This window comes from Curvibacter fontanus, from assembly GCF_054780335.1.
Genome location: NZ_BAAGWN010000004.1, coordinates 112,498 through 279,018 on the forward strand (window position 1 = coordinate 112,498; position 166,521 = coordinate 279,018).

153 protein-coding genes, 1 tRNA gene, 4 pseudogenes and 1 riboswitch (1 of these 159 only partly in view) are annotated in these 166,521 nt (G+C 65.8%); of the genes and pseudogenes, 86 read left to right on the plus strand and 72 right to left on the minus strand.

The genetic code is table 11. From position 1 onward, the window contains the following. The 5 genes from ACYVH8_RS02155 to ACYVH8_RS02175 all read right to left on the minus strand — a co-directional run. Nucleotides 1-366 carry the beginning of a putative bifunctional diguanylate cyclase/phosphodiesterase gene (locus tag ACYVH8_RS02155; protein ID WP_460487235.1) on the minus strand. Its footprint begins 1,800 nt before the window's first position, so only the first 366 of its 2,166 coding nucleotides appear in the window; the start codon lies at nucleotides 364-366; its stop codon lies off the left edge, out of view. A 92-nt stretch (nucleotides 367-458) separates the two neighbouring features. After that, nucleotides 459-1,574, minus strand: coding sequence for an FIST signal transduction protein (locus ACYVH8_RS02160; protein ID WP_460487236.1), 1,116 nt, complete (start codon nucleotides 1,572-1,574; stop codon nucleotides 459-461). Nucleotides 1,575-1,937: 363 nt separating this feature from the next. Then, nucleotides 1,938-5,303, minus strand: coding sequence for an EAL domain-containing protein (locus ACYVH8_RS02165; RefSeq protein ID WP_460487237.1), 3,366 nt, complete (start codon nucleotides 5,301-5,303; stop codon nucleotides 1,938-1,940). A gap of 285 nt (nucleotides 5,304-5,588) precedes the next feature. Beyond that, nucleotides 5,589-6,239 (minus strand): Rossmann-fold NAD(P)-binding domain-containing protein, encoded by a 651-nt coding sequence (locus ACYVH8_RS02170; protein ID WP_460487238.1) that lies wholly within the window; start codon nucleotides 6,237-6,239, stop codon nucleotides 5,589-5,591. Between the two features lie 7 nt (nucleotides 6,240-6,246). After that, nucleotides 6,247-6,801: a helix-turn-helix transcriptional regulator gene (locus ACYVH8_RS02175; RefSeq protein WP_460487239.1), complete on the minus strand. Its 555-nt coding sequence runs from the start codon at nucleotides 6,799-6,801 to the stop codon at nucleotides 6,247-6,249. A gap of 89 nt (nucleotides 6,802-6,890) precedes the next feature. On the opposite strand from ACYVH8_RS02175, the gene ACYVH8_RS02180 reads away from it, so the two are divergent. Beyond that, on the plus strand, nucleotides 6,891-7,598 hold the full coding sequence (locus ACYVH8_RS02180; RefSeq protein WP_460487240.1) for a CoA transferase subunit A: 708 nt from the start codon (nucleotides 6,891-6,893) through the stop codon (nucleotides 7,596-7,598). Between the two features lie 2 nt (nucleotides 7,599-7,600). Next, nucleotides 7,601-8,239, plus strand: a complete 639-nt coding sequence (locus tag ACYVH8_RS02185; protein ID WP_460487241.1) for a 3-oxoacid CoA-transferase subunit B — start codon at nucleotides 7,601-7,603, stop codon at nucleotides 8,237-8,239. Between the two features lie 185 nt (nucleotides 8,240-8,424). Here ACYVH8_RS02185 and ACYVH8_RS02190 read toward each other — a convergent pair whose 3' ends face one another. Next, on the minus strand, nucleotides 8,425-8,847 hold the full coding sequence (locus tag ACYVH8_RS02190) for a BLUF domain-containing protein (protein ID WP_460487242.1): 423 nt from the start codon (nucleotides 8,845-8,847) through the stop codon (nucleotides 8,425-8,427). A 108-nt stretch (nucleotides 8,848-8,955) separates the two neighbouring features. On the opposite strand from ACYVH8_RS02190, the gene ACYVH8_RS02195 reads away from it, so the two are divergent. After that, nucleotides 8,956-9,675 (plus strand): alpha/beta hydrolase, encoded by a 720-nt coding sequence (locus tag ACYVH8_RS02195; protein WP_460487243.1) that lies wholly within the window; start codon nucleotides 8,956-8,958, stop codon nucleotides 9,673-9,675. 192 nt (nucleotides 9,676-9,867) lie between these two features. Here ACYVH8_RS02195 and ACYVH8_RS02200 read toward each other — a convergent pair. Together ACYVH8_RS02200 and ACYVH8_RS02205 are read right to left on the minus strand one after the other, a co-directional pair. Then, a tRNA-Gly gene (locus ACYVH8_RS02200) sits at nucleotides 9,868-9,941 on the minus strand. A gap of 24 nt (nucleotides 9,942-9,965) precedes the next feature. Beyond that, entirely contained in the window at nucleotides 9,966-11,450 is a 1,485-nt protein-coding gene (locus ACYVH8_RS02205) for an NAD-dependent succinate-semialdehyde dehydrogenase (RefSeq protein ID WP_460487244.1), read from the minus strand. Between the two features lie 188 nt (nucleotides 11,451-11,638). On the opposite strand from ACYVH8_RS02205, the gene alaS reads away from it, so the two are divergent. Both alaS and ACYVH8_RS02215 read left to right on the plus strand, forming a co-directional pair. Further along, entirely contained in the window at nucleotides 11,639-14,392 is a 2,754-nt protein-coding gene (gene alaS / locus ACYVH8_RS02210) for an alanine--tRNA ligase (RefSeq protein WP_460487245.1), read from the plus strand. Continuing rightward, on the plus strand, nucleotides 14,392-14,934 hold the full coding sequence (locus ACYVH8_RS02215; protein WP_460487246.1) for a TlpA family protein disulfide reductase: 543 nt from the start codon (nucleotides 14,392-14,394) through the stop codon (nucleotides 14,932-14,934). The genes alaS and ACYVH8_RS02215 overlap by 1 nt, the downstream gene beginning before the upstream one ends. 345 nt (nucleotides 14,935-15,279) lie before the next feature. Here ACYVH8_RS02215 and ACYVH8_RS02220 read toward each other — a convergent pair whose 3' ends face one another. Continuing rightward, complete coding sequence (locus ACYVH8_RS02220; protein WP_460487247.1) at nucleotides 15,280-16,455, minus strand: hypothetical protein; 1,176 nt, start codon at nucleotides 16,453-16,455, stop codon at nucleotides 15,280-15,282. Nucleotides 16,456-16,627: 172 nt separating this feature from the next. Between ACYVH8_RS02220 and ACYVH8_RS02225 the strand changes: the two genes are divergently transcribed. Then, entirely contained in the window at nucleotides 16,628-17,740 is a 1,113-nt protein-coding gene (locus tag ACYVH8_RS02225) for a transglutaminase-like domain-containing protein (RefSeq protein ID WP_460487248.1), read from the plus strand. Nucleotides 17,741-17,815: 75 nt separating this feature from the next. On the opposite strand, the gene ACYVH8_RS02230 is transcribed toward ACYVH8_RS02225, so the two are convergent. The 6 genes from ACYVH8_RS02230 to ACYVH8_RS02255 form a co-directional block, all read right to left on the minus strand. Then, a complete protein-coding gene (locus tag ACYVH8_RS02230) occupies nucleotides 17,816-18,949 on the minus strand; it encodes an ABC transporter substrate-binding protein (RefSeq protein WP_460487249.1) in 1,134 nt (377 codons plus the stop codon). A gap of 125 nt (nucleotides 18,950-19,074) precedes the next feature. Then, nucleotides 19,075-20,127: an ABC transporter substrate-binding protein gene (locus tag ACYVH8_RS02235; RefSeq protein ID WP_460487250.1), complete on the minus strand. Its 1,053-nt coding sequence runs from the start codon at nucleotides 20,125-20,127 to the stop codon at nucleotides 19,075-19,077. Between the two features lie 120 nt (nucleotides 20,128-20,247). After that, nucleotides 20,248-21,462 carry a CaiB/BaiF CoA transferase family protein gene (locus tag ACYVH8_RS02240; protein ID WP_460487251.1) on the minus strand — a complete coding sequence of 405 codons (1,215 nt, stop codon included), beginning with the start codon at nucleotides 21,460-21,462 and terminating at the stop codon, nucleotides 20,248-20,250. Next, nucleotides 21,462-22,253 carry an enoyl-CoA hydratase/isomerase family protein gene (locus ACYVH8_RS02245; RefSeq protein ID WP_460487252.1) on the minus strand — a complete coding sequence of 264 codons (792 nt, stop codon included), beginning with the start codon at nucleotides 22,251-22,253 and terminating at the stop codon, nucleotides 21,462-21,464. Before ACYVH8_RS02245 ends, ACYVH8_RS02240 begins: the two co-directional genes overlap by 1 nt. A 139-nt stretch (nucleotides 22,254-22,392) precedes the next feature. Next, nucleotides 22,393-23,361 (minus strand): Bug family tripartite tricarboxylate transporter substrate binding protein, encoded by a 969-nt coding sequence (locus ACYVH8_RS02250; protein ID WP_460487253.1) that lies wholly within the window; start codon nucleotides 23,359-23,361, stop codon nucleotides 22,393-22,395. A 106-nt stretch (nucleotides 23,362-23,467) separates the two neighbouring features. Next, complete coding sequence (locus ACYVH8_RS02255; protein ID WP_460487254.1) at nucleotides 23,468-24,703, minus strand: pyridoxal-phosphate-dependent aminotransferase family protein; 1,236 nt, start codon at nucleotides 24,701-24,703, stop codon at nucleotides 23,468-23,470. Nucleotides 24,704-24,816: 113 nt separating this feature from the next. Between ACYVH8_RS02255 and ACYVH8_RS02260 the strand changes: the two genes are divergently transcribed. Then, nucleotides 24,817-25,521, plus strand: coding sequence for a GntR family transcriptional regulator (locus ACYVH8_RS02260; protein WP_460487255.1), 705 nt, complete (start codon nucleotides 24,817-24,819; stop codon nucleotides 25,519-25,521). Between the two features lie 75 nt (nucleotides 25,522-25,596). Continuing rightward, complete coding sequence (locus ACYVH8_RS02265) at nucleotides 25,597-28,800, plus strand: FAD-binding and (Fe-S)-binding domain-containing protein (protein ID WP_460487256.1); 3,204 nt, start codon at nucleotides 25,597-25,599, stop codon at nucleotides 28,798-28,800. 97 nt (nucleotides 28,801-28,897) lie between these two features. Here the strand turns inward: ACYVH8_RS02265 and mnmC1 are convergent, their stop codons facing one another. Continuing rightward, entirely contained in the window at nucleotides 28,898-30,613 is a 1,716-nt protein-coding gene (gene mnmC1, locus ACYVH8_RS02270; protein ID WP_460487257.1) for an FAD-dependent 5-carboxymethylaminomethyl-2-thiouridine(34) oxidoreductase MnmC1, read from the minus strand. 15 nt (nucleotides 30,614-30,628) lie between these two features. After that, the gene (locus ACYVH8_RS02275) at nucleotides 30,629-30,901 is read right to left on the minus strand and encodes an oxidative damage protection protein (RefSeq protein WP_057676056.1); all 273 of its coding nucleotides are present in this window, start codon (nucleotides 30,899-30,901) and stop codon (nucleotides 30,629-30,631) included. Nucleotides 30,902-31,079: 178 nt separating this feature from the next. Here ACYVH8_RS02275 and ACYVH8_RS02280 point away from each other — a divergent pair, with 178 nt between their 5' ends. The 8 genes from ACYVH8_RS02280 (at nucleotide 31,080) to ACYVH8_RS02315 (ending at nucleotide 39,074) form a co-directional block, all read left to right on the plus strand. Continuing rightward, a complete protein-coding gene (locus ACYVH8_RS02280; protein WP_460487258.1) occupies nucleotides 31,080-32,093 on the plus strand; it encodes a sulfate ABC transporter substrate-binding protein in 1,014 nt (337 codons plus the stop codon). A gap of 107 nt (nucleotides 32,094-32,200) precedes the next feature. Next, complete coding sequence (locus ACYVH8_RS02285) at nucleotides 32,201-32,830, plus strand: RBBP9/YdeN family alpha/beta hydrolase (protein ID WP_460487259.1); 630 nt, start codon at nucleotides 32,201-32,203, stop codon at nucleotides 32,828-32,830. Continuing rightward, the gene (gene cysT, locus ACYVH8_RS02290) at nucleotides 32,827-33,681 is read left to right on the plus strand and encodes a sulfate ABC transporter permease subunit CysT (RefSeq protein WP_460487260.1); all 855 of its coding nucleotides are present in this window, start codon (nucleotides 32,827-32,829) and stop codon (nucleotides 33,679-33,681) included. Before ACYVH8_RS02285 ends, cysT begins: the two co-directional genes overlap by 4 nt. Then, complete coding sequence (gene cysW, locus ACYVH8_RS02295; protein WP_460487261.1) at nucleotides 33,678-34,730, plus strand: sulfate ABC transporter permease subunit CysW; 1,053 nt, start codon at nucleotides 33,678-33,680, stop codon at nucleotides 34,728-34,730. Before cysT ends, cysW begins: the two co-directional genes overlap by 4 nt. A gap of 12 nt (nucleotides 34,731-34,742) precedes the next feature. Further along, complete coding sequence (locus tag ACYVH8_RS02300; RefSeq protein ID WP_460487262.1) at nucleotides 34,743-35,855, plus strand: sulfate/molybdate ABC transporter ATP-binding protein; 1,113 nt, start codon at nucleotides 34,743-34,745, stop codon at nucleotides 35,853-35,855. Further along, nucleotides 35,848-36,357, plus strand: coding sequence for a disulfide bond formation protein B (locus ACYVH8_RS02305; RefSeq protein ID WP_460487378.1), 510 nt, complete (start codon nucleotides 35,848-35,850; stop codon nucleotides 36,355-36,357). Before ACYVH8_RS02300 ends, ACYVH8_RS02305 begins: the two co-directional genes overlap by 8 nt. A gap of 131 nt (nucleotides 36,358-36,488) precedes the next feature. After that, a complete protein-coding gene (locus tag ACYVH8_RS02310; RefSeq protein WP_460487263.1) occupies nucleotides 36,489-38,033 on the plus strand; it encodes a methyl-accepting chemotaxis protein in 1,545 nt (514 codons plus the stop codon). Nucleotides 38,034-38,120: 87 nt separating this feature from the next. Continuing rightward, nucleotides 38,121-39,074 (plus strand): dihydrodipicolinate synthase family protein, encoded by a 954-nt coding sequence (locus ACYVH8_RS02315; RefSeq protein ID WP_460487264.1) that lies wholly within the window; start codon nucleotides 38,121-38,123, stop codon nucleotides 39,072-39,074. Nucleotides 39,075-39,101: 27 nt separating this feature from the next. Here the strand turns inward: ACYVH8_RS02315 and ACYVH8_RS02320 are convergent, their stop codons facing one another. The 3 genes from ACYVH8_RS02320 to ACYVH8_RS02330 all read right to left on the minus strand — a co-directional run bounded on the left by ACYVH8_RS02320 (nucleotide 39,102) and on the right by ACYVH8_RS02330 (nucleotide 44,923). Next, nucleotides 39,102-40,481 (minus strand): FAD-containing oxidoreductase, encoded by a 1,380-nt coding sequence (locus ACYVH8_RS02320; RefSeq protein ID WP_460487265.1) that lies wholly within the window; start codon nucleotides 40,479-40,481, stop codon nucleotides 39,102-39,104. A 134-nt stretch (nucleotides 40,482-40,615) separates the two neighbouring features. Then, complete coding sequence (argA, locus tag ACYVH8_RS02325) at nucleotides 40,616-41,965, minus strand: amino-acid N-acetyltransferase (RefSeq protein ID WP_460487266.1); 1,350 nt, start codon at nucleotides 41,963-41,965, stop codon at nucleotides 40,616-40,618. Nucleotides 41,966-42,040: 75 nt separating this feature from the next. Further along, nucleotides 42,041-44,923, minus strand: a complete 2,883-nt coding sequence (locus ACYVH8_RS02330; RefSeq protein WP_460487267.1) for an EAL domain-containing protein — start codon at nucleotides 44,921-44,923, stop codon at nucleotides 42,041-42,043. A 38-nt stretch (nucleotides 44,924-44,961) separates the two neighbouring features. On the opposite strand from ACYVH8_RS02330, the gene hrpA reads away from it, so the two are divergent. From hrpA to ACYVH8_RS02345, 3 genes are all read left to right on the plus strand, one after another. Beyond that, nucleotides 44,962-49,086, plus strand: coding sequence for an ATP-dependent RNA helicase HrpA (hrpA, locus tag ACYVH8_RS02335; protein WP_460487268.1), 4,125 nt, complete (start codon nucleotides 44,962-44,964; stop codon nucleotides 49,084-49,086). Between the two features lie 140 nt (nucleotides 49,087-49,226). Continuing rightward, nucleotides 49,227-50,168, plus strand: coding sequence for a DMT family transporter (locus ACYVH8_RS02340; protein WP_460487379.1), 942 nt, complete (start codon nucleotides 49,227-49,229; stop codon nucleotides 50,166-50,168). An 86-nt stretch (nucleotides 50,169-50,254) separates the two neighbouring features. Next, nucleotides 50,255-50,959 (plus strand): Rieske (2Fe-2S) protein, encoded by a 705-nt coding sequence (locus tag ACYVH8_RS02345; RefSeq protein WP_460487269.1) that lies wholly within the window; start codon nucleotides 50,255-50,257, stop codon nucleotides 50,957-50,959. Between the two features lie 34 nt (nucleotides 50,960-50,993). Here the strand turns inward: ACYVH8_RS02345 and ACYVH8_RS02350 are convergent, their stop codons facing one another. From ACYVH8_RS02350 to ACYVH8_RS02375, 6 genes are all read right to left on the minus strand, one after another. After that, nucleotides 50,994-51,497, minus strand: a complete 504-nt coding sequence (locus ACYVH8_RS02350) for a hypothetical protein (RefSeq protein ID WP_460487270.1) — start codon at nucleotides 51,495-51,497, stop codon at nucleotides 50,994-50,996. 4 nt (nucleotides 51,498-51,501) lie between these two features. After that, the gene (locus tag ACYVH8_RS02355) at nucleotides 51,502-52,011 is read right to left on the minus strand and encodes a toxin-antitoxin system HicB family antitoxin (RefSeq protein WP_460487271.1); all 510 of its coding nucleotides are present in this window, start codon (nucleotides 52,009-52,011) and stop codon (nucleotides 51,502-51,504) included. Continuing rightward, nucleotides 52,004-52,264, minus strand: a complete 261-nt coding sequence (locus ACYVH8_RS02360; protein ID WP_460487272.1) for a type II toxin-antitoxin system HicA family toxin — start codon at nucleotides 52,262-52,264, stop codon at nucleotides 52,004-52,006. The genes ACYVH8_RS02355 and ACYVH8_RS02360 overlap by 8 nt, the downstream gene beginning before the upstream one ends. Nucleotides 52,265-52,408: 144 nt before the next feature. Then, nucleotides 52,409-52,870: a methyltransferase family protein gene (locus ACYVH8_RS02365; protein ID WP_460487273.1), complete on the minus strand. Its 462-nt coding sequence runs from the start codon at nucleotides 52,868-52,870 to the stop codon at nucleotides 52,409-52,411. An 8-nt stretch (nucleotides 52,871-52,878) separates the two neighbouring features. Continuing rightward, entirely contained in the window at nucleotides 52,879-54,036 is a 1,158-nt protein-coding gene (locus ACYVH8_RS02370; protein ID WP_460487274.1) for a pyridoxal phosphate-dependent aminotransferase, read from the minus strand. 136 nt (nucleotides 54,037-54,172) lie between these two features. After that, nucleotides 54,173-55,126, minus strand: coding sequence for a CysB family HTH-type transcriptional regulator (locus ACYVH8_RS02375; RefSeq protein WP_460487275.1), 954 nt, complete (start codon nucleotides 55,124-55,126; stop codon nucleotides 54,173-54,175). A 179-nt stretch (nucleotides 55,127-55,305) separates the two neighbouring features. Between ACYVH8_RS02375 and ACYVH8_RS02380 the strand changes: the two genes are divergently transcribed. From ACYVH8_RS02380 to ACYVH8_RS02390, 3 genes are read left to right on the plus strand one after another with little or no spacing between them, the layout of a single operon-like run. Continuing rightward, the gene (locus tag ACYVH8_RS02380; protein WP_460487276.1) at nucleotides 55,306-55,893 is read left to right on the plus strand and encodes a GbsR/MarR family transcriptional regulator; all 588 of its coding nucleotides are present in this window, start codon (nucleotides 55,306-55,308) and stop codon (nucleotides 55,891-55,893) included. Next, complete coding sequence (locus ACYVH8_RS02385) at nucleotides 55,880-57,205, plus strand: cytochrome ubiquinol oxidase subunit I (protein WP_460487277.1); 1,326 nt, start codon at nucleotides 55,880-55,882, stop codon at nucleotides 57,203-57,205. Before ACYVH8_RS02380 ends, ACYVH8_RS02385 begins: the two co-directional genes overlap by 14 nt. 13 nt (nucleotides 57,206-57,218) lie before the next feature. Beyond that, complete coding sequence (locus tag ACYVH8_RS02390) at nucleotides 57,219-58,250, plus strand: cytochrome d ubiquinol oxidase subunit II (protein WP_460487380.1); 1,032 nt, start codon at nucleotides 57,219-57,221, stop codon at nucleotides 58,248-58,250. Nucleotides 58,251-58,385: 135 nt separating this feature from the next. On the opposite strand, the gene ACYVH8_RS02395 is transcribed toward ACYVH8_RS02390, so the two are convergent. Genes ACYVH8_RS02395 through ACYVH8_RS02405 form a run of 3 tightly spaced genes read right to left on the minus strand, consistent with a single transcriptional unit; the run spans nucleotide 58,386 to nucleotide 62,156 of the window. Beyond that, the gene (locus tag ACYVH8_RS02395) at nucleotides 58,386-59,432 is read right to left on the minus strand and encodes an XdhC family protein (protein WP_460487278.1); all 1,047 of its coding nucleotides are present in this window, start codon (nucleotides 59,430-59,432) and stop codon (nucleotides 58,386-58,388) included. A 4-nt stretch (nucleotides 59,433-59,436) separates the two neighbouring features. Further along, a complete protein-coding gene (locus ACYVH8_RS02400; protein WP_460487279.1) occupies nucleotides 59,437-61,671 on the minus strand; it encodes a xanthine dehydrogenase family protein molybdopterin-binding subunit in 2,235 nt (744 codons plus the stop codon). Nucleotides 61,672-61,682: 11 nt separating this feature from the next. Next, on the minus strand, nucleotides 61,683-62,156 hold the full coding sequence (locus ACYVH8_RS02405) for a (2Fe-2S)-binding protein (RefSeq protein WP_460487280.1): 474 nt from the start codon (nucleotides 62,154-62,156) through the stop codon (nucleotides 61,683-61,685). Nucleotides 62,157-62,463: 307 nt separating this feature from the next. Here ACYVH8_RS02405 and ACYVH8_RS02410 point away from each other — a divergent pair, with 307 nt between their 5' ends. After that, complete coding sequence (locus ACYVH8_RS02410) at nucleotides 62,464-63,375, plus strand: AraC family transcriptional regulator (protein WP_460487281.1); 912 nt, start codon at nucleotides 62,464-62,466, stop codon at nucleotides 63,373-63,375. Between the two features lie 9 nt (nucleotides 63,376-63,384). Here ACYVH8_RS02410 and ACYVH8_RS02415 read toward each other — a convergent pair whose 3' ends face one another. Together ACYVH8_RS02415 and trhA are read right to left on the minus strand one after the other, a co-directional pair. Then, nucleotides 63,385-64,560 (minus strand): multidrug effflux MFS transporter, encoded by a 1,176-nt coding sequence (locus ACYVH8_RS02415; RefSeq protein WP_460487282.1) that lies wholly within the window; start codon nucleotides 64,558-64,560, stop codon nucleotides 63,385-63,387. A 66-nt stretch (nucleotides 64,561-64,626) separates the two neighbouring features. Continuing rightward, entirely contained in the window at nucleotides 64,627-65,271 is a 645-nt protein-coding gene (trhA, locus tag ACYVH8_RS02420; protein WP_460487283.1) for a PAQR family membrane homeostasis protein TrhA, read from the minus strand. Nucleotides 65,272-65,654: 383 nt separating this feature from the next. Here trhA and ACYVH8_RS02425 point away from each other — a divergent pair, with 383 nt between their 5' ends. Beyond that, nucleotides 65,655-66,926, plus strand: a complete 1,272-nt coding sequence (locus ACYVH8_RS02425) for an HD-GYP domain-containing protein (protein ID WP_460487284.1) — start codon at nucleotides 65,655-65,657, stop codon at nucleotides 66,924-66,926. Between the two features lie 81 nt (nucleotides 66,927-67,007). Here the strand turns inward: ACYVH8_RS02425 and frc (ACYVH8_RS02430) are convergent, their stop codons facing one another. The 3 genes from frc (ACYVH8_RS02430) to oxc all read right to left on the minus strand — a co-directional run bounded on the left by frc (ACYVH8_RS02430) (nucleotide 67,008) and on the right by oxc (nucleotide 71,539). Further along, nucleotides 67,008-68,255 carry a formyl-CoA transferase gene (gene frc, locus ACYVH8_RS02430; RefSeq protein ID WP_460487285.1) on the minus strand — a complete coding sequence of 416 codons (1,248 nt, stop codon included), beginning with the start codon at nucleotides 68,253-68,255 and terminating at the stop codon, nucleotides 67,008-67,010. Nucleotides 68,256-68,496: 241 nt separating this feature from the next. Then, nucleotides 68,497-69,768: a formyl-CoA transferase gene (gene frc / locus ACYVH8_RS02435; protein WP_460487286.1), complete on the minus strand. Its 1,272-nt coding sequence runs from the start codon at nucleotides 69,766-69,768 to the stop codon at nucleotides 68,497-68,499. Nucleotides 69,769-69,805: 37 nt separating this feature from the next. After that, nucleotides 69,806-71,539, minus strand: coding sequence for an oxalyl-CoA decarboxylase (oxc, locus tag ACYVH8_RS02440; RefSeq protein ID WP_460487287.1), 1,734 nt, complete (start codon nucleotides 71,537-71,539; stop codon nucleotides 69,806-69,808). 288 nt (nucleotides 71,540-71,827) lie between these two features. Here oxc and ACYVH8_RS02445 point away from each other — a divergent pair, with 288 nt between their 5' ends. Next, nucleotides 71,828-72,436 (plus strand): Crp/Fnr family transcriptional regulator, encoded by a 609-nt coding sequence (locus tag ACYVH8_RS02445; protein ID WP_460487288.1) that lies wholly within the window; start codon nucleotides 71,828-71,830, stop codon nucleotides 72,434-72,436. Between the two features lie 76 nt (nucleotides 72,437-72,512). Here the strand turns inward: ACYVH8_RS02445 and ACYVH8_RS02450 are convergent, their stop codons facing one another. The 8 genes from ACYVH8_RS02450 to zapB all read right to left on the minus strand — a co-directional run bounded on the left by ACYVH8_RS02450 (nucleotide 72,513) and on the right by zapB (nucleotide 79,083). Then, complete coding sequence (locus ACYVH8_RS02450) at nucleotides 72,513-72,755, minus strand: BON domain-containing protein (RefSeq protein WP_460487289.1); 243 nt, start codon at nucleotides 72,753-72,755, stop codon at nucleotides 72,513-72,515. 20 nt (nucleotides 72,756-72,775) lie between these two features. Continuing rightward, a complete protein-coding gene (locus ACYVH8_RS02455) occupies nucleotides 72,776-74,305 on the minus strand; it encodes a tripartite tricarboxylate transporter permease (protein ID WP_460487290.1) in 1,530 nt (509 codons plus the stop codon). A gap of 37 nt (nucleotides 74,306-74,342) precedes the next feature. Next, the gene (locus ACYVH8_RS02460) at nucleotides 74,343-74,864 is read right to left on the minus strand and encodes a tripartite tricarboxylate transporter TctB family protein (RefSeq protein WP_460487291.1); all 522 of its coding nucleotides are present in this window, start codon (nucleotides 74,862-74,864) and stop codon (nucleotides 74,343-74,345) included. A 152-nt stretch (nucleotides 74,865-75,016) separates the two neighbouring features. Beyond that, entirely contained in the window at nucleotides 75,017-76,006 is a 990-nt protein-coding gene (locus ACYVH8_RS02465; RefSeq protein WP_460487381.1) for a Bug family tripartite tricarboxylate transporter substrate binding protein, read from the minus strand. A 435-nt stretch (nucleotides 76,007-76,441) separates the two neighbouring features. After that, the gene (locus ACYVH8_RS02470) at nucleotides 76,442-77,380 is read right to left on the minus strand and encodes a methionyl-tRNA formyltransferase (protein ID WP_460487292.1); all 939 of its coding nucleotides are present in this window, start codon (nucleotides 77,378-77,380) and stop codon (nucleotides 76,442-76,444) included. A gap of 88 nt (nucleotides 77,381-77,468) precedes the next feature. Then, a complete protein-coding gene (locus ACYVH8_RS02475; protein ID WP_460487293.1) occupies nucleotides 77,469-78,269 on the minus strand; it encodes a sulfite exporter TauE/SafE family protein in 801 nt (266 codons plus the stop codon). A 257-nt stretch (nucleotides 78,270-78,526) separates the two neighbouring features. Then, nucleotides 78,527-78,856, minus strand: coding sequence for a cell division protein ZapA (locus tag ACYVH8_RS02480; protein ID WP_460487294.1), 330 nt, complete (start codon nucleotides 78,854-78,856; stop codon nucleotides 78,527-78,529). Next, a complete protein-coding gene (gene zapB, locus ACYVH8_RS02485) occupies nucleotides 78,853-79,083 on the minus strand; it encodes a cell division protein ZapB (protein WP_460487295.1) in 231 nt (76 codons plus the stop codon). Before zapB ends, ACYVH8_RS02480 begins: the two co-directional genes overlap by 4 nt. A 50-nt stretch (nucleotides 79,084-79,133) precedes the next feature. Beyond that, nucleotides 79,134-79,369: riboswitch (cobalamin riboswitch) on the plus strand. A gap of 69 nt (nucleotides 79,370-79,438) precedes the next feature. On the opposite strand from zapB, the gene ACYVH8_RS02490 reads away from it, so the two are divergent. The 15 genes and pseudogenes from ACYVH8_RS02490 to ACYVH8_RS02560 all read left to right on the plus strand — a co-directional run bounded on the left by ACYVH8_RS02490 (nucleotide 79,439) and on the right by ACYVH8_RS02560 (nucleotide 94,195). Then, entirely contained in the window at nucleotides 79,439-81,283 is a 1,845-nt protein-coding gene (locus tag ACYVH8_RS02490) for a TonB-dependent receptor domain-containing protein (RefSeq protein ID WP_460487296.1), read from the plus strand. 5 nt (nucleotides 81,284-81,288) lie between these two features. Next, nucleotides 81,289-82,647, plus strand: coding sequence for a cobyrinate a,c-diamide synthase (locus tag ACYVH8_RS02495; protein ID WP_460487297.1), 1,359 nt, complete (start codon nucleotides 81,289-81,291; stop codon nucleotides 82,645-82,647). Nucleotides 82,648-82,652: 5 nt separating this feature from the next. Then, entirely contained in the window at nucleotides 82,653-83,465 is an 813-nt protein-coding gene (locus ACYVH8_RS02500) for an ABC transporter substrate-binding protein (protein WP_460487382.1), read from the plus strand. Then, nucleotides 83,462-84,094 carry a bifunctional adenosylcobinamide kinase/adenosylcobinamide-phosphate guanylyltransferase gene (cobU, locus tag ACYVH8_RS02505; RefSeq protein ID WP_460487298.1) on the plus strand — a complete coding sequence of 211 codons (633 nt, stop codon included), beginning with the start codon at nucleotides 83,462-83,464 and terminating at the stop codon, nucleotides 84,092-84,094. The genes ACYVH8_RS02500 and cobU overlap by 4 nt, the downstream gene beginning before the upstream one ends. Next, nucleotides 84,091-84,972 (plus strand): ABC transporter substrate-binding protein, encoded by an 882-nt coding sequence (locus tag ACYVH8_RS02510; RefSeq protein ID WP_460487299.1) that lies wholly within the window; start codon nucleotides 84,091-84,093, stop codon nucleotides 84,970-84,972. The genes cobU and ACYVH8_RS02510 overlap by 4 nt, the downstream gene beginning before the upstream one ends. Beyond that, nucleotides 84,969-86,060, plus strand: a complete 1,092-nt coding sequence (locus ACYVH8_RS02515) for a FecCD family ABC transporter permease (protein WP_460487300.1) — start codon at nucleotides 84,969-84,971, stop codon at nucleotides 86,058-86,060. Before ACYVH8_RS02510 ends, ACYVH8_RS02515 begins: the two co-directional genes overlap by 4 nt. Nucleotides 86,061-86,152: 92 nt before the next feature. After that, nucleotides 86,153-86,848: pseudogene (locus ACYVH8_RS02520) on the plus strand (ABC transporter ATP-binding protein); the annotation flags it as partial. Nucleotides 86,849-86,857: 9 nt separating this feature from the next. After that, a complete protein-coding gene (gene cobO, locus ACYVH8_RS02525; RefSeq protein ID WP_460487301.1) occupies nucleotides 86,858-87,505 on the plus strand; it encodes a cob(I)yrinic acid a,c-diamide adenosyltransferase in 648 nt (215 codons plus the stop codon). A gap of 2 nt (nucleotides 87,506-87,507) precedes the next feature. Continuing rightward, nucleotides 87,508-88,218 (plus strand): 5,6-dimethylbenzimidazole synthase, encoded by a 711-nt coding sequence (gene bluB / locus ACYVH8_RS02530; RefSeq protein WP_460487302.1) that lies wholly within the window; start codon nucleotides 87,508-87,510, stop codon nucleotides 88,216-88,218. Continuing rightward, nucleotides 88,211-89,179 (plus strand): adenosylcobinamide-phosphate synthase CbiB, encoded by a 969-nt coding sequence (gene cbiB, locus ACYVH8_RS02535; RefSeq protein WP_460487303.1) that lies wholly within the window; start codon nucleotides 88,211-88,213, stop codon nucleotides 89,177-89,179. The genes bluB and cbiB overlap by 8 nt, the downstream gene beginning before the upstream one ends. After that, a complete protein-coding gene (locus tag ACYVH8_RS02540; RefSeq protein WP_460487304.1) occupies nucleotides 89,176-90,183 on the plus strand; it encodes an aminotransferase class I/II-fold pyridoxal phosphate-dependent enzyme in 1,008 nt (335 codons plus the stop codon). Before cbiB ends, ACYVH8_RS02540 begins: the two co-directional genes overlap by 4 nt. After that, on the plus strand, nucleotides 90,180-91,688 hold the full coding sequence (locus ACYVH8_RS02545; protein ID WP_460487305.1) for a cobyric acid synthase: 1,509 nt from the start codon (nucleotides 90,180-90,182) through the stop codon (nucleotides 91,686-91,688). The genes ACYVH8_RS02540 and ACYVH8_RS02545 overlap by 4 nt, the downstream gene beginning before the upstream one ends. A 4-nt stretch (nucleotides 91,689-91,692) precedes the next feature. Beyond that, nucleotides 91,693-92,736 carry a nicotinate-nucleotide--dimethylbenzimidazole phosphoribosyltransferase gene (cobT, locus tag ACYVH8_RS02550; RefSeq protein ID WP_460487306.1) on the plus strand — a complete coding sequence of 348 codons (1,044 nt, stop codon included), beginning with the start codon at nucleotides 91,693-91,695 and terminating at the stop codon, nucleotides 92,734-92,736. A 110-nt stretch (nucleotides 92,737-92,846) separates the two neighbouring features. Further along, on the plus strand, nucleotides 92,847-93,653 hold the full coding sequence (locus ACYVH8_RS02555; RefSeq protein WP_460487307.1) for an adenosylcobinamide-GDP ribazoletransferase: 807 nt from the start codon (nucleotides 92,847-92,849) through the stop codon (nucleotides 93,651-93,653). Then, the gene (locus ACYVH8_RS02560) at nucleotides 93,650-94,195 is read left to right on the plus strand and encodes a histidine phosphatase family protein (protein ID WP_460487308.1); all 546 of its coding nucleotides are present in this window, start codon (nucleotides 93,650-93,652) and stop codon (nucleotides 94,193-94,195) included. The genes ACYVH8_RS02555 and ACYVH8_RS02560 overlap by 4 nt, the downstream gene beginning before the upstream one ends. A gap of 24 nt (nucleotides 94,196-94,219) precedes the next feature. Here the strand turns inward: ACYVH8_RS02560 and ACYVH8_RS02565 are convergent. Then, nucleotides 94,220-94,612 (minus strand): annotated as a pseudogene (locus ACYVH8_RS02565) (GGDEF domain-containing protein); the annotation flags it as partial. A gap of 210 nt (nucleotides 94,613-94,822) precedes the next feature. Continuing rightward, nucleotides 94,823-95,746: a LysR family transcriptional regulator gene (locus ACYVH8_RS02570; RefSeq protein ID WP_460487309.1), complete on the minus strand. Its 924-nt coding sequence runs from the start codon at nucleotides 95,744-95,746 to the stop codon at nucleotides 94,823-94,825. A gap of 91 nt (nucleotides 95,747-95,837) precedes the next feature. On the opposite strand from ACYVH8_RS02570, the gene ACYVH8_RS02575 reads away from it, so the two are divergent. From ACYVH8_RS02575 to ACYVH8_RS02590, 4 genes are read left to right on the plus strand one after another with little or no spacing between them, the layout of a single operon-like run. Further along, a complete protein-coding gene (locus tag ACYVH8_RS02575; protein ID WP_460487310.1) occupies nucleotides 95,838-96,803 on the plus strand; it encodes a tripartite tricarboxylate transporter substrate binding protein in 966 nt (321 codons plus the stop codon). After that, nucleotides 96,800-98,227 carry a 3-isopropylmalate dehydratase large subunit gene (leuC, locus tag ACYVH8_RS02580; RefSeq protein WP_460487311.1) on the plus strand — a complete coding sequence of 476 codons (1,428 nt, stop codon included), beginning with the start codon at nucleotides 96,800-96,802 and terminating at the stop codon, nucleotides 98,225-98,227. The genes ACYVH8_RS02575 and leuC overlap by 4 nt, the downstream gene beginning before the upstream one ends. 1 nt (nucleotide 98,228) lies before the next feature. After that, nucleotides 98,229-98,894, plus strand: a complete 666-nt coding sequence (leuD, locus tag ACYVH8_RS02585) for a 3-isopropylmalate dehydratase small subunit (protein WP_460487312.1) — start codon at nucleotides 98,229-98,231, stop codon at nucleotides 98,892-98,894. Nucleotides 98,895-98,909: 15 nt separating this feature from the next. Then, nucleotides 98,910-99,791 carry an alpha/beta fold hydrolase gene (locus ACYVH8_RS02590; protein ID WP_460487313.1) on the plus strand — a complete coding sequence of 294 codons (882 nt, stop codon included), beginning with the start codon at nucleotides 98,910-98,912 and terminating at the stop codon, nucleotides 99,789-99,791. 22 nt (nucleotides 99,792-99,813) lie between these two features. Here the strand turns inward: ACYVH8_RS02590 and nth are convergent, their stop codons facing one another. Together nth and ACYVH8_RS02600 are read right to left on the minus strand one after the other, a co-directional pair. Further along, nucleotides 99,814-100,452, minus strand: a complete 639-nt coding sequence (nth, locus tag ACYVH8_RS02595; RefSeq protein WP_460487314.1) for an endonuclease III — start codon at nucleotides 100,450-100,452, stop codon at nucleotides 99,814-99,816. A 23-nt stretch (nucleotides 100,453-100,475) separates the two neighbouring features. Further along, complete coding sequence (locus tag ACYVH8_RS02600) at nucleotides 100,476-101,282, minus strand: HDOD domain-containing protein (protein WP_460487315.1); 807 nt, start codon at nucleotides 101,280-101,282, stop codon at nucleotides 100,476-100,478. 169 nt (nucleotides 101,283-101,451) lie between these two features. On the opposite strand from ACYVH8_RS02600, the gene ACYVH8_RS02605 reads away from it, so the two are divergent. The 4 genes from ACYVH8_RS02605 to ACYVH8_RS02620 all read left to right on the plus strand — a co-directional run bounded on the left by ACYVH8_RS02605 (nucleotide 101,452) and on the right by ACYVH8_RS02620 (nucleotide 105,992). Continuing rightward, nucleotides 101,452-103,197 carry an alkaline phosphatase family protein gene (locus ACYVH8_RS02605; RefSeq protein WP_460487316.1) on the plus strand — a complete coding sequence of 582 codons (1,746 nt, stop codon included), beginning with the start codon at nucleotides 101,452-101,454 and terminating at the stop codon, nucleotides 103,195-103,197. Nucleotides 103,198-103,425: 228 nt separating this feature from the next. Next, nucleotides 103,426-104,613: an aminotransferase-like domain-containing protein gene (locus ACYVH8_RS02610; protein ID WP_460487317.1), complete on the plus strand. Its 1,188-nt coding sequence runs from the start codon at nucleotides 103,426-103,428 to the stop codon at nucleotides 104,611-104,613. 162 nt (nucleotides 104,614-104,775) lie between these two features. Then, a complete protein-coding gene (locus ACYVH8_RS02615) occupies nucleotides 104,776-105,219 on the plus strand; it encodes a hypothetical protein (RefSeq protein ID WP_460487318.1) in 444 nt (147 codons plus the stop codon). Further along, a complete protein-coding gene (locus tag ACYVH8_RS02620) occupies nucleotides 105,216-105,992 on the plus strand; it encodes a hypothetical protein (RefSeq protein ID WP_460487319.1) in 777 nt (258 codons plus the stop codon). The genes ACYVH8_RS02615 and ACYVH8_RS02620 overlap by 4 nt, the downstream gene beginning before the upstream one ends. Nucleotides 105,993-106,063: 71 nt before the next feature. Here the strand turns inward: ACYVH8_RS02620 and ACYVH8_RS02625 are convergent, their stop codons facing one another. Next, nucleotides 106,064-106,768 carry a Crp/Fnr family transcriptional regulator gene (locus ACYVH8_RS02625; protein ID WP_460487320.1) on the minus strand — a complete coding sequence of 235 codons (705 nt, stop codon included), beginning with the start codon at nucleotides 106,766-106,768 and terminating at the stop codon, nucleotides 106,064-106,066. A 101-nt stretch (nucleotides 106,769-106,869) separates the two neighbouring features. On the opposite strand from ACYVH8_RS02625, the gene ACYVH8_RS02630 reads away from it, so the two are divergent. Together ACYVH8_RS02630 and ACYVH8_RS02635 are read left to right on the plus strand one after the other, a co-directional pair. Beyond that, nucleotides 106,870-107,406 (plus strand): Mpo1 family 2-hydroxy fatty acid dioxygenase, encoded by a 537-nt coding sequence (locus ACYVH8_RS02630; RefSeq protein ID WP_460487321.1) that lies wholly within the window; start codon nucleotides 106,870-106,872, stop codon nucleotides 107,404-107,406. 58 nt (nucleotides 107,407-107,464) lie between these two features. After that, complete coding sequence (locus ACYVH8_RS02635; RefSeq protein ID WP_460487322.1) at nucleotides 107,465-108,340, plus strand: bile acid:sodium symporter family protein; 876 nt, start codon at nucleotides 107,465-107,467, stop codon at nucleotides 108,338-108,340. A gap of 72 nt (nucleotides 108,341-108,412) precedes the next feature. Here the strand turns inward: ACYVH8_RS02635 and ACYVH8_RS02640 are convergent, their stop codons facing one another. From ACYVH8_RS02640 to ACYVH8_RS02650, 3 genes are all read right to left on the minus strand, one after another. Further along, a complete protein-coding gene (locus ACYVH8_RS02640) occupies nucleotides 108,413-109,756 on the minus strand; it encodes a sensor domain-containing diguanylate cyclase (RefSeq protein ID WP_460487323.1) in 1,344 nt (447 codons plus the stop codon). Nucleotides 109,757-109,973: 217 nt separating this feature from the next. After that, on the minus strand, nucleotides 109,974-111,500 hold the full coding sequence (locus ACYVH8_RS02645) for a glycine betaine ABC transporter substrate-binding protein (RefSeq protein ID WP_460487324.1): 1,527 nt from the start codon (nucleotides 111,498-111,500) through the stop codon (nucleotides 109,974-109,976). Nucleotides 111,501-111,617: 117 nt separating this feature from the next. After that, nucleotides 111,618-111,788 carry a hypothetical protein gene (locus ACYVH8_RS02650; RefSeq protein WP_460487325.1) on the minus strand — a complete coding sequence of 57 codons (171 nt, stop codon included), beginning with the start codon at nucleotides 111,786-111,788 and terminating at the stop codon, nucleotides 111,618-111,620. Nucleotides 111,789-111,908: 120 nt separating this feature from the next. Between ACYVH8_RS02650 and ACYVH8_RS02655 the strand changes: the two genes are divergently transcribed. Continuing rightward, nucleotides 111,909-114,002 (plus strand): 2,4-dienoyl-CoA reductase FMN-binding domain-containing protein, encoded by a 2,094-nt coding sequence (locus tag ACYVH8_RS02655; RefSeq protein ID WP_460487326.1) that lies wholly within the window; start codon nucleotides 111,909-111,911, stop codon nucleotides 114,000-114,002. Between the two features lie 9 nt (nucleotides 114,003-114,011). Here the strand turns inward: ACYVH8_RS02655 and ACYVH8_RS02660 are convergent, their stop codons facing one another. The 4 genes from ACYVH8_RS02660 to ACYVH8_RS02675 are packed head-to-tail and all read right to left on the minus strand — an operon-like array spanning nucleotide 114,012 to nucleotide 115,226. Then, nucleotides 114,012-114,374 (minus strand): HVO_A0114 family putative DNA-binding protein, encoded by a 363-nt coding sequence (locus ACYVH8_RS02660; RefSeq protein ID WP_460487327.1) that lies wholly within the window; start codon nucleotides 114,372-114,374, stop codon nucleotides 114,012-114,014. Nucleotides 114,375-114,432: 58 nt separating this feature from the next. After that, nucleotides 114,433-114,657: a toxin-antitoxin system TumE family protein gene (locus ACYVH8_RS02665; protein WP_460487328.1), complete on the minus strand. Its 225-nt coding sequence runs from the start codon at nucleotides 114,655-114,657 to the stop codon at nucleotides 114,433-114,435. A gap of 52 nt (nucleotides 114,658-114,709) precedes the next feature. Beyond that, nucleotides 114,710-114,976 (minus strand): DUF4389 domain-containing protein, encoded by a 267-nt coding sequence (locus tag ACYVH8_RS02670; protein WP_460487329.1) that lies wholly within the window; start codon nucleotides 114,974-114,976, stop codon nucleotides 114,710-114,712. 22 nt (nucleotides 114,977-114,998) lie between these two features. Then, nucleotides 114,999-115,226: a hypothetical protein gene (locus ACYVH8_RS02675; RefSeq protein ID WP_460487330.1), complete on the minus strand. Its 228-nt coding sequence runs from the start codon at nucleotides 115,224-115,226 to the stop codon at nucleotides 114,999-115,001. Nucleotides 115,227-115,278: 52 nt separating this feature from the next. On the opposite strand from ACYVH8_RS02675, the gene ACYVH8_RS02680 reads away from it, so the two are divergent. After that, nucleotides 115,279-115,584, plus strand: a complete 306-nt coding sequence (locus ACYVH8_RS02680) for a hypothetical protein (protein WP_460487331.1) — start codon at nucleotides 115,279-115,281, stop codon at nucleotides 115,582-115,584. Here ACYVH8_RS02680 and ACYVH8_RS02685 read toward each other — a convergent pair. Beyond that, a complete protein-coding gene (locus ACYVH8_RS02685; protein ID WP_460487332.1) occupies nucleotides 115,571-116,179 on the minus strand; it encodes a 3'-5' exonuclease in 609 nt (202 codons plus the stop codon). The two genes, ACYVH8_RS02680 and ACYVH8_RS02685, sit on opposite strands and share 14 nt — an antisense overlap. 133 nt (nucleotides 116,180-116,312) lie before the next feature. On the opposite strand from ACYVH8_RS02685, the gene ACYVH8_RS02690 reads away from it, so the two are divergent. Genes ACYVH8_RS02690 through ACYVH8_RS02705 form a run of 4 tightly spaced genes read left to right on the plus strand, consistent with a single transcriptional unit; the run spans nucleotide 116,313 to nucleotide 117,436 of the window. Further along, nucleotides 116,313-116,555 carry a hypothetical protein gene (locus tag ACYVH8_RS02690; RefSeq protein WP_460487333.1) on the plus strand — a complete coding sequence of 81 codons (243 nt, stop codon included), beginning with the start codon at nucleotides 116,313-116,315 and terminating at the stop codon, nucleotides 116,553-116,555. Between the two features lie 52 nt (nucleotides 116,556-116,607). Further along, nucleotides 116,608-116,862, plus strand: a complete 255-nt coding sequence (locus tag ACYVH8_RS02695) for a hypothetical protein (protein WP_460487334.1) — start codon at nucleotides 116,608-116,610, stop codon at nucleotides 116,860-116,862. Continuing rightward, nucleotides 116,859-117,215: a translation initiation factor Sui1 gene (locus tag ACYVH8_RS02700; RefSeq protein ID WP_460487335.1), complete on the plus strand. Its 357-nt coding sequence runs from the start codon at nucleotides 116,859-116,861 to the stop codon at nucleotides 117,213-117,215. The genes ACYVH8_RS02695 and ACYVH8_RS02700 overlap by 4 nt, the downstream gene beginning before the upstream one ends. After that, nucleotides 117,215-117,436, plus strand: coding sequence for a DUF3820 family protein (locus tag ACYVH8_RS02705; RefSeq protein ID WP_460487336.1), 222 nt, complete (start codon nucleotides 117,215-117,217; stop codon nucleotides 117,434-117,436). Before ACYVH8_RS02700 ends, ACYVH8_RS02705 begins: the two co-directional genes overlap by 1 nt. A gap of 98 nt (nucleotides 117,437-117,534) precedes the next feature. Here ACYVH8_RS02705 and ACYVH8_RS02710 read toward each other — a convergent pair whose 3' ends face one another. Further along, nucleotides 117,535-119,328, minus strand: a complete 1,794-nt coding sequence (locus ACYVH8_RS02710; RefSeq protein WP_460487337.1) for a caspase family protein — start codon at nucleotides 119,326-119,328, stop codon at nucleotides 117,535-117,537. 401 nt (nucleotides 119,329-119,729) lie between these two features. Between ACYVH8_RS02710 and ACYVH8_RS02715 the strand changes: the two genes are divergently transcribed. Further along, entirely contained in the window at nucleotides 119,730-120,179 is a 450-nt protein-coding gene (locus ACYVH8_RS02715) for a DUF2721 domain-containing protein (RefSeq protein WP_460487338.1), read from the plus strand. A 16-nt stretch (nucleotides 120,180-120,195) separates the two neighbouring features. Here ACYVH8_RS02715 and ACYVH8_RS02720 read toward each other — a convergent pair whose 3' ends face one another. The 4 genes from ACYVH8_RS02720 to ACYVH8_RS02735 form a co-directional block, all read right to left on the minus strand. Further along, entirely contained in the window at nucleotides 120,196-122,190 is a 1,995-nt protein-coding gene (locus ACYVH8_RS02720) for an AsmA family protein (protein WP_460487339.1), read from the minus strand. A gap of 66 nt (nucleotides 122,191-122,256) precedes the next feature. After that, nucleotides 122,257-123,075, minus strand: a complete 819-nt coding sequence (locus ACYVH8_RS02725; protein ID WP_460487340.1) for a Rossmann-like and DUF2520 domain-containing protein — start codon at nucleotides 123,073-123,075, stop codon at nucleotides 122,257-122,259. Nucleotides 123,076-123,083: 8 nt separating this feature from the next. Continuing rightward, nucleotides 123,084-123,662, minus strand: coding sequence for a chromate transporter (locus ACYVH8_RS02730; RefSeq protein WP_460487341.1), 579 nt, complete (start codon nucleotides 123,660-123,662; stop codon nucleotides 123,084-123,086). Continuing rightward, a complete protein-coding gene (locus tag ACYVH8_RS02735; RefSeq protein WP_460487342.1) occupies nucleotides 123,659-124,249 on the minus strand; it encodes a chromate transporter in 591 nt (196 codons plus the stop codon). The genes ACYVH8_RS02730 and ACYVH8_RS02735 overlap by 4 nt, the downstream gene beginning before the upstream one ends. Nucleotides 124,250-124,324: 75 nt before the next feature. Here ACYVH8_RS02735 and ACYVH8_RS02740 point away from each other — a divergent pair, with 75 nt between their 5' ends. Further along, nucleotides 124,325-124,693, plus strand: a complete 369-nt coding sequence (locus ACYVH8_RS02740) for an SMP-30/gluconolactonase/LRE family protein (RefSeq protein WP_460487343.1) — start codon at nucleotides 124,325-124,327, stop codon at nucleotides 124,691-124,693. Nucleotides 124,694-124,709: 16 nt separating this feature from the next. Here ACYVH8_RS02740 and ACYVH8_RS02745 read toward each other — a convergent pair whose 3' ends face one another. Next, nucleotides 124,710-125,453, minus strand: coding sequence for an MgtC/SapB family protein (locus ACYVH8_RS02745; RefSeq protein WP_460487344.1), 744 nt, complete (start codon nucleotides 125,451-125,453; stop codon nucleotides 124,710-124,712). A 356-nt stretch (nucleotides 125,454-125,809) separates the two neighbouring features. Here ACYVH8_RS02745 and ACYVH8_RS02750 point away from each other — a divergent pair, with 356 nt between their 5' ends. The 4 genes from ACYVH8_RS02750 to ACYVH8_RS02765 all read left to right on the plus strand — a co-directional run bounded on the left by ACYVH8_RS02750 (nucleotide 125,810) and on the right by ACYVH8_RS02765 (nucleotide 128,404). Further along, on the plus strand, nucleotides 125,810-126,175 hold the full coding sequence (locus ACYVH8_RS02750; RefSeq protein WP_460487345.1) for a glycogen-binding domain-containing protein: 366 nt from the start codon (nucleotides 125,810-125,812) through the stop codon (nucleotides 126,173-126,175). Between the two features lie 95 nt (nucleotides 126,176-126,270). Then, nucleotides 126,271-126,816, plus strand: coding sequence for an RNA polymerase sigma factor (locus ACYVH8_RS02755; RefSeq protein ID WP_460487346.1), 546 nt, complete (start codon nucleotides 126,271-126,273; stop codon nucleotides 126,814-126,816). Continuing rightward, on the plus strand, nucleotides 126,816-127,493 hold the full coding sequence (locus ACYVH8_RS02760; RefSeq protein WP_460487347.1) for a hypothetical protein: 678 nt from the start codon (nucleotides 126,816-126,818) through the stop codon (nucleotides 127,491-127,493). The genes ACYVH8_RS02755 and ACYVH8_RS02760 overlap by 1 nt, the downstream gene beginning before the upstream one ends. Nucleotides 127,494-127,504: 11 nt before the next feature. Further along, the gene (locus ACYVH8_RS02765) at nucleotides 127,505-128,404 is read left to right on the plus strand and encodes a hypothetical protein (protein ID WP_460487387.1); all 900 of its coding nucleotides are present in this window, start codon (nucleotides 127,505-127,507) and stop codon (nucleotides 128,402-128,404) included. 63 nt (nucleotides 128,405-128,467) lie between these two features. Here ACYVH8_RS02765 and ACYVH8_RS02770 read toward each other — a convergent pair. Next, nucleotides 128,468-128,703 (minus strand): annotated as a pseudogene (locus ACYVH8_RS02770) (IS30 family transposase); the annotation flags it as partial. Between the two features lie 188 nt (nucleotides 128,704-128,891). Between ACYVH8_RS02770 and ACYVH8_RS02775 the strand changes: the two are divergent. The 4 genes from ACYVH8_RS02775 to ACYVH8_RS02790 all read left to right on the plus strand — a co-directional run bounded on the left by ACYVH8_RS02775 (nucleotide 128,892) and on the right by ACYVH8_RS02790 (nucleotide 133,973). Continuing rightward, nucleotides 128,892-129,653, plus strand: coding sequence for a hypothetical protein (locus ACYVH8_RS02775; RefSeq protein ID WP_460487348.1), 762 nt, complete (start codon nucleotides 128,892-128,894; stop codon nucleotides 129,651-129,653). A gap of 141 nt (nucleotides 129,654-129,794) precedes the next feature. Next, on the plus strand, nucleotides 129,795-130,574 hold the full coding sequence (locus tag ACYVH8_RS02780) for a DUF2860 family protein (protein ID WP_460487349.1): 780 nt from the start codon (nucleotides 129,795-129,797) through the stop codon (nucleotides 130,572-130,574). A 45-nt stretch (nucleotides 130,575-130,619) separates the two neighbouring features. Next, nucleotides 130,620-130,991, plus strand: a complete 372-nt coding sequence (locus tag ACYVH8_RS02785; protein ID WP_460487350.1) for a hypothetical protein — start codon at nucleotides 130,620-130,622, stop codon at nucleotides 130,989-130,991. A gap of 594 nt (nucleotides 130,992-131,585) precedes the next feature. After that, a complete protein-coding gene (locus tag ACYVH8_RS02790; RefSeq protein ID WP_460487351.1) occupies nucleotides 131,586-133,973 on the plus strand; it encodes a YgiQ family radical SAM protein in 2,388 nt (795 codons plus the stop codon). Between the two features lie 3 nt (nucleotides 133,974-133,976). On the opposite strand, the gene ACYVH8_RS02795 is transcribed toward ACYVH8_RS02790, so the two are convergent. Beyond that, nucleotides 133,977-134,837 (minus strand): CoA transferase, encoded by an 861-nt coding sequence (locus ACYVH8_RS02795; protein WP_460487352.1) that lies wholly within the window; start codon nucleotides 134,835-134,837, stop codon nucleotides 133,977-133,979. Nucleotides 134,838-134,979: 142 nt separating this feature from the next. Here ACYVH8_RS02795 and ACYVH8_RS02800 point away from each other — a divergent pair, with 142 nt between their 5' ends. Continuing rightward, entirely contained in the window at nucleotides 134,980-136,593 is a 1,614-nt protein-coding gene (locus tag ACYVH8_RS02800; protein WP_460487353.1) for a diguanylate cyclase domain-containing protein, read from the plus strand. Between the two features lie 24 nt (nucleotides 136,594-136,617). Here the strand turns inward: ACYVH8_RS02800 and pobA are convergent, their stop codons facing one another. Next, nucleotides 136,618-137,802, minus strand: coding sequence for a 4-hydroxybenzoate 3-monooxygenase (gene pobA / locus ACYVH8_RS02805; RefSeq protein ID WP_460487354.1), 1,185 nt, complete (start codon nucleotides 137,800-137,802; stop codon nucleotides 136,618-136,620). 130 nt (nucleotides 137,803-137,932) lie between these two features. Here pobA and ACYVH8_RS02810 point away from each other — a divergent pair, with 130 nt between their 5' ends. From ACYVH8_RS02810 to ACYVH8_RS02820, 3 genes are all read left to right on the plus strand, one after another. Then, entirely contained in the window at nucleotides 137,933-138,718 is a 786-nt protein-coding gene (locus ACYVH8_RS02810; RefSeq protein ID WP_460487355.1) for an IclR family transcriptional regulator domain-containing protein, read from the plus strand. 117 nt (nucleotides 138,719-138,835) lie between these two features. Then, a complete protein-coding gene (locus ACYVH8_RS02815) occupies nucleotides 138,836-139,060 on the plus strand; it encodes a DUF1161 domain-containing protein (protein WP_460487356.1) in 225 nt (74 codons plus the stop codon). A 131-nt stretch (nucleotides 139,061-139,191) separates the two neighbouring features. Continuing rightward, nucleotides 139,192-139,752, plus strand: coding sequence for a hypothetical protein (locus ACYVH8_RS02820; RefSeq protein ID WP_460487357.1), 561 nt, complete (start codon nucleotides 139,192-139,194; stop codon nucleotides 139,750-139,752). A 19-nt stretch (nucleotides 139,753-139,771) separates the two neighbouring features. Here the strand turns inward: ACYVH8_RS02820 and ACYVH8_RS02825 are convergent, their stop codons facing one another. The 7 genes from ACYVH8_RS02825 to ACYVH8_RS02855 all read right to left on the minus strand — a co-directional run bounded on the left by ACYVH8_RS02825 (nucleotide 139,772) and on the right by ACYVH8_RS02855 (nucleotide 146,901). Beyond that, the gene (locus ACYVH8_RS02825) at nucleotides 139,772-141,766 is read right to left on the minus strand and encodes a peptidase U32 family protein (RefSeq protein WP_460487358.1); all 1,995 of its coding nucleotides are present in this window, start codon (nucleotides 141,764-141,766) and stop codon (nucleotides 139,772-139,774) included. 398 nt (nucleotides 141,767-142,164) lie between these two features. After that, on the minus strand, nucleotides 142,165-142,998 hold the full coding sequence (locus tag ACYVH8_RS02830; RefSeq protein WP_460487359.1) for a metal-dependent hydrolase: 834 nt from the start codon (nucleotides 142,996-142,998) through the stop codon (nucleotides 142,165-142,167). Nucleotides 142,999-143,143: 145 nt separating this feature from the next. Further along, complete coding sequence (locus ACYVH8_RS02835; protein ID WP_460487360.1) at nucleotides 143,144-143,929, minus strand: foldase protein PrsA; 786 nt, start codon at nucleotides 143,927-143,929, stop codon at nucleotides 143,144-143,146. Between the two features lie 59 nt (nucleotides 143,930-143,988). Next, nucleotides 143,989-144,228 (minus strand): BolA family protein, encoded by a 240-nt coding sequence (locus ACYVH8_RS02840; RefSeq protein WP_460487383.1) that lies wholly within the window; start codon nucleotides 144,226-144,228, stop codon nucleotides 143,989-143,991. Nucleotides 144,229-144,331: 103 nt separating this feature from the next. Next, nucleotides 144,332-144,865, minus strand: a complete 534-nt coding sequence (locus ACYVH8_RS02845) for a septation protein A (RefSeq protein WP_460487361.1) — start codon at nucleotides 144,863-144,865, stop codon at nucleotides 144,332-144,334. 141 nt (nucleotides 144,866-145,006) lie between these two features. Further along, entirely contained in the window at nucleotides 145,007-145,414 is a 408-nt protein-coding gene (gene msrB / locus ACYVH8_RS02850) for a peptide-methionine (R)-S-oxide reductase MsrB (protein WP_460487362.1), read from the minus strand. Beyond that, on the minus strand, nucleotides 145,411-146,901 hold the full coding sequence (locus ACYVH8_RS02855; RefSeq protein WP_460487363.1) for a protein adenylyltransferase SelO: 1,491 nt from the start codon (nucleotides 146,899-146,901) through the stop codon (nucleotides 145,411-145,413). Before ACYVH8_RS02855 ends, msrB begins: the two co-directional genes overlap by 4 nt. A 120-nt stretch (nucleotides 146,902-147,021) precedes the next feature. Between ACYVH8_RS02855 and ACYVH8_RS02860 the strand changes: the two genes are divergently transcribed. From ACYVH8_RS02860 to ACYVH8_RS02935, 16 genes are all read left to right on the plus strand, one after another. Continuing rightward, nucleotides 147,022-148,653: a 3-(methylthio)propionyl-CoA ligase gene (locus ACYVH8_RS02860; RefSeq protein ID WP_460487364.1), complete on the plus strand. Its 1,632-nt coding sequence runs from the start codon at nucleotides 147,022-147,024 to the stop codon at nucleotides 148,651-148,653. A 153-nt stretch (nucleotides 148,654-148,806) separates the two neighbouring features. Next, nucleotides 148,807-150,039 (plus strand): branched-chain amino acid ABC transporter substrate-binding protein, encoded by a 1,233-nt coding sequence (locus tag ACYVH8_RS02865; protein WP_460487365.1) that lies wholly within the window; start codon nucleotides 148,807-148,809, stop codon nucleotides 150,037-150,039. A gap of 116 nt (nucleotides 150,040-150,155) precedes the next feature. Next, nucleotides 150,156-151,172, plus strand: a complete 1,017-nt coding sequence (locus tag ACYVH8_RS02870) for a branched-chain amino acid ABC transporter permease (RefSeq protein WP_460487366.1) — start codon at nucleotides 150,156-150,158, stop codon at nucleotides 151,170-151,172. A 3-nt stretch (nucleotides 151,173-151,175) separates the two neighbouring features. Continuing rightward, the gene (locus ACYVH8_RS02875) at nucleotides 151,176-152,468 is read left to right on the plus strand and encodes a branched-chain amino acid ABC transporter permease (protein ID WP_460487367.1); all 1,293 of its coding nucleotides are present in this window, start codon (nucleotides 151,176-151,178) and stop codon (nucleotides 152,466-152,468) included. A gap of 14 nt (nucleotides 152,469-152,482) precedes the next feature. Further along, nucleotides 152,483-153,259, plus strand: a complete 777-nt coding sequence (locus ACYVH8_RS02880) for an ABC transporter ATP-binding protein (protein ID WP_460487368.1) — start codon at nucleotides 152,483-152,485, stop codon at nucleotides 153,257-153,259. Between the two features lie 165 nt (nucleotides 153,260-153,424). Further along, nucleotides 153,425-154,120: an ABC transporter ATP-binding protein gene (locus ACYVH8_RS02885; RefSeq protein WP_460487384.1), complete on the plus strand. Its 696-nt coding sequence runs from the start codon at nucleotides 153,425-153,427 to the stop codon at nucleotides 154,118-154,120. Nucleotides 154,121-154,458: 338 nt separating this feature from the next. Then, entirely contained in the window at nucleotides 154,459-156,576 is a 2,118-nt protein-coding gene (locus ACYVH8_RS02890) for a 3-hydroxyacyl-CoA dehydrogenase NAD-binding domain-containing protein (RefSeq protein WP_460487369.1), read from the plus strand. A 137-nt stretch (nucleotides 156,577-156,713) separates the two neighbouring features. Then, a complete protein-coding gene (locus ACYVH8_RS02895; RefSeq protein ID WP_460487370.1) occupies nucleotides 156,714-157,889 on the plus strand; it encodes an acetyl-CoA C-acyltransferase in 1,176 nt (391 codons plus the stop codon). Nucleotides 157,890-157,987: 98 nt separating this feature from the next. Then, the gene (locus ACYVH8_RS02900) at nucleotides 157,988-159,838 is read left to right on the plus strand and encodes an acyl-CoA dehydrogenase (RefSeq protein WP_460487371.1); all 1,851 of its coding nucleotides are present in this window, start codon (nucleotides 157,988-157,990) and stop codon (nucleotides 159,836-159,838) included. Next, nucleotides 159,838-160,032, plus strand: coding sequence for a hypothetical protein (locus ACYVH8_RS02905; RefSeq protein WP_460487372.1), 195 nt, complete (start codon nucleotides 159,838-159,840; stop codon nucleotides 160,030-160,032). Before ACYVH8_RS02900 ends, ACYVH8_RS02905 begins: the two co-directional genes overlap by 1 nt. Nucleotides 160,033-160,204: 172 nt before the next feature. Then, on the plus strand, nucleotides 160,205-160,996 hold the full coding sequence (locus tag ACYVH8_RS02910) for an SDR family oxidoreductase (RefSeq protein WP_460487373.1): 792 nt from the start codon (nucleotides 160,205-160,207) through the stop codon (nucleotides 160,994-160,996). A gap of 11 nt (nucleotides 160,997-161,007) precedes the next feature. Next, entirely contained in the window at nucleotides 161,008-161,442 is a 435-nt protein-coding gene (locus ACYVH8_RS02915; protein WP_460487374.1) for a PaaI family thioesterase, read from the plus strand. A gap of 9 nt (nucleotides 161,443-161,451) precedes the next feature. Then, nucleotides 161,452-162,468: an NADP-dependent oxidoreductase gene (locus tag ACYVH8_RS02920; protein ID WP_460487375.1), complete on the plus strand. Its 1,017-nt coding sequence runs from the start codon at nucleotides 161,452-161,454 to the stop codon at nucleotides 162,466-162,468. 406 nt (nucleotides 162,469-162,874) lie between these two features. Beyond that, nucleotides 162,875-164,515, plus strand: coding sequence for an isovaleryl-CoA dehydrogenase (locus tag ACYVH8_RS02925; protein WP_460487385.1), 1,641 nt, complete (start codon nucleotides 162,875-162,877; stop codon nucleotides 164,513-164,515). A 9-nt stretch (nucleotides 164,516-164,524) separates the two neighbouring features. Beyond that, nucleotides 164,525-165,478 carry a glutathione S-transferase family protein gene (locus ACYVH8_RS02930; RefSeq protein ID WP_460487376.1) on the plus strand — a complete coding sequence of 318 codons (954 nt, stop codon included), beginning with the start codon at nucleotides 164,525-164,527 and terminating at the stop codon, nucleotides 165,476-165,478. Beyond that, complete coding sequence (locus ACYVH8_RS02935) at nucleotides 165,475-166,383, plus strand: SDR family oxidoreductase (protein ID WP_460487377.1); 909 nt, start codon at nucleotides 165,475-165,477, stop codon at nucleotides 166,381-166,383. Before ACYVH8_RS02930 ends, ACYVH8_RS02935 begins: the two co-directional genes overlap by 4 nt. Before the next feature lie 24 nt (nucleotides 166,384-166,407). Here ACYVH8_RS02935 and ACYVH8_RS02940 read toward each other — a convergent pair. Next, a pseudogene (locus ACYVH8_RS02940) lies at nucleotides 166,408-166,521 on the minus strand (IS5-like element ISCARN85 family transposase); the annotation flags it as partial.

The window sequence follows — 166,521 nt, forward strand, 5'->3', positions numbered from 1 at the left end:
GGGCCGTACGAAGGGGTCTTCCGCGCCGCTTTCGGTGGCACCTTCGAGGCAGCGGCGGTGCGCCTCCCGCCAGTGTTGCGGCAGGGTGGGATTGAGCTCGTAGTGGCTTTTGCCGACGATGTTCTGGATCGTCAGCTGGCGATCCCGCAGCCAGCGCTGGCTGGCAAACAGGTAGCGCATTTCCCGGTCCAGCATCACGATGCCGACCGGGGCATTGTCGATGAACACGCGCAACTTCTTGTTGGCGTCGGTCAGTTCCTGGGCATTGACTTCCAGCGCATTCTCGAGCAGCTTGCGGTCACGGTCGGCCGCTTGGTAGGCCTCGCTGACAGCTTGCAGCAGCGCGGTCCACTCGCCTGGCGGCATCGCCCCGTCCGCCAGGCTGTTGCGCAGTTGGCGCTGGAGCAGCCGATGGTATGGCGGTCCGGCTGACGCTGCAGGGGTGGAGCCCATCTCATCTATTCGGTCAAGGTGGTCAGCGTCATGGTCTGGTTGTGCAGCTCACACCTGGCCACGTCTTTGAAGGGGGCCAATTCGCCGTAGGAATAAAAACCGGCGATGACCGCGGCCGGGCCGAGGCCCTCGCGCATGATGTCGAGTTCCTCCTCGGTCAGCTGGCCCAGCACCAGGCGACGGCCGACGCAGCTGACCACCAGACACAGGCTGGGTCGGCCCTCGGTTTGGGCAAGCGCTTCCTGGGTTGCCACACCGGAGGCGTCGATCAGGGCGTCGATGTCGGTTTTCATGAGCCGGCAGTAGTGGCCTTGCGGCACGTCACCCGCGAAGGTCAGGCTTTGTGCGACGGCATCGACCGCCAGCAGCGTCCGGATCACGGGTTTGTCCTTTTCGCTGGCGCGGATGGACAGCGGGAAGCGCAGACCGCTGCTGGGCAATTCCGTGGCCATCTCACCGAGGTATTTGGAGTAGACCGCCAGGGCTGGCTGGTGGTCGATTTCATAGACCACGTTGCCGCTGGATCGGCTGACCAGTCGCTCCGCGCCGAATTCGCGCCAGCCTGCGGCGCAGCCGCTGCGCACAGTCATGTCGCCATAAAAGCCAAGGACGGCCACCAGATTCTGGGCGGCCGGCGCATCGGCCATCACCCAGGTGCTGGCAAAGTGTGTGCCATCGCCCGCCAGCCCACCCGTCACGGGAATGCCGGCGAGGTTGAGTCCGGTGGCCAGGTCGCTGCCATTGACCGACAGTCCGTCGGACAAGGCGAAGGCGTGTTGCAAGTCCTCGGCTTTCAAGCGGTCCATGAGGCCGCTGGCGATCGCCTGCAGGTCCTGGCCGGGCAGGGCCTGGGCATGCACCAATTGCGCGTGCCCTTTGTCGAAGCGGACCGCGGTGACCACCATGTCGCCGTCACCAATTTGGGTGCCATGGATGTCGCCGCTGGAGCTGCAGCCCACGATATGGGCGCTCGGGAACATGCCGCGCAGGTCTTCATAGCACGCGGGCTGGCGAAAGTAGTCCGCGCTGGAGAAAACCAGCACCAGAGCGGCCTCGCGTGCGCGGGCATCCGGTGTTTCCCACCCTGTCTCCGGTGTCCAACGTGACTGGCTGATGTTCACGGGTCTCCTGACTGTGTGATGGCCCCAGCCGGGCGGACGGCTCACAAGCCCTGGTCCCAACCCCGCATCGTCTTGAGGCAGCTGGGGCCTGGCCAACGAGAGCGCAGGTCTGGATGGCAAGATCAGAATATCAGAAAATCTGTTTCAGGACCCACCGATATTTCAGGGCGCGTAATCCCCATGCCGAGCTTCCCTGCTGTCTTGCCGTACTGGACAGCTGGCATGGTGCGCACGGGCGGACCCTGAATGTTTCATGACCTGGCCTTGGGCAGGCGCCCCATCAGATAGAGCTCGGGGTGGGGGTAGCGGTTCATGCGGGCTTTGGCGGGGAAGTTCCGGTCATTGTCCTGCCCGCCTTGCGACTCAGCTGCGCCTGGTGACCGGCGCCGGCGCCTGGTAGTCGCGCACCCAGGCCGGGAAGGCTTCGGCCGGCATGGGGTGGGCGATGAAATATCCCTGGGCCATGTCACAGCCCAGGGCGGCCAGTTGTTCCCAGTGCTGGCGGGTCTCGACGCCCTCGGCCACCACCTTGCGCCCGATGTCGTGGGCCAGGTCGATGGTGGAGCGCACGATCAGCAGGGAGTCCTTGCTGACCGTCATGTCGTGCACGAAGGACTTGTCGATCTTGATGCAGTCCACGGGCAGTTTCTGCAGGTAGCTGAGCGAGGAATAACCGGTGCCGAAGTCGTCGATATAAAGCGGGATGCCTTGCCCGCGCAGACCGTGCAGGACGCGCAGTGCGAACTCGGCGTCTTCCATCACCGTGCTTTCGGTGATCTCGATCTCGATCAGACCGGGGTCCAGGGGCCAGGTGGCCTGCAACTGCCGGATGCGCTCGAGCAGCTGGTCCTCGCGCAGATTGCGCGCCGAGAGGTTGACGGCAATGGGCAAGGCGCAGCCTTGTCGGGTCCAGGCGTGGTTGAGGCGGAAGGCCGTTTCCATGACCCATTCGGTCAGCGGCCGGATCAGGCCGGTGTGTTCGGCCAGATCGATGAATTCGCCCGGCAGGATCAGGCCACGCGTGGCGTGCGGCCAGCGCACCAGCCCTTCGGCGCCGCAGATGCGGCCGGTTGCCATGTCCACCTTGGGTTGCAGGTGGAGTTCCAGGTCGCCGCCTTCGATGGCCCGGCGCAACTCGCCGGCGAAGGTCAGGCGCTGCGAGGGGTTGGGATTCTGGAGCGGATCGAAAACGGCATGGCCCTGGCCGCATTTCTTGGCCTGGCGCATGGCCATGTCCATGTGACGGAACAGGTCGTGCGGGGTCAGTCCGTGTGCGGGGAACAGGACGACCCCGATCTTGACCTGCACGCCGAGCGCGATGTCGGCGATCGCGAACGGCGGCGCCAGCGCGTTTTCCAGCTGCCGGACCAGGGCGTCGGCGGCATCGGCGTCGCCGGGGAGGAGCACGGCGAATTCGTCGCCGCGCAGGCGCGCCACCGTGGCGCCGGCGGGCACGGCATGGCTCAGGCGCATGCCGAATTCGCGCAGCAGCTGGTCGCCCTGGCTGAAGCCGAGGGCATCGTTGATCTCGCCCAGGCGTTCGATGTTCGTCTGCAGCAGGGCGAAGGGCTGGCCGCCGTGCTGGCCTTGCTGAATGGCGGTCGTCAGCAGTTCGGTGAACTGCGTCTCGTTCGGCAGGCCGGTCAGCGTGTCGTGGTGCGTCAGGTGCTGCATGGCCTCCTGGGTGCGCCGCTGCTCCATACGTGCGCGCATGGTGGCGATGCCGAAAGCCAGGTCGTCGGCCAGCTCGGTCAGCAGGGCGACTTCCTTGTCGTTGAAGGCCTCGGCGTTTTCCGAGTAGATGGACAGGGCGCCGATGACCTTGCCGCCGACGTGCAGCGGGCAGGCCAGCCCGGCAGTCACGCCGAACAGGTGCGCACGCCACGGCGCGTAGGCCGGGTTGCTGGACAGGTCGCGGGCCACGGTGGGGTGGCCGCTGCGCACCGCCGCGCCGATGACGCTGCGGCCGCGCTCGTTGTCGGCCCAGCTCGGCGCCAGCGCGGCAAGTGCTTCGCTGCCGTCGGGGTAACCACTCTGGGCCATCAGACGCATGGAGCGTTCGGCGTCGTCGTTGCAGTACCAGACGGCGGCGAAACGGTAGCCGCCCCGGGTGACAATGACCTCGCACATGCTGTTCAGAAGGTCCAGCTTCTCGGTGGCCCGGACCATGACGCGGTTGCCCGCACTCAGGGTCCGAAGGGCGCGGCTCACATGCTCGAGATCGTCGAGTCGCCGGGCCAGTTCGGTGTTGAGTTTGCTGATCTCGGCCTCGGCCCGCTTGCGTTCGCTGATGTCCGTGCCCAGGACGTAGTAAGCACCCGCCTGGGTGGAGGCGTCGCTGCGCGGGACGTAGCTGATGGCTTGCCAGACGCCGGAAAAAGGCTCCCAGTCATAGCTTTGCGGCTGTCCCCGCAGCACTTTTGTGATCATGGGGCGGGCGTAGGCATAGCGTTCCTCGCCCAGGATTTCCCGCACCGTTCTGCCGGTGATGTCCTGATGGTCGGGGGCAAAACGCTGCCGGTACTGGTCGTTCACGTAGACGTAGCGCTGCTCTGCGTCGACATAGGCGATCAGCACGGGCACGGCGTTGATGATGCTGCGCAGATGGTCCTCGCTCTCGCGCAACTGGGTGGTGCGCTCCTCTACGCGCTGCTCCAGCAGCTCGTTCTGCTGGCGGATCGTGCGCTGCGCCTGGCGCTCGGCGCTGACGTCGCGAAAGACCAGCACGACGCCGCTGATCTGGCCTGCGGGATTGCGTATCGGCGCCGCGCTGTCGGCAATGGGGTGTTCGCGCCCGTCACGCGCGATGAGCGCGGTGTGGTTGGCGAGACCCCGGATTTCGCCCGTGGCGAGAACCTGGGTGACCGGCACCTCGGCCGGCTCGCGTGTTGTTTCATGGACGATGTGGAAGACCTCGGCGATGGGGCGCCCCAGCGCCTGTTCCTGGGGCCAGCCGGTGAGCTGCTCGGCCACCGGGTTCATGCGTGTGATTCGCCCCTGCGCATTGGTCACCAGCACGGCGTCGCCGATCGAATGCAGGGTGATGGCCAGGTTTTCCTCGCTCTGGACCAGTGCGCGCTGGCTGGCCTCGGTTTCGCGCAGCTGACGCCGGATCAGGACGTAGGCGCCGCTCAGCAGCACGAAGAGCAGCAGGGCGACGATCGCCCCCGCGGCCACCAGGTTCTGGCGTGCCTCCAGGTACTCGGCATTGCGTTCGTCCAGCAACTGCAGTTCCTCGTTTTCCATCTCGTGCAGCAGCCGGTAGGTGCGCGTACGTGTTTCCTGCAGCGGCGCGGTGGCGACGTAGGCGTTGGCCGCCGCCTCGCCCCGGCTCTTGCGCAGCAACTCGACCTCCCGGGAAATCGCGAGGCGCTGATTGATGACCTCGCGCAGCCGGGCCCAGCGTCTTTGTTGTTCGGTGTTGTCGAGGGTGAGCTGCTGCAGCCGGCTCAGCAAGTTTTCGCGCGTGACGATGGCGGCATCGCGCTCGACAAGCCGGGCCGGATCACCCGTGATCCGGAAGCTCTGGGTGCTGAACTCGATCTGGAGGGTGTCGCCCCGCACGCGGGCCAGGTTGTCGATGATCCCGTGCGTGTACGCCACCCACTGCGCTGCCTGCCCGGCGTCATGTGCGAGTTTCCAGGTGGCCACAGCGAAGCCTGCGACCACCAGCATGGCGGTCGCAAAGGCGGCCAGCACCTTGGCTTCAAAGCTGGAGTTCAATCTCACAGTCTCTGTCTCCCTGTGCCCCACGCGAGTGAGTACGGAGACATTCTGCCATCTGAACTTGAGATGCGGAACGGAACGGCTACAACCCCGCTGTGAGTCGGGATATGCCGGGCTCAGGCAGCGAGTGCGGCAAACCCGCTGTTGCGGCCCGCTGCCTTGGCGCCGTGAAGGGCCCGGTCGGCGCGCCGCAGCAGGGATTCAGCATTCTCGCCCTCGCGCCATTGCGCCAGGCCGCAACAGAGGCCAGAGCGATGAAGAAATCATGCAGCCTGCGAGGCTGTCGGCTCAGGGCTGCAGCGCTTCCGATTCGACGACCTGCTCACCCGGCTGTACGCGCAGCACACCGGCCAGCAGGGCCTGGGCGATGCGCGCCGCTGGCACGGGCCGGTAACGGCGCGGGATCAGCGGGCCCAGGACGCGGGCAACGCGCAGGCCGATCTGTTCACCGGGGCGCTTTTGCTCGCGCTCGGCCTCGATCAGCGAGGGACGCACGACCGTGTAGACCGGGTAGCCCAGGGCGCGGATGCCGGCTTCGGTCTCGGCCTTGGTGCGCAGGTAGAAGTTGCCGCGCGGGCTGCTGCCCAGAGCGGAGGTGAGCGCGTAGCGGCTGGCGCCGGCGGCGCGGGCCAGCCGGCCCATCTCGATGGGCAGGTCGCGGTCCACCGCGGCAAAGGCCGCCTGGGAGCCGGCGATCTTGATCGTGCTGCCCAGGGCGCAGATGACGGCGTCCACCTGCCACCAGGGTGCGTCAGCGGGCAGGGGGGCGGAGTCGATCACGGGGTTGAGCAGTTTGGGATGCGGCGGCAGGGGCCGGCGCGTGGGCGCGATCAGCTGGGCGACGCGCGGATCGGCCAGGGCGGCGGCCAGCACCTCGCGGCCGACGGCGCCGGTGGCGCCGAGCAGCAGCAGGCGCAGGGGTGTGGTGGGGGTGGTCATGGCGAAATCAGCCGGCGGTGAGCTTGTGCACCAGATCGGCCGTGGTGCTGGCCTTGTACTTGCGCATCAGGCGGGCTCGGTAGATCTCCACCGTGCGGTAGCTGATGGACAGGGCCTTGCCGATCTCCTTGGAGGTCAGGCCCTCCAGCAGGTGGGCGGCCACCTCGCGTTCGCGGGCCGTGAGCTCGGCCCGCACGGGACGGCGCGAGCTGAGGTCTTCGAAGGTCCAGATGCCGGGGCCGTGGGGTTCGGCCGGGTCCAGCGCGCGGCCGGTGACGTGGCACCAGAAGATCTCCCCCTTGAAACGGCCATCGACCCGTTTCATGATGCGGTTGTCCGCATAACTGCCCTGGCGGTTCATGATGGGGGTGATGCGCGCGCCGGTGCGCTCGAATTCGTCGGCGCTGGGGTAGAGCACCAGGAAGGACTGGCCCACCAGCTCTTCGCGGCTGGCGCCGAACATCTCGCAGACGTGACGGTTGCAGTCCATGATGATACGGTTGCGCGAAAGCACCATGCCGATGGGGGCGAGTTCGAAGGCGAGGCGGAAGTCGATGTCCATAGGGCAGGGATTTTAGGCATAACTACGTATATTGGTAGGTAGTATGGTTGCGGGTCTGCTGCTTTGAATATTTTTAAAAGGAGAACAGCGTGAACAAGGTGTACCCGAGTGCGGCTGCCGCCATCCAGGGGGTGGTCCGCGACGGCCAGCTGATTGCCGTGGGCGGCTTCGGCCTGTGCGGCATCCCCGAGGCCCTGATCGACGCCGTGCGTGCTGCCGGTATCAAGGACCTGACCGCCATTTCCAACAACGCCGGCGTGGATGATTTCGGCCTGGGCAAGCTGCTGCAGACGCGGCAGATCAAGAAAATGATCTCCAGCTACGTCGGCGAGAACAAGGAGTTCGAGCGTCAGTACCTGGCCGGCGAGCTGGCCCTGGAGTTCACCCCCCAGGGTACGCTGGCCGAGAAGCTGCGCGCCGGCGGCGCGGGCATCCCGGCCTTTTTCACCAAGACCGGCGTGGGCACGGTGGTGGCCGAGGGCAAGGAACTGCGCGAATTCGACGGCGAGACCTATGTGATGGAGCGTGCCCTGCTGCCCGACGTGGCTCTGGTCAAGGCCGACGTCGCCGACCGCTCGGGCAATCTGCGTTTCAACCTGACGGCGCGCAACTTCAACCCGGCCGCCGCCATGGCCGGCAAGGTCTGCATCGTCGAGGTGGAGAAGATCGTGGAGACCGGCGAACTGGCGCCCGACGACGTGCACCTGCCCGGCATCTATGTGCACCGCATCGTGCTCAATGCGTCCCCCGAAAAGCGCATCGAGAAAAGAACCCTCACCGAGAAAGCAGGAGCCTGACCATGCCCTGGACCCAAGACCAGATGGCCGCGCGCGCGGCCAAGGAACTGCAGGACGGCTTCTACGTGAACCTGGGCATCGGCATGCCCACGCTGGTGGCCAACTTCGTGCCGGCCGACATGGAGGTCTGGCTGCAGAGCGAGAACGGCATGCTGGGCATCGGCCCCTTCCCGACCGAGGACCAGGTGGACCCCGACCTGATCAATGCGGGCAAGCAGACCGTCACCACCATCAAGGGCACGAGCATCTTCGGCAGCCACGAGAGCTTCGCCATGATCCGCGGCGGCAAGATCAACCTGTCCATCCTGGGCGCCATGCAGGTCAGCGGCAAGGGTGACCTGGCCAACTGGATGATCCCCGGCAAGATGGTCAAGGGCATGGGCGGCGCGATGGACCTGGTGGCCGGTGTGGCGCGCTGCATCGTGCTGATGGAACACGTGGCCAGGAAGAAGGACGGCACGGAAGACTTCAAGATCATTCCCGAATGCACGCTGCCGCTGACCGGCAAGGCCGTGATCGACCGCATCATCACCGACCTGGGCGTGATGGACATCACCCCGCAAGGCCTCAAGCTGGTGGAGCTGGCCCCGGGCGTGACGCGCGAGTTCATCCAGTCCAAGACGGGTGTGCCGCTGGTCTGAGTGCCGACAGCTCCAGGAAAAGGCCCCGTCGGGGCCTTTTCTTTTTCATCTTCAGCAGGACTTTGCGGGTCGTGGGCAGCTCTTCCGGCATGACGCCCCGGCTGCTGATGCGGTCGGTGTCCTCGGCCAGCGGCGCCAGTTTCTTCTTGAGCGCCCGGCCTGCGCGCTCAACTCCCTTTTCTGACTCACCCGATCCAGCGCACACCGCCCTGCACGATCTCGTCGAAGAAGCCGCGCAGCGAAGACGGGCTCATGTTGTAGGGATCGAACTCGGATTTTCGCGAATACTTCAGGAAGATCTGGCGGTTTTCGGCCAGCGAGGAGATCAGTCCCATGTTCCAGTTGCTGAAGCGACGCGAGGCGATCTCGCCAAAGTCCAGAATGGACGGCTCGGTATGGCGGCTGTCCTTCAGGATGCGCAGATAGACCCGGTTGACCACATCACGGTCGCCCTCGAGCTGCTGCAGGAAGAGGCCGTTGGACAGGCAAAGTGCACCGGTCACGCCAACAGCCGCGTTGTTGCGTTGCGAGGCCTGCAGAATGTCTTTCACATCGGCGGGGCCGAGGGTGCGGGCAGAGTGGCTGGCGTAGGTCAGTTGGATCAGCATGGGGTCTCCTGTGTTTCGAGTGATTATCTGGAAGGCGAATAGCCCTTGCTGCGCACGGACTACGTGGGAACCGTTCATGCTGTGCACCAATGCCGTTGGAGAACTTTGATGTTGGATCCGAACCTGATGGGTGCAGCCCTGCTGGGACGCATGGCGTTCCGGCTGCCATCGCCCCCCACCGAAGCGCCACTGCCGCCAGGCCGTCATGCGCTGCAATTCTCCGAAGGGCGTGAGGCCGTGCTGGTCGTGCCCGAGGGGCTGGCCCCGGACCGGCCCGTTGCCCTGCTCGTGATGTTCCACGGTGCGGGCGGGGAGGCCAACAAGGTTTTGCCCCATCTGGTGCGCTGGGCCCGCGCCCGGCGTTTCCTGCTGCTGGCGCCGCAGTCCATGTTCCCGACCTGGGACATCGTGATCGGGGGCCACGGGCCGGATCTGGAGCGGCTGGACGCCGCGCTGTTGCAGGTGGCCTCGCATTTCCACCTGGATCCGGGCCACCTGGCCTTCGCGGGGTTTTCCGATGGCGGGAGCTACGCGTTGTCGGTCGGATTGAGCAATGGCGACGTGGTCAGCCATGTGATCGCCCTGTCGGCGGGGTTCATGAACACCTTCACGCGCCACGGCTCACCGCGGGTGTTCATCGCGCACGGGCGGTCTGACAGGCAGCTGCCGTTTGAGACCAGTACCCGGCCGCATGCCTTGCGTTTGCTGGAGGAGGGTGTCGATCTCACGCTGCTGCCTTTTGAGGGGGGCCATGTGATCGTGCCCGAGGTGGTGGAGAGGGCGGTCGGGTTCTTCATGGGGGCGGAGGATGTTGGCGTGCGCGGGTAGAGGGTTGGCTCGGCTACAGGTGATGGGAATGTGAAATTGCGCGCAACGCTGCGCTGCTTGCAATTTCATCGCTGCGCGACCGTGGCTGCGCCACGTCCAGAACAGTCCACTGGACTGTTCCGACCGAGCCAGTGGGTCGATTCCGCATCGCCCGCCAAATTAAAAACGGCCCCTTGAGGGCCGTTTTTAATTTGGAGCGGGTGATGGGAATCGAACCCACGTTATTTGCTTGGGAAGCAAGAGTCCTGCCATTGAACGACACCCGCAGATTTTTTGCTGCGGTGCGTAGTTTACTTGAGGATGTCGCCCAGGCAGAGGTACTTCAGTTCCACGTAGTCGTCCATGCCGTGGTGCGAGCCTTCGCGGCCCAGGCCGGATTGCTTGACGCCGCCGAAGGGCACGTGCTCGGTGGCCAGCACGCCGACGTTGATGCCCACCATGCCGTACTCCAGCGCCTCGCTGACGCGGAAGATGCGGCCCACGTCACGGGTGTAGAAGTAGGTGGCCAGGCCGAAGATGGTGTTGTTGGCGGCTTCCACCACTTCCTGCTCGGTCTTGAAGCGGAACACCGGGGCGAAGGGGCCGAAGGTTTCCTCGGTGGCGCAGAGCATATGGGCCTTGGCTTCGGAGAGCACGGTGGGCTCGAAGAACTGGCCCTGCAGGCGTCTTCCGCCGACCACGACCTTGCCGCCCTTGGCCACGGCGTCGGCCACATGGCGCTGCACTTTTTCCACGGCGGCGTCCTCGATCAGCGGGCCTTGCGAGACGCCGTCCTCGAAACCGTTGCCGACCTTCACTTCCTTGACCTTGGCCGCGAACTTCTTGACGAACTCGTCGTAGACGCCGTCCTGCACATAGATGCGGTTGGCGCAGACGCAGGTCTGGCCGGCGTTGCGGTACTTGCTGGCCATGGCGCCTTCGACGGCCGAGTCGATGTCGGCATCGTCAAACACGATGAAGGGTGCGTTGCCGCCCAGCTCCAGGCTCAGCTTCTTGACCGTCGGGGCGCTCTGCGCCATCAGGATGCGGCCCACTTCGGTGGAACCGGTGAAGCTGATGTGGCGCACGGTCTCGCTGGCGCAGAAGACCTTGCCCACGGCGATGGAGTTCTCGCTGTCGGCGGTGATGATGTTCACCACACCGGCCGGGATGCCGGCGCGCACGGCCAGCTCGGCCGCGGCCAGGGCCGTGAGCGGCGTGAGTTCGGCCGGCTTGATGATGACGGGGCAGCCCGCGGCCAGGGCCGGGGCGACCTTGCGCGTGATCATGGCCAGGGGAAAGTTCCAGGGCGTGATGGCCGCGCAGACGCCGATGGGCTGCTTGATGACCATGAGGCGGCGGTTGTTGTCCCAGGAGGGCAGGGTCTCGCCGTTGACGCGTTTGGCTTCCTCGGCAAACCACTCGACGAAGCTCGCGCCGTAGCTGACCTCGCCCTTGGCTTCGGGAAAAGGCTTGCCCTGCTCGGCCGTCATGATGCGGGCCAGGTCCTCGCGGTTGGCCATGAGCAGGTCGAACCACCTGCGCAGGATGGCGCTGCGCTCGCGGCCGGTTTGGGCGCGCCAGGCCGGCCAGGCGGCGTTGGCGGCCTTGATGGCGGCCTCGGCGTCGGCCGGGCCCAGATTGGCCACGTCGGCCAGCTTGCTGCCGTTGGACGGGTCCAGCACATCGAAGCGTTTGGCGCCCGCACCCTTGACCCACTGGCCGTTGATCAGCGCGTCGGTCTTGAGCAGGGAAGGGTCCTTGAGCAGGGCCAGGGGGGAGGTCTTCATGTCCATGGTGTGTCTCTTCGGTGGTTGTGTGGGGCGTGGCGGCTGATTTTGCCAGTGAGTCGCGTGTGGGGGCATCACAGGGGCGACAGCCAGTCCGGCAGGCCCTCAAACTTATAATCGATAGTTCAAATAAATCAAGCAGTTACGTGCGTGCCGCAGTCCCCGGGGGAGCGGCAGCCCCGTCCTGGAAAACCATGAGCCTACCCGTCATCTCCGTTGCCGACATCCGCAAGACCTTTCTGGACTTCTTTGCCGCCAAGGGCCACACCGTCGTGCCCTCCAGCCCCCTGGTGCCGGGCAACGACCCCACGCTGATGTTCACCAACTCGGGCATGGTGCAGTTCAAGGACGTGTTCCTGGGCAGCGACAAGCGCAGCTATGTGCGTGCCGCGTCCGTTCAGGCCTGCCTGCGCGCCGGCGGCAAGCACAACGACCTGGAGAACGTGGGCTACACCGCGCGCCACCACACCTTCTTCGAGATGCTGGGCAACTGGAGCTTCGGCGACTACTTCAAGCGCGAGAGCCTGAAATGGGCCTGGGAGCTGCTGACCGAGGTCTACAAGCTGCCCAAGGAACGCCTGCTGGCCACCGTGTACGAAGAGGACGACGAGGCTTACGACATCTGGACCAAGGAAATCGGCCTGCCCCCCGAGCGCGTGATCCGCATCGGCGACAACAAGGGCGGGCGCTACAAGAGCGACAACTTCTGGATGATGGCCGACACCGGTCCCTGCGGCCCCTGCTCGGAGATCTTCTACGACCACGGCGACCACATCGCCGGTGGTCCCCCGGGCAGCCCCGATGAAGACGGCGACCGCTACATCGAGATCTGGAACAACGTGTTCATGCAGTTCAACATGGACGAGACCGGCACCGTCACGCCCCTGCCGGCCCCCTGCGTGGACACCGGTATGGGCCTGGAGCGCCTGGCCGCCATCCTGCAGCATGTGCACAGCAACTACGAGATCGACATCTTCGCCGCGCTGATCCAGGCCGCCGGCCGCGAGACCGGTACGCAAGACCTGACGAACCCCTCGCTCAAGGTCATCGCCGACCACATCCGCGCCACCGCCTTCCTGGTCAGCGACGGCGTGATTCCCAGCAACGAAGGCCGCGGTTATGTGCAGCGTCGCATCGTGCGCCGCGCCATCCGCCATGGCTACAAGCTGGGCCAGAAGAAGCCCTTCTTCCACAAGCTGGTGGCCGAGCTGGTGCGCCAGATGGGCGATGCCTACCCGCGTCTCAAGGAGCAGGAGCAGCGCATCACCGAGGTGCTCAAGGCCGAGGAAGAACGCTTCTACGAGACCCTGGCCAATGGCATGGAAATCCTGGACGCTGCCCTGGCCAACGCCAAGGTGCTGCCGGGCGAGGTGGCCTTCAAGCTGCACGACACCTACGGCTTCCCGCTGGACCTTTCCGCCGACGTCTGCCGCGAGCGCGGCCTCAGCGTGGACGAGGCCGGTTTTGCCGCCGCCATGGACAAGCAGAAGAACCAGGCCCGTGCCGCCGGCAAGTTCAAGATGGACAAGGCCCTGGAGTACAGCGGCGCCGGCAACCGGTTCGTGGGCTACGAGAAGCTCGAAGCGTCGGCCAAGATCGTCGCGCTGTACGTGGACGGCACGTCCACCGCCGTGCTCAAGGCCGGCCAGAACGGCGTCGTGGTGCTGGACACCACGCCCTTCTACGCCGAGAGCGGCGGCCAGGTCGGTGACGAGGGGGTGTTGCTGGTTGGCGGCCCCACACCCCAGCCCTCTCCCCAGAGGGGCGAGGGAGCAACAGCCGCTTCTTCCCACCCTCGGGGCGCGGGAGCAACAGCCTCTTCACTCCCTCTCCCCCTGGGAGAGGGCAGGGGTGAGGGCATGCCCTTCGTGGTCTTCAACGTCGATGACACGCAAAAGATCAAGGCCGACGTCTACGGCCACCATGGCACGCTGACGCAAGGCACGCTCAATGTGGGCGACACGGTGACGGCCCAGGTCAATCTGAGCGTGCGCGCGGCCACCATGCGCAACCACTCGGTCACGCACCTGATGCACAAGGCCCTGCGCGAGGTGCTGGGCAGCCATGTGCAGCAGAAGGGTTCGCTGGTGAACGCCGAGCGCACCCGCTTCGACTTCGCGCACAACGCGCCGGTGACCGAAACGCAGATTCGCGAGATCGAGAAATTGGTCAACGCCGAGATCCTGGCCAACAGCGCCACCCAGGCCCGCCTGATGGACATCGAGTCGGCGCAGAAGACCGGCGCCATGATGCTCTTCGGCGAGAAATACGGCGACACCGTGCGCGTGCTCGACATCGGCACCAGCCGCGAACTGTGTGGCGGCACGCACGTGCAGCGCACCGGTGACATCGGCCTGTTCAAGGTGGTGGCCGAAGGCGGCGTGGCCGCGGGCGTGCGCCGTATCGAGGCGGTGACCGGCGCCAATGCGCTGAGCTATCTGCAGCAGCTGGAAGACACGGTGACGCAGGCCGCCGGCACGCTCAAGGCGCCGAGCACGGAACTCAATGCGCGTCTGGGCCTGGTGCTGGACCAGGTCAAGGCGCTGGAAAAGGAAATCGCCGCGCTCAAGGGCAAGCTGGCCTCCAGCCAGGGCGACGAACTCATGAGCCAGGCCGTGGACGTCAAAGGGCTGAAGGTGCTGGCCGCTCGCCTGGAAGGGGCGGATGCCAAGACCCTGCGCGACACCCTGGACAAGCTCAAGGACAAGCTCAAGACCGCGGCCATCGTGCTGGCGGCCGTGGACGGTGACAAGGTGCAGCTGGCGGCCGGCGTCACCGCCGACAGCGTGGCCAAGGTGAAAGCCGGCGAGCTGGTCAACTTCGTGGCCCAGCAGGTCGGCGGCAAGGGCGGTGGCAAACCCGACATGGCCATGGCCGGCGGCACCGACGCGAGCAGGCTCGGCGCGGCCCTGGCCAGCGTGCAGGGCTGGGTGGCCGGGAAGATCTGATGGACCGCCGCACGCTTCTCGGCTGGGCTCTCGGTGCAGTGACGCTTCCGGCGCTCGCGCAGCGCGGCTACGACGTGACCCCCTGGCCGGCCAACCGACCGGCCCCCGCGCTGCAGGCGCTGGACATGCAGGGCAAGACCTGGACCCTGGCCGAACTGCGCGGCCGTGCCGTCGTGCTCAACTTCTGGGCCACCTGGTGCCCGCCCTGCCGCGCCGAGATGCCCTCGCTGCAGCAACTGGCCGAGATCTACGGCCCCGAGCAGTTGCAGGTGCTGGCGCTCAACGTGGGCGAGGGCCCGCGCCGTATCGCCCAGTACCTGCAGTCCAGCGGCCTGAACCTCACGGTGCTGCTGGACCCGCAAAGCGAGGCTGCCCGTGCCTGGGGGGCCAATGTGCTGCCCACCACCCTCCTGATCGATGCCGAGGGCCGGCCGCGTCTGCGTGTGCGCGGCGAGGTGGACTGGTCGGGCCGCGAGGCCATGGCGCTGGTCGAGCCGCTGCTGCGCGGCAAGTCCCAGCGGGCCAGCGGCGTTTCGAACTGAGCTTGCGCTGAACCAGTCCGTTCGCGTAGAGCCCTTCGACCCGGCTCGGGGCAGAGGCCAAGCTCAGTCCGAACGCAGGGGCTTGTTTGGCGTTTCCTTGAACGCGCGCACGGTGGGCGCCAGGGCCTGGCCCCAGTTCTCGGGGGGCGGCACAGATTCATCATCGAGCCACAAGCGGGTCAGGGCCGCAGCACGGCGAGAAAACCTCCCGGCACCCCGAAAAAATGGACCGTCGTGCGGGCGTAGTCGCAGAGCCATCCGCCGAAAGTCGGTGCCATCCGGTGCGGGGCTTCGTGAGGCCGTCGACGAAGGTGTGCCGCACCTGCATGCGTCTGCGCGTGACGCTCAGGTTCTGGGGATGGGCATGTCGCTGGTGCCCGGACGCACCCAGCGCGCGAACTCGCGGGTGGTGTCCATGCAGCCGCCGGCCTCGGTGTAGACACCGCGCGGCTCGCGCCAGCGGGTCATGCACGCCATGATCCGCGCCAGTTCGACCGGATTGGCCAGGGTGGCGGCGATCAGGGGCTTGATGCGTTCCTCGTCGATGCGCACTTCACCTTTTTCGTCGCGGTACAGGCCGTTGCGCCAGTGGTAGATTTCCACGCACTTGTCGGTCAGGGTGTAGGGCTGCTGCTGCTTCCAGAAGTTGGTGAACAGGCCGCCGCCCAGGTACATGACCCAGGAGCCCTCGAAACCGCAGGCGTCGGCCGACGCTTCGTCGGGGTTGCGGAACCAGACGCGGTCGCCGGGCACGTAGTACAGGGGCGGCACGGGTGCTTCCATCGAACCCTGTTCGCGCAGAAACACGGTGTGGAACTCCTCGGACATGATGGCGCGCTGGCGCCAGACGCCCTGCAGGCGCTCGAACAGCTCGGTGTTGCTGCGCGCCAGCTCCTGGGCAATGCCCAGCAGTGTCACGTACTCGGTGGCGCGGTAGCAGGAGAAGGAATAGAGCCGGTCCGAGACTGCGGGCTGCGTGGTCTTGATGAGGGCGTCGATCAGGGGCACGCCGGGCAGCAGGGTGAAACCCTTGTCTTCGTGGTAGGTCCAGCAGTCCTGCGGGCGTTCGGCCGCATCGGTTTCGAAGGCCAGGGTGGTGCGACGCGCGGCGCGCACGATATTGCGGCGGATGTGGATGGCCGATTCCAGTTCGTCCACGCTGGGAATGTCCAGGCCGGTCGGGCTCATCAGCAGGGTGAGCAGGATTTCGCGCTGCAGATCGGCTTCGCTGTCCTGGGTGCGCAGGCCCAGGGTGCGGGCCAGATCCATGGTGTCGTGGCCCGGCGCCCAGGCCTGTGTGCTGCTGTGGTCCAGCCACAGACGCAGCCAGGGGCCTGCGCCGTCCTCGCCGGCTTCGGCGTGCACCCGTGCGGCCAGTTCGCTGGCGGCGAGCCGTTCCAGGATGGCATGGCACAGGCGTTCGGGTGGGGCGCCGTCCATGTCGCGCAGGAGGACACCGCGACTGACGGGCATGGGCCCTGTCTGCTCCATCGTGTTGTAGGTCTCCTGCAGCTTTCTCATGGGTGTGGCGATCAATATACCCCAAGGCTCGTGGGGTCAAGCTCGGGGATTACTCCGGGGTGAGATGGACCCGGTAATCTGGGCAGCACGATATTTCCATCGTGTTCATGCTGTTGTGAGGCAACTTGACCTGCCCCGCCGGCGGTTTCCACACCATGACGGAGCGCTCTTGATGACCGACGAACGTCGAACCTTTTTGAAGAACGCGGCAGGCCTGTCGGCCGCCTACACCCTGCCGGCCCTGGGCCTGGCCCAGACCGCGCCGGCGCAGCGCCAGTTCCATCCCCGCCCCGGCGCCTGGCGCATTTTCGAGGTGACGACCCGCGTCGACGTCCAGCAGGCCGAAGGCGCCACCAGCGTCTGGCTGCCGGTGCCCTCGGTCGATACCGACTGGCAGCGTTCGCTGGACAGCAGTTATGCCAGCAATGGCGCCACCCGCATGAGCAGCGACGCGGTCTACGGCGCGCGTCTGTTGCACGTGGTGTTCGCCCCCGGCGAGAAAACCCCCTGGGTCGAACTCACCACCCGCATCCAGACCAACAGCCGCGCCGTCAACTGGGCCGCGAAAAAGCCTGTGCCCGAAGCCGCCGCCAATCTCCAGTTCTGGACCCGGCCCACGGCCCTGCTGCCCACCGATGGCATCGTGCGCAAGACCGCGCTTGAAGCCACGCGTGGCGCCAAGACCGATGTGGACAAGGCGCGCGCCATCTACAACTGGGTGGTCACCAATACTTACCGTGAGCCCAAGGTGCGCGGCTGCGGCGAGGGCGACATCAAGGCCATGCTGGAGACCGGCAACCTGGGCGGCAAGTGCGCCGACCTCAATGCCATCTTCGTCGGCATGTGCCGTGCCGTGGGTCTGCCCGCCCGTGACGTCTACGGCCTGCGCCTGGCGCCCTCGGCCTTCGGCTACAAGGAGCTCGGCGGCAACCCGGCCAGCCTCAAGGGCGCGCAGCATTGCCGCGCCGAGGTGTACCTGAAGGACTACGGCTGGGTGGCCATGGACCCGGCCGACGTGGCCAAGGTCATGCGCCTGGAAACAGCCGAGTGGATCAAGGACACGAGTCACCCCGTGGTGGCGCCCCTGAATGCGGCCCTGTTCGGCGGCTGGGAAGGCAACTGGCTGGCCTGGAACATGGCGCACGACGTGGCCCTGCCCGGCAGCCAGGGCCCCAAGCTCGGTTTCCTGATGTACCCGGTGGCCGAGACCGGCGACGAGCGCCTGGACTCCTACTCGCCTGACGCCTTCAGGTACCAGATCACGGCACGCGAGATCACGGCCTGAGTCCGTGGCAACTCAAGGGCAAAAAAAAGGGCGCCACCGGCGCCCTTTGCAATGCCCTCATACCCCTTTGGAAACTCAGTTGCGCAGTCGGCCATTGCGCGTGACCATGGCCAGTTCCACGAACTTGCTGCCGTGGTTCTGTTCCGGTCCGTAGTGCACCGTGTAGCCACCGACGTCGTAACTTCCGAGATGACGCAGCGCGGCCAGCAGGGCCTTGGGGTCGCCCGGTTTCTTGCTGCGGCGCATGGCTTCGGTCAGCACCTTGGCGGCTATGCAGGCTTCCAGGTGCGTGCTGTTCATGGGCGTGGTGATGCCGCTGTCCTGCAGGGCCTTGCCGCATTCACGGATGACGGGCAGCGAGGCTGAGGTATTGGGCACCACCTGGGAAATCGAGGCCCCGGCGCCGGCGGCCCCGGCGGCGTCGATGTACTGCTGCGCGCCGACAAAGGACAGGCTGGACATGGGCACGTAGAGTCCGCGGGCGGACAACTGCTTGCTGATCTCGGCGGCCGGGCCGGACAGCACGGTGTTGATGATGACCTCTGGCTGCAGGGCCACCAGCGCATTCATCTTGGCCGCGTCGATCGTGGCGTTGCGCTGCAGGGCGAAGGCCTTGGGCGTCTTGCCCTGGCGCACCAGGTACTCGGTGACCACGCCCAGGTTCTGCACGCCGACCTCGTCGTCGTAGTGCACCACCACCACCTGTTTCATGCCCAGGCTCATCCAGAAGGTCAGCATCTTCTCCAGTTCGTCGCCGTAGGAGGCGCGCAGGGTGTAGACCACGGGGCTGGGTTTGCGCACCGGATTGGCGCCCGAGAAGGGGGCAAAGAAAAGCGTGCCGGCCTTCTCGGCCTGGGGCATGGCGTCCAGGCTCAGCGTGGCCGAGCCGTAGCCGAACAGCGCCACCAGGCCCTTGGTCTGCAGCAGCTTGGCGGTGTTTTCACCGGCGATCTTGCGCTGGTTCTGGTCGTCCAGGGTGAGGAGTTCGACCGGGCTGCCGTGGACACCACCCTGGCTGTTGACCAGCTTGAACCAGGCCTGGGCGCCGTCCCGGATGTCCTTGCCGAAGACGGCGTTGTTGCCCGAGAGTGGGGCCGACTGGCCGACGATCCAGGCGGCCTGGGCCTGTGCTGCACCGTGCAGCAAACCGCCCAGCGCACACAGCAGCGCCGCGAGGCCCGTCGTGTGCTTGAAGTGTCGAATTTTCATGATTTGTTCCATGGATTGCAATATGACTCCATGGTGAACCATGGAGATGTTTCAGGGCTAGGCCTGAAACCGAAACACTTGTGTGCAGTCGTACGACGGTGTAAGCAAAGGTTGCAGAAACATGCTTACCTGCGCAGTTTGCCGCCGCGCGCGACCATGCCCAGCTCCACGTATTTGCTGCCGTGGTTCTGGTCCGGCCCGTAGCTCACGGTGAAGCCGCCGGTGTCGTAGCTGCCCAGATAGCGCAGCGCGGTCAGCAGGGCCTTGGGGTCGCCCGGTTTCTTGCTGCGGCGCATGGCTTCGGTCAGCACCTTGGCGGCTATGCAGGCTTCCAGGTGCGTGCTGTTCATGGGCGTGGTGATGCCGCTGTCCTGCAGGGCCTTGCCGCACTCGCGGATGACGGGCAGCGAGGCTGAGGTATTGGGCACCACCTGGGAGATGGACACACCGGCCCCGGCGTCGCCGGCCGCGTCGATGTACTGCTGCGCGCCGACGAAGGACAGGCTGGACATGGGCACGTAGAGTCCCCTGGCCACCAGGCGCTTGCTGATCTCGGCGGCCGGGCCGGAGAGCACGGTGTTGATGATGACGTCGGGCTTGAGGGCCACCAGCTCATTGAAGCGGGCATCGTCGATCTTGGCGTTGCGTTCCAGCGCGAAGGCCTGTGGCTGCTTGCCCTGGCGCGCGAGGTAGTCCTTGACCACCCCCAGGTTCTGCACGCCGACCTCGTCGTCGTAGTGCACCACCACCACCTGTTTCATGCCCAGGCCGGTCCAGAAGGAAAGCATCTTTTCCAGCTCGTCGCCATAGGAGGCGCGCAGGGTGTGGACCACGGGGCTGGGTTTGCGCACCGGGTTGGCGCCCGAGAAGGGGGCAAAGAAAAGTGTGCCGGCCTTCTCGGCCTGGGGCATGGCGTCCAGGCTCAGCGTGGCCGAGGCGTAGCCGAAGAGGGCCACCAGGTTGCGGTTCTGCAGCAACTTGGCGGTGTTCTCGCCGGCGATCTTGCGCTGGTTCTGGTCGTCCAGGGTGATCAGCTCGATGGGCACGCCATTGACGCCACCCTGGGCGTTGACGGACTTGAAATAGGCCTGGGCGCCGTCCCGGATGTCCTTGCCGAACACGGCATTGCTGCCGCTCAGGGGCGCAGACTGGCCGACGACCCAGGCGGTCTGGGCCATCAAACTGCCATGCCAAATGATTCCCAACGCGACGAGCAGCGCCGCTTTTTTTATACGCATAAGCACCCACTAATGGAGGCGTCGCCAAGGCTTGCGACTGCTTATATGTTGACGGATTGATCAGGTTTCGGCTATAGCGTTATTACCTATAAACGCATCCACCTGTGTATCGCTGAAACCAAACTCCTTGAGCAATTCACGCGTGTGCTCGCCCAGCAGGGGGGCCGGGCGGGTGATCCGGGTCGGCGTGGCCGAGAAATGGATGGGGCAGCCCAGGGCACGGGTTGGCCCGGCCTGGGGATGGTCCAGTTCCACCACCATGCCGCGCGCCAGGGTCTGCGGGTGGCTCAGGGCCTCGCCCACGGTGTGCACGGGGCCGGCCGGCACACCGGCCGCATCAAAGGCGGCCTGCCATTCGGCGCGCGTGCGCGTGCGCAGCACGGTGTTCATCAGGACCACGAGTTCCTCGCGGTGCGCCATGCGATCGCTGTTGGTCTTGAAGCGCGGGTCCTCGCGCCATTCGGGGTGGCCCAGCACCTCGGCGATGCGCTCCCAGTTGGCCTGGTTGGCGCCGCCGACATTGATCCAGCCGTCGCTGGCCTCGAAGGCCTGGTAGGGGGCGGTCAGGATGTGGGCCGAGCCCGTGGGCGCGCTGGACTTGCCCGTGGCGAAAAAGATGGCGGCGTGCCAGTAGAGCTGCTGCAGGGCCGCATCACTGAGCGAGGTGTCGACGATCTGGCCCTCGCCGGTCTTGAGCTTGTGCACATAGGCTGCGACGATGCCCAGGGCGCCCAGGATGCCGGCATTCATGTCCGAGACCGCGTTGCCGTTCTTGGCCGGCGCGCCGCCGGGTTCGCCCGTGATGGACATGAGCCCGGCGAAACCCTGGGCGATCAGATCGAAGCCGCCCTTGCCCGCGTAAGGACCGTCCAGGCCATAACCCGTGATGGCGCAGTAGATCAGGCCGGGGTTCACTGCCTTGAGCACCTCGTAGCCCAGGCCCAGCTTGTCCATGGCGCCGCCGCGGAAGTTCTCCACCAGCACGTCGGCGTCCTTGACCATGCGCAGCAGGATGGCGCGGCCGTCCTCGTGCTTGAGGTCGATGGCGATGCCGCGCTTGTTGCGGTTCATCATCATGAAGGGCGCCGAGACGCCGTTGACCAGCGGGTCGCGGTAGGCGCGCGCGTCATCGCCGCCGGGCAGCTTCTCGACCTTGATGACGTCGGCCCCCATGTCGGCCAGCAGCTGGCCGCAGGTCGGGCCGGACATGATCTGCGTGAGTTCGAGCACACGCAGGCCGGCCAGGGGGCCTGCCTTCTGCTTCTGGTTTGCCATCACTGTCCTTTCCATGCCGGGGGGCGTTTCTCGACGAAGGCGGCGATGCCTTCGCGGAAGTCCGCACTGCCATAGGCCGCGCGGATCAGGTCTGCATCGGCGGGCAGGCTGTGCACCGTCAGGCGGCGCAGGCCCTCCCTGCTCACGCGCTGTGTCACAGGCGCCAGGGCGGCGAGCTTGCCCGTGAGGCGCTGCACGGCTGCATCGATCTCGGTGGGGGCGCAGACCTCCTGCAGGTAGCCGCAGGCCAGGGCCTCGTCGGCCGTGATCATCTCCGCCAGCAGCAGGATGCGCCGCAGGCGCTGCGTGCCGAAGGCCGCGCTCAGGCGGGCCAGGTTGGCCATGGACAGGCAGTTGCCCAGGGTCCTGGCGATGGGCGCGCCGAATTTCGAGGCGGGTGTGGCGAGCCGGAAGTCGCAGCCCGTGGCGATGGCCAGACCGCCGCCCACGCACCAGCCCTCGACCACGGCCACCGTGGGCATGGGCAGGTTGCCCAGCAGCTCCATGCAGGCGTCGATCTTCTGCTCGTAAGCCACGCCGTCTTCGCCGCCCGGTGGGCCGGAACGGAAGTTCTGGAACTGCGCGATGTCGGTGCCGGCCACGAAGGCCTCAGCCCCCGCGCCGCGGAAGGTGACGACACGCACGGAGCGGTCCTCACGCAGCTGGCGGCAGATGGCCATCAGCTGTTCGTACATGGCCCAGGTCATCGCATTGCGCGTCTGGGGGCGATCGAAAAGCACCGAGGCCACACCGGCCTCGATGCGCAGAGTGACCTGGCCTGATTCGTTCATGGGAAAGATGCCCTGTAGCGGGTACGAAGGTCTGCGGGGTTCATTCGAGGGACGCCGTGGAACCGGCTCGGCCGGGCCACGGGCGTCGCCCCCTGAAAGGGGGGAGAGGTGCCGCACGTCGTGCGGCACCTTTCGGGGGTTAGCTTTCTACAGTTACCTTGGCGTCCTTGATCACCTTGGCCCACTTCTGCTGTTCGCTGCGGATGAAGTCGGCAAACTGCTGGGCCGTTCCGCCGCCGTCCTCGGCGCCGTACTGGTCCAGCTTTTCCTTCACGTCGGACATGGCCAGCACCTTGTTGATGTCCTCGTTCATGCGCTGGGCCATGGCCGAGGGCAGCTTGCCCGGGCCCACCAGGCCATACCAGGTGGTGGCTTCGAAGCCGGGGAAGCCAGCCTCGATCATGGTCGGCACCGTCGGGTGGCCCGAGGCGCGCTTGGCGCGTGTCTGCGCGATGGCGCGCACCTTGCCGCTCTTGACGTGCGGGGTGGCCGCCGTCATGGTGTCGAAGGAGTACTGGATCTGGCCGCCGATGAGGTCCACCAGCATGGGGCCCGAGCCTTTGTAGGGGATGTGCAGCGCATCCACGCCGGCGGCGAGCTTGAAGGACTCCATGGCCAGGTGCTGGGCCGAGCCCTGGCCGGCCGAGCCGAAGCTCACCTTGCCCGGCTGCGCCTTGCAGTGCGCCACCACGTCGGCCACGGTCCTGGCCGGCAGGTCGGTGTTGGCGATCAGCAGATTGGGCGTGACGCCCACCAGGGTCAGCGGCGTGAAGTCGCGCTCCACCACATAACCCAGCTTGGGCATGAGGCCGGGGGCCAGGGCGTGGCTGTTGATGTGGGCCATCAGCAGGGTGTTGCCGTCGGCCGGGGCCTTGGCCACATAGTCGGCCGCGATCACGCCGGAGGCGCCCGCCTTGTTCTCGATCACGATGGTGGTGTTCCACAGGGTCTGCAGCTTCTGGCCGACGATGCGGGCCAGCACGTCGGTGCCGCCGCCCGGGGCGAAGCCCACGATGATGCGCACCGGCCCGCCGGGCAGGGTCTGCGCCTTGATCATGGGGGCGGCCAGCGTGGCGGCGGTGGCGGTGACGAAGGTTCTGCGTTTCATGGGGTGTCTCCTCGGGTCGTTGTAGAAATCTCGCTGCTTGAACCGTTCGCGTTGAGCTTGTCGAAACGCCTCTTCGGACGCGGGCTTCGACAGACTCAGCCCGAACTCAGGCAGCCTTGCGCTGCGGCACGGCTGCCGGGTGGCCGGCGTAGTAGTCCATGATGGCCTGCACGCCCGAGCCGGCCAGCCTGACGCCGCCGAGCTTGAGGCCCATCTCGCAGGCGGCCACGGTGCCGATCAGCGTCAGGTCGTTGCTGTCGCCCAGGTGGCCGATGCGGAACATGCGGCCCTTGACCTTGCCCAGGCCCGTGCCCAGCGAGCAGTCGAAACGCTCGTAGATGATCTTGCGGATCGCGTCGGCGTCCACGCCCTCGGGTGTCATCACGCCGGTCAGGATGGGTGAATAAACACCGGCATCGGCGCACTGGATGGGCAGGCCCCAGGCGTTCACTGCGGCGCGCACGCCCGCGGCCCAGCGCTGGTGGCGTGCCAGCACGGCCTCCAGGCCCTGGCCCAGGATCATGTCGGCCGACTCGCTCAGACCGTACATGAGGTTGGTGTTGGGCGTGTAGGGCCAGTAACCTGATCTGTTCATCTCGATGATCTCGTCCCAGGCCCAGAAGCTGCGCGGCAGCCTGGCGGTTTTGCTGGCCTCGATGGCCTTGGGCGAGACAGCGTTGAAGCTCATGCCCGGCGGCAGCATCAGGCCCTTTTGCGAGCCGCTGATGGAAACGTCCACACCCCAGTCGTCGTGGCGGTAGTCGGCCCCGGCCAGGCCCGAGATGGTGTCCACCAGCAGCAGGGCCGGGTGCCTGGCCGCGTCGATGGCGCGGCGCACGGCGGCGATGTTGCTGGTCGCGCCCGTGGAGGTTTCGTTGTGCACCACGCACACCGCCTTGATGCTGTGGCCCGTGTCGGCCTTCAGGCGCTGCTCGATCAGCTCGGCCTGCACGCCACGGCGCCAGCTCGCGGGCACACCGTTGTCGGTGCCGCTGAGGGCCAGCACCTCGGCTTTCAGACCCAGGCGCGTGGCCAGGCGGTTCCAGAGAAAGGCGAAGTGGCCGGTCTCGTACATCAGCACATGGTCATCGGGGGAGAGCGTGTTGCTCAACGCGGCTTCCCAGGCGCCGGTGCCCGAGGCCGGGTAGATGACGACCGGGTGCCTGGTCTGGAAGATCTTCTGCATGTCGGCCAGCACTTTCAGCCCGAGCACGCCGAATTCGGGGCCGCGGTGGTCGATGGTGGGCAGGCTCATGGCGCGCAGCACGCGCTCCGGCACGGGGGAGGGGCCCGGAATCTGGAGGAAATGGCGGCCGGTGGGGTGGAAGTCAGTGCTCAGCATGGCATATAAGAGAAAAATAACAGAGGCATTTTTTGCATACAAAATTTGTTTGTCAACCAGAAAGACCCTAAAATCGCCAGAAATCACGATCTTTTTGAATACAAAGCATAACCATGGCCGAAATCCTGAGCATGCCCACGGCCCTGCACGGGCAGGTGACCCAGCGCCTGCGCCTGCTGCTGGTGGAGGGGCGGATCGCGCCCGGCGCCAAGCTCAACGAGCGCGAACTGTGCGAGCAGATGAAGGTCTCGCGCACGCCCCTGCGCGAAGCCATCAAGACCCTGGCCGCCGAGGGCCTGGTGGAGCTGCTGCCCAACCGCGGCGCGATCGCCGTGCAGCTGGGTGAAGACGACATCCTGAACACCTTCGAAGTCATGGCCGGCCTGGAAGGCCTGTCCGGCGAGCTGGCGGCCCAGCGCATCACGCCCGACGAACTGACCGAGATCGAGGCCATGCACTACGAGATGAAGGCCGCCTACACGCGGCGCGACCTCTCGGCCTATTACCGGCTCAACGCCGCCATCCACCGCGCTTTCAACGCCGCGGCGCGCAACCCCGTGCTGACCGCCACCTACAACCAGGTCAACGCCCGCCTGCAGGCCCTGCGCTTCCGCTCCAACCAGGACGGCGAGAAATGGACACGCGCCATGCAGGAGCACGACCGCATGATCGAGGCCCTGCAAAAACGCGACAGTGCGGCTCTGCGCGCCGAACTCGTCGCCCACCTGGGCCACAAGCGTGATGTGGTGATTGAACAGATGCGCACCGCGACAGCCTTCTCTTCAACCCCCTCTCCCTCTGGGAGAGGGCAGGGGTGAGGGCTGCACCGTGGCGGGCCTTGCCCTCACCCTAACCCTCTCCCAGGGGGAGAGGGGATAAATCCGATTCCTGCGATGAACCAAATCTACGAAACCGTCTCCCGCCTCGGCAACGAAGTCGCCGGCCGCCTGGCCGCGCGCCTGCGCGCCGAGACGAAAGGCGAGGTGCTGTTCAGTCCGGCCGACCGCGGCCGTTACGCCACCGATGCTTCCATCTACCAGGCCATGCCCGTGGGTGTGTTCCTGCCGCGCGAGGCCGCCGACGTGCGCATGGCCATCGACATCTGCCGTGATCTCAAGGTGCCCATCGTGCCGCGCGGCGGCGGCACCAGCCAGTGCGGCCAGACGGTGGGCGCGGGGCTGGTCATCGACCACAGCAAACACATGCGCAGGATCCTCGACGTCAATGTCGGGCAGCGCACGGCGCGGGTCGAACCCGGCCTGGTGCTGGACCACCTGAACGCCGATCTGAAAAAACATGGCCTCTGGTACCCGGTGGACGTGTCCACCAGCGCGCAGGCCACGCTGGGCGGCATGGCCGGCAACAACTCCTGCGGCAGCCGCTCCATCGCCTACGGCAATATGGTGCACAACGTCATCGGCGCCCAGGCCTGGCTGGCCGATGGTGACTTGCTGAACTTCGGCCGTTTCGATGCCGCCAGCGGCCGTGTGAGGCAGATCGGGGACTTCGTGCGCGGCCTGGCCGGCCTGCACCGCGACCAGATCGAGGCCCGCTGGCCCAAGGTGCTGCGCCGCGTGGCCGGCTACAACCTGGACATCTTCCACAACCAGAACGAGAAACCGTACACGAGCGACGGCTCGGTCAACCTCGCGCACCTGCTGGTGGGCAGCGAAGGCACGCTGGCGCTCACGCGTTCGCTGTGCCTGCAGTTGAGCGAACTGCCGCGCGCCAAGGTGCTGGGCGTGGTGAACTTCCCCAGCTTCTACCAGGCCATGGACAGCGCCCAGCACATCGTCAAGCTGGGCCACCACATGCAGGGCGGGGCGCTCACGGCGGTGGAGCTGGTCGACCGCACCATGATCGAGCTCTCCCTGAAGAACCCGGCCTTCGCGCCCACCATACGCACCGCGCTCTCGCCCGCCATCAAGGGCGGCAAGCCCGAGGCCGTGCTGCTGGTGGAGTTCTCCGGCGCGGCTAAGGCCGACATCGCGCCCAAGATCAAGGAACTGGTGGACCTGATGGGCGAGCTGGGACTGCCCGGCAGCGTGGTGGAGATGCTGGACGACGCGTCGCAGAAAAACCTGTGGGAAGTGCGCAAGGCCGGCCTCAACATCATGATGAGCCTGCGCGGCGACGGCAAGCCCGTGAGCTTCATCGAAGACTGCGCCGTGCCCCTGGTGCATCTGGCCGAGTACACCCACGCGCTCACCGAGGTCTTCCGCAAATACGGCAGCCGCGGCACCTGGTACGCACACGCCTCGGTGGGCACGCTGCACGTGCGCCCCATCCTGGACATGCGCCGTGACGGCGCCCGGAAGATGCGTGCCATCGCCGAGGAAGCCAGCGAACTCGTGCGCAAGTACAAAGGCGCCTACAGCGGCGAACACGGCGACGGCCTGTGCCGCGGTGAGTGGATCGAATGGCAGTTTGGCCCGCGCCTCACGCAAGCCTTCACCCAGATCAAGGAGTACCTCGACCCGGCGAACCTGCTGAGCCCCCAGCGCATGATCAAGCCGCCCCGGATGGACGACACCACGCTGATGCGCTTCCCGCCCGGCTACAAGGTGGTGCCCATCCAGCCCGTGCTGGACTGGAGTGCCTGGAACGTGCAGGCCGACCCGGTGACCGAAGAGACCACCGCCCCCGGCACGGGTGGTGACCCGGCCCAGGGCCTGGCCAAGGCCGTGGAGATGTGCAACAACAACGGTCACTGCCGCAAGTTCGACGCCGGCACCATGTGCCCGAGCTACCGCGTCACGCGCGACGAGATCCATTCAACACGAGGACGTGCCAATACCCTGCGCCTGGCGCTCAGCGGCCAGCTCGAAGGCCTGCCCCCACCCCAGCCCTCTCCCAAGGGGAGAGGGAGCGAGCGCCTGTCTTCACCCCCTCTCCCTCCGGGAGAGGGGTGGGGTGAGGGCACGCTCGAAACGGTGAAGGAGGCGCTCGATCTCTGCGTGAGCTGCAAGGGCTGCAAGCGCGACTGCCCCACGGGCGTGGACATGGCCAAGCTCAAGGTCGAGTTTCTGCAGCACTACAAGGCCAGACACGGCCATACGCTCAAAGACAAACTCGTCGGTCAGCTGCCCGACTACGCGCGCCATGCCGCGAGGATCGCACCCCTGCTGAACCTGCGCGACAAAGTTCCCTTGATGGCCCAGCTCAGCGAAAAGCTCTTCGGCTTCTCGGCCAAGCGCAGCCTGCCGCAGTGGAAGCGCAAGCATTTCTTCAACCAACTCGGAACCGTTAGCCCCGAGTCTGTATCCGTTCGCCCTGAGCTTGTCGAAGGGCTTCGACAGGCTCAGCCCGAACGGATCGTGAATGTCAGCCGTAAGGAAGTGCTGGCCGCCGCCAAACCCGTGGTGCTTTTCGTCGACACCTTCAACGGATTTTTCGAATCAGCGAACGCCCACGCCGCGCTGCAGGTGCTGCAGGCCGCCGGCTACACCGTGCACGTGGCGACCAAGGTGCAGCAGGACGGCAAGCACCTCTGCTGCGGCCGCACCTTCCTCTCCGCCGGCATGGTGGACCAGGCCAAGATGAAAGCGCGCGAAGTGGTGGAGAGCCTGCTGCCCTTTGCCGAAAAAGGCATCGCCATCGTCGGCCTGGAGCCGAGTTGCCTCTTGACCCTGCGCGACGAACTCCTGGTCATGGGCCTGGGCGAACCCGCGCAGGCCATCGCCAAACAGGCGCTCCTGTTCGAGGAGTTCCTGGCCCGCGAGGCCAAGGCCGGCCGACTGGAAGCCTTCAAGGCCAAACTCAAACCTGTGAGCCAGCCCGTGCTGCTGCACGGCCACTGCCACCAGAAGGCCTTCGCCGCCATCACGCCCGTGATGGAGGTGCTGTCATGGATCCCCGGCGCCCAACCCGAACTCATCGAATCCAGCTGCTGCGGCATGGCCGGCAGCTTCGGCTACGAGGCCGAGCACTACGCGGTCTCCATGCAGATGGCCGAGGCGGCGCTGCTGCCTGCTGTACGAGCCAAGGCAGATGCCATCGTCGTGGCGGACGGCACCAGTTGCCGGCACCAGATCGCCGACGGTGCGCAGTGCGAGGCGGTGCATGTGGCGAGGTTGCTGGCGGGGCAGCTGAGGTAGGTGTCCAGAGCCAAGAGGTGCGGGCTGTTACGGACTTGCCACCGAAAAAGAAGACGATTGACGAGCAAAAGAAGGTCGGGCTCGAATTTACAAAAGTTCAGTCGACACGTCGCGCATGCAGCGCGCGCGCCAGGCTGGCTTCCACGGGCCAGGGCTCGGCGCCCAGGCGGGCGGCCAGCAGTTCGGCGCAGAGCATGGCGAAGCTCAGGCCGCGTGAACCCATGGCGGCGCTGATCCACAGCGTGGGCTGAGTGCCCTCTTCGAGCGGACCGACCAGGGGCAGGCGGTCGGCGCTGACGCAGCGGGTGCCGCCCCAGCCGCGCGCGGCAGTGGGGGCGAAGGAGGGGGCCAGCAACTGCGCTGCGGCCGGCAGCAGGGTGCGCAGCTTCTCGAAATTCAACGGATGGTGCTCGCTGGCCGGTGCGGGTGGCTGTGTTGCGTCCTCATAGGTTGCGCCGGCATACCAGGCCAGGCCGTTTTCGGTGGGCACGGACGGGATCAGGCTGCCCAGGCCATTGACGGGGAAAGGCGGCAGGGCACTTTCATCGCCTGGCTGGCGCAGGCCGCTGCTGACGACACCGTGCATCTCCCGCAAGGCCGGCAGCAAGGCGTCCAGGCCCAGGGGGGCCAGCAGGCGCGGGACATCGGCGGCATTCGCCAGCACCACGTGGCTGGCGCCGGTGAGGATGCGGCCTTCGCGGTCCAGCAGCTGCCACTGGGCGCCGGCGCGTTGCAGCCCCTCCACCCTGGCGTTGCCGCGGAACGCCACACCCGTTTGCTTCAGCCAGGCCTGTACCAGGCGTGCGGGTTGGATCCAGGCGGCTTGCGCGTGCCACAGGGCCGGCACGGCCGCCATGCCGGAGCGCCAGGGTTCGGTCCCCGTGGGGGCCAAGCGCGTGATCTGCCGCCCCTCGGCGGGCCAGTCGGCGGGCAGGCCGGTGTGGCCGTCCAGGCGCTGCTCCAGCACGCCGCAGTTGTCCCAGTCCTGCCCGGCCTGCAGCAGTCGCTGCGCTTCTGCGCGTGTCAGTCGCAGGCCGGCGCGTGTGAGGCGTGAACGCGGGCTGTCGTCCACCGAGACATGGGGCACCAGCAGACCGGCGGGCAGGCCCGAGGCGCCGGCGGCCGGCTCGGGCGCGGCATCGAGCACCTGCACCTGCCAGCCGCGCCGGGTCAGGGCGGCGGCCACGCTGGCGCCGGCCAGGCCCGCGCCGATCACCACGCAGGCACCGGGTGAGGCCGCCTCGATGCGCAGGGTTTCGCGGCTGGTCTTGAGTTCCCAGGGCGGCTCGTAGCGCGCGTGACCGGGCGCCAGCACGAAGCCGCTTTCGCGCAGCAGCTTGTGGATGTCAGGCTTCAGCGCGTCGAAGGCCAGCCGCGTGCCACGCCGGCAGCAGCGCGTCAGGGTCTTGAGGCTCCAGCGATCCCAGGGCTGGGCGCCGTCGAGAAAGACGATGTCGGCTTCGAACTGCTGCTCACGCAGCAGCGGCTGCAGCTCTCCCACGCACAGGGTCAGCTGCAGCCGGCCTTGCGCCAGCGAGAGGCGGTGCATGCCGGGCAGCAGGCCGCTCCACTGTGCGGTGAGTTCATCGACCAGGGCCTTCTGTTCCGGCTGGGCCGCCGCCTGCAGTGCAGGAACGGAGGGGGGCGCAGCGGTCAGCGCGACGAGGTGCAGCATGCGGGGGCGCTGTACGTCGCTGTGCCAGAGCCGCCAGAGTCTGAGCAGGCGTGCGGCATCGAAGCACGTGTCGAGTACGCGCCAGGCCGCTTGGCCGGCCGCTTGCGGCGGCAGCAAAGTGCGCGCCGCGTCGTTCACGGGGAAGGGGGACGCTCAGGCGCTGGGCGGGACATAACCCGCCGCAGCGTCGGCACCGCTGCCGAAGAAGTGGTTCTCCATCTGACGGGCCAGGTACTGGCGCGCGCGCGCATCGGCCAGGTTCAGGCGGTTCTCGTTGACCAGCATGGTCTGGTGCTTGAGCCAGGCGGCCCAGGCCTCCTTGCTGACGCTTTCCCAGATGCGCTTGCCCAGCTCGCCCGGGTAGGGCGGGAAGTCCAGGCCTTCGGCTTCCTTGCCGAGCTTGATGCAGTTGACCATGCGTGCCATATGCAGCTTCTTTCAGTGTTCGGATGTTGAAGGAGGGCCTGAGCAAGTCGCGCCGTGCGGGACTTGCTCAGGCCCTCTTTTGGTAATAAGCAAATGAAATCTTATTGGTTCCGGTTTTGAGCATGTCTCTTCAGAATCATTTTCACCGCAAACACATGGTTTTTGGAAAGGAAGAAACATGACGCAAGGCCGCAACTTTATCAAGCTTTCGCTGGCCCTCACCCTGGCAGGGGCGGCCCTGGCCAGCTGGGCCCAGTCTGCAGCCACCCTGCTCAACGTGTCCTACGACCCGACGCGCGAGCTGTATGTCGACATCAACAAGGCTTTTGCTTCTCAGTGGAAGGCCAAGACCGGCCAGGACGTGACCATCAAGCAATCGCACGGTGGCTCGGGCAAGCAGGCCCGCTCCGTGATCGACGGCCTGGACGCTGACGTGGTGACGCTGGCCCTGGCCGGCGACATCGATGCGCTGAACAAGAACGGCGGCTGGATCCCCGCCGACTGGCAAAAGCGCCTGCCGCACAATTCCTCGCCGTACACCTCGACCATCGTGCTGGTGGTGCGCCGGGGCAATCCCAAGGGCATCAAGGACTGGGACGACCTGATCCGCCCCGACGTCAAGGTCATCACGCCCAACCCCAAGACCTCGGGCGGCGCGCGCTGGAACTACCTGGCCGCCTGGGAGTGGGCCAAGCGCAAGTACGGTGGCGATGCCAAGGCCAAGGAGTACATCGCCAAGCTGTACGCCAACGTGCCCGTGCTCGACACCGGCGCGCGCGGCTCCACCATCACCTTCGCCCAGCGCGCCCAGGGCGACGTGCTGATCGCCTGGGAGAACGAGGCCTATCTGCTGGAAAAGGAATTCGGCACCAGGTTCGACATGGTGGCGCCCTCCCTGAGCATCCTGGCCGAGCCGCCGGTGACCGTGGTGGACAAGAACGCCGACCGCAAGGGCACGCGCAAGCTGGCCGAGGCCTATCTGCAGTTCCTCTACACCGAGGAGGCGCAGGACCTCATCGGCAAGAACTTCTACCGGCCGGAGATCTCGTCCAAGGCCCAGGCCAGGTACGCGGACCAGTTCCCCAAGCTCAAGCTCTTCACCATCGCCCAGGCTTTCGGCGGCTGGACCAAGGCTGACAAGGAGCACTTCGCCGACGGCGGGTCCTTCGACCAGATCTACAGCCGCAAGTGAGGCGGGCCGGGGCAATGATCAAGCAGTAATAAGCAAAGAAGAATTCATTCGTTTGAGATTCGTGCCCCTGTCCCCAGAATCCAGAGACCGACGACAGGAAAGCAAGCATGACCCGATTGATCATTGTTCCCGGCTGGCGTGACTCGCCCAGCGGCCACTGGCAAAGCCTGTGGGCCGAGCAGTGGCCCGGCGCCGTGCGCGTGCAACAGGATGACTGGGAGCATCCGCGCCGTGCGGCCTGGGTACAGTCGCTCACCGACATCATCCTGTCGCAGGACGGGCCGGTCGTCATCGCCGCGCACAGCCTGGGCTGCATCACCACCACCGATCTGCCGCCTCAAGCTGCCGCGCGTATCCGGGGCGCCCTGCTGGTGGCGCCGGCCGATCCCGAGCGGCGCAGCGTGCTGGCCGATTTTGCGCCCGCTCCCAGCCGCCTTTTGCCTTACCGAAGCATCCTGGTCGCCAGTACTGACGACCCCTACTGCCCGATCCGCCTGGCCGGCGCCTATGCACGCGGCTGGGGCAGCGAGTTCGTGCGTCTGCCCAGAGCGGGGCATATCAACCTTGAGTCCGGCTTCGGGCCCTGGCCATTGGGCCTGGCCTTGCTGCAGTCGCTTTTCGCAGACGCTGCGCGCGCGCAGTCTGCGCTTGCTGGAAACCGCATGAAGAAAACCGTCCCTCCTCTGCCGGCCTTTGTCGCTCCCTCTTCGACCCGCTCTCAGCAGTCAAGCCAATGACGACAGCCACACTTGCCATGCCGCAGACGCCTTTCACGGCCCGTGCGCCGCGGCGCGTCCTGCCCGGCTTCAAGCTGACGCTGGGCTACACCATTTTCTACCTGAGCCTGATCGTGCTGATCCCGCTCTCGGCCCTGGTCTTCAAGACTTTCACGCTGAGCTGGGAGCAATTCTGGGTGGCGGTGACCTCACCGCGCGTGCTGGCCTCCTACCGGCTGACCTTCGGCGCCTCGCTGATCGCGGCCGGGGTCAACGTGGTCTTCGGCCTGCTGGTGGCCTGGGTGCTGGTGCGCTACAAGTTCCCCGGCAAGAAGATCGTCGACGCCCTGGTGGACCTGCCTTTTGCGTTGCCCACGGCCGTGGCCGGCATCGCACTCACGGCGCTGCTCGCGGGCAATGGCTGGGTCGGCCAGCTGCTGGAGCCCTACGGCATCCAGCTGGCCTTCAAGCCGGCCGGTGTGGTGGTCGCGCTGATCTTCATCGGTCTGCCCTTCGTGGTGCGCACGGTGCAGCCGGTGCTCGAAGACGTGGAGAAGGAACTCGAAGAGGCCGCCACCAGCCTGGGCGCCACGCGCTGGCAGACCTTCCGCTACGTGATCTTCCCCTCCATCGCCCCGGCGCTGCTGACCGGCTTTGCCATGGCTTTCGCGCGCGCGGTAGGTGAGTACGGCTCGGTCATCTTCATCGCAGGCAATATGCCCATGGTCTCGGAGATCACGCCGCTCATCATCATCGGCAAGCTCGAGCAGTACGACTACGCCGGCGCCACGGCCGTGGCCCTGGTCATGCTGGTCATCTCCTTCGTCCTGCTGCTGCTTATCAACGGCCTGCAGGCCTGGCAGAAAAAATGAATACACTCCTGAGCCAGGCGCAGAATGCGCAACCGTCTTCTACGCCTGCGTACAATGCCAGCGGCCCGGCCAAGCCGGTTCCACGGCGTTCCCCGCAGAAATCCTCCATCTCTGAGCCGGCCTGGGTGCGCACCACGCTGATCGCCGTGGCGCTGGCCTTCATGTTCCTCTTCCTGGTGCTGCCGCTGGCCGCGGTCTTCACCGAGGCCCTGCGCAAGGGCTGGGACGCCTATTGGGAAGCGCTCAAGGAGCCCGATGCCTGGGCCGCCATCCGCCTGACGATCATCACGGCGGCCATCGCCGTGCCGCTCAACCTCGTGTTCGGCGTCATGGCTGCCTGGGCCATCGCCAAGTACGAGTTCCGCGGCAAGGCCTTCCTGACCACGCTGGTGGATCTGCCCTTCTCGGTCTCACCCGTGGTGTCCGGCCTGATCTACGTGCTGGTCTTCGGCGCGCAGGGCTGGCTCGGGCCCTGGCTGCAGGCGCATGACATCAAGATCATCTTCGCCGTGCCCGGCATCGTGCTGGCCACCGTCTTCGTGACCTTCCCCTTCATCGCGCGTGAACTCATCCCGCTGATGCAGGCCCAGGGCAACGAGGAAGAACAGGCCGCCATCGTGCTGGGTGCCACCGGCTGGCAGACCTTCTGGCACGTGACCCTGCCCAACATCAAGTGGGGCCTGATCTACGGCGTCATCCTCTGCAATGCGCGCGCCATGGGCGAGTTCGGCGCGGTGTCCGTGGTCTCGGGCCACATCCGCGGCCAGACCAACACCATGCCCCTGCACGTGGAAGTGCTCTACAACGAGTACCAGTCCGTCGCCGCCTTTGCCGTGGCCTCGCTGCTGGCCCTGCTGGCGCTGGTCACCCTGCTCATCAAATCCGTCGTCGAGTGGCGGCACGAGCGCGAGCTCAAGGCCGCGGCCGAATTGCCGCCCGAGCGGCCGGTCTTGTCCCCTCTCTCCCGCTGGGAGAGGGCTAGGGTGAGGGCAACCTCGTCAAACCCCTCACCCCTACCCTCTCCCCGAAGGGGCGAGGGAGAAAGATGAAAAACATAAAACATGAGCATCGAAATCCGCAACATCAGCAAGCAGTTCGGCGACTTCCAGGCCCTGAACGACGTCAGTCTGGACATCCAGTCCGGCGAGCTCGTCGCCTTGCTCGGCCCCTCGGGCTGCGGCAAGACCACGCTGCTGCGCATCATCGCCGGCCTGGAAACACCCGACCAGGGCGCCATCCTGTTCAGCGGCGAGGACGCCACCGAGGTGCATGTGCGCGAGCGCAATGTAGGCTTCGTGTTCCAGCACTACGCGCTGTTCCGCCACATGACCGTGTTCGACAATGTGGCCTTCGGCCTGCGCATGAAACCGCGGGCCCAGCGCCCCAGCGAAGCCCAGATCAAGGCCAAGGTGTATGAGCTGCTCAAGCTGGTTCAGCTGGACTGGCTGGCCGAGCGTTACCCCTCGCAGCTCTCCGGTGGGCAGCGCCAGCGCATCGCCCTGGCGCGCGCCCTGGCCGTGGAGCCCAAGGTGCTGCTGCTGGACGAACCCTTCGGCGCGCTGGACGCCAAGGTGCGCAAGGAACTGCGCCGCTGGCTGCGCCGTCTGCATGACGAGCTGCACGTGACCAGCATCTTCGTCACGCACGACCAGGAGGAGGCGCTGGAGGTGGCCGACCGCGTGGTGCTCATGAACCACGGCCATATCGAGCAGATCGGCACACCCCAGCAGGTCTGGGACCAGCCGGCCAGCCCCTTTGTCTACGGTTTCCTGGGCGACGTGAACCTTTTCCACGGCCGCGTGGAGCAGGGCGAGGTGGTGATCGGCACGGGCCAGCAGGGCCTGCGCCTGGACACGCCTGAACACCGGGGCGCGGCGGATGCCAAGGCCTATGCCTATGTGCGCCCGCACGACTTTGACGTGCAGCGTTATGCGCCCGGTGCCACGGGCATCGCGGCACGCCTGAGTCGGGCCATTGTGGCCGGACCGACTGCGCGGCTGGAACTTATTCCCGAAGACGCGACCCAATCCGGGGACAACGCGGTGATCGAGGCGCAGCTTCCTGCGTCACAATACCGCGAACTCGGTTTGACGGAGGGCGAACTGCTGGTGCTGACACCCCGCAAGGCCCGCGTCTTCGTGGAAGGAACCCCGGATCTTGCCTCAACTGTCTGAACTCATTTCCCGTCTCAGCCCGCGCCGCATCTACGCGCTGATCTGCCTGGCCTGCCTGGGCCTGCTGGGCTTCGGTCTTTATCTGCAGCACGTGGTGGGGCTCGAACCCTGTCCCATGTGCATCGTGCAGCGCTACGCCATGGTGCTGGTGGCGGTGGTCGCCGCCCTGGGCGCGGCCCTGCCAGGGCCGCGCAGCCACCGCTGGCTGGGCGGTCTGGTGCTGCTGATTGCCGGTTTCGGCGCCTTCGTCGCTGCGCGCCAGAGCTGGCTGCAGTGGTACCCGCCCGAGATCGCCACCTGCGGCCGAGACCTCTACGGCATGATCGAAAACTTCCCCCTGCAACGCGCCATCCCCATGATCTTCCGGGGCTCGGGCGACTGCACGGCCATCGACTGGACCTTCCTGGGCGGCACCATCGCCAACTGGTCCTTCCTCTGGTTCGTGGCCTTTGCCCTGCTGGGCCTCTGGCTGGCCCTGTCGGGCGCTGGCAGGCGCCGATAAATAGCGGACGCTTTCCGTGCTTATTCCCTGCGAGATGCAGGGTAAAGCTGCTATTCTGGACCAATGCGTACCTCCAGGCCCGGGGCTCAGTCTCGCGTCGGTGCGGTCGCCAACCAGAAGAGAAAGCCGCCATGCAAGCCCTACGTGACCTGAAAATCGCCGCCCGCCTGGGCCTCGCCTTCGGCGCCATCCTGCTGATCCTCATCCTTTGTGTTGGTCTGGGCTACTGGCGGCTGCAGGAACTTGCCAACACCACCCATGCCCTCGGCACCGATGACAGTGAGAAACTGAAGATGGCAGTGCAGTGGCGCCAGACCATCGACGTCAACTGGGTTCGTACCAAGGCGGCCATGCTGGATGCCGACACCAGTCGCATACCGATGTGGGTCGCCGAGATGGACAAGACGTCGGAAATCACGCTGGCCTCACGTAAACGCATGATCGAGCTGGTGCATTCGGAGGAGGGCAAGGCGCTGATCGTCAAGATCGACGCGGCGCGCGAGGCTTACCGCACGCCACGTGCGGCCATCCTCAAGCGCAAGGCGGCTGGCGAGGATGTGCAGGCTGCCCTGGACAAGGAGCTGCGTCCGCTGGCCGATGCCTACATCGATTCCATTCTGCAGCTGGAAAAACGGCAACAGGCCATTTTCGATGCCACTCTGGCGCAGGCCGAGCAGAGTGCCGCCACCGGGCGCCAGCTGCTGATCACCGGCGGCGTGCTGGCGCTGATCCTCAGCGCCGCGCTGGCTTACCTGCTGGCGCGCTCCATCGTGAAGCCCATCGAGTCGGCGGTCGACTGTGCCATGCATATTTCCGACGGTGACCTGGCCCAGAACATCCAGGCGACCGGGCGCGACGAAGTGGCCCAGCTGCTGCAGGCCCTGAGCGGCATGCAGCACAACCTGGCCCAGATCGTGAGCCGTGTGCGTCAGGGTTCGGAATCCGTCTCCGCGGCCAGCGCCGAGATCGCCCAGGGCAACCAGGACCTGAGCGCGCGCACCGAAAGCCAGGCCAGCGCGCTGGAAGAAACCGCGGCATCGATGGAAGAACTCTCGTCCACCGTCAAGCAGAACGCCGACAACGCGCGCCAGGCCAACCAGCTGGCCCAGAGCGCGAGCACCGTGGCCGTGCAGGGTGGCGAGGTGGTGGCCCAGGTGGTGGACACCATGAAGGGCATCAACGACAGCTCCAGGAAGATCGCCGACATCATCAGCGTGATCGACGGCATCGCCTTCCAGACCAACATCCTGGCGCTCAATGCCGCGGTGGAGGCCGCGCGGGCCGGCGAGCAGGGCCGGGGTTTTGCCGTGGTGGCCAGCGAGGTGCGCAGCCTGGCCGGACGTTCGGCCGAGGCCGCCAAGGAAATCAAGACCCTGATCAACGACAGTGTGGAACGCGTGGGCCAGGGCACCACCCTGGTGGACCAGGCCGGTGCGACCATGAACGAGGTGGTGGCCAGCATCCGCCGGGTGACCGACATCATGGGCGAGATCAGCGCGGCCAGCGCCGAGCAGAGCCAGGGTGTGGCGCAGATCGGTGAGGCCGTGACGAACATGGACCAGGCCACGCAGCAGAACGCGGCGCTGGTGGAAGAGATGGCCGCCGCCGCCTCCAGCCTCAAAAATCAGTCGAACGAGCTGGTGCAGACCGTGGCCGTGTTCAAGCTGCAGGCCTGAAGATTTCCGGCCCGACAAAACGGCACCTGCGGGTGCCGTTTTGCATGAAGCGGGCAAACCAGCCTGTATGCTCATGGCGAAGATGGAATGGAGTGTTTCAAGGTGAACAATCAACTCGATACCCAGGCCCGCGGCGTCTACCTGATCACGGTGACGCCTTTCACCGACAGCGGCGCGCTGGACCTGGCCAGCACCGACCGCATGGTCGATTTCTGCCTGGAAAAAGGCGTCACCGGCCTGACCGTGCTGGGCATCATGGGCGAGGCGCCCAAGCTCACCATGGAAGAGTCGCGCACCTTCGTCAGGCAGGTGCTGGCGCGTGTGGCCGGCCGGGTGCCGGTGGTGGTGGGCGCCTCGTCGCCGGGCTTCGCGCCCATGCGCGAGCTCACGCAGAGCGTGATGGACCTGGGCGCGGCCGGTGTCATGGTGGCGCCGCCGTCCACCGTGCGCAGCGATGACCAGATCACGGCCTATTTCGACATGGTCAACGAGACCCTGGGCGCCGATGTGCCCTGGGTGCTGCAGGACCACCCGGTGGCCACGGGGGTGCAGATGTCCACCGGCGTCATCCTCAGGATCCTCAAGAACTCACCCCGCTGCGTGATGCTCAAGCACGAGGACTGCCCGGGCCTGGCCAAGCTCAGCGCCATCCGTGCCGCCGGTGACAAGGGGGATCTCAAGCGTGTCTCCATCCTCACGGGCAATGGCGGCGGCCTCTTCCTGCCCGAGGAACTCACGCGTGGCGCCGACGGCGCCATGACCGGTTTTGCCTACCCAGAGATGATGGTGGACGTGTGCGCCGCACACGCGGCCGGCCAGGTGGAGCGCGCGCACGACCTGTTCGACGCCTACCTGCCGCTGGCGCGCTACGAGCAGCAGGCCCCTATCGGCCTGGCGGTGCGCAAGCACATCCTGGCCCAGCGTGGTGTCATCGCCTCGGCGGCGGTGCGCAAGCCCGGCCCCAAGCTCTCGGCGCAGGACATCGCCGACATCGACCGCCTGACCGCGCGACAGGAAAAACGGCTGGCCGAGCTGGGTTGAAGCGCGGTTCACCGCGCCGGGGCGCCCTCAGTCCAGGGGCTTGAGCTGCAGCAGCAGTGTCGGCACCAGCTCGCTCACCGTCGGGTGGATGTGCATGGTGCGCGAGATGGCGGTGTAGGGCTGCTTGGCGGCCATCACGTCCAGCAGGGCGTGGATCACCTCGTCGCCATGCAGGCCGAGCAGGGCGGCGCCCAGCAGCTGCCGGGTCTGCCCATCGACCAGCACCTTCATGAAACCCTGGGTTTCGCCGGCCTCGCGCGCCCGGCCCACGCGCTGCATCGGCATCTTGGCCATGAGCACGGGGCGCCCGCTGGCACGCGCCTGGGTCTCGGTCATGCCGATGCGGCCCAGCGCCGGATCGATGAACAGGGCGTAGCAGTCGATGCGGTCGGCGATGCGGCGTGCATCCTGTTCGAAGAGGTTGGCGACCACGATCTCATGGTCGTTCCACGAGGTGTGTGTGAAGGCGCCACGGCCGTTGCAGTCGCCCACCGCCCAGACGCCCGCGGCGCTGGTGCGGCACTGCTCGTCGACGGTGATGTAGCCGCGGGCGTCGGCGGCGATGCCGGCCAGTTCCAGGCCCAGCGCATCGGTGTTGGGGCGGCGACCGACGGCCAGCAGCACATGGCTGCCCACCAGCTCGGACGGGCGGTCACCGCAGGCCGTGCCCAGGGCGATGTGCCGGCCCTGGCGGCTGAGCGACAGGCATTCGGCGCCCAGCTCGAAACGCACGCCCTCGGCGGCCAGGATGTCGCGTATGCCGTCCGACACGTCCTCGTCTTCGCGGGGGAGCAGCCGGGGCGAGCGCTCGACCACCGTCACCTGCGCGCCGAAACGTCGCATCATCTGCGCGAACTCGAGCCCGATATAGCTGCCGCCGACGATCAGCAGGTGCTCCGGCACGGTCGCCAGATCCATGATGGACGCATGGTCCAGCGTCGGCACGCTGGCGATGCCCGGCAGTTCGGGCCGCACCGAGCGGCCACCTGTGTTGAGGAAGATGCGCGGCGCCGTCAGCCGCCGGCCCGCGACCTCGATCGTGGCGGGGGCTACGAAGCGGGCGGCGCCGGTGATCACCTCGGTGTTCTTCAGGCCGCGCATCCAGGCCTCCACGCCCTCGCGCGAATGCCGCACGATGTCGTCCTTGCGCGCCTTGACACGCGCCATGTCGACCCGGATGTCGCCAGTCTGGAAACCGAATTCCGCGCCGCGGCGCGCCAGGTGGATGGTGCGCGCACTGGCCACCAGGGTCTTGGTCGGCACGCAGCCGACATTGACGCAGGTGCCGCCAAAAGCGCCGCGCTCGATCACAGCGGTGCGCAGACCTTCCCTGCTGCAGCGCGCGGCAATGGCGGGCCCGGCCTGGCCCGCGCCGATGACGATGGCGTCAAAAGTCTCTTGGTGCATGGGTGCTCCTGATCGAAAGTAGGCCTGCGCAGTATGCGCCGGCTGGATGCGCAAGCCACCGCAGGCGCCGGGACGCAGAGGTTCCCGGCCGAAGAAAAGGCCCGATGGCCTGGAGCGGCGCCCGCTCCGGGGCCTCAGCCCAGCTTCTTCACCAGCACCTGGGACTTGCGGTCCCAGTTGTACTTGCGTTTGCGCGCCTCGGGCAGCCAGTCCGGGTCCACGTTCTGGAAACCGCGCTTGAGGAACCAGTGCATGGTGCGTGTGGTCAGCACGAAGATGCTGTCCAGGCCCATGGCCCTGGCGCGCTGCTCGATGCGCTTCAGGATCTTCTCGCCATCACCCTGGCCCTGCGATTCGGGCGAGACGGTCAGCGCGGCCATCTCGGCCGTCCGGGCCTCGGGGTAGGGATAGAGCGCGGCGCAGGCGAAGATCACGCCGTCGTGCTCGACGATGGTGTAGTTGCCGATATCGCGCTCGATCTCGGTGCGGTCGCGCTTGACCAGGGTGCCGTCCTTCTCGAACGGTTCGATCAGCTGCAGGATGCCGCCCACGTCGTCGGCCGTGGCTTCGCGCAGCTCCTCCAGCTTTTCGTCCACCACCATGGTGCCGATGCCGTCGTGCACATACACCTCCAGCAGCAGCGCGCCGTCCACCGCGAAGGGGATGATGTGGCTGCGCTCCACGCCGCCCTTGCAGGCCTGCACGCAGTGCTGCAGGTAGAAGGCGGTGTCGGTCGGGCGCTGGCCGGCGGGCATCTGGGCCAGCAGCAGTTCGGCGGCGGCCAGGGGCAGCTCGGTGTCGATCGGGTTGTCCTCGGACTCGGGCTCGTTGGCATGGATGCGGATGCCCGGCACCTCGGTCACGAAGATCAGCTTGTCGGCGTGCATGGCCATGGCCACGCTGGTGGCCACCTCTTCCATGGTCAGGTTGAAGGCCTCGCCCGTGGGCGAGAAGCCGAAGGGCGAGAGCAGCACCATGGCGCCCATGTCCAGCGTGCGGTTGATGCCGGCCACGTCCACCTTGCGCACCAGGCCCGAGTGCTGGAAGTCCACCCCGTCGACGATGCCCACCGGGCGCGCCGTGATGAAGTTGCCCGAGAGCACGCGCACCGTGGCGCCGGCCATGGGGGTGTTGGGCAGGCCCTGGCTGAAGGCCGCCTCGATCTCGTAGCGCAGCTGGCCCGCGGCCTCCTGCGCGCAGTCCAGCGCCACCTCGTCGGTGATGCGCATGCCGTGCGAGTACCTGGCCGCGTGGCCCTTGGCCTTGAGCTGTTCGTTTACCTGCGGGCGGAAACCGTGCACCAGCACGACCTTCACGCCCATGCTCTGGATCAGCGCCAGGTCCTGCGCCAGATGCTGCAGCTTGCCGGCGGCAATCGCCTCACCACAGACGCCCACCACAAAGGTCTTGCCACGGTGCATGTGGATGTAGGGCGCGACCGAGCGGAACCAGGGCACGAAGGTGAAGTTGAAGACAGCGGACATGCGGCAGGGGCGGGTAGGAGGGTCGGTCGGTGGATTTGCCGATTCTCCATGAATTTGCGGCTCCGGGGCGCAGGATCAGAGGCGATCGAGCCATTCCTGGGCCGGGATGGGCCGGGCGTAGAAATACCCCTGCAGTCCGGCGCAGTCGTTGCGCTTGAGGAAATCGGCCTGCGCCTCGGTCTCCACCCCCTCGGCCACCACATGCAGGGTGAAGTGCCGGGCCATGGACAGGATGGACTGGACGATGCCGCGGGCATTGGCATCGTCCGGCAGGCCCTGCACAAAGCTCTTGTCGATCTTGAGCTCGTACAGGGGCATGCGGTTCAGGTAGGCCAGATTGGAGTAGCCCGTGCCGAAGTCGTCAATCGAAAAGCGCACACCCAGGGCGGCCAGGGCGTTCATGCGTTCCAGCACCTGCTCCATCTCGTGGATCAGCAGGCCCTCGGTCACCTCGAGGACCAGCTGATGGGCGGGGGCGCCGCTGCTCTCCAGTATCTCGCGCACCCGGTCGACGAACCCCGGGTCGTTGAACTGGCGGGGGCTGATGTTGACCGCCAGGGACAGGGTGCTGCCGCGCCGGGCCATCTGCGCGAGGTGGCCGCAGCACTGCGCCAGCACCCAGTTGCCGATCTCGATGATCAGGCCCGAGCTTTCCGCCAGTTCGATGAACTGCTGCGGCGGAACGAAACCGCGCACCGGGTGCTGCCAGCGCAGCAGCGATTCGGCCCCGCAGATCCGGCCCTGGGCGTCAACCTGCGTCTGCAGGTGCATGGAGAGCTGCTGCCGCGTGATGGCCAGCTTCAGGTCCGCCTCCAGGGCCAGGCGCTCCTGGATCTCGGCGTGCATCTCGGGTTCGTAGAAGGCGATGCTGTTGCGCCCCATGCCCTTGGCCTTGTACATGGCGGTATCGGCCTCGCGCAGCAGGTCGTCCACCGATCGCGTGTGCGCCGAAAGCAGCGTCACGCCGATGCTGGCGCTCGTGCCGCCGAGCTGCTCGTCGAGCTCGTAGGGGGCCAGCAGGGCCGTTCGTATCTTCTCGGCCACGTTGAGGGCCGTGCGGCTGCAATTGCCCAGCGCCTCGTCCAGCGGGGCCAGCAGGATCACGAACTCGTCGCCGCCGATGCGCGCCACGGTGTCCTCGCTGCGCAACAGGCCGCGCAGGCGCCGGGCGACCTGCTGCAGGAGCAGGTCGCCCATGGTGTGGCCCTGGGCATCGTTGACATTCTTGAAATGGTCGAGGTCCACGAACAGCAGGGCGCAGATCTCCCCGGAGCGCTGGGCCGTGTTGAGGGCCACCTGCATGCGGTCCATCAGCAGGCGGCGGTTGGGCAGGTCGGTCAGCGGGTCATAAAAGGCCAGGCGGTGGATACGCTCCTCGTTCTCGCGGCGTTCGGTGATGTCGATGAAGCTGACACGCAGATGACGGTGCTTGCTCGAGGGCATGCGCTGCAGGTGTATTTCACACAGCACGTCGTGGCCCCGGCCGGTGCGGACCAGGCCCTCCGTGGCCACATGCGCGCCGCTGGCCGCCTGCTCCAGATGGTGCTGCAGGAAATCGTCCCGGGCCAGGCCGCCGGGTTGCGGGACATCGGCGAGCAGTTGCCGCAGACCGCATTGGAATATTTCTTCGCGCTGGCGGGCCAGCAGCCGCACGGCATTGGGATTGGCCTCGATGCACAGGCCGCTGTCCAGGTCGAAGACGGTGATGGCCTCGGGCGCATGGTCGACCAGCAGCTTGATGCTGGTCTCGCCTTCCTGGGCCTTGATCTCGTTCTCGCGCGCGATCTTTTCCGCCCTGTGGCGCTGCCGGTTCTGGATCGCCAGGGCCACGGCCAGACCCGAGAGCAGCAGCAGCGCCAGGACGGTGCCGAGGACCGCGGTGCGGTGTTCCTCCCACAGATTGGGTGTCTTGTTGAGGATGATGCTGTCGGCGGGCAGCTCCGATGTGTCGGCGCCCCAGCGCCTGAGCTGCAGCCAGTTGAACATGGGGACGCTGCGGCTGGGCAGGGGCGTGATGGCCTGGGTCAGCTGCAACTGACCCCGCATGATCGCCACACCCGTCTCGGCCGCGCTTTCGCCTTCGGCCGAGTTGGACCAGACCATGCCGCCGATGTCGTCCCCGATGCCCACATTGATGGCGTAAAGGGAGAAGGTGGGCACCTTGGCGATCCGGGAAAATTCAAGCCGCATGCCGGGCGAGTCGAAGGATTTTCCAGTGGCGTCCTGGTTGAACAGGGTCTGCAGCACCACGGCGCCCGGCTGCAGCCGGGACAGCCGCTGGCGTATTTCATCGGCCGTCAGGGTGTCGGTGTATTCGAAGCTGAGCTGCCGGTCCCAGCGCCCGGCGATTGCCTTGAACTCGCGCAGCACGGCCAGGTCGGCCGCCCCCGCGCCGCTCAGGACGACAACGCGCCGGGTGTCGGGCAGCAGGCGGCGCGCAAGCTCCAGGGTGCCGATGAAATCCACATTGATGCGCTGCTGCAGAAAACGCCGCCGGCTGGCGCTGGCCGCCTGCGGCGTGATGGAGGCGATGCCCGCGATCACGGGCGCCTCGGGGCTCAGGGTGTTGAGCTCGCCCAGGAAATATTCCAGGGCTGGCTGCTGCAGGGCCACGATGAGGTCCAGCTTTCTCGCGGCATACTTGTGCAGCAGCATGCTTTTGAGCCGGCGGCGGTACTCCGCATCCGGCGTGCGCGCCAGGTCCAGGTATTCCACGTGCAGCGCATCGTTGCCCACGCCCAGCTGCCGCCACTTTTCGACGAAGCTGGACACATAGGCGTCGACGCCACGGTTACCATAGCCCGTTTGCAGCAATATCAGCGCATGTTTCCCGGCATCGGGCGCCGACGGCGGGCTCGTTTGTGCCTGGCTCGGCAGCGAGGACAATAGAGCCCACAGGGCCAGCACGATGGCACACGCACATCTGACGTTCCAGAGCTGGCGGTGAATGTGGTGCATGCGCGATATCTTAAGTCTCCGCCGAGAAGTATCCTCCTTTGAGTTCCTCCCCCCTGAAAATCGAGTTCCCCGAGTCGCTGCCGGTGTCGGCCAAACGCGACGAGATCACGGCCGCGCTGCAGGCGCATCAGGTCATCATCGTCTGCGGCGAGACCGGTTCCGGCAAGACCACGCAGCTGCCCAAGATCGCCCTGGCCATGGGGCGCGGTCAGCGCCCCATTCCAAATTCTGGCGGGGCAAGCTCAACGACCCGTGCTCAGCGCGGCCGGCTCATCGGCCACACCCAGCCGCGCCGTATCGCCGCGAGTTCGGTGGCCAAGCGCATCGCCGAGGAGCTCAAGACCCCGCTGGGCGAGGTGGTGGGCTACAAGGTGCGTTTCCAGGACCGCCTGTCCAAGGACGCCTCCGTCAAGCTCATGACCGACGGCATCCTGCTGGCCGAGACGCAGACCGATCCGCTGCTGCAGGCCTACGACACCCTCATCATCGACGAGGCGCACGAGCGCAGCCTCAACATCGACTTCCTGCTGGGCTACCTGCGCCAGATCCTGCCGCGCCGGCCCGATCTCAAGATCGTGGTCACCTCGGCCACCATCGATGCCGACCGTTTTGCCCAGCACTTTGCAAGCAGCAAGGGGCCCGCGCCGGTGATCATGGTCTCCGGCCGTACCTTTCCGGTCGAGCAGCGCTGGCGGCCCTACGAGGAAAGCCGCGATTACGACCTGAACGACGCCATCGCCGACGGGGTGGATGAGCTATGGGCCGGTAATGCGGGTGGCGACATCCTGGTGTTTTTGCCCGGTGAACGCGAAATCCGCGAGGCCGCCGACCACCTGCGCAAACACCTCAGCCACAACGCCATCACCCGCAATGCCGAAGTGCTGCCGCTCTTCGCCCGCCTGAGCCAGGCCGAGCAGGACCGCGTGTTCGACAGCCACAGCGGCCGGCGCATCGTGCTGGCCACCAACGTGGCCGAAACCTCGCTCACGGTGCCCGGCATCCGCTACGTGATCGACGCGGGAACGGCCCGCGTCAAGCGCTACAGTTTCAGGAGCAAGGTCGAGCAGCTGATGGTCGAGCCGGTCAGCCAGGCCGCCGCCAACCAGCGGGCCGGCCGTTGCGGCCGTGTGGCCAACGGCATCTGCATCCGCCTCTACGACGAGAAGGACTTTGCCGGGCGCGAGCGTTTCACCACGCCCGAAATCCTGCGCTCCTCGCTGGCCGGCGTCATCCTGCGCATGAAGTCCCTGCACCTGGGTGTGGTGGAAGACTTCCCCTTTCTGGAAATGCCCTCGGGCCGCGCCATTGCCGACGGCTACCAGCTGCTGGCCGAACTGGGCGCGGTGGACGAAGCCAACGAGCTCACGCCCATGGGTCGCGAACTGGCCAAACTGCCGCTGGACCCGCGCGTGGGCCGCATGATCCTGGAAGCCAAGGCCCGCGGCGCGCTGGAGGAGGTGCTGGTCATCGCCAGCGCCCTCAGCGTGCAGGACGTGCGCGACCGCCCCATGGAGATGCAGACCCAGGCCGACCAGGCCCACGCCAAGTTCGACGATGAGAAGAGCGAGTTCACGGGGTACCTCAAGCTCTGGAAGTGGATCAACGATGCTAGAGGCGGGCTGCCCTCACCCCAACCCTCTCCCAAAGGGAGAGGGGGTGAAAACCCCTCAGGCGTTTCACTCCCTCCCCCTCTGGGGGAGGGCAGGGGTGGGGGCACGCCGACCCATAAGCTGTCCAACCGCCAGTACGAACAGCTGCTGCGCCAGAACTTCGTCAACATCCGCCGTGTGCGCGAATGGCGCGATATCCACAGCCAGCTGCTGACCGTGGTGACCGAACACGGGTGGCTACGCCCGGCGCCGGGCCGCCCCAAGCAGGGCGTGGCCCCCTCGGGGGGCAGCGACGACGCGCAGCGCGGAGCGTGGGGGCAACATTTCAACACGGCCCCGGCCAGCTACGAACAGCTGCACCTGTCCATGCTGGCCGGCCTGCTGGGCAACGTGGGCTGCAAGCTGGACCCTTCGACAGGCTCGGGGCAGGCGGATTCCAGCGGCGAGTACCTGGGCGCGCGCGGCATCAAGTTCCACCGCCATCCCGGGGCTCACCTGAGCAAGAAGCCGGGCCGCTGGATCGTGGTGGCGGAACTGGTGGAGACCACGCGCCTGTTCGGCCGTGGTATCGCCGCCATCGAACCGCAGTGGATCGAGCAGGTGGCCGGCCATCTGCTCAAGAAACAGCTGCTGGACCCGCATTGGGAAAAGAAGGCGGCCGAGGTGGTGGCCCTGGAGCGCGCGACGCTCTACGGCATCGTGGTCTACAGCGGGCGGCGCATCAACTACGGCCGGGTGGACCCCGTGGCCGCGCGCGAAATCTTCATCCGCGAAGGCATCGTGGGCGGCGAGTGGGAAACCAAGCTGCCTTTCATCGCCGCCAACGAGAAGCTGATCCGTCAGGTCGAGGAGCTGGAGCACAAATCGCGCCGGCAGGACGTGCTGGTGGACGACGAACTCATCTACGCCTATTACGACCAGCAGCTGCCGGCCGACATCTGCAGCGGCTTCGAGTGCGAGCGCTGGTACCGCGAAGAAAGCAAGAAGAACCCCCAGCTGCTGCAGCTCACGCGCGAAGAGCTCATGCGTCACGAGGCCGCGGGCATCACCAGCAACGCCTTCCCCAAGACCCTGCGCCTGGGCGGTGTGGACTGCGCTGTCAGTTACCTGCACGAACCCGGCGACCCGCGCGACGGCCTGACGGTCAGCGTGCCGCTGTTCGTGCTGAACCAGGTCAACGAGGAGCGTTGCGAGTGGCTGGTGCCCGGCATGCTCAAGGACAAGATACAGGCCCTGCTCAAGAGCCTGCCGCAGCGCCCGCGCAGCCGCTTTGTGCCCTTGCCCGAATCGGCCGCCAGGCTGGCGGAGACCCTGGGCACGCCCGAGGCCTTCGGCCGTGGCGGCCTGACCGACGCGCTGCTCAGACTAGTGCGCGACATCACCAGCCTGGACGTCAAGCGCGCGGACTTCAAGTTCGACATGCTGGCGCCCCACCTGTTCATGAACTTCCGTGTGGTGGACGAACACGGCCGCCAGATGGGCACGGGCCGCAACCTCGGTGCGCTCAAGGCCGAACTGGGCGCGCAGGCGCGCGGCGCTTTCCAGGCGCTGGCGGCGTTGAAGGTTGCAGCAACCACGACAGCATCTTTCCCCTCTCCCTCCGGGAGAGGGCAGGGTGAGGGAAGCGCTGATCGAGTGCTGGGCCCTCACCCCAGCCCTCTCCCCAAGGGAGAGGGAGCGAAGGCACAGCCCACCGTGCCCGCAGACCAGCGCTACACCGGCTGGACCTTTGGCGAGCTGCCCGAGCTCATGGAGATTCGCAAGGGCGGGCAGACCCTGATCGGCTTCCCGGCCCTGATCGACCTGGGCGAGGCCGTGGGCATCGAGGTCTTCGACGAGCCCGAGGTCGCCGCGGCCAAACACCGTGGGGGCCTACGCCGCCTGTTTGCCCTGCAGATCAGGGACGCGCTCAAGTACCTGGAAAAAAACATCCCCGAGCTGCAGAAAATGGCCGTGGCCTATATGCCCCTGGGCACCATGGAAGAGTTGCGCGCCCAGATCACCGACGTGGCGCTGGAGCGCGCCTTCCTGCTCGACCCGCTGCCGGCCAACGAATTCGACTTCAAGCGCCGGCTGGAAGAGGGCCGGGGGCGCCTGACCCTAATCGCCAACGAGGTGGCGCGTCTGGCCGGTGTCATTCTTGTGGAGTACGCCGCTGCCGCGCGCAAGATCAAGGACACGAAAAATGCGCCCGAGGCCACGGCTGATTGTGCGCAGCAGCTGCAACGCCTGTGCCCCAAGCGTTTCATCGCCCAGACGCCCTGGCCCCAGCTGCAGCACTTCGCGCGTTACCTCAGGGCCGTCACCCTGCGCCTGGACAAATACCGCGCCGACCCTGCGCGTGACACCACCCGCCTGGCCGAGCTGCGCCCGCAGGAGCAGCGCTACTGGCGCCTGGTGGCCGAGCGCAAGGGCGTGATGGACGAGCGCCTGCAGGAGTTCCGCTGGCTGCTGGAGGAACTGCGCGTGAGCTTCTTTGCGCAGGAATTGCGCACACCGCAGCCGGTGAGTGTGAAGCGCCTTGATAAAGCGTGGTCTCAATTGACCAGTTGAGAGACGCTCCGTTCGGGCTGAGCCTGTCGAAGCCCTTCGACGAGCTCAGGGTGAACGGAGTGGCATCGCTCGAAGGCTTTCGAGGAAAACCAGTCCCTCGCGCGACGGCAATTACTAAGCATTCCTACTAAACTCAGGTGATGCGCGTCAAGGGGCAAGACAAACTCAAACCGCACCGCAGCCCCTGGCGCCGGCGCCTGGACCTGACGCGGCACCGCGCGGGCCGGCTGGATCCCACGGTCCAGGGCCTGCTCTGGTCCACCGCGGCCGGCCTGTGTTTTGTCATGCTCAACACCATGACGCGTTACCTCACCACGCAGATCCCGCCGCTGCAGTCGCAGTTCCTGCGCTACCTCTGCGGCGTCATCGTGCTGCTGCCCCTGGTGCTGCGCGGCGGGCTGGCGGCCTGGATGCCCAAGAACATCGTCGGGCAGTTCCAACGCGGCCTGGTTCACACCACGGGCCTGGCCATCTGGTTCACGGCCATTCCGCACATCTCCCTGTCCGACACCACGGCCATGGGCTTCACCACGCCCATCTTCATCATGATCGGCGCCTGGCTCTTTCTGCGTGAACCCATGCGCTGGGAGCGCTGGCTGGCCGCGGGCATCGGCTTTGCCGGGGTGATCATCGTCGTCGGGCCCAATCTGACGGGCGCGGGCGGCTGGTGGAACCTGGTCATGCTTTCCACGGCGCCCATGTTCGCGGCCTCCTTCCTCATCAGCAAGGCGCTCACGCGTTATGAGCCGGCGGGGGTCATCGTGCTCTGGCAGTCCATCACCGTCACCCTCCTGAGCCTGCCGCTGGCCCTGTTCGACTGGCAGGCCGTCACGGCCGTGCAGTGGGCCGGTTACCTGCTCTGCGGCCTGCTGGGCAGCGGCGCGCACTACCTGCTCATGCGCTCCTACACCGTGGCCGACATCTCGGCCACGCAGTCCGTGAAGTTCCTGGACCTGGTCTGGGCCGCGCTGATGGGCTGGCTGGTTTTTGCCGATGTGCCTACGAGCCACTCCATGATCGGCGGCCTCATCATCGCGGGCTCCACGCTGTGGATCGCACGGCGCGAGTCACGCCGCCCCTGACAAGCCCGCTTGACGGGCCGCTGCCGCGCCGATAAATTGGTCTGCAGCCGGCCATCCTGCCGGTTCTTTCTGAGTGGGGTGCGCCCATGGACCGTCGCCAGTTCGTCGAATCCTGTTCCACCAGCGTGGCCTGCCTGACGGCGGCCGTGGCCCTGCCGGCCTTCGGCGCCGACGCCAAGCCCAAGAGTTATTCCCGCGTGCTGTTGAGCAACGAGTTCGGCGACCCGATCCAGGCCAGCCAGCTCAAGGCCCAGACCAACTACGTTTTCCACTACCCCTTCGAGGCCACGCCGGTTTTCCTGCTGAACCTGGGCAAACCCGCGCAAGCGCAGCCCCTGAGTACCAAGAGCAAGGACAGCTACACCTGGCCCGGCGGCGTAGGGCCGCAACGTAATATCGTGGCCTTCAGCGCCATCTGCGCGCACCAGCTGGTCTACCCCACGCAGCAGGTGAGCTTCATCAGCTTTCGCAAGAGCAAGGCCAAGAAGGGCGTCGCGGACAACCTGATCCATTGCTGCGCCGAGCACAGCCAGTACGACCCGGCCCAGGGCGCACGTGTGCTCAACGGCCCGGCCGAACAGCCTCTGTGCGCCGTGCTGCTGGAGCACGATCCCACAGCCGACACCTTGACGGCCTACGCCACGCTGGGTGGCGAGCTGTTCGACGAGTTCTTCCGCAAGTACGAGTTCAAGCTGAGCCTGGACGTGGGGCCCAAGGCCAGGAACGCGGTGGCCGGCAAGGCGGCGGTGCGGGAGCTGGAGAAGTTTTGTCGGAATCCGATTCAGTGCTGATGGTTCGGGCTTGATTCCTTAGTGCCGCTATTGGTCAATCGGGATGAAGCGGTCGAATCTCAATTTCCTCCGTGAACTTATGGCCATCTACCTCAATATGGATAGGCTGTTTACCAAAAGCTAAGACTGGGAATGGTTGAGCTTTCGCAATGACGTTGTATGAGGTTTTTTGCTTCGCAATCTCAAACTCCTTTACCTGAACGCCACCTTTTAATTGACCTCCTAGCTCAAAAGAAATTTCCGCACGATGTTTCCCCGTAGGTGCGGATATGGTGAACATGAAAGTGAGGCTCGCAAGGCCCAAGGGTGATTCTCTGGTTGGCTTAACGTCCTTCGGTGCGTTAACCACAATTACGTTGTCGGAATAAAAGCCAATAAGCATTGGCTTTCCATCGCCGTCAATACGAATGTCATCTGCGCAGAAAAATCGAATCGTGTAATCGCTCCGAAGCCACGCGGCTTTTTTCGAGCTGACTGAACGCTTCGCGACAGCTTTACCGGTGGGGATTTTGTGGGGCATTGATTTCTTCGTGGCCATACGCTTACTGCTGAGCTGTTGTTCCAACAGTGGTCAGATTTACTTTGGATTTCTCCAGCCGAATTTGTCTTACTGGATTTGCGACGAGTGTTGATCCAGAAATTAGTTGGCTGCTAGGAATGAGATATTCACTGGGAACCGCAAACCTCCTGTGCTCAGCAATTGAATTGCCTGCATCGAAGCCAATTTTCAGATGAATTGCACTCAAGATGTAGCTGTTTAGGCTCTGGCCTGCCGCATCAGCTAACTCAGCGACGGTTTCATGCAAGGATGAGCCGAGGCGTAATAGATATTTCCCACTACGTTTGGCATCAACATTTAGTGGGATAGGAGGAGGCACCGGATTGCCTGCGGCTAACGCAGCGTCTATCCAAGCCTCGATTGCTAGCTCAATCTCCGTTGCGGCCTCTGCTGGGGTTTCGCCGAAAGCCGAACAACCATCGAGTTCCGGTGCAACTGCGATGTAACCTTGATCTTCAGGGCTGTAGCTGATTGAGATTCGATACTTATTCATCAGGCTGATCCAAATATTCGGGATGTTCCCGGATGTAATTCGCAAGTTGCTTGGCTTGATAGGTTGGAATCGTTCCATTCCTATTCTGAAAGTTCGGCTGCCAAGGCTCCCCTGGTTTGGAAAAGGTTGTGTGTGAGCCTCTTATCCCGCGAAAAGTAAAGCCCAGAAGCTCTGCTGCCTTGCAGGCATCACTGAATCGGACATCGCGTTGGTTGGCAAGGATGGCGAGAAGCAGCTTTTGCTTTTTGGTCACACAGTGATATTACCAGCAATATCAATGAAGGCAAGAAGAAGTGCGTCGCTAGCCCACAGGGGGACGCCCGTTACGGCCCACCACAGTCATTTTTCGCCGGAGTGGCTCAATGCTCCGTTCCGCAGTAACCCTATGCAATATTGGTCAGTAGACCCAAGGCACAAACCGCTTGGTCTGCTCCCGGTAATGCACGTACCCCGGATGCTGCGCCAGCATCCAGCGTTCTTCCAGGGTGGACTTGAACCACAGCACCAGCGAGAGTGCCCACCAGGCCAGCCAGGCTACCTCGCTGGCGGCGGTCCAGGCCAGGGCCAGGGCGCCGAGCAGGAAGGCGGTGTACATGGGGTGGCGGATCCAGCCGTAGGGCCCCGTGGTGATCAGGGTGCCACCCACGCGCGGGCGGGGATGGATGTTGAAGTTGCCCGGCCGGTTGGCGCGCAGGGTCCAGCCGAACAGCAACAGGGCAGCCGCGGCTGCGGCCCAGGCGAGCAGCGGGATGGCCCCGTTCTCCACGGCGGGCCAGGCCAGCAGGGCCAGCACGCCCAGCAGGCCGAACTGCAGGAGCACCAGCCCCGAACCGAGCCACAGGCGTTGACGTTCGTTCATGTACTACCTCACAGTTTGGCCAGCCGCTCCAGCGCGGTGTTCAGTGTCTCATCCTTCTTCGCAAAACAGAAGCGCACCACCTTCTGGTCGAAGCCGTTGCCGTAGAAGGCCGAGAGCGGGATGGCGGCCACGCCGATCTCGGTGGTGAGCCACTTGCAGAACTCGGCCTCGCCCAGGTCGCTCACGGCCGAGATGTCCACGCACTGGAAGTAGGTGCCCTGGCCGGGCAGCATCCTGAAACGCGTTTTCTTCAGCCCTTCGCGGAACAGGTCGCGCTTGCGCTGGTAGAAGGCGGGCAGGTCCAGGTAGGGCCGCGGGTCGGCCATGTAGGCGGCCAGGCCGTGCTGCACCGGGGTGTTGACGGTGAAGACGTTGAACTGGTGCACCTTGCGGAACTCGGCGGTGAGCGGTGCGGGGGCGGCCACGTAGCCCACTTTCCAGCCGGTGACGTGGTAGGTCTTGCCGAAGCTGCTGACGATGAAGCTGCGCGCGGCCAGCGCGGGGAAACGCGCCGCGCTTTCGTGCTGCTTGCCGTCGAACACCATGTGCTCGTAGACCTCGTCGCTGATGACCAGCACGTCCGTCGGGTCCAGCAGCTCCTGCAGCTGCAGCATTTCCTCTTTCGTCCAGACCATGCCGCTGGGGTTGTGCGGGCTGTTGATGAGGATGGCCCGCGTCCTGGGCGTGATGGCGGCGGCGATCTTGCCGAAATCGGGGCGGAAGGTGCCGGGTGTGAGGGGCACGCGCACCACCTTGCCGCCGGCCAGTTCGATGTTGGGCACATAGCTGTCGTAGCAGGGCTCCAGCACGATGACCTCGTCGCCCGGGTGCACGATGGCCAGGATGATGGTCAGGATCGCCTGGGTGGCGCCGGCGGTGATGGTGATCTCGGTGTTGGCGTCGTAACGGTGGCCGTAGATGGCTTCCACCTTCTTCGCGATGGCCTCCCGCAGCGCGGGCACGCCCGTCATGGGCGGGTACTGGTTCAGGCCGCCCTTCATGGCCTGGGTCACCGCGTCCACCAGGCGCGGGTCGCCCTCGAAATCCGGGAAACCCTGGCCCAGGTTGACCGCGCCTTTTTCCGTGGCCAGGGCGGACATGACGGTGAAGATGGTGGTGCCGACGGCGGGCAGGCGGCTCTGGAGGGCGGGTGTGGTCGGATTCATGGAGAGAAAGAAGATGCAGGGGTTGTGATGTCTTGATCAGGGCTCCCGTGGAACCGGCTGGGCCGGGCCACCGGGAGCGTCCCCCCGCCACCGAAGGATGAGCGGGGGGATGGCGCGCAGCGCCTCAGGGGGGAGCTTACAGCTCATATTCCGTGTGCTCGCCGCGCATCACGCGCGCCACGAGCTCGCGCTGCAGGCGTTCGCTGAGCAGCTCGGCGAATTCGTAGACGAAGTTGCGCAGGTAGGCGCCTTTTTTGAAGGCCACGCGCGTGACGTTCTTGCCGAAGAGGTGGCCCAGGGGGCGCACCACCAGCTCCTCGGTGCCGGCCAGCACGGGCATGTTGCGCACGGCCATCTCGGCCACCAGGCCCAGGCCCATGCCGAGCCTGACGTAGGTGGTGATGACGTCGGAGTCGATGGCTTCGAGCACCACATTGGGCGTGAGCTTGCGCTGGGCAAAAGCCTGGTCGATGCGGGTGCGGCCGGTGAAGGTGGGGTGGTAGGTGATGAGCGGTTCGGCGGCCAGGTCTTCCAGGCTCAGGCGTTCCTTGGCGGCCAGCGGGTGGCTGGCGGGCAGCACCAGCATGTGCTCCCACTCATAACAGGGCAGGGTGACGAGTTCGCCGTAGTTGGCCAGCGACTCGGTGGCGATGCCGATCTCGGCCACTTCGTCGATCAGCATGCGCGCCACCTGGTCCGGATTGCCCTGGTGCAGCGAAAGGTTGACCTTGGGCCAGGCCGCGCGCAGCCTGGCCACGGGCTCGGGCAGCACGTAGCGCGCCTGGGTGTGGGTGGTGGCGATGGAGAGGGTGCCGCTGTCCTGCGCGCTGTACTGCTCGCCGATGCGGCGCAGATTGCCCACCTCGCGCATGATGAGCTCGATGCTCTTGAGCACCTGCTGACCGGGTTCGGTGATACGCTTGAGGCGTTTGCCGTGGCGGGCAAAGATGTCGATGCCCAACTCTTCTTCGAGTTCGATGATGGCCTTGGACACACCCGGCTGCGAGGTGTGCAGGGCCTTGGCGGCTTCGGTCAGGTTCAGCTTGTGCCGGGCCGCCTCCTGGACGAAGCGGAATTGGTGCAGGTTCATGGTGAATTCCGGATAAAACCGGGTTTTATTATGCCTCGTGAGTCTATAAGAGGATGAATGTACGGGCTGTATCCCATCGGCCGAGTCCAATAGCCCTTGAATTGAGTCAAGGTCTTGCGTACTCGGATTCAATATTTCCTGATATTTCAGAAGATACTGAAAATTCAGAAAGATCTGGCATGAAGCTTCCGCCCCTCACGCAACGGTTTGTGCTGCATTTCGGCGAAATGGGCAGCCGCTGGGGCATCAACCGCACGGTCGGCCAGATTTACGCGCTGCTCTACGTGTCGGCCCAGCCGCTGAATGCCGACGAGATCGGGGAGGCGCTGGCTTTTTCGCGCTCCAACGTGAGCATGGGGCTCAAGGAGCTGCAGTCCTGGAGTCTGGTGCGCCTGATCCACCGGCCCAAGGATCGGCGCGAATACTTCCAGGCGCCCGAGGACGTGTGGGCCATCTTCCGCACCCTGGCCCATGAGCGTCGCAAGCGCGAGGTGGACCCCACCCTGTCCATGTTGCGCGAGGCCCTTTTGGAGCAGCCGGGCACGGCCGAGGACATCCACGCGCGGGAGCGCATGCGGCAGATGCACAGCTTCATCGAGCTGATGACCAACTGGCTGGACGATGTGCAGAAGATGGATTCCGACACCCTGGTCAGCCTGATGCAGATGGGGGCCAAGGTGCAGAAGCTGCTGGAAATGAAGGAGCGCGTGAAAAACGCGTTCACCCCGAGCAAACACAATGGAGTGATCAGCCATGGACAGCCTTGACCCGATCGTGCTGGCGCGCATCCAGTTTGCGGCCAACATCAGCTTTCACATCCTGTTCCCGACCATCAGCATCGGCATGGGCTGGGCGCTGCTGTTTTTCAAGACGCGCTTCAACACCACGGGCCAGGCGCACTGGATGGAGGCCTACCAGTTCTGGGTGAAGGTGTTCGCCCTGACCTTCGCGCTGGGCGTGGTCAGCGGCATCACCATGAGCTTCCAGTTCGGCACCAACTGGCCGGGATTCATGAACACCGTGGGCAATGTGGCCGGGCCGCTGCTGGCCTATGAGGTGCTGACGGCATTTTTCCTGGAGGCGACGATGCTGGGCATCATGCTCTTCGGGCGCGGCCGCGTGAGCGAAAGGGTGCACACCATTGCCACCTTCCTCGTGGCCGCGGGCACCACGGCCTCGGCCTTCTGGATTCTGGCGCTCAACTCCTGGATGCACACACCGGCCGGCTTTGAGATGATCGACGGCAAGGCGCATGTGACGAGCTGGCTGGAGGTGATCTTCAACCCCTCCTTCCCCTACCGCATGACACACATGCTCCTGGCCTCGGGCCTGACGGTGGCCTTCCTGCTGACGGGTTTGAGCGCCTACCGCTGGCTCAAGGGCGACAGGGGGGCGACGGTGCAGGCCAGTCTGCGCACCGGCCTCTATGTCGCGGCGCTGCTGATTCCCCTGCAGATCGTGGTGGGAGACATGCATGGCCTGAACACCCTGCAGCACCAGCCCGCCAAGCTGGCCGCCATGGAGGGTCTCTGGGAGACGCAGAAGGGCGCGCCGGCCGTGCTGTTTGCCTTGCCTGATCAGACCACGCAGAGCAACCGCTATGAAGTCGCTATCCCGAAGCTCGCGTCTTTTTATCTGACGCATGACTGGGACGGCGAGATCAAGGGCCTGAAGGATTTCGGCCAGGAGCATCCGCCTGTGGCGCCGGTGTTCTGGGCTTTCCGCACCATGGTGGGGGTGGGCCTGCTGATGCTGGCGGTGAGCTGGCTGGGCGTGTGGCAGGTGCGCAAGCGCGGCCTGCAGACCTGGCTGGCGCGCGTGCTGGTGGGTATGACTTTCTCGGGTTGGGTGGCGCTGCTGGCGGGTTGGTACGTGACCGAGATCGGGCGCCAGCCCTGGCTGGTGTACGGCGTGCTGCGCACGGCGCAGGCCGCTTCGCAGGTCCCGGCCCAAAACATCGCTTTCACACTGGTGATGTACCTTGTTCTGTATGCCGCGCTGCTGGCGGCCTATGTCAGCGTGGTGTTTCATCTGGCGCGCAAGGCCGCCAAGACCGAGATGGAGGTGAGCCATGCTTGATGCCACGAATGTTGTGCTGAGCCTGCCGGACCTGAGCCAGCCCGCAGGCTGGTTGCCCCTGGTGTTTGCGCTGGTGATGGCCCTGGCCATGCTGGCCTATGTGATCCTGGACGGCTACGACCTGGGTGTGGGGGTGCTGCTGCGACGCGCCGATGACGAGGCGCAGAAGGACACCATGATCGCGAGCATCGGTCCCTTCTGGGACGCCAACGAGACCTGGCTGGTGCTGGGCGTGGGCGTGCTGCTGGTGGCGTTTCCGCTGGCGCACGGGGTGATTCTGGGGGCGCTGTACCTGCCGGTGGCGCTGATGCTGGTGGGGCTGACGTTGCGCGGCGTGGCCTTTGACTTCCGCGTGAAGGCGCGCGCCGAGCACAAGCACCTGTGGGACCGGGCGTTTTATGCAGGCTCCACGCTGGCGTCCTGGTCGCAGGGTTTCATGCTGGGCGGCCTGGTCACCGGTTTTGCCACCGACTGGGGCAGCCGCGTGTTTTCGGCGTTGATCGGCCTGTGCCTGATGGCGGCCTACTGCCTGCTGGGGGCGGGCTGGCTCATCATGAAGACCGAGGGCGTGCTGCAGCTCAAGGCCGTGCGCTGGGCGCAGGGCAGCCTGTGGCTGACCGCGGCGGGCATTGCCGCGATTTCGCTGGCCACGCCCTGGGTCAGCGAACGCATCTTCGACAAGTGGTTCAGCTTTCCGAACGTGGTGCTGTTGCTGCCGATCCCGGCCGTGACCGCGGCCCTGTTCGTGGTGATCGCGCGCAGCCTCAGGCGACTGCCCCTGCGCCTGCAGCAGGGCAATCAGTACGGTGTGGCCGTGCCCTTTGCCAGCACGGTGGGCATCTTCCTGCTGGCCTTTTATGGCCTGGGCTACAGCCTGTTTCCCTGGCTGGTGGTGGACAGGCTCACGATCTGGCAGGCCGCCAGTTCGCCCGAGGCTCTGCTGGTGATCCTCTACGGTGTGGCCGTGGTGCTGCCGGTGATCATCGGCTACACGGTGTACGCCTACCGGGTGTTCTGGGGCAAGAGCACGGAGCTGAAGTACTGAGGACGGTGCCGGCAGATGACACCTTGACCGGTGTCCTTTGCAGAGGCCTGGACGTGCAAGCACGGCAGCCGTTACCCCATCACGACGGGCGCCGGGCCGGACCTGACGGAAGCGCTGCCGCGGCGGCGGGGCCCTTCAGACCGCGCAGCCTGCGCTCAGAGCAGCTTCAGCATCGGGCCTGTCCTGTGCCAGCTTGCCCTGCGCAGCTTGCAGGGGCCGGGCGAGCCTTGCGCCGTTTTTCACCGCCACCACCTCCGCCATGATGGACAGGGCGATTTCGGCCGGTGTCTTGCTGCCGATGTCGAGCCCTGCCGGGCCATGCAGGGTGTCCAGCGTTGCTTCGGGGATGTCGAAGTGCAGGCGCAGCCTTTCGCGGCGTTGCGCGCTGTTGCGGCGCGAGCCGATGGCTCCCACGTAAAAAGCCTGCGACTGCAGCGCGTCGATCAGCGCCAGGTCGTCGAGCTTGGGGTCGTGCGTGAGGGCGACCACGGCGGTGCGGGTATCGGGCTTGAGTCGCAGGATCAGGTCGTCGGGCATCTCGTGTGTGAGTGTCACGCCGTCCATGGCCCAGCTCGCGCGGTGTTCCTCGCGCGGGTCGCAGACGACAACCTCGAAGCCCAGGCTCAGGGCCATCTGGCTCATGAAGCGCGAGAGGTCGCCTGCGCCGATGAGGATGAGGCGGGCCTGCGGGCCGAGGTAGGTGGTCAGGGTGTCGTCGTCCAGCTGCGGCAGGCCATCACGCCGGCCCGGGCGCAACTGTACCTGGCCGCTCTTCAGGTCCAGCACGCGTTCGGTGCTGTGCCATTGCTCGCAGGCCGTGAGCAGCTCGTCCAGGCGGCTGTGCGGCGCCACGCGCTCCAGCACCAACTCCACCGTGCCGCCACAGGGCAGGCCGAAGCGGTGGGCCTGGTCGGCCGAGATGCCGTAGCGCAGCACCGTGGGCGCGGCGCCGGTCATGGCGGCTTCCATGCCGCCCTCGCGGATGCGGTGGATCAGGTCGTCCTCGATGCAGCCGCCCGAGACCGAGCCCACGGTCTCGCCGCGGCTGTTGATGGCCATGAGCGAGCCGGGCGGGCGCGGCGAGGAGCCCCAGGTGCGGGCCACGGTGACGAGCACCACGGCCTGCCCCTCAGTCTGCCAACGCTGCGCCGTGCGCAGGACCAGGGTGTCGAGATCCTCCATGGGCTCAGGCCAGCTTGAAGGGCAGCTCGCGCGGCGTCTTGCCGGTCAGGCGTGCGATGGCGTTGGCAAAGGCCGGGGCCAGCGGGGGCAGGCCAGGCTCGCCCATGCCGGTGGGCGGCTCGGCGCTGGGCACCACGTGCACGGCAAACGCGGGCATGTAGGTGATGCGCGGCACCGCAAAATCGCCGAAGTTGCTCTGCTGCACCTCGCCGTCCTTGAGCGTGATGGCGGCACCCGGCAAGCACATGGACAGGCCCATAAGCGCTGCGCCCTGCACCTGGGCTTCCACGGTGCGCGGGTTCACCACCAGGTTGCAGTGCACGCCGGCCGTCACACGGTGCAGCACGGGCTGGCCGTCCTTGACCGAAGCTTCGACCACATAAGCCACCACGGTGTTGAAGGACTCGTGCACGGCCACGCCCCAGGCGTGGCCCTTGGGCAGGGCCTTCTTGCCGTAGCCGCTCTTGTCCACGGCCAGTTGCAGCGCGGCGCGATGGCGCGGGTGCTTGTCTGCTATGAGTTGCAGGCGGTAGGCCACCGGGTCCTGCTGGGTGGCGCGGGCGATTTCGTCAATCAGCGTTTCCATGACGTAGGCCGTGTGGGTGCTGCCCACGCTGCGCCACCAAAGCACGGGAACGTTGAGCTTGGGGTGGTGCACGGTGAGACGCATGGGCAGGGGGTAGGGATCACGCATGCCTTCCGTTGCCGTGCCGTCGATGCCGTTTTTCACCTGGAAGGCTTCGAACACGGAGCCCATGAGGATGGACTGGCCCACCACAACGTGGTCCCAGGCCAATACCTTGCCGCGTTCGTCGAAGCCGATGCGCGCGCGGTGCAGGTGCATGGGGCGGTAATAACCGCCCTTGATGTCGTCCTCACGGCTCCAGAGCGTGCGCACCGGTGCGTTCAGGCCCGCGGCGCGCGCGGCCTTGGCGATGGCGCAGGCCTCCACCACGTAATCACTCGTGCTGGAGAAACGTCGGCCAAAGCCGCCGCCCGCCATCTGCACGTTCACCTTGACCTGCTCGGGCTTGAGCCCCAGCGTGTTTGCCGCCGCGGCAGCGTCCAGGCCTGGGCTTTGGGAGCCGAGCCACAACTCGGCTCGCCCCTCGGAAATCTGCACGGTGCAGTTCAGCGGCTCCATGGGGGCATGGGCCAGGTAGGGAAAAACAAACTCGGCTTCGATCTGTTTCGGGGCGCCGGCCAGCGGTGTCATGTCGGCGTCGAGGGCGCGCGGGCCGTTTTGACCGGCGAGTTCGCGGTACTGGGCGAGTTGTTTCTCGCTGTCCACTTTCTCGACGCCGCTCGTGTCCCACTGCAGTTGGAGCGCATCGCGGCCCTGTTTGGCCTGCCAGTAGCCCTCGGCGATAACGGCCACGCCTTCAGCGCCACGGTCCAGCGGCACACGCAGCACGGCCTTGACGCCCGCCACCGCACGTGCCGCGCTGTCATCCAGCGAGGCGAGTTTGGCACCGAAGACTGGCGGGCGCGCGATGACCGCGGTGAGCTGGCCGGGCAGGCGCACGTCGATGCCGAAGTTCTGGCGGCCGCTGCTCTTGGCCTTGGCGTCCAGGCGCGTGGTGGGCTTGCCGATGATGCGGAAGTCTTGGGGATCCTTGAGCGTGACCTTCTCGGGCACGGCCTGGGTCATGGCGGCTTCGGCCAGTTCACCGTAGCTGGCCTTGCGGCCGCCGGGGCCAAGCACCCAGCCGGCTTGCGTGCGCAGCGTGCCGATATCAACGTTCCATTGCATGGCGGCGGCCGTCAGCAGCATGGCGCGGGCGCGGGCGCCGAGTTCGCGGTATTGCGTGTAGCTGTTCTTGATCGAGTTGGATCCACCGGTGAGATGGATGCCGAACAGCGGGTCGGTATAGGCAGCGTCGTTGCTGCCGTGCCGGCTGCGCACCTTGGACCAGTCGGCGTCCAGCTCCTCGGCCAGGATCATGGGCAGTGCGGTCTGCACACCCTGGCCAAAGTCCAGGCGGTTGATGGTGACAGTGACCTCACCGTTGGCCGCGATCTGCACAAAGGCCGAAGGCTGTTCCATGGGCTTGAGGCCGGCAGCGGCTGCCGGCTGGGCGGTGGCCAGGCCGGGGTAGACACCGAGCGCCAGGCCGCCGGCCCCGGCCAGCTTGAGGAAGCTGCGGCGCGGCAGGGCGGCCATGTCGGAGGGCTCGTTGCGTGCCAGCAGGTGCTGCAGGGCGCGGGGCATGTCGTGGGGGAGGATGCTGTGCAACATGGTGTGCTCCTTCAGACGATGGCGCGGGCGGCGTCGGCGACGGCGGCGCGAATGCGGGCATAGGTGCCACAGCGGCAGATGTTGCCGGCCATGGCGCTGTCAATTTCTGCGGCCGTGGGCTGCTTGCCGCTCGGCAGGGATTTGAGGAAGGCGGTGGCGCTCATGATCTGGCCGCTCTGGCAGTAGCCGCATTGCGCCACGTCGTGCTTGACCCAGGCGGCGTGCACGGCGGCGCCCACGCGGTCTTTGCCATCGGTGACGGCTTCGATGGTGGTGATCTTGGCGCCCTGGGCCGCCGAGATGGGCGTGACGCAAGAGCGGATGGCCTGGCCGTCCAGGTGCACGGTGCAGGCGCCGCAGAGCGCCGCGCCGCAGCCGAACTTGGTCCCCGTCATGCCCAGGTTGTCACGCAGGGCCCAGAGGATGGGGGTGGAGGGATCGGTGTTGAGCGCGTGCTCGCGGCCGTTGACGTGGAGGGTGTTCATGGCAGGCGGTGCTCCTTCGCGGGTGAGGGGGTACAGGGGCGGCGCGGCTGTCGGGGCCGTGGCTGGGCGGGGAGTTACCGCCCCTTGAAGCGGTATAGCTTCCGGCAGTGCGCAGTGCAAGAAGTGTCCCCCTTCGGGTGGGCGCGCGTTTGCCGTTTTTGATCTATTTTTTGCCTTTTCCGATGGATCTCAGGAAAAAACGGGTGAGGGAAACGGAGAGGGGTACAGTGCGATCAGGGCCGCGCTGCGTCCAATTTTCCTGTGGCAACGGCGTGACACTGCCTGCCATGAACTTCCCTGAACACCCATGACGACCGTCGATACCCTGGCTCGGGAAATTGCCAAAATTGCCCAAAATGACGGCGATTACCAGACAGCCATCCCCCAGCTCCTGATGGCGCGGCGCAGTGGTCGCACCGAGCCGCTGGCCTGCATGTACACGCTCGGGCTGGCCATCGTGGCGCAGGGTGGCAAGCGGGTGGCGATGGGGGACCGGGTGATCACCTATGGGCCCGGCCAGTCCCTGCTGGTGACGGTGGATCTGCCCGTGGTCTCGCAGGTCACCCATGCCGATCTGGCTCAGCCTTTCCTGGGCATGCTGCTCAAGCTGGACATGCAGGCGCTGGTGCAACTGGCGGCCGAACTTGATTTGCCGCCCATGCCCCGGGAACAGGAGCCGCTGGCGATGTCACTGGGCCCCATGCAGGAGCCCGTGCTGGAGGCGGTGGTCCGTCTGGCCCGGCTATTGCAAGAGCCCCAGCTGATCCCCAAGGTGGCGCCGCTGATCCAGCAGGAGATCATGCTGCGCCTGCTGACCGGGCCGCATGGTCCCCACCTGCGGCACCTGATCGCGTCGGGGTCGCCGAGCCACCAGGTGGCGCAGGCTATCGCCTGGCTCAAGCTGAACTTTAGCCGCGACGTGCTGATGGACGACCTGGCCGAACGCTCGCACATGAGCCCTTCGACCTTTCGCCTGCACTTCCGCAATCTCACGGGCATGAGCCCCCTGCAGTACCAGAAGCAGCTGCGCCTGCAGGAGGCGCGGCAGTTGATGCTGACCCAGGCGCTGGATGCCAGCAGCACGGCGGCGCGTGTGGGTTATGAAAGCGTCTCGCAGTTCAACCGTGAGTACAGCCGCCAGTTCGGTGCGCCGCCGCAGCGCGACATCAGGCGCATGCGGGAGCTGCCGGGCGGCGGGGTCGTGCAGGCCCTGGGCTGAGCCGCGCGCTCAGCGCTTCAGCGTGCCGCGCACCAGCAACCAGCTCATCAGCGCCGAGCCGGCGATGCCCGCCACCATGGGCAGGGCGGTGCCGTCCACGAAGAGGCCGACCACGGCCATGACCGAGGCGCCGGTGGCGAACTGCAGTGTGCCCATGAGGGCCGAGGCGGTGCCGGCGATGGGGCCGTGGTCTTCCAGCGCCAGGATGGCGGTGGTGGGGATGATGAGCCCGAGGAAGCCGTAGCCCACAAAGAGCAGCGCCAGCAGCACGGGCAGGGCTTCCCCACCCAGCAGGAAAAAGGCCAGCAGCAGCGCCATGATCCCGGCATAGCCATGGCTGGCCACGCGCACCATGGGCTTGAGGCCGAAGCGCCGGCCCAGGCGGCCGGTCAGCTGCGACATGCCGATGAAGGAGGCCGCATTGGCCGCGAAGACGATGCTGTACTGACGCGGCGTGAGGCCGTAGTGGTCGATCAGCACGAAGGACGAATTGGCCAGGTAGGCGAAGAAGCTGGCGATGCCGAAGGAGCCGATGAAGACCAGGCCCAGGAAGTGGCGGTCGCGCAGCAGGGTGGCGTAGCCCCGGAAGGCCTGGCCCCAGCTGCTGGCGGCGCGTTGTTCGGGCGGGCGGGTCTCGCTCATCCGTGTGGCCATGAGGACCAGGCCCAGCAGGCCGATCACCAGCATGAACCAGAAGACGCTGCGCCAGCCCTGCCACTCGATCAGCAGGCTGCCGGCCAGGGGCGCGAGGATGGGCGAGACGCTGAAGACCAGCATGAGCATGGACATGAGGCGCAGGGCGTCGGCGCCGGTGTAGAGGTCACGCACCACGGCGCGCGGCACCACGGTGCAGGCGCAGGCGCCCAGGCCCTGCACGAAACGCATGACGACCAGGGTGTGGATGTCGGGCGCCAGCGCGCAGCCCACGCTGCCGATGGCAAACAGCGCCAGACCGAAGTACAGCGGCGGTTTGCGGCCGACCTGGTCCGAGACCGGGCCGTAGATCAGCTGGCCCACGCCCAGGGCGATGAAGAAGGCCATGAGGCTGGCCTGCACGGCACCGATGGAGGCGTCCAGGCTCTGCCCGATGGAGGGCAGGGCCGGCAGGTACATGTCGATGGCGAAGGGGCCGATCGCCGAGAGCAGGCCCAGGATGAGGGCGGCGCGCAGAAAGCTGTTGGTCATGGGGGCAGATGAAAAGTCAGCAGAAGGACCCGTCTTGTGGACAGACCCGTGGAGCGGCGGCCAGGTTCAGGCCGCGTAGCCGAGCACGGCGAAGAAGTGCAGACCGGTGCCCGCGGCGACGAAACCGTGCCAGACCGCATGGGCGTAGCGCACGCGGGAATCGAGCATGAAAAAGACGACCCCCACGGTATAGGCCAGCCCGCCCGCCACCAGCAGGATCAGGCCGTTGGAGGGCACGCGCTCGACCAGCGGCACGGCCGCGATCAGTACGAGCCAACCCATGGCCAGGTAGAGGCCGGTCGAGAGCCAGGGATGCGAGAGGCGGTCGAAGGCCTTGAGCGTGACGCCCGCTGCGGCCATGGCCCAGACCAGGCCAAAGAGGGTCCAGCCCCAGGCGCCGCCCATGACACCGAGGGCGAAGGGCGTGTAGCTGCCCGCGATGAAGAGGTAGATGGCGCCGTGGTCGAGTTTCATGAACACGCGCTTGGCGCGCCCCTGGGGCAGGGCGTGGTACAGCGTGGAGGTGAAATACAGCAGGACCATGGTGGCCGCGAACACGGCCGCGCCCACGATGTTCGCGGCGCTCTGCGGGCTGACCGCCACGAGGAGGATGGGAGCTGCGATCAGAGCGGCCAGCAGGGCCAGGCCGTGGCTCACGCTGTTGGCGATTTCCTCGCCCAGGGTCTGGGGACGTTCGGTCATGGAAACCATTCTCGCATGCGTGCGTGAATGGCGCGTGTCGGCTGATGCACCAGGCCTGCAGGAGATCGAACAAGGCGTCGATATCGGCACGGGCTTATCTGCGTTGGCGCTCCTTCCCGTAGTCTTCGTAGCCGCCAGGTGGAAGCTTGCGGCATACGCTCTCGGCGCTGGCCTTGCTGCCTTCGTACCAGGCCCGGGTCGTGCAGCCGGTGGCTGACGCGCGCAGGTGTCACGCGTGTGTCATCGGCGTGCTTGCAAATTCAGGTGGTGCTGCAGGACTTGTAGCAAAGCGGTTGATTCTTCATGGTCAAGGCGCTGCGCGGACGCTTTCCCTGGCATAGAATCGACAGCGCCTGCGTGGATCTAAGGGTGGTGGCAGGCACGAAATTCCCATGAAGTCTTCCGATACCGAACTGATAGATATCAACGAGCTGCGCATCGGGCTCTACGTCGAACTCGATCTGGGCTGGATGTCGCACCCCTTTCCCACCGGCAGCTTCAAGATCAGTTCCAACCGCCAGATCGAGACCATCCGCGGTCTGGGTCTCACGCAGGTGCGCTTTGTGCCGGCCAAGAGCGATCCGCCGCTGGACGGCGCATCCAGCCGGCCGGCCATGGACGAAAACGCGGCCGCGCTTGCCCTGGCCCAGGAGCGCGAGTTCCGCCAGCACCGCGCCCTGCAGATCGAAGCCCAGCAGAAAAGCCTCAAGGCCTGCGAGCAGAAGTTCGGCGCTGCCCAGCAATTCTTCAAACGCGTGCAGGAGCAGGTGCTCGATCAGCCGCTGGCCGTGCGCGACGAGTGCGTGACCGTCATTTCCACCTTTGTCCATGAGATGAACTGCGACGGCGAGGCGGCCATCCGTCTGCTGTCCGAAGGGGTGGGCGAGCGTGCCGCCATGCACCCGGTCAACGTCACCATCATGAGCCTGCTGCTGGGCAGGGCCATGGGCCTGGCCGGTCAGACCCTGGTCGATCTGGGTGTGGCATCCTTCCTGCACGATGTGGGCAAGCTGCAGCTGCCGCAGCGTGTGCGCTGGTTCGAGGACGGTTTCTCCATGGAGGATTTCAAGCTCTACCAGGAGCACGTGAGCAAGGGCGTGGCCATCGCCAACCGCATGCAGCTCAGCGAAGGCGCGCTGATGGCGATCGCCCAGCACCACGAGCTGATGGACGGCACCGGTTTCCCCATGCGCCCGCCCAGCAGCGAACTGACGCAGGCGGCGCGCATCCTGGCCCTGGTGAACCGTTACGACAACCTGTGCAATCCGCTGCGCCAGGTGGCGGCGCTGACGCCGCACGAAGCCCTGTCCCTGCTGTTTGCGCAGCACAAGGCGCGTTTCGACAACATCGTGCTGAGCGCCTTCATCCGCATGATGGGTGTGTACCCGCCCGGTTCGGTGGTGCAGCTGATCGACGGCCGTTACGCGCTGGTGGTCTCGGTCAACTCCGTGCGCCCGCTCAAGCCGCGGGTGATCGTGCACGAACCGACCGTGCCCAGGCACGAGGCGCTGATCCTGGACCTGGAAAGCCAGCCGGGCATCGGCATCCGCCGCAGCCTCAAGCCGGCCAGCCTGCCGGTCGACGCGCTGGAGTACCTCGGTCCGCGCCAGCGCATCGCTTACTACTTCGAGAATTCGGGGCCGGCGCCCCTGGCCGACGCCTGAGCGTCCTGCGGCACCCCATGAAAAAGCCAGGGCATGCCCTGGCTTTTTCATGGGGTGCCGGCCAGCGGTGCGGGCGCGCGATCAGATCGCCTTGGCGGCGCGCAGCTCATCGAGCTGGGCCTTGCTGTAGCCCATCTGGGTGAGCACCTCGACGGTGTGCTCGCCCAGCAGCGGCGAGCGCGTGACTTCGGTCGGGCTGTCCGAGAGCTTGATGGGGTTGCCCACGCTGAGGTACTTGCCGCGCACCGGGTGATCGATTTCCACGATGGTGCCGGTCTCGCGCAGGGAGGGGTCCTCGGCGATTTCCTTCATGGAGAGGATGGGGCCGCAGGGGATGTCGAACTCGTTGAGGATGTCCATGGCCTCGAACTTGGTCTTGGTCTTGGTCCACTCCTCGATGCGCGCGAAGATCATCTTCTGGTGCGGCAGGCGGGCCTGCGGCGTGGCGAAGTGCGGGTTGGTGATCCAGTCGTCCTCGCCGATGACCTTGCAGATGGCCTGCCAGGCATTGGACTGGGTGATGAAGTAGATGTAGGCGTTGGGGTCCTTCTGCCAGCCCTTGCACTTGAGCACGGCACCGGGCTGTCCGCCGCCCGAGGCGTTGCCCGCTCGCGGCACGGCTTCGCCGAACTCGATGTCGGGGAACTGCGGATACTCCTTGAGCGCGCCGGTGCGTTCCAGCCGTTGCTGGTCGCGCAGCTTGACGCGGCACAGGTTGAGCACGGCGTCCTGCATGGCGGCCAGCACCTTCTGGCCGCGGCCGGTCTTCTCGCGCTGGTAAAGGGCGGTGACGATGCCCAGGGCCAGGTGCAGGCCGGTGCCGCTGTCGCCGATCTGCGCGCCCGTGACCATGGGCACGCCGTCCGGGTCACCCGTGGTGGAGGCTGCGCCGCCCGTGCACTGGGCCACGTTTTCGTAGACCTTGCAGTCCACATAGGGGCCGGGGCCGAAACCCTTGACCGAGGCCAGGATGATGCGGGGGTTGATCTCCTGGATCTTCTCCCAGGGGAAGCCCATGCGGTCGAGCGCGCCGGGGGCGAAGTTCTCGACCATCACGTCGCATTCCTTGATCAGCTTGACCAGCACTTCCTTGCCCTTGGGGTTCTTGGTGTCCAGGGTGATGGAGCGCTTGTTGTGATTGAGCATGGTGAAGTAGAGGCTGTCGGCGCCGTCGATGTCACGCAGCTGCGCGCGCGTGGCATCGCCCTCGCCGGCCTTTTCCACCTTGATCACGTCAGCGCCGAACCACGCCAGCAACTGGGTGCAGGTGGGTCCCGACTGCACGTGGGTGAAGTCGAGGATGCGGACTCCTTCGAGTGCCTTGGTCATGAATGAACTCCTGATGCTAATGATAAAAAATTCTTATGAGTCGACCAGACGGGTCTTCTATATGACTTGAGCCATTATAGGGGCTTCGATACCGTCGAAACATAGTCGTTTCTTATGCGCTGGCGGATCCGCACTGATGGATGCAAAGAGCAGGGCGGCAAAGGTCGCTGCAATGACATGGGTGCGCTGGCCGGGCAAAAAAAACGGCGCCCGAAGGCGCCGCTTTCGTATCCGGGCGGTCTCAGACGGCTTTCTTGCCGTGCATGGCCGTGATCTGGTCCTTGCTGTAACCCAGCTCGGCCAGCACCTCGTCGGTGTGTTGGCCCAGCAGCGGAGACGCCGTGACTTCGGGCTTGAGGTCCGAGAACTTGATCGGGCTGCCGATGGTGAAGTAGCTGCCGCGCACGGGGTGCGGCACTTCCACGATGGAGCCGCTCTTGCGCAGCGATTCGTCGACCAGCAGTTCCTTCATGGACAGCACCGGGGCGCAAGGGATGTCGAACTTGCGGAAGATGTCCACCGCTTCGAACTTGGTCTTGTCCTTGATGAAGTCTTCGATGGTGGCGAAGATGTCCATGATGTGCGGCTGGCGGGCCTTCGGGGTGGTGTACTTGGGATCGGTCTTCCACTCGGGTTTGCCCAGCGCGTCGCAGATCGGCTCCCAGGCGTGGCCCTGCACCGTGAAATAGATGTAGGCGTTGGGATCGGTCTGCCAGCCCTTGCACTTCAGGATCCAGCCCGGCTGGCCGCCGCCACCGGCGTTGCCGCCACGCGGGGTCACCTTGTCCTTGAAGGCTTCCATCTCGTGCGGGTACTGGGGGTACTCTTCCAGGTAGCCCAGACGCTCCAGGCGCTGCTGGTCGCGCATCTTCACGCGGCACAGGTTCAGCACGGCGTCCTGCATGGACACGGCGACCTTCTGGCCCTTGCCGGTCTGCTGGCGGCCGATGATGGCGGTCAGGATACCGATGGCCAGGTGCATGCCGGTGTTGCTGTCACCCAGGGCGGCAGCGGAGATGGTGGGCTGGGAGTTCTCGCCCTTCCACCAGCCGGTGGTCGAGGCGGAGCCGCCGGCGCACTGGGCCACGTTTTCGTAGACCTTCAGGTCTTCGTAGTGATGGCCGTCGCTGAAGCCCTTGACCGAGGCCAGGACCATGCCGGGGTTGAGCTTCTGGATGTGCTCCCAGGTGAAACCCATGCGGTCCAGCGCGCCGGGACCGAAGTTCTCGACCATGACGTCGGACTTCTTGATCAGCTTCTCCAGCACTTCCTTGCCTTCGGCTGTCTTGGTGTCCAGCGTCAGCGAACGCTTGTTGCTGTTGAGCATGGTGAAGTACAGGGCGTCGGCATCGGGGATGTCACGCAGCTGGCTGCGGGTGACGTCGCCGGCGCCCGGGCGCTCGACCTTGATCACGTCAGCGCCGAACCAGGCCAGCAGCTGGGTGCAGGCGGGACCGGCTTGCACGTGCGTGAAGTCGATGATCTTGATGCCCTTGAGGGGTTTGTTGGACATGTTGCAGTTCTCCTTGTGGGTTGTTGCGTTTGAAAAATCAGTGCTTCTTGGTAGCGGCGCTGGTCGGGTTGAGGCTGGTGATACGACCGCTTTCGGTGCCGGCTTTTTCGTCGATGATGGCGTTGATCAGGGTAGGCTTGCGCGACTTGATGGCTTCTTCCATGGCCTTGCGCAGCTCGGCCGGGGTGTTGGCCTGCACGCCGACGCCGCCGAAGGCTTCCATCAGCTTGTCGTAACGGGCGCCCTTGACGAAGACCAGGGGCGAGGGATCCTTGCCGCCCGTCACGTTGACTTCGTCGCCGCGGTAGACGCCGTTGTTGTTCATGATCACGATGCAGACCGGCAGGTTGTAGCGGCAGATGGTCTCGACTTCCATGCCGCTGAAGCCGAAGGCGCTGTCACCCTCGATGGCGATCACCGGCTGGTTGCTTTCCACGGCGGCGGCCACGGCAAAACCCATGCCGATGCCCATCACGCCCCAGGTGCCCACGTCAAGGCGCTTGCGCGGCTTGTACATGTCGACGATGGAACGGGTGAAGTCCAGCGCGTTGGCGCCTTCGTTGACCAGGATGGCGTCCGGGTTGGCCTTGATGATGTCGCGCACCACATTGAGCGAGCTGTGGTAGTTCATCGGCGAGGGATCCTTGGCGAGGGTCTCGGCCATCTTGGCGATGTTCTTGTTCTTGCGCTCGGCGACGGCGTTGGTCCACTCGGCCGGGGGCTTGGCCCAGTTGGAGCCCATGCCGGTGAGCAGGGCGGACACGCAGGAACCGATGTCACCCACCAGCGGGGCGTCGATGGCCACGTTGCTGTCGGCTTCGGTGGGGGAGATGTCGATCTGGATGAACTTCTGGTTGCCCGCGTTCTTGTGGTCCTTGCCACCCCAGGTCTTGCCCTTGCCGTGCGAGAGCAGCCAGTTCAGGCGCGCACCCACCAGCATCACCACGTCGGCTTCCGGCAGCACGAAGGAACGGGCGGCCGAGGCCGACTGCTCGTGCGTGTCGGGCAGCAGACCCTTGGCCATGGACATGGGCAGGTAGGGGATGCCGGACTTCTCGACCAGGGCCTTGATGTCGGCGTCGGCCTGGGCGTAGGCGGCGCCCTTGCCCAGCAGGATCAGCGGCTTCTTGGCGCCCTTGAGCAGGTCCAGGGCGCGCTTGACGGCGTCCGGGGCCGGGATCTGGCGCGGAGCGGGATCGACCACCTTGATCAGGGAGGCCTTGCCGGCGGCAGCGTCCATGGCCTGGCCGAACAACTTGGCGGGCAGGTCCAGGTAGACACCACCCGGGCGACCGGAGACGGCGGAGCGGATCGCGCGGGCGATGCCCACGCCGATGTCCTCGGCGTTGAGCACGCGGAAGGCGGCCTTGCACAGGGGCTTGGCGATGGCCAGCTGGTCCATTTCCTCGTAGTCGCCCTGCTGCAGGTCGACGATCTCGCGCTCGGAGGAGCCGGAGATCAGGATCATGGGGAAGCAGTTGGTGGTGGCGTTGGCCAGAGCCGTGAGGCCGTTGAGGAAGCCGGGGGCGGACACCGTCAGGCACACGCCGGGCTTGCCGGTCATGAAGCCGGCGATGGCGGCGGCGTTGCCGGCGTTCTGCTCGTGGCGGAAGGAAATGACGCGCATGCCTTCGGCCTGCATCATGCGGGTCAGGTCCGTGACCGGAATGCCCGGCAGGCCGTAGATGTTGTTGATGCCGTTGAGTTTCAGAGCATCGATGACCAGGTGGAAGCCGTCGGTCAGTTCTCTGGATTGAGCGTCGTTGGACATGGTGGAGTCTCTCTCGGTTTTAGACGTCTTTGAAAGTCGGGCAACCCGGCTGGCAAATACTTGCGGCTCCTCGAATCTGGTGGCCCCGGGAGCGCGCAATCGGGGTTTCCGGCGATGCCTGACGCCCGCACACGACTCGTGCTGGCAGGGTCCATTTGCATCGACGGGTTATGATAGGAAGCGATTCAGTTTCCGCCATTGACCACGGTCAATTTTCGGGACAAATATCCGGTTTCCGAGGGGGGCCGGCCCGATACCGGCGCGAGCACGCAATCCCGACCCTGGCCCATGACATCCATCGAGAACCACCCCGAAAAGAACATCATTCGGGTTCAACTCCGACAGAACGAGGTGCTCAAGGGCATGGGTGCGGCGTCGCATGAGGAGCTGGAACAGCACCTGACGCTGGTGGACTGCAGCAAGGGCGATTTCCTGCTGCACCAGGGCGTGCACGAGATGGAGCAGTATTTCATCCTCGACGGCGTGCTCAAGCGGGTGGTGGCCAATCCCCAGGGCAAGGAGATGATCCTGCGCTTTGCCGCCGAGCGCGAGATGGAAACCAGTTACGCAGCATGGTCTCTCAAGACGCCCACGCCCTACAGCATCGTCTCGGTGACGAAGGCGAGGGTGGTCAAGCTGCCCCTGCCCGAGTGGATCGCCTTCCTGGAGCGCCACCCCGAGGAAAAGCGCCTGTTCGAGTATTGCGTGATGAACCTGATGAGCGAAATCATGGCCCACACCATCACCCTGCACCTGCTGGACGCGCCGGGTCGGGTGCACCGTTTCCTGCGCAAGCATCCCGAACTGTTCGACCGCATCCCCAAAAAAGAGCTCGCGGCCTACCTCAACCTGTCGGCCGAGACGCTGAGCCGGCTCAAGCAGCGCGGCAAGATCTGAGCCGCAAAAAAACAGGGCCTGTTCCGTGAGGAAGCAGGCCCTTTTCGATTGCCCCTGAGGGCAGGAAGCCAGGGGTTCAGGTCTTCGAGCAGATGAAGATGCGCGAGGAGGTCATCAGGCGCAGCCGGTTTTCGACGCCGGTCACGCCCGGGACCAGGGACGCGATCTTCTCCGCATCGGCCTGTTCGTCGCTGTTGACGACGATGCCCTTGAGGATCACGCGGCCCTTCTGGGCTTCGTTGGTGGTGTTGACTTCCTGCGTGGTCTTGCTGTCCTTGAGCGCGGAGCGCACGCGGGCCGCCAGGGTCAGATCCACCACCTCGTGGCGGACGGGGACGCTCAGTCCACCCCGCGCTGGGCAGCGAACTCGTCCTGCTTGGGCGGCTTGATCCGTGCGATCAGCTTGGAGATCAGCGGCCAGAGCAGCAGCAGCAGGGCCAGCGTGGTGATGGTGCCGACCAGCCAGTTGTCGTACATGATGGCAAGATCACCCTGTGCGACCAGCATGGCCTGGCGGAACGAGTCCTCGGCCTTGTCCCCCAGCACCAGGGCCAGCACCAGCGGCGCCAGCGGATAGTCGAGTTTCTTGAACACGTAACCGACCACACCGAACAGCAGCATGAACCAGATGTCGAGCATGGCGTTGTGCACGGTGTAGGCGCCGATCGCGCAGATCACGATGATCACCGGGGCGATGATCGAGAAGGGGATGCGCAGGATCGAGGCGAACAGCGGCACGGTGGTCAGCACCACGATCAGGCCGACCAGGTTGCCCAGGTACATGGAGGCGATCAGGCCCCAGACGAAGTCCTTCTGCTCGACGAAGAGCAGCGGGCCGGGTTGCAGACCCCAGATCAGCAGGCCGCCCAGCAGCACGGCGGCCGTGGGGGAGCCCGGGATGCCGAGGGCCAGCATGGGCAGCAGGGCGGCGGTGCCCGCGGCGTGGGCTGCGGTTTCCGGAGCGACCACACCTTCGAGTTCGCCGGTGCCGAACTTGGCGCCGTTCTTGGACATCTTCTTGGCGATGCCGTAACTCATGAAGGACGCCGGGGTGGCGCCACCGGGGGTGATGCCCATCCAGATGCCGATCAGCGAGGCGCGGATCGAGGTGGCCCAGTAGGCGGGCAGCTTCTTCCAGGTCTGCCAGACGACCTTGGGGTCGATCTTGGCGCTCTTGCCGGAGAAGGCCAGGCCCTCTTCCATGGACAGCAGGATTTCGCCGATACCGAACAGGCCGATCACCGCGATCAGGAAGTCGAAACCGCGCATCAGTTCCGTCCAGCCGAAAGTCAGACGCAACTGGCCGGTCACGGTGTCCATGCCGACGGACGCCAGGGCGAAGCCGATGGTCATCGAGGCCAGGATCTTGAAGGGCGAGCCCTTGCCCATGCCCACGAAACTGCAGAAGGTCAGCAGGTAGACCGAGAAGAATTCGGGCGGGCCGAACTTCAGGGCGAACTTGGCCACCATCGGCGCCAGGAAGGTGATCATCACGACGGCCACGAAGGCGCCCACGAAGGACGAGGTGAAGGCGCCGGTCAGGGCCTCACCGGCATGGCCTTTCTGGGCCATGGGGTAGCCGTCGAAGGTGGTGGCGACCGACCAGGGCTCCCCTGGGATGTTGAACAGCACCGAGGTGATGGCGCCGCCGAAGAGGGCCCCCCAGTAGATGCAGGACAGCATGATGATGGCCGAGGTCGGGTTCATGCTGAAGGTCAGCGGCAGCAGGATGGCCACGCCGTTGGCGCCGCCCAGGCCCGGCAGCACGCCGATCAGCACGCCGAGGACGATGCCCACGACCATCAGTAGAAAGTTCATGGGCGTCATCACGACGGCGAAGCCCTGGAACAGTGCGTTGAGTTCTTCCATTTTCTTTAAGTCTCCGTAATTCCTGAGGTTTTCGTGCTCAATAACCCAGGAAGCTGAGCATGTCGTAGGCGCCCTTGTGCAGGGGGACCTTGAACCAGACTTCAAACATCATGAAGAACACGGCGTTGACCGCCAGAGCGATGGTGACGCTCTTGAGCCAGCTGTACTTGCCCAGGATGATCATGAACAGGGCGATGTAGACGGCCGAAGCGACGTAGATGCCGATCAGCTGGATGGCGCCCACGTAGACGGCAGCGGGCAGCAGCACCGAGAGCACACGGCCGAGCGATTCGCGGTCGACGAACACCTCGGTGTTCTTCTCCTTGCCGGCCAGCGCCTGGTAGAGCACGCCGATGCCGGAGATGCAGAGGATCAGGCCGATATAAAAGGGGAAATATCCGGCGCCGGGGCCGTCGCTGGTCCATTCGGAGCCGAGCTTGCGGCTGCCGTAAATGACGATGCCGCCCATGACGATGACCAAAACCGCGACGACCGCATCAATGATGTTGGTGGCTACGCCGGTGCGTTCGCCTTCGTGTGATTCCATATTCGATTCCATGACGAAAGATGTACTGATGAGCTTTTTCGGGCGGCAGATAACGTGGGTCAGCGCCAGTCTGGACTGGCTACCGTCCCGCTATGCTTTGCTTGGGAGGGGGGAGAGGGCGGGCCGGCCGGGTGGCCGGTCCCGCTTATCGGTTTTGTACTTGCTTACTTGGCCAGGAAACCGGCATCCTTCATGAGGCCGCGATGGGTTTCTTCGGCAGCGACGAGCCACTTGTTGAAGTCGGCGCCGGTCATGAAGGTCTGGTTGAAGGCGCCCTTTTCCATGTACTCCTTCCAGTCCGGAGTGGCACGGATCTTGTTCATCAGGTCGATGTAGTACTTCAGCTGGTCTGCGGTGATGTCAGGCGCCGCGAAGATGCCGCGCAGCATGACGTAGTCAGCCGGCACGCCAGCTTCCTTGCAGGTCGGGATGTCATTCCAGGACTGGGTGTCGGTCACCTTGGCCTTGTAGGGCAGGCGGACGTCGTCGAACACGCACAGGGCGCGCAGCTTGCCGGCGCGCCACTGGGCCACGGCTTCAGCCGGGTTGTTCACGCTGGAGTCAACGTGGCCACCGACGAGCTGCACGGCCACTTCGCCACCCCCCTTGAAGGGGATGTAGATGAACTTGGTGCCCGTGGCCTTTTCCAGACCGACGGTCAGGATCTGGTCTTCCTGCTTGGAGCCGGTGCCGCCCATCTTCATCTTGTTCGGGCCGGCGGCCTTCACGGCGTCGATGTATTCCTTGGCCGTCTTGTACGGCTTCTCGGCATTGGTCCACAGCACGAACTGGTCCAGCGCCATCATGGCGACGGGCGTCATTTCCTTCCAGTTGAAGGGAACACCGGTGGCCAGGGGCGTGGTGAACAGGTTGGACAGGGTGATGATGATCTTGTGCGGATCGCCCTTGGCTTCCTTGACCGAGAGGAAGCCCTCGGCGCCGGCGCCGCCGGACTTGTTCACGACGATCATGGACTGGTTCATCAGTTTGTGCTTGACGATGATGCCCTGCATCAGGCGGGCCATCTGGTCGGCGCCGCCACCGGTGCCGGCGGGCACCACGAACTCGACCGGCTTGGTCGGTTCCCAGGCCATGGCCGGCAGCGAGGCGCTCAGCCCGGCCGCAGCGATCACGGCAGTGGCCGCAGCCACCATCCGGGTTTTCAGTTGGGCTTGAAAGATCTTCATCTCTTGTCTCCTTTTGATGGAATGTTTACAGATCGGAACCACTCTGCATTAGCCTCTCGATGAGCTTGAGGCTATCGGTGTGCAGCTACTGTGAAATTTTCTCGCGAATTTGCTCTTGATTGCGGTCAACTTTTCAGAATTTTTCGCGGGCCCTAGGGTTTCTACGAGTGGGGATATTGCGTACGCTCGCAGTGCTGTCGTGGGCCTGCTCCAGCAGGTTTTTTCGATGCGCCCCGTCTCTTGCACGCAATCTCGCATGCTACTCCCGTACCCGGGTTTTGAACATTAACTTTCATTCTGATACGCATCAACGGCCTCTTATGTTTGCCGTTGACGCGCGCTGAAACAAAACGGGCAGCCGCTGGCTGCCCGTGTGATGTGAAGCAGGGCGCGAGGCCGCCTTCAGCCGCCGCTCTTTTTCTCGCTGGCCGGCTGCAGGCCCTGGTTGCGCGCGAACTCGCCGGCCTCCATCTTCTTGCCGCCTTCGGGTTTGAGGCGCAGCACCTCGATCATGCCGCCCTGGGCATTGATGAACAGAGACTTCTCGGTGATCTGCGCGATCTCGCCGGGCTTGCCGCGCACCGCGCCGTAGGTGCGCACCGGGTGTTTGCGGCAGTCGAAGAGGGACACCTTCCCGCCCCCCAGCTCGCACCAGGCGCCGGGCGCCGGGTTGCAGGCGCGGATCAGGTTGTAGACCTGGTCCACGTGGTTGGCCCAGTTGATCTTCGACTCCTCGGCCTTGAACCAGCCTTCATAACCGGCCTGGCTTTCGTCCTGGGCCGTTTCCCGGTGCTTGCCGGCCAGAACAAGGTCGGCAGCCTCCAGCATGGCGGCCACACCCTGGGGGAAGAGATGGTTGAAGTAGACGTCACCCAGTGTGTCGTCGGGACCGATCGCGCAGCGCTTCTGCAGGATGACCGGGCCCTCGTCCAGGCCGTCGGTGGGGCGGAAGATGCTCAGCCCCGTCTCGCTGTCGCCGCGCGCGATCGGCCAGTTGATCGAGGAGGGGCCGCGGTATTTGGGCAGCAACGAAGGGTGGTACTGGATGGTGCCGTGCTTCGGAATGCTGACGAAGGACTGCGGAGCGAACTGCAGCACATAGGCCATGATGCCGAGCTCGACGTTCAGGGCGCGCAGGGCCTGCTCGGCTTCGGGGCTCTTGAGGCTGGGGAACTGGAAGACCGGAAGGCCGGCCGCTTCGGCCGCGGCACGCAGGGCATCAGGTTTCTCGCCCGGCTTCTCGGGTTTGCAGAACACGCCGGCGACCTCGTCGCCGCGTGCCAGAAAGGCTTCCAGCACGGCCTTGCCGAAATCCTGCTGGCCGATGATGGTGATGCGCATGGGTTTCTTGTCTCCTCGGAATTCAGTGCGAGCTTATAGAAGCCGGATTATCCGTGGCTTACAGGGCGGACCTATCAGCCAGGCGATATCAACGCATCAGAAAATAGGCCGCCAGCAGGTAGAGCACCACGGCGAAGGCGCGCTTGAGCGGGCGGATGTCCATGCGGTGCGCGGTGCGCGCGCCCAGCGGGGCCGTCAGGATGCTGGTCATGGCGATCACCAGCAGGCCGGGCAGGTAGAGGTAACCGAAGGCGCCGGGCGGCATGTCGGGCAGGCCGCGCCCGGCCCAGATGTAGCCCAGGGTGCCGGCCAGCGCGATCGGGAAACCCAGCGCGGCCGAGGTGGCCACGGCCTGATGGATCTTGACGTTGCACCAGCTCATGAAGGGCACCGAGACGAAGGCGCCGCCCGCGCCCACCACCGAGGACAGCAGGCCGATCACATTGCCCATGCCGAACATGCCCAGGCCGCCGGGCAGTGTGCGCGTGGGCTTGGGTTTGCGGTCGATGAACATCTGCGTGGCCGAGTAGGCGATGAAGAGCGAGAACACCATGCCCAGCACACGGGTGGGCAGGGCTGCGGCGATCTGCGCGCCGATCAGGCCGCCGAGCACGATGCCCGGCGCCAGCAGGCGCGCCACCGGCCAGAGCACGGCGCCGTGCTTGTGGTGCGCGCGCACCGAGGAGAGCGATGTGAAGCAGATCGTGGCCAGCGAGGTGGCCACCGCCATCTTGACCACGACCTCGGCCGGGAAGTCCTTGGCCTCCAGGATGATGGTCATGAAGGGCACCATGATCATGCCCCCGCCGATGCCCAGCAGGCCTGCGAGAAATCCGGCACACACGCCCATCAGGGCCAGTTCAACGATCAACTGGGGTTCAAGCAACATCGGGGGAAAAGAGTCGGGCGCGCGGAGTATAGGTGTCTGCAAGTGCCATCAGGCCGCATCCTGAACCGGGGTTCAGGTGGGCGAGGTCAGCGTTGGCTTTGGGTTCATCTGACGCGAGACGATCACGCTAGCCAGGCAATTTCCAAGCCCGGGCTCAATGAGCATTGGTTCAAGGAATTTAAAGCCCGATGGCATTGCAGACGAGGCCATTGTAGGCCTTGGCATCATCACCGTGTGACTTGGCGCCATCGGGGGGGTCAGATCAGCTGTCCGTCCTGCCCCAGCGCGGTATCGACCCGTTCGATCAGCGCGCCCAGCACGGCGTCGGCCCCGTTGCCATGGGCGACGGGGCTGGCGGCACGAGGCGCTGCGGCCGTCACCGGGGTGGCGCGGTCGCTCAATTCGAAAGCCAGGTTCAGCGCGGCCAGCACGGCGATGCGGTCGCGTGCCTTGACCTTGCCGGCGTCACGGATCTTGCACATGGCGGTGTCCACGCGCTCCACGGCTTCGAGCAGGCTGGTTTCGCCGCCTTCGGGGCAGCCCAGCAGATAACTCTGGCCCATGATCTGCACCTCGAGCTGTTTCATGCGGCGTCCTTGGGGCCATCGGTTTCGGCCGGCTCGGACAGGCGCTCCAGCAAGGCGTCGACGCGGGAGCGCGCCGCGCCCAGACGTGACTTGAGCTGGTCGCGTTCAGCCGTCAGCGCGTCGAGCTGATCGGTCAGCAGCTCGTTGGTGCGCTGCAGTTCCGCATGGCGCACCAGCAGGCGCTCGACACGCTCGACCAGCTGTTCGATTTGGCTCGGATTCGACATAAGGCCTTCAAATTAGTCTTGCAATTGTAGGGTTTAGGCAAGATTTCGAAAGTAAAATCACGATTGTTGGTGCTCGCGGTGTGGTTCACATGCCGCAGTTCAACGGGAAGCAGGAGGGTGAGCCAACCCGGCAAACCTAACCTGCGCTGCCCCCGCAACGGTAAGTGGACGCGTCGCAAGACGCCGCTTTCATCATTTAGCCACTGGCTGCCCTGAACAAGCAGCCGGGAAGGCGATGAAGGTCGTTTCCACCAGCCCGGATACCGGCCAATGAGGTGGTTGTGCGCCTGCGCGCAACCGTGACGTCCATGCCCTGGCGGGGAAGCCGGGGAGGGCTTCGGTTCCATTCTTCATCATGAAAAACTGTTCTTCGTACGCGCGCCCGGCCGGGCTGGTGCTGGCCGCTGCATTTCTTTCCTTCACTGCACAGGCCCAGACCGTGGCTGTTCTGGGCGAAACCGTGGTCACGGCCACCCGCTCGGCGCAGCCCCTGAGCGACCTGGTGGCCGATGTCAGCGTGCTGGACCGCGACACCATCGAGCGCAGCGGCGCCGTCGGCCTGGCCGACGTGCTGGCCCGTGTGCCCGGCGTCGAGATCGTGCGCACCGGCAATCTGGGCTCCACCACGAGTGTCTACCTGCGCGGCGCCGAGACCCGTTTCACGGCGGTCTACATCGACGGCGTGCGCGTGGATTCCCAGTCCACCGGCGGCGCAACCTGGGAAAGCATCCCCCTGAGCATGGTGGACCGCATCGAGGTGCTGCGCGGTCCGGCCAGCGCGGTCTATGGTTCGGACGCCATGGGCGGCGTGATCCAGATCTTCACCCGCAAGGGCGAGGGGCCGTTTGCACCTTACGCGAGCGCCGGTCTTGGCACCTACGGCACCTACCGCGCGGAAGCCGGTTTCAGCGGTTCTCGACAGGCTTTCGACTATGCCCTGGGCCTGAGCGATGAAGGCAGCAAGGGTTTCAACTCCCGGGTCGCAGCCAACCAGAACCCGGACGACGACGGTTACCGCCGGCAATCGGTCAACGCCCGCCTGGGCCTGCAACTGGACCCGGCCCATCGCCTGGAAGCCTCGGCAGTGACCAGCAATCTGGATTCCCAGTACGACAGCGCCACGAGCAATGACGACCGCAACCTGCACCAGCTGCAGACCACGGGGCTGAACTGGCAGGCGCGCTGGAGCGGGGCCTACAGCACCCGCTTGAGCGTGAGCGATTCGCGCAGCCGTTACGAAACCAAGCCCTCACCCTACCAGACGCTGACCCAGTTGCGCGGTTACCTGCTGCAGAACAAGTACCGCGTGGGCTCGCAGCTGTTCACGGCCGACCTGGAGCGGCGCGAGGACAAGCTCGACAACGCCAGCACCACGCCCCCGACCACCCAGCGTTCGCAGAACGGCCTGGCCCTGGGCTACGGTCGCAGCGAGAGGCAGCACAGCCTGCAGCTGCATGCGCGCCAGGACCAGGACAGCGAATTCGGTGTCCAGGGCACGGGCAGCATCGCCTATGGTTATGCGCTCACCCCGTCATGGCGTCTCACCGCCTCGGGCGGCACGGCCTTCCGTGCGCCCACGCTGTACCAGCGCTTCAGCGTGTACGGGGTCGCCACCCTGCAGCCTGAAAGCAGCCGCAACGTGGAGATGGGCGCGCGCTACAGCGCAGGCACGACCAGCTGGGGGGTGGTCGTCTATCGCAACATGGTCAGCAACCTGATCACCTTCTCCTCGCCCGGCCCGTGCGCCTCGTCCTTTGGCTGTTATGCCAACACCGCCCAGGCCGAGTACGCAGGTCTGACCTTCTCGGGCAACCAGCGCGTGGGCCAGGTGAACCTTCGTGCGTCCCTGGACGTGCAGGACCCGCGTGACCGCAGCACCGGCCTGATGCTGGCGCGCCGTTCCAACCAGCATGCCACCCTCGGTGCGGACACGCGCCAGGGCCGCTGGACCTATGGCGCTGACGCCCAGCTCTCGGGTCGGCGCTATGACGACGCTGCCAACACCGTGGTCCTGCCCGGTTATGTGCTGCTCGGCCTGCATGCCCGCGCTTCGATCGCCCGTGACTGGTCGGTCCTGATGCGTGTGGACAACGCCACCGATGCGCAGTACCAGTTGGCCAACACCTATGCCACGCCGGGCCGCTCGCTCTTCGTCTCGCTGACCTGGGCGCCGGGCCCGGCGCCCGCAGCGGCACAATGACCGCCATGTCCAAAGCCGCGCCTTGTCCCGCCGTGCTCGTTGCCGCCCCGGCCTCGGGGCAAGGCAAGACCACGGTCACGGCGGCGCTGGCGCGCCTGCATGCCCGCCAGGGACGGCGTGTGCGGGTCTTCAAGTGCGGCCCGGATTTTCTGGACCCGTTCTGGCACACCCTGGCCACCGGCGCCCCCGTGCACCAGCTGGACCTGTGGATGACCGGTGAGGCCGACTGCCGCGCGCGCCTGGCCCTGGCGGCGCGGGAGGCCGACCTCATCATCGTCGAGGGCGTCATGGGCCTGTACGACGGTCAGCCCAGCGCGGCCGATCTGGCGCAGCACTTCGGTCTGCCCGTGCTCGCGGTGATCGACGCCTCGGCCATGGCCGGCACCTTCGGCGCGCTGGCCTACGGCCTGCAGCACTACCAGCCGGGTCTGCGCTGGGCCGGCGTGCTGGCCAACCGCGTGGGCAGCGCGCGCCATGCCGGGATGCTGCAGCAGGGCCTGCGCGAGCCGCAGCACTGGCTCGGCGCCATGCAGCGCAACCCGGCCCTGGTCCTGCCCGAACGCCATCTGGGTCTGGTCGCCGCCACCGAGCTGGGTGACGCGCAGCAGCGGCTGGACGCCGCAGCCGACGCCCTGGCCGACACCCCGCTGGGGCGCCTGACGCTGGACGAACTGCGCCAGCGCTGGAGCGTGGACTTTCCCGCGCCTGGAGTGGCAGCCCCCCCGCCTGCGTTGCTCAAGGGCAAGACGGTGGCCGTGGCCAGCGACGCGGCCTTCTGCTTCATCTACGCCGCCAACATCGACTGCCTGCAGTGCCTCGGCGCGCGCGTGGTCTTTTTTTCGCCGCTGGCCGACAAGGCCTTGCCGGCCTGTGACGCCGTCTGGCTGCCCGGAGGTTATCCGGAGCTGCACGCCGCGCGCCTGGGCGCCAACCTGGGCCTGCGCGACAGCCTGCGGGCCCACGTGGCGGCGCACAAGCCGCTGTGGGCCGAATGCGGCGGCATGATGGCCCTGTTCGAGCGGCTCACCGACGGCGCGGGTCTCACGCATGAGCTCTGGGGCCTGCTGCCCGGCACGGTCGCCCTGCAAAAACGCCTGGCGGCACTGGGCCCGCAGAGTCTGCAAATCGGTGACGGGCAGTTGCGCGGTCACACCTTCCATTATTCGACCTGCGACACGCCGCTGCAGCCCCGGCTGCGCACCACGCGGCCCGCACAGACCGCTGCGGCCGGGGAGGGCGAGGCGGTGTACCAGCAGGGCTCCATCGCGGCCAGCTACTTCCACGCCTGGTTCCCCTCCGATCCGGCCCTGGTGGGGCGGCTCTTCAGCGAGGGGCTGCCGCTTCCCCGGGAGTTGGCCGCATGAGCGACATGCCCGCGCCCGGCCCGCAGCGCATCGTCTGCCTGACCGAGGAGACCACCGAGTGGCTCTACCTGCTGGGCGAGGAGCGGCGCATCGTCGGCATTTCGGGCTACACCGTGCGGCCGCGCCGCGCGCGCGAGGAAAAACCGAAGATCAGCGCCTTCCTGAGCGCGAAGATCGAACAGATCGTCGCCTTGCAGCCCGACTGCGTGTTCGGTTTCTCGGACCTGCAGGCCGACATCGCCAGCGAGCTCATCCGCAAGGGCATCCCCGTCACGGTGTTCAACCAGCGCAGCGTGGACCAGATCTTTTCCATGATGTACCAGGTGGCCGCGATGGTGGGGCAGGCGGAGCAGGGCGCACAGCGCATCGCGGCCCTGCGACAGGGCCTGGAGGGCATCCGCGCCGCGGCGGCCGCCTTGCCGCGCCGCCCGCGCGTGTACTTCGAGGAATGGGACGAGCCTCCCATCAGCGCCATCCGCTGGGTCTCCGAGCTCATGGGCATCGCCGGCGGTGAGGACATCTTTCCCGAGCTGGCCCAGCAGCCCATGGGCAAGCAGCGCATCGTGGCCGATCCGCTGGAGATCGTGCGCCGCGCGCCCGACATCATCATCGGCTCCTGGTGCGGCAAGAAATTCCGCCCCGAGAAGGTGGCCGCGCGGCCCGGCTGGCAGGACGTGCCCGCCGTGAAGCACCAGCAGCTCTTCGAGATCAAGTCGGCCGACATCCTGCAGCCCGGGCCGGCGGCACTCACCGACGGCATAACCCGGTTGCACCGCATCATGGTGGACTGGGCCGCGACTGGCGGAGCGCGAGCATGAGCGCCGACTGGCCGTCCCAAGGCGCGAGGCCCCCCTCGGGGGGCAGCGAGGACACGTCAGTGCCGAGCGTGGGGGCCACATTCGCACGCAGCGAACTCATCCTCGGCGGCCAGCGCAGCGGCAAGTCGCGCCGCGCCGAAAGTCTGGCACGCACCTGGCTGGCGCAATCTGCGCGGCACCGCGCTGTGCTGATCGCCACGGCCCACGCCGGCGACGAGGAGATGCGCGCGCGCATCGACCACCACCAGCGCGAACGCGCCCTGCGTGTGCCGGGCTTGCAGACGGTGGAAGAACCCCTGCAGCTGGCCCAGGCACTGGCTGCGCACAGCCGCCCCGACACCCTGCTCGTGGTGGACTGCCTGACCCTGTGGCTCACCAACCATCTGATGCCGGCCAGCGGGGCTGCGGGCGAGCCGCCCATCGAGCCGATGCTGCAGGCCCTGCGCGCGGCCGCGGGCCCGGTGGTGCTGGTCGGCAACGAGATCGGCCTGGGCGTGATCCCCATGGGCCGCGAGGTGCGCGACTTCGTCGATACCCTGGGCCGCCTCAACCAGGACGTTGCGCGCGTCTGCGAGCGCGTGACCTTGATGGCCGCGGGCCTGCCGCTCACGCTGAAAGGAAGCCCATGAAACGCCTGCTCGGCTGCCTCCTGCTGGCCCTGGGCCTGGGCCTGCCGGCCGCGGCATTGCAGATCACCGACGACCGCGGCGTGCTGGTGACGCTGGCGCAGCCGCCGCAGCGCATCGTCAGCCTGCTGCCTTCGCTCAGCGAAACCGTCTGCGAGCTGGGGCGCTGCCAGCACATCGTGGGCGTGGACCGTTATTCCAACTTCCCGGCCAGCCTGCAGAAGCTGCCCCAGGTGGGCGGCGGCCTGGACCCGAACATCGAGCTCATCGTGGCCCTCAAGCCCGATGTGGTGCTCATGGCCGCGTCCTCCCGCGCGGGCGATCGGCTGGAGGCCCTGGGCCTCAAGGTGGTGGCGCTGGAGCCCAAGAGCCACAAGGATGTGCAGCGCGTGACGTTCAAGCTGGGCCAGCTGCTGGCGGTGCCCGACACGGCCCGCATCTGGCGCGCCATCGATGCCGGGGTGTCGGCGGCGGCCCAGGCGCTGCCGGCCAGCGTGCGCGGCGTGAAGGTCTATTTCGAGGTCAACCCCGGGCCCTATGCGGCCAGCGAGTCGTCCTTCATCGGCGAGACCCTGACCCGCCTGGGCGTCCAGAACATCGTGCCCGCCAGGCTCGGCCCCTTTCCGAAGCTCAACCCCGAATACATCGTGCGTGCCAATCCCGATCTCATCATGATCGGCCAGCGCAGCGCCGAAGGCCTGATGAGCCGGCCCGGCTGGCAAGGCATACGCGCGCTGCGCGAGCAGCGGGTCTGTATCTTCCCCACGGAAGAAGCCAATGTGCTGGTGCGTCCCGGGCCCCGCATGGCCGAGGCAGCGCGCCTCATGGCCCGCTGCCTGGAGAGCAAGGCGCCTAAAACAGTCGCAGGAACCAGACCGTGAAACAGCCGCGGGTGGCCTGGACCCTGCTGATCAGCGTGTGGCTGGCCTTCGGCCTGGCGGCGTTGGGCGTCTGTGTGGGCAGCGCCGGCTTCGAGAACCTGCTGCAGCCTCTGCTGAACCCGGCCCTGGACCCGGGACAGACCGCCATGGCAAAACAGATCGTCTGGGAGATCCGCCTGCCGCGCACGCTGGGCGCCTGGGCCGCGGGCGCCCTGCTGGGCCTGGCGGGCGCCGTGGCGCAAGGGCTGTTTCGCAACCCGCTGGCCGATCCCTATCTCTTGGGCAGCGCTGCCGGCGCCGCGCTGGGCGTGGCGCTGGCGCTGGCCGCGCTCGGTGGCGCGGCGGGCATGCTCGGAGGAGCGGCCGGGGCGGGCAATATGATGAACAGCGGCGTCGCCGTCAGCGTGTTTTCCAGCAGCGTCTGGGTGCGCCTGGGCCTCACGGGCGCGGCCTTCATCGGCGCCGTGCTCGCGGTGCTGCTGACCCTGGTGCTCTCGCGCGGCGTGGGCCATACCCTGCGCCTGTTGCTGGCCGGCGTGGTGGTGGGGGTGGTGCTGGGCGCCATGACGCACCTGGTGCTGCTGTTCTCGCCCGACTCCCTGCAGGCCATGCAGGCCTTCATGCTCGGCTCCACGGCCTTTGTCGGCTGGACCTCCTGCGTGCTGATGGCCGGCGTGTGGGGCCTGTGCGGGCTGGCCGCCTGGCTGCTGGCGCGGGTGCTCGACGGCCTGAGCCTGGGCGACGCCACCGCCATCAGCCTGGGCCTGCCGGTGGCCCCCATGCGCGCGGCCCTGGTTGCCGTGCTCGCCTTGGCCACGGGCACGGCGGTGGCGCAGACCGGTCTGATCGCCTTCGTCGGCCTGGCCGCGCCGCACCTGGTGCGCTCCATCGTCAAGACCACGCACGGCCACCTCATGCTGCTCTCCAGCCTCGTGGGCGGCGTGCTGCTGATGGCGGCCGACACCCTGGCCCGCGGCCTGATCGCCCCGCAGGAACTGCCCGTGGGTGTGCTGACGGCCGTGCTGGGCGGCGGTTATCTGCTCTGGCTGATGCACCGTGGCGCCGTACGCACCGGGAGTCCGGCATGAACGCGCCCATGCCTTTCCCTGCCCTCCGTGCCGAGGCCGTCGAGGCGCATCTGGGCCATGGCCCGGCCCGCACACCGGTGCTGCACGGGGTGTCACTGGACATCAGGGCGGGCTGCTGGACCAGCATCGTCGGCCCCAATGGCGCGGGCAAGTCCACCCTGCTCAAGTGCCTGGCCGGCCTGCTGCCGCATCGCGGCAGCGTGGCGCTGCTGGGCCAGCCGCTGTTGGCCTTGCCGCAGCGCGTGCGGGCGCGCCAGCTCGCCTGGCTGGGGCAGAACGAAAGCTCGGCCGATGATTTGATCGTCCGGGACGTGGCCATGCTCGGCCGCCTGCCGCACCAGCCCTGGCTCAGCGCCCCCAGCGCGGCCGACCACGCGGCCGTGGAGCAGGCCCTGCGCGCCACCCAGGCCTGGGACTGGCGCCATCGCCCGCTGGGCCAGCTCTCGGGCGGCGAGCGCCAGCGCGTGCTGCTGGCGCGCGCGCTGGCCGTGCAGGCGCAGGTATTGCTGATGGACGAACCCCTGGCCAATCTGGACCCGCCGCACCAGGTGGACTGGCTGCTGCTGGTGCGTGAGCTGGTGCGCCAGGGCAGGACCGTGGTCAGCGTGCTGCATGAAATTTCGACGGCTTTGCAGGCCGACGCGTTGGTCCTCATGGCGCAGGGCCGCATCCGCCACCACGGGGGCTGCAAGGATGCCGCCACGCACCGCGCGCTGGAGCAGGTGTTCGATGAGCGCATCCATGTCCAGCAGGTGGCGGGGCAGTGGATCTCCTTGCCCAGACTTTAGGAGCACGCCATGCAGATCGAAACCCCTCCCACCGAGAAACCCTATGACAAGCCGGAGGGCGAGCGCCGCGGCCTGCTCATCGTCAACACCGGCGACGGCAAGGGCAAGAGCACGGCCGCCTTCGGCCTGGCCCTGCGTGCGCACGGTCGCGGCAAGGCCGTGAAGATCTACCAGTTCATGAAGGTGCCCAGCGCGCGTTTCGGCGAGCACCGCGCCTTCGAGCAGCTGGAGGCATTCCGTCCTGCGCCGGACCGCCCCAAGCAGGACAGCGGCCCCCTCGGGGGGCAGGAGCCACAGGCGACGTGGGGGCCCATGCTTGAGGGCCTGGGCGACGGTTTCAGCTGGAAGAGCCAGGACCTGGAACATTCGGCCCGGCTCGCGCGCGAGGGTTGGCAGAGGGCGAGGGCGTCCATCCTCTCGGGCGACTATTTCCTCGTCATTCTCGACGAGATCACCTACCCGCTGATCTACGGCTGGCTGTCGCTGGACGAGGTGCTGGATGCCCTGCGCACGCGGCCGAAAGACGTGCACGTGGTGCTGACCGGCCGGCGCTGCCCGCCCGAGCTCATCGCGCTGGCCGACACCGTGACCGAGATGGTGAAGGTCAAGCACGCCTTCAATGCCGGCATCCCCGCGCAGCGCGGCATCGAGGATTGACGATGCACACCGCTCCCGCCGATCCCAGGCTGGCCTTCAGTGACGCGGAGCGGCATGGCGTGTACCGTGCCATTCACGAGCGGCGCGACATGCGCCACTTTGGCGGCGGCGCCGTGTCTGGTGAGGTGCTGCTGCGCCTTTTGCGCGCGGCGCACCATGCGCCCAGCGTGGGTTTCATGCAGCCCTGGCGCTTCCTGCGCATCAGCGATGCGGGTGTGCGCAAAAGCATCCACGCCCTGATCGAGCAGGAGCGCATCCAGACCGCACGCGCCCTGCAGGAGCGCGAGGACGCGTTCATGAAGCTCAAGGTCGAAGGCGTGCTCGATGCGGCCGAGGTGCTGGTGGTGGCGCTGCCGCCGGGGCGCGAGGCGCATGTGTTCGGCCGGCGCACCCTGCCCGAGATGGACCTGGCCTCGGCCGCCTGCGCCATCCAGAACCTGTGGCTGGCCGCGCGCGCCGAGGGCCTGGGTCTGGGCTGGGTGTCGATCTTCGATCCCGTGCAACTGGCGCAGTTGCTGCGCATGCCCGCGGGCAGCAAACCGATTGCGGTGCTGTGCCTGGGGCCGGTGCAAGAGTTTTACGCCCGGCCCATGCTGCAACAGGAGCACTGGGCCAGCCGTGCGCCGCTGGCCGACATGCTGTTCGAGAACGCCTGGGACCGGCCGCTGGCCCTGGCGCAGACCCCGACGACAGGAGGCGATGCCGATGCCTGAATGGCTGCCAGCGTTCATGCCGGCGTCCGCCCTGTGGATCATCGCGGCGGCCTTGCTGCTGGCGCTGCTGATCGATGCAGCCCTGGGCGAGCCGCCGACCTGGCTGCACCCGGTGGTCGGCATGGGCCAGTACCTCGCCTTATGGTGCAACTGGCTGTTGGTGCAGCGCCCTGCGATGGCCTTCGTCGCGGGGGCCGTGCTCTGGGTCGTGGGTGCCACGGTCGTCGCTGCACTGGCCTGGAGCGCCCAGCGGTTCCTCTTGCGCGAACTGCCTGCCGTTGGGGCCGCGCTGCTGCTGGCGCTGCTGCTCAAGCCCTTGCTGGCCTGGCGCATGCTGCGCCGTGAGGTGCTGGCGGTGGAAACGGCCCTGACTGAATCGCTGGACGCCGGGCGCGAGCGTCTGAGCCGGCTGGTGAGCCGCGATGTGTCGGCCCTGAACGAAGCCGAGGTGCGCGAAAGTGCCATCGAGTCGCTGGCGGAGAATCTCAACGATTCGGTGGTGGCGCCCCTCTTCTGGTTCATGCTGCTGGGCCTGCCGGGCGCGGCGGTCTACCGGTTTGCGAACACCGCCGATGCCATGTGGGGCTATCGCGGCCGCTGGGAGTGGGCCGGCAAATGGGCGGCCCGCGCCGACGATCTGCTCTCCTGGCTGCCGGCGCGGCTCACGGCGCTCTTGCTTGCCACGGTGCATGGTGGCCTGAACTTGCGTGCCCTGCGCGCCCAGGCGCGGCACACGCCGTCCCCCAACAGTGGCTGGCCGATGGCGGCCATGGCCATGGCGCTGGATGTGCAACTGCGCAAACCGGGCGTTTATGCCCTGCATGCCGCCGGCCGTGCGCCGCGGGCCGAAGACTCGACCGCCGGCATCGGCCTGGCATCCCGGGCCGTGTGGGCTGGCGCTCTTCTGGCGATCGGCGTGCTGGTCCTGGCCGCCTGGGCCATGGAAGCGTCCCGCCCATGAGTGACATGCGCATCCATGGCGGCCCGGATGCACTGGGCGTGCCCGTGCACGACTTTTCTACCAACAGCCACGCCTGCGGCCCCTGTCCCCAGGCGCTGGCTGCCGTGCAGGCGACCGATGCCACGCACTATCCGGACCCGTCCTGCACCGGGTTACGCGAACAGCTTGCCGCCTGGCATGGCGTGGCGCCCGAGCGCGTGCTGCCGGCCGCCAGCGCCAGCGAGTTCATCTTTCGCATCAGCGCCTGGGCCGCGCAACAGGGCCGGTCCACGGTCTGGCTGCCGCCGCAGCACTACGGCGACTATGCCGCGGCCGCCCGGGCCTGGGGCCTGCGGCGGGTGGAAGACATGCAGAGAGCCGGACTGGCCTGGGCCTGCGAGCCGTCCAGTCCGCAGGGTACGGCGCAGGACGGGCTGGCCGCGCTGGCGCAAGCCGCGCCGGTCTGCGTGCTCGACCGCGCCTACGAACCGCTGCGCCTGGAGGGCACACCCACGTTGACGCAGGAGCCGTTGCAGCGTGTCTGGCAGCTCTGGACACCCAACAAGGCTCTGGGCCTGACCGGCGTGCGCGCCGCCTATGTGATTGCGCCGCTGGGCGCCTTGCAGGCGTCGGCGCAACTCGAAAGTCTGTGTCCTTCCTGGCCGTTGGGTGCGCAAGGCGTGGCGCTGCTGCAGGCCTGGGTTCAACCTGAGACGCAGGCCTGGCTGAGTGACAGCCTGAAGACGCTGCGCCGATGGAAGGCGCGGCAGATCGCGCTGTGCGAGTCCCTGGGCTGGCACTGCACGCCCAGTCTGGCCAATTACTTCTGTGCCCGGCCTCCTTTGCAGGGCGAGTCCCTGGGGCAGGCCCTGCAGAGCTTGCGTGCACAGGGCATCAAGCTGCGCGATGCCGCGTCCTTCGACCTGCCGGGCTGGGTCCGGCTGAGCGTGTTGTCGCCCGCGGCGCAGGATGCCTTGCGCGATGCATGGTGCCGGCTCACGCCGCAGGCAGGGGTCGGGGCATGAAGGCCAAGGCCGTCATGGTGCTGGGCACGACCAGCGGCGCGGGAAAAAGCTGGCTGACCACGGCCCTGTGCCGTCACTACGCGCGCATGGGGCTCAAGGTCGCGCCCTTCAAGGCTCAGAACATGAGCAACAACGCCAGAGTGGTGGCGGGGCCTGCCCTCACCCCGGCCCTCTCCCAGGGGGAGAGGGAGGGAGACGGCTGGGCGCAAGGCGGCGAGATCGGTTCGGCCCAGTACTTCCAGGCCCTGGCCGCGCGCGCCGAACCCGAGGTGCGCATGAACCCCTTGCTGCTCAAGCCCGAGCGCGACACGCACAGCCAGGTCGTGCTGCTGGGGCAGGTGGACGAGGTTCTGACACGCATGGACTGGCGCGGCCGCAGCGAGAAGGTCTGGCCCGCCGTGGCGCGCGCGCTCGATGCACTCATGGCCGGGAACGACGTGGTGGTGATCGAAGGCGCGGGTTCGCCGGCCGAGATCAACCTCATGGGCAGCGACATCGTGAACCTGCGCGTGGCGCGGCACACCGGGGCGCGCTGCCTGCTGGTGACCGACATCGACCGCGGCGGCGCCTTCGCCCATCTCTACGGCACCTGGGCCCTCTTGCCCGAGGCGGACCGCGCGCTGATCCGCGGCTTCGTGCTCAACAAGTTCCGTGGTGACGCCGCGCTGCTCGCGCCCGGCCCGCAGCAGCTGCAGGACCTCACGGGCGTGCCCACCGTGGCCACGCTGCCCATGTGGTGGCAGCACGGCCTGCCCGAAGAGGACGGCATTTTTGATGACAAGCACACGGGCGTCGGAGACATCCACACGCGCATCGCCGTCGTGGCCTATCCGCGCATCAGCAACCTCGACGAGTTCCAGCCGCTCAAGAACGTGCCCGGCGTGCAGCTGCGCTGGGTGCGCAACCCCGCCGAACTGCAGGGTGCGGACTGGCTCATCCTGCCCGGCTCCAAACACAGCAGCGGCGACCTAGCCTGGTTGAGAGAGCAGGGCCTGGACCGCGCCATCGCCGCGCATGCCGCGCAGGGCAGGGCGGTGCTGGGTGTCTGCGGCGGCCTGCAGATGCTGGGCGAGGCCCTGATCGACACGCACGGCATCGACGGCAACGCGCCCGGCCTGGGCCTGCTGCCCCTGGTCACGGCTTTCGAGCCGGCCAAGACCGTGCAGCGCACGCGCGCCACGTTTGCCGCTGTGTCCGGCCCCTGGGCCGCGCTCTCGGGTGTGGCCGTGCAGGGTTACGAGATCCACCACGGCCAGACGGCACAGCACCCGGCCATGGCGGCCGGCGGTGACGTGGCGCGTGAATTGATACCCGGCCTGGCCTGGCAGAACGCAGCGGGCAATGTGCTGGGCCTTTATCTGCACGGTTTGTTCGAAGACCCGGCCGCGCTGCAGGCGCTGTTCGGCGCCCGGGTGCCTACGCTGGAGGCTGTCTTCGAGCGCATGGCCGATTTCATTGAACAACATTTCGAACCTGGCGTGCTGGACGCGCTGATCTGTGATTGATCCCATGAACTTCAAGTTACCCGCCATCCCCGACCTGCATGACGCCGCCCTGGCCCAGCGCCTGCAGCACAAGATCGACCAGAAGACCAAACCCCTGGGCTCGCTGGGCCAGCTGGAAACGCTGGCGCTGCAGCTCGGGCTGATCCTGGGCAGCGAAACGCCCGAGTTGAAGTCCCCGCAGATGCTGGTCTGCGCGGGCGACCACGGCCTGGCCGCGCGTGGTGTCTCGGCCTACCCGAGCGACGTGACCTGGCAGATGGTGGAGAACTTCCTGGCCGGTGGCGCCTGTGTCAGCGTGCTGGCGCGCCAGCACGGTATCGCGCTGAGCGTGGCGGATTGCGGTGTGCGCCACGATTTCGCGCCGCGACCCGGTCTGCTGAACTACAAGGTGGCCCCCGGCACCGCCGATGCTTCCACGGGCCCGGCCATGACGGCCGCGCAGTGCGAGCAGGCGGTGAGCAACGGCATGCAGATCGTCGAAGACCTGCCGGGCAATGCGCTGCTGCTGGGCGAGATGGGCATAGGCAACACCTCGGCCGCTTCGCTGCTGCTCGCGCGCCTGGCGAATCTGGACATCGCCGACTGCACGGGCGCCGGCACGGGCCTGGACGATGCGGCCGTCTCCCGCAAGACCACGGTGCTGCGCGAGGTGCTGCTGCGGCATCCGGGCGTGCGCGAACCGCTGGACGTGCTGGCGGCCTTCGGCGGTTTCGAGATCGCCACGCTGGTGGGCGCCGTGCTGCAGGCTGCGGCCGGGCGCCGGGTCATCGTGGTGGACGGTTTCATCGCCAGCGCCGCCGTGCTGGTGGCCAGCCGCCTGGCGCCGCAGGTGCTGCAGCGTTGCGTGTTCGCGCACCGTTCGGGCGAGCGCGGCCACGCGCTGATGCTCGCGCAGCTGCAGGCCCGGCCCCTGCTGGACCTGGGCCTGCGCCTGGGCGAAGGTTCGGGCGCGGCCCTGGCCTGGCCCCTGCTGGTCTCGGCCTGTGCCATGCTGCGTGAGATGGCCAGCTTCGAATCGGCCGGTGTCTCGGAAAAGTCAGGCGCTTGAATATGAGAGGATGTGCCGGCCCCGACCGTTCGGGCTGAGCCTGTCGAAGCCCTTTGCATGGGGTCGGCTGCCCTTCGGCAAGCTCAGGGCGAACGGACCACGAACACGTCATGAACCCTATCCGTCATTACCTCCTGGCCCTGCAGTTTTTCACGCGTATCCCGGTCACGGGGCGCGTGGCCGCCTGGGTGGGCTACAGCCCCGAGATGCTGCGCAAGTCTGCCGCGCATTTCCCCGGCGTGGGCTGGCTCGTGGGCGGGCTGGCGGCGCTGGTCTACGCCGCCCTGGCCCGCGCCTTGCCCGACGCGAGTTATGCGCCGCTGGTGCTGGCCGTGCTGAGCACCGTGTTCACGGTGCTGCTCACCGGCGCTTTCCATGAAGACGGCCTGGCCGATGTGGCCGACGGCCTGGGCGGCGCCTCCGGGCGTGAACGCGCGCTGGACATCATGAAGGACTCGCGCGTCGGCGCCTTCGGCGCGCTGGCCCTGGTGCTGGCCCTGCTGACCAAGGTGGCCCTGCTGGCCCTGCTGGGCGAGGCCGATCCGGCCCTGGCCTGTGGCGCGCTCTTTTTCGCGCACGTGGTCTCGCGTTGCCTGCCGCTGTGGCTCATCCGCCTGCTGCCCCATGTGGGCGACACGGCGCGTTCCAAATCCAAGCCCCTGGCCGACCAGATCGGCGCTGCCGGCCTGCTGGTGGCCGCGCTCTGGACCGCGGCGGCCGTGGCCCTGGCCCACTGGTGGTTGCCCGAGGCGCGGCTGTGGGTCGGTGGCGGTGTCGCGGCCCTGCTGGCCTGGGTCTGGATGTGGCGTCTGTTCGCGCGCCGCCTGCAGGGCTACACCGGTGACTGCCTGGGCGCCACGCAGCAGGTGTGCGAGGTGCTTTGTTATCTCGGCCTCGCGTTTGCCTTGCGCGCATGAAACTCTGGCTGGTCCGCCATGCGCAGCCGCTGGTCGAGGCCGGTGTCTGCTACGGCGCCAGCGACATCCCGGCCGATGCCGCGGCCACCCGGGCCTGCGCCGCGCGGTTCGCACCCTTGCTGCCGCCAGGCCTCACCTTCTTGAGTTCTCCCTTGCAGCGTTGCACCCAGCTGGCGCAGGCGCTGCTGGCCCTGCGGCCCGACCTGACACTGCGCATCGACGCGCGTCTGGCCGAGATGGACTTCGGCTGCTGGGAGGGCGTGCGCTGGGACGACATCCCGCGTGCGGCCTTCGATGACTGGACGGCCAACTTCGGCGCGGCGCGCTTCGGCGGCAAGGAGAGCGTCAACGAGCTGCTGCAACGTGTGGCCGCTGTTCGTACCGAGGCCCAGGCACGGCAGCAGGACGCGGTCTGGGTCACGCACGCGGGCGTGCTGCGCGCCATGGTCCTGCTGGACCAGGGGCTGACCACACTGGCTCAGGCGCCGCGGTGGCCGCAGGACGTGGCAGGCTGGGGGGAGTGGCAAGAGCAGACGCTTTGATCGCACCCCGCGGTCCGGGCAAACTCAGGCGGCTGCGACCCGGTTGCGGCCCTGGTCCTTGGCCCGGTACAGGGCCGAATCGGCCCGGGCCAGCAGGGTGTCCAGGTTGTCGTTGGCCAGCTGGTTGGTCGTCACGCCGATGGACACCGTGTAGTGCGGCTCGATGGTGGACTGGTCGATCATGGTCCGTATGCGTTCGGTCACCAGCAGGGCCACATCGAGCGTGGTCTCGGGCAGCAGCACGAACTCCTCGCCGCCGAAACGCCCCAGCTGGTCCGAGCGGCGCAGCAGGGTCCTGACCCGGCTGACAAACTCCATCAGCGCCTTGTCGCCGCTCTGGTGGCCGTAGCTGTCGTTGATGGCCTTGAAGTGGTCCAGGTCCATGAGCAACAGGGACATCACATGGCCATGCCGGTGGCAGCACCCCCGCCCATTCGCCCAGGCCCTGGATGGAGGGCGGGTAGTTGCGCTTGAGCATGTACAGAACCAGCGCCATCAGGCCACTCATGAAACCGGCAATGAAGATGAGTGTCCCGGGGTCTGGAAATGTCATGCGCGAACCAAATCAGAAAAATTCATTGTCACCGATCACCCTGATGGCGGCCTGACGAGCGGCACTGCGGCGTGCTACCAATGGCTGGCCGAACCCCTGTTTGCCGCTCTTTTGGATTCGAAATGTTTGAGCAGCCAGTCCACCAGGACACGTACCTTGGCAGGCATCTGTTTGCTGGTCTGGAAGACCAGGTAGATGTCCGCCGGAGGCGGCGCCCAATCGGGCAGAAGCGGCGCCAGCTCTCCGGTTTTCAGATGCTTGGCAATGTCCCACTGAGACCGGATCAGGATGCCTTGCCCGTCCAGCGCCCAGGACAAGGCCGCATTGCCGTCGTTCGTGCTGAGGTTGGAGCGGACCTTGATCGTCTCCGATTCGGCGCCATTGCTGAAATGCCAGGTTCCGAAGGTCTCGTCCGCCTCGCGGATGAAGATGCAGTTGTGGCGCCCCAGGTCTCTCGGATGCACGGGCACGCCCATGGCGGACAGATAGGCTGGCGTCGCGCACAGGATGCGGCGGTTTTTTGCCAACAGCCTGGCCGTCAGCCGGCTGTCGGCGAGTTCACCAAACCGGACCATCAAGTCGAAGCCCTGGTCCACGAGATTGACGGACTTTTCGCTCAGATGAAGTTGCACATCGATCTGCGGGAACTCGCGCACAAAGCTGGAGAGCGCTGGCGTCACATGGGTTCTGCCGAACCCGAAGGTCGCCGCGATCCTCACGGTGCCTTGCGGCTGCAGGCTTCCGCCGGCGATGCGTCCCTCCAGCGCATGCATCTCTTCCTGAATGCGCACGCCCTCCATCAGGTAGGTTTCGCCCTCCGGCGTCAGGCTGATCTTGCGGGTGGTGCGGTTCATCAGCCGCACACCGAGCCGTTTCTCCAGCAGCGCCAGGCGGCGGCTGATGACCGGAGGGGTCACACCCAGCTCCTGTGCCGTCGCGGCCATGTTCCCGAGCTTGACGATCAGCGCGAACAGCTTGATGTCTGAGTAGGCGTCCATTATTGTTTTTGGAACACTAAAGAATGAATTTTATTTGAATTGTTTCTTTAATGTTCATGGATAGCATGGGGCACCTTCAAAGGAGACACTCATGAAAAAATGGATTGCAGCTGCAAGCAGCCTGCTTCTCGCATGCAGCCCGGTTTACTCACAAACCGGCCATTACCCGGACAAGCCCATCAAGCTGGTGGTGCCCTACGCACCCGGCGGCAGCGCCGACATCACCGCGCGGCTGATCAGCGACGCCCTGGCCAAGGCCGTGGGCGGCACGATCTTCATCGAGAACAAGGGCGGCGCCGGCGGCAACCTGGGCGTGGACTTCGTCGCCAAGTCCGCGGGCGACGGCTACACCATCGGACTGCAGACCGTGTCCCTGGCGATCAATCCCGGGCTGACCCCCAAGATGCCCTATGACACCCTGAAGGACCTGGCCCCCATCGGCATGATCGCCAGCTCGCAGCACGTGCTGGTGACCGGCGCGAATTTCCCGGCCAGGAATGTGGCCGAACTGGTCAAGCTGGCCAAGGCCAAGCCTGGCACGCTGAGCTACGGTTCGGCGGGCCCCGGCAGCACCTTCCACATGTCCGCCGAACTCTTCAAGGCCGTCGCGGGCATCTCGGTGCTCCATATTCCCTACCGCGGCGGCGGTCCCGCCCTGATCGACACGATCTCGGGCCAGGTGGACATGAGCTTTCCCGTGCTTGCCGCAGCTGTACCCCACATCCAGGCGGGCAAGCTCAAGGCGCTGGGGGTGACCGGCGCCAAGCGCTCGCCTCTGCTGCCGGACGTTCCCACCATTGCAGAAGCGGGGGTCACCAAGTACGCGTTTGAAACCTGGTTCATGCTCTTTGCGCCGGCGAGCACACCCAAGCCCATCATCGACAAGCTCAATGCCGGTCTGCGGCAGGTACTGGAGACACCGGCCGTGAAAGAGCGCATGGCCAAGGACGGCTTCGAGGCCACGCCGTCCACCGCGGCCGAGGCCCGGGCACGCCTGGAGAGAGAACTCCAGATGTGGGCCAAATTGACCAAAGAGCGTGGGATCACCGCAGAATGAACACCCCGTCGAACACGAGTGCCGCCAGGACGCTCTATCAGAAGCTGGTCGAATCCCACACGGTGCGGGTGCTCGACGAACAGAACGTCCTGCTGTTCTGCGATCTGCACCTGATGAACGAGTACACCAGCCCGCAGGCCTTCGCCGGCCTGGACGTGCGCAAGGTCAAGACGCTGATGCCCGGGCAGAACGTGTCCGTGGTCAGCCACATCATTCCCACGCATCCTGTGAAGATCCGCGTGATCGATGACCAGGCCTCGGCCTTGCAGGCCAGCAACCTCGCGCAGAACTGCGCAAGACACGGCATTCCTCTGTTCGACACCAACGACGCCATGCAGGGGATCGAGCACGTCGTCGCCCCCGAGCACGGGATGATCCGCCCGGGCATGGTCGTGATCTGCGGCGACAGCCACACCACGACCTACGGCGCCCTGGGCGCCCTGGGTTTCGGCATCGGCACCTCCGAGGTGGAGCACGTGCTGGCGACGCAGACCCTGGTCTACCGCCTCGCCAGGAACATGCGCATACGCATCGACGGCCAACTGCCAGCAGGCACCACCAGCAAGGACCTGATCCTGATGATCATCGGGGCCATCGGCGCCCAGGGTGCGCGGGGTTATGTCGTCGAGTTCTGCGGCAGTGCCGTGCAGGCCCTGTCGGTCGAAGCGCGCTTCACCTTGTGCAATATGGCGGTCGAGGCGGGCGCGCGCGGCGCCCTGATCGCGCCGGACCAGACCGCCATCGATTACGTCCTTGAAAAATGCCCCGACATCAGGGGCCCCTACCAGCGCCAGGCCCTTGAACAGTGGCAGCTGCTCAGGAGCGACGAGGGCGCACAGTTTGAAGCCGAGCACCGCTTCGATGCCAGCCAGGTCGAGCCTTATGTCACCTGGGGCACCAGCCCGGACCAGGTTGTTTCGATCTCGGGCAGGGTTCCCACCGCCGCGCAGGTCGGTGCGGAGCAAAAGCGCAGCACCGAACAGGCGCTGGCCTACACCAGGCTGCAGGGGGGCCAGCCGATCGAAGGCACGCCCATCCAGCACGTCTTCATCGGTTCCTGCACCAACGCCCGGATCGAGGACCTGCGCAATGCTGCCCAGGTCGTCGCGGGCCGCAAGGTCGCGGCCGGCGTGCGCGCCATGGTCGTCCCCGGCTCTGGCGCGGTGAAGCAGCAGGCCGAGCGGGAAGGGCTGGACCAGGTCTTCCTCACGGCCGGCTTCGAGTGGCGCAAGCCCGGCTGCTCCATGTGCCTGGCCATGAACGACGACGTGCTCAGCGACGGGACCCGCTGCGCCTCGACCACCAACCGGAACTTCGAAGGCCGTCAGGGGCGTGGCGCCATCACCCATCTCATGAGTCCGGCGATGGCCGCGGCCGCCGCGGTGACCGGCAAGATCACCGATGTCCGGAAACTGGGGAACTGACATGTCGAACACCATCAAGGCCATACAAGGCAAGGCGGCTGCCATCCGGATCGACAACCTCGACACGGACCAGATCATGCCCAAGCAGTTTCTGCGCAGGATCGACAAGGCCGGCCTGGCCGAAGGACTGCTTTACGATCTCCGTTTCGACACCCAGGGCACGATCAAGCCGGATTTCGTGCTCAATCGCCCTCAATATGCCCCCTCGAAATTGCTGCTGGGAGGGTCCAACTTCGGCTGCGGCTCCAGCCGCGAGCACGCGGTCTGGGGCCTGCTGGACTATGGCTTCACGGCCATCATTGCCCCCAGCTTCGCCGAGATCTTCTATTCCAACGCGATGGGCAACCAGCTGCTGCTGGTTGCGCTGCCTGTCGCGCAGGTCGAGCAGCTCATGGCGCTCTCCGAACGTGCCGATGCGCCGGAGATCTCCATCGACGTGGAACATCTGGAAGTCCGTTGTGCAGGCCTGCCCGCCATGAAGTTCGACATCTCCAGGCGGCACCAGGAGATGTTCCTCAAGGGGGTGGACGTCGTCGGCATGTCCCTGAGCTATATGGACGAGATCATGGCGTTTGCCCAGACCCATTGGCAGCAACAGCCCTGGACCCGGGACGTCGCCGCGCGCATGAAGCGTCAAATCCCGGTGAGCGACGGGCAGGCGAACTGATAGGGGAAAACCGACATGATGTTCCCCGGGTTCAAAAAACTGTCGATTGCCACCGCCGGCACCACCATCGACACCCTGGTGGGCGGCCAAGGCCCGGCCCTGCTCCTGCTGCATGGGCATCCCCAGACCAAGGCGTGTTGGCATAAGGTCGCGCCTGCCCTGGCGAAACATTTCACGGTCGTGTTGACGGACTTGCGGGGCTACGGCGACTCCGGTAAGCCAGACGGCGGCGAAAACCACATCGGCTACTCCAAGCGCCGGATGGCGCAAGACCAGGTGGAGGTCATGCGCCACCTGGGATTTCCCCGCTTCCAGGTGGCGGGGCATGACCGTGGTGGACGCGTCGTCCACCGCATGCTGCTGGACCATCCCAACGCGGTGGAGCGGGCAGCCGTCCTGGACATCGCGCCGACGGCGACCATGTACGCATCCGCCAACATGGAATTTGCGATGCGTTACGTCTGGTGGTTTTTCCTGGCGCAAGCGGCGCCGCTGCCGGAAAAATTGATAGGCGCGAACCTGGCGTTTTACCTGCAACACCACATCGACAAGCAGAACAAGACGCCCGGCGCCATCACGGCGCAAGCCTATGCAGAGTACCGTCGTTGCTACACGGAAGCCACCTTGCATGCGGTCTGTGAAGACTATCGTGCGGCTGCGTCCATCGACCTGGAGCATGACGCCGCAGACAGCGAGCGCAGGATTCAATCGCCCTTGCTCGTTCTCTGGGGCAAGCAGGGCGTTGTCGGGAACACCTACGACGTGCTGGCGACGTGGCGGGAAAAGTCCTTGCCTGCGGTGGTGCAGGGACGCGCCTTGTCATGCGGCCACTACCTGCCGGAGGAGGCCCCGGACGAGGTGATGCAAGAGTTTTTGCAGTTCTTTCGCTCAGCCTAGCGGCCCAGGCCGGCGCAGCCACTCAGGGCGCAGGCGTCTTGGGCTTGAAGTCGCAATACGCCGACACGCTGCACAACCAGCACTGCGGCTTGCGCGCCTGGCAGACGTAGCGCCCGTGCAGGATCAGCCAGTGGTGCGCGTCGATCAGGTAGTCGGGCGGCACGCGCTTCAAGAGCTGCATCTCCACCTCGTACGGGGTCTTGCCCGGCGCCAGGCCGGTGCGGTTGCCCACGCGGAAGATGTGCGTGTCGACCGCCATGGTCGGCTCGCCGAAGGCGCTGTTGAGCACCACGTTGGCGGTCTTGCGGCCCACGCCGGGCAGGGCTTCCAGCGCCTCGCGGCTGCGCGGCACCTGGCCGCCATGGCGTTCCACCAGGATGCGGCAGGTCTCCATCAGGTGCCTGGCCTTGCTGCGGTACAGGCCGATGGTCTTGATGTAACCCTCCAGCCCTTCGAGCCCGAGGGCCAGGATCTGCTGCGGCGTGTGGGCCACGGGGTAGAGCCTGCGCGTGGCCTTGTTCACGCCCACGTCGGTGGCCTGGGCCGAGAGCAGCACCGCGGCCAGCAGCTCGAAGACCGAGGTGTATTCGAGTTCGGTGACGGGCTGGGGGTTGGCGGCCTGGAGGGTGGCGAAGAAAGAGCGAATAGCGGCCGGGGTCATGTCTCAGCGGTGAGGAAGGACGGTCAGAGCGTGGAGATGTCGAAGAAGCTTTCGCGTTCGGGCAGCTTCTTGCGCATCCAGTCCAGGTTCAGGTCCAGCTGGGCGATCACCTCCTGCGGCAGCGCGTCCACGATGTCCGGGTCGCTGAAGGCCATGTCGGCTAGGCGGCTGGCCAGGTGCACCACACCGCCCAGCTGGGAAAACGGCGGCGAGGCCAGCGGCGCCGAGGCCGTGTTGAGCCCGCGCACGATGGTGGCCGGGAAATGCCAGCGGTGCGCCAGCTCGGCCGTGACCTGGGCCTCGGTGAAACCCAGCAGCTGCTGTTCGCGCACCCAGCGGTCGCCGGGGATCTGCGGCTGGCGTTCCAGTTCGGCCAGGGTGGCGGGTTTGGCCTGCACGATCAGCAGCTCACCCAGGCGCAGCATCATGCCGGTCAGCCAGGCCTGCTGGGCGTCCAGACCGATGCCGCCGGCCAGCCATTGCGAGTAACCGGCGCAGGCCATGCTGTTGCGCCAGAACTCGGTGCGGTCCAGGCCGGGCACCACGGGGAAGGCCACGTTCATGCAGGCCGTCAGCGCCAGCGTGCGCACCTGGGACAGGCCCACCATGGCGATGGCCGCGTCCAGCGTGCCGATCTCGCGGCGCATGCCCATGGCGGCGCTGTTGGCGCTGCGCAGCACCTTGGCGGTGAGGACGGGGTCCTTGGCGATCAGGTCGCGCACCTGGCTGATGGACACGTCCTCGTCGTGCAGGGTGCGGATCAGGGCGTGCGCCACCTCGGGCATCACCGGCAGCTTGACGGACTGGAAGAATTCGGAAAGATCGGACATGGGGCATCCTGGTGTCGCGGGTGGGGCCAGTGTGCCGGCAGGTCATGCCGGCGGCAAGGGTGGAAATCTCCGGTTACAGCATTGTCCATCAGGTCCATGCAGCCGTCCTGCGCAGGCCGCGGATTTCATGGGATGATCCTCGCCTCGCTGTTCAACCTCACGTCTGACCATGAAGCTTCGAGCCCCACCGCGCGCCCTGCGCCTGTGCCTGGCCGGCCTGCTGACGGCCTTGCTGGCCGCGTGCCAGGCCCTGCCCGAAGCGGATGCCCCGGCCGCTGCGTCCACGCCGGCGCCGGCCGCGGTGGTGGCCAGCCCGCCCGCGGTGCCACCGGCCGCGCCTGCCGCGCCCGTCTTCACCAACCGGCCGCGCCTGCTTGTATTCCTGGTGGTGGACGGCCTGCCGCAGCGTCAGGTGCTGGCCTACCGCGACCAGCTGGCCCCCGACGGCCTGGCGCGTTTCCTGGACCGCGGCGCCTGGTTCGCCGACGCGCATTACGGCCACGCCTTCACCGTCACCGCCGCCGGCCACGCCACCATGCTCACCGGGGCCTACCCCCACCGCACGGGCATCATCGCCAACGAATGGCGCGACGCCATGACCGGCGCGCCCGAGTACTGCACCGGTGACATCGGCGCCAGCTACATCGGCCACAAGACCCAGCCCCTGGACGGCACCAGCCCCAGGAACCTCAAGGTGGAGACCGTGGGCGACGTGCTGCGGCGCGCCGACCCCCGCGCCAAGGTCATCGGCATCTCGGGCAAGGACCGCGGCGCCATCCTGCCCGCGGGCCAGACCGGCACCGCCTACATGTACATGGCGCAGACCGGCTTTTTTGCCAGCAGCACCTTCTACATGCCCCAGCACCCGGCCTGGGTCAACGCCTTCAACGCCGCCAAACCCGCCGACCGCTGGTTCAGGAAAGAGTGGAAGCCGGTGTTGCCCGAAGAGGCCTACGCCCGCTCCATCCCCGACCGCCAGCCCTGGTACGGCCAGAAGGCCGCCGCCTTGCCCATGATGATGGGCGCGCCGGGCGACGGAGCCCCGGGCCCGGCCTATTACAACCAGCTGCTGCGCAGCCCCTATGCCGACCAGCTCACCCTGGACTTCGCGCGCGCCGCCCTCGCCGGCGAGGGCCTGGGCCAGGACAACGTGCCCGACATCCTGGCCATCAGCCTCTCGGCGCACGACTACATCAACCACCGTTTCAGCGCCGAATCGCGTTTTTCGCACGACCACCTGCTGCAGCTCGACCGCCAGCTGCAGGACTTCTTCAAGCACCTGGACGCCACCGTGGGCCGCGACAACTACATCGTCACGCTCACCGCCGACCACGGTTTCATGCCCGCGCCCGAGTTCACCGCCCAGCAGGGCCTGCGCTCGGGCCGTATCGTCGGCAGCCAGCTGCTGGCGCGCGTCAACAGCGGCCTGGAGCAGGAGTTCGGCGCGGGCAAGTGGGTCAGCTTCTCGGGTTCGGCCCTGCTGCTCGACAAGCAACTCATCAGCCAGCACCGCGTGGACCCCGACGATGTGGCCGACGAAGCGCGTGACCTGCTGCTCGAAGAAGCGGGCATCGCCGCCGCCTACACCCGGCGCGAACTGGCCGCGGGCAGCCGCATCGACGGCCCCTTCTTCGGCGCCATGCAGCGTGCCTGGCACGTCGACGTCTCGGGCGACGTGCAGTACGTCCTCAAGCCCTACTGGATGTTCCAGTCCAGCACCAGCATCGCCACGCACGGCTCGCCCTACCCCTATGACACCAACGTGCCCATCCTGGCCTGGGGCCCGCGCTGGGTGAAACCCGGCCGTGTGGAGCAGCGCGTGGAGATCGTGGACATCGCCCCCACCGTGGCCGGCTGGCTGGGCGTGGCCGTGCCCGCCGCCTCCGAAGGCAAAACCCTGCCGCTGCCGAAATAGTTTCCCCTTCGTGCTCTTATCCCGTTCGGGCTGAGCCGGAGATCCGTACGGACTGAGGTCCATATCCGTACGGACTGAATTCCATCACCGTTCGCGCTGAGCCTGTCGAAGCGCAGCGCCAGCCAAGGACAGGACTTCGACAAGCTCAGTCCGAACGGGGGAGCCAGCTCGCCGAGGGCGGGGCGGTTTGACGGAGAATCGGGGTTTTCTCCGTCACGCTCGCACCCCATGCAATTCGCCGACCGCCTCAACCACGTCGAAACCTCCGCCATCCGCGAACTCTTCAAGCTGCTGGGCAAGCCCGGCATCATCTCCTTCGCCGGCGGTTTCCCCGACAGCGCCATGTTCGACGTGGAGGGCATCCGCGAAGCCTCGCAGAAAGCCCTGAGCGAGGAACCCGGCGCCGCCCTGCAGTACGGCGCCACCGAGGGCTACAACCCCCTGCGCGAACAGCTCGCCGCCTTCATGGGCAGCAAGGGCGTGCAGGTCAGCCCGGACGGGCTGATCGTCACCACCGGCAGCCAGCAGGCGCTGGATTTGATCGGCAAGACCCTGATCGACCCGGGTGACAAGGTCATCGTGGAGGCGCCCACCTTCCTGGCCACCATCCAGTGCTTCCGCCTTTACGGCGCCAACGTGATCGGCGCGCCCATCGATGCGCACGGCGTGCAGGTCGACCAGCTGGAACAGCTGATTGCCGAGCACAAGCCGAAGTTCGTCTACCTCATCCCCACCTTCGGCAACCCCAGCGGCGCCACCCTGAGCCTGGAGCGCCGCAAGCGCATTCTTGAGCTGGCCGTGAAAACCAGGACCGTGGTGATCGAGGACGATCCCTACGGCGACCTCTATTTCGGCAAGGCCCCGCCGGCGAGCCTTTTGGCCCTCACCGCCCAGGTGCCCGGCAGCCGTGACTGGCTGGTGCACTGCGGTTCACTCAGCAAGGTGCTCAGCCCCGGCCTGCGTGTGGGCTGGATGATCGCCCCGGCCGAACTGCTGGCCAAGGCAACGATGTGCAAGCAGTTCAGCGACGCCCACACCAGCACCTTTGCCCAGGCCACCGCCGCGCAATACCTCAAGGCCGGCCGCATGCCCGCCACCCTGGCCCATGTGCGTGAGGTCTATGCCGGGCGTGCGAAGACCATGGGCGAATGCCTGAAGAAGGAACTGGGCGACGCCATCGAATTCACCCAGCCCGGCGGCGGCCTGTTCTTCTGGGCCCGGCTCACAGGCGCGGGCGGCAAGCTCAAGGATGCGGGTGAACTGGCCAAACGTGCGATTGAAAAGGGCGTGGCCTTTGTGCCGGGTGCGCCGTTTTATGCGACCAACCCCGATGCCTCGACCCTGCGCCTGAGTTTTGCGACGGTGGGGGAGGACAAGATACGTGAGGGGGTGGAACGCTTGGGTAATGCGATTTGACCGGAGGAGAGAAGATTAGGGAGGTAAAAGGGGCTCTGATAAGGCGCCTTTTTTGGAGCATGCCCCCTTTTGGGGGATGTCAAAAATAGAGGAAACGGCTTAGCATTTGACCTTAAGGGTCTGTAATTTCGTTTAACTAGGCAAACTAAGTGGAGGCCACCTTTGACAACCGCAAAAATTGAAATATCCGTCGGTGCAATCACGTTTTCTGGGGAAGGAACAGAAGATTGGCTTGAAAAGCAACTCGATAAACTCCTAGCATCTGCGCCTGCACTTGCTGCAATTCATCCCCCTGCGGACTCAGGCTCCAGTGATCAAAATGGATCCAACGGTGCTAAAGATGTAGGCACATTGCCCAGTTTTCTCCAAAAGAAAGGGGCAACGAAAAACCACGTACGACGTTTCCTTGCAACGGCCGAATGGTTGCATAGCAAGGGATCACGGCGCCTTCAGACCGGTGATGTATCGAAGGCACTGTCGGATGCTAATCAGCCTAGACTGGGTAACGCATCTGAATGTTTGAACAAAAACGTAAGTAAGGGACATTGCGAAAAGGAAGGAAAAGCGTTTTTCGTCACCCCTGAAGGTAAAACGTTCCTGGGATGAGTACACCGATTACCGCTTTCGGGGCACTTCCTGCTGGCTTGCGTGACCCGTTACTTGCGGAGTATCGAACCATAGTGCAGAGCTATCTCGAGAGACGTTGGACACCGGCTGCATTAGGCGGAGGTAAATTCTGCGAGGTGGTCTACACAATAGTTGACGGATATGGCGCTGGCAACTACGCAAATGCGCCCGCGAAGCCGGTAAATATGGTGAATGCCTGCCGTGCCTTGGAGAGTCGGAGTCACGTTCCGCGTGGCTTTCAAATATTGATCCCGCGTCTTTTGCCTGCTCTCTACGAGGTGAGAAATAATCGAGGAGTTGGGCATGTCGGTGGAGATGTTGACTCAAATCACATGGACTCTGCTGCCGTTCTTGCGCTTGCCAATTGGATCATGGGCGAGCTTGTTCGAGTGCTTCACTTGACGAGTACTACAGAAGCACAGCAAATAGTAGATGCGATTTCCATAAGACGTATCCCTCTTGTTTGGGATGGTCTGAACGGTGTTCGGCGGGTGCTTGATCCAAAGATTGCATTGAAGGACCAAATTCTTTTGCTGCTTGATAGTAGCGCTGATGGCGAAGCTACTTCAGATATTGCGAACTGGACGGGTAGTAAAAATAGGACATATTTCAAGAAGTTGCTTCACCAATTGGCGAAACAGCGAATGATTGAACTCTCGCAGAATGAAGAGCAAGCGACGATTCTTCCTCCTGGAAGCGTCAGAGTCGAGGCTGTGATCCGTGCGCATGAGCTGAGTTCACTACCTAAATAGCAGTAGCTCTAGTTTGTGTTTAGCCAAGTTCAGGCACACAAGCAACTTGATATTGGAATTGGGGCGTTACCTCACTGACACAACGTCCTCAATCCGGGCAAGTCCAGTATCTCCATGCCCCCCCGCTGCACCCACAATATCCCCTGCGCTTCCAGCTCCTTGAGGATCTGGTTTGTCGTCTGGCGTGACACGCCGATCATCAGCGCCAGTTCCTGCTGGGTCACGGCCAGCACACGCCGTGTGCCGCCTTTGCCACTCTGCACCCCGTAACCCTCGGCCATGCCCACCAGGCGGCGTGCCAGGCGCAGCGGGGCGCTGAGCACGGTCTGTTCTTCCATGTTCACGAAGGCCATGCGCAGCTTCTCGGCCATGAGCACGGCCAGGTCGCGCCAGTGTTGAGGGTGTTCGTTCAGCCAGGCCAGCAGCTCCGCGTGGGGCACCTGCAGCAGGACGCTGGGCTCGGCCGCATGGGCGTGGTGGGTGCGGGCCGAGCCGTCGAAGACCGAAATCTCGCCGAACCATTGCGGCGGCGTCAGCACCACCAGCAGGGCCTCGCGCGCGTCGTCGCCGCGGCCGCTTTGGCCCGAGATACGGATGGCACCCGACACCAGGGCGTAGAGACCGCAGGTCGGGCTGTCGCGCAGGAACAGGGCCTCACCCGTCAGCAGGCTGCGCACCTTGCTCATCTGCAGCAGGGCCTGGGCGAATTCCGGTGGCAGCTGGGCGTACCAGCGGCCGGAGTTCAGCACGGGCAGGTAGTGTTGCGCGTCGTTCATGGGGTTTGTACGGGGGCGAAGGCTTGTGTCGGGTACCTGACAGACTGTGGGCGAGGGTAGGTCGATCATTGATGTCTGTCAATGTGCAGAAGGAGACGACCATGAAAACACTCACCGACCACCTGACCCAGTACGCGGCCTACCACCAGGACCAGCGCAACGTGGCCACGCATTTCGTGGGCATCCCCATGATCGTGCTGGCCGTGACCACACTGCTTTCGCGCCCGGCCTGGAGCATGGGCATGGATGGGGGCGGTTTGCCGCTCACGCCGGCCCTGCTGCTGGCCATCCTGTCCTCGCTGTTCTATTTGCGGCTGGACCTGCGCTTTGGCCTGGCCATGGTGGCGCAGCTGATCGTGAGCCTGTGGATCAGCCAGTGGATCGCCGCGCAGGGCACGGCCGTGTGGCTGGGCTGGGGCATCGGTCTGTTTGTCGTGGGCTGGATCATCCAGTTCATCGGCCACTATTGGGAAGGCCGCAAGCCGGCCTTTGTGGACGACATGGTGGGCCTGCTGGTGGGGCCGCTGTTCCTGACGGCCGAGGTGGCCTTTGCCCTGCGCCTGCGCCAGGACGTGAAGGCCGAGATTGACCGCCGTATCGGTGCCGGTGCGCACGGCGCACGGGTGGCCGCGGCATGAACGCCGCCCGGCCGCCCGAAGGCGTTCGCGCCGCAGTGCGCAGCACGGAGGTTAGGCTATGAACTTCACCGCGGCCTTGCCGGCCCTGCTGCTCGGGGCCCTGGCCCTGGTGATGTTCGGCCTGGGCCTGTCGCTCTCGCTGGGTGATTTCGTTCGCCTAAGACTGCACCCCAGGGCCGTGCTGCTGGCCCTGGCCATCCAGATGCTGTTGCTGCCCGCCGTGGCCTGGGGGCTCATCGTGGGCCTGGGCGTGGCGCCGGTCTATGCCGTGGGGCTGATGCTGCTGGCGGCTTCGCCGGGCGGGGTGTCGGCCAATCTGTTCAGCCATCTGTTTGGCGGCAACGTGGCGATGAACATTTCGCTCACGGCCATCAACACGGTGCTGTCCATCGTCAGCCTGCCGCTGATCACGAACTGGGCCATCGCCACCTTCGTGCAGAGCGGCCAGATCGTGCCGCTGCAGTTCGGCAAGGTGTTCGAGGTGGTGGGCGTGATCCTGGTGCCGGCGGCCATCGGCATGGTGGTGCGCGGCAAACAGCCGGGTTTTGCCGCGCGCATGGAAAAGCCCATGAAGGCCTTCAGCGCCCTGGTGCTGGCGGTCTTTGCCATCATCGCCATCGCCAAGGAGTGGACGGCGCTCACCGAGTCCTTCGCCAGCCTGGGCCCGGTGGTGCTGGCCTTCAACCTGCTGAGCCTGCTGGCGGGGTATTACCTCTCGCGCTGGGCCGGGCTGGACAAGGCCATGGCCACGGCCGTGAGCTTCGAGATCGGCATCCACAACTCCACGCTCGCGATCTTCGTGGCGCTGTCGGTGCTGGGCAATTTCCAGCTGGCGCTGCCGGCGGCGATCTACTCGGTCAGCATGTACCTCACGGCCACGCTGTTCGGCCTGGGGTTGCTGCGCCGACGGCAGATACAGGCCGCGACAGCCTGAACGTCGAAGCAAAACCAAGCAATCAAGGCCCTCACCGATGGCCTTTGGTTCTTCTCGCGATCAAGGCGGGGCTCATGCCGCCATCGGCATGCTGACCACGCGGTTGCGACCCTGGCCCTTGGCCTGGTACAGGCACTGGTCGGCCGCGTAGAGCAATTCGTCGGGGTCCATTTTCAGGTTCAGCAGGGCCAGGCCGGCGCTGATGCTGACATGGGCGCTGGCTGCCGAGCGTTCATGGGGTATGGCCAGATCGACCACCGCTTGACGGGCGGCTTCGGCGATCTGGTGGGCGCCGTCCGGCCCAGTGTCAGGCAGGATCAGGGCGAATTCCTCCCCGCCATACCGGGCTGCCATGTCTGCAGGCCGGTTGCAGCAGGAGCGCAGGGCACGGGCGATCTGTTTCAGGCATTCGTCCCCGGCCTGATGTCCATAGAGGTCGTTGTAGGCCTTGTAGTGATCGACGTCGCACATCAGCAGGGCCAGGGGACGCTGGTGGCGGCTGGCGATGGCGATCTGCTCGGCCAGGTACTCGTCGAAATAGCGCCGGTTGGCCAGCCCGGTCAGTCCGTCGTGCCTGGAGAGCCGGTCCAGGGCGTGGTTTGCGCTCCTCAATTCGACCGACATCTGCACCAGCCGGTTGTACTGGCGGCCGTCTTCGATCAGCAGTGCAATGAGCAGGCTGCTGGCGGCCAGCAGGCCATAGATGCGCCCCACGTACCAACCCAGGTCGTAGCGGCCGGTGTTCAGCATGGCCGCCAGCGCGATATTGCACAGCCAGACGCACATCACGACCAGCACCCAGATGTCGAGCACGCTATGGGGCTTGCGTCGCCAGAGCACCAGCGCCGCAACCAGGCTCAAGACCCAGACACCCGTGAGGAAAATGCGCCCCACGTCGGTGGTCCGGTTGCCGTCAAGGAACACCGGCAGCCAGGCATGACCCTGGGTGGCGACGAGTGTCGACGCGATCACAAAGGCGAACACCCCGGTGATCATGGAGAGGATGGGGACGCTCGCCTTGACCGGCGCGATGCCCGGGGTTGTCGCCAGCCTGCTGTCCTTGACCCCGGCATAGACCATGACAAACAGCGGGAAGCCACCGTGCCATGCCATGTATATGGCAGACGTGGTCTGCGGGCCGGAGCCCAGCAGACCGGTGGGCGAGAACAGGCCGGGGAAGACCATGGCATAGGCCGCCGTGATGCAGGTGGTGTAGAGGTAGCCGCCGGCCAATACCAGCAATGCCGGCGAGCGTAAGACGCTGTACTGGCCAAAGAGCAGGGCCGCCGTGATCAGGTCGCAGATCACAAGCGAGGCAACGTAGATGGGGATGAAAGCCGGGACTTCGGCCAGGGGCGTCCTGGCAATAGGGGCCGTCGCCAGGAAAAGCAAAATGGAAACCGCCACAGGCACCATCGCGTACCTGATCTCTCGGCGACTGGCGGGCTCGGTTGAAAGCAATCCCCAGTGCCCTTGCATCGAGTCGATCCGCATACCGCAACCGCTTTTTGTTTGGCCCGTACCCAACGAGGCCGGCTGACTCCCTGCACAGTTACGAGTTGTACGCTGGATGGCTTTTTATGGCAATAGTCAAAAGACCCTATCCCGTGTTGCTGCCGGAGCAACCCGCTGCCTAGATCGTTTTTCGCCCGGTTTCAGGAAAGAGGCCGCGCTCGCCCAGCGTGAAGGCGCCTTCGATGGCCAGCGCCATCAGCGCCACGGGAATAGCGCCGGCCAGCAGGGTGGCGTTGTCGTTCAGGGCCAGGCCGGTGACGATGCGTTCGCCGTAACCGCCCGCACCGATGAAGGCCGCGATGGTGGCGGTGCCTACGTTGATGACCGCCGAGGTCTTGATACCGGCCAGCAGCGTGGCGCGCGCCAGCGGCAGTTCGACCAGGCGCAGCGTCAGCCAGGGCGACAGGCCCAGGGCCAGGGCCGCCTGTTTCATGCCGTGCGGGACCTGGCCCAGGCCGGCGTGCGTGTTGCGCACGATGGGCAGCAGCGCATACACGGTCAGGGCGATGAAGGCCGGCGCCAGGCCGATGCTGCCCGTGATGGGGATGAGGATGGCGAGCAGGGCCAGCGAGGGGATGGTTTGCAGCACCCCGGTCAGGCCCAGGATGACGGCGCCGGGGGCGGGAAAACGCGCCGCCAGGATGCCCAGCGGGATGCCCAGCACCATGCTCGCGCCCAGCGAGAGGAAGACCAGCGCCAGGTGCTCCATCGTGAGGCGCAGCAGATCGGGGGCGAAGAGCTTGGCCAGCACACTGCGGACCGTCAGATGACCGGAGCTTGTCTTCGGGGGGGCTGTCAACTCGCCGCTCAGAAACGCCTGCGCCACGTTCTGGAAGCTTTTGCCTTCGAGTTCCGCAGCGGCATTCATGCGACGCATGGCCGCTTCGTCGATGCGGCCCTCCAGCCGGCTGAGGGCGGCCCAGCTGCGGGGCGAGCGCGTGGGCAGATCGGCCAGGTGCAGCAGCACCGCCTCGTAGCGCGGAAAGTAGTGGCTGTCGTCTTCGAGCACGCGCAGCGCGAAGGCGTCGATCTTGGCGTCGGTGGTGTAGACGTCGGTGACGTCGATCTGGTTCTGCGCAAGGGCTTCGTAGGCCAGGCCGTGGTCCAGCCCGCGCGCCCGGGCCTGCCGCAGCGCGTAGGCCTTTTGCAGTCCCGGCCAGCCGTCGGTGCGGCCGATGAACTCCTGGGACAGGCCGAAGCGCAGGTCCGGATGGTTTTTCAGCTCGGACAGGCGGGTGATGTTCAGCGCTGCGGCGTCCCGCTCACGCATGGCCAGGGCATAGCTGTTGTTGAAGCCCAGGGGCACCGAGGCCTGCAGGCCGAGCCTGGCGAGTTGGGCGTTCAGTTCCGGCAGGGGCGGCACCTGGTCCAGGCGCAGGATTTCGCGCGCGATGGTGCCGGTGTACTCGGGATAGACATCGATGCTGCGGGCCTGCAGGGCGCTGAGCAGGATGGCCGTGTTGCCCAGGCCCTGGCGGTGCGAGACCTCGATCTCACCGGCGTTCCGGGCCGACTGGCTGACGATCTCGGCCAGGATGTAGGCTTCGGTGAAGCGCTTGGAGCCGACCTTGAGCCTCTCGCCCCCTGCCGCTTGCCCGATGAGCAGCCAGAGGAGGACGGCCGTGAGGGCTTTGAGGCAGGTCATGCGCAGGGTGGAGGGGTGGGGCACCGACGCATTGTCACCCCGAGCGCGCGCCCAGACAAAAGGCCCTCGATGAGGGCCTTTTGTCTGGGGCTGACGCTGGCGCGAGCCAGCGCGGGATCAGCCGCCCTTCGAGGGGCGCTTGCCCGGGTTCTTCTTGCTGCGGGTGGCGACGCCACGCTCCAGGCTGACGCGTTGGCCGCGGCCGCCGGTGGGCAGGGTCACGCCATTGAGCGGCTTCGGACGGGGGGTGGCTTTGCGGTCTGCTTCGGTAACGATCTTGTTGCCCATCTGGGGCTCCTTCTGGCTGACGATAAAACCGCAATGTTAGCCCATCTGGCCGGCGCGCTCCGCCGCCCCGGATCGCAGCCCTATGATGGCGGCAGCATTGCCCCCACCCAGAAAAAAGCCATGTCCGCATCCACCACGCTCCCCGGCCTCTCGCTTTACCCCCATCTGCTGGCCCCGCTGGACCTCGGCTACACGCAGCTCAAGAACCGCGTGCTCATGGGCTCCATGCACACCGGCCTGGAAGACGGGCGCGACCTGAGCAAGCTGGCGGCCTATTTCCGCGAACGCGCCGAGGGCGAGGTGGGGCTCATGGTGACGGGCGGTTTTGCGCCCAATATCGCGGGCTGGGCCAAGCCCTTCGCCGGCACGCTGTCCACCTCGGGCGCGGCCAGACGGCACCAGGTGGTGACACGCGCCGTGCACGAGGCCGGTGGCAAGATCGCGCTGCAGATCCTGCACACGGGGCGCTACGCCTACCACCCGCTGGCCGTGGCACCCTCGGCCATCAAGTCGCCGATCTCGCCTTTCAAACCCTTCGAGCTGTCGGCGCGTGGCGTGGAGCGGCAGATCCGCGCCTTCGTGAATTGCGCGGTCAAGGCCCGCGAGGCCGGCTACGACGGCGTGGAGATCATGGGTTCCGAGGGTTATTTCATCAACCAGTTTCTCGCCAGGCACACCAACCACCGCGAGGACCCCTGGGGCGGCGACTACAGCCAGCGCATGCGCCTGCCGCTGGAGATCGTGGCGCGCACGCGCGAGGCGGTGGGAAGCGACTTCATCATCATCTACCGCCTCTCCATGATCGACCTGGTGCCCGGCGGCAGTTCCTGGGACGAGGTGGTCACGCTGGGCAAGGCCGTGGCGCAGGGCGGGGCCAGCATCATCAACACCGGCATAGGCTGGCACGAGGCCCGCGTGCCCACCATTGCCACCAGCGTGCCGCGCGCGGCCTTCGCCTGGGTCACGAAAAAGATGAAGGCCGAGTTCGCGGCGGCGGGCCTGAGCACGCCGCTGGTGACCTCCAACCGCATCAACACCCCCGAGGTGGCCGAAGCTTTGCTGGCCGAGGGCAGCGCCGACATGGTGTCCATGGCCCGCCCGCTGCTGGCCGACGCGGACTTCGTGAAGAAGGCGGCGTTGGGCCGCAGTGCGGACATCAACACCTGCATCGCCTGCAACCAGGCCTGCCTGGACCACATCTTCAGGAACAAGCTCACCAGCTGTCTGGTGAACCCGCGGGCCTGCCACGAGACCGAGCTGGTCTACCGCCCCACAGTGCAGCGCAAACGCATGGCCGTGGTGGGGGCCGGCCCGGCCGGCCTGACGGCGGCCACGCTGGCCGCCGAGCGCGGGCACGAGGTGCATCTGTTCGACGCGGCCCCCGAGATCGGCGGCCAGCTCAATATGGCCAAGGTGGTGCCGGGCAAGGAGGAGTTCCACGAGATGCTGCGTTACCTGGCGCGGCGCGTGCAGACCACGGGTGTGCAGCTGCACCTCAACAGCACCGTGTTGGCGGCCGACCTGCAGGGTTTCGACGAGGTGATCGTGGCCACGGGTGTGACACCACGCGATCCGAAGATCGAAGGGCAGAACCATCCCAAGGTGCTGAGTTACATCGACGTGCTGCGGCGCAAGTTGCCCGTGGGCCGGCGCGTGGCCATCGTGGGCGCGGGCGGCATCGGCTTCGACGTGGCGGAGTTCCTGGTGAGCGAAGGCCACTCCACCACGGTGGACTTGCCGGCCTGGTTGGCCGAGTGGGGCGTGACAGACCCGGCGCAGGAGCGCGGCGGCCTGAGCGCTGAAGGGCCGCAGGTGGGCCCGCCCGAGCGCCAGGTGACCCTGCTGCAGCGCAAGGCCGGCAAGCTGGGTGACGGCCTGGGCAAGACCACGGGCTGGATCCACCGCGCGGCGCTCAAGATGAAGCAGGTCAAGATGATCGGCGGCGTGAACTACGAACGCATCGGCGCGTTCACCGAAGGGACAACTCAAGGTTGGGGCCTGCTGGTGTCCTACGGCGAGCAGCGCGAGAACCCGACGTGGATCGCCTGCGACACGGTGGTGCTGTGCGCGGGCCAGCTGCCGCTGCGCACGCTGGCCGATGAGCTGCAGGCGCAGGGAAAAAAGCCTCACCTGATCGGTGGCGCGCTGGAAGCCGGCGAGCTGGATGCCAAGCGCGCCATCGACCAGGCCGCGCGGCTGGCGGCACGGCTGTGAACGGGCGGTTCAGGCAGCCTGCCTGAACAGCGAAAGGTGGATTTCCACGGACTCAAAGGGCACGAAGACCGCGTCTTCGGGGGTGCGTTGCACCAGGCCGTGCTCTTCGAGCTTGGCCACGTCGGTGTGCACATTGGAGTAGTTGCGCCCGGTTTCCTTGGCCAGGGCGTAGACGGAACAGGGGCCGCACTGGCGCAGGGCTTCGAGCAGGTCGATGCGCGCGGGGGTGAGTTCCGAAAACAGGGTGCGGGCCGATTCGAAGCTCAGGTGGTAGTCGGCCCCATAACGCGCGCCGGCCTCGGCCGCCTTGAGCTGGCGGCGCGCGGTCTTGAAGACCGAGCCGCGGGGGGCGATGTCGATGACGGCTTTCATGGCGAGGGACTCCAGGTTTCAACATCACGCTGGAAATCGTCCAGCAGGCGGTCGAGGCTCACAAAGGTGCAGGGTGTTCGTCCTCATCCACGTGCCGGTGATCACCCTTGCCACGTTCATTGTCATAGCGCACACGGCAGACACCACCGGCCCCGAAATACAGCCGGTACTGGTAGGCATGGGTGCACGGTGCCAGGGGTGTCGGCAAAAACCAGACGACGATCTCGACGATGCTGCCGTCATCGCGCACCTCCTTGGCCCGGGCGATCAGCTGGGCGGTCATTTGTATTGCATCCTGGCAATATATTGCCAAAATGCAATAACGCAGCGGAGGTTCAGTCCCCGTTGGGCCAGTCGCTAAAGGGGAAGGGCGCTTCTTCGCTGGCGAAGCTCAGGAAATCGGTGATCTGCCGCAGGTACTGCCCCAGGCTGCGGCCGAAGCGCTGCAGGCGTTCGTTGGGGCCGTCGGTCACGATGGACAGCAGCAGCTGCACCAGGGCCAGGGCGCCCAGCACCGTGAGGGCCAGGTGCAGGGCCAGGCCGGTCAGCAGCATGAGTAGCACGCGGACCCAGAGGCTGCGTTTTTCGGGGGTGTCGCTCATGGGGGTCTCCTCGGATCGTGGTTCAGGGTGAGCGGTGCAGGCGCGGCGCGGCCAGCAGGGCCAGGTTTTCCTCGATGGCGAGGTCCACATTGCGCCAGCGCCCCTTGAGCTGGGCCTTCTCGATGGCGGCCTGGAGCTGCTGGAGGTCTTTCACGGTGGGCGCCACCTTGATCTGGGCGATGGCCGCTGCCGCGTTGCCGCCCTTGACCAAGGCAAGCACCTTACCGGGCCATTCACTTTGTTTACTCATAGGTCTGACTTGGTTCTGAGACTGCACTGTACCAAGTTAAGCTATCCGCCTGATGAATTACACCGTGAAACTCTTCGACGCCGAGGGCGTGTCCGAGGCCCAGCACCGCGAGGCCGTGCTGCGTTTTCGCCGCGCGCTGGAAGAGACGCTGGGCGACGCCAGCCTGGTTTTGCCGGTGTACCTGGCCTACCAGCGCATTGCGGCAGCCTACGGCGAGCAGCCCGACCTTGCGGCCCTGACCGATGCCGAGCGCGAGATCGTCGAGCAATGGCAGGCGGCCGAGACGGCGGCCATCGCCGCCGTGTTTGGCCCGCTGCGCAATATGGGCGACGGGATGTACGAGATCAAGCCGGCGTAGCACCCAGGCCGAGTGCGTGGAACACGCGGATGGCGGCCCAGGCGTCGTTGGCCGCATAGATCAGTTGCGCTTCCGTGAGGCGCGGGTTGGCCCAGTTGGAGGTGGCCGCCTTCTTGGACTTGATGAAGCGGCGCTGGAACAGGATGGCCACCGCGGCCTTCACGCCCATGTCCTTGCGGTAACCGCGCTCGCGGAACACGGTGTTGAGCTCCAGCACACCGGCCGGCTCCACACCCAGCTTGGATGTGATGCGCTTGCGGTCGTCGCCCAGTCCGAAGCCGGCCTTGATCACACCGGGCAGCGCCAGCAGCTCGGCCACACGGGCGCGACAGCCGCTGTCCTGCAGCTGGAAGACCCAGGCCTGTTCGGCCGTGGCCAGCTGCACGGTGTGCGGGCCGTCAGATGGTTCACCCACACGGAAGGTCGGCCTGGATTCGGTGTCGAAGCCCAGGTGGGCCACGGCGGACAGCTCGGCGCAGGCTTTGTCGGCTTCGCCGGTGCTGGCGATCAGGCGGATGCGGTCCAGTCCCAGGCGTTCAAAAGGTTCGAGCAGGTTGATGTCGTCCTTGCTCGGCGTGGGCTGGTGGGTGTTCATGAGGCGGTTGATTCCATTATGCGGAATAAAAGTGTGACAAAGAGTTACGAAATGAGTATGCTGTTTGAAACTGCCACCGCAGAAGGCAGACGGGCAAAAAGCCCGATCAAGGTTAGCCATTCAGGGGTGGATCATGGTTTTCGAATTCGAGGAACGCGCCGACCACACTGATCAGTTGTCCAAGCTGCTCTCGGTGATGCAGGACGTGGGCCGCAAACTGGCCAATGAATCGCATGGGCGATCCTACGACAAGGTGCGGGAGTTCAACCAGATCCTGCACCTGGCGCGCGAACAGCTCGACGCCATTGAGCAAGAGGAGCGCCGGCAGTTCCTGCTGGAAAGAAGGCGGGCGCCGCGCTCCAGCTACGAGAACTAGCCCGAGCTGAACCCCGGGGCGCGGGGATAATGGCGTCTTCCAGAGAGCGCCCATGCAAAGCAGCAAGTCCTTCACGAGCGGTGACTACCAGCTCTACCCCTCGCCGCGCAACACGCACCGCATCCTTTTCGAGCACCAGGTCTTCGTGCCCCATCCCTATGCGCTGATCGACCTGCCGGCCATGGGCCTCCAGGGCCGTTACAGCCTGTTCGCCGCCAGCCGCCTGGCTGACAACAAGCAGGGCCAGCTGGTGAGCTTCGAGAACGAGGCCGACGTGACCCTCTTCAACGCCAAGTTCGAGCCGTGAAGCACAGCGGGGGTCTGGTCTATTCCACCGAGGGCGGGCGCATGTGCCCGGTCTGCCGCCGCCCGCAGGCGCAGTGCGTCTGCAAGTCGCAGCAGGCGGCGCAGTCCCTGGGCGACGGCAAGGTGCGCGTGACGCGTGAGACCGGCGGGCGCGGCGGCAAGGCCGTGACCGTGGTGCGGGGCCTGCCGCTGGATGCGGCGGCCCTGACCCAGCTGGGCAAGCAGCTCAAGGCCGCTTGCGGCACGGGCGGCACGGTGAAGGACGGCGTGATCGAGGTGCAGGGCGACCATGCCGAGAAGGTGCTGGCCCTGTTGCTTGCGCAGGGTTACGCGGCCAAAAGGGCGGGGGGATGATGGGCGACCCCGAACAGCTGCAGCGCCTGCTGACCGTGGAAATGCCTTACGGCAAGTACAAAGGCCGGCTGATCGCCGACCTGCCGGGCAATTACCTCAACTGGTTCGCGCGTGAAGGCTTTCCCAGCGGGGACCTGGGCCGCCTGCTGGCCCTGATGCACGAGATCGACCACAACGGTCTGTCGGGCCTGCTGACGCCGCTGCGTCGGGCGCAGCGCTGAACCAACCCGCTCGCGTTGAGCCTGTCGAAACGCGCGTCTGAAAAAGCAGACGTCAGCTAAGGGCTTCGACAGGCTCAGCCCGAACGGTGGAGGGTCGTTCAGGTTTTTTTCTTCGCCACCGGCGCCTTGCCGGGAAAACGCGTCTGCTGGTGCTCGCGCGGGCGGTAGAGCTGCACTTCCTGCTCGTAACCCAGCTTGCTCTTGAGCACGCTGTTGCACTGCGTCACCACGTCTTCCAGCGTCTTGCGCCCGGCGGTCGCGCGCAGCTGCTGGATCAGCATGAAGGTCATGGCGCCGTAGGGCACGGAGCCGTGTGTGTACTCGTAGGCGTACTGGTCTTCGCGGCAGGCGGCCAGCAGCACCGGGTTGTAGGGGCCGTGGTGGCCCAGGCGCCGGGTGGCGGCCTTGAAGGCGGCGGGGTCGTCGCTCCAGCGGCCCACGGCACGGCCCATCTTCTGGGTGGCGCCATCGATCCCCAGGTAACGGCGCACCACATCGGCCGGCGCCTTGTTCATGCGGCCGCGCAGGTCCAGCTTCTTGCGCGGGAACCACATCTGCTTGTCCACATCCCATTCGATGCCGCGGTGGCGCACGTCGTCGGGCGGGTTGATGCCGCGCACCGCCACGCCGCCGGCGCGCGCGATGCCGCCCGAGTGGCAGCAGTCCAGGATGATGGAAAAGCGCGCCTCGTAGGGCAGGTTGGCGTAGTACTGGGCCAGCATGTCGTCGGTGATGCCGGTGTTGCCGCTCCAGTCGAAGTCGTGGGTGACCAGGGCCTCGTCCTTGTGGTCGGGTTCACCGTCGGTGTCCAGGGCGGCCACCTGGGCGCCGTGTCCCGAGTAGAACAGCACACGTTCGTCGCCCGCGCGCACATCTTCGAGCAGCCATTTGAGACGCTCCTGCACGCCGCGGGTGGTGGCCCGCGCGTCCAGCACCACACGGATTTCCTCGGGCTGGTAACCACGCTCCTGCAGCATGGCGCTCATCTGGAAGACGTCGTTGACGCAGCCGCTCAGGCGGTTTTCCGGCTGCGGGTAGTCGTTGATGCCGATCAGCAGGGCACGGCGCTTGCGCGGACTGCGGCGCTGGACAGTGGGCGCCTTGAACCAGCTGGCGTCCAGGGCCGGTGCCGGCTTGGGCTTGGCCGGTTTGGCGCCGCGCGGCAGGGCGCCGGCCAGGCCGGCCCAGACATTGCTGGCCGTGACCTCGTGCGCCAGGTACTGCTCGGCGCTGTGGTCCAGCGGGCCCCATTCGTCGAAAAAAGTGTCGAGCTGGGTGAATGGCGCTTCCGGGAAATCCAGCTCGCAGGTCAGCACCGCGTCTTCGGCGTTGAAGAGGTGGTACCAGTGGCGCACGGTGCCCAGGGGCCTGAGGTAACCGCCGAAGCTTTCGGCCAGGGCCGGGTGGCCGATCTGTGAGCCCAGGGTGACGAAGAGGCGGTCCTGGGCCAGGGCCTGCTGGGCGGCCAGCGTGTCGTAGGTGATGAGCGAACCCAGGCTGTGCGCGCAGATCACGTGCGGGTTGACGCGCTTGATGCACTGGGCCAGATCGGTGGAGAGCTGCTGGCGCAGCTGGGGCAGGGCGGTCCACTTGGCGACCATGCCGATGGTGTTGTCGAGCAGCGTGCCCAGGCCTTTTTCCGTGGAGCGGCCCAGCGCGCGGCGGTGCGCCCAGTAGCTGTTCCACAGGCGCTTGACGGCCTCGGCGTAGACGGCCGCGTCGGCATTGGCGGCCTCGAAGTGCGGGTTGTAGCGCAGTTCATGGAACTCGAAGGCGTCGGCGGCCACGCCGGCACTGGCGGCCGCGCTGCGGATGGACTGCTGCCATTTGGCCAGCCAGTCGCCGTTCTCGTTGGTGTTGACGCCGTGGATGCACAGGATGCGGATGCTCATGGAACCCCCTGTTGGCTGCTTGTGGATGTGCGTCTTTATAGGCACAAACGCAGCGCCTGTCTTCCCCTGTTTGTGCTTAGGGCCCTCTGCATAACTCCCGTCATGCGCGTTCGAGTCAAAAACGGGATGATTTGACCGCCAAGACCGCGCAGCCTGTGCTGGTGGCACAGGCAAGTGGTTTGGTGGGCAAAGGGCCCGTTTTTGGCCGAACCCCTTTGGGGGCGTGGTTTCGCGGGCGATCCACGGCGTTGCAAAACCAGGCAAGCCGTCCAGGCTTGCCTTGGGTTTTGCGCCTTGCGGCTCATCCCGCAAAATCCACGCCGCACGCGACGCGAGTTATGCAGAGGGCCCTCGGGTGATAATCGGCGCGCATCCCCACCCGACCCCAAACGAGTTCGCGCATGGCCCTTTTCGTCGATTCCGGCACCGTGACCCACGGCATCCAGCTGGCCGTGGCGCCGGTGTTCCTGCTGACCGCCGTCTCCGGCATGATCGGCGCCGTGGCCGGGCGCCTCTCGCGCATCATCGACCGTGGCCGTGTGCTGGAAGAAAAACTGCGTCTCAATGCTGAGCCCGTCCTGGCGCCGCAGTGGACCGCGGAGCTGGCCATGCTGCGCACACGCGGCAAGCTGGCCAACAGCACCATCGGTTTGCTGACCCTGTGCGCCTTCATGATCGGCCTGACCATCGTGATCCTCTTCCTGGGCGAGACCACGGTGTTCCAGATCGAACGGCTGGCGATCTACGCCTTCCTGGCCGGCGTGAGCTGCTTCATGGCCGCACTGTGCTGCTTCTTCGCCGAGACCCTGCTGGCCACGCGCGTGCTGAAGTTCGGCCAGCCCGGGGACTGAACCAGCAGACGGGCCATCAGCGCCGCAGCAGGTTCTTGAGCCGGTCTTCGGCCTGTTCCTTGAGGCGCTGCGCGGCTTTGGCCTTTTCTTCGTCCAGCCGCTGCTGGGCTTCCTGCTGCAGCTGCGCCTTGCGCTGATCGACCAGTTCCCTGGCGCGGTTGCCGGCACCGGCGCCGAAGTCGATCTTCCAGGTGATGGCCGTGTAGGGGCCGCTCAGGCGCACGGGCAGGGTCAGGCCCTTGAGTTGTTCCATCTCGGGGCCGCCCTGGCCCTGCAGGGTGGGCACCACGGTGGCCTTCACCGTGTAGTCCAGCCGGTCCTCGGCAAGGAAGATGTCACCGGCGCCGCCCAGGCGCAGCAGGGGCGTCTTGGCGGAGAGGTCGTCGTTGTGCGCCACACCCTGGGTGATCTTGAAGCTGGCGCCGAACTCGGTGAAGTCGGTCTTCTCCTGGGCGCCGGCCTTGCCTTCCTGGGAACCGCCGCCGAGTTTGGCCTTGGCATTGCGCAGGGCGCCGGCGATGTCCAGGCCGTTGATCGCGCCGTCCATGAGCTGCACGCCGGCCGTGCCGTTGAGGTTCTTCTTGAACAGGCTCACGGTGTTGCCGCTGGTGCTGACATCGAGCGCCACATTGCCGCGCCCGTCTATGGGTTGCTGGTCCAGTGCATCCTTCATCAGGGGGCCGAGGTTGATGCCACGCAGGTCCAGCTTGGCGGCCAGGCTTTGGGCGCCCTGGGCACTGGCCGTGATCGTGCCGTTCACGCCGCCGCCGTAAAGCGTGGCCGTCAGCGGCTTGAGTTCGGCCTTGCCCCCCTGGGCTTTGAGCTGCAGGCGGAGGCTGGCGGCACGCAGGTTCATGATTTTCAGCGAGGCGATCTTGAGCGCGCCCCGTGCGTCCAGCGTGCGCAGCGGCGAAAGATCGATGACGGCTTCAGGCCCGGCCGGGCCGCTGCCAGCCGCTGCGGCCGGTTTGGCGCTCCTGGGCAGGTAACGGTCGGCGTCGAGCTCACCCAGGGCGATGTCGAAGTCGATGGCTGGTTGAGAGAAGCGTTTCACGTCGGCCTTGAGGGCCAGGGTGGTGCTGTCGAGCTGGCCGTCGAGTGCCAACTGCACGGCTTCATGGGCCAGATCGACCGAGACCGGGCCTTGCAGCTTGAGCGCCAGCGAGCCGCCGGCCGGGTTGGGTGCCGAGACCTCCAGCGTGAGCGCCGGGATTTCGATGGTTTGCGCGCTGGCCTCGACGCTGGCCAGGCCCAGCTTGAGCTGCAGATCACGCAGGCCGGCCGCAGCGCCGCCCAGGCTGGCCTTGAAGTTTTCGAGCAGCAGCTTTTGCTGCGCGAGCCGGGGCGTGAAGTCACTCTTGACGCTCAGTTGCAGGGCCAGCTGCGGGTTCGTACCCTGGAGGTCGGCACTGAAGTCCAAGGGACTCTTCCTGCCCTCGGCGATGGGGCCGGTGCTGAAGTTCAGCTTGGAGACGCCCAGGCGCTGGCCGCTGGCGTTGTCGCGGTAGTCCAGGCTGGCGTTGGTGATGGCGATGCCGCCGACCTGGAGCAGGGGCGGGGCGGCAGGGGCTTCCGACTTGACTGCGTCAGGCGATGCCGGGGCTTTGTCGTCCTGGGGCAGCAGATCGTCGAAGTTGAAACGGCCCTGGCGGTCGCGTTGCACTTTGACATTCAGGCCGTCGACCAGGACACGGTCCACCTCCACCCTTTTGGAGAACAGCGGCAGCAGCGCCACTGAAACCTTCACCTGCTGGGCGGCGGCGAAGGTCTGCTCGCTGCGCGGTTCGGACAGCGCGAGCTGGCCCAGGTCGGCGCCGATGCGCGGAAACAGGGTGAGCCGGATCTGGCCGGGAATGGACAGGGTGCGGCCGGTCTGCTCCTTGACCCGCTTGATCAGTTCAGGCTTGTAGTCATTGGGGTTGAAGGTGGCGACGATGAAGGCCGCCACGGCCACCAGCAAGACGACGACGGCGGCAAGGGCGATGAGCAGGACTTTGAGGGGTTTCTTCATGAGGTGCAGGGCGCAGCGATGAGGGTGACAGGAAGAATAACGCAGCCGGGCCTGCCGCGATGACGGTCAGAGCCGACCCTCGCGCGCCAGCCGGGCGGCCAGCTCACTGAGCGCGGTGTACGCGGCGCCGGCCTGTGCGTCCCAGGCCGCCACGGCCTGGCCCTGGCGCTGCACCAGGGCCGTGTCACCGCGCGCGGCCGGACCGGTCAGCGCACCGGCCGGCCCCAGGGCCAGCAGGTTGTCCACGGCGTTGCGCAAGAGTGTGCTGCGCAGCTGCGGCAGCAGCTCGGGCGGCACGCCGCTGTTCAGCCACAGTGCTTCGGCCGTGGCCTGCAGCACGGGCAGGAAGTTGGTGGCGAAGACGGCACCCGCGTGGTAACGCAGCTTGTCGGCCGAGGGCAGGGTGAAACAGTGCGCGCCAATGGCGCTGAAGAGTGGCTGCAAAGCGGCAAGCGCGGCGGCATCGCCTTCGAGGGCGCAGGAGGTGCCGGGGAACTGCTGCACGGCCGTGGCCGGCGTGGCAAAGCTCAGGATGCAGTGCGCGCTGGCGATCTGCCAGCCCGCGGCCTGGAGGGGCGCGAGTTCAGCGGCGGCCAGCGCACCGCTGGCGTGGAAGGCGATGGACGGTGGCCGGCCGGCACGGGCCAGGGCCTGCGCGCTGGCGGCGATCTGCCGGTCGGGCACGGCGATCAGCCAGCAGTCGGCAGGCCGCAGGGTCTGCACGGAGTTGGCGGGTCGACCGGCGCCGATGAAATCCACCGCAGCCTGCGCGCTGGCGGGCGAGGTGGTCAGCACGTCCTGTACTTGCAGGACGCCCTGTGTCTGCCACAGGCGGCCCAGCGTCTTGCCGACACGCCCGCCGCCGATGAGGTTGAGCGTGGGCATCCGGGCTCCTAGACCAGGCCGAACCAGCCCAGCAGGCCGCCCATGCCCAGCAGCCACAGCAGGTGCAGGCGGGTGCGCCAGACGATCAGGGCGGTCACGGCGGTGATCAGCCACAGGGGCCAGTCGCGCGCCGGGTCGCCATGGGCCCGGGCCAGGATCCAGCCGGTGGCGATCAGCAGGGCGATCACGATGGGGGCCATGCCCAGCTTGAAGGCGCGCACCGCGCGCAGCTCGCGGTTCTCATGGCTCCAGCGCGAGGTGACGTAGACCAGGATGGAGCTGGGCAGCATGATGCCCACCATGGTGACCCCCACGCCGAGCAGGGCCTGCGCGAGGCTGCCGGTGTTCAGGCCGACATGCCAGCCCAGCAGCGCCACGAAGAGGATGTTGGGCCCGGGCGCGGACTGGGCGATGGCGACGGAGGAGGTGTATTGCCTGTCGGTGAGCCAGCCCTGCTGGTCCACGAGGAAACGGTGCATGTCGGGCGCCGTGGTGATGCCGCCGCCCACGGACAGCAAGGAAAGCGTCATGAAATGCGTGAAGAGCTGGAGCCAGTCGCCCCAGCCGAGTTCCAGCAGCGGGGTCATACGGGCGCCTCCTTGTCCAGCTTGCGGTAGGCCAGCACGCAGGCCGCGCCGCCCAGGCCCAGCAGCACATACACCAGCGGCCAGCGCAGCAGGGCCACGGCCACGAAACCCAGCAGGCCCAGCACGCCATTGAGGGCCACGCCCATGACACTGCTCTTGAGCGAGGACGCCAGCCGCAGGCCGGTGGCCACCACCAGGCCCGCCGCCACGGCGCCCATGCCGCGCAGGGCGCCGATGACACCCGGATGGCTGGCGTACTGGGCGTAGAGCAGCGCAATCGACAGCACCACGATCAAGGGGGCCGTGAACATGCCGGCCAGTGCCGCCAGCACACCGCGCACGCCGAAGTAGCGCCCGCCGATCATGATGGCCAGGTTGACGATGTTGGGGCCGGGCATGATCTGCGCCACGGACCATTCCTCCACGAACTCCTCGTTCGTGAACCAGCGCTTGCGCTCGACCAGTTCGCGCTGGGCGATGGCCAGCACGCCGCCGAAGCCCTGCAGGGCCAGCACGGAGAAGGAAATGAAAAGATCCGTCAGGGATTTGGGGTGCGCCCGTTCGACGCTGCGGGGGGTGTCATCCATGTCTCGATTATCGTGCCTGCGGCCCTGTCCCCGGCGGGCTTGACGGGTCATCCTCTCACGCCCAGGATCGTTCGCATGACACCCGCCACCCCCAAGCTGATCCTGGTGGAGCCCGATGGCCGCGCCCGCGTGGTGGCCGAGGAGCTGATGTTTCCCAATGGCTGCGTCGTCAGCCCGGACGGCATCTGCCTGGACGCCGAGGGGGCTGTCTGGCTGGCCTCACCCGCCAGCCGCGAGGTGCTGCGTGTGCGCGAGGGCGGGGAGGTGACCCACCGCCTGCCCATGCCCGGCCAGCCCGTGGCCTGCATGCTGGGCGGGGCGCAGCGACGCACCCTCTACATCCTCTCGGGCAAGGTGATGGTGACGCCGGAACAGTCGCGCGAGTTGCGCGGCGGCACCATCCACGCCATGGAGGTCGCGGTGGCCGGCGCGGGCCGGCCCTGAGCCGCAGGGAGCCGCTTCAATTCCGCGCGTAATTGAGCTGGAAGTTGTTGACCCCGTCGAAGCGGGTGATTTCATTGGCCAGCTCGGCAATGGGCACCATGCGCTGGCGGTTGCGCGCCACGGCCACGAAGGACCACTCCAGGATGTCGTCCCGGCACTCGATCGAGATGGTGCCGGAGGCGATGTCGTAACCACGCTTGCTGGCCATCTGCTGCAAGGCGGCCTCGCTGGGTTTGAAGCCGGGCTTGAAACACAGGGTGATGGCCACGGCCTGGCGTGAGGGCAACCAGGTTTCGAGGCGGGAGATCCACATCATGGAGAAGGCCGAGAGGCCGGCCAGGGCCATGGCCGCACCGTAAAACCCCACGCCGACCAGGATGCCGATGACCGAGGCCGACCACAGGGAGGCGGCCGTGGTCAGGCCGCTGATGTTGAAGCCCTCGCGCATGATGACGCCCGCGCAGAGAAAGCCGATGCCGGTGACGATGCCCTGGATGACGCGACTGGTGTCGGTGGCCGTGCCGAGCAGGAAGTTGCCGCCGAACCAGGAGGATGAGTAGCCGCCGATGACGGTGAGCGCGGCCGAGGCCATGCAGACCAGGCCGTAGGTGCGCATGCCGGCCGCGCGGCCGTGGTAGGCGCGTTCGTAGCCCACCAGCAGGCCCAGCAGCAGGGCGCCGAGCAGGTTGAGGAAGACCAGCACATTGGTCTTGATCATGGGGAGGGTCCAGAAGCTGGCGAGGGTGTCGAAAGTGGGCATGGGGCGGTGGTCGAGTCGAATGGCGTGGAATCATTCTGCGCCCACGGGGCGGGGCTGCCAAGCTGGGCCTGTTCGGACGTGAAAATCAAGGCGAACAAGCCCTGGATGCTATGATGAATGCCAACTTTATTGCTGGCGGATAGATTTCAAGGCAGTCCTGCTGCCCTGAACTGACATCAGGTCCGCAGGGACGAATGTGCTGCCCACTCACTGGGGGCATGAGCGCCCATCCCCCGACATTTCATCCGTACGAGGAGCAATGACGTGGTGAGGTGTGTGGGTCAAAGTTTTTCACGACCTCGTTATGTATGACGAATAGGTGCGGTTGCCATGCGAAAGAGGGACGCAGGAACGTCATGAGCGGTATCCCATTTCTTGTTTTTTCCGCTCGACGATGGTGCTTCGCCTGTGCGCTTGGACTGGTCGGTTCATGGGCCTGCGCCGCTGAAACTGGAATGCGTGAGACGACTTTCACCCTGCACGCGCCCCGAGCCAAATCGGTCGAAATTCTCGGTGATTTCAATCAGTGGCAAAGCGGGGCAACACCGCTGGCCGGGCCGGACGAAGCCGGCCGTTGGCGGGTCAGGCTGGCATTCCCCGCGACCGTGCACCGCATCGAATACATCTACTGGGTGGACGGCGCCTACAGGCAGGTCGATCCCGCACAGCCTGTCGTTTCTGACGGGTTTTCCGGCGAGAACAATGTCGTTGTCCTGCCGTAGGCCGTCCGGTTTCCGAAAAACGTAACTTTTGGGGTGCGGCTTTCGTCTCAGTAAGCAAAATGAACCAGAAAAGGTTGCCATATGAGGCGTGATGCATGGAATCCGACGAAGCGCTGATCAACGCCTGTTTGGCGGGGCGGTCGGAGGTGTACGAAATACTGGTTCGGCGCCATCAGCAGAAGGTGTTCAACGTGTTGTATCGGTTTCTCGGCAATTACGAGGCGAGCCAGGATCTCAGTCAGGAAACTTTTCTTGCCGCGTATCAGAAGCTCGCCATGTTTGGCGGCAGGAGCGCGTTTTCCACTTGGCTGTGCCAAATTGCGCTCAACAAGGCGCGTGACATGCGGCGCAGCCGCAGTGGCGACCCGCTGTGCGAGGATTGGACGGACCATGCCGAGGTCCTGGCCGCGCCCGACGCAATAAGACCAGACTGTCGAGCCGAGCAGGCGCAATTGCATGAAGGGGTCCAGCAGATCCTCGACCGCATGCCCGCGCATTACAGGGAAGTTTTGATATTGAAGCATCTGGAAGAATACAGCAACGAGGAGATTGCCTCGCTGCTTGGCGATACGGTGGAGAATGTCAAGGTGAGGACGTTCCGCGCCCGCCTGATGTTCAGGAAACTGCACGGAGAGTCGTGATGAATGCACTGCAATACGATACTGCCTGGCAGCGCTACCTGGACGGGGAAATGAACCCGACCGAGGAGGCCGTCTTTCTTGCCCGCCTGGACGAGGCCGAGCGCGCGGAACTGCACGCCACCGGCGCGGCTCTGAGTGCGCTGGAGCGCTTGCCGCGGCTTGCCGCGCCCGCCGGCCTGGCGGCCAGGGTGATGGCGGAGATCAGGCCCCCAAGGCCAAGCGCCTTGGCTCGCCTGCGATCGTGGATGGAGCGTCGCCCCCTGCTGGGTTGGGAATTCGCGGGCGCCGCGCTGGCGGCGTCGACGCTGTTCGTCGTGCTTGCGCCTCTGTCGCTGCCACCGGCGGGCGACGCTTTGTCGCAAGCGGCTTTGCCTTCATCCCTCATCCCGGCTGCGCATGCGCCCCTGGGCGAAAGTAACACGCTGCGTTTCAGTCTGTATGCCCCGCAAGCCGGCAGCGTGGCGCTGGTCGGCGATTTCAACGGTTGGGGCAGCACGTCCGAGGTCAGGTTGAAGCCTGCGGAAAATGGTACGTGGAGCGTGGCCATTCCCTTGCCGAGCGGGCGCTATCAGTACGCATTCCTGGTCGATGGCCAGCGCTGGGTCACCGATCCCCGCGCCGAACAGCATGTGAGCGACGATTTCGGCAGGCAAAACGCGGTCGTCACCATCCTATGAGACGAACCGACATGACACATCGCATCTCTCTTCTGCTGTTCGGCATCCTGCTGGCGACCGCCGTTCGCGCCGAGCTTCCCCCATTGCTGGAGCAGGCCGTTTCCCGGGTCTCGGGTGCGCCGGCCCAACGCCAGGCCTTGGGCGCCAACCTGGAGGAAGCCCTGAAAGCCGGCGTGGGCGAACAGGACTTGCAGGCGGTCATGCGCCTGGCGACTACGCACCAATATTCTGCGGCCGGTATCGATGCCTTCGTCCGGCAACTCGCCGAGGCCAGCCGGGACGGCCTGCCCGTCGCGCCGATGCGTGACAAGATGCTGGAAGGCATGGCCAAGAAGATCCCGGCCGAGACGATCCTGGTCGTGTCGGCCCAGTGGCGCAGCGCGCTGAGGGAAGCTGACGCGGCCGTGCGAGCCATGGAAGAACGCGGCCTCGGCTACGGCAAGGCGGGCGAACGCGAAGCGCTGGTCGGCCTGGGCGCCGGTTTGCGGCAGCGTTACGGCGCGAAGGATGTGCTGGCGAAGCTGGATGCCTCCGCCGCGAAAGGTGGCAAGGCGACAGCCGATGCCGGTCGCCTGATCGCCGCCGCCAATCTGACCGAATTGCTGCTCCTGCACAAGGCCGCGCCGGCGCAGGCACTGGAACTGCCGATGGCCAGCCTGCGAGCCGGCTACACATCGGCACAGATTCAGGCCCTGCAGCGCAATGTGCTGGACCAGTTGCGCCAGGGCGTTGCGCCCGCCGACGTCATTTCGGACATGCGCCGCCAGTTCGGCGGCCAGGCGGATGCCCCGTTCACCACGCCTGCATTCCCCAATTTTGGCCAGCCTCCAGGGGGTGGGGGTGGCTTTCCCGGCGGAGGCGCACCTGGTGGCATGGGCGGCGGCTTCCCGGGAGGCAGGGGCGGCTACTAAATCATCAAGTGCGACAGCGGTGCAAGATCGGCGCCGCTGCCGTTTTTGGAACGACGGGATTCCAATGCCCTCAGGGATCCAGCGCTGCCATGGCTGTGCGGGTCGGCGAAGTAGACCTTCAGCCCGGTATTTTGGGCCAGCTTCTTGTGCAAAGCCATCTCCTTGCCCGGGTCGTAGGTCTAGGTCTGGCGCAAAGCCTCATCCAGCGGGCTGAAGGCTTGTTCGCAGTCGCGCAGGGTCTCCTCGGCCGTGGCAGCACCATCCATCTTCACCAGCATGACGAACAAGGCGTTGCGGCACCATCGGAGCATGCCGGGCCAGCTTCTCGATGACCACGCAGGCTGTGGCTCGATCGTTTCGAAATACTGTAACCACGGAACGCTCACTTTCGTCTCACAAGACAACAGCACACAGAAACGTGTCCGCTGTTCACTGTATGAAGTGGGTTAGTTGAAATCAACCGCCAAACTGGCAAGGAGTGTTCATCATGGTTAAAAACTTTTCTTCTGCAATTGCAGCCACGCTGCTGACCGCCTTGCTGAGTGCAAACGCTGCTGCCGCGACCGAGCGGGAAGCGCATGCTCAGCTGGACCGCGCCCCCGCCGTGGCGGCGGATGCGCAAAAGGCTGCCCACACCGTCCTGAGTCAGTTGGTGGCGGCCGGCGTGCCTGTCGATCAGGCGTTCGAAGTTGTACGTAGCGCGGTCGAACACCGTTACAGCGCCGGTGACCTGCTCCTCGTCGGGGCCGAAATCCGCGCGCAGGTCCAGGCGGGTATTCCCGCCGACAAAGTGGTCGCGGTCGCAGATCACGCTATTGACGCAGGCTATTCAGCCGCGGCCACGCACAAAGCGCTCAATACCTTTGAGGCGCGGGTTGTGAATGGCATGCCGGCCGCTCAAGCTTATGCACGCAGCGCAAGTGAAATTGGCACGGGCACGGGTACCGGTACCGGCAGCCAAGCTACCCGTAGCGGTACCGGTACGGGCGCCAGCAATACTGCCCAAACTGGCACAGGCACGGGTACCGGCAGCGAAGCTACCCGTAGCGGTACCGGTACGGGCACCAGCAATACTGCCCAAACTGGCACGGGCACGGGTACCGGCAGCCAAGCCACCCGTTTTGGTGCAGGTAACGGAATGGGGGCTGGTTCCGGAATGGGTGCTGGAATGGGCGCAGGCGGCATGGACGGCGGCACGGGCGCAGGCGGCGGCATGGGGGGCGCAGGCGGCACCCCCATGGGTCGCTAACCCGGATACCTCCCTCCCGCCATCCGAATTCCCGGAGGCAGGGGTCGTTACTGAATCATCCAATGCGACAGCGGTGCAAGATCGGCGCTGCTGTCGTCTTTAGAAATGTTGTTTGCACCACAATCGAAGAAAGGACCTACCATGCGATTCAACCCGCTTGCCACCCTAACCAATGCAGCAGTTCTGACCGGAGGACTGACTCTCGCCGTCATGGCGCATGCCGACATCACCTTGAACGCGGGCGCCAAACAGACATACGAAACCAATGTCAACGGTTCGCCCGACAAGGCGAATCAGCAAAGCGATACCTATCGGACGCTGAATGCCTCTGCCGTGTACTACACGCCGCTTGACCCTGCGAAAACCAGTTATTTCATCGGCCAGGTCGGCGCGCTTACCACCGCCTACAACCGCTTCGACAACCTCGACAATTCCATGGTGATGGCAAGCGCCGGACTGTACAAACAGCTTTCCCCCGCTTGGTCTGGCCAGCTCACGGGCCGCGGCTTCATCCGCGACACCCGGCAGGATGCGCGCGATTCCACCGGTTTCGGCACCACCCTTGAAATCAAGCGCCAGCTGAGCCGCACGCTTTGGGTCAAGGCCGTCGCGGATTACGAGGACAACAAAGCCAATCTTCGCGCCTTCAGCTATACCGGTAAAACCTATGGCGTGAACTTTGGATACCTGCCGCTCCAGGATACCTTTGTCAATTTGGGCTACAGCCACGCCAAGCGCGACTTCAGCACCGACCCGCGTTTCGATACCACCGCACAGACCGCGTTCGCCGAGGTGACGCAGCGGCTGGCCAAGAACTGGTATCTCAACGGTGGCTACGCCTATCGGCACAACGACTCGAACGTTGCGGGGACGGCCTACGCCAATCACATCGTGTCACTGGGCCTGAACTTCAGCTACTGAAATCCGTAACCCAAGTGACATCGTTATCGTCCAAGTGCATGGGAAATGAATGGACTTTTCCCGCAATTCGGCCATACTCTCAATGACAAGGAGATTGAAATGAACGTCAGACGCGTAATGTTGACAGCGGCATGCGCCGCATTGTTTGCCGGCGCTGCTGTGGCTTCCGATGAGGCCAAGCGTGATGAACGACAGGAGGTTATCGGCTTAGGGAGCGGAACCGGCATGGGCTCCGGCGCCGGTACGGGCAGTGCCAGCAGCATGGCTGGCGGCTTCGGTTCGCAAAGCTGGAGCAGCGGATCGGGGAGCCAGAGCTTTGGTGGCGGTTTCGATCAAAACACCGTCGGCTCCGGTCCCCTGTCTTCCAATTCTGCGGCCGCCACGGGTTCCGGTCCGACTTTGACCAAGCCGTACTGAACGGCGCTTAGCGTGGTGCGGGTCCTTGCCGCGAATGCGGCAAGGACCCTTCATTTATTCTGCGCCCAGCCTATCCTCGGCGTGTGGCCCCCGGCCAAGTTGACCATGGCGAGGCGAGTGCAGTGCAGTTCTGCGTACGGGCGACCGAGCGGGCAAAGGGCGCATGGGTCGTGATCCGCGAGCCGAGGAACACAAAGGACAGTGCCACGAATACCGGCAACTGCGTTGCCTATAGAGGTTCTGCAAGACGCATGGCTTCCCGATGGATGAAGTACGACGGTGGCAGGCATGGTGTTGGACAGGAACCATACGCCTCTTGGCTTTGAGCTGCTGCACAAGAAGACACGCAAAGAGATCTTTCCAGAAGAGCCGCGGCATGTGGTGTGCTGGGCCGAGCGGGTGTCCTTGACCGTGTCCCATGTCTGCTGCACGGAGCAGAACAAGTTGTCTTCGCGGATATGCGTTGCCGGGGGCAAGCGAAAGGGACCACGGGCTTCGGGCCGGGGCAAACAGCGCAAGCCCCCTGGGAGTGATCCCCCCGGTGCCCCGCTGGTATTGCCGAAAACGTACACTTCAGGGCTGCCTGCCCTCCCCATGAACGCTCCCGTCGACGTCTCTCTCTTTCCGCGCGCCGCCAAACCGCTGACCAGCTACCGCAAGTACTGGGCCGCGCGCTTTGGCACGGCCCCCTTCCTGCCCATGAGCCGCAGGGAGATGGATCAGCTGGGCTGGGACAGCTGCGACATCATCCTGGTCACGGGCGACGCCTATGTGGACCACCCGAGTTTCGGCATGGCCGTGATCGGGCGGGTGCTCGAGGCCCAGGGTTTCCGCGTGGGCATCATCGCCCAGCCCGACTGGCAGAGTGCCGATCCCTTCAAGGTGCTGGGCCAGCCCAATCTGTTCTGGGGCGTGACGGCCGGGAACATGGATTCCATGATCAACCGCTACACGGCGGACCGCAAGATCCGCAGCGACGACGCCTACACCCCGGGTGACGTGGGCGGCAAACGGCCCGATCGCGCGGCCATCGTCTACAGTCAGCGCTGCCGCGAGGCCTACCCCGAGGTGCCCATCGTGCTGGGTGGCATCGAAGGTTCGCTGCGCCGCATCGCGCACTACGACTACTGGAGCGACAAGGTGCGCCGCTCCGTCGTGGTGGACAGCAAGTGCGACCTGCTGCTCTACGGCAATGCAGAACGGGCCCTGGTCGAGGTGGCGCACCGCATCGCCGCGCGCGAACCCGTGCAGCAGATCACCGATGTGCGCGGCACGGCCTTTGTGCGGCGCGAGAGCCCCGAGGGCTGGTTCGAGATCGATTCGAGCGAGGTCGACACCCCGGGCCACATCGAAGAACACATCAATCCCTACCAGACCACCTCCGAGCAGGCGGCGGCGCAGGGGCAGAGCTGTTCGAAAGAGGACAAAATGACCTCGCCGCTGCGCGGCCTTGATGACGGAATGACGGAAAAGTCATGGCGGTCATCGGCTGACGCGGTAGCGGCGCCATCCTTGGCGACGCAGTCGCCGGTCATCTTCTTCGACAACCCGGCGCTGCGGGGCAAAGGCAGCATCAAGCGCCTGCCGCGTGACCGCAGCGTGATCCGCCTGCCCAGCTTCGAGCAGGTCAAGTCCGACCCGGTGCTTTATGCCCACGCCAACCGCGTGCTGCACCTGGAGACCAACCCCGGCAATGCGCGGGCCCTGGTGCAGGCGCACGGGGAAGGCACGACGGCGCGCGACGTCTGGATCAACCCGCCGCCCATCCCGCTGACCACGACCGAGATGGACTATGTCTTCGGCCTGACCTACGCGCGCAGTCCGCACCCGGCCTATGCGGATGAGCATGGCAGCCATGACGGCGCCACCAAGATCCCGGCCTGGGAGATGATCCGCTTCAGCGTGAACATCATGCGCGGCTGCTTCGGCGGCTGCACCTTCTGCTCGATCACCGAGCATGAGGGCCGCATCATCCAGAGCCGCTCGGAAGACTCGGTGATCCAGGAGATCGAGGACATCCGCGACAAGGTCACGGGCTTCACGGGCGTCATCTCCGACCTGGGCGGCCCCACGGCGAACATGTACCGCATCGGCTGCAAGTCACCCGAGATCGAGGCCGCCTGCCGCAAGCCCAGCTGCGTCTACCCCGGCATCTGCCAGAACCTCAACACCGACCACAGCGCGCTGATCCACATGTACCGGCGCGCCCGCGCGCTCAAGGGCGTGAAGAAGATCCTGATCGGCTCGGGCCTGCGCTACGACCTGGCCGTGAAGTCGCCCGAGTACGTGAAGGAGCTGGTGCAGCACCACGTGGGCGGTTACCTGAAGATCGCGCCCGAGCACACCGAGGGCGGCCCGCTGTCCAAAATGATGAAACCCGGCATCGGCAGCTATGACAAGTTCAGGCAGATGTTCGAGAAGTTCAGCGCGGAAGCCGGCAAGAAGCAGTACCTGATTCCCTACTTCATCGCCGCCCACCCGGGCACCAGCGACGAGGACATGATGAACCTCGCGCTGTGGCTCAAGAAGAACGGTTTTCGCGCCGACCAGGTGCAGACCTTCTACCCCAGCCCCATGGCCACGGCCACGGCCATGTACCACAGCGGCCTGAACCCGCTCAAGGGCATCCACCGCGACGAGCGGGGCGAGAAGGTCGACATCGTGCGCGGCGACAGGCGCCGGCGCCTGCACAAGGCCTTCCTGCGCTACCACGACCCCAACAACTGGCCGCTGCTGCGCGAAGCGCTCAAGACCCTGGGCCGCGCCGACCTGATCGGCAACGGCAAGCAGCACCTGATCCCGACCTTCCAGCCGATGACCGACGGCAGCTACCAGAGCGCGCGGCGCAAGAACTCCACGCCTTCGGCCGCCAAGCCGGCCGTGAACACCCCGGTCAAGGGCCTCATCCTGACCCGGCACACCGGCCTGCCGCCGCGCGAGACCGGCAGCGCCAAGGCCAAGCCTGCGCGCAAGCCGCGCTGAGTCTTATTTCCTGAGGGTGTGCAGCGGCAGGTCCAGCCGCAGCGCCAGCGCGTCCAGCGTGCGCCGGCTCTGTTGCGCAAACCAGTGTTCCAGAGCCTGGTGCATGGCCGGCGCCATCATCGATGCCGGTTTCAAGCCGGCCGCCGCACAAAGGGCCTGCGCGAAATGCGGCTCCAGGGCCGCCACGGCCACACGCCCGTCCTTGCAGGCATACACGCGGTAACCCGCATGGCCACCCCCCACGGCGCTCTTGGGTGTGGTCAGGCCCCAGCGGCGCGGCAGGCCCAGCCAGGCCGCAGCCTCCGACAGGGCCACTTCATGCCGCGTGCCGCTGCCTTTTTGCTGGCGCAACCTCAGGGCCAGCAGCACGGCCTCGCAAGCCAGCAGGGCGCCGCCCATGTCTGCAAACAAGGAAGGGGGCAGGGCCAGGCCCTTGATCAAGTTCTGTTCGGCCATATAGGTCAGGTCATGCCCCGGGATTTCCGCAGCAGGGCCGGGCGCGCCGACGATGGCCACGAGATTCAGGGCTGGATGTTGCCGGTGCAGGGCGGGCCAGTCCAGCCCCAGTCGCTTGAGCGCCGAGGGGCGGAAGGAGGTCAACAGCACGTCGGTGCGGGCCAGTTCACGCTGCAGGGCTTGGCGTCCGGTTTCGCTTTTCAGGTCGGTCGGCAGCACGCGCACCCCGGTGTGCAAGGCGGCATAGGCCTCGGGGCGGTAGGCCTGCATGGGGTCGCCTGCGGGCGGTTCGAGCTTGCTGCAGCGCGCGCCCAGCGCCTGCAGGCGCATGAGGGCGGCGGGACCGGGCAGGTTCAGGGCCAGGCTGAGCACGCGGGTGCCGGCGAGGGGCTTTTTCGTCTGTGTCATAGGGGCAGTGTAATGAGGGAGCCGTGCGCCGGGGCAAGCACCACGGAGCCGGAAGGGCTTGGAAGACCGGACATTCTTTGCTACGCTGGCAGGCCACGGGTGACCATAAAGCCCTCAGGGTGGTGAGATCTTGAAGATCGATTTGTCTGCGACGAATTCCCACGCGGCACGCGCTGACCAGGCGCGTGGTCTGATTGCCATTGTCTGGGTGTTCGTCGGGGTGGTCATCCTGTTGCTGCTCTTGTCCAGCTACAGCATCAGCCTGATGTCGGTGGGCCGGGCCTATGTGGGTGGCGAGGGCATGTGGTCCAAGGCGCAGAAGCAGGCCGTGCATGCCTTGCTGCGCTACACCCTGGATCATCAGCTCAGCGATTTTCAGCGCTACGAATCCGAACTGGCCGTGATGCTGGGCGACCGGCAGGCGCGGCTTGAGCTGGAGAAACCCGCCCCCGACCTGGCCATGGCCCGGCAGGGCTTTCTGCAAGGGGGCAATCACCCGGAAGACATCGCGGGCATGATCCATCTGTTCCGGGTCTACCGGCAGGCGCCCGACATCGACCGGGCCATCGCGATCTGGACCGAGGCCGATGCGCGTCTCGATCAACTGATCGCCCTGGGTGGCCGGATCCAGGCCAGCGTGCAGTCCGGGACGATGAGCCCCGCCGTCACCCGCGCCTACCTGCAGCAGCTCGAAGAGATCGACAGCGTGCTCACGCCGCTGGAGGATGCGTTCTCATCCACCCTGGCGGGCGCGGCGCGCAAGACCCGCTTCGCGCTGCAGGGGCTGATGTTCGCGGTGGTGTCGGTGCTGCTGGTGGCGGCCTACCTGTTTTCACGCCGGCTCCTGCGGCAGAACGCGAATTTCCAGCGTGCTCTGCTGGACAGCGAAACCCAGCTGCGCGGCATGCTCCAGCTGGCGCCCCTGCCCATCATGATCATGCGCCGCAAGGATGCCGTTCTCGCCTATGCCAATGAACGCGCGCTGGCCCAGTTCCGGATCGATGCGCAGGCGATGGGCGCCTGCAAGGTGGACGATTTTTATGTGCGGCCCCAGGAGCGTACGCAACTGCTTGCTGCCATCTGGCAGACCGGCAGCGTACGTGACCACGAGGTCGAACTGCAGGACAGCAGCGGCGGGCGTTTCTGGGCACTGCTGTCCTGCCAGCGCATCGATTTCGCGGGGGCCGACTGCGTGCTGAGCACGCTGACCAACATTGACGAGCGCAAGCGGGCGCAGCAGGAACTGCACCACCGGGCCTTCCACGATGAATTGACCGGTTTGCCCAACCGGGCCATGTTCATGGACGCCCTCAACCGCACACAACACCGCGCGCAGCGCAAGAACGGCGTATTCCTGCTGTTTTTTGTCGACCTCGACGACTTCAAGGCGGTGAACGACAGGCATGGCCACCGGCTGGGGGACATGCTGCTGCGCGAGGTGGCTTTGCGGCTGCGTCTGTGCCTGCGCGAGGGCGATCTGGTGGCGCGCCTGGGGGGCGACGAGTTCGTGATCCTGGTCGAAAGCGAGGAGCGTTCCGAGGACGCGGCCGCCATCGCCCACAAGATGCTCGGTGCGCTGGCGCTCGACTATGTGTTCGACGACAAGGTGTTGCAGGTCACGGCGAGCATCGGCGTCAGCCGCTACCCGCACGACGGCACGGAGCTCGGTGAGCTGCTGCGCCATGCGGACGCGGCCATGTACCGCGCCAAGGCCAGCGGGCGCAACACCTTCAAGACGAACACGCCCGGGAGCTGAGGCCCCGGGCCGGCCGTGCCCCGCTCAGCCGCCGAAATCCAGCGGCAGGCCCACATAGTTCTCGGCCACCGAGCGCGCGCCGGCTTCGGAGTGGATGATGTAGTCCAGTTCGGCTTCCTGCAGCTTCTGACCGATCTCGCCGTTTTCGGGCAGTCGGTGCATGAGGCTGGTGAACCACCAGGAGAAACGCTCGGCGCGCCAGATGCGTTTGAGAGCGAGCTCCGAGTAGCGGTCAATACCGGCCTGCGACTTGTCCTGGTAGTACTCGACCAGGCCGTTGCAGAGGTACTTCACGTCGGTGGCGGCCAGGTTCAGGCCCTTGGCGCCCGTGGGCGGCACGATGTGGCCGGCGTCACCGGCCAGGAACATGCGGCCGAAACGCAGCGGCTCGGTCACGAAGCTGCGCAGCGGGGCGATGCTTTTCTCGATGCTGGGACCGGTGACCAGGTGTTCGCGCGCCCTGGGGTCCAGGCGCAGTTTCAGCTCGTTCCAGAAAGCCTCGTCGGACCACTGTTCCACCCTGTCGGTCAAGGGCACCTGCAGGTAATAACGGCTGCGCGTGTGGCTGCGCTGTGAGCACAGGGCAAAACCGCGTTCGCTGTTGGCGTAGATCAGCTCGTGGTGAACCGGCGGCGTCTCCGAGAGCATGCCCAGCCAGCCGAAGTTGTAGACTTTTTCGTATTCACGGATGGCGCTGCGCGGTGCGCTGGCCCGGCACACGCCGTGGAAACCGTCGCAGCCGGCAATGAAGTCGCACTGGATCTCGTGCGTCTGGCCGTCTTTTTCGTAGCTGACACGGGGTTTTTTCGTGTCGAAGTCGTGCACCTGCACGTTGGCGGCCTTGTAGATGGTGGTCAGGCCGGCGGCGGCGCGCGCGTCCATCAGGTCGTGGGTGACCTCGGTCTGGCCGTAGACCATGACGTTCTTGCCGCCGGTGAGGCGGTTCAGGTCGATGCGGTGGCGCTGGCCCTTGAAGAGCATGTCGAAGCCGCCGTGCACCAGGCCTTCCCGGTGCATGCGTGCGCCGACCCCGGCCTCGTCCAGCAGGTCCATGGTGACCTGTTCCAGAACGCCCGCGCGGATGCGGCCCAGCACGTAGTCACCGCTCTGGCGTTCGACGATGATGGCGTCGATGCCGGCCTTGTGCAGCAACTGGCCGAGCAAGAGGCCCGAGGGGCCGGCGCCGATGATGGCAACCTGGGTTCGCATGGGTGCTCCTGTGCGGAAAAGATCAATCTCCAAGGATAGGCAGGCCGGGACAGGAATGCATCCCTTGATGTGCGTCAATGCGCGATGATCGCCATAAATGTGCGATCATCGCGCAAACAATGGGGTGAACATGATCGCCAAATCCGATCTGATCGAAGGCATGGCCAAGGGCATGGCCGTGCTGGAGAGTTTCGACACCGAACGCCAGCGCCTCAACGCCACGCTGGCCGCACAGCGCGCCGGCCTCACGCGGGCTGCGGCGCGACGCCACCTGCTCACCTTGACCCACCTGGGTTATCTGGAGACGGATGGCAGTTATTTCTGGCTGTCCAGCAAGGTGCTGCGCTTTTCCGGCAGCTATCTGGCGTCGGCGCGCCTGCCGCGTGTGCTGCAGCCGACACTGGAGCGCCTGGCCGCGCAGACCGGGCAGGCCTATTCGGTGGTGGTGCTTGACGGCGACGAGGTGGTCATCGTGGCGCGCAACAGCGACGTGCGACGCGGCGACGGCGGCGGCGGCATGCCCCAGCTCATGGCCTATGGCCTGCACCTGGGCGCGCGGCTGCCGGCCCACGCCACCTCGACCGGGCGCGTGCTGCTGGCGGCGCTGCCCCGGGCGCAATTCCAGGCCTGGATGAAAGGCCGCCTGCTGGCACGGCTGACCATGCACACCGTGACCGAGGCGCGCGCCTTTCGTGCCCTGATCGAATCGGTGCGGCGCGACGACTGCTGCCTGAGCAGCGAGGAGCACGAACTGGGTGTGCACGCCCTGGCCGTGCCCTTGCGCAATCTGCAGGGCCATACCGTCGCTGCTCTCAATGCAGTGGCTTCGACCGCGCGCCTTTCTGGTGCTGCGATGCAGCGCGATCTGCTGCCTTTGCTGTGGGAGGCCGCGCGTGAAGTGCGCGGCCTGCTTTGAGAACTGTATGCAATTGCAACAGTCCGCATCCCTGCTACGCAGTGGGGGGCTTGCGGTATATATTGAAAACGGTATCCTGCCTAGCCTGATTTTCTGCACACCACACAAGGAGCAAGCATGAAACACCTGTCACTGATCGCCGCCCTGTTTTTGGCCCTGCCCAGCGCCTGGGCCCAGCTCAAGCCCTGCGACGAACTGAAGGCCGAGATCGCGGCCAAGATCGACGCCAATGGCGTCAAGAACTACACGCTGGAAATCGTGGCCGCCGATCAGGTCGGGGACCGCAAGGTCGTTGGCAGTTGCGAGGGCGGCGCAAAGAAGATCGTCTACGTGCGCAACTGAGACCGCACAGCCTCCCGACCCGGTCGCCGCCAGATTCTGGCGGCGATTTTTTTCACCGCCGTGTTTGCAGCGCTTACAAATCCACACCATGCCGATGCCATCGCGTCCGGTCGGCGCAGCAGAATGAAGCCATGTTCTCCCTCTTCCGCAAGAGCCGCGGCGCCAGCCCGGAAACGCTCAGCCCCCACTCCATGCTGCTGCGTCGTATGGACCTGGAGGAGCGCAAGGCGTTCCGGCGTGAGCTGCTGGACCGGGCGATCCGGGAGAGTCTGCTGGACCTGAACGTGGCGACCGGCAGCTACCGTCTGCGGACCATGCCGCTGGACCTGCGGCATCACCGTTTCGTTGCCATGATCGACGTGGGCCGGTATTTTCAGCCCCAGCGCGCGGGGCGTGCCTGGGATGACCCCGATACCGAAAGCTGGATCCGTCAGTGCGCCTACGAGCGTTTCGGCCTGCTGCTCGATGCCATCTACTGGCGCTCCGGCACCGCGCTGGATACCCCGGTCCCCGCCACCGGCCTGGCCGCAAGCGGCCCGACGCATCCGCACTACCAGCTGGTGTCGGAAGAGGAAAAGCAGGCGCTGATGGCGGCCATCCGTCAAGGCGACGAATGGCCCGCGCTGCATGTGGGTGACTGGGAATACCAGACCGGTATGGGGCCGATCGACGACCCCGAGCCGCGGCACTGAGGCCCAGGGCCGGAGGGTTTCAGTGCGGCGCCCTGGCCGGGCGCGTGCGGTAGAACTTCAGCGGCACGATCTCGGTTTCACGTGCGGCCTGGTTGAGCACTGATTTCTTCATCTTGCCGACCACATGCATTTCGCAAGGCTTGCAGTCGAAGCGCAGGGTCAGCTTTTCCTTGCCGTTGACCAGGGTCAGTGGTTCGGCGCGCACCGTGCCCTGCACGCCCGTGACACCCTTGGCCTGCTTGGGGCACAGGCTCAGCGAGAAGCGCACGCAGTGCTTGGTGATCATGAGGCTGACTTCGCCTTGCTCCTCATGGCTTTCGTAGGCGGCGGCGATGACCTTGACGCCGTGCTTCGCGTAGAAAGCACGTGCCTTCTCGTTGAAGACGTTGGCCAGGTAGCTCAGGGTGTCTTCCGGGTACGGCGCCGGCGGTTCCACCGGCCGGGCGCGCGGTGGACGTTCGTAGGCGGCAAGACGGGCCGCTTCCAGCGCCGCCACGGCATCGCGACGCAGGGTGTTGAGCGTGGAAGCCGGGATGAACCAGGGCTGGCTCAGCGCCAGCGTGATGTCGAACGGGTCAAAAAGCGTCGCTCCGAAGCGGTTCAACTGCTCGCGCAGCATGGTTTCAGCCTGGGCGGGGTTCTGGGCAGGCGCTTTGGCAGTGGCAACGCTGGCCTGGCCCGTGTGGCCGTCCTCATCCGTGAGCAGCAGCGAGTAGCCAGCGGGGGATTCTTCCAGGCGGACCCAGACGCCGATGCGGCGTTCGCTGGAGTTCTTCTCCAGCATGCGCACCCAGTTCATGTCGCGGTTGCGGTTCAGTTCCGTGCCCTTGCGCAGGTCCTTGAACCCGGCGATCGGGTCCTTGGGGTACACGCGCCACTGGTCCACGCTCATGGGGCCGGCGGGTTCGGCGCGGTTGATGGCCAGGCCCACCAGCTCCTTCTGCAGGTCGTAGTAGCACAGCCCGTCGCCGTTGTGCAGCACGGCGCCGGGTTCGCTGACCGTGAGTTCGACGAAGTCGGGGCCGACCTTGCTGACATAGCCCAGGTGGCGGCCCGGGTTCTTGGGCGTGTCGAAGGCGCCGATGTCTTCCTTGCGGCCCTGGACAAAGTAGTCGGTGAACTCGCGGTTGAAGTTCTGGTCCGGATCGGGCGTGAAAGTGAAGGTGGTCTGGCCGCTGGAGGCACGGGCCAGTTCGGGGCGCTGCCCCAGCAGTTCATCAAACAGCCTGCGGTAGTGGGCCGTGATGTTCTTGACGTAGGCCAGGTCCTTGTAGCGGCCTTCGATCTTGAAGCTGCGGATGCCGGCGTCCACCAGAGCGGCGAGGTTGGCGCTCTGGTTGTTGTCTTTCATCGAGAGCACGTGCTTGTCGTGCGCGATGAAGCGGCCCTGGCTGTCCTGCACATGGTAGGGCAGGCGGCAGGCCTGCGAGCAGTCGCCGCGGTTGGCGCTGCGGCCGGTGTGGGCGTGGCTGATGTAGCACTGGCCGCTGTAGGCCACGCAGAGCGCGCCGTGAACGAAAAACTCCAGCGTGCAGCGCGCCGGATCGATGGCGGCGCGGATGGCCTGGATCTGCTGCAGCGTGAGTTCGCGCGCGAGCACGATCTGGCTCAGGCCCGCGTCCTGCAGGAAACGCGCCTTCTCGGGCGTTCGGATGTCGGTCTGGGTGCTGGCGTGCAGCTGGATGGGCGGCAGGTCGATTTCCAGCAGACCCATGTCCTGGATGATCAGCGCGTCCACGCCGGCGTCGTAAAGCTGCCCGGCCAGCTTGCGGGCGGGCTCCAGCTCGTCGTCACGCAGGATGGTGTTGAGCGTGACGAAGATGCGGCTGTTGTAGCGATGGGCGTGCCGGACCAGGCGCGCAATATCCTGCACCGAGTTGTCGGCCGTGGCGCGCGCGCCGAAGGAGGGGCCGCCGATGTAGATGGCGTCGGCGCCGTGCTTGATGGCCTCGATGCCGATGTCGGCGGTGCGGGCCGGCGACAGGAGTTCGAGCTGGTGATCGGGAATCGACATCCCCCGATTATCCTGCCACAGGCCCTGGCACTGCGCCCCGGAAGCAGAGGGGCAAAAGGAAAGTGATGGATTCGTGCGCAGGGCAAGACCCAAGCCACAGCCCCGGCCCCTGCTATGGCGAGGATTTGCAGCGCCGCCATGCGTGCGAAGGCGCGCTTTCATGTTTCGATACTTCCGGGGCGCAGTACCCGGCGCCCTCGATCACCACATAGACGGCGCTGTAGCGCACGTCCTGTCCCCGCCGGGGGGCGATGGCAACAAAGTCGATGTCCACCGGTGTTTGCGCCGGATTGATCGTGGCGCGCCGGGCGCCAGGGGAGAGTGTGCAGGCCTGGCAGCGAGGCCGAACAGGGCGGACAGTTTGAGCAGACGATTCAGAACGGGGCGGATGGCAGGGATCAGAAGTCCACCTTCTCACCGGGCTGGACCTTGAGCATCTTGTTGGCTTCGTTGCCCAGTGCGGCGGAGAATTCGGCCGTGGTGCCCTTGAGCTGGGGGATGGTGCCGTAGTGGATGGGCAGGGCGTACCTGGGCTTGAGGTAGTTCTTGACGGCGTAGGCGGCATCGGCCGGGCTCATGACGAAGTGGCCGCCGATGGGGATGAGCAGCAGGTCGGGTTTGTAGTACTCGCCGATGAATTTCATGTCGCCGAACAGGCCGGTGTCGCCCATGTGGTAGACCTTGAAGCCGTTTTCCATCTCGATGATGAAACCCACGGGCTCGCCGCCCACATGGACCTCGTCCTTGGTGGTGGCCGGGTTCTTCCAGGCAAATTCAGAGGAATGCTCGGCGTGGGTAGCGGTGATCTTCACGCCGCCCGGGCCGAAGGGCTCGATGGTTCCACCCTTGCCGAAGCGCGGGGCCAGCTCGGGCGGCAGCACGCCCAGGGTAGCGATGGTCTGGTTCATTCCGGCCGGGCCGTACATGGGAACCTTGTGCATGCGGGCCAGATCCGGGGCGTCGGCGACGTGGTCGAAGTGGGCGTGGGTGACCAGCACCAGGTCGACCTTGCCGAGCGCTTCGAGGTTCTTGAAGTTGGCCGGGGTCTTGGGGTTGGTGCGCAGCCAGGGGTCGACCACGATGACCTTGCCGCCAGGCGTGGTGATGCGCACGCTGGCCTGGCCCAGCCACAGCACTTCGGTCTTGCCGCTCTGGGCATGGGCGCCGATGGCGCCGAGCAGCACGCTGCTGGCCAAGGCGGTTTTAAAGAGTTGTTTCAACACGGTCTTCATGGGGGTCTCCTGTTGAGGGGCTGGTGTTGCACTGATTGAACACAGGCCGGCCGCCCGCGTCAAGCGAGCAAACCCCGCGAGCCGTCTGGCGTCGCCATGAAAAAACGCGGCCGTGGCCGCGTTTTTTCGGGGATGCCCTCAGGGTTTACTCGATCTTGGCCTTGGCGCGCAGTTCTTCCTGGTACTTCATCAGCTTTTGCTGACCCAGTTGCTGGGCGATCTGCGGCTTGATCTCGTCGATCTTGGGCAGCTGGGCTTCGCGCACGTCGTCCAGGCGGATCACGTGGTAACCGAACTGAGTCTTGACCGGGGTCTCGGTGATCTTGCCCTTGGCCAGCGCAACCATGGCGTCGGAGAACTCCTTGACGTAGTTGCTGGATGCGGCCCAGTCCAGGTCGCCGCCGTTGGCGCCGGAGCCCGGGTCCTTGGACTGCTTCTTGGCGATCGCCTCGAATTTGGCGCCCTTCTTGAGCTGGGCGATGATGGCCTTGGCTTCGGACTCCTTCTCGACCAGGATGTGGCGGGCGCGGTATTCCTTGCCGCTGTTGGCGGCGGTGAACTTGTCGTATTCGGCCTGGATCTCGGCGTCGGTGACGGGGTTGTTCTTCTGGAAGGCGGCAACCAGGTCGCGGATCAGCAGGGAGTCGCGCGTGAAGTCCATTTGCGCCTTGAATTCGGCGCTGCCGTCCAGGCCCTGCTTCTGCGCTTCCTGCACCAGCAGTTCGCGGTCCACCACGGCCTTCTTGAGCTCTTCCATCATCTCGGGGGTGATCTGGCGGCCCGAGCGTGCGAACTGCTGGGCCAGGGCGTCGACGCGCGTCAGCGGAATCGGCTTGCCGTTGACGATGGCCAGGTTCTGCGCCTGGACCGGGGCAGCCAGGGCGCCCATCAGGGTGGCGAGGGCCAGGGCCGGAAGTATCAGCTTGTTCATCATGAATCCTAGGAAATCGACGGAGATATCAGGGGGAGGGAAAACAGGCCCGTGTGCGTTCAGAGCGTTTCGATGGCGATCGCATGCACGCCCTGGGCGATGAAATCTTGCAGAGCATCATACACAAGGCGATGGCGCGCCACGCGTGAGGTATCTGTAAAAAAGGGTGAAGCAATGCGCACCCGGAAATGGGTGCCCCAGGCCGTACCGTTGGAGCCCGCGTGGCCGGCATGGGCGGCGCTTTCGTCGATGACTTCCAGCAGGCTGGGCTGCAGCTTTTCCTGCAGGCGCTGGGCCATGCGCTCGGCCAGTCCGGACAGATCCTGCGTCACTGGTGGTCCTCCGTGCTGCGCACTGCGGTGCGAGCTTGCTTGAAGCGGTTCTGCGCGGCGCTCATGATGCTCAGGCCTTGTCCGTCTTCATATAGCGGGCGATGTACAGGCCCTGGCCGATGATGAAAACCAGGGGGAAGGCATAACCCCAGAGCTTGAAGTTGACCCAGACCTCGGTGCTGTAGAAGGCGGCCACGTAACCGTTGAGCGCGGCCATGAAGGCGCAGTAGACGATCCAGACCACGTTCAGACGCATCCACACCGGGTCGGGCAGTTCCAGCTGGCTGCCCAGCAGCAGCTTGAGGTAGTTCTTCTTCATGACCCACAGCGCCACGGCCAGCGCGATGGCCATGGCTGCGTAGAGCACGGTGGGTTTCCACTTGATGAAGCGATCGTCGTGCAGGGCCAGGGTCAAGGTGCCGAAGACCAGGATCAGCAGCAGGGTGATCTTCTGCATGGCCTGCAGCTTGCGGTCGATGGCGTAGATCAGGCCGGTCTGCAGCACGGTGGCGGCCATCAGCACCGCGGTGGCGACATAGATGTCGTAGAACTTGTAGGCGCCGAAGAACAGCAGGATGGGGAAGAAGTCGATCAGGAGTTTCATAAGTTAATTATCGATGACGCCCGCTGTGCGGGCATGACCTCGCCGCTGCGCAGCTTCGATGACGAAATGACTTCAGTCGTGCGGACGCAGTCCGCGTCATCGATGCGCCTACGGCGCGAGGTCATGCCCGCACAGCGGGCGTCATGGCTTGTGTTCCAGGGCCGCCGAGTTCATGCAGTAGCGCAGGCCGGTGGGCGTGGGGCCGTCCTCGAACACATGGCCCAGGTGGGCGCCGCACTGGGCGCAGACGGTTTCCACGCGGACCATGCCGTGGCTGACGTCACGCCGTTCCTCGATGGCATGGGGTTCGGCGGGTTCGGAAAAGCTGGGCCAGCCGCAGCCGGCGTCGAACTTGCTGTCGGATTCGAACAGGCGCGCGCCGCAGCAGACACAGCTGTAGTGACCCGGTTTCCAGAAATCGGCGTACTTGCCGGTGTAGGGGCGTTCGGTGGCCGCATGGCGCGTGACCTGGTAGGCGCCGGGCTCGGCATGTTTCTCGGCCAGCAGGGCCTTCCACTCTTCGGCAGTCTTCTGGATTGAATAGCTCATGATGAACAGCTGATTTCGATGGATGTGGCCCAGTCGGGCGGGAAACCGGCCTCGGCCTCATGGCCGGGGTGCTCGTCGTAAGGAGTCTCCAGCAGGGCCAGAAGTTTCGCGACCCCGGAAAAATCCTTTTCGCGCGCCTGGCGGATGGCCAGTTCGCCCAGATGGTTGCGCAGCACGAACTTGGGGTTGACCTTCAGCATGTCGGCGCCACGGTTGCCGCCTTCAAGGGCCAGGCGGGCATCGTAGAGGCGCAGCCAGTCGTCCAGGGCGGTGCGGTCCAGGAAGAGGTCGCGCACAGGGACGGCCTGGCCGTCGGCCGCATAGCGGCTGAGCCGGCGCCAGAAGATGGTGTGGTCCACGCGTTCCTGGGCCAGCAGCTTGAGGATGCCCTCGATCAGGGCGCGGTCCCCGGCTTCGGCCTGCTGCAGGCCCAGCTTGGCGCGCAGGCGCGCTTCGAGTTCGGCCGGGAACACCGTCTTGTAGGACTCCAGCGCGGCCAGTGCCAGATCCTGGTCCCCGATCAGGGGCAGCAGGGCCTGGCCCAGGGCGTAGAGGTTCCAGTAGGCGATATTGGGCTGGCGGCCATAGGCATAGCGGCCCTGGGTGTCGGAGTGGTTGCAGATGTGGGCCGGGTCGTAGCCGTCCAGAAACTGGAAGGGGCCGTAGTCCAGGGTCAGGCCCAGGATGCTCATGTTGTCGGTGTTCATGACGCCGTGGCAGAAGCCCACGGCCTGCCACTGGGCCAGGAGTGTCGCGGTGCGTTCACTGACGGCTTCGAGCAGGGCGGCATAGGCGTTGCCGGCAAACCTGTCGCTCGTGCGGCAGGCCGGGTAATAACAGTCGATGACGAAATCGGCCAGGCGGCGCAGCTCTTCGGGCTGGTCGTTGGCGGCGAAATGCTCGAAGTGGCCGAAGCGGATGAAACTGGGCGCCACGCGCGTGACCACGGCGGCGGTCTCGATTTCCTCGCGCCTGATCGGTGCGTCCGAGCCGGTCACGCACAGGGCGCGTGTGGTGGGGATGCCCAGGCCCTGCATGGCCTCGCTGCACAGGAACTCACGGATGCTGGAACGCAGCACGGCCCGCCCATCGCCCATGCGCGAGTAGGGCGTGCGGCCCGCACCCTTGAGCTGGAGTTCCAGGCCGCCTGCGGTCTCGCCCAGCAGCAGGGCCCGGCCGTCGCCGAGCTGGCCGGCCCAGACGCCGAACTGGTGGCCGCTGTAGACCGTGGCCACGCTCTGGCTGCCGGCCAGCGGACGGTTGCCGCTCAAGGCCTGCAGCAGATCCTCCGAATTCACCCAATCCTGCGGCAGGCCGAGCAGCTCGCCCACGGCACGGCTCTGGCCCACCCAGTAGGGCGCGGGCAGGGGCTGCGGGGGCAGGGCGGTGTGGAAGGCCGGGCCGAGCGCGGCGTAGCGATTGACCCAGTGCAAACCGCTGGCCACTGCGGCAGGACTGTCCTGGACAGCTTCGGAGACAAAAGACATGCTGTGATTGTCACGCAGCCGACGATCTCCCGTCCCGATCAGGGACTTACCCTCGGTGGTCGGGCCATTTGCTTGCGCCATACTGGCAAAAACGTGCGCACAAGAATAGGAGACCTGCCCATGCTCGGATTGATGCAAAGCCAGCCCCTGCTGATTTCCTCCCTGATCGACTTTGCCGAACGGCACCACGGGGACGGCGAGATCGTCTCGCGCCGCGTCGAAGGCGATCTCCATCGCTACCACTGGCGTGACGTGGCGGCCCGCGCCCGCCGTGTGGCCCATGCGCTGGACGCGCTGAAACTGCAGTTCAGCGACCGCGTGGCCACGCTGGCCTGGAACGGTTACCGCCACCTGGAACTGTATTTCGGCGTCAGCGGCTCGGGCCGCGTGCTGCACACCCTCAACCCACGCCTGCACCCGGACCAGATCGCCTGGATCGCCAACCACGCCGAAGACCAGGTGCTGTGCTTCGACCTGAGCTTCCTGCCCATCATCCAGGCCGTGCACGCCAAATGCACCACGGTGAAGCACTGGATCGCGCTGTGCGATGCCGACAAGCTCCCCAAAGACTCGGGCATTCCCGGCCTGCAGAGTTACGAGGCCTGGATCGCCGCCCAGCCTGCAACCTACCGTTGGCCCGAATTCGACGAGAACTCGGCCTCCAGCATGTGCTACACCAGCGGCACCACGGGCAATCCCAAGGCGGCGCTGTACAGCCACCGCTCCACCCTCCTGCACGCCTATGCCGCCGCGCTGCCCGACGTGATGTGCCTGAGCGCGCGCGATTCGGTGCTGCCGGTGGTGCCCATGTTCCACGTCAACGCCTGGGGCATCCCTTACTCGGCCGCGCTGACCGGTGCCAAGCTGGTGTTCCCGGGGCCGGCGCTGGACGGCAAGTCCATCTATGAGCTGATCGAGGCCGAGCGCGTGAGCTACGCGGCCGGCGTGCCCACCATCTGGCAGATGCTGCTCGGCCACATGAAACCCGGCGGCTTGAAATTCTCCACCCTCAAACGCACGGTGATCGGCGGCTCGGCCTGCCCGCCGGCCATGATCACCGCCTTCCGCGAGGAGTACGGTGTGGAGGTGCTGCACGCCTGGGGCATGACCGAGATGTCGCCCCTGGGCACGCTGTGCACGCTCAAGAACAAGCACCTGACGATGCCCGAGGCCGAGCAGATGAAGATCCGCCTCAAGCAGGGGCGCGCCATCTACGGCATGGACATGAAGATCGTGGGGGGCGACGGCCAGGATCTGCCCTGGGACGGCAGGTCCTACGGCGACCTGCTGGTGCGCGGGCCCTGGATCCTGCGCGAGTACTTCAAGGGCGAGGGCGGCAACCCGCTGGTCCAGGATGGCTGGTTCCCCACCGGCGACGTGGCCACCATCGACCCCGACGGTTATATGCAGATCACCGACCGCAGCAAGGACGTGATCAAGTCAGGCGGCGAGTGGATCAGCTCGATCGACGTGGAGAACATCGCCGTGGCCCATCCGGCCGTGGCCATGGCGGCCTGCATCGGCATGCGGCATCCGAAATGGGACGAGCGTCCCGTGGTCGTGGTGGTGAAGAAGCCCGGGACGGAAGTGAGCAAGGAAGATCTGCTCCGGTTCTACGAGGGCAAGACCGCCAAGTGGCAGATCCCGGACGACGTGATCTTCGTCGACGCCATCCCCCTGGGCGCCACCGGCAAGATGCTCAAGACCCGGCTGCGGGAAACGCTCAAGGACTACAAGCTGCCGGGCACCTGAGGCCCCAGGGCATGCTGAATGACCCGTCGTGTTGCAAGGTCGGATGGCCTCGGACAGCGGAGTCGCAAAGGCGATAGTTCTAGGGCAATCCCTAGCGCTGCCCCAGTTGAATTTGGTTACCCTGCAATGGTTTTGTCAACGAGGAGATTTCAAATGAAGTTCACCACGAAACTTGTGACCGCCGCCGCCATGCTGGCTTTTGCCGGTGCCGCCCTGGCCCAGAAGGGCGAAACCGTCAAGATCGCCTGGATCGATCCGCTGTCCGGCCTGATGGCCCCGGTCGGCAACAACCAGGTCCGCAGCTTCCAGTTCTTCGGCGAGAAGTTCAGCGGTGCCAATAACCCTGCGGGCGTGAAGTTCGAAATCATCGCCCTCGACAACAAGCTCAGCCCGGCCGAAAGCCTGAACCAGCTCAAGGCCGCCATCGACCAGGGCGTGCGTTACATCACCCAGGGCAACGGCTCCTCGGTGGCCGGCGCGCTGATCGACGCCGTGGCCAAGCACAACGAGCGCAACCCCGGCAAGGAAATCATCTACCTGAACCACTCGGCCGTCGACCCCGACTTCACCAACAGCAAGTGCAGCTACTGGCACTTCCGTTTCGACGCCGACACCTCCATGAAGATGGAAGCCATCACCACCTTCATGAAGGACCAGAAGGACATCAAGAACGTCTACCTGCTCAACCAGAACTACTCGCATGGCCATCAGGTCGCCAAGTTCGCCAAGGAGCTGCTCGCGCTCAAGCGTCCCGACGTGAAGATCGTCGGCGAAGACCTGCATCCGCTGGCCCAGGTGCGCGATTTCGCGCCCTACATCGCCAAGATCAAGGCTTCGGGCGCCGACACCGTGATCACCGGCAACTGGGGTTCCGACCTCGCGCTGCTGGTCAAGGCTGCCAACGAAGGCGGCTACAACGGCAAGTTCTACACCTACTACACCGGTGTGAGCGGCACGCCGACCGCCTTGGGCCAGACCAGCGCGGGCCGTGTCTTCCAGGTGTCCTACAACCACTACAACATGGGTGGTGACATGGGCAAGTGGCAGGCCGAATACAAGGCCAAGTTCAAGGACGACTTCTACACCGGCTCGGTGATCCACATCTACAAGGCCCTGGGTGAGGCCATGGCCAAGGCCAAGTCGACCGACCCGGTCAAGGTGGCTGCGGCCCTGGAAGGCCTGAAGTTCAAGAGCTACAACGGTGAAGTCGAGATGCGCAAGGCCGATCACCAGATGCAGCAGCCGCTGTACATGACGGTCTGGCAGAAGGCGGACAAGAAGTTCCCCTACAGCCCGGAAAACACCGGCATGACCCTGGCCCTGGTCAAGGAATTCCCGTCCTACGTGTCCAGCACGCCTACCAGCTGCCAGATGAAGCGTCCCTGAGTTGTCCTGATTGCAGCCAGGCAAGGGGCCCGATTGCTCTGAAAAGGTCGGGCCCTTTTCATGCCTGAGCACTTTGTAATGAGGTCTGCCATGCAGACACGGAAGGTTGTTTCCTGATGGAGTTCTTCATCATCTCCATGCTCAACGGCTTGAGCTATGGGCTCTTGCTGTTCATGCTCAGCTCCGGGCTGACGCTGATCTTCAGCATGATGGGCGTGCTCAATTTCGCCCATGCCAGCTTCTACATGCTGGGTGCCTACATCGGCTACAGCGTGGCCTCCCTGGTCGGCTTCTGGCCCGGCCTGATCGTGGCGCCGCTGCTGGTCGGGGCGCTGGGCGCGGTGTTCGAGCGCCTGGCCTTGCGCAAGGTGCACAAGTACGGCCACGTGCCGGAGCTGCTGATCACCTTCGGCCTGTCCTACATCATCCTCGAGCTGGTGCAGCTGGTCTGGGGCCGCACGGCGGTGGAGTTCCGCCCGCCCGAGCTGTTGCATGGCCCGATGTTCACGCTGGTCAACCACGCTGCCGAGGGCATCAGCCTGGTCTGGGGCATGGCGCCGGCCGAGCTTTGCGAGGCAGCCGCCTGCTCGCCGTTCCCGGCCACGCGCGGTTTCATGATGCTGGTGGCGCTGTTCATGCTGGTGTCCCTGTGGCTCATGCTCACGCGCACCCGCATCGGCCTGGTGATCCAGGCGGCACTGACGCACCCGGAGATGGTGGAGGCGCTGGGCCACAACGTGCCCCGCGTCTTCATGCTGGTGTTCGGCGCCGGCGCGGCGCTGGCCGGCCTGGGCGGTGTGATCGGTGGCAGCACCTTTGTCACCGAACCGGCCATGGCCGGCACGGTGGGCTCCGTCATCTTCGTGGTGGTGGTGGTGGGCGGGCTGGGTTCGCTCTCCGGCGCCTTCCTGGCCTCGGTGCTGATCGGTGTGATCCAGACCTTTGCCGTGGCTTTCGACTATTCCCTCGTCACACTGGCGCAGCAGCTGGGCCTGGAGCTCAGCGCGGCGGCGCGCAACAACTCGGTGCTCAAGCTCACGCTCTCGCAGGTCGCTCCCATCCTGCCCTATCTCTTCCTGGTCCTGATCCTGATCTTCCGGCCCAAGGGCCTGCTCGGTACACGGGACGAATAAGTCATGGCCAAGCAATATTACGAATTCAAGCCTTACAACGTCGGCCGCTGGATCATCTGGGGCTTCTTTGCCCTGCTGCTGTTCTTCGTGCCCAAGCTGTTCACCAGCAGCCTGTCGGTGACCATGCTCTCGCAGATGGGCATCGCCATCATCGCCTGCCTGTCCTACAACATGCTGCTGGGGCAGGGCGGCATGCTGAGCTTCGGTCACGCGGTCTACTCGGGCCTCGGCTCCTACATGGCCATCCATGCGCTGAACATGGTGAGCAAGGGGACTTTGCCCATCCCCGTGAGCCTGCTGCCCATCATCGGCGGTTTGGCCGGCATGGGTTTTGCCGTGCTCTTCGGCTACGTGACCACGCGCAAGTCCGGCACACCTTTTGCGATGATCACGCTGGGCTTGGCCGAACTGGTGTTCGCCATGTCGCTGATGTTCTCCGAATTCTTCGGCGGCGAGGCGGGCGTCTCGGGCAACCGGGTCGTGGGCCAGCCCTTCTTCGGCATCAGCTACGGGCCGGGGACCCAGGTCTACTACCTGATCGCGGTCTACACCTTTGTCTGCGTGGCGCTCATGTTCGCCTTCACGCGCACGCCGCTGGGGCGCATCCTCAACGCCGTGCGTGACAACCCGGAGCGGGTGGAGTTCATCGGCTACAGCACGCAGCGGGTGCGCTACCTGGCCTTCATCATCTCGGGTTTCTTCGCCGGCATCGCGGGCGGCCTGGGTGTCATCCTGTTCGAGATCGTCACGGCCGAGGTGGTGAGCGGGGTCCGCTCGGGCGCCTACCTGCTGTTCACCTTCCTGGGTGGCGCCACCTTCTTCTTCGGTCCCATCATCGGGGGTGTGCTGATGGTGCTGGCCTCGGTGCTGCTCTCGGAGATCACCAAGGCCTGGCTGCTGTACCTGGGCCTGATCTTCGTGTTCATGGTGATGTACGCCCCGGGTGGCATCGCCAGCCTGATCATGATGAACCTGCGTGTGGCCAGTTTCGGCTTCCTGCGCAAGCTCTGGGTCAGCTACCTGGGCCTCGCCATCTCGGCCCTGGTGCTCTTGCTGGGCGCAGCGGTGCTGATCGAGATGATCTATCACCTTCAGCTCAACCTCTCGATGGGACCCGAGTTGAGTTTCATCGGCATCCCGCTCAACGCGCACAGCCCGGACCACTGGTTCGGCGGCGCCTTCGTGCTGCTGACGGGCCTGGGCCTGTTCGAGTTGTGCCGCCGCCATTACGTGCACGAATGGGGTGAGATCCAGGAAGACATCGAGAAGGAAATCAAGCGGAGGGAAGCGCTATGAGCGGGGCGGATCCTATGAAGCAGCCCGCACTGGAGCTCAAGGATTTGCGCAAGAGTTTTGGCAGGGCCGAGATCATCCGCGGTGTCGATCTGGCGGTACAAGCCGGTGAACGCGTGGCCGTGATCGGCCCCAATGGCGCCGGCAAGTCCACGCTGTTCAACCTGATCAGCGGGCGTTTCGGCCCCAGCAGCGGCGAGGTGCTGCTGCACGGCAAGCGCATCGACGGCATGAAGCCCTACGAGATCAACCGCATGGGCCTGGCGCGCAGCTTCCAGATCACCAACATCTTCCCCAAGCTCAGCGTGTTCGAGAACCTGCGTTGCGCCGTGCTCTGGAGCATGGGCTACCGCTACACCTTCTTCAAGTTCTTGGCCGATCTGGACGATGTCAACGACCGCACCGAGGAGCTGCTGGAGATGATCCGCCTGGACAAGAAGCGCGACATCCTGGCCGTGAACCTGACCTATGCCGAGCAGCGGGCGCTGGAGATCGGCGTCACCATCGCCGGCGGCGCCAGCGTGATTCTGCTGGACGAACCCACGGCCGGCATGAGCAAGAGCGAGACCACGCGTTTCATCAAGCTGATCCGCGAAGTCACCGAAGGCAAGACCCTGTTGACCGTGGAGCACGACATGGGCGTGGTTTTCGGACTGGCCGACAAGATCGCGGTGGTGGTCTACGGCGAGCTGCTGGCCTTCGACACGCCGGAGGCCGTGCGCGCCAACGCGCGCGTGCAGGAAGCCTACCTCGGCTCGACCGTGGCCGATTCGCAGGTGGGGGGGCACGGATGAGTTACACCCCCGTGGCTGGCCCACTGCGTGTGGCCAGGCCTCCCACCCTCAAGGGGGCAACACCAGTGGCCCGGCGAAGCCGGTGCCACGGTGTTTCCCGCACGGATCACTGCGCGCGTTGCAGGATTCCCGATATTCAAGCTTGGTGCCATTGACATGTCTGCTTTGTTGAAAGTTGAGAGCCTGCACGCCTTTTATGGCAAGAGCCATGTGCTGCATGGCGTGCATTTCGAGGTGCAGCCCGGCGAGATCGTCGCCCTGCTGGGGCGCAACGGTTCGGGCCGCTCGACCACGGCCAAGGCCGTCATGGGCCTGGTCGATTGTGCCGGCAGCGTCAAATGGAAGGGCCAGGAGATCCAGGGCAGGAAGGCCTTCGAGATCGCCCACCTGGGCGTGGGTTATGTGCCCGAGAACCGCGACATCTTCCCCGACCTGACCGTGCACCAGAACCTGATGCTGGGCGAGAAGGGCAAGGGCCGCACCAGCCGCTGGAACTTCGACGACATGTACGCCATGTTCCCGCGCCTCAAGGAACGCCAGCACACCGAAGCCGGTGTGCTGTCAGGCGGTGAGCAGCAGATGCTGACCCTGTGCCGCACCCTCATGGGCGACCCGGACCTGATCATCATCGACGAGCCGACCGAAGGTCTGGCGCCCAAGATCGTGGAACTGGTGGGCCAGTACCTGAAGACACTCAAGGACCGCGGCATCTCGGTGCTGCTGATCGAGCAGAAGCTGACCATCGCCATGGCCATCTCCGACCGCGCCCTGGTCATGGGGCACGGCAGCATCGTCTTCGAGGGCACCCCCGAGGCGCTGCGCAACGACAGCTATACCCGCAAGGAGTGGCTCGAGGTCTGAAAACTTGTGAATAAATCTACTGCGCTTGCCCGTCTCCGCGTTGGGCTGTGTTGGCTCCGGCCGCTGCGCTTAACTTTTGCTGTGCAAAAGTTAGCCTGCGCCGCAACTGCGTTGTCGGAATCCTCACGTACAGGAAGTACGTTCCGGTTCCTGCGCTCCGTCCGCCTTGCGCTCGGGCCGCTCGCTACGATTTCTTCACAAGTTTGGAGCGCTGTGCGCCGGCACAGTGGAGGGCTTGTCCCAGCCGTGACAAGCCCTCGTTGCATCGCAACATAAACCTTCTACAATCAAAAATCGAACGATCGTTCTATTTTCCGAACCACCCGAGGAACGCAAGCATGAGCGCTGAATACAAGGTGCATGGCGACGTCGCCGTGATCACGCTGAACAACCCGCCCGTCAACGGCCTGGGCTATGAAACCCGCAAGGGCATCACCGAAGCGCTGGCCCGGGCCAACGCCGACGGCAAGGTCGGGGCCATCGTCATCACGGGTGCGGGCAAGGCCTTCTCGGGCGGCGCCGACATCAAGGAATTCGGCACACCCAAGGCCCTGCAGGAACCCAATCTGCTGAGCGTCATCCTGGCCGTGGAGAACTCGGCCAAGCCCGTGGTGGCCGCCATGCACACCATCGCCATGGGCGGTGGCCTGGAACTGCCCCTGGGCTGCCATTACCGCATTGCCGCGCCAGGCTGCAAGGTGGCCCTGCCCGAAGTCAAGCTCGGGCTCATCCCCGGCGCCGGCGGCACGCAACGCCTGCCGCGCGCCCTGGGTGTGGAACCCGCGCTGAACATGATCGTCAGCGGCGAGCCCGTGCCCAGCGAGATGCTGGCCCAGGTGCCCGGCCAGAAGCTGTTCGACAAGCTGGCCCAGTCCAACGAGACCCTGCTGGACGAGGCCATCGCCCTGGCGCAGGAAAAGGCCGAAGAACTGGCGAAAACGGGTGGCCCCTTGCCCCTGGTGCGCAACCTGCCGGCCAAGCATCCGCAGGGCGATGCCTACTTCCAGTTCGCCCGCAATATGGTGGGCGGCATGAGCAAGAATTTTCCGGCCCCGCTCAAGTGCGTGGACGCCGTGGAGGCCGCCACCAGGAAGAAGTTCGACGACGGCCTGCTCTTCGAGCGCGAGATCTTCATCAACCTGATGTGGACGCCCGAGTGCCGCGCGCTGCGCCACATCTTCACGGCCGAACGCGCCGCCTCCAAGATCCCCGACGTGCCGGAAGACACGCCGAAGCGCGAGATCAAGGCCGTGGCCGTGATCGGCGCCGGCACCATGGGCGGCGGCATCACCATGAACTTCCTGAACGCCGGCATCCCCGTGAAGATGCTGGAGATGAAGCAGGAGGCGCTGGACCGCGGCCTGGCCACCATCCGCAAGAACTACGAAGCCCAGGTCACCAAGGGCAAGCTGAAGGCAGACAAATACGAGCAGCGCATGGCCCTGCTGTCGACCACGCTGAACTACGAGGACCTGAAGGACGCCGACCTCGTGATCGAGGCCGTGTTCGAGGAGATGGGCGTCAAGGAAACCGTGTTCAAGAAACTCGACGAAGTCATGAAACCCGGTGCCATCCTGGCCTCCAACACCTCCACGCTGGACGTCAACAAGATCGCTTCTTTTACCCAGCGTCCGCAGGACGTGGTGGGCCTGCATTTCTTCAGCCCGGCCAACGTCATGAAGCTGCTGGAAGTGATCCGCGGCGCCAAGACCGGGAAGGACGTGCTGGCCACCGTGATGGCCGTCGCCAAGACCATCAAGAAGACCGCCGTGGTCTCGGGTGTCTGCGACGGTTTCATCGGCAACCGCATGATCGAGCAGTACAGTCGCCAGGCCGGCTTCCTGATCGAGGAGGGCGCCACGCCCGAGCAGGTCGACAAGGCGGTCGAGAAATTCGGCTTTGCCATGGGCCCCTTCCGCATGGGCGATCTGGCCGGCAACGACATCGGCTGGGCCATTCGCAAGCGCCGTTATGTGGAGAAGCCGGGCATGAAGTACAGCAAGACGGCCGATCTGCTGTGCGAACTGGGCCGTTATGGCCAGAAGACCGGCGCCGGCTGGTACGACTACAAGCCGGGCAAGCGCGACGCCATCCCCAGCCCGCTGGTGGTGGACATGATCGAGAAACACCGCAAGACTATGGGCATCACCCCGCGCAAGATTTCCGACGAAGAAATCGTGCAGCGCCTGGTCTACGCCCTGGTCAACGAGGGCGCGCACATCCTGGAAGAGGGCATCGCCTCGCGCGCCAGCGACATCGACATGGTCTACCTGACCGGCTACGGCTTCCCCATCCATCGGGGTGGCCCCATGCAGTACGCCGACACGGTCGGCCTGTTCAACGTGGCCCAGAGCATGCAGCGTTTTGCCCGGAACCCGCTGGACGACGCCCAATTCTGGCAGCCGGCGCCATTGCTGGCCAAGCTGGTGGCGGAAGGAAAGTCATTCAATGGTTGATGACGAAATGACGGCGCCGCTACGCAGCTTCAATGACGGCGCCTGCGGCGCCATGACTTGATTCATGCGGGCGTAGCCTGCGTCATCGATGCGCCGTCAGGCGCGAGGTCATTCTGTCATCCTGAAAGGAGAAGATCATGAGCAAAGCAGTTATCGTTTCCACCGCCCGCACCCCCCTGGCCAAGAGCTGGAAGGGCGCTTTCAACATGACCCACGGCGCCACCCTCGGTGGCCACGCCGTGCAGCACGCCATCCAGCGCGCCGGCATCGACGCCGGCGAAGTGGACGACGTGCTCATGGGCTGCGCTACGCCCGAGGGCGCTACGGGCTCCAACATCGCGCGCCAGATCGCCCTGGCCGCGGGCTGCCCGGTCACCGTCTCGGGTGTGACCATCAACCGTTTCTGCTCCTCGGGCCTGCAGACCATCGCCATGGCCGCGCAACGCATCATTGCCGGCGAGGGCGATGTCTACGTGGCCGGCGGCGTGGAGAGCATCTCCTGCGTGCAGAACGAGGCCAATCGCCACATGATCACGGACCCGGCCCTGCTCAAGGCCAAGCCCGAGATCTACTGGAACATGTTGCAGACCGCCGAGCAGGTGGCCAAGCGTTACGACATCGGCCGCGACGTGATGGACGAGTACGGTGCTGCCAGCCAGCAGAAGGCCTGCGCGGCCCAGGCCGCCGGCCTGTTCAGCGCCGAGATCGCCCCGATCACGGTGACGGCCGGTGTGGCCGACAAGACCCTGGGCCTGATCACCAGGAAAGTCACGGTGAGCGCGGACGAAGGCCTGCGCGAAGGCACGACGAAGGAAGGCATCAGCGGCATCAAGCCGGCCATGCCCGGCGGCGTGATCTCGGCCGGCAACGCCAGCCAGTTTTCCGACGGCGCCGGTGCCTGCGTGCTCATGAGCGAAGAACTCGCCAGCAAACGCGGCTTCAAGCCTCTCGGTCGTTTCCTCGGGTTTGCCGTGGCCGGTTGCGAACCCGACGAGATGGGCATCGGCCCCGTGTTTGCCGTGCCCAAGGTGTTGAAGCGCCTGGGCCTGAAGGTGTCGGACATCGACCTCTGGGAACTCAACGAAGCCTTCGCCGTGCAGGTGCTCTACTGCCGCGACAAGCTGGGCATCCCGGCCGATCGTCTCAACGTCAACGGCGGCGCCATTGCGGTCGGCCACCCCTATGGCGTCAGCGGCCAGCGCCTGACCGGCCACGCGCTCATCGAAGGCAAGCGCCGTGGCGCCAAACGTGTTGTCGTGACGATGTGTATCGGCGGCGGCATGGGTGCTGCCGGGGTCTTTGAGGTGCTTTGATGACGAAATGACGCCGCCTGTGGCGGGTATGACGGAATGACCTGAAACCTCGCGATCATTTTGTCATCGATGCGTAGCGAGGTCATTTTGTCATTGCCATGCCATCTCCGCGCTCCACGATCGACTTCCTGCTCCACGACTGGTTGCATGTCGAGCAACTGACTCAGCGTGCGCGTTTCGCCGACCACAGCCGCGAGACTTTCGATGCGGTGCTCGACACCTGCGAGCGCATCGCGCGCGAGAAATACGCCCCCTTCAACCGCACGGTGGACACCGAGGAACCGCGTTTCGACGGCGAGAAGGTCATCCTGCCCCGGGCCACGCACGAGGCGCAGAAGGCTTACGCCGAGTCCGGCATGCTCAGCGCGGCGCAGGACTACGAGGTGGGCGGCATGCAGTTGCCCTATACCGTGGAGGCCGCGGCCAATTCCTTCTTCGCCATGGCTTCGATCAGCATCGGCTCGGGCATGCTCACCTCGGGCAACGCCAACCTGCTGATGGCGCACGGTACGGACCTGCAGAAAGCGGTCTTCGCGAAGAACGAGTTCGCGGGCCGCTTCTCGGGCACCATGTGCCTGAGCGAGCCTCAGGCCGGCTCGTCCTTGAGCGACATCGCCAGCCGCGCCGTGCCGGATGGCGCCGATTTCCAGAACGATCCCCTGGGGCCGCGCTACCGCCTCAAGGGCAACAAGATGTGGATCTCGGCCGGCGAACACGAGCTGACCGAGAACATCATCCACCTCGTGCTGGCCAAGATTCCCGGCCCCGACGGCAAGCCCGTGCCGGGCACCCGCGGCATCTCGCTTTTCATCGTGCCCAAGAAACTCGTGGACACGCAGGGGCAGCTGACCGGCGAACGCAACGACGTGGCCCTGGCGGGCCTGAACCACAAATGCGGCTGGCGTGGCACGACCAACACGCTGCTGAACTTCGGTGAGGGCAAATACCCCGTGCGCGGCCCTTCGACAGGCTCAGGACAGGCTGAAGCCGGGGCGATCGGCTACCTCGTGGGCCAGCCCGGCCAGGGCCTGCGCTGCATGTTCCACATGATGAACGAGGCGCGCATCGGCATCGGCATGGCCGCCACCATGCTGGGCATGGCCGGCTACCAGGCCAGCCTGGAGTACGCGAAGAACCGCCCGCAGGGCCGGCCCATGGGACCAGCGGGAAAGGACGCGGCCCAGCCGCAGATCCGCATCATCGAACACGCCGACATCAAGCGCATGCTGCTGGCCCAGAAATCCTGGTGCGAAGGATCGCTGGCCCTGCAGCTCTATTGCGCCCGCCTGGTCGACGAGCAGCACACGGGCATGCCTGCTGCTGCCGACGAAGCCCGCCTGCTGCTGGAGGTGCTGACCCCGATTGCCAAGAGCTGGCCCAGCGAGTGGTGCCTGGAGGCCAATTCCCTGGCCATCCAGATCCACGGTGGTTACGGCTATACGCGCGATTTCCCGGTCGAACAATACTGGCGTGACAACCGCCTCAACATGATCCACGAGGGCACGCACGGCATCCAGGCCCTGGACCTGCTGGGCCGCAAGGTGTTGATGGAGGAGGGCCGGGGCCTGCAGTTGCTGGCCGGCCGCATGACGGCTACCATCGCCCGCGCCCAGAAGCAGGCCGAACTGGCCCCCTATGCCGCCCAGCTGGCCCAGGCCCTGCAGCAGGTCGGTGCAGCCACGAAAGCCGCCTGGTCCACGGGCCAGCCTGGCGAGGCCCTGGCCAATGCCGTGCCCTATCTGCAGGCTTTTGGCCACACGGTGCTGGCCTGGATCTGGCTGGAGGTGGCGCTGGCCGCTCAGACCGGCGACCTGGACGCGGGCAAGCGCGGCCGCCTCTTGTCAGCGCAATATTTCTTCCGATATGAATTGCCGAAAATCGGCGCCTGGCTTAAGGTGGTGGAATCCCGTGACATGACGTGTGCGGAATTTCCTGAGGAGGCGTTCTGATGGCAACTGAAATCAACAAACTTCGCGTCGAGCGGCTGGTCTGGATCCTGGTCTACGGCGGGCTGCTGACGCTGGTGCTGGGCATGTTCCTGCAGCGTTATGACAGGCTGCTGGCCGACATCTTCCAGATCTGCGGCACCATCGTCGCGGGCGCCGGGGCCCTGCTGATCTGGGTCCGCTCCCGCATGAAATAACCAGGGCCTGTTCACACTCATTTCTCAAGATGCGTTGCGGATCAAAAAAGTCATGCGGTAGGCGCGTGGGCGCCGCCGGGGTAACCCCCGGCCACAGTCCGCGCAACACCCCGCATGGCTTTTTTGGCCGCAACCCGTAGGGAACAGGCCCTAAGAACAAAGGCAGACCACCATGACACGCAGCATCCAGCAACTTTTCGACCTGAAGGGCAAGACCGCCCTGATCACCGGCGGCTCGCGCGGCCTGGGCCTGCAACTGGCCCAGGCGCTGGGCGAGGCCGGCGCGCGCGTGATGCTCAGCGCCCGCAAGGCCGACGAACTCGAGGTGGCCGTGGCCGACCTGCAGGCCGCCGGCATCGATGCGCGCTGGATCGCCGCCGACTGCGCCCGCGAAGAGGACATCCACCGCCTGGCCGATGAAACCATGCAGCGCATGGGCGAGGTGGACATCCTGGTCAACAACGCCGGCGCCGCCTGGGGCGCGCCCGCCGAAGACCACCCCCTTCCCGCCTGGGACAAGGTGATGAACCTCAACATCCGCGGTTATTTCATCCTGAGCCAGGTGATCGGCAAGAAGAGCATGATCCCGCGCAAGACGGGCCGCATCATCAACGTGGCCTCCATCGCCGGCCTGGGTGGCAACCCGCCCGAGATGACCACGATCGCCTACAACACCTCCAAGGGCGCCGTCATCAATTTCACGCGCGCACTGGCCGCCGAATGGGGCAAGTACAGCATCAACGTCAACGCCATCTGCCCGGGTTTCTTCCCCAGCAAGATGACGGCCGGCACCCTGGCCGCCTGGGGCGAGGAGAACCTGAAGAAACACGCCCCTCTGCAGCGCCTGGGCGACGACGAGGACCTCAAGGGCCTGTGCGTGCTTTACGCCTCGGACGCCGGCAAGCACATCACCGGCCAGTGGCTGGCGGTGGACGGCGGCGTCAGCTGCGTGACCGGCGGCTGAAGGCGGGTGACATGAGTATTCCCTTTGGCGTGCGCATTCCCTTTGTCGAGCACCTGGGTTTCACCCTGGAGCGCTTCGAGGACGGCCAGTCCGAACTCCATTACGAGCCCCAAGCCGAGCACCTGAACTCCTTTGCCGTCACGCACGGCGGTGCCACCATGACGCTGATGGACGTGACCATGGCCACGGCGGCGCGCAGCGTGCAGCCCGACATGGGCGTGGTGACCATCGAGATGAAGACCAGCTTCATGCAGGCCGCGCGCGGCAAGCTCACCGGCAAGGGCCGGCTCATCCACCGTACCGCCACCCTGGCGTTCACCGAGGCCACGATCTTCGACGCCGAGGGCAAACCTTGTTCGCACGCCACCGGCACCTTCAAGTACGTTCGGCGCCTGCCCACCGGCCCCAAGGACAGCAACGCGCTGAACGTGATTTCCACTGACTGAGAGACAACCATGCCCACGAACCGCCAGATCCTGCTCGACAACCGCCCCGAAGGCGAAGCCACCTCGGGCAACTTCAAGCTCGTCACCACCAACACGCCCGCCCTGCAGGATGGCCAGGTGCTGGTACGCCACCATTACCTGAGCCTGGACCCGTACATGCGCGGCCGCATGAACGACAGCAAGAGCTACGCGCAGCCGCAGCCCCTGGGCGAGGTCATGATCGGCGGCACCGTGGGTGAGGTGGTGGAAAGCCGCCACCCCAAGTTCGCTGCCGGCGACAAGGTCGTGGGCATGGGGGGCTGGCAGCAGTACAGCGTGGTCGACGCCAACCAGCCTGGCGCCGTGCGCAAGGTCGACACCACGCACGTGCCGCTGAGCCACTACCTGGGCGCCGTGGGCATGCCGGGCGTGACGGCCTGGTACGGCCTGGTGAAGATCATCAACCCCAAGGCCGGCGAGACCATGGTGGTCAGCGCCGCTTCGGGCGCCGTCGGCAGCGCCTACGGGGCGCTGGCCAAGGCGCGCGGCTGCCGCGTGGTGGGCATTGCCGGCGGCAAGGACAAATGCGACTACGTGGTCAACGAGCTCGGCTTCGACGCCTGCATCGACTACAAGCAGCACAAGGACGCGGGCTCGCTGTCCAAGGCCCTCAAGCAGGCCTGCCCCAAGGGCATCGACGGCTATTTCGAGAACGTGGGTGGTTTGGTGCTCGATGCGGTGCTCTCGCGTATGAACGCGCACGGACGCATCGCCGTCTGCGGCATGATCGCCGGCTACGACGGCCAGCCCGTGCCCTTGACCTATCCGCAGCTCATCCTGACCAACCGGCTCAAGGTGCAGGGTTTCATCGTCAGCGAGCACATGGAAGTGTGGCCCGAGGCCCTCAAGGAACTCGGCACCCTGGTGGGCACGGGCAAGCTGCGTCCGCGCGAGAGCGTGGCCCCGAACCTGGAAGCCGCACCCGAGGCTTTCCTGGGCCTGCTCAAGGGGAAGAACTTCGGCAAGCAGCTTGTCAAGCTGATCTGAGCCGGCTACTGCGCAGCCTTCATGCGTCGTTGGTCGGTGCTCGAAATCCTCACGTACGTTCAAGTACGTTCCGGTTTCTGCGCTCCGTCCGCCTAGGGCCTGTTCACACTCATTTCATAAGATGCGTTGCGGATCAAAAAAGTCATGCGGTAGGCGCGTGGACGCCGCCGGGGTAGGCCCCCGGCAAGTCCGCGCAACACCCCGCATGGCTTTTTTGGCCGCAACCCGAAGGGAACATGGTGAAAACCACGCCACTCGTTGTTGCACTCCTCGCCCAGGCGGTCAGCCTGGGCGTCGTCGCGCGCCTAGATTGGCGCGGTTTTAACCATGTTCGCACTTGCGAAATGAGTGTGAACAGGCCCTAGCCTGAAAGCCGCTCGCGACGCCGGAAGACAAGGGGGACATGATGCACGCCACGCATGAGGTCTTCAACCAGCCCGCGCCGCTGGTTGACTACAACCTGTACGAGACCAACCGGCCGCTGCAGGACGCGCTGCGCTTCAACGCGCCGCAACTCGACACCGCAGCGCTGAGTTGCCTGGGCGCGGCCGTTGGCACGGCGGAGATGCAAACCCACGCGCGCCTCGCCAATGTGCATGCGCCACAGCTGCACAGCCACGACCGCCAGGGCCGGCGCATCGACCAGGTGGAATTCCACCCGAGCTACCACTCTCTCATGGCTGCCGCGGTCGGCGCGGGCCTGCATGGCACGCCCTGGGCCGGTGAAGGAACATCGCCCCACGTGCAGCGCGCCGCGGGCTTCATGCTCTTCACCGAGCTCGAGCCCTCCATGCTCTGTCCGATTTCCATGAGCTATGCGGCCACGCCGGCCCTGCGCCGCAACCCGGCCGTCTATGCCGAGTGGGGGCCGAAACTGACCAGCCGGGCCTACGACCCGCTGCTCAAGCCGCTGGGCCAGAAAGCCGGTGTGACCATGGGCATGGGCATGACGGAAAAGCAGGGCGGTTCGGACGTGCGCGCGAACACGACACAGGCGGTGGCAGATGGCAGCGACGCCTGGGGCGCGCGTTATCGCATCACGGGCCACAAATGGTTCTTCTCGGCGCCCATGTGCGACGCCTTCCTCGTGCTGGCCCAGGCACCGGGGGGATTGAGTTGCTTCTTCCTGCCGCGCGTGCTGCCCGACGGCACGCTCAACGCGCTCTACATCCAGCGCCTCAAGGACAAGCTGGGCAACAAGGCCAATGCCAGCTCCGAGGTGGAGTTCGTGCAGGCCGCGGCCTGGCTGGTGGGTGAAGAGGGGCGCGGCGTGCCGCAGATTCTCGAGATGGGCACCATGACCCGGCTCGATTGCGCACTGGGCACCAGCGGCCTGATGCGCCAGGCCCTGGTGCTGGCCCTGAACCACACGCGCCAGCGTTTGGCGTTTGGCAAGCCCCTGATCGAGCAGGACCTCATGCGCAATGTGCTGGCAGACCTGGCGCTGGAGAGCGAGGCCGCGACCGCCCTGTCCATCCGGCTGGCCCGTGCCTTCGATCGGCCCGGCGACGCGCACGAGCAGCTCATGGCGCGCCTGCTCACGCCCGTGGCCAAGTTCTGGATCTGCAAGCGCGGTGCAGGTTACGCCCAGGAGGCCATGGAGTGCCTGGGGGGCAACGGTTATGTGGAAGAGGGCGGTGAGGGCGTGATGGCGCGCATCTACCGCGAAATGCCGGTCAACTCGATCTGGGAAGGCGCGGGCAACATCATGGCGCTGGATCTCTTGCGTGCGCTGCACAAGGGCGATGTCGCCAGCGCGCTGGCACAGGAACTGGCCCCGGCCCTGGGCCAGCATGCGGCGCTCGACCGTCTCGCGCGCAGCCTGCCCCGGCGTGTTGAAGCCATGGCCACCGAGATCGAGGCCCGCCGCCTGGCGCAGGACGTGGCCCTGGCCGTGCAAGCTGCGTTGCTAGCGCAAAGTGCGCCCGCAGCCGTGTTTGCCGCCTTCTGCGCCTCACGCCTGAATGGCGACTGGGGCCAGACGTTCGGCAGCCTGGGAGCGAACACGGATTTCAGCGCCATCCTGGCCCGCGCGCTGCCTCAATGACATCCTGATATGAACGACCTGATCCTTCACCACTACGCCAGCTCGCCTTTTTCGGAAAAGATCAGGCTCATCCTCGGTCACAAAGGCTTGTCCTGGAAATCTGTCACCGTGCCGAGCATCCTGCCCAAGCCGGACGTGATGGCCCTGACCGGCGGCTACCGCAAGACACCCTTCCTGCAGATCGGCTCGCACATCTACTGCGACACGGCCCTGATCTGCGACGTGCTGGAGCAACTGCAGCCCGAACCCGCCCTGTACCCGGCCACGCACAAGGGCCTGGCCCGCGTGGTGGCCCAGTGGGCTGACGAGCGCCTGTTCTGGGCCGCCATGAGCTACAACTTCCAGCCCAAGGGCATCGCCCAGGTGTTCGGTGGCGGTACGCCCGAGCAGTGGGGCCCGATCGCCAAGACCTTCGGTGAAGACCGCGCGCGCATGCGCACGGCCGTGCCACGCGCGCCCGCGCCCGATGCCGCGGCGGCCTACCGCAGCTACCTGCGCCGGCTCTCGGACATGCTGCACGGGCAGCGCTACCTGCTGAGCGACGCGCCCTGCGTCGCCGATTTCGCGGCCTACCACCCGCTCTGGTTCACGCAGACCCAGACCCCTGCGATGGCCGGCATCCTGGAGGCCACGCCCCCCGTCCGGGCCTGGATGGCGCGCATGGCCGCCATCGGGCACGGTAGCCGCACTGAACTGGATGCCTCGGCGGCCATCGCGCATTGCGCAGCATCCCCTGACAGCGGCGCCCTGCTGCCCGAGCATCCCTTCCAGGACGAGCACGGCATTCCCCTGGGCAGCCGCGTCAGCATCTTCAGCGACAGTTTCGGGCCCGAACCCAGCAGCGGTGAGCTGGTCGCGGCCACCCGCCTGCATTACACGATCCGCCGCGTCGATGAACGTGCCGGCCCGGTCCACGTGCATTTCCCCCGCATCGGCTACGTACTCAAAAAGGAAGAGACATGATCAAGGATTTCGCCGGCAAGACGGCTGTGCTGACCGGCGCCGGTTCCGGCTTCGGACTGGAGTGCGCGCGCATCGGCGCGCGGCTGGGCATGAAACTGGTGCTGGCCGATGTGCAGCAGGATGCGCTGGACCGTGCCGCGGCAGAGATGAAGGCCGCCGGCGCCGAGGTGCTGGCCCAGCAGCTCGACGTTTCGGATGCCGCGCAGATGGAGCATCTGGCGCAGCGCGTGCAGGAGCGCTTCGGCGCGCCGCATTTCGTCTTCAACAACGCCGGCGTTGGCGCCGGCGGCCTGGTCTGGGAAAACACGGTGCAGGACTGGCGCTGGGTGCTGGGCGTCAACCTCTGGGGCGTGATCCACGGCGTGCGCCTGTTCACCCCCATGATGCTGAAGGCCGCGCAGAAGGATCCGTCCTACCGCGGCCACATCGTGAACACCGCCAGCATGGCCGGCCTGCTGAACCCGCCGAACATGGGGGTCTACAACGTCAGCAAACATGCGGTGGTCTCGCTCAGCGAGACCCTTTACCAGGACCTGGCCCTGGTGACGGAGCAGGTGGGCGCCTCGGTGCTGTGCCCCTATTTCGTGCCCACCGGCATCCACCAGAGCGAACGCAATCGCCCGGGTGAACTCGCCGTGGCCAAGCCCACACGCAGCCAGCTGATCGGCCAGGCCATGAGCGACAAGGCCGTGAGTTCGGGCAAGGTGACGGCCGCCGAGGTGGCGCAGAAAGTCTTTGATGCGATGGCGGGCGGGCAGTTCTACATCTACAGCCATCCCAAGGCCATCGCTTCGGTGCAGACCCGGCTGGAAGACATCATGCAAGCCCGCAATCCGACCGATCCCTTCGCCCACAAGCCCGAACTCGGCGTGGAACTGCGCAAGGCCCTGCGCGCGACGGGCTGAGAAGAGCCTGCCGCCTAGGGCCTGTTAACACAAACCACGAAGGCCATCTGCCACGAGCACGAAGCTGAGAAAGCCAAGAAACATTGCATCGAGTTTCTCGAACCGAGAGAAGATGCGTCGGTAGCCCTTGAGCCGCCT

What these genes read in the sequence shown, in the direction of transcription:
- ACYVH8_RS02170 (WP_460487238.1), bottom strand. Translation starts at nt 6,239, where the DNA reads ATGACCACCCCCACCACACCCCTGCGCCTGCTGCTGCTCGGCGCCACC.
- ACYVH8_RS02175 (WP_460487239.1), bottom strand. Translation starts at nt 6,801, where the DNA reads ATGGACATCGACTTCCGCCTCGCCTTCGAACTCGCCCCCATCGGCATG.
- ACYVH8_RS02185 (WP_460487241.1), top strand. Translation starts at nt 7,601, where the DNA reads ATGCCCTGGACCCAAGACCAGATGGCCGCGCGCGCGGCCAAGGAACTG.
- ACYVH8_RS02190 (WP_460487242.1), bottom strand. Translation starts at nt 8,847, where the DNA reads ATGCTGATCCAACTGACCTACGCCAGCCACTCTGCCCGCACCCTCGGC.
- ACYVH8_RS02195 (WP_460487243.1), top strand. Translation starts at nt 8,956, where the DNA reads ATGTTGGATCCGAACCTGATGGGTGCAGCCCTGCTGGGACGCATGGCG.
- ACYVH8_RS02205 (WP_460487244.1), bottom strand. Translation starts at nt 11,450, where the DNA reads ATGGACATGAAGACCTCCCCCCTGGCCCTGCTCAAGGACCCTTCCCTG.
- alaS (WP_460487245.1), top strand. Translation starts at nt 11,639, where the DNA reads ATGAGCCTACCCGTCATCTCCGTTGCCGACATCCGCAAGACCTTTCTG.
- ACYVH8_RS02215 (WP_460487246.1), top strand. Translation starts at nt 14,392, where the DNA reads ATGGACCGCCGCACGCTTCTCGGCTGGGCTCTCGGTGCAGTGACGCTT.
- ACYVH8_RS02220 (WP_460487247.1), bottom strand. Translation starts at nt 16,455, where the DNA reads ATGAGAAAGCTGCAGGAGACCTACAACACGATGGAGCAGACAGGGCCC.
- ACYVH8_RS02225 (WP_460487248.1), top strand. Translation starts at nt 16,628, where the DNA reads ATGACCGACGAACGTCGAACCTTTTTGAAGAACGCGGCAGGCCTGTCG.
- ACYVH8_RS02230 (WP_460487249.1), bottom strand. Translation starts at nt 18,949, where the DNA reads ATGAAAATTCGACACTTCAAGCACACGACGGGCCTCGCGGCGCTGCTG.
- ACYVH8_RS02235 (WP_460487250.1), bottom strand. Translation starts at nt 20,127, where the DNA reads ATGGCCCAGACCGCCTGGGTCGTCGGCCAGTCTGCGCCCCTGAGCGGC.
- ACYVH8_RS02240 (WP_460487251.1), bottom strand. Translation starts at nt 21,462, where the DNA reads ATGGCAAACCAGAAGCAGAAGGCAGGCCCCCTGGCCGGCCTGCGTGTG.
- ACYVH8_RS02245 (WP_460487252.1), bottom strand. Translation starts at nt 22,253, where the DNA reads ATGAACGAATCAGGCCAGGTCACTCTGCGCATCGAGGCCGGTGTGGCC.
- ACYVH8_RS02250 (WP_460487253.1), bottom strand. Translation starts at nt 23,361, where the DNA reads ATGAAACGCAGAACCTTCGTCACCGCCACCGCCGCCACGCTGGCCGCC.
- ACYVH8_RS02255 (WP_460487254.1), bottom strand. Translation starts at nt 24,703, where the DNA reads ATGCTGAGCACTGACTTCCACCCCACCGGCCGCCATTTCCTCCAGATT.
- ACYVH8_RS02260 (WP_460487255.1), top strand. Translation starts at nt 24,817, where the DNA reads ATGGCCGAAATCCTGAGCATGCCCACGGCCCTGCACGGGCAGGTGACC.
- ACYVH8_RS02265 (WP_460487256.1), top strand. Translation starts at nt 25,597, where the DNA reads ATGAACCAAATCTACGAAACCGTCTCCCGCCTCGGCAACGAAGTCGCC.
- ACYVH8_RS02275 (WP_057676056.1), bottom strand. Translation starts at nt 30,901, where the DNA reads ATGGCACGCATGGTCAACTGCATCAAGCTCGGCAAGGAAGCCGAAGGC.
- ACYVH8_RS02280 (WP_460487258.1), top strand. Translation starts at nt 31,080, where the DNA reads ATGACGCAAGGCCGCAACTTTATCAAGCTTTCGCTGGCCCTCACCCTG.
- ACYVH8_RS02285 (WP_460487259.1), top strand. Translation starts at nt 32,201, where the DNA reads ATGACCCGATTGATCATTGTTCCCGGCTGGCGTGACTCGCCCAGCGGC.
- cysT (WP_460487260.1), top strand. Translation starts at nt 32,827, where the DNA reads ATGACGACAGCCACACTTGCCATGCCGCAGACGCCTTTCACGGCCCGT.
- cysW (WP_460487261.1), top strand. Translation starts at nt 33,678, where the DNA reads ATGAATACACTCCTGAGCCAGGCGCAGAATGCGCAACCGTCTTCTACG.
- ACYVH8_RS02300 (WP_460487262.1), top strand. Translation starts at nt 34,743, where the DNA reads ATGAGCATCGAAATCCGCAACATCAGCAAGCAGTTCGGCGACTTCCAG.
- ACYVH8_RS02310 (WP_460487263.1), top strand. Translation starts at nt 36,489, where the DNA reads ATGCAAGCCCTACGTGACCTGAAAATCGCCGCCCGCCTGGGCCTCGCC.
- ACYVH8_RS02315 (WP_460487264.1), top strand. Translation starts at nt 38,121, where the DNA reads ATGGAGTGTTTCAAGGTGAACAATCAACTCGATACCCAGGCCCGCGGC.
- ACYVH8_RS02320 (WP_460487265.1), bottom strand. Translation starts at nt 40,481, where the DNA reads ATGCACCAAGAGACTTTTGACGCCATCGTCATCGGCGCGGGCCAGGCC.
- argA (WP_460487266.1), bottom strand. Translation starts at nt 41,965, where the DNA reads ATGTCCGCTGTCTTCAACTTCACCTTCGTGCCCTGGTTCCGCTCGGTC.
- ACYVH8_RS02330 (WP_460487267.1), bottom strand. Translation starts at nt 44,923, where the DNA reads ATGCACCACATTCACCGCCAGCTCTGGAACGTCAGATGTGCGTGTGCC.
- ACYVH8_RS02340 (WP_460487379.1), top strand. Translation starts at nt 49,227, where the DNA reads ATGCGCGTCAAGGGGCAAGACAAACTCAAACCGCACCGCAGCCCCTGG.
- ACYVH8_RS02345 (WP_460487269.1), top strand. Translation starts at nt 50,255, where the DNA reads ATGGACCGTCGCCAGTTCGTCGAATCCTGTTCCACCAGCGTGGCCTGC.
- ACYVH8_RS02350 (WP_460487270.1), bottom strand. Translation starts at nt 51,497, where the DNA reads ATGGCCACGAAGAAATCAATGCCCCACAAAATCCCCACCGGTAAAGCT.
- ACYVH8_RS02355 (WP_460487271.1), bottom strand. Translation starts at nt 52,011, where the DNA reads ATGAATAAGTATCGAATCTCAATCAGCTACAGCCCTGAAGATCAAGGT.
- ACYVH8_RS02365 (WP_460487273.1), bottom strand. Translation starts at nt 52,870, where the DNA reads ATGAACGAACGTCAACGCCTGTGGCTCGGTTCGGGGCTGGTGCTCCTG.
- ACYVH8_RS02370 (WP_460487274.1), bottom strand. Translation starts at nt 54,036, where the DNA reads ATGAATCCGACCACACCCGCCCTCCAGAGCCGCCTGCCCGCCGTCGGC.
- ACYVH8_RS02375 (WP_460487275.1), bottom strand. Translation starts at nt 55,126, where the DNA reads ATGAACCTGCACCAATTCCGCTTCGTCCAGGAGGCGGCCCGGCACAAG.
- ACYVH8_RS02380 (WP_460487276.1), top strand. Translation starts at nt 55,306, where the DNA reads ATGAAGCTTCCGCCCCTCACGCAACGGTTTGTGCTGCATTTCGGCGAA.
- ACYVH8_RS02385 (WP_460487277.1), top strand. Translation starts at nt 55,880, where the DNA reads ATGGACAGCCTTGACCCGATCGTGCTGGCGCGCATCCAGTTTGCGGCC.
- ACYVH8_RS02395 (WP_460487278.1), bottom strand. Translation starts at nt 59,432, where the DNA reads ATGGAGGATCTCGACACCCTGGTCCTGCGCACGGCGCAGCGTTGGCAG.
- ACYVH8_RS02400 (WP_460487279.1), bottom strand. Translation starts at nt 61,671, where the DNA reads ATGTTGCACAGCATCCTCCCCCACGACATGCCCCGCGCCCTGCAGCAC.
- ACYVH8_RS02405 (WP_460487280.1), bottom strand. Translation starts at nt 62,156, where the DNA reads ATGAACACCCTCCACGTCAACGGCCGCGAGCACGCGCTCAACACCGAT.
- ACYVH8_RS02410 (WP_460487281.1), top strand. Translation starts at nt 62,464, where the DNA reads ATGACGACCGTCGATACCCTGGCTCGGGAAATTGCCAAAATTGCCCAA.
- ACYVH8_RS02415 (WP_460487282.1), bottom strand. Translation starts at nt 64,560, where the DNA reads ATGACCAACAGCTTTCTGCGCGCCGCCCTCATCCTGGGCCTGCTCTCG.
- trhA (WP_460487283.1), bottom strand. Translation starts at nt 65,271, where the DNA reads ATGGTTTCCATGACCGAACGTCCCCAGACCCTGGGCGAGGAAATCGCC.
- ACYVH8_RS02425 (WP_460487284.1), top strand. Translation starts at nt 65,655, where the DNA reads ATGAAGTCTTCCGATACCGAACTGATAGATATCAACGAGCTGCGCATC.
- frc (WP_460487285.1), bottom strand. Translation starts at nt 68,255, where the DNA reads ATGACCAAGGCACTCGAAGGAGTCCGCATCCTCGACTTCACCCACGTG.
- frc (WP_460487286.1), bottom strand. Translation starts at nt 69,768, where the DNA reads ATGTCCAACAAACCCCTCAAGGGCATCAAGATCATCGACTTCACGCAC.
- oxc (WP_460487287.1), bottom strand. Translation starts at nt 71,539, where the DNA reads ATGTCCAACGACGCTCAATCCAGAGAACTGACCGACGGCTTCCACCTG.
- ACYVH8_RS02445 (WP_460487288.1), top strand. Translation starts at nt 71,828, where the DNA reads ATGACATCCATCGAGAACCACCCCGAAAAGAACATCATTCGGGTTCAA.
- ACYVH8_RS02455 (WP_460487290.1), bottom strand. Translation starts at nt 74,305, where the DNA reads ATGGAAGAACTCAACGCACTGTTCCAGGGCTTCGCCGTCGTGATGACG.
- ACYVH8_RS02460 (WP_460487291.1), bottom strand. Translation starts at nt 74,864, where the DNA reads ATGGAATCGAATATGGAATCACACGAAGGCGAACGCACCGGCGTAGCC.
- ACYVH8_RS02465 (WP_460487381.1), bottom strand. Translation starts at nt 76,006, where the DNA reads ATGGTGGCTGCGGCCACTGCCGTGATCGCTGCGGCCGGGCTGAGCGCC.
- ACYVH8_RS02470 (WP_460487292.1), bottom strand. Translation starts at nt 77,380, where the DNA reads ATGCGCATCACCATCATCGGCCAGCAGGATTTCGGCAAGGCCGTGCTG.
- ACYVH8_RS02475 (WP_460487293.1), bottom strand. Translation starts at nt 78,269, where the DNA reads ATGTTGCTTGAACCCCAGTTGATCGTTGAACTGGCCCTGATGGGCGTG.
- ACYVH8_RS02480 (WP_460487294.1), bottom strand. Translation starts at nt 78,856, where the DNA reads ATGAAACAGCTCGAGGTGCAGATCATGGGCCAGAGTTATCTGCTGGGC.
- zapB (WP_460487295.1), bottom strand. Translation starts at nt 79,083, where the DNA reads ATGTCGAATCCGAGCCAAATCGAACAGCTGGTCGAGCGTGTCGAGCGC.
- ACYVH8_RS02490 (WP_460487296.1), top strand. Translation starts at nt 79,439, where the DNA reads ATGAAAAACTGTTCTTCGTACGCGCGCCCGGCCGGGCTGGTGCTGGCC.
- ACYVH8_RS02495 (WP_460487297.1), top strand. Translation starts at nt 81,289, where the DNA reads ATGTCCAAAGCCGCGCCTTGTCCCGCCGTGCTCGTTGCCGCCCCGGCC.
- ACYVH8_RS02500 (WP_460487382.1), top strand. Translation starts at nt 82,653, where the DNA reads ATGCCCGCGCCCGGCCCGCAGCGCATCGTCTGCCTGACCGAGGAGACC.
- cobU (WP_460487298.1), top strand. Translation starts at nt 83,462, where the DNA reads ATGAGCGCCGACTGGCCGTCCCAAGGCGCGAGGCCCCCCTCGGGGGGC.
- ACYVH8_RS02510 (WP_460487299.1), top strand. Translation starts at nt 84,091, where the DNA reads ATGAAACGCCTGCTCGGCTGCCTCCTGCTGGCCCTGGGCCTGGGCCTG.
- cobO (WP_460487301.1), top strand. Translation starts at nt 86,858, where the DNA reads ATGCAGATCGAAACCCCTCCCACCGAGAAACCCTATGACAAGCCGGAG.
- bluB (WP_460487302.1), top strand. Translation starts at nt 87,508, where the DNA reads ATGCACACCGCTCCCGCCGATCCCAGGCTGGCCTTCAGTGACGCGGAG.
- cbiB (WP_460487303.1), top strand. Translation starts at nt 88,211, where the DNA reads ATGCCTGAATGGCTGCCAGCGTTCATGCCGGCGTCCGCCCTGTGGATC.
- ACYVH8_RS02540 (WP_460487304.1), top strand. Translation starts at nt 89,176, where the DNA reads ATGAGTGACATGCGCATCCATGGCGGCCCGGATGCACTGGGCGTGCCC.
- ACYVH8_RS02545 (WP_460487305.1), top strand. Translation starts at nt 90,180, where the DNA reads ATGAAGGCCAAGGCCGTCATGGTGCTGGGCACGACCAGCGGCGCGGGA.
- cobT (WP_460487306.1), top strand. Translation starts at nt 91,693, where the DNA reads ATGAACTTCAAGTTACCCGCCATCCCCGACCTGCATGACGCCGCCCTG.
- ACYVH8_RS02555 (WP_460487307.1), top strand. Translation starts at nt 92,847, where the DNA reads ATGAACCCTATCCGTCATTACCTCCTGGCCCTGCAGTTTTTCACGCGT.
- ACYVH8_RS02560 (WP_460487308.1), top strand. Translation starts at nt 93,650, where the DNA reads ATGAAACTCTGGCTGGTCCGCCATGCGCAGCCGCTGGTCGAGGCCGGT.
- ACYVH8_RS02570 (WP_460487309.1), bottom strand. Translation starts at nt 95,746, where the DNA reads ATGGACGCCTACTCAGACATCAAGCTGTTCGCGCTGATCGTCAAGCTC.
- ACYVH8_RS02575 (WP_460487310.1), top strand. Translation starts at nt 95,838, where the DNA reads ATGAAAAAATGGATTGCAGCTGCAAGCAGCCTGCTTCTCGCATGCAGC.
- leuC (WP_460487311.1), top strand. Translation starts at nt 96,800, where the DNA reads ATGAACACCCCGTCGAACACGAGTGCCGCCAGGACGCTCTATCAGAAG.
- leuD (WP_460487312.1), top strand. Translation starts at nt 98,229, where the DNA reads ATGTCGAACACCATCAAGGCCATACAAGGCAAGGCGGCTGCCATCCGG.
- ACYVH8_RS02590 (WP_460487313.1), top strand. Translation starts at nt 98,910, where the DNA reads ATGATGTTCCCCGGGTTCAAAAAACTGTCGATTGCCACCGCCGGCACC.
- nth (WP_460487314.1), bottom strand. Translation starts at nt 100,452, where the DNA reads ATGACCCCGGCCGCTATTCGCTCTTTCTTCGCCACCCTCCAGGCCGCC.
- ACYVH8_RS02600 (WP_460487315.1), bottom strand. Translation starts at nt 101,282, where the DNA reads ATGTCCGATCTTTCCGAATTCTTCCAGTCCGTCAAGCTGCCGGTGATG.
- ACYVH8_RS02605 (WP_460487316.1), top strand. Translation starts at nt 101,452, where the DNA reads ATGAAGCTTCGAGCCCCACCGCGCGCCCTGCGCCTGTGCCTGGCCGGC.
- ACYVH8_RS02610 (WP_460487317.1), top strand. Translation starts at nt 103,426, where the DNA reads ATGCAATTCGCCGACCGCCTCAACCACGTCGAAACCTCCGCCATCCGC.
- ACYVH8_RS02620 (WP_460487319.1), top strand. Translation starts at nt 105,216, where the DNA reads ATGAGTACACCGATTACCGCTTTCGGGGCACTTCCTGCTGGCTTGCGT.
- ACYVH8_RS02625 (WP_460487320.1), bottom strand. Translation starts at nt 106,768, where the DNA reads ATGAACGACGCGCAACACTACCTGCCCGTGCTGAACTCCGGCCGCTGG.
- ACYVH8_RS02630 (WP_460487321.1), top strand. Translation starts at nt 106,870, where the DNA reads ATGAAAACACTCACCGACCACCTGACCCAGTACGCGGCCTACCACCAG.
- ACYVH8_RS02635 (WP_460487322.1), top strand. Translation starts at nt 107,465, where the DNA reads ATGAACTTCACCGCGGCCTTGCCGGCCCTGCTGCTCGGGGCCCTGGCC.
- ACYVH8_RS02640 (WP_460487323.1), bottom strand. Translation starts at nt 109,756, where the DNA reads ATGGTGCCTGTGGCGGTTTCCATTTTGCTTTTCCTGGCGACGGCCCCT.
- ACYVH8_RS02645 (WP_460487324.1), bottom strand. Translation starts at nt 111,500, where the DNA reads ATGACCTGCCTCAAAGCCCTCACGGCCGTCCTCCTCTGGCTGCTCATC.
- ACYVH8_RS02650 (WP_460487325.1), bottom strand. Translation starts at nt 111,788, where the DNA reads ATGGGCAACAAGATCGTTACCGAAGCAGACCGCAAAGCCACCCCCCGT.
- ACYVH8_RS02655 (WP_460487326.1), top strand. Translation starts at nt 111,909, where the DNA reads ATGTCCGCATCCACCACGCTCCCCGGCCTCTCGCTTTACCCCCATCTG.
- ACYVH8_RS02660 (WP_460487327.1), bottom strand. Translation starts at nt 114,374, where the DNA reads ATGAAAGCCGTCATCGACATCGCCCCCCGCGGCTCGGTCTTCAAGACC.
- ACYVH8_RS02665 (WP_460487328.1), bottom strand. Translation starts at nt 114,657, where the DNA reads ATGACCGCCCAGCTGATCGCCCGGGCCAAGGAGGTGCGCGATGACGGC.
- ACYVH8_RS02670 (WP_460487329.1), bottom strand. Translation starts at nt 114,976, where the DNA reads ATGAGCGACACCCCCGAAAAACGCAGCCTCTGGGTCCGCGTGCTACTC.
- ACYVH8_RS02675 (WP_460487330.1), bottom strand. Translation starts at nt 115,226, where the DNA reads ATGAGTAAACAAAGTGAATGGCCCGGTAAGGTGCTTGCCTTGGTCAAG.
- ACYVH8_RS02680 (WP_460487331.1), top strand. Translation starts at nt 115,279, where the DNA reads ATGAATTACACCGTGAAACTCTTCGACGCCGAGGGCGTGTCCGAGGCC.
- ACYVH8_RS02685 (WP_460487332.1), bottom strand. Translation starts at nt 116,179, where the DNA reads ATGAACACCCACCAGCCCACGCCGAGCAAGGACGACATCAACCTGCTC.
- ACYVH8_RS02690 (WP_460487333.1), top strand. Translation starts at nt 116,313, where the DNA reads ATGGTTTTCGAATTCGAGGAACGCGCCGACCACACTGATCAGTTGTCC.
- ACYVH8_RS02695 (WP_460487334.1), top strand. Translation starts at nt 116,608, where the DNA reads ATGCAAAGCAGCAAGTCCTTCACGAGCGGTGACTACCAGCTCTACCCC.
- ACYVH8_RS02705 (WP_460487336.1), top strand. Translation starts at nt 117,215, where the DNA reads ATGGGCGACCCCGAACAGCTGCAGCGCCTGCTGACCGTGGAAATGCCT.
- ACYVH8_RS02710 (WP_460487337.1), bottom strand. Translation starts at nt 119,328, where the DNA reads ATGAGCATCCGCATCCTGTGCATCCACGGCGTCAACACCAACGAGAAC.
- ACYVH8_RS02715 (WP_460487338.1), top strand. Translation starts at nt 119,730, where the DNA reads ATGGCCCTTTTCGTCGATTCCGGCACCGTGACCCACGGCATCCAGCTG.
- ACYVH8_RS02720 (WP_460487339.1), bottom strand. Translation starts at nt 122,190, where the DNA reads ATGAAGAAACCCCTCAAAGTCCTGCTCATCGCCCTTGCCGCCGTCGTC.
- ACYVH8_RS02725 (WP_460487340.1), bottom strand. Translation starts at nt 123,075, where the DNA reads ATGCCCACGCTCAACCTCATCGGCGGCGGGCGTGTCGGCAAGACGCTG.
- ACYVH8_RS02730 (WP_460487341.1), bottom strand. Translation starts at nt 123,662, where the DNA reads ATGACCCCGCTGCTGGAACTCGGCTGGGGCGACTGGCTCCAGCTCTTC.
- ACYVH8_RS02735 (WP_460487342.1), bottom strand. Translation starts at nt 124,249, where the DNA reads ATGGATGACACCCCCCGCAGCGTCGAACGGGCGCACCCCAAATCCCTG.
- ACYVH8_RS02740 (WP_460487343.1), top strand. Translation starts at nt 124,325, where the DNA reads ATGACACCCGCCACCCCCAAGCTGATCCTGGTGGAGCCCGATGGCCGC.
- ACYVH8_RS02745 (WP_460487344.1), bottom strand. Translation starts at nt 125,453, where the DNA reads ATGCCCACTTTCGACACCCTCGCCAGCTTCTGGACCCTCCCCATGATC.
- ACYVH8_RS02750 (WP_460487345.1), top strand. Translation starts at nt 125,810, where the DNA reads ATGAGCGGTATCCCATTTCTTGTTTTTTCCGCTCGACGATGGTGCTTC.
- ACYVH8_RS02755 (WP_460487346.1), top strand. Translation starts at nt 126,271, where the DNA reads ATGGAATCCGACGAAGCGCTGATCAACGCCTGTTTGGCGGGGCGGTCG.
- ACYVH8_RS02760 (WP_460487347.1), top strand. Translation starts at nt 126,816, where the DNA reads ATGAATGCACTGCAATACGATACTGCCTGGCAGCGCTACCTGGACGGG.
- ACYVH8_RS02765 (WP_460487387.1), top strand. Translation starts at nt 127,505, where the DNA reads ATGACACATCGCATCTCTCTTCTGCTGTTCGGCATCCTGCTGGCGACC.
- ACYVH8_RS02775 (WP_460487348.1), top strand. Translation starts at nt 128,892, where the DNA reads ATGGTTAAAAACTTTTCTTCTGCAATTGCAGCCACGCTGCTGACCGCC.
- ACYVH8_RS02780 (WP_460487349.1), top strand. Translation starts at nt 129,795, where the DNA reads ATGCGATTCAACCCGCTTGCCACCCTAACCAATGCAGCAGTTCTGACC.
- ACYVH8_RS02785 (WP_460487350.1), top strand. Translation starts at nt 130,620, where the DNA reads ATGAATGGACTTTTCCCGCAATTCGGCCATACTCTCAATGACAAGGAG.
- ACYVH8_RS02790 (WP_460487351.1), top strand. Translation starts at nt 131,586, where the DNA reads ATGAACGCTCCCGTCGACGTCTCTCTCTTTCCGCGCGCCGCCAAACCG.
- ACYVH8_RS02795 (WP_460487352.1), bottom strand. Translation starts at nt 134,837, where the DNA reads ATGACACAGACGAAAAAGCCCCTCGCCGGCACCCGCGTGCTCAGCCTG.
- pobA (WP_460487354.1), bottom strand. Translation starts at nt 137,802, where the DNA reads ATGCGAACCCAGGTTGCCATCATCGGCGCCGGCCCCTCGGGCCTCTTG.
- ACYVH8_RS02810 (WP_460487355.1), top strand. Translation starts at nt 137,933, where the DNA reads ATGATCGCCAAATCCGATCTGATCGAAGGCATGGCCAAGGGCATGGCC.
- ACYVH8_RS02815 (WP_460487356.1), top strand. Translation starts at nt 138,836, where the DNA reads ATGAAACACCTGTCACTGATCGCCGCCCTGTTTTTGGCCCTGCCCAGC.
- ACYVH8_RS02820 (WP_460487357.1), top strand. Translation starts at nt 139,192, where the DNA reads ATGTTCTCCCTCTTCCGCAAGAGCCGCGGCGCCAGCCCGGAAACGCTC.
- ACYVH8_RS02825 (WP_460487358.1), bottom strand. Translation starts at nt 141,766, where the DNA reads ATGTCGATTCCCGATCACCAGCTCGAACTCCTGTCGCCGGCCCGCACC.
- ACYVH8_RS02830 (WP_460487359.1), bottom strand. Translation starts at nt 142,998, where the DNA reads ATGAAGACCGTGTTGAAACAACTCTTTAAAACCGCCTTGGCCAGCAGC.
- ACYVH8_RS02835 (WP_460487360.1), bottom strand. Translation starts at nt 143,929, where the DNA reads ATGAACAAGCTGATACTTCCGGCCCTGGCCCTCGCCACCCTGATGGGC.
- ACYVH8_RS02840 (WP_460487383.1), bottom strand. Translation starts at nt 144,228, where the DNA reads ATGGCCCAGCGCCTGCAGGAAAAGCTGCAGCCCAGCCTGCTGGAAGTC.
- ACYVH8_RS02845 (WP_460487361.1), bottom strand. Translation starts at nt 144,865, where the DNA reads ATGAAACTCCTGATCGACTTCTTCCCCATCCTGCTGTTCTTCGGCGCC.
- msrB (WP_460487362.1), bottom strand. Translation starts at nt 145,414, where the DNA reads ATGAGCTATTCAATCCAGAAGACTGCCGAAGAGTGGAAGGCCCTGCTG.
- ACYVH8_RS02855 (WP_460487363.1), bottom strand. Translation starts at nt 146,901, where the DNA reads ATGTCTTTTGTCTCCGAAGCTGTCCAGGACAGTCCTGCCGCAGTGGCC.
- ACYVH8_RS02860 (WP_460487364.1), top strand. Translation starts at nt 147,022, where the DNA reads ATGCTCGGATTGATGCAAAGCCAGCCCCTGCTGATTTCCTCCCTGATC.
- ACYVH8_RS02865 (WP_460487365.1), top strand. Translation starts at nt 148,807, where the DNA reads ATGAAGTTCACCACGAAACTTGTGACCGCCGCCGCCATGCTGGCTTTT.
- ACYVH8_RS02870 (WP_460487366.1), top strand. Translation starts at nt 150,156, where the DNA reads ATGGAGTTCTTCATCATCTCCATGCTCAACGGCTTGAGCTATGGGCTC.
- ACYVH8_RS02875 (WP_460487367.1), top strand. Translation starts at nt 151,176, where the DNA reads ATGGCCAAGCAATATTACGAATTCAAGCCTTACAACGTCGGCCGCTGG.
- ACYVH8_RS02880 (WP_460487368.1), top strand. Translation starts at nt 152,483, where the DNA reads ATGAAGCAGCCCGCACTGGAGCTCAAGGATTTGCGCAAGAGTTTTGGC.
- ACYVH8_RS02890 (WP_460487369.1), top strand. Translation starts at nt 154,459, where the DNA reads ATGAGCGCTGAATACAAGGTGCATGGCGACGTCGCCGTGATCACGCTG.
- ACYVH8_RS02895 (WP_460487370.1), top strand. Translation starts at nt 156,714, where the DNA reads ATGAGCAAAGCAGTTATCGTTTCCACCGCCCGCACCCCCCTGGCCAAG.
- ACYVH8_RS02900 (WP_460487371.1), top strand. Translation starts at nt 157,988, where the DNA reads ATGCCATCTCCGCGCTCCACGATCGACTTCCTGCTCCACGACTGGTTG.
- ACYVH8_RS02905 (WP_460487372.1), top strand. Translation starts at nt 159,838, where the DNA reads ATGGCAACTGAAATCAACAAACTTCGCGTCGAGCGGCTGGTCTGGATC.
- ACYVH8_RS02910 (WP_460487373.1), top strand. Translation starts at nt 160,205, where the DNA reads ATGACACGCAGCATCCAGCAACTTTTCGACCTGAAGGGCAAGACCGCC.
- ACYVH8_RS02915 (WP_460487374.1), top strand. Translation starts at nt 161,008, where the DNA reads ATGAGTATTCCCTTTGGCGTGCGCATTCCCTTTGTCGAGCACCTGGGT.
- ACYVH8_RS02920 (WP_460487375.1), top strand. Translation starts at nt 161,452, where the DNA reads ATGCCCACGAACCGCCAGATCCTGCTCGACAACCGCCCCGAAGGCGAA.
- ACYVH8_RS02925 (WP_460487385.1), top strand. Translation starts at nt 162,875, where the DNA reads ATGCACGCCACGCATGAGGTCTTCAACCAGCCCGCGCCGCTGGTTGAC.
- ACYVH8_RS02930 (WP_460487376.1), top strand. Translation starts at nt 164,525, where the DNA reads ATGAACGACCTGATCCTTCACCACTACGCCAGCTCGCCTTTTTCGGAA.
- ACYVH8_RS02935 (WP_460487377.1), top strand. Translation starts at nt 165,475, where the DNA reads ATGATCAAGGATTTCGCCGGCAAGACGGCTGTGCTGACCGGCGCCGGT.